A 228305-nucleotide genomic window follows, 5' to 3' on the forward strand; every position below is an offset into this window, starting at 1 on the left:
CTGGGACGCGATCGCCGAGCTGCGCGAGGCCATCCCGGACGTGCCCGTGCTGGGCAACGGGGACATCTTCTCCGCCGAGGACGCGGCCCGGATGGTCGAGCAGACCGGGGTGGACGGCGTCGTCGTCGGGCGCGGCTGCCAGGGCCGCCCCTGGCTGTTCGGGGACCTGCAGAACGCCTTCGAGGGCAGCCCGGAGCGCTTCCGCCCCGGCGTCGCGGAGGTCGCGGACATCATCCACCGGCACGCGCAGCTGCTCGTGGAGACCTTCGGGGACGAGCAGCGCGGGATGCGCGAGATCCGCAAGCACGTGGCCTGGTACTTCCACGGCTACCCGGTGGGCGGGCAGCTGCGCGCCCAGATGGCGCAGGTGGCGACCCTGGAGCAGTTCCGCGAGCTGCTGGACCAGCTGGACTTGTCCCTGCCCTATCCGGGGGCGGCCGTGGAGGGTCCGCGGGGCCGGGCCGGCTCCCCGAAGAAGCCCCACCTTCCTGACGGCTGGCTGGATTCCCGGATCCTGGGCGACGCCGAGCGCCTGGGCCTGGCCGACGCCGAACTCGACATCTCCGGAGGGTGAGCATGGCTGATCCGCACCTCGTGCGCCCGGAAACCCCCGGGTACACCGCCGACGACGCCCGGCGGTGGGTTCCGGAGGAGCACCGCAGTCTGTACCGCAGCGACTTCGAACGGGACCGGGCGCGCGTGCTGCACTCCTCGGCCCTGCGCCGCCTGGGCTTCAAGACCCAGGTGGTCTCCCCGAACTCGGATGACTTCGTGCGCACCCGGCTGACCCACTCCCTCGAAGTCGCGCAGGTGGGCCGGGAGGTGGGCCGGATGATCGGGTGCGACCCCGACGTCGTGGACGCGGCCTGCCTGTCCCACGACCTCGGGCACCCGCCCTTCGGGCACAACGGGGAGGCGGCGCTGGACGCGATCGCCGAGGACGCCGGCGGCTTCGAGGGCAATGCCCAGACCCTGCGTCTGCTCACCCGCCTGGAACCCAAGGTCATCGGACCGGACGGCGTCTCGGCCGGACTGAACCTGACCCGCGCCAGCCTGGACGCCGCCTGCAAGTACCCCTGGACCCGGGCGGAGGCCCCCGTGAAGAAGGGCGCCCGGTCCCGCAAATTCGGGGTCTACGAGGATGACCTGCCGGTGTTCGCGTGGCTGCGCGAGGGCGCCCCGGCGGGGACCAAGTGCCTCGAGGCGCAGGTCATGGACCTGGCCGATGACATCTCCTACTCGGTGCACGACGTCGAGGACGCCGTGTTCGCCGGTCACGTGCAGCTGGGCTGGATGTCCCGGCCGGCCGAGCGGGAGCGGGTGATCCTGTGGACCCGCCGCTGGTACACCCCGGACCGGGACCCGGAGGAGCTGGACGCGGCGCTGCGGCGGCTGGAGGCCCTGCCCGAGTGGCTGCCGGACATGATCGGCACCCGGGCGTCGATGGCGGCCCTGAAGGCCCTGACCAGCCGGCTGATCGGCCGGTTCAGCGGAGCGGCGCTGGCGGCGACCCGCGCCGAGTTCGGCGACGGGCGCCTGACCCGCTACGCCGCGCAGATCCGGGTGCCGCGGGAGACGGAGAACGAGATCGCCGTGATGAAGGGCATCGCCACCGCCTACGTCATGGCCGTGCGGGACCAGGAGCCGCTGTATGAGAACCAGCGGGAGATCCTCACCGTGCTGGTGGAGGCCCTGCTGGAGACCGACGGGCTCTTCCTGGATCCGGTGTTCGCCGCGGACTGGCGGGAGCTGGGCCCGACCGACGACGCCGCCCGGCTGCGCCTGGCCGTGGACCAGGTGGCCTCCCTGACGGATTCCTCCGCGGTGCGCCTGCACGATCGGATCACCGGGCTGTCCTGGCGGATCGGGGACAAGCCGCTCTGGTGAGACCGGCGGGGATGTGCCTCGATTCGGCCGACTGTGGAATTCGGGAGGGACTCGGGGACCCGGCGGCTAGGATGCGACCGTGGCTGGTTTGATTCGACGCGAAGACATCGACGAGGTCCGCTCGCGCACGGACATCCGGGAGATCGTCGAGGGCTACGTGACGCTGAAGTCCGCCGGCATCGGCTCCTACAAGGGGCTGTGCCCCTTCCACGACGAGCGCACCCCCTCCTTCCACGTCCGCCCGCAGATGGGCACCTACCACTGCTTCGGCTGCGGGGAGTCCGGGGACGTCATCGCCTTCCTCATGGCCATGGACCACACCGGCTTCACCGAGACCGTGGAGCGGCTGGCCGCCCGCGTGGGCTACGAGCTGCACTACGAGAACGGGCGCGGCCCTGACCGGGAGGAGAAGGGCCGGCGGCAGCGGCTGGTGGACGCGCACAAGATCGCCCAGGAGTTCTTCGAGCGCCAGCTCTACACCCGCGAGGCCGCCGCCGCCCAGCGCTTCCTCGGCGGGCGCGGATTCGACGGCGCCGCGGCGAAGCGCTTCGGCGTCGGCTATGCCCCGCAGGGCTGGTCCCACCTGCTCAAGCACCTGCGGGACCACGGCTTCACCGAGGAGGAGCTGAAGGCCACGGGCATGTTCTCCGAGGGTCGGCGGGGACTGTACGACCGGTTCCGGGGGCGCCTGATCTGGCCCATCCGCACCATCACGGGGGAGACCATCGGCTTCGGGGCGCGGAAGCTGTTCGAGGAGGACCAGGGGCCGAAGTACCTGAACACCCCGGAGACCGCCCTGTACAAGAAGTCCCAGGTGCTCTACGGTATCGATCTGGCCAAGCGGAAGATCGCCCAGGGACAGCAGGTGGTCGTCGTCGAGGGGTACACGGACGTGATGGCCGCGCACCTGGCCGGGGTGGAGACGGCCGTGGCCACCTGCGGCACGGCCTTCGGCGCGGGGCACATCAAGATCGTGCGGCGCCTGCTGGGCGATGACGGCTCCGGGGGAGAGGTGATCTTCACCTTCGACGGCGACGAGGCCGGGCAGAAGGCCGCGCTGCACGCCTTCCAGGAGGATCAGCGCTTCACCGCCCAGACCTACGTGTGCGTGGCCCCGGACGGGATGGACCCGTGCGATCTGCGTCTGGCCCGCGGGGACCGGGCCGTGCGGGACCTGCTGGAGACCAAGCGGCCCCTGTTCGAGTTCGCGATCCGGGTGACCCTGGAGGACTACGACCTGGAGACCCTGGAGGGGCGGGTGCGGGCCATGCGCGCCGTCGTGCCGATGATCGCGACGATCCGGGATCCTGCCCTGCGCCCGGCCTACGCGCGGCGTGTGGCCGGGTGGATCGGGATGGAGCCGGTGGAGGTGGAGCGGGCCGTCGACGCCGCCGCCCGCGCCCCCCGTGAGCCCGCTCCACAGCAGCAGAGCGGCGCCCAGCCGGAGGAGCAGGATGCCCACCGGGAGGAGACGCGGCGCTTCGAGGTCCCGGATCTGCGGGATCCGGCGGCGCGGATGGAGCGGGAGGCCCTGGAGGTTCTGGTCCAGCAGCCGGACCTGGTGGCGGATTCCCAGTGGGAGGTGCTGGCTCGCACCCGGGTACGCTACGCCCTGCACCACGAGGTGCTGCGGGCCGTGCTGGCCGCGGCGGGCGAGGCCAGCCGGGCGCCCGGGGCCGCGTGGGTCAACGCGATCCGCGCCCATGCGGATCCGGAGGCCCACGGGCTCATCGCCCAGCTCTCCGTCGCGCAGATCCCGGCCGCGACCCCGGATCAGCTGACCCGCTACGCGGCCGGGATCCTCAACCGGCTGCTCATCCAGGAGCTCGTGGCCCGCAAGGCGGATAAGCTCGCGGAGCTGAACCGGCTGGACGCCGCCCGGGACCGGGAGCGGTGGCAGGCCGTGCAGCGGGACCTGCTGGAGCTGGAGTCCCGACGCCGTCAGCTGGCCGGAACCTGAGGCGGGTCGTCCGGTTCGGGGCAGACGTCTGGCGTGCTCAGTGTCACCGCGGGCCGGTTTTGCGCGCTCGCGCGGCGGCCGGTAGAGTACCGTGTTGTTGCCAGCGGCGCGAGCCGCTGCGGCCACGGTCCCCCGTAGCTCAATTGGCAGAGCATTCGACTGTTAATCGAAGGGTTACTGGTTCGAGTCCAGTCGGGGGAGCCAGCCTGGAGGCCTCCTCCCCGGAAGGGGAGGGGGCCTTTTCTGCGTCCCGTCCGGGTTACCCTGGGGGTGTGATGCGCACCTCGCCCATTCCGGACGGGGAGAAGTCGGATCGTGGAGATCCATGATCCATGGGGCTGGGGCGATGGGCCTGTACTTCGCGGTTCGGCTGCAGCAGGCCGGGCATCGGGTGCGCCTGGTGGCCCGCACGGGGTGGGCGGATGCTCCCCGGGTGCGGATCGCGACGGAGGACGCCGAGGAGACGGTGGAGCTGGTGCCCGTGGCGGATGTGCAGCGGGCCCTGTGGAAGAAGCTGGCGCTGATCGCCTCCTACGGCGGGGTCGGGGCGGTGACGGGGCTGACGGTGGGGCAGACCCGTGCGGATGAGGGCACCCGGTCCCTGGTGTGGGAGGCGATCGAGGAGGTGCGACGGTGGCTCGGGCCCATGGGGTGGAGTTCACCGAGGAGGATGCTGCTGAGGTCTTCGCGGTGTACGCCGATGGCTTCGCGGCGGGGACGACGTCGTCGATGCAGCGGGATCTTGCGGCTGGGCGTCCGTCGGAGCTGGAGGATCAGACCGGTACTGTGGTGGCCCGGGCCGGGCAGGTGGGTGTGGCTGTCCCGATGCGCGGGTTCATCTATCGGACGCAGTCGGCCCGTGAGGCGATCGCTCGGGCCGAGGCATGAACCGGCAGGTGATCGGGAGGAAATGGGGCGCGACGAAAGCGGGGTGAACCCCGGCCGGGGGCTCCTCCCCGAGGCCGTCGATGCAGATCCGTGATGGTACGTTGGGAGCTGAACCATCACGTCGTCACAAGGGAGTACTGATGTCTCACGAACCCGGTGCGCCAGAGACCCGCACCACCGCTGAGCCCCGGTCCTACCGGGGCGGTTTCGCGTCGCTGAAGAACGGCGCCCGCCAGGTCGTGGGCATCTCCAGGGTCGCCTCCCGGCTCGGCCCCAAGCAGGTCAAGGACGAGCTGAAGATCGCCACGATGGAGATGAAGGAGAAGGGCGCCAAGCTGGGCGTCGGCGCCGCCTTCGTCGCCGTCGGCCTCGTCTTCGCGCTGTTCGCCGTCATCGTGCTGCTCGTGGCTGCCGTGGCCGGGCTGGCCAAGGTCATGGAGGCCTGGCTGGCCGCCCTGCTGCTCGGCGTGCTCTTCCTCATCCTGCTCGCGATCTTCGTGCTGGTCGGGATCTCCAAGATCAAGAAGCAGCTGCCGCTGAAGCCGGAGTCGGCGATCTTCGGCCTGCTCTACGACCTCGGCGTGGCCAAGGAAGGCTCCGCCTACACCTCCTCCCGCGTGCGCCGCGAGCTGCGCGAGAAGCAGGAGGAGAAGGAAGCCGAGAAGAAGGAGAAGAAGCGCCGCGAGGATGCCGGCGAGGTGCCCGAGGAGCCCACCCCCACCCGCGAGCAGGTGGAGCAGCGGACCAAGGCCCGCCGCGACCACCTCAAGACCCTGCGCGACGACTTTTCCAGCCAGACCGAGCGGGTCAGCTCCACCGCCCGCGGCCTGGTCGGCAAGACCACCGCGGACGCCAAGGCCGCCCCGAACCGGGCCCGCGACGTCGCCGAGGGCCTCGCGGACAACGCCATGGACCCGGAGGCCGCCAAGCAGCGCTGGGCCCCGCTGTCCGCGCTGGCCGTCTCCCTCGGGGCGTTCGTGCTCTTCCTGGGGCGCCTGCTCAAGCGCCGCTGAGCACCCCGCCGCAACCGACCGCCGATGCCTCCCCACCCGCCCGGGTGGGGAGGCATCGGCGCTTCATGGGCGGGACGGGCGCGGGTAGACTGGGGCGTCGATGCGTCCGAGCCCGGCGCACGCCCCGCGACGAGAGGTGCAGCCCCACCGATGCCCGAGAAGCCCCTGCGCATCCTGATCGGCGCGGACACCTACCCGCCGGACATCAACGGCGCCGCCCAGTTCGGCCACCGCCTGGCCATGGGCATGCGGGACCGCGGGCACGAGGTCCACGTCGTCGCCGCCCGCACCGGGGCCGGCCCCTCCTACACCATCGACATCGACGGCATCACCGAGCACCGCCTGCGCAGCCACCACCCGCCCACACACCCGTACTACCGGCTGTGCTTCCCGTGGGAGATGCAGCACCGGGTCGGGCGGATCCTGGACGAGGTGAGGCCCGACGTCGTGCACATCCAATGCCACTACATCGTCGGTCGCATGCTCGCCTGGGCCGCCCAGCGCCGCGGCATCCGGCTGGTGGCCACCAACCACTTCATGCCGGAGAACCTCAATCCCTTCCTGCCCTTCCCCGACTGGTTCCTGCGCGGCTTCGCCAAGCTGTCCTGGAAGGACATGGAGCACGTGCTCGGGCGCGCCGAGGTCATCACCACCCCGACGCCGATCGGCGCCCGGTCCATGCACGAGCACGGCTTCGCCAAGCCGATCCTGCCCGTGTCCAACGGCATCGACTCCGCGGCCTACGAACTCCGCCCGGGGGAGCGCGTGGAGGAGCCGGCGCACCCGACCATCCTGTTCACCGGGCGCCTGGCGGTGGAGAAGAACGTGGACGTGCTCATCCGCGCCCTGGCCCGGCTCCCGAAGGAGCTGGACGCGCGCCTGCGCCTGGCCGGCACCGGGGAGGTGGAGCCGGCCCTGCGCGAGGTCGCCCGCGCCGAGGGCGTGGCCGATCGCGTGGAGTTCCTCGGGTACGTCTCCGACGAGCAGCTGCGCCGCGAATACCTGAGCGCCACCGTGTTCTGCCAGCCGGGCACCGCGGAGCTGCAGTCCCTGGTGACCCTGGAGGCGCTGTCCGCCTCCCGACCCGTGGTCTTAGCCGATGCCCTGGCCCTGCCGCACCTGGTGCGCCAGGGGGTCAACGGCTACCTGTTCACCCCGCAGGACCCGGAGGACCTCGCCGCGAAGCTGCGCCTGGTCCTGGAGGCCACCCCGCAGGAGCGGGCCGCGATGGGCCGGGCCGGTCGCGAGCTGGTGCGCCAGCACGATGTGCACCGCACCTGGGAGCTGTTCGAGGCCCTGTACCGCGGTGAGCACCCCCTGCCCGAGACCGCGCCCGACGTCGCCGGCTGAACCGTACGTCTGGGCCTCCCCGTGCTTCGGGCGGGCCTGCGGTACAGTGGTGCACCGATCCGCCCCCGGCGCGCCGCGGTGCGTCGGGAGGGATCGCGGGGGGTTAGCTCAGCTGGTCAGAGCAGAGGACTCATAATCCTTGGGTCGCGGGTTCAAGCCCCGCACCCCCTACTAGTTCACATGGTGCCTTCGTGCTGAGATGCGCGGTTCGTGCTGAGATGCGTCACGACGGGGCGCATCTCAGCACGAACGCGGTATCTCAGCACAGAACCCGCATCTCAGCGCGGGGTCGCGCGCCCCTGCCCGGTGCCCGCGCGCTCCGGCCGGTCACTTCAGGTGCTCCGGGACCGGCAGCAGCACCGAAGGGCGCAGATCCCCGACGAACAGCAGGGGATTGACGTACTCCTCGCCCTCGCGCACGCCCCAGTGCAGGCAGGTCCCGCACGGCTCGTGCACTGCCTGCTCATCGCGCACCGCGATCCGCTGCCCGGCCGAGACGCGCGTGCCGCGGGGCAGCTGCTGAGCCACCGGCTCCATGCTGATCCGGCGCCCATCCGCGGTGGTCACCGTGATCACGCCCCGATCCACGACCGTCCCGGAGAAGCTCACGGTCCCGGCCGCGGGGGAGCGGACCTCCTGACCCGGAGCGGCCGCCAGATCCACCCCGCGGTGCCCGGATAGCCACCGCTGCGCCGGGGGCCGATACGCCCCGACCACGGTCGGGCGCGGGGACAGCGGCCACTCCCAGCGCGGCCGGTCGGTCCCAGCCGCGGCTGCCGGCGCAGCATCCCCGGGCAGTCCCACCAGCAGCAGGAGCGAGACGGCCAGCATCGCGACCGCGCGCGGCGGGCGTGCGGGATGTGACGGCGGGACCGGGGTGCGCGAGGCGATCTTGGCTCTCATGGGTCCCATTCCAGCCCCAGACCTCGGGCGCGCGGGCCGGGCCTCCGCGCTCCGGCGGGGCCCCTGGGGAGAACCCGCCGGGATCGGGGCGCCCATCCACGGTCCCAGGGCGTGCAGAGACCCGGCACCCCGGGCCGCGGCCCCAGCGTCCACCATCCCGGGCGCCGCATTCGGAGGGTCTCGGCCCCCGCGCGTCGGTGGGGTACACTGAGGAGCAGCAGTGGGCGCAGTGCGCCCGCTGACTTCGCGTGGGCGATGCGCATCAGGGACCACCACCCCAGCAGGTGGCACCCGTCCCGATGCGGGCGCGGCCCCCGGTTCCGCACGCGGGCACTTCACGGTGACCGCTCGGCACGGGCCGCGCGGATACCCCTCCGTCCCCGAAAGGGGATGCGGGACGGGATCCCATCGACCGCCAGGAGCACCGACGAGCCGCCCCGCCGCAGGGGCCGGTGAGCGGTGCCGCACAGAAACCGAAACCCACGAGAACGCGACGCTCCGCGCCGGTGCGCGGCCGGCGTCGTGATGAAGGAGAGCGACATGCCCGTCGTGACCATGCGCCAGCTGCTCGATTCCGGTGTCCACTTCGGCCACCAGACCCGCCGCTGGAACCCCAAGATGAAGCGCTACATCTTCACCGAGCGCAACGGCATCTACATCATCGACCTCCAGCAGTCCCTGGAGTTCATCGACCGCGCCTACGAGGCCGTCAAGGCCACCGTCGCCCACGGCGGGACCATCCTGTTCGTCGGCACCAAGAAGCAGGCGCAGGCCACCATCGCGGAGCAGGCCACCCGCGTGAACATGCCCTACGTCAACCACCGCTGGCTCGGCGGCATGCTCACCAACTTCTCCACCGTCTCCAAGCGCATCGAGCGCATGAAGGAGCTGGAGCAGGTGGACTTCGACGACGTCGCCGCCTCCCAGTACACCAAGAAGGAGCTGCTGCTCCTGCGCCGCGAGTTCGAGAAGCTCGAGAAGACCCTCGGCGGCATCCGCAACCTCACCAAGGCCCCGTCCCTGCTGTGGGTCGTGGACACCAACAAGGAGCACCTCGCGGTGGACGAGGCCCAGAAGCTGGGCATCCCGGTCGTGGCCATCCTGGACACCAACTGCGATCCGGACGAGGTCGCCTTCCCGATCCCGGGCAACGACGACGCCATCCGCTCCGTGAACCTGCTGACCCGCGTCGTCGCCGACGCCGTGGCCGCGGGCCTGCTGGAGCGCAACTCCAAGAAGTCCGGCTCCGAGGAGACCGCCGAGGAGCCCATGGCCGAGTGGGAGAAGGAGCTGCTGGAGCAGCACCAGCAGATGGAGGCCCAGGCCGAGGCCGGCGCGATCGTCGACGAGTCCGAGGCCCTGGCCGCCAAGAAGGACGAGCAGGCCGCCGAGGCCGAGGCCGCCGAGCACGAGGTCTCCGGCCAGTAGCACCCGGACGGCGCCCCACCGGGGTGCCGACCGACCGCATCGGGGCGCCGTCGGAATCCGGCCCCGCCCGAGCCCGATGGCCCCCGGTGCGCCACCGACACCTACGCCGCAGAACACGACTCTTTACGAAGGAGCACACATGGCGAACTACACCGCAGCCGACATCAAGGCCCTGCGCGAGCGCACCGGCGCCGGGATGCTCGACGTCAAGAAGGCCCTGGACGAGGCCGACGGCGACCAGCAGAAGGCGATGGAGATCATCCGCGTCAAGGGCCTCAAGGGCGTCACCAAGCGCGAGGGCCGCGCCACCGCCGAGGGCCTGGTCGCCGCCCGCGTCCAGGACGGCGTGGGCTACCTCGTCGAGGTCAACTCCGAGACCGACTTCGTCGCCAAGTCCGCCCCGTTCATCGACTTCGGCAACTCCGTGCTGGAGGCGGCCGTCGCCAACGACGTGGACAACCTCGAGGACCTGCTGAAGGCCGAGTCCAACGGCAAGACCGTCGAGGAGCAGGTCACCGAAGCCGGCGCCCTGCTGGGCGAGAAGGTCATCGTGCGCCGCGTGGCCCGCCTGAAGGGCGCGCACGTGTCCCAGTACCTGCACAAGACCTCCAAGGACCTGCCCGCCCAGGTGGGCGTGCTGCTGGCCGTGGAGGGCGAGAACGTCGAGGAGATCGCCCACGACGTCGCCGTGCACATCGCCGCGATGTCCCCGAAGTTCCTGGACGAGACCTCCATCCCGGAGAACGAGGTGGCCGACGAGCGCCGCGTCGCCGAGGAGACCGCCAAGGCCGAGGGCAAGCCGGAGCGGATCATCCCGCAGATCGTCGAGGGCCGCCTGAAGGGCTTCTTCAAGGAGAACACCCTGCTGGACCAGGACTTCGCCAAGGACTCCAAGAAGTCCGTGCGTCAGGTCCTGGAGGAGGCCGGGGCCAAGGCCACCGGCTTCGTGCGCTTCCGCGTCGGGAACTGACCTCCCCGCGCACCGCGCACACCGCACCCGGGGCATAGCCCCGGGGTCTGATCGAGGAGCGTCCGCCGTCACACGGCGGGCGCTCCTCGCGCGTGGACTGCGTATGCTGGTGCCCGGACCAGACCGCCCCCGGGGTCCGCGAGCCCGCCGCGGGCATCCCCGCCGCACCGCGCCGCCCGGGACCCACCACCGCGCCGTCCGCGCGCCAGGAGGATACAAGACCATGCCCGACGAGACTCCCCGCCTCGCCCCCACCCGCCGCCGCGTCCTGCTCAAGCTGTCCGGGGAGGTCTTCGGCGGCGGCCGGGTCGGCATCGACACCGGCGTGGTGCGGCGCATCGCCGAGCAGATCGCCTCCACGGTGGGCCAGGCGGAGACCGCGATCGTCGTCGGCGGCGGCAACTTCTTCCGCGGTGCGGAGCTGTCCGTGGCCGGCATGGACCGCTCCCGCGCGGACTACATGGGCATGCTCGGCACCGTGATGAATTCCCTGGCCCTGCAGGACTTCCTGGAGCAGGCCGGGGTGGAGACCCGCGTGCAGTCCGCGATCCAGATGGCGCAGGTCGCGGAGAACTACATCCCCCGCCGGGCCATCCGCCACCTGGAGAAGGACCGCGTGGTGATCTTCGGCGCCGGGGCCGGCCTGCCGTACTTCTCCACGGACACCGTGGCCGCCCAGCGCGCCCTGGAGGTCCACGCCGACGAGGTGCTGGTGGCCAAGAACGGGGTGGACGGGGTCTACACCGCCGATCCCAAGACCAACCCGGACGCGAAGCGCCTGCGCCACCTGACCTACGACGAGGCCCTGCAGCGGGACATCCGCGTGATGGACCAGACCGCCTTCAGCCTGTGCCGGGACAACGACGTCACGATGCGCGTGTTCGGCATGGAGGGGGAGGGCAACGTCGCCAGCGCGATCCTCGGCGAGCAGATCGGCACCCTGGTCACCGCCTGACACCCCACCGGCCTGTGTCCGGCCGCGACCCGCCCCGGCCCGTTCGGAGGCGGGCCGGTAAGCTGGAGGCCGGAGCACCCGCACCCACCCCCGAATCCAGGAGAGACCCCCGTGATCGAAGATTCCCTGACCGAAGCCCGCACCAAGATGGGCAAGGCCGTGGACGCCGCCAAGGAGGACTTCGCGGCGGTGCGCACCGGCCGCGCCAACCCCTCCCTGTTCTCCTCCCTCCTGGTGGACTACTACGGCGCCCCCACCCCGCTGCAGCAGCTGGCCTCCTTCCAGAACCCCGAGGCCCGCACCCTGCTGATCACCCCGTACGACAAGTCCGCGCTGAACGAGATCGAGAAGGCCCTGCGCAACTCGGACCTGGGCGCGAACCCCGCCAACGACGGCAACGTGATCCGCGTGGTCATGCCGGAGCTGACCGAGGAGCGCCGCCGCGAGTACGTCAAGATGGTCTCCGGCAAGGCCGAGGAGGCCCGCGTGTCCGTGCGCAACATCCGCCGCCACGCCAAGACCGAGATCGAGAAGCTCGTCAAGGATGGCGAGGCCGGCGAGGACGAGGGCACCCGCGCGGAGAAGGACCTCGAGGCCGTGACCAAGAAGCACATCGAGCAGATCGACGAGCTGCTCAAGCGCAAGGAAGCCGAGCTGCTCGCCGTCTGATGTCCGCCCAGCCCACCCCGCCGTCCACCCCCACCCAGCCGACGCCGAAGCGCACGCCGCGCGCCGGACGCGACCTGCCGGCCGCGATCGGCGTCGGCGTGGTCCTCGGCGCGCTGGTGGTGATCGGCATGTTCTTCGTGCCGCCGGTGATCGTCGCGGTCGCCGCGGCCGGAGCCGGGGTCGGCACCTGGGAGGTCACCCGGGCGCTGAACCTGCGCCCGGGGCTGCAGGTGCCGCTGGCCCCGGCGGTCGTGACCGGGGCCCTGTTCCCCGTCGCCGCGTATCTGGGCGGGGGAGAAGCGCTGCTCTACTCGGTGCTCGCGGCCGTGATCGTGGTGGTGCTGTGGCGGATGGCCGGCCCCCGGGAGGGGATGCTGCCCTCCATCATGGCCGCCGTGTTCACGATGTCCTGGGTGCCGTTCATGCTGGCGCTGGCCGTGGTCCTGTTCCGCGGGGAGGACGGCCCGGCGCGGGTGTTCACGATCGTCGTGATGGCGATCGGCAACGACACCTGGGGCTACCTGGCCGGCGTCCTGTGGGGTAAGCACCCCATGGCCCCGCGGATCAGCCCGAAGAAGACCTGGGAGGGCTTCGCGGGCTCCATGGTCGGCTCGGTGGCCGTGGGCATCCTCTGCGCGGTCCTGCTGCTGCACGACCCCTGGTGGCACGGTGCCGTGCTGGCGGTGCTGCTGGTCATCGCCTCCACCGTGGGGGACCTCTCCGAATCCATGGTCAAGCGGGAGGTCGGCATCAAGGACATGAGCCACATCCTGCCCGGGCACGGCGGGGTCATGGACCGGCTGGACTCCATCGTGTTCGCCGTGGCCATCGGCTACGTCGTGTTCGCGGCTCTCAGCTGAGCCGGCTCCTCGATCCTCGCGCCGTCCCCCACGAAGCGAAAGGCCCACCCATGACCCCCACCACCGACCCCCACGCCTCGCAGCAGCGCCCCGAACAGGAGCCCGAGGACCGGGTGGTCTCCGGCTCGCGGGAGCTGGGGGTGCTGCGCCGGGTGCCGGCCTCCGCGCGGGGCTACGACGTGCTGCGGGTGCGGGACTTCCTGGCCCGGGCGCAGGCATCCCTGGAGACCCTGCGGGAGGGCGGGTCCTACCCGGAGCTGAGCTCCGCGGAGGTCCGCGAGATCGTCTTCCCCGCCCAGGATGGCGGCTACGACGCCGAGACCGTGGACGCCCTGATGGACGAGGTCGAGGACGAGCTGGCCGCGGCCGAGCGCGCCCGGCTGGATGCGGTGCGCGGACCGGACGCGGTGCGGCAGCGGGCCGAGCCCCTGGCGGATCTGATCATGGGCCGCCTGAACCGCCCGGACGGGCGCCGCTTCCGTCGCCCGGCCCGACGCCGCGACATCGGCTACCTCGCCGCGGATGTGGACGCCCTGTGCGCGCAGCTGGCCGAGCACCTGCGGGTCAGCGAGCACCCCCACCCGGGGGCGGTGCGCACCGCGGCCTTCCGCGAGGGCACCGGGACCCGGGCCTACGACGAGGCCCAGGTGGACGCCTTCCTGGAGCGGGTGCAGGAGCTGATCCAGCTCATCCGCTGATCCCCGAACGGAGCGGAGCCGAAACCGGAGTGAAAGTGCCCTGAGTCACGATCACGTGTGATCCGGGGTATAGTTCGGGCCATGTCTCTCAACGAGGAGGACGGCATGAGCCCCACTCACCACCCCGCACCGTACGCGGACCAGAAACCGGAGCGCGATGCCGCGGCATCGGGCCCCGCCCCACAGCCCCCGATCGACTTCCCCGCCGCCCAGGCCTCCCCGGCCTTCGGACGGCTGCGCCGGGACCACCGGCGCTTCGTCTTCCCGATGGCCGGGCTCTTCCTGGTCTGGTACCTGGCCTACGCCCTGACGGCGATGTACGCTCCCGCGTTCATGTCCCAGCGGCTGTGGGGCAACATCACGGTCGGCATCGTCTGGGGCATCCTGCAGTTCGTCTCCACCTTCGCCATCACCGGCGCGTACATCGCCTTCGCCGGGCGCCGCCTGGACCCCCAGGCCGCGGACCTGCGCGGACGCATGGAGCACGGGGACTTCGCCCCGGCCGGCACGGGAGGACGAGCATGAGCGTCACCCCCGTCCTGAGCGCGACGACCGCGCAGACCGTCGGCACCCCGTGGATCAACATGGCGATCTTCGGCGCCTTCGTCGCCGTGACCCTCGTCGTCGTGCTGCGGGCCTCCAAGAACACCAAGACCGCCGCGGACTACTACGCCGGGGGACGCTCCTTCTCCGGCACCCAGAACGGCCTGGCGATCGCCGGGGACTACCTCTCGGCCGCCTCCTTCCTGGGCATCGTCGGGGCCATCGCCGTGCAGGGTTACGACGGCTTCCTGTATTCCATCGGCTTCCTGGTCGCCTGGCTGGTGGCTCTGCTGCTGGTGGCCGAGCCGCTGCGCAACACCGGGAAGTTCACGATGGCGGACGTGCTCTCCTTCCGCCTGCGCCAGCGGCCCGTGCGCGTGGCCGCGTGCATCACGACCCTGGCGGTGACCCTGTTCTACCTGCTGGCCCAGATGGCCGGGGCCGGGGCCCTGGTCTCCCTGCTCATGGGCATCAGCTCCAGCGCCGGGCAGTCCCTGGTGATCGTGGTGGTGGGCGTGCTGATGATCGCCTACGTGCTGATCGGCGGGATGAAGGGCACCACGTGGGTGCAGATCATCAAGGCCTGCCTGCTGATCGCCGGGGTCGCCGTGATGACCGTGTGGATCCTCGCCCTGAACGGCTTCAGCCTCTCCGAGCTGCTGGGCCGGGCCGTGGAGACCGCCGGAAGCTCCGGGATCCTGGATCCGGGCCAGAAGTACGGCAAGACCGAGCTGACCAAGCTGGACTTCCTCTCCCTGTCCCTCGCCCTGGTCTTCGGGGCCGCCGGGCTGCCGCACGTGCTCATGCGCTTCTACACCGTGCCCACCGCCAAGGAGGCCCGCCGCTCGGTGGTCTGGGCCATCGCCCTGATCGGGTTGTTCTACCTGTTCACCCTCGTCCTGGGGTACGGTGCGGCCGCGATAATCGGGGCGCAGCGCATCCAGGAGGCCCCCGGCGGGGTGAACTCGGCCGCGCCGCTGCTGGCCTTCGAGCTCGGCGGCTCCCTGCTGATGGGCATCATCGCGGCGGTCGCCTTCGCCACGATCCTCGCGGTGGTCGCGGGCCTGGCCATCACGGCCTCGGCCTCCTTCGCCCACGACGTCTACACCAACGTCATCTGCAAGGGGAACGCGGACCCGCGCCGGGAGATCCGGGTGGCCAAGACCACCGTCGTGGTCATCGGTCTGCTGGCCATCGCCGGTGGGATCGGGGCGCAGGGGCAGAACGTCGCCTTCCTGGTGGCGCTGGCCTTCGCCGTCGCGGCCTCGGCGAATCTGCCCACCATCCTCTACTCCCTGTTCTGGAAGGGCTTCACCACTCGCGGGGCGGTGTGGTCGATGTACGGGGGACTGATCCTCGCCGTCGGGCTCATCCTGGTCTCCCCGGTGATCTCCGGCTCCGAGACCTCGATGCTGCCCGAGGCCGACTTCGCGATCTTCCCGCTGGCCAACCCGGGGCTGGTCTCCATCCCCGCGGGATTCCTGCTCGGCTGGCTCGGCTCGGTCACCTCCCGCACCCGGGAGGACCCGGTCAAACAGGCGGAGATGGAGGTCCGCTCCCTGACCGGCATCGGCGCGGAGGGGGGCAGTGGAGCACTGAGGCGGGCCAGGGACCGATAGGTGAGCGATGGGTCACAGGGGCGGCGGATCCGGGGTCCGGGCGGGGCGACCCCGGTAGGATCGGAGGAAGACGGCGGTTCCCTGTGAACCACGGGAGCGAACACGCTCCCGCGGGGCCCGCCCGAGAGCAAGAACCTGGAGAGTGACAGCAATGGGACTCGGATTCCTCGGATGGATCGTCCTCGGCCTGGCCGCCGGCGCCATCGCCAAGGCCATCATGCCCGGTCAGCAGGGCGGCGGCTTCTTCGCCACCATGCTGCTCGGCGTCGTGGGCGCCCTGGTGGGCGGCTTCATCGGCCAGGCCGTGGGCCTGGGCGGCAACGGCTTCTGGTCCATCGGCACCTGGATCCTCGCGATCATCGGCACGCTGGTCGTGCTGTTCATCTGGGGCCTGATCACCGGGCGCAAGGCCCGCTGATCAGGCAGTGCCCCGCCTGACGGGGCGCAACCCGGAAGCGACGGGGCCCGTCGCTCTCCCGCCCGCCGAGCGCGGCGGCGGGGAGCGGCGGGCCCCGTCCGCGCGCCTAGACTGGGAAGCCATGGATCTTTCGACGCTGTTCAGCGACTCCTGGCCGCTGTTCCTCCTGGGTGTGGTGCTGATGGTGCTGGGCATCGCCGCCTCCATCGCCCTGCACGAGATCGGGCACCTGGTGCCCGCCAAGCTCTTCGGCGTGCGCGTCACGCAGTACATGATCGGCTTCGGCAAGACCCTGTTCTCCCGCCGCCGCGGCGAGACCGAGTACGGCATCAAGGCCATCCCCCTGGGCGGATACATCTCCATGATCGGGATGTATCCGCCGGCCGGTGCGGACACCAGAGCCGATGCCGAGGCCGAGACGCCGTCCGGGCCCCGCGGGATGCTGCGGCGGATGGCCGCCGAGGCCCGCGCCGTCGAGGCCGAGAAGCGCCAGCCCGGGGACGAGGACCGGCAGTTCCACCGCCTGCCCATCGGCAAGCGCATCATCATCATGCTGGGCGGGCCGTGCATGAACCTGCTCATCGGCCTGGTGTGCCTGAGCATCGTCGTCGTGGGCTTCGGCACGGCCGCGCCCACCACCACCGTGGGCTCGGTCAGCGCCTGCGTGCAGCAGGTGCGCACCAGCCAGGCCGAGGACTCCGGGGCCCAGACCTGCACCGACGCGGACCCGCAGGCCCCCGCCCACGCCGCGGGCATCCGCGCGGGGGACCGGCTGATCTCCTTCGGCGGGCGGGAGGTGACCTCCTGGGATCAGGTCAGCGCCCTGATCCGCGAGGACGGCGGGAAGACCGTGCCCGTGGTCGTGGAGCGGGACGGGCAGCGCGTGCAGCTGAGCATCACCCCGATCACCACCCAGCGTCCCGTGACCGACGCCGCCGGGGTCCCGCAGCGCAACCCGGACGGCACCCTGCGCACCCGGGAGGTCGGGTTCATCGGGGTCAGCCCGGTGCAGGACCTGCAGCCCGGCAGCATCCGGGACGTGCCCGGGGTGGTGGGGCAGACCTTCGCCAGCATCGCCGGGGTGATCGTCAAGCTGCCGGTGCGGGTGTGGGATGTGGGCGTGGCCCTGTTCTCCGGGCAGGACCGTCCCGCGGACTCCCCGATGTCCGTGGTGGGCGTGGGGCGGGTGGCCGGTGAGGTCGCCTCCGCCCAGCAGATCACCGACAAGGCCAAGGTCGCTTCCCTGATCTCCGTGCTGGGCACCCTGAACCTCAGCCTGTTCGCCTTCAACCTCATCCCGCTGCTGCCCCTGGACGGCGGGCACGTGGCCGGGGCGCTGTGGGAGGGGATCCGCCGCGGCCTCGCCCGGCTGCGCGGGAAGCGGGACCCCGGTCCCTTCGACCCGCTGCGGCTGATGCCGCTGACCTACGTCGTCGTCCTGGCGTTCCTCGGGATGTCCGTGCTGCTGATCGCCGCGGATCTGCTGGACCCGGTGAAGGCCCTGTGAGCCGCGGACTGCGCCGCGCCCTGCGCGCCGGGGCCGGGCCCGCCCGGAGACTGCGCCACCGACTGGACGGGCCCATCGTGCGTCCGCTGACCACCGAGGACGCCCCGGGCCTGCACGCGATCCTCGACGCCGATCCGGTGACCCACCTGTTCGCCTCGGAGCACCTGGAGCGCACCGGCCTGCCCCGGCCCTCCCGCCTGGCCGGGATGCGCACGGCCTCCCCGTTCCTCGGCGTGCTCGATGCCGAGGACGGCACCGGGCTGCTCGGCGCCGTGTGGTTCGGGGCCAACCTCGTGCCGCTGCGCCTGGCCCCGGAGCACGCCCCCGCCATCGCCGCATGGGTGCGCGCGACCCGCCGGCCGATCTCCTCGCTGTTCGGCCCGGCCGCCGACGTCCTGCCGCTGTGGGAGGCCCTGCGCGAGGACGGGGGCCTGCGCGCCTTCGACGTGCGCCCGGAGCAGCCGCTGCTGGCCCTGGCCCCGACCGACCCGGACCGGCGGGGCCTGCGCTCCCGGCGGGACCGGGCCCGCCTGCACGACGCCGGGATCTCCCCGGTGTGCTGGGCCGAGGGGGAGGACGTCTCTCGCCTCTTCCCGGCGGCCGTGGCCATGTTCACCGAGGAGGTCGGCTACTCCCCGCTGGAGCGGGACCCCCAGGGCTACCGCCAGCGCGTGATCGAGGGGGTCATGGACCGGCGCACGGTCCTGGCCCTGGACGAGGACGGCGCGGTGGTGTTCAAGACCGACGTGGGCCTGGCCCACGAGGGGGTCTGCCAGCTGCAGGGGGTGTGGCTGGATCCGCGCCTGCGCGGGCGTGGCCTGTCCGAGCCGCTGCTGCGCCAGGCCTGTTCCCTCATCGGTGCGCGGTATGACACGATCAGTCTGTACGTGAACAGCTACAACGCCCCGGCCCGCGCGCTGTACCGCGCCGTCGGCTTCGAGCGGATCGGGACCTTCGCGACCGTCCTGCTCTGAGGCCGCCCCGCACCGAGCCGCACCGCGCCCCGCCGTAGACTGGACACGCCCGATGAACCCCTGACCGCCCAGAAACGGACACCATCCTTGGCCCTGCGTCTCTCCTCCCTGTTCCTGCGCACCCTGCGCGAAGACCCCGTCGACGCCGAGGCGGCCAACCACCGCCTCCTCGTGCGCGCCGGCTACATCCGCCGCGCCGCCCCCGGCATCTACTCCTGGCTGCCGCTGGGACTGAAGGTCCTGGCGAAGGTCGAGGCCGTGGTGCGCGAGGAGATGGACGCGATCGGCTCCCAGGAGGTCCACTTCCCGGCCCTGCTGCCCCGCGAGCCCTACGAGGCCTCCGGGCGCTGGGAGGAGTACGGGGAGAACCTGTTCCGGCTGCAGGACCGCAGGGGAGCGGACTACCTGCTGGCCCCCACCCACGAAGAGATGTTCACCCTCCTGGTCAAGGACCTGTACTCCTCGTACAAGGACCTGCCGGTCATGCTGTACCAGATCCAGACCAAGTACCGCGACGAGGCCCGTCCGCGCGCCGGGCTGCTGCGCGGGCGCGAGTTCATCATGAAGGACTCCTACTCCTTCGACGTCGACGACGCCGGCCTGGACGCCGCCTACGACGCCCACCGGCGCGCCTACCAGCGGATCTTCGAGCGCCTGGGCCTGGAGATCGTCATCGTGCGCGCCCAGTCCGGGCCGATGGGCGGCTCCCGTTCCGAGGAGTTCCTGCACCCCACCGAGATCGGGGAGGACACCTTCGTGCGCTCGCCCGGCGGCTATGCGGCCAACGTGGAGGCCGTGACCACCGTGGCCCCCGAACCGGTGGATGCCTCCGGCACCCCGGCCGCGCACGTGGAGCACACCCCGGACTCCCCGACCATCCAGACGCTGGTGGACCAGGCCAACGCCCTGCACCCGAAGGCCGAGGGCAGCTGGAGTGCCGCGGACACCCTGAAGAACCTGCTGGTCGTGGTGACCCTGCCGGACGGGCAGCGCCGGGTGGTCGCCGTCGGCGTGCCCGGGGACCGCGCCGTGGATATGAAGCGCCTGGAGGTCTCCCTCGTCTCGGCCCTGGGGGTCGGCGGCGAGGTGGAGGTCGAGCAGGCCGGGGACGAGCAGCTGCGCGCCTACCCCCAGCTGGTCAAGGGCTACATCGGCCCGGGCCTGGCCCCCGACGCCGCGGTGCTCGGGGAGGACTCCGAGACCGGCATCCCGTACTTCGTGGACCCGCGGGTCGTGGAGGGCTCCGCGTGGATCACCGGGGCCAACCTGCCCGGCCAGCACGTCTTCGACCTCGTGGTCGGCCGGGACTTCACCCCCGACGGCGTCGTGGAGGCCTGCGAGGTCCGCGAAGGGGACCCCGCCCCGGACGGCTCCGGGCCGCTGTCCAGCGCGCGCGGCATCGAGATGGGCCACATCTTCCAGCTGGGCCGCAAGTACGCCGAGGCCCTGGGGCTGAAGGTCCTGGACTCGAACGGCAAGCTCGTCACGGTGACCATGGGCTCCTACGGCGTCGGGGTCACCCGCGCGCTGGCCGCGATCGCCGAAGCCAACCACGACGAGAAGGGCCTGATCTGGCCCCGGAACCTCGCCCCCGCGGACGTGCACGTGGTCGTGGCCGGCAAGGGCGAGGAGATCCTCGTCGGGGCCGAGCAGGTCGTCGAGGAGCTGGAGGAGCAGGGGCTCACCGTGCTGTTCGACGACCGCCCCAAGGTCTCGCCCGGGGTCAAGTTCGGCGACGCCGAGCTGCTCGGCGTGCCCACCATCCTCGTCATCGGACGCGGATTCAAGGACGGGAAGCTGGAGCTGAAGGACCGCCGCACCGGCGCCACCCGGGACATCGACCTCGAGGACGCGGCGCGCACCGTGGCCCTCGAGGTGCGCGGGGACTGAGCGGAAAGGCCGGGACCGTGAGCGCGTCGTCGGCACTGGGACTCCCGCTTACCGCGGGGGCGCTGCCCGGTCTCGGCGCGCTGGCGGCCTGGCCGCCGGGCCTGTGGTGGCCCGAGACCGGGGTGGAGCCCTGGCTGGTGGCGCTGCTGCTGCTCGGCGGCTTCGCGGCGGGCTGGATCGACGCCGTCGTCGGCGGGGGAGGGCTGATCCAGCTGACGCTGGTCCTGATGCTGCCCGGCATCACCCCGGTCCAGGCGCTCGCGGTGAACAAGTGCGGTTCGGTGTGCGGGACCGCCGTGTCCACGGTGACCTTCCATCGGCGCACCCCCGCCCGGATCCGCCCCGCCCTGCCGATGGCCGCCGTGGCCTTCGCCGGAAGCTTCGGCGGGGCCTCCCTGGCCGCTGCCCTTCCCACGGCCGTGTTCAAGCCGGTCATCCTGGCCGCCCTGGTGGGGGTGCTGATCTTCACGGTGGCCCGCCCGCAGGCCGGGCGGGTGTCCCGCCCCGAGCGGTCCGCGGCGGCACAGGCGTGGATCTCCGTGGGCATCGGCCTGGTGCTCGGCGCCTACGACGGGCTGCTGGGCCCGGGCACGGGCTCCTTCCTCATCATCGCGATGGTCACCCTGCTCGGCTTCGACTTCCTGCGGGCCAGCGCCCGGGCGAAGGTCACCAACCTGGCCACCAACCTGGGGGCCATCTGCTTCTTCGCCCTGCACGGCTCCATCCTGTGGGGCCTGGGCCTGCTGCTGGGGGCGGGCAACATGCTCGGCGGGCTGCTCGGGGCGCGCAGCGCAGTGGCCCGCGGCAGCGGCTTCGTGCGGGCGGTGTTCCTCGCGGTGGTGACGGTGCTGATCCTGAAGACCGGCTGGGACGTGATCCGGGAGATCTCCGCCTAGCCGGCGGTGCCGGGCAGGGCCGGGATGTCCAGGTCCGCCGAGGCCTGCAGGGCGGTCTCCACCGCCAGCGTGCGCACGGCGAACCGGGTCCAGGCGGCGTCGCGATCCGCGTCCGCCTCCAGCTGCTCCCGCAGCATCGCGTAGCCGATCCCGGCCAGCTCCCGGCTCTGGGCGGTCACGAAGGCGCCGGGCTCGGATTCGGCCACCCGGTAGCCGGCCCGCGGGGCGGGCAGGGTCCCGCAGTCGGATCCGAAGGACTCGCGCAGCTGGGTCAGCTGCGCCTCGTGTCCGGTCTGGGCGGCGTCGGCCCGCTCCACGGCCCGCTCCGAGGCCCCGGTGATCCCGGCCCGTGCCCGCAGGACCTGCTCGGACCACACGGCCTCCTCCCACCCGGCCGCCAGCCGGGCGGCCGGCGCCTTCGCGTCCCGGTCGCCGGCGGGGCAGGTGCCGTCCTCCGTCAGCGGGCCGACGGCGGGCACGCCCGTCAGCTCGGCGAGGGCCCGGGACTCCGCGGAGCCCGGCTGACCCACCTGCACCAGGCGCCCGGTCAGCTGGCGGGCGGTGAGCCAGTGGGCGACCGCCATCGAGGTGAGGCTCGCGGCGCCCTGCGCGTCCACGTGCTCGCTGCGGGACAGCTTAAGCAGGCGGGCTGCGGAGTCGTCGTAGGAGGCGGCCAGGCCCGTCAGATCCGGGGTCGCTTGAGGCTGCGTGCCCGCGGCCTGCTCGACGACGCCCGCATCCAGGGCCTTCAGCTGCTCGTCCAGGTCCGCGAGCATCGGATCCTTCCGGGAGGCCTCCGCGGAGGAGGCGCGCACCTGGGCCTGCAGGCTCTTCAGATCCGCGGCGGCCTGGCGCTGGGCGTCGCGCGCGGGGCGGTTGTCCTGCACACGCCACCACAGCAGCCCGCCCCCGGCCAGGAGCAGGATGAGCACGATGGCGAGCACGAGGGTGAGGGTCTTCGGCACGGTGGCGCGCATGGGCGGGGGACCTCGCAGGTTCGTTTCGGCGGCGGGGCAGGGACCTGCCCATCATCCCACGAGGTCCCGGCCCGGCCCGCGATAGCCTGGATCCCGAAGCACCCGAGACCAGACCAGACCAGATCAGCGCAGACCGTCCGGATCGGAAAGGCGCGACGCCGCCCCGCCCGGCACCGAGCATCGCCCGCCCTCACCGCACCGGCCGGGGCGTGCCGAAGGAGAGCCCATGTCCAAGGACCACGCCAAGAAGTCCTCCACGTCCCGATCCCGGCGGAAGCTGGCCCGGCAGAAGGCCCACGCCGACTACTCCGAGCAGGCCCACCCGCGCCGAGGGCTGGCCGAGACCGTGGACCTGGAGCGGATCGAGCAGCTGATCCGCCCGGTGCTGGCCTCCTTCGACCTCGTACTGGAGGAGGTCACCGCCCGCGGGGCCGGCAACGGCCAGACCCTCGCCGTCGTCGTCGATCTGCCCGAGGACGCCGAGGGCTCCGTGTCCCTGGACACCCTGGGGGAGGTCTCCCAGGCGGTCTCTGCCGCGCTGGACGCGGATCCCGAGGAGCCGGAGACCGCCTACCTGCTGGAGGTCACCTCCCCGGGGGCCACCCGGAAGCTCATGCAGACCCGCCACTGGAAGCGGGCCCGCGGGCGCCTGCTGCGGATCACCCCGCAGGAGGGGGAGGCGTTCCTGGCCCGCCTGGATGCCGTGGAGGAGGGCGCCGACGGGGTGCGCGCCCTGATCCGGCGTCGGAAGAACACCCGCAAGGGCCAGCCGGAGTCCTATCACGAGCAGGAAGCCCTGGACCCGGCGTCGGTGCGCAAGGCCCAGGTGGAGGTGGAGTTCTCCGGTCCGGCGGACGCCGAGTAGACTGGCCCCGGACCGCGGGCCGGTCGCCTCCCGATCGCGGAGGCGACCGGCCCGCGCGATCAGCATCAGCGGGGTCCCGCCCGTGGGAGACGATCAGCAGCGAGAGAGGTTCGACCGTGGATATCGATATGAGCAACCTTCGCCTCCTGGAGAAGGAGCGCGAGATCCCCGTGGAGACCCTGATCTCCATGATCGAATCCGCGCTGCTGCTGGCCTACGAGAAGAACCCCGGCGCCATCCGCGGGGCCCGCGCGCACGTGGACCGCACCACCGGCCGGGTGAGCATCTGGGCCCCCGAGGTGGACGAGGACGGCCAGCGCATCGGCGAGTTCGACGACACCCCGAAGAACTTCGGGCGCATCGCCGCGGCCACCGCCCGCCAGGTGATCTTCCAGCGCCTGCGCGAGGCCGAGGACGAGCAGGTGCTCGGGGACTTCCGCAACCGCGAGGGCCAGCTGGTCTCGGGGCAGGTCCAGCAGGGCGGTCGCGGGGGCATGGTCCACGTGGACCTGGGCACCGTGGAGGCCGTGCTGCCCGAGCACGAGCAGTCCCCGCGGGAGAAGTACCCGCACGGGACCCGGCTGCGCGCCTACGTGGTCGAGGCTCGCCGCGGCTTCAAGGGCCCGTCCATCACCCTGTCCCGCACCCACCCGGATCTGGTGCGCCGCCTGTTCGAGCACGAGGTCCCGGAGATCGCCCAGGGCGAGGTGGAGATCAAGTCCGTGGCCCGCGAGGCCGGGCACCGCACCAAGATCGCGGTGCACGCGACCCGACCCGGCATCAACGCCAAGGGCGCGTGCATCGGGGAGATGGGCTCCCGAGTCCGGGCGGTGACCTCCGAGCTGAACGACGAGAAGATCGACATCGTCACCTGGTCCGAGGACCCGGCCCAGTTCATCGCCGGCGCGCTGAGCCCGGCCAAGGTCTCCCGGGTGGAGACGGACCCCGCGGGGCGCTTCCAGGCCCGCGCGATCGTGCCGGATGACCAGCTGTCCCTGGCCATCGGCAAGGAGGGGCAGAACGCCCGGCTGGCCGCGAAGCTGACCGGGTGGCGCATCGACATCGTCGCCCAGTCCAAGGCCGCAGGCTCCGGCGCGGATCGCTCCGCGTCCCCCCGCGGCTGAGGCCGCGGTCGCACCGCGCCTCACACGATCTGTGTCCTGCCTCTCGGTCTTGGGTTCCGCGCCGGGCAGGGGCTAGACTGGTCTGCGGTCGTCGAACCGTCGCATCCGCGCGCGCCCGCCGAGCACCGAAAGGGGTCGAACCGCTGTGTCCTCCCCCGCCGGTCAGCGCACGTGCATCGGATGCCGCCGGATCGAGGACCGCACCGCACTGGTCCGTGTGGTGCTCTCCCATCCCGCCGACGCCGCCGTGCCCCAGGTCGTCGCGGACCCCACCCGGTCCGCCCCCGGCCGCGGAGCGTGGCTGCACCCCCGACGGGAGTGCCTGGAGCGCGCGGAGAGGACGAGGTCCTTCGCCCGAGCGTTCCGCCGCGCCGTCGATCCCGCGCCGCTGCTCACCTCCTGGTGAGGTCAGCGCGGCCGCACGGCAGCGGGAGAGCTCACCCCACCGCCGATGTCGACGGGAGGCGCCTGCCGGCGCCGCCCCATGGAAAGCGAGTCAGAAGACCGATGGAAACCCGATGAGTGCCGCGCGATGAGTGCTTCAGTGTGCTCTGCCCACGGCGTGCTCGCGATGCCCGCGCACCGCGAGACCCTTATACGGATTTGACCGGCCCGAGCCTGTTTCGGCTCGGACCGAGACAGGAGTAATGTGGCCAAGCCCCGCGTCCACGAGCTCGCCAAAGAGCTCGGCATCCCCTCGAAAGAGGCCGTTGCCAAACTGCAGGAACTCGGCGAATACGTCCGAGGCGCCTCCTCCACGGTGGAGCCCCCCGTGGAGAAGAAGCTGCGCGCCGCCTTCGCGGACCGCGTGAAGAAGCAGGAGCCCGCCAAGGACTCCGCGGCCAAGGGCTCCGCCCCGAAGCCCTCCGGCGCGGGCAACCGCCCCGCCGCCACCCACAAGACGGCCGGGAAGACCGCGCCCAGCCCCGCGCAGATGGGCAAGCCCGCCGGCCAGCAGGCCCCTGCCCAGCCCGCCCCGCAGGCCAAGACCGAGCAGGGCGCCTCCGAGTCGGCCCCGTCCGCTCCGGCGCGTCCCGCGGCCAAGCCGTCCAACGCCCCCAAGCCGGGGCAGAAGCCCGGGCCCAAGCCCGGCAACAACCCCTTCTCCACCCAGCAGGGCATGAAGGGCTCCGAGGCACCGACCCCCGGTCCGCGCCCGTCCGCCTCGCGCGGCTCCGCCCCCAAGCCGGGGGCCCCGCGTCCGGGCAACAACCCCTTCGCCTCCCAGCAGGGCATGCGCGGCTCCGGTGCGGGTCGCGGGGCCGGTCAGGGTGAGCGCCGCAGCGGTCCCCGTCCCGGTGCCCCGCGTCCGGGCCAGGGCGCCGGCCAGGGCGGCCCGCGCCCCGGCGGACCCCGTCCGGGCCAGGGCGGTCCCCGCCCGGGCGGTCCGCGTCCGGCTCAGGGCGCCGGTCAGGGCGGTCCCCGTCCGGCCGCCCCGCGTCCCGGCGGCGGCAACCGCCCCAGCCCCAACATGATGCCGGCCAAGATGCCGGCCGGGGTGGGTCCGCGCGCCGGTGCGCCGGGCTCCAACCACGGCCCGCGCCGGGGCGGCCCCGGCGGCGGTCCCGCCCGCGGTGGGGCCGGTCGCGGCGGCCGGGGCAACGCCCAGGGCGCCTTCGGGCGCGGGCACTCCCGCCGCAAGCAGCGCAAGTCCAAGCAGGCCAAGCGCCACGAGCTGGAGCAGATGCAGGCGCCCACGGTGGGCGGCGTCGTCGTCCCCCGGGGCAACGGCCAGACCATCCGGCTGCGCCGCGGCGCCTCCGTCATGGACTTCGCGGAGAAGATCAACGCCAACCCGGCCTCGCTGGTGACCGTGCTCGTGCACATGGGCGAGATGGTAACCCAGACCCAGTCCCTGGATGAGGACACCTTCAAGGTCCTCGGCGAGGAGCTGGGCTACAAGGTCGAGGTCGTCTCCCCGGAGGACGAGGAGCGCGAGCTGTTCGAGTCCTTCGACATCGACCTGGAGGGCGAGCGCGAAGCCGAGACCGAGGAGCAGCTGCAGGCCCGGCCCCCGGTGGTCACCGTCATGGGCCACGTGGACCACGGCAAGACCCGCCTGCTGGACGCCATCCGGCACACCAACGTCATCGAGGGCGAGGCCGGCGGCATCACCCAGCACATCGGCGCCTACCAGATCACCACCCAGGTGGACGGCGAGGACCGGAAGCTGACCTTCATCGACACCCCGGGTCACGAGGCGTTCACCGCCATGCGCGCCCGCGGTGCCAAGGTCACCGACATCGCCGTGCTGGTGGTCGCCGCGGACGACGGCGTCATGCCGCAGACCGTCGAGGCGCTGAACCACGCCCAGGCGGCGGACGTGCCGATCGTGGTCGCGGTGAACAAGATCGACAAGGAGGGCGCGAACCCGGAGAAGATCCGCGGTCAGCTCACCGAGTACGGTCTGGTGCCCGAGGAGTATGGCGGGGACACCATGTTCGTGGACATCTCCGCCCGCCAGGGCCAGCACATCGACGAGCTGCTGGAGGCGATCACCCTGACCGCCGACGGCGCGCTGGATCTGAAGGCGAACCCGGACAAGGAAGCTCGCGGCGTGGCCATCGAGGCCAACCTGGACAAGGGCCGCGGCGCGGTCTCCACCGTCCTGGTCCAGTCCGGGACCCTGCACGTCGGGGACGCGATCGTCGCCGGTGTGGCCCACGGCCGCGTGCGGGCGATGTTCGACGAGACCGGCGCCTCCGTGGAGGAGGCCGGCCCGTCCCGGCCCGTGCAGGTGCTCGGTCTGAACACCGTGCCGCGGGCGGGGGACACTTTCCTGTCCACCGGGGAGGAGCGCACCGCCCGCCAGATCGCGGAGAAGCGCGAGGCCGCGGACCGCAACGCCCAGCTGGCCAAGCGCCGCAAGCGCGTCACCCTGGAGAACTTCGACGAAGCCGTCTCCGAGGGCAAGATGGACACCCTGAACCTGATCATCAAGGGCGACGTCTCCGGTGCCGTGGAGGCCCTGGAGGACGCCCTGTACAAGATCGAGGTCGGCGACGGGGACGAGGTCCAGCTGCGCGTGATCCACCGCGGCGTCGGCGCGATCACCCAGAACGACGTCAACCTGGCGACCGTGGACAACGCGATCATCATCGGGTTCAACGTCCGTCCGGCGGAGCGCGTGCAGGAGCTCGCGGACCGCGAGGGCGTGGAGATGAAGTTCTACTCGGTCATCTACCAGGCGATCGAGGAGGTCGAGCAGGCCCTGAAGGGAATGCTCAAGCCCGAGTACGAGGAGGTGGCCCTGGGCTCCGCGGAGATCCGCGAGGTCTTCCGCTCCTCCAAGTGGGGCAACATCGCCGGGTCGATCGTGCGCGACGGCGTGATCCGCCGCAACGCGAAGGCCCGCCTGGTCCGGGACGGGAACGTGGTCGGGGACAACCTGACCATCGAGTCCCTGCGCCGCTTCAAGGATGACGCCACCGAGGTGCGCGAGGGCTACGAGTGCGGCATCGGGCTCGGCTCCTTCAACGACATCAAGGAGGGCGACGTCATCGAGACCTGGGAGATGCGCGAGAAGCCCCGGGACTGACCCCGGGCCCCGTGCCGGCCGCAGGTCGGTGCCACTGAGCGAGCCGCCGTCGGCGCGGATTCCCAGCTGTGGGATCCGCCCGACGGCGGCTCGTCGTCCTTCGGGAGGGTCGCGGATCCACTAAACTGACAGGGGCGCACCGCACGGTGTGCCGTCGTCGTGTGCAAGGAGAAGTCCCATGGCTGATGCCGCCCGCGCCGCCCGCCTGGCCGACCGGATCAAGGTCATCGTGGCCCGCGCCCTGGAGCGACGGGTCAAGGACCCACGCCTGGGCTTCGTGACCGTCACCGACGCCCGCGTGACCAACGACCTCCAGCACGCCACCGTCTACTACACGGTCTACGGCACCGACGAGGAGAAGGCCGGCACCCGCGCCGCCCTCGAATCGGCCAAGGGCATCCTGCGCTCCGAGGTCGGCAGGAACATCACCGCCCGGCTGACCCCCACCCTGACCTTCGTGCCCGACGAGGTCCCGGAGAACGCCAGCCACCTCGAGCAGATCCTGCGCACCGCCCGCGAGCGCGACGCCGAGGTCGCCGCCTCCTCCATCGGCGCCCAGTACGCCGGGGAGGCGGACCCGTACAAGAAGGACCGCGAGGACCAGGAGCACGACGAGACCGAGCAGATCCTCGACGGCTACGACCCCGTCGAGGAGGACTTCGACGACGAGGCCGCGGCCGAGCCGGACTCCGGGACTCCGCAGGTCCGCCGAGATGAGGACTCCGCGGAGGACGCCGACTAGGTGGCACGCGGCAGCAGGGACAGCACCGGGCCCTCCGGGCTGCTCGTGGTGGACAAGCCCGCCGGGCTGACCAGCCACGACGTCGTCGCGCGCACCCGCCGCCTGGCCGGGACCCGCCGGGTGGGTCACGCCGGCACCCTGGACCCCATGGCCACCGGCGTGCTGATCCTCGGGATCAACCAGGCCACCAAGCTGCTGACCTGGATCACCGGGGAGACCAAGAGCTACGACGCCGTGATCCGGCTGGGCGCCTCCACCGTGACCGACGACGCCGAGGGCGAGACCACCGCGACCGCCCCCGCCGGGGCCGTGGAGGCCCTGGAGGACGCCGCGGTGGACGCCGCCGTGGCCGGGCTGACCGGGGACATCCAGCAGGTGCCCTCCGCGGTGTCCGCGATCAAGGTGGACGGGAAGCGCTCCTACGCCCGGGTGCGCTCCGGGGAGCAGGTGGCGCTGAGCGCACGACCCGTGAGGATCGACGAGTTCACCGTGCACGAGCGCGTGCGCACCACGGGCGCGAACGGCGTCCCGGTGCTGGATCTGTGCGTGAGCGTGTCCTGCTCCTCCGGGACCTACATCCGGGCCCTGGCCCGGGACCTCGGCGCGGCCCTGGGGGTTGGCGGGCACCTGACCGCGCTGCGCCGCACCCGCATCGGGCAGGTGGGGCTGGCGGATGTGGCGACCCTGGAGGAGCTCTCCGCGCGGCGCGAGACCGGGCAGGGGCTGCCCCTGCTGCCGCTGCAGGAGGCCGCCCGGCGGCTGTTCCGCGAGCGCCGGCTCACCGGCGCCGAAGCCACCGACGTCTCCAACGGGCGATGGATCACCCCCAGCGGGACCCGCCCCGAGGGCCAGGCGCCCGCCTCCGCGGAGTCCGAGCGGGTCAGCACGGGCGCGGGGGAGGGGATCGTTCCGGTCGCCGCGCTGAGCGCGGGCTTCGCCCCGGACGGCACCCTCGTGGCCCTGCTGCAGGACCAGCGCCGCCGCGGACGGGAGGTCGCGGTGCCCCACCTGGTCTTCGCCTCCGGGCAGCGCTTCGACGGGCCCGAAACGGGGCCCGACGCCGGCGCATCGGCCGCCGCGGGGGAGGGGGCCCCGTGATCGCCGGATACGACCTGTGGTTCTGGATCAGCGTGGTCCTCGGCGGGATCTCCGGGCTGATCTGCCTCGTGCAGTTTCTGCGGGGCAAGGCCCCGGATGACTTCTCCCAGGGGTCGGTGCTGGTGCTGGAGCTGTTCCTCATCGTGTACCTGGTCGGCTCGATCATCATGCAGATCGCCACGGACGGGCCCGCCGGGGACGCCTGGGAGTACTACGGCTACCTGCTGACCGCGATGATCATCCCCGCGGGCACCTTCATCTGGTCCCTGGCCGAGCGGACCCGCTGGTCCACCCTGATGCTCGCGGTGGCCGGACCGATCATCGCGGTCATGGTGCAGCGGATGAACATGCTCTGGTACTACTACTGACCCCAACGCCTCCAGGCTTCTGCGCGCCCGCGCCTGCGGCCGTGCGGGAGCAGGGCGTCCACGGGGCGAGGCTGCACCACCCAGCACGCGCCCCGGTGAGCCGACCGTCCCCGGAGACGGCGTCGTCGGCCAGCCCTGGGCTGCGGCGCAGACGATCTCAGGCCGCCTCAGCGCCGGTCACGCGGCCGCCGCTGGAGCTCCAGCTCGTAGACGCGCGTCCGGGCCCGGCGCAGGCCGAGGATGACGTTGATCATCAGGACAGCGGTGAGGACCTGGATGGGGAGGCCGAGGACCAGGAGGACGAGGAGCATCACTGCACCTGCCCGTTCTGCCCGTTCCGACCGGTGGCGCGCTGCCCGTCGAGGCCCTGCTGCGTCTCGAGCTCGGTGATGCGCCGCTGCGTGCCCTTCAGCTGCGCGAGCGCCCAGATGGCCACGACGAGGTTGGATGTCCCGATGATGAACGGGATGGCGAAGAGGCAGAGGACCACCAGGACACGGGGCCCGGACTGATAGGGGGAGGAGGTGGCGGCGAGGATCATGATGGGGGTCCCTCTCGGAGTGGGGGGGCTCCAGCGGCTGCGGTTCCCGGTCACGCAGCCGGAGGCGGGAGCGGCGTCGTCGCGCCGTGCATGACGGCGTGCATGAGGTTCTGCGCACCGCTGGATCTGCCGGTCGGGGGAGCGCGTACCATATTGGTGTCCTGTCGCCATCCGAGTGGATGAGGTCAGCCTACCGCCGGAATCGGATCCATGGTCGCTCGATCCGCGGATGACCAGCCTGATGCGCAGCGGCGGCGGACCCGCCGAGACCACACCCCGGGAGGCCGCGGCATCCAGCCGCGACTCCGGCACCCCTGCCGAGGCACCGCCGCCCCACCCATCGACGTCGCACGGGCCCACGGGCCCGGAAGGAAAGGCCACCCACGCCCATGAGCACCACCCCCGAGCAGCCCGGCCGGCAGCACGACGCCGCCTCGACGGCCCCGTCCCCACCGCCCGGCCCGGCCGCCAAGTCCTCCGGTCCCGGTCGGCTGCTCGTGGCGGTCTACGCCCTGTTCTCCTTGGCCGCAGGCTGCCGGGCGCTGATCCAGCTGATCTTCCGCTTCGACGAGGCCCCGGTCTCCTTCATCCTCTCCGGGGTGGCCGCCGCGATCTACGTGGTCGCGACCATCGCCCTGGCGAAGACCTCGCTGCGGGCCTACTGGGTGTCGGTGTGGACGGTGGGCATCGAGCTGGCCGGTGTGCTCGCCGTCGGGGTCCTGTCCCTGGCCGCCCCGGAGCTGTTCCCCAAGGCCTCGGTGTGGTCCCACTTCGGCTCCGGCTACGGCTACGTCCCGCTGGTGCTGCCGGTGATCGGCCTGCTGTGGCTGCGCCGGAACCGGCCCTCCACCCGCCGAGGCTGACTCGGCTAACCTGATCCGCCGGGGTCGCTCCGCCGACGCGGACCCGACCCGGCGAGCATGTGCTGGCGCGCACCGCGGCCGGCGGTGCGTACCCTGGAGACATCACCGCGCGGAGCGCGGCCCCGCAGCAGAAAGGCACCGATCATGAGCACTGAGCCCCGTCCCGAGTCCTCCCGCTCCGCCGCGGGGGAGCCCGCCGCCCGCGAACCCTGGACCGCCGGGTCCGGGGAGGGGACCCGCGGCGACGCCGCCGCGGCCTCCGCCCGGGAGGCCGGCGCCGGCCGGGCCCCCGGCTCGGCCCCGCGCAGCCCCTCCCGGCAGGCCACCTCCCGGGAGGCCGCCGCCGAGCGCGGCACCGCAGCACAGGGTGGTGCAATGACTCAGCCCGGGTCCCGCGGTGCCGACGGCGCGGCCGCGACGTCGAGCCGGTCCGCGGCCGCGGCGTCGGCCCCGGCTGGTGCCAAGACCTCCGTCAAGGCCCGCCGGGGCGCGGCCGGCTCCGCCCCCTCCGGGTCCTCCCCGGCCTCCAAGGAGGACGGCAGCCCGCACGACTGGTCCCTGTTCCGCCTGGCCATCGCCGTGTACGGCGTCCTGATCATCGCCTACGGGGTGTGGCAGGTCCTGGCCGGGGCCGGCTCCCTGCCGGGCGGGAACCCCGAACCCGGCACCACCATCGCCTCCGCATACGGCGGGCTGGCCGCCGTGCTGTGCGGGGTCGGTGCGGCGTTCGTCGGCATCGCGATCAAGTTCCAGTGGGCCAACACCCTCAGCTTCGTGTGCTGCACCGTGTTCCTCGGCGGGATCGGGCGCGTGCTGGCCTGGGCCTTCTTCGGGCTGCCGCACTGGTCCTCGATCGTGCTGATGATCCTGGACCTGGTCATCCCGCCGTGCCTGCTCGTCTGGTACGCGTGGATCACCAAGGCCAACCGCATCCGTCGCGAGATGGCCGCCGGCCCCCACGGGGTGCGCCCGGCGGGCTCCGAGACCGCGGGCAAGCGCTAGGGGCCGCGGGCGTGCAGTGCTTCACCAGCCTCGGGCAGGTGCCCGAGGACTTCGGTCCCAGCGTGGTCACCATCGGCAACTTCGACGGCGTGCACCGCGGGCACGTGCGCGTGCTCTCGCAGGTGGTGGATCAGGCCCGCGCCCGGCGGGCCCGCTCGGTGGCGGTCACCTTCGATCCGCACCCGGCCCAGGTGCACCGCCCCGACCGGCCGCACCACCCGATCATGGGGTGGGACGACTGCCGGCTGCTGATGGCCGACACCGGGCTGGACGCCCTGCTGCTGCTGCCCTACTCCCTGGAGTTCGCCCGGACCACGCCCGAGGACTTCATCCGGGAGACCTTCGTGGATGCCCTGGGCGCGAAGGCCGTGGTGATCGGCGCGGACGTGCGCTTCGGCCGAGACAACGCCGGGGATCTGGAGACCATGCGGGAGCTGGGCCGCCGGTACGGCTTCGACGTCGTCGTGGTGGAGGATCTCGCCGCCGACGGCGAGGGCGGGGAGGAATCCCGTCGCTTCTCCTCCACCTGGATCCGGGAGCTGCTGGCCGCCGGCGACGTCGAGGAGGCCGCGCGGCTGCTGGGTCGGCACCACCGGATGAGCGGGGAGGTGGTGCACGGGGCGGCCCGCGGACGCGAGCTGGGCTTCCCCACCGCCAACATGGCCCCGGATTCGGACGGGCTGGTCCCGGCGGACGGGGTGTACGCCGGGTGGCTGTTCGATGAGGCCGGCACCCGCTGGCCGGTGGCGATCTCGGTGGGCTCCAATCCGACCTTCGAGGGTGTGTCCCGGCAGGTGGAGGCCCACGTCATGGACCGGCCGAAGGAGCGGGTGGAGGACTTCGACCTATACGGGCAGCACGTGCGCCTGGAGTTCGTGGCGCACCTGCGGCCCATGGTGGCCTACCGGGGCATGGAGGCCCTGATCGAGCAGATGCACCAGGACGTGGCCGACGCCCGCTGCGCCCTCAACCTGCCCTAGCCCCCACCCCTACCCGCGCTCGCCCCCTGCGCCGAGTCATCACTTCCAACAGAAAATCGCGCGGATTCTCGTCGAAAGCGATGACTCGGCGCAGTAGGGAAGAGAGGAGGTGTCTCAGAACTCCTCGTGGGTGCGGGGGTCGTAGCCCTTCAGCCCGATGCCGGTGTGCGCCAGGTGCAGCTTCTGCATGTCCTCCTCGGACAGCTCCCAGTCGAACACGTTGAGGTTCTGCTCCATCCGCTCCGGGTTCGCGCTCTTGGGCAGCGGGATGATGTGGTTCTGCACGTGCCAGCGCAGCACCACCTGGGCGGGGGTGGCCCCGATCTGATCGGCGATCTGCCCGACGGCGGAGTCCTCGGCCAGCGCCTTCATCCGCCCCAGCGGGGACCAGGCCTGGGTGATGATGCGGTGCTCGTCGTGGAAGCCGCGCAGGGCCTCCTGCTGGTACTGCACCTGCACCTCGATCTGGTTGACCACGGGCATCTCCCCGGTCTCCTCCTCCAGGCGCTGCAGGTGCTCCGGGAGGAAGTTGGAGGTCCCGATCGAGCGGACCAGGCCCTGCTCGCGCAGCTCGATCATCGCCTTCCAGGACTCCACGTACAGGTCCACGCTCGGGTTGGGCCAGTGGATCAGGTACAGGTCCAGGTACTCCAGGCCGAGCCGACGCAGCGACTCCTTGCAGGCGGCCAGGGTCTTGTCGTACCCGTGGTCCTTGCCGGCCAGCTTGGTCTGCACGAACAGCTTCTCCCGCTCGACGTCGGGGGAGGCGGCGCGGATCCCGCGGCCCACGCCCTCCTCGTTGCTGTACTGGGCGGCCGTGTCGATCAGGCGGTAACCGCGCCGGATGGCCTCGGAGACGTTCGCCTCGGACTCGGCGTCGTCCATGGGGTAGGTCCCGTAGCCGATGGCGGGGATCTCGTGTCCGTCGCGCAGGACGTGGTGGTTCATGGTGTTCTCTCCTCTCCGGTCGCCGCGGGGTGCGGCGGCGGTGGTCGGTGGTCGGGCGCGGGGCGCGCCAGGCCTCGGGTCGGTGGTGCGGGGGCTCAAGGCCCGCTCAGGCGGCGTCGAGCAGGGCCAGGACGGTGCGGGCGGAGCGCTCGGCGACGATCTCCACGGCCAGGTGGAAGTCCTGATCCGCGGCCGGTCCGCACAGATCCGAGATCCCGCGCACGGACAGGAACGGCACGCCGTACCCGGCGGCGACCTGGGCGATCGCCGTGGTCTCCATGTCCGTGCTCAGCGCCCGCGGGAAGGCCTGTCGGGTGTCGGCGACGTTCGCGGCGGTCACGAAGGAGCCGCCGGCCAGCATCGGCCCGAAGCGCCGGACGCCCTCCTCCTGGGCGGGCAGGGCGCGGGCGGCGGCCAGCAGGTCCTCGTCCCCGGGGTAGCTCGCCGGCATCCCGGGCACCTGCCCGCGCACGTAGCCGAAGGCGGTGGCATCCGCGTCCGTGTACGCGTAATCGGTGCCCACCACGACGTCGCCGACCTCCACCTCCGCGTGCAGGCCCCCGGCCGAGCCCGCGGAGACCACGGCCCGGGGCCGGGCCAGCAGGAGGGCCGCGGCGGCCGCGCTCGCGGCGTTGGCCAGCCCGATGCCGGTGCGCACCAGCAGAATCGTCTGAGCACCGCAGCGCAGGGCGGTGGCGCGGGCGTGGCCCAGCCGGACCGGCTCGGCCAGGGCCGTGCCGCGGTCCAGGAAGGGCGCCTCCTCTTCATCCATCGCCACCAGGACGACGGCGCCGCCGCGCAGGGCCGCCGCGGTCTCCGGGTCGAGCGGCGAAGGCGCCGCGGCATCGGCGGCGGGGGCCGTCGGTTCGACGTCGGCAGCTGCCGTCGACCGCGTGTGCTCCTGCTGGCTCACGCGTAGACCTCGTCCCAGGAGTCCCGGGCGGCCAGGAAGCCGCGCACGGCCTCCTGCGCCCCGGCCAGGGAGTGGTTCGCGCCCCAGCCGCACTGGGTCTCGTTGGCCGCGGGAACCTCGTCGGCGGCCAGGATGTCCCGGAAGGTAGCCTCCAGGATCGGGGCGAACCGCTCCGGCTCCAGGCCCAGGGTCAGCGCGTAGAAGCCGGTCTGGCAGCCCATGGGGGAGAAGTCGATCAGCGCGTCCGTGTGGTTGCGCATGTGCTCGGCGCTCAGGTGCTCGATGGAGTGCACCGTCTTCATGTCCAGGTGGTCCCGGTTGGGCTGGGTGAAGCGGACGTCGTACTTGATCAGCACGTCCCCTCCCGGCAGCTCCTTCCGGTCCGCGATCCGCACGTAGGGGGCGGCCACCTTGGTGTGGTCCAGGTTGAAGGATTCGACGTTCATCTTCTGCATGCTCCCCATTGTCCCGCATCCGCCCTGTCCCGCATCCGCCGCTTCGCGCGCGTGGCGCTCGCCGCAGTCGGTGGCCGCAGGGGGCGCGGGTGGGATATACCGGAGGGTGAGCACCGTTCGCCCGACCCCCAGGAGACACCCATGTCCGCTCTGACCAAGACCCTCGGCCCGACCCTGACCTCCGCCACCGGACTGATCGGCGGCTACTCCGTGGCCCGGGCCACCGGCAACCGCCCCCTGGGCGGGGCCGTGCTGGCGGTGGCCGGCGCGGCGGCCTTCCGCGGCTGGAAGCGCAACGCCGGAGCCGGGCGGGCCGCGCTGCTGACCGGCGCGTACACCGCCGCCTTCGGCCTGTCCCACCCGCTGGCCAAGAAGATCGGCGCCTGGCCCTCCGTCTACGCCGTCACCGGCGCCGTCGCCCTGGCCTCCCTGACCCTGGGCAAGGCCCGGAAGAAGAGCTCCTTCGAGCTGGTCACCGAGAACATCAAGCACGCCGCGAAGCAGGCGAAGAAGGGCAAGTAGGGCACAGCCCGCTCGACGTCGCCGAGGCGGCGCCGCGGCCGCCGTCCTCCCCTGGGGGGCGGCGAGCGCGGCGCCGCCTCCGCGCATCCCCCGGGGGAATGGGCGGCTGCGGCCGGGGCTACAGTGGGAGGGCACACACGCCGTCGCCCTCGAAGGAGGACTCCAGGATCATGACCGCCCCGCATCCCGAGTTCAGTCCCCGCATGTCCCGCGCCTTCGCCCAGACCGAGGACTCCCCGGTCCGGGCATTGCTGGATCTGGTGAGCCGCCCCGGGGTCATCTCCTTCGCCGGCGGCATCCCGGATCCCGCGTTCTTCGACCTGCCGGCCATCCGCGCGGCCTACACCGCGGCCCTGGAGAAGCCGGAGCGGGCCCTGCAGTACTCCTCCTCGGAGGGCGAGCCGGACCTGCGCGAGGCGATCGCCCGGAAGATGACCGCCGAGGGCGTGCCCACGGGGCCGGGGGACCTGATCATCACCACCGGCTCCCAGCAGGGCCTGACCCTGCTGGGCCAGGTCATGTGCGATCCCGGGGACGTGATCCTCGTGGAGGACCCCACCTACCTGGCGGCGCTGCAGACCTTCGGGCTGGCCGGGGCGCGGTTCGTCGCGGTGGAGTGCGACGACGACGGCGTCGTCCCGTCCGCCCTGCGCGCCGCGATCGCCGAGCACGATCCGAAGCTGGTGTACCTGATCCCCAGCTTCCAGAACCCCAGCGGGCGCACCATGAGCGAGGACCGGCGCCGCGCCGTCGCCGACGTGCTGCTGGAGACCGGCGTCATGCTGGTGGAGGACGACCCGTACTCCGCGCTGCGCTACGACGGCGAGCCGATCCCGACCATCGCCTCCTTCGAGGGCATGGCCGCGCAGACGGCGCTGCTGCAGACCTTCTCCAAGTCCGTGGCCCCCGGCATCCGGCTGGGGTGGGCGCGGGTGCCGGCAGGGATCCGGGACGCGATGGTCGTGGCCAAGCAGGCGATCGACCTGCACAGCTCGACCGTGGACCAGCTGGCCGCCGTGCACTACCTGACCCACCCCGAGACCCACATGGATCCGACGGAGAAGCTGGAGACCTACCGGGCCCGCCGGGACGCGATGGTCCGGGAGCTGCCGCGGGCCCTGCCGGAGGGGACCCACGTGACCCACCCGATCGGCGGGATGTTCCTGTGGGCCGAGCTGCCCGAGGGCTGGGACACCGACGCGCTGCTGCCCTACGCGATGGCCGAGGGCGTGGGCTTCGTGCCGGGCAGCTCCTTCCACGTGGACACCTCGATCCGCAACACCATGCGCATCTCCTTCGTGACCAACCCGGAGGAGGACATCGTCGAGGGCGTGACCCGCCTGGCCCGCGCGGTGCAGCGCTACCGCGCCGAGCAGCCCAGCTGACCCGCCCTCACCTCACCCCCTCGCGTCTGATCCCAGCGCCGAGTCATCACTTTCGACCAGGAAATCCGCGATTTTCGGTCGACAGTGATGACTCGGCGCGGGTTTGGGGGCGCACGGGGAAGGGAGTGGGCGGGGTCAGGAAACGGCCGTGCGGCGGGTGCGGGGGCTGGTGACCGTCGGGTCCCCGGGGATCCAGAAGCGCAGCGGGGCCTCGGCGTTCTTGGTGATGCCGATGCGCCGACCCCGCACCCACTCCACCCGGTGCGTCGGGGCGTGCAGCGCGAACTCGGGGGAGCGGGCATCCGGGGCCAGGGAGAGCGCGGCGCCGTCGTCCTCCAGGCTCAGGCCCAAGCAGGCGCCGACGTTGCCGGGCCCGCGGGCCAGTCCGGCGTCCTCGGGCCTCTCCCCGCGGCGGGCGCGCACGACGTCGACGCCGTCCATGACCTCGCCCGCGCGCATCAGCACCCCGCCCGCGGTGCCCTCCGGGGAGCACACCAGGTTCCCGGCCCGGTGGATGCCGTAGGAGGCGTAGACGTACAGGTGCGCGGGCGGGCCGAACATCGTGCGGCACCGCGGGGAGGGCCCCTTGTACGCGTGCGACGCCGGATCCGCGGTGCCCAGATACGCCTCCACCTCGGTCAGACGCAGGGCCACCGGGCCCCGGCGGATCACCGCGCCCAGCAGCTGCGGGGCCACGACGTCGGCGGGCTGGGAGAAGTCGATCATGGCGCCCATGCTCTCACGCGCCAGGTGCGCAACGCCGAGCCGTCACGGACGCGGCCCGGGCGCGGCCCATTCCCCACGGGGATGACGGCTCGACGCACCGGGGCCGCCCCTTCCCCCGGCACCGCGCATCCGGTAAGATGGAAAGGACGTCTGGCTGCAGTCCGCGGTTGCCAGGCGCCCCGTCCCCAGCCTCGCCGGTGCGTCCGGCGTGCGGCGACGGGTGGGGTACCCGGCGGCGAACACGCCGTATCGGGACGTTCGCGGCACAACGCTCGAGGAGCAATCCCATGTCACTGGATCCCGCCGTCAAGCAGGAGATCATCAAGGAGTACGCGACCCACGAGGGCGACACCGGTTCGCCCGAGGTCCAGGTCGCCGTCCTGACCCGTCGGATCACCGATCTGACCGAGCACCTCAAGTCCCACAAGCACGACCACCACTCCCGTCGTGGTCTGATGATCCTCGTCGGTCGCCGCCGCAACCTGCTCGGCTACCTGCGTCGGATCGACGTCGAGCGCTACCGCACGCTCATCCAGCGTCTGGGCATCCGCCGCTAGTCCACCCGGACCTCTCGGCGCAGGAGTCCTCACGGGACGCGCCGCACGGCGCGTCCCGTGAGCGCATCCGCCCCCCCGGGCCGCGGGCCCGGGAACCGCGCGCCCCATCGGGGTGCGGGCGCGAGCCGTCGCAAGTCCTCGGTAGTGGCCTCCGGACACCCGCCCCTCATCCACGCGGATGAGGCGGCGCACCGTCCGTGGGCCTCGATCGAAGGCTTGGAAGCTCCCCCGCACCCGACGATGGGCCTCGCCCGCGCGAGCATCATCCATCGAAGGAAAGGAAGGTGACCCATGGAGGGTCCCGAGATCCAGTTCGCAGAAGCCGTCATCGACAACGGCAGGTTCGGCCAGCGCACCGTGCGCTTCGAGACCGGCCGGCTGGCCCAGCAGGCCGCCGGCTCCACCCTGGTGTCCATCGACGACGACACCACCATGCTCTCCGCCACCTCCGTGGGCAAGCACCCGCGTGAGGGCTTCGACTTCTTCCCGCTGACGGTGGACGTCGAGGAGCGCATGTACGCCGCCGGGCGCATCCCCGGCTCCTTCTTCCGCCGCGAGGGCCGCCCGTCCACCGACGCGATCCTCGCCTGCCGCCTGATCGACCGCCCGCTGCGCCCGGCCTTCGGCAAGGGCATCCGCAACGAGGTCCAGGTGGTCGTGACCGTCCTGAGCATCGACCCGGACGAGATCTACAACACCGTGGCCATCAACGCCGCGTCCATGTCCACCACGCTGTCCGGCGTGCCCTTCCAGGGCCCGGTCGGCGGGGTGCGCATCGCCCTGATCGACGGCCAGTGGGTCGCGTTCCCCAAGCACTCCCAGCTGGCCGACGCCGTGTTCGACATGGCCGTGGCCGGGCGCATCGTCACCAAGGCCGACGGCACCCAGGACGTCGCGATCATGATGGTCGAGGCCGAGGCCACCGACGAGTCCTGGAACCTCATCCAGGACGGCGCCCAGGCGCCCACCGAGGAGATCGTCGCCGAGGGCCTGGAGGCCGCCAAGCCCTTCATCAAGGCCCTGTGCGAAGCCCAGGCGGACCTCGCCTCCCGCGCCGGCAAGCCCGCGATGGACCTGCCCCGCTTCGGCGGATACGGCGACGACATCGCCGCGGCCGTGGAGTCCTACACCGAGCAGATCCGCGAGGTCTACTCGATCGCCGGCAAGCAGGAGCGCGAGCAGGCCTCCGCGGATCTGCAGCAGCGGATCCAGGAGGAGCTGGCCGGTGAGGGCAAGGAGTACGAGGAGCGCCTGGATGAGGTCAACGGCGCCTTCAACGCCCTGACCAAGAAGATCGTGCGCCAGCGCATCCTCACCGACCAGGTCCGCATCGACGGGCGCGGGCTGACCGACATCCGCCAGCTCACCGCCGAGGTCGAGGTCCTGCCGCGCGTGCACGGCTCCGCGATCTTCGAGCGCGGGGAGACCCAGATCATGGGTGTGACCACGCTGAACATGCTCAAGCTCGAGCAGACCATCGACTCCCTGTCCCCGGTCAAGGTCAAGCGCTACATCCACCACTACAACTTCCCGCCGTACTCCACCGGCGAGACCGGCCGCGTGGGCTCGCCCAAGCGCCGCGAGATCGGCCACGGCGCCCTGGCGGAGCGGGCCATCACCCCGGTGCTGCCCTCCCGCGAGGAGTTCCCCTACGCGATCCGCCAGGTCTCCGAGGCGCTGGGCTCCAACGGCTCCACCTCCATGGGCTCGGTGTGCGCCTCGACCCTGTCCCTGCTCAACGCCGGTGTGCCGCTGCGCGCCCCGGTGGCCGGCATCGCCATGGGCCTGGTCTCCGACGAGGTCGAGGGCCAGACCCGCTACGCGGCGCTGACCGACATCCTCGGCGCGGAGGACGCCCTGGGCGACATGGACTTCAAGGTCGCCGGCACCAAGGACTTCGTGACCGCGATCCAGCTGGACACCAAGCTGGACGGGATCCCCGCCTCCGTGCTGGGTGCGGCCCTGAAGCAGGCCCGCGAGGCGCGCCTGCACATCCTGGATGTGCTGACCGCGGCGATCTCCGAGCCGGATGAGATGAGCGAGTTCGCCCCGCGCATCATCACCGCGCACATCCCCGTGTCCAAGATCGGCGAGGTCATCGGGCCCAAGGGCAAGATGATCAACCAGATCCAGGAGGACACCGGCGCGGACATCACCGTGGAGGACGACGGCACGATCTACATCGGCGCCGTGGACGGCCCCTCGGCCGACGCCGCCCGCTCCGCGATCAACGCGATCGCCAACCCGCAGGTCCCCGAGGTGGGGGAGCGGTACCTGGGCACCGTGGTCAAGACCACGACCTTCGGCGCCTTCGTGTCCCTGACCCCCGGCAAGGACGGCCTGCTGCACATCTCCGAGCTGCGCAAGCTCAACGACGGCCAGCGCGTGAACGACGTCGAGGACGTCGTCTCCGTGGGCCAGAAGGTCCAGGTGGAGATCACCAAGGTCGACGACCGCGGCAAGCTCTCCCTGGCCCCGGTCGTCCTGGATGAGGACGAGCAGGAGGGGGACGAGCAGTAGCTCGCCCGCCCGCCGGCACCGGCCCCGGTCCGCGCGCTGAGCCCAGCGCCGCGGCCCGGGGCCGTTGCACGCCCGCACCCCGCACCATCCCCGCCCCACCACCGAGAGGATTCCCACCCGTGCCCTTCGATCTGCCCCTTGACGCCGCCTCGCTGACCCAGGAGCGCGCGCACCGCACCGGCCGCCTCGTCTGGGCCGGACAGGGCGGCAACGAGGTCCGCCGCTCCGTGCTGCCCGGCGGGGTCCGGGTGATCACCGAGCGGATGCCCGGTCAGCGCAGCGTGGCGGTGGGCTACTGGGTGGGCGTCGGCTCCCGGGACGAGCGCCCCGGGATGCTCGGCTCCACGCACTTCCTGGAGCACCTGCTGTTCAAGGGCACCCGCACCCGCTCCGCCCTGGACATCGCGCAGGCCTTCGACGCGGTGGGCGGGGAGTCCAACGCCCTGACGGCCAAGGAGCACACCTGCTACTACGCCCACGTGCTCGGGGAGGACGCGCCGATGGCCGCGGAGGTCATCGCGGACATGACGGCCGCCGCCGTCCTGGATCCGCGGGAGATGGAGCAGGAGCGCGGGGTGATCCTGGAGGAGCTGGCCATGGACCAGGACGACCCGATGGATGTGGCCTTCGAGCGGTTCACCGGGCAGGTCATGGGCGAGCACCCCCTGGGCCGGCCCATCGGCGGCACCCCGGAGGAGATCCGGGCGGTGGCCCGGGACGCCGTGGCCGAGCACTACCGCCGCCACTACACCCCGGATCGCCTGGTCGTCTCCGCGGCGGGGAACCTGGAGCACGGGGAGTTCGTCGGCTGGGTGCAGCGGGCCCTGACCGAGGCCGGCTGGGACCTGGGCGACGACGCCGCCGTCCCGGCAGCGCGCCGGGTGCGCCGCCCCGCCGCGCTATCCCCGCTGCTGGGCACCGAGACCGTGCGCCGCGACGTCGAGCAGGCGCACGTGCTGGTGGGCTCCACCGGGCTGATCGCAGGGCATGAGCAGCGCTTCGCGATGTCCGTGCTCAATGCCGCCCTGGGCGGGGGCATGTCCTCCCGGCTGTTCCAGGAGATCCGGGAGCGCCGGGGCCTGGCCTACTCCACGTTCTCCTACGCGGGCTCCTTCTCCGACGCCGGGTACTTCGGCCTGTACGCCGGGTGCGCCCCGGCCAAGGCGGAGCAGGTGCGCACCCTGATGCGCGCGGAGCTGGAGCGGCTGGCCGAGCACGGCATCGGCGAGGCCGAGCTGGCGAAGGTCGCCGGGCAGCTGGGCGGGTCCACGGTGCTGGGCAGCGAGGACGTGGCCTCGCGGATGTTCCGGCTGGGCCGCTCCGAACTGGACACCGGCCGCTTCCTGCCCCTGGACGAGCTGCTGGCCGAGCTGCGCGCGGTGACCGCCGAGCAGGTGCAGGCCCTCGCCGCGGACCTGGCGGAGCGACCGACCGTGATCACCCTGGTGATGCCCTCCGGCGCCTAAGACCCGCCGGTCTCCCGCTGCAGGTCCGTCTGCGCCGTCTTGACCGCATCCGCGATGGTCTGGGCGTAGAGCCGCTGGCCCTCCGGCTGCGGGTGCACGCCGTCGGAGACCAGCAGCTCGGGCTTGCCGTCGGAGGCCTTCGCCCAGTCCGCCACCTCGATGCGCGGCTGCTTCGCGGCGGCCTCGCGCTCCACGTCGTTGGACTGGTCCACCCAGGTGAGGTTCTCCGGGGCCTGGCCGGTGACCAGCACGATCTGGCGGACCTGCCCGGCCTCGGCGATGTCGGTGAGCTGCTGGATGTCATCCGGGGTGATCGCGGAGTTGGTGGACAGGGAGATCACCACGATCCGGCGCAGCTGCCCGGACTTCTGCTCCTCGCGCAGCAGCTGGATCCCGGCGTCGATGGTGCGGGAGACCTTCGCGTCGATGGCGATTCCGGGCAGCTTCTCCTGCAGGGCCTGGGCGGAGGCCAGGGTCACCGAGTCCCCGATCATCGTTACGTCCTGCCCGCCCGGGGCCGGGTGGTACGCGCCGTCCTTCTCCTCCTTCCCACCTGCTGAGGCGGAAGCCGATGCCGACGCCGACGGCGAGGCCGAGGCGCTGGGGGAGGGCTGGATGCTCAGCTGCTGCTCGCCCTCGGCCACCACCCGCTCGGCCTCGGTCTGCTCGGGGGCCTGGACGCAGGCCACCGCGGTGCCGGCCACCAGCAGACCCGCAGCCCCCAGGGCGGCGGCGGTGGCCCAGCGGCGTCGACCCGGGAAGCCCAGATTCGCCAGCAGGTCCCGGGAGGCCCCGAGGAAGCCGCGGCGGCGCACGGGGTTCTCCAGGAAGCGGTAGGAGGCCGCGGCCACCGCCGTGGTCAGCACCAGCACGACGATCCCGCGCGCGGTGGCGGAGGCCTGCGGGGCGGCGTAGTGGGCCAGGACCATCAGCGGCCAGTGCCACAGGTACAGCCCGTAGGAGCGCCGCCCGATCCACACCAGCGGCGGCAGGCTCAGCAGCCGCCGCAGCCACTCCGCACCCAGCCCCCGCACATCCGGCAGCAGCGCCTGGATCAGCCCCAGCCCCAGCAGGGACGCGCTCAGCAGGCCCCACGGGAACAGCACCCCGGGGTGCTCCTCACTGAGCAGGCGCGCCGCGACCGGCAGCAGGGCCAGGCTCGCCCAGCCCACCAGGATCCGCGCGGCGTTGCGTCCGGGGGAGTAGGCCGCGTCCAGCCGGGGGATCCGGTAGCCGGGCTTCGGCGGGTACATGGACCAGGGGATCAGCAGGGCCAGGCACGCCCCGAGCATCAGTCCGAAGGCGTGGGTGTCCAGGCCGTAGTACACCCGGTCGGCGCTTCCGGTGACCCAGAACAGCACGAGCATCGCCAGCAGGGAGGCCGCGGCCAGCGCCGCGGGCACCAGGCGCCGACGCCGCCAGGTGTCCGCCAGCAGGCAGGTCAGCACCAGCAGCACCGGCCAGGCCAGGTAGAACTGCTCCTCCACGCCCAGGGACCAGAAGTTGGTGAACACCTCGGGGTTGGTGTCCCGGAAGTAGCCGTTGCCCGCGGCGATGTTGGTCCAGTTGGCGGTGTACGTCAGGGCGCCGAGCACCTGGCGGCGCAGCTGCACCGCGGCGTCCCCGCCCACCAGCCAGGCCAGGCAGGAGCACACCAGCACGCACAGCACCATCGCCGGGACCAGCCGGCGCAGCCGGCGCATCCAGAACTGCGGCAGATGCATCTTCCGGGTGTAGGCGGCCTCGCGCAGCAGCAGCGCGGTGATGAGGTACCCGGAGATCACGAAGAACAGGTCCACCCCGATCAGCCCGCCGGGCAGCGCCTGGGGCCACAGGTGGAACACGACGACGCCGATCACCGCCAGGGCCCGCAGGCCATCCAGGCCGCGCAGCACGAACCGGGGATCTCCTGCCTGCGGCGGCACCGGGGTGGAGAAGGGGTTCGGGTTGTGCATCGGGGAAGGACGTCCTGACCGGGGGAGGGGTGAAAGCGATCGTGACCATCGTAGTCGCCGGGTCCGCCCCGCGCGGGCAGCCGCGCCACCGTGACGCGCCGGCCCCTGACGGAAGCGCTGCAGCGCCGAGCCCGGCCCGCGCCCGCTGCGGGGGCGCGGCGGCACGATAGGCTGGCGGACATGACTGAGCGAATCACCGTGGCCGTGCTGGGCGCGGCCGGACGCATGGGCTCCCAGGCCGTCACCGTCATCGAGCAGGCCCCGGACCTGCAGCTGGTAGCCGCCCTCGGCTCGGGGGACTCCCTCGAGGAGCTGATTGAGGCCGCCCCCGAGGTCGTCGTGGACCTCACCGTCCCGCAGGCCACCGAGGACAACGTCGCCTTCGCCGTGGACCACGGCATGCACGCGGTGGTCGGCACCACCGGGTGGGATGCGGCCAAGCTCTCCGCGCTGCGCGAGCGCCTGGTCGCCCACCCCGAGCTCGGGGTGCTGGTGGCGCCGAACTTCGCGATCGGGGCGGTGCTGGCCGAGCGCTTCGCCGCGGTCGCCGCCCGCTACTTCGACTCCGCCGAGGTCGTGGAGCTGCACCACCCGGATAAGCTCGACGCGCCCTCCGGCACCGCCCGGCACACCGCCGAGGCCATCGCCGCCGCCCGCGAGCAGGCAGGCCTCGGCCCCGTGCCCGACGCCACCGCCAGCGATCCCGACGGGGCGCGCGGGGCCGTGGTGGACGGCATCCACGTGCACGCGGTGCGCCTGCGCGGACTCGTCGCCCACGAGGAGATCCTCCTGGGGGATCCCGGCCAGCAGCTCACGATCCGCCACGACTCCTTCGACCGGGCCTCCTTCATGCCCGGGGTGCTCCTGGGTATCCGGAAGGTCCGCGAGGTTCCGGGCCTGACCCACGGGCTCGACGGCTTCCTGGACCTGGACTGAGCCGGGCGGGCACCCCCTCGTGAGATCCCTGCGCGCCTTCACGGCCCTGGCCTGCCTGCTGCTGCTGGGCACCGTCTGGCTGCTGCCCCTGCCCGCCGCCACCCGCCTGGGCATCACCGTGGTCCTCGTCCTGTGCGGGGTCTTCGTCCTCGTGGACTCCACCGGCAAGGGCCGCACCTTCGCCGCGATCACCGTCGCCCTGCTGGTCCTGTACCTGGGGGTCACCGCCCAGCGCGGGGTGCTGCTGCTGCGCGGGGACGGCGGGATCCCCGGGATCCTGCTCGGCGTCGGCATGATCCTGCTGCCCGCACTCGGCGCGTGGGCCCTGGTGCGCGAGGTGCTGTTCGGGGTGCGCGTGCAGCGTCTGGGGCAGCGCCTCGGGAGGGAGGGCGGGCTGCCCGATCAGCCGCCGCGCACCGCCTCCGGGCGGATCGACCGGGAGGCCGCCGACGCCGCCTTCCCCGCCCGCCGCGCCGAGGTCGAGCGGGAGCCGGAGGACTGGAGGGCCTGGTTCCGCCTGGCCCTGGCCTACGACGCCGCCGGGGACCGCAAGCGCGCCCGCCGGGCCATGCGCGACGCTGTCGCCCTGGACCGGGGACGCCCCGCCCACCACCTGGCCGACGGCGAAGGATAGCCCCGGTGCGGTACCGTGGGAGCATGTCTGCGTCACCGGTGGAGTCCTCCCCCGAGCCCCAGCCCGTCTTCGGCCGCCTCCTGACGGCCATGGTCACCCCGTTCGCCGCGGACGGCTCCGTGGACGAGCAGGCCACCGCCGCGCTCGCGGCGGAGCTGGTGGACCGCGGCAACGACGGCCTGGTCGTGTGCGGGACCACCGGCGAGTACTCCACCATGACCGATGAGGAGAACGCCCGCGTCTTCCGCATCGTCAAGGAGGCCGTGGGGGATCGGGCCAGCGTCGTCGCCGGCGTCGGCTCCAACGACACCGCGCACACCCTGCACCTGGCCGAGCTGGCCGAGGGCGTCGGGGTGGACGGGCTGCTGGTGGTCACCCCCTACTACAACAAGCCCACCCAGGCCGGGCTGCGGGCGCACTTCTCCACCGTGGCCGACGCCGTGCACACCCCCGTGATGCTCTACGACATCCCCGGGCGCGCCGGCATCCCCATCGCCCCGGACACCTACCGGGCGCTGGCCGAGCACCCCAACATCGTGGCCGTGAAGGACGCCAAGGCGGACTTCGCCGCGGCCACCGAGGTCATGGCCACCACGGACCTGCAGTACTACTCCGGGGACGACGGGCTGACCCTGCCCTGGATGGCGCTGGGCGCCGTCGGGCTCGTCGGGGTCACCACCCACGTGGTCCCGGAGGCCTTCCGCGCGCTGATCGACGCGATCGTCGCCGGGGATCTGGCCACCGCCCAGCGCGTGCACCGACAGCTGCACCCCGTGGTCACCGCGACCATGACCCGGGTGCCCGGGGCCGTGGCCGCCAAGACCATCCTGGCCTGGCAGGGCCGGCTCGCCTCCGACGCCGTGCGCCTGCCGCACGTGGGCCCCACCGAGGAGGAGGTCGCCCGCATGCGCGCGGACCTGGCCGACTCCCCGGCCGCAGACACCCTGCGCTGAGGCGCAGACCGGACAGACCATCCATCGACCCGGCGTCGATGACATCCCCGGGCCGCCGAGCCGCCACGGCGTCGGCCGCCCCGCAACCGAACGAAAGGGGTCCCATGACCCAGATCCAGTACGACCTCCCCAAGCCGCCCAAGCTCGGCCGAGACACCCTGCGCGTGATGCCGCTGGGCGGGCTCGGCGAGGTCGGGCGCAACATGACCGTCTACGAGCTCAACGGCAAGCTGCTGATCGTGGACTGCGGGGTGCTCTTCCCCGAGGAGACCCAGCCCGGCGTGGACCTGATCCTCCCGGACCTCAGCCACATCCTGGACCGCCTGGACGACGTCGTCGCCATGGTCCTGACCCACGGGCACGAGGACCACATCGGCGCCGTGCCGTATCTGCTCAAGCGCCGCCCGGACATCCCCATCATCGGCTCGCAGCTGACCCTCGCCCTGGTCGAGGCCAAGCTGCAGGAGCACCGCATCAAGGCCAAGTCCCTCGCGGTGGTCGCCGGGGACGTGGAGGACCTCAAGCCCTTCGAGTGCGAGTTCGTGGCCGTGAACCACTCCATCCCGGATGCGCTCGCGGTGTTCATCCGCACCACGGCCGGCACCGTGCTGCACACCGGCGACTTCAAGATGGACCAGCTGCCCCTGGACGGGCGGATCACGGACCTGCGCCACTTCTCCCGCCTGGGCGAGGAGGGCGTGGACCTGTTCCTGCCGGATTCCACCAACGCCGAGGTCCCCGGCTTCACCCCCACGGAGAAGAACATCGGCGGGGTGCTCTCCTCGATCTTCCGGGACGCGCCCAAGCGGATCATCGTCGCCTCGTTCTCCTCGCACGTGCACCGCGTGCAGCAGGTCATCGACGCCGCCGCCGAGCACGGGCGCAAGGTGGCCCTGGTGGGCCGCTCGATGGTGCGCAACATGACCATCGCGGAGAAGCTGGGCTATCTGCAGGTGCCCAAGAACACGCTGATCGATCTCAAGGACGTCGAGCGGTACCGCGACGACGAGGTTGTGCTCATGTGCACCGGGTCCCAGGGAGAGCCGATGGCGGCCCTGTCCCGCATGGCCTCAGGGGACCACCGGGTGCAGATCGAGGAGGGGGACACCATCATCCTGGCCTCCTCGCTGATCCCCGGCAACGAGAACAGCGTCTTCCGGATCATCAACGGCCTGCTCAAGCTCGGCGCCAACGTGATCCACAAGGGCAACGCCAAGGTGCACGTCTCCGGGCACGCCGCCGCCGGGGAGCTGCTGTACTGCTACAACATCCTCGAGCCCGAGTACGTCATGCCGGTGCACGGCGAGGTCCGCCACCTGATCGCCAACGGCAAGCTCGCGGTGCAGACCGGCGTGCCGGAGGAGAACGTGCTGCTCGGGGAGTCCGGGATCGTCGTGGACATGAAGGACCACCGGGCCAAGATCGTCGGGGCCGTGGAGTGCGGCTACGTGTACGTGGACGGCAAGTCCGTCGGCGAGATCACCGACCAGGACCTCAAGGACCGCCGCACCCTCGGCGAGGAGGGCTTCGTCTCGATCATCACCGTGGTGGACCGCCGGTCCAAGCGCGTGGTGGCCGGCCCGGACATCCACGCCCGCGGCGTCGCGGAGGACGACTCCGTGTTCAAGTCCATCACCCCCAAGATCTCCTCCGCCCTGGAGGAGGCCCTCAAGGAGGGCGGCAAAGCGCCGAGCAACCACCAGCTGCAGCAGGTGGTGCGCCGGACCATGGGACAGTGGATCGCCCGGAAGCTGCGCCGCAAGCCCATGATCATCCCGGTGGTCGTGGAGGCCGGCAAGGACAAGTAGGAAGCCCCCGGGCCCGCGCCCAACGGTGCGGACCCGCGGTCGTGATGCGGGACCCGGACCCGCGCATCCCCTGAGACGGGGGTGCGCGGGTCCGGGTCCCGCGCGCATGAACTACCCTTGGAGGATATGGCGCCTCGAACTTCCCCCTCCGCGACCTCCGGCTCCAAGGGATCCTCCCGCTCCGCGAAGACCTCCGCGACGAAGACCGGCCGCGGCCGCTCCGGCTCCCGCGCACCCCAGCAGACCGGCCCCCGCCCCAACCCCCTGGTGCGGGCGCTCAGCGCCGCCTGGCTGGGCCTGGCCCACCTCGTCGGCGGGGCCGTGCGGCGCATGGGCACCCTGCGCACCGAGCTGGACCCGCAGGACCGGCGCGACGGCGGCGCCCTGCTGATGCTGCTGCTGGCCCTGATCACCGCCGCCGTCGAGTGGTGGAACCTCGCCGGGGCCTCCTCCCAGGCCATCGCCTGGCCGGCCGGGGCCTGGCACGCCGTGGTCGCCGGGACCTTCGGGCTGATGGCCCTGCTCGCCCCCGTCCTGCTGGGCGGATTCAGCCTGCGCGCCTTCCGCCACCCCACCGAGATGCGCGCCAACAACCGCATCGCCGTCGGGCTGCTGCTGATGATGATCTCCGGCTCCGCGGTCTTCGACCTCGCCGCGGGCTCGCCGACCACCCACGACGGGCTGCTGGCGATCCGCGAGGCCGGCGGCGTCGTGGGCCTGCTGGCCGGGGGCACCGTGGCCAAGCTGCTCACCGTGCCCGGGGCGTGGACCCTGCACGTGCTGCTGCTGATCATCTCCCTGCTGATCATCACCGCGACCCCCGTGCGCCAGATCATCCCGCGGCTGCGCGCCGGCCTGACCCGGCTGCTCGGGGAGCGGCCCGAGCGCCCCGGGGCCGACGAGCACGACCGCTCCTATCTGGACGGCCCCTACGTCGAGGACGCCCCGAGCACGCGCCGGGGCCGCCGGAAGAAGGGCAGGGACCGCTCCCGCCCGACCCCGGCCCTGGACTCCTACGAGGCGGATGAGCCCTACACCCGGGCGGTGGTGGACCGGGAGGAGACCGGAGCCTCCCCGGAGGCCGATTCGACGCAGCCGCAGGGTTCGCGCCGGAAGCGGAAGAAGTCCGAGCTGTTCGACCTCGGCAAGTTCAACCGCGCCCGCGCCGCCCAGGAGCAGCCCATCGAGACCGCCGAGACCGGGCCGATCCTGCGCGACCCCTTCGGCGAGCAGGAGGAGGCCACCCGGGTGCTGCGGGATCGGGACGCGGGCGCCCCCGACGCCGAGGACGCCGGGGCCGTGGACCCCGACGCCACCCAGGTGCTGGAGGACGATCAGGCCCACACCGCCCCGGCCCGAGGCTCCTCGCACCGCGCCGCGCAGCGCGGGGCCCGCCGGGGTGTCTCGGCCTCCGCGGGCGACGCCGCCCCGGCAGCCGGGGCGGCCGCGGCCCCCGCCGGAGCCGCGACCCCGGAGGCCCCGGCCGAACACCCGGAGCACCCCGCCCAGGACGTCTCCCCGCTCATCGAGCGCGCCGAACCCGCCGAGCCCGCGGACCTCGGCGCGGGGACCGAGGCCGCCGCGGGGGAGCAGATCCCGCGGGCCCACCCCCAGCGCGGGGCCGCCCGGGAGACCGCGCTGGCCACCACCGATTACGTCCTGCCCCGCCAGTCCCTGCTCGTGCAGGGACCCCCGGCCAAGGAGCGCTCGGAGGTCAACGACGCCGTCGTGGCCTCCCTGACCGACGTGCTCGAGCAGTTCAGCGTCGACGCGGAGGTCACCGGCTTCTCCCGCGGCCCCACGGTCACCCGCTACGAGATCGAGCTGGGCCCGGGCACGAAGGTCGAGCAGGTCACCCGCCTGTCCAAGAACATCGCCTACGCGGTGGCCAGCGCGGACGTGCGCATCCTCTCTCCGATCCCGGGCAAGTCCGCGATCGGCATCGAGATCCCCAATACGGACCGGGAGACCGTGGCCCTGGGCGATGTGCTGCGCTCCGGGAAGGCCCACGCCTCCCCGCACCCGATGGTCATGGGCGTGGGCAAGGACGTGGAGGGCGGCTACGTCGTTGCCAACCTCGCCAAGATGCCGCACATGCTGGTGGCCGGGGCCACCGGGGCGGGCAAGTCCTCCTTCGTCAACTCCATGATCACCTCGATCCTCATGCGTGCGACCCCGGACGAGGTCCGCCTGATCATGGTGGACCCCAAGCGCGTGGAGCTGACCGCCTACGAGGGCGTGCCGCACCTGATCACCCCGATCATCACCAACCCGAAGAAGGCCTCCGAGGCCCTGCAGTGGGTGGTCAAGGAGATGGACGCCCGCTACGACGACCTCTCCCACTTCGGGTTCAAGCACATCGACGACTTCAACCGCGCGGTGCGCGAAGGCCGTGTGCAGCCCGAGCCCGGCTCCAAGCGCACCATCCGGCCCTACCCGTACCTGCTGGTCATCGTGGATGAGCTGGCGGACCTGATGATGGTCGCCCCGCGGGACGTGGAGGACGCGATCGTGCGCATCACCCAGCTGGCCCGTGCGGCCGGGATCCACCTGGTGCTGGCCACCCAGCGGCCCTCCGTGGACGTGGTCACCGGGTTGATCAAGGCCAACGTGCCCTCCCGCATGGCCTTCGCGACCTCCTCCGCGACCGACTCCCGGGTGGTCCTGGATCAGACGGGTGCTGAGACGCTGATCGGGCAGGGCGATGCGCTGTTCCTGCCGATGGGCGCCTCCAAGCCGATGCGCGTGCAGGGCGCGTGGGTCTCCGAATCCGAGATCCACGACGTCGTCGCCCACGTCAAGACGCAGATGCCGGTCAACTACCGGCCCGACGTCACCCAGGAGGCCCCGAAGAAGACCATCGACGAGGACATCGGGGACGACCTGGACGTGCTGCTGCAGGCCGCGGAGCTGGTCATCAACACCCAGTTCGGCTCCACCTCGATGCTGCAGCGCAAGCTGCGGGTGGGCTTCGCGAAGGCCGGGCGGCTGATGGACCTGCTGGAGTCCCGGGAGATCGTCGGGCCCTCGGAGGGATCCAAGGCCCGGGACGTGCTCGTGGCCCCGGATGACCTGCCGGCCGCCCTGGCCCGCATCCAGGGCCAGGAGCCCCCGGCCGCCCCTGCCGCGTCCGCGCCCGCGGACCTCGTGGGAGAATCGCAGCAGGAACCCGCCCGGGACTGGCAGGACGACGCCGAGTCCGCGGACTCCGAGGATGCCTGGCAGCTGACCGGGCGCTGATCGCCGCGGGGCCGCCGGGCCCCGCGGCACAGGAAGAGGGAAGGGACACCGATGAGCACCGCGCCGACCGGCGAGCCGAAGCCGTCCAACTGGAACCTGCCGAATGCGCTGACGACCGTGCGCATCCTCCTGGTTCCCTTCTTCATCTGGTTCCTGTGGGCCGGCGGCCCGTGGGGCGCGGACGCCCTGGGGATGCGCTGGGCCGCCGTCGTCGTGTTCGGCGTCGCGATGTACACGGACAAGCTGGACGGGGACCTGGCCCGCTCCCGCAACCTGATCACCGACTACGGCAAGATCGCGGACCCGATCGCGGACAAGCTGCTGACGGGCTCGGCCTTCGTGGTGCTCTCGCTGCTGGGGGAGCTGTGGTGGTGGGTCACGATCGTGATCCTCGTGCGCGAATGGGGGATCACCCTGATGCGCTTCGCGGTCCTGCGCTACGGGGTCATGCCGGCGTCGAAGGGCGGCAAGCTCAAGACGGTGCTGCAGACCATCGCCCTGGTCCTGCTCATCCTTCCGCTGGGCGCCCTGGGCACCGGCTGGCTGGTGCCCGGGTGGATCGTGATGGGCGCGGCCCTGGTGGTCACCGTTGTGACGGGGCTGGACTACGTGGTCCAGGCCGCGCGCCTGCGCCGCCGCGCCCTGTCCTCCGGGGGTGCGGCCCGATGAGCCCGCACGCGGGCCAGCCTGGGCCGGGCCGCACCCAGGAGCAGGCCGTGCGGCTGCTGCGCGAGCGGGGCCAGAGCGTGGCCACGGCCGAATCCCTGACCGCCGGGCTGATCAGCGCGAGCCTGGCCGAGGTGCCGGGGGCCTCCGCGGTGCTGCGCGGCGGCGTCGTCTCCTACGCCGCCGAGGTCAAGGAGGCGCTGCTGGGGGTGGACCCGGAGCTGATCGCCTCGCGCGGCACGGTGGATCCCGACGTCGCCCGGGCGATGGCCCGCGGCGCCCGCCGGGCCTGCGCCGCGGACTGGGGGATCTCCGCCACCGGAGCGGCCGGGCCGGAGCCGCACGACGACAAGCCCGTCGGCACGGTGTACCTGGGGATCGCGGGCCCGGCGGAGGCCGAGACGGTCCTCGAGCTGCACCTGACCGGGGATCGTGAGCGCATCCGGACCGAGAGCGCCCGGCGGGCCCTGGAGACCCTGGTGGAGCAGCTGAGCCGCGGACGGTGACCGAACGGTGACCTGTTGTTCACCGATCTGCCAGGTTACTCCCAGGTCCCTGCCCGGCGCGGGGGGAATGAACGCACAGGTGAGGCGGTTGTAGTGGGTGATGACGGACCGGCAGGACCGGCCACTGCGTGGGCACCCGCCGCAGGCGGAGCCCCGAGGAACCACCCGGAGGACCCGGTCGGACCGTCGTTCGCTTCGAGTAGGGAGATAGGCAAGACCATGACCAAGCAGCCCGTGTCCGTCAACGGCGTCGTCCGCTGGAAGGACGTCAGCCGCCCCGAGACCGCTACCCCCGCCCACCAGGAGCCCAAGATGATCGTCCTGCGCCACGAGATCGGCGAGGTGCTGCGCGACGTCCGCCAGCGCCAGAACCGCACCCTGCGCGAGGTCTCCCACAGCGCCCGCGTGTCCCTCGGCTACCTCAGCGAGGTCGAGCGCGGCCAGAAGGAGGCCTCGTCCGAGCTGCTCGCCTCGATCTGCAGCGCCCTGGACATCCCCCTGTCCCAGATGCTGCGCGAGGTGGCCGACCGGGTCGCCGCCGGCGAGGGCCTGCGCATCCCGGACACCGTGCCCACCGAGTTCGACGAGGAGTTCCGCCGCGAGTACGGCGCCGGGGCCACCGGCACCAAGGATCTGCCGGGCGCGCCGCGTCCGCGTCCGATCGCGCACTGATCCGCCGCACCCTGCCGAGGCCCGCGCCGAGCACCGGCGGGAGGCGGCAGCCCGCCGGCCCGGCCCGCAGCCTGAGGACCCCGCGTCCGCACCCCACCTTCGGGGTGCGGATGCGGGGTTCTCGCGCGGACGGGCACCGGACAGCGGGCCCAGCTCGGCGGGCACCGCGCGGGCGCGATCTCAGGAAGGAGGAGGGATGAAGCTCTCGGAGTTCTGGCGCTCCATGGAGGAGGAGTTCGGCCGCGGCTACGCGCGCGTCGTCGCCGCCCAGACGGTGCTCGACGCCGCCGGGAACCGCACCGCCGAGGAGGCCCTGGCCGCGGGGATGAAGCCCCTGGCCGTCTGGCAGGCCGTGTGCCGCCAGCACGACCTGCCCGAGGACCGCTGGCTCGGGGCGGATCCGGGCGAGCCCCGCTGAGGCGAAGCCCGGCATCTCGCGGGGCGCCGGCGGCCGGTGTTCGAGCGCCGAAGCGCGTTCGAAGGGGTGTTCGAAGATCTGTTCGGACTGCGTTACACTGGCTGCAGAGGAGGCGCGGTCACCGCCCGGCGCGTCCCCGGCCCACCGGGACCCGGACCCGGGCTCCCGTTATCCACAGAGCGGGCGAGCCCCCCTTCGATCTGTCAGTCGGGGCCGTTACCGTGAGGATCGAACCGCAGGACCAACCACCGTCGCACCGGAACCGGCGCGGCGATCAGAATCGAGGAGACCATGGCTGCCAAAGCACGCAACAACGCCCCGGTGTCCCGGGCCACCGGCTCGGACCGGGAGAAGGCCCTGGAGTCCGTGCTCGCCCAGATCGACAAGAACTACGGCAAGGGCTCCGTCATGCGCCTGGGGGACCGGGAAGCCGTGAAGACGGAGACCGTCTCCACCGGCGCCCTGTCCCTGGACGTCGCCCTGGGCATCGGCGGCCTGCCGCGCGGGCGCGTCGTGGAGATCTACGGCCCGGAGTCCTCCGGTAAGACCACGGTCGCCCTGCACGCGGTGGCCAACGCCCAGAAGAACGGGGGGATCGCTGCGTTCATCGATGCGGAGCACGCCCTGGACCCGGTCTACGCGGAGAAGCTCGGCGTGGACACGGATGCCCTGCTGGTCTCCCAGCCGGACACCGGCGAGCAGGCCCTGGAGATCATGGACATGCTCGTGGGCTCCGGCTCCATCGACATCATCGTCGTGGACTCCGTGGCCGCCCTGACCCCGCGCGCGGAGATCGAGGGCGAGATGGGCGACTCCCACGTGGGTCTGCAGGCCCGCCTGATGTCCCAGGCGCTGCGCAAGATCACCGGGCGCCTGTCCCAGACCGGCACCACCGCGATCTTCATCAACCAGCTGCGCGAGAAGATCGGCGTGTTCTTCGGCTCCCCGGAGACCACCACCGGCGGCAAGGCGCTGAAGTTCTACGCCTCGGTGCGCATCGACATCCGTCGCATCGAGACCCTGAAGGACGGGGCCAACCCCATCGGCTCGCGGACCAAGGCCAAGATCGTGAAGAACAAGATGGCCCCGCCGTTCAAGCAGGCCGAGTTCGACATCCTCTACGGGGAGGGCATCTCCGTGGAGGGCGGCATCATCGACATGGCCGTGGAGTCCGGGATCGTCAAGAAGTCCGGCGCCTGGTTCACCTACGAGGGGGACCAGCTGGGCCAGGGCAAGGAGAACGCCCGCCGCTTCCTCAAGGACAACCCCGAGCTGGCCGAGGAGATCCAGCACAAGACGCTGATCAAGGCCGGGATCATCGACGCCGAGGAGGGCGAGGAGTCCCAGGAGGCTCCCGCGGGCGTCGGCGCGGGGATCGACGAGCTGGGTGATGACCCGCTGGACGCCCTGCCCGAGAACTTCTGATGAGCGATTCCAGCCCGCACGGCCGACGCCGCGGACCCGTCACGGGCCGCGGCGTCGGCCGTCGGCGCACCGGACGCAGCCTGGGCGCTCCCGCAGCAGCCCCGGTCTCCTCGACGCCGTCCTCAGGGCCGAACACCGGGGACGGGCGGAGGGACGCGGGGCGGCCTCCAGCCGAGGGATCGGCCCCGCGCACCCCGGAGGAGGCGGAATACGCCCGGGCCAAGGAGATCCTGCTGCGCCAGCTCACCGCCGCCGCCCGCTCCCGCGCCCAGCTGGCGCAGAAGCTCGCGGAGAAGGAGATCTCCGAGGAGACGGCCACCCGCATCCTGGACCGCTACGAGGATCTCGGTCTGATCGACGACGCCGAATACGCCGCGATGTACGTGCGCAGCCGCTCCGCCAGCAGGAAGCTCGCCCGCCCGGCCCTGCGCCGGGAGCTCGCGCAGAAGGGCATAGACCCGGAGACCGCCGAGCGGGCCCTGACCCAGCGCACCGAGGAGGAGGAGCGCGAGGACGCCCGCGCGCTGGTGCGCCGTCGGCTGCGCCCCGAGCGGGACCTGGACGACCCGGCCCAGCGGGAGAAGGCCCTGCGTCGGCTGGTCGCGATGCTGGCCCGCCGAGGCTACGCCCCCGGCGCGGCCTTCGAGATCGTGCGCACGGTCATGGCCGAGCACGGGGAGACGGGTCTGGAGGAGCCACCGGGGCTGGCCTGACCCGGGCCGGTGGACTTGATCCGGCACGTCCCGGCGCCCGCGGCGGTCTTGTACCCTGGCACAGTGAATGCGAGCGCGACCCAGACCCAGACCCTGCCGTCGACCCTGCCCGAGGCCCTCGACGTCCAGCCCTGCCCGCCCGGCATCGAGGAGCGGACGGGGCGGTCCCACAGCTACGAGGTGCGCACCTTCGGCTGCCAGATGAACGTTCACGACTCCGAGCGGATCTCCGGGCTGCTGGAGGCCTCCGGGTACGTCCCGCACACGGGTGAGGGGACCCCTGACCTGGTGGTCTTCAACACCTGCGCGGTGCGGGAGAACGCGGACAACAAGCTCTACGGCCACCTCGGTCAGCTCGCCCCCGTCAAGCGCGCCCACGAGGGCATGCAGATCGCCGTCGGCGGGTGCTTGGCCCAGAAGGACCAGAACACCATCGTGGAGAAGGCCCCCTGGGTCGACGTCGTGTTCGGCACCCACAACATCGGCTCCCTGCCGCGGCTGCTGGAGCGCTCCCGGCACAACCGCGAGGCCGCCACCGAGCTGCTGGAATCCCTGGAGGTCTTCCCCTCCACCCTGCCGACCAAGCGGGAGAACGTGCACTCCGGGTGGGTGTCCATCTCCGTGGGCTGCAACAACACCTGCACCTTCTGCATCGTGCCCTCCCTGCGCGGCAAGGAGAAGGACCGCCGGCCCGGGGACATCCTCGCCGAGGTCCAGGCCCTGGTGGACGACGGCGCCGTGGAGGTCACCCTGCTCGGGCAGAACGTGAACTCCTACGGCGTCGGCTTCGGTGACCGGCAGGCCTTCTCCAAGCTGCTGCGCGCCTGCGGGCAGATCGAGGGCCTGGAGCGCATCCGCTTCACCAGCCCCCACCCGGCGGCCTTCACCGACGACGTCATCGACGCGATGGCCGAGACCCCCACCGTCATGCCCGTCCTGCACATGCCCCTGCAGTCCGGCTCCGACCGGGTGCTCAAGGCCATGCGCCGCTCCTACCGGTCCAAGCGGTTCCTCGGCATCCTGGAGAAGGTGCGCAAGCGCATCCCGCACGCCGCCATCACCACGGACATCATCGTGGGCTTCCCCGGGGAGACGGAGGAGGACTTCCAGGAGACCCTGCGCGTGGTCGAGGAGTCCCGGTTCTCCTCGGCCTTCACCTTCCAGTACTCCATCCGCCCCGGCACCCCGGCGGGTCGGATGCAGAACCAGGTGCCCCAGGAGGTCGTGCAGGAGCGGTACGAGCGGCTGGTGGCCCTGCAGGATCGCATCAGCGCGCAGCTGAACGCCGAGCAGGTCGGGAAGCGGGTGGAGCTGCTGGTCTCCGCGCAGACCGGACGCAAGGCCGAGCAGACCCACCGGCTCTCCGGGCGCACTCCGGATCAGCGGCTCGTGCACTTCAGCGTGCCCGACGGCGCCCCCGTCCCGCGTCCGGGGGACTTCGCGACCGTGCGGATCACCGACGCCGCACCCTTCCACCTGCTCGCCGATTCCCCGGCGGAGGACTACGCGGTGCGCCGCTCCCGCGCCGGGGACGCTTGGGATCGCGCCCAGGCCGATTCCTGCGGCACCGGCGCCCCGTCGGGTGGCGCCCCGGGCGCCACGATGCTCGGGATGCCGGCCCTGCCGCCGCGCCGATGACCCTCCCGATCATCGCCGTCCTCGGGCCCACCGGCACGGGGAAGTCAGACCTCGGCGTCGCCCTGGCCCGCGAGGTGGACGGCGAGGTGGTCAACGCGGACTCGATGCAGCTGTACCGCGGGATGGACATCGGCACGGCCAAGCTCACGCCCGCCGAGCGCGACGGCGTGCCCCATCACCTCCTAGACGTGCTGGACGTGCGCGAGGAGGCCTCCGTGGCCCGCTACCAGCGCGAGGCCCGCGAGCGCTTCGCCGAGATCCGGGGGCGCGGGCGCACCCCGATCCTCGTCGGCGGGTCCGGACTGTATGCGCGCGCGGCCCTGGACGTGCTGGAGTTCCCGCCCACCGATGCGCAGGTGCGTCAGCGCTGGCAGGAGCTCCTGGAGACCGAGGGGCGCGGGGCGCTGGCCGCTCGGCTGGAGGCCGTGGACCCGGTCTCCGCGCGGCGCGGCCTGGACGACCGGCGCCTGGTGCGGGCCCTGGAGGTCCACGAGCTGACCGGGCGCCCCTTCTCCTCCTACATGCCGCGGCGCGAACACCGGGAGCCGGCCCTGCAGATCGGGCTGAACGGGCCCCGGGACCTGCTGCACGACCGCCTGGCCGTGCGGGTGCACCGGATGGTCGAGGCCGGTCTCCTGCAGGAGGTGCGGGACCTGGCCGAGCGGGGGCTGCGCGAGGGGCGCACCGCCTCCCACGCCCTGGGCTACGCGCAATTCCTGCGCGTCGTGGACGGGGAGACCTCCGAGGAGGAGGCCGTGCAGGAGACGATCATCGCCACCCGCCGCTTCGCCCGCCGCCAGGTCACCTGGTTCCGGGCGGACCCGCGCGTTACCTGGATCGGATTCACCCTCTCCCCGCGCCAGCAGCTGGACCGGGCGCTGACCCTGATCGAGCAGGGGCGCACGCCGGAGACCGCGAACGACGGGGGAGCCGAGGGCTGACCTGACCGCGCGGGCAGGACCGGGAGCGCGGCCGGATTCGCCGGCCAGACCGGTCCTCGCTGAGCCGGCCCTTCGGTCGTCCGACCCGCCCGATAGACTGGCCGGGTGACGACCGAGAGCACCACCGCCGAGAGCACCACCGCGCAGACCGACGCCTCCCGCTGGGGCGAACTGGCCGGAGTGACCCTGAGCAAGGGCCACGGCACCGGCAACGACTTCCTCCTGCTCACCGATCCCGAGGGAAGCCTCGAGCTGGAGGGGGACCTGGTGGCCGCCGTGTGCGACCGGCACCGGGGGATCGGCGCGGACGGGCTGATCCGCGCGATCCGCAGCCAGCACCTGGAGGCCGGGCGGGCCCTCGCCGCGAACGGGGAGGACGCCCCGGAGTGGTTCATGGACTACCGCAACGCGGACGGCTCCCTGTCCGAGATGTGCGGCAACGGGGTGCGCGTGTTCGCCCACCACCTCATCCACGCCGGGCTGATCGAGCTGCCGGAGGGGGAGACCGTGCGCATCGGGACCCGCGGCGGGGTCAAGACCGTCGCCCGGGTTCCCGGCGGCTACGCCGTGGACATGGGCCCCTGGGGCTTCATCGACGGGGAGCAGGCCCGGGAGCACGGGGCCGACTGCACCGTCTCGGCCCGCGGCCTGCGCACCGCCCGCCCGGGCCTGTCCATCACCATGGGCAACCCGCACACCGTCGTCGCCCTGGCCGATGAGGCCAAGCTGGCCCGGCTGGACCTGGGCACCGCACCGACCGTGGACCCCCGGCCCAGTGCCGGCACCAACGTCGAATTCGTGGTGCCCCGGGACGCCGAGGAGGAGGACGACGGCACGGGAGCGCTGGTGCTGCGCGTCAGCGAACGCGGGGTGGGCGAGACCCTGTCCTGCGGGACCGGCGCGTGCGCTGCCGCGGCGGCGACCCGCTTCTGGGGCGGGGAGGACGCCCCGGATGAGTGGCGGGTCGGCGTGCCCGGCGGGGAGCTGGGCGTGACCTTCGTGCTCGGCCCGGACGAGCTGGAGCACGTGATCCTCTCCGGGCCGGCCGAGCTCGTGGGCACCGTGCGCCTGGGCTGAGCCGCGGGACCCGGGCAGGTCGCCGCGGGGATCAGGCGGCGCGGGTGACCCGCAGGATCCGGAAGCCCTTGGCGGTGGCGGCCCGGTCGACCGCGAAGGCGCCGGGCTCCCGCTCCCGCAGGGTCTGATCCAGCCAGCGCTGCAGGGAGTCCGCGCCCAGGTTCTTCTGCACCACCAGGTGCGCCTGCCCGGCCGGGGCCAGGCGCACCAGCCAGGTCAGCAGCAGCTCGTGCAGCACCTGCTTGCCCACCCGGATCGGCGGGTTGGACCAGATCGCGTCGAAGCGCAGCCGCGGATCCACCTCCTCCGGGATCACCGGGCGGATGCCGGTCAGCCCCAGGCGCGCGGCGTTGCGGCGGGTCAGCTCCAGGCTGCGCCGGTTCACGTCCACGGCCATCACCTCGGCGTCGGGCCGCTGCAGGCCCATGCTCAGCGCGATCGGCCCCCACCCGCAGCCGACGTCGAGGAAGCGGGACCCGGACCGGGGCAGGGCGGGGACCTCGTCCAGCAGCACCGCGGTGCCCTTGTCCAGGGCCTTCGGGCTGAAGATGCCGGGGGCGCTCACCAGATCCCGCTCGGCCCCGGCCAGTCGCACCCGCAGGGGCTGCTCGACGAAGGGCTCGTCCTCGTGCGCGGAGAAGTAGTGCTCGACCATGATCCCCCATCGTATCGGCCCGCCTCACCCGCCTCCTCGGCGTCCGCGCTCGCGGCGCCGGCTCCCCGGGACTCGGCGCTGGGGCGCGGCGTCGCGTGTTCGTCCACAGCACAGGCCCGCCCCGGGTGCGGCGCGGGGGCCGCCCGGTAGACTGGCAGGACGCATTGAGCGGTCCGCGCGCCCGATCCGAGGGAGTCAGCACCGGCCGCGCCCCCGCACGGAAAGGCACCCTTGCCCCAGCATCACCCCCGCACCGCCGACGACGCCGCCCCCGAGCACACCGACGAGCGCACCGAGCAGCCCCGCCAGCCCAGCGACGCCCAGCTGCGCGCGACCGTGGACCGGGTCCTCGGCCGCTTCTCCCCGGAGGAGGAGCACCAGGCCTCCATCCTGGACCGCCGTGCCCCGGAGCTGGCGGAGACCACCCAGCACACCGAGCACGACGGCGAGCAGCAGGACCTCGAGGAGCGCCGCGCCCTGCGGCGCGTGGCCGGGCTGTCCACCGAGCTGGAGGACGTCACCGAGGTCGAGTACCGGCAGCTGCGCCTGGAGCGCGTGGTGCTGGCCGGGATCTGGTCCGAGGGCACCCTGGAGGACGCCGAGAACTCCCTGCGCGAGCTCGCGGCCCTGGCGGAGACCGCCGGCTCCGAGGTCCTGGACGGGCTGGTGCAGCGGCGGCTGAAGCCGGACCCCGGCACGTTCCTCGGCTCCGGCAAGGCCCAGGAGCTCAAGGAGATCGTGGCCGAGACGGGCGCGGACACCGTCGTCATCGACTCGGAGCTGGCCCCGTCCCAGCGGCGTGGACTGGAGGACATCGTCAAGGTCAAGGTCATCGACCGCACCGCGCTGATCCTGGACATCTTCGCCCAGCACGCCAAGTCCCGGGAGGGCAAGGCCCAGGTGGAGCTGGCGCAGCTGGAGTACCTGCTGCCGCGCCTGCGCGGCTGGGGCGAGTCCATGTCCCGCCAGGCCGGCGGTCGGGCGGCCGGCGGCGAGGGGATCGGTTCGCGCGGTCCCGGTGAGACGAAGATCGAGCTGGACCGGCGCCGCATCCGCCAGCGGATGGCCAAGCTGCGTCGGGAGATCGCCGCGATGAAGCCGGCCCGGGAGACCAAGCGGGCCAACCGGCGTCGCAACCACATCCCCTCCGTGGCCATCGCCGGGTACACCAACGCCGGCAAGTCCTCCCTGCTCAACCGGCTCACCGACGCCGGGGTGCTGGTGGAGAACGCCCTGTTCGCGACCCTGGACCCCACGGTGCGCCGGGCCGAGACCCCGGACGGCATCGGCTACACCCTCTCGGACACCGTCGGCTTCGTGCGCAACCTGCCCACCCAGCTGGTCGAGGCCTTCCGCTCCACCCTCGAGGAGGTGGCCGACGCGGACGTGATCCTGCACGTGGTGGACGCCTCCCACCCGGACCCGGAGGGCCAGATCCGCGCGGTGCGCGAGGTCCTGGCCGAGGTGGACGCGCAGGACGTCCCGGAGATCATCGTGCTGAACAAGGCCGACGCCGCGGACCCCTTCGTTCTGGATCGCATCCGGCTGCGCGAACCCCACCATGCGATCGTCTCCGCGAAGACCGGGGAGGGGATCCCGGAGCTGAAGGAGCTGATCTCCCGGACCATCCCTCGGCCCAGCGTGCGCATGGAGATCCTGGTGCCCTACACCCACGGGGAGGTGGTCTCCCGGCTGCACGAGTGGGACGCGGAGATCCTGTCCACCGCGTTCGAGGAGGACGGGACCCGGATGAGCGTGCTGGTGCGGGAGGAGACCGCCCCGGAGCTGCAGCCCTACGCCGTGACCGCCCCGTGAGCAGCACCAACCCGGACCCCACGCGAGGCTCGGCACCCGCGGAGGCCGCCGAGGACGTGCACGCCCCGACCGGTGCGGAGCCGGAGACCCTGCCCGGGGCCAAAGACGCCCTGGCGCTGCTGGACACGGCGATCGAGCGCACCGGCGGGCAGCGCCGCGACGGGCAGCGGATCATGGCAGCGCACGTGGCCCAGGCCCTGCAGACGGGGCGGCACCTGCTGGTGCAGGCCGGCACCGGTACCGGCAAGTCCCTGGCCTACCTGGTCCCGGCCATCCAGCACGCCCTGGGCGCGGACAAGCCCGTCGTCGTCGCGACCGCGACCCTGGCCCTGCAGGCGCAGATCGTCGGCCGGGACGTGCCCCGGTTGCTGGAGACCCTCGAGGATCGCCTCGAGGGCGAGGTGGAGGTCGCCCTGCTGAAGGGGCGCAGCAACTACGTGTGCCTGCACAAGCTGGAGGGCGGCTACCCGGAGGATGAGGACCCGGACGCGCTGTTCAACCTCAACAGCCAGGGGCAGGCCGCCAGTGGGCATCCCCGTCCCGCCCCGGACTCGCTGGCCGAGGAGGTGGTGCGCCTGCGCGCCTGGGCGGACTCCACGGACACCGGGGACCGGGATGACCTGCGCCCGGGCGTCTCGGACCGGGCCTGGCGGCAGGTCTCGGTCACGGCCTCGGAGTGCCTGGGGCGCCGCTGCCCCCTGGTGGAGGAGTGCTTCTCCGAGCGGGCCCGGCAGCGGGCGGGGGAGGCCGACGTCGTGATCACCAACCACGCGCTGCTGGCGATCAGCGCCTTCGAGGGGATCGGGGTGCTGCCCGAGCACGACGTCGTGGTGGTCGACGAGGCCCACGAGCTGGTGGACCGCGTGACCGGCGCGGTGACCGGCGCCCTGTCCCCGCTGATGGTCCGCTCCGCGGCCCGGGCGGTGCGCACGAACACCCAGGCGGCCTCGGAGCCGCTGAGCTCCGCGGCCGAGGCCCTGGAGCAGGCCTGCTCCGGCCGGCCCGCCGAGCTCATGCCGCAGGGGCTGGAGCCGGGGATCGCCCGGGCCATGGAGCAGGTGCGCGACGCCGCCCGGGCCGCGCTGTCCGACACCAAGGCCGACGCGAAGGACTCCGACGCCGGGCGCCAGACCGCCCGCGCCAAGCTCACCGAGGTCCTGGAGCTGGCCGAGCGGATGCTCAGCGCGGACGGGCGCTTCGAGGTCGTGTGGATCTCCCGGGCCGGCGGCTGGGAGCCGGGACGCGGCTACGTCAGCGCCGCGGACACGGACCCGGCCACGCTGCATGTGGCCCCGCTGTCCGTGGCCGGGCGCCTGCGCGAGGGGCTGTTCCAGGACCGCACGGTGGTGCTGACCTCGGCGACCCTGGCCATCGGCGACTCCTTCGATCAGGTCGCCGGCTCCCTCGGGCTGCAGGGGGAGAAGGCCCCGGCGTGGGAGGGGCTGGACGTCGGCTCGCCCTTCGACTACCCGAAGCAGGGGATGCTCTACGTGGCCCGGGACCTGCCCAAGCCGGGGCGCGGGGTCTCGGAGGAGCAGCTGGAGCGGATCCTGCAGCTGGTGGAGGCCTCCGGCGGCGGGGCGCTGGGATTGTTCTCCTCGCGTCGCGGCGCGCAGCAGGCCGCCGAGTACGTGCGCGAGCACTCCGACCTGCCGGTGCTGGTGCAGGGGGAGTCCTCGCTGCGCGGTCTCGTCGAGCGGTTCACGGCCGAGGAGGACACGTGCCTGTTCGGAACCATGAGCCTGTGGCAGGGCGTGGACGTGCCGGGGCCCTCCTGCCGCCTGGTGCTCATCGATCGGATCCCGTTCCCGCGCCCGGATGATCCGCTGGCCACCGCCCGGGCCCGGGCGGTGGGCCGGCGCGGGGGCAACGGCTTCATGGCGGTCTCCGCCTACCACGCGGCGATCCGGCTGGCCCAGGGGGCCGGGCGCCTGATCCGCTCCCGCGAGGACCGCGGGGTCGTGGCTGTGCTGGATTCCCGGCTGGCCACCGCCCGGTACGGCGGGTTCCTGCGGGCGGCCCTGCCGCCGCTGTGGACCACGGACCGCCTGCCCGTGGTCACGGGGGCGCTGCGGCGGCTGCACGCGGGCTGAGGCGAGGGCCTCAAAGCCCGGACTCAGACGGCGCGCAGCACCGAGACGACCTTGCCCATGATGCTGGCGTGATCGCCGAGGATCGGCTCGTACTGGCGGTTCTGCGGCAGCAGCCAGGTGTGCCCGTCGCGCTGTCGGAAGGTCTTCACGGTGGCCTCGTCATCGAGCAGGGCGGCGACGATGTCCCCGTTCTGGGCGGTGTTCTGCTGGCGCACCACGACCCAGTCGCCATCGCAGATCGCGGCCTCGACCATCGAATCCCCGCGCACCTCGAGCATGAACAGCTCGCCCTGGCCCACCAGCTGTCGGGGCAGGGAGATCGTGTCCTCCACGTGCTGCTCGGCCGTGATCGGCACACCGGCGGCGATGCGCCCCACCAGCGGCACGCTGATGTTCTGCCCCTGCTCCTCCTCGGCCTCCGGCGCGGCGGTGGGGAACAGCGGGACCACGTCGGCTGCGGCCTCGGCCGTCGGCTGCGCGCTCGGGGCGGGGTCCGACTGCTCCTCCTGCGCGGGGCCCTGCCCGGAGGGGCGGATGTCGGTGCGGCGGGGTTCGGCCAGCACCTCGATGGCCCGCGGCCGCTTCGGATCGCGGCGGATGTAGCCCAGGGCCTCGAGCCGGGAGAGCTGGTGGGTGACGCTGGAGAGGCTGGACAGCCCGACGACGTCGCCGATCTCGCGCATCGACGGCGGGTAGCCGTGCGCGCTGATCGAGGCGGAGATGGCCTCCAGGATGGTGCGCTGGCGCGCGGTGAGGGGCTTGCGGGCGGAGGCCTCGGCTCCGTGGGGGGCTGCTCCGTGCTCTCGGGCCACCGTCGGGTCCTTCCTGGAGGTGTTCGATCTGTCAGTCCGGGGGTGTGGACTGCTCCCATCAGCGTAGGCGAGACCGCGTGTCGGATCAAACACATGTTCTAGTCCCTCGACAGTCTTCGATCGCCCTGGTAGAACAGATGTGCGAACTCGAACACGTCTTCGAAGGCGATCGAGCGTCAATCACCGCTAGGAGGCCGCCATGAGCATCGCGCTCACCGCACCCCGCCCGTTCCGCATCGGGTTCCGCACCGGGCCGCGCCGGGGTGCCCATCCGGCAGGCGCACCCGCCTGCACCCGCCCCGCCTGCGCCCGTCCGGCCGCGCGCCGCACCCGGCTGCTGCGCCGCCGTCCGGAGCGCGCGGCCCGCCCGACGCTGCGGCTCACCCGGCGCGGACGCCTCCTGCTCATCGGCCTGCCGGTGCTGCTCGGGGCCGTCGCGGTGCTGGCCGGGGCCCTGCTTCTGGTGCTGAGCCCGCAGGCCCAGGCCGGCGACGCCGCGCCGAGCGGGGCGCAGACCCGCGTCGTGGTGGTCTCCGCCGGGGACACCCTCTGGAGCCTCGCACAGGAGGCGGATCCGGAGTCCGACCCGCGGGCCGCGGTGGAGCGGATCGTGGACCTGAACGACCTGCAGGACAGCGCCGTGCGGCCCGGCCAGCGCCTGGTGGTGCCGCAGCCGGAGACCGCCGCGCCGTGAGACCGCAGGGTTCCGGGTTCACGCGAACGGGGACTCCACTAGGATGGCACCGTGAGTGATGCAGCCAGCCCCGATGCGGAAGCCGCCATCCTGGATTCCCTGCCGCTGCGAGATGACCTGCGCGGCCACAGGGCCTACGGCGCCCCGATGATCCAGGTGCCCTACGCCCTGAACGTCAACGAGAACACCCATCCGCTGCCCGAGGAGCTGATCCGGGCGATCGGCAGTGCGGCCGCCGAGGCCGCGGCCGGGCTGAACAGATACCCGGACCGGGACTTCCCGCAGCTGCGCCGCGAGCTGGCGGACTACCTCGGCCACGGCATCACCGAACGCCAGGTCTGGGCCTCCAACGGCTCCAACGAGATCCTCCAGCAGCTGCTGCAGGCCTTCGGCGGGCCCGGCCGCAACGTGCTGAGCTTCGCGCCCACCTACTCCATGTACCCGCTCCTGGCCTCCGGCACCAACACCGAGTACATCGCCGGGCGGCGGGCCGCGGACTTCACCCTCTCCCCGGAGGATGCCGCGCGCCAGATCCGCCAGCACCGGCCGACCGTCACGATCCTGTGCTCACCCAACAACCCCACCGGCACGGCACTCTCCCCGGAGACCATCCTGGCCGCCTACGAGGCCGTCGAGGAGCTGGGCGGGATGCTCGTGGTGGATGAGGCCTACGCGGAATTCGCCCGCGATCCGGACACCACCGCGCTGTCCCTGCTGCCCGGGAGGCCCCGCCTGGTCGTCAGCCGCACCATGAGCAAGGCCTTCGCCCTGGCGGGGGCCCGGGTCGGCTACTTCGCCGCGGATCCGGCCGTGGTCGAGGCCGTCATGCTGGTGCGCCTGCCCTACCACCTCTCCGCGGTGACCCAGGCCGTCGCCCTGACGGCGCTGCGCCACCGGGACCAGCTGCTGGGGCAGGTCGGACGCATCCGCGAACAGCGGGACCGGATCGTGACCCGTCTGGAGCAGCTGGGTCTGGAGCCGGCCGCCTCGGACTCCAACTTCGTCTTCTTCGGGGGCCTGTCCGATGCCCAGGGCCTGTGGGAGGACCTGCTGGGCGACGGCGTGCTGATCCGCGACGTCGGGATCCCCGGGCACCTGCGGGTCACCGCCGGCACCGAGGAGGAGACCACCGCCTTCCTGGACAGCCTGGAACGGCACCTGCCCGACCGCCGCTGAGACCACCCCCGCCCCGGGCGCCCGGATCTCACGGGCCCCGCGGGGCGCGCCGACCCACCGCCGACACCGCTACGGAGCATCGAATGCAGACCCCTGACGCCCAGCCCGCCCGGGCGGGCGGCCGCACGGCCTCCCTGACCCGCGCCACCAGTGAGTCCACGGTCCGGCTCAGCCTGAACCTGGACGGCACCGGCGTCTCCCGGATCAGCACCACCGTGCCCTTCTACGACCACATGCTCACCGCCCTGTCCAAGCACTCGCTGATCGACCTGGAGGTCGAGGCCAGCGGAGACACCGAGATCGACGTGCACCACACCGTCGAGGACACCGCGATCGTGCTGGGCGAGGCCCTGCGCGAGGCCCTGGGCGACAAGCGCGGCATCCGCCGCTTCGGCCAGGCCACCGTGCCCCTGGACGAGGCCCTGGCCCGGGCCGTCGTGGACATCTCGGGGCGGCCCTACCTGGTGCACGAGGGGGAGTCCGAGGCCTTCGCCCACCACCTGATCGGCGGGCACTTCACCGGCTCCATGGTCCGCCACGTGCTCGAGGCCATCGCCTACCACGCCGGGATCTGCCTGCACGTGGACCTGCTGCGCGGCCGGGACCCCCACCACATCGCCGAGGCCCAGTTCAAGGCCCTGGCGCGGGCCCTGCGCGAGGCCGTCGAGCCGGATCCCCGCGTCCCGGAGGCCATCCCCTCGACCAAGGGGGCGCTGTGAGCACCACTGGATCGCAGCCCGTGAAGCCCACCGTCACCGTCCTGGACTACGGGGCCGGCAACGTCCGCTCGGCCGTGCGCGCCCTGGAGACCGCCGGGGCCGACGTCGTGCTCTCCCGGCGCCCGCAGGACGTGCTGGAGGCCGACGGCCTCGTGGTCCCCGGCGTCGGGGCCTTCGGCGCCGTCATGGACGGCCTGCGCGCCGTGGATGCCCCGCGGCTGATCGGACGCCGGGTGGCCGGCGGCCGGCCCGTGCTGGGCATCTGCGTGGGGCTGCAGGTCTTCTTCGAAGCCGGCACCGAGCACGGGGAGCACACCGAGGGACTGGGGGAGTGGCCCGGGACCGTGGAGAAGCTGCCCGGAGACGTGGTCCCGCACATGGGCTGGAACACCGTGCGCCCGCCGGAGGGCAGCCGGCTGTTCGCCGGGATCGAGCGGGAGCGGTTCTACTTCGTGCACTCCTACGCGGTGCAGCGCTGGGAGTTCACCCAGACCAGCCAGCACATCCGGCCCCCGCAGGTCACCTGGGCCGAGCAGGGGGTGCCGTTCATCGCCGCCGTGGAGAACGGGCCGCTGAGCGCCACCCAGTTCCACCCGGAGAAGTCCGCGGACGCCGGGCTGCGGCTGCTGCGCAACTGGCTGGACACCCTGCTGCGCACCGGCCGGATGGCCCCGCGCGGCCCCGAGTCCGAGGAGGACTTCCCAGACCCCGCCCGGGCGCAGGAGACCGCGCCCGCCGTCGACGCCGAGGAGGGCGAGCGCGCATGAGTCCCCTGACCTCCGGTCTGCTGCTGATGATCTTCGGGGCCTTCCTCGTCGGCGGCGGCATCTCCTTCCGCCGGCAGAAGCTGCCGCTCATCGCCCAGGTCGTGCTGTGGATCCTTGGCGCGGCCTTCTTCGCCTACGGCCTCTACGTCGTCACCCTCGACTGAGCGCCGGGCGCGGCCATCCCGCCCGCGCCCGCGCGCACCATCCGCAACGAACAGGAGCACCATCCCGATGAGCACCCCCCGCCTGCAGCTGCTGCCCGCCGTGGACGTCGCCGGGGGCCAGGCCGTGCGCCTGGTCCAGGGCGAAGCCGGCACCGAGACCGGCTACGGCGACCCCGTCGAGGCGGCCCTGGCCTGGCAGGAGGCCGGTGCCGAATGGGTGCACCTGGTTGATCTGGACGCGGCCTTCGGGCGTGGGGAGAACACCGAGGTGCTGCGCCGGGTCGCCGAGCGGGTGCGGCTGAAGATCGAGCTGTCCGGAGGGATCCGGGATGATGCCTCGCTGCGCCGGGCCCTGAGCCTGGAGCCCGCCCGGATCAACCTCGGCACCGCCGCCCTGGAGGACCCGGAGTGGACGCGCCGGGTCATCGCAGAGCACGGGGAGCGCATCGCCGTCGGGCTGGACGTGCGCGGCACGACCCTGGCGGCCCGCGGCTGGACCGAGGAGGGCGGGGACCTGTGGGAGGTGTTGGACCGGCTCAACGCCGACGGCTGCGCCCGCTACGTCGTCACCGACGTGACGAAGGACGGCACGCTGCGCGGGCCCAACACCGAGCTGCTGGCCGAGGTCGCCCGGCGCACGGATCGGCCGGTCGTCGCCTCCGGCGGCATCTCGGGGCTTGCGGACCTGGAGGCGCTGCGGGCCATGGTCCCGCACGGGGTCGAGGGCGCGATCGTCGGCAAGGCCCTGTACGCCGGGCGCTTCACCTTGGCCGAAGCCCTGGACGCGGCGGGGCGGCCCGAGGCATGAGCCCGCGGGAATTGCCGGCTCACATCCAGGCGCAGCTGCGCAGCGCCGGCCGGGAGACGGACACCGGCGGGCAGCCGTGGAAGGGCCGCAACCTGGGGGAGGGGACCTCCCACACCCACGCGTATCCGCAGGACGACGGTCTGACCCCCGCCCCCGTGGCCGAGGCCCTGGAGGCCTTCGCCCGGGCCGAGATCCCCGAGGAGTCGGTGCTGGAGGCGCTGCGCGGCACGCGCCTGTTCGCCCCGGTTCTCGCCGAGCTGTCCCAGGCCCACGTGACCGAGGACGGGCTGGTCTCGGACAAGGAGTCGGAGATGGCCCTGGTCTCCATCAGCGCCCCGGACGGGCGGCGGGCCCTGCCCGTGTTCACCAGCGTGGACGCGCTGACCTCCTGGCATCCGCAGGCCCGGCCGGTGGCCGCCGAGGCCCGGCGCACGGCGCTGGCCGCGGTGGAGGACGGCAACCAGCTGCTGGTCCTGAATCCGGGCACCGATCTGGTCTTCGTCCTGCGGCGTCCGGGGGTGTGGGCCCTGGCCAAGGGCGAGCCCTGGCTGCCGTCCTACTCGGATCCCCAGGTGCTGGCCGCCCTGCAGCGCGCGGCCGCGGGGATCCCGCAGGCCCGAGGCGCGCAGATGGCCCCCGGGGCCGGGGTGGCGGCCCGCGACGCCGAGGGTCGGTTGCTGCCCGGCGGCGGGCCCGGCCCGGAGCTCAGCGTCGAGCTGCTGCTGGTCCCCGGCCTGGACCGGGCGGGCCTGGACGCTGCGTCGGAGACCTTCCGGGCGGCCGTGGCCGCGGACCCGCTGCTCGCCGAGCGGATCGACTCCCTGGAGATCCGGGTGCGCCCGGTCGAGGACCGGGAGCCGCGCCCGGCGGGCTAGAAGACCGGGCCGGTCAGGTTCTCTCCGGGGCCCTTGCCCGGGGCGTCCGGGGCGAAGGAGGCCTCGCGGAAGGCCAGCTGCAGGGAGCGCAGGCCGTCGCGCAGGGGCCCGGCGTGCTGGGAGCCGATCTCCGGGGCCGCGGAGGTGACCAGCCCGGCCAGGGCGATGATGAGCTTGCGGGCCTCGTCCAGATCCTTCAGCTCCGCGGCGTCGGGCCCCTCGGCCAGGCCGCATTTCACGGCGGCCGCGCTCATCAGGTGCACCGCGGTGGTGGTGATGACCTCCACGGCGGGGACCTCGGCGATGTCGCGCATCTGCGCGTTCACGGCCTGGATCTGCTCGGCGCTGGGCTCCGGGGCGGCCTCGGGGGCCGCGGCGGCATCCGTGCCGCCGGGGAAGCGGTGCACGCCGGGATCGGGCTGGGCGTCGGCGGGATCCTGCGCGGCAGAGGAGGGGCGGGGTGTCTCAGTCATGGCCCCCACTGTCGCACATCGGGGGCCGTCGCGCCGCCTCGGGGCGAGACCGGCGCAGGGCAGACAACGGGGCGGCCATGGTGTAGAGTGTCAGGAGTTTCCAAGCGGGGATCTCGATCTCCCACCCGCGTCGACCGCAGCGGTCGCCGGGTCAGCGCTCGTGCGCCATCATGCCGTCCGCATCCTGAGGATGCGCGTCGTGTGCGGGCACGGGTCTCGAAGCCCCCGCTGGAACCGTCCCGCGGGGGCTTCTTCGCATCCCGTCGGGGCGATCCGCGAACCGTGCGGGAACAGACCCGCAGAGCCGACAGGAGCACCACATTAGCGATCCACGCATCAATGACCGCATCCGCGTACCGGAAGTCCGACTGGTCGGCCCCAGCGGCGAGCAGGTCGGGATCGTCCGCGTAGAGGACGCACTGCGTCTGGCGCGGGAATCGGATCTTGATCTGGTCGAGGTGGCGCCGAACGCCCGTCCGCCGGTGTGCAAGCTGATGGACTTCGGCAAGTACAAGTACGAGGCCGCCGTCAAGGCCCGCGAGTCCCGCAAGAACCAGACCAACACGGTCCTGAAGGAAGTGCGGTTCCGGCTGAAGATCGACGACCACGACTACGAGACCAAGGTCGGGCACGCCAAGCGCTTCCTCACCGCGGGAGACAAGGTCAAGGCCATGATCCAGTTCCGCGGCCGCGAGCAGCAGCGCCCCGAGATGGGAGTGCGCCTGCTGGAGCGGCTGGCGACGGACCTGGCCGAGGTCGGCAGCGTCGAGTCCAATCCGCGCCAGGACGGGCGGAACATGGTCATGGTCATCGGCCCGCTGCGCAACAAGGCCGAGGCGCGCCGCGAGCAGCAGCGCCAGGCCAAGCAGCAGGGCGGCAGCCGCCGTCAGCGCGAGCGGGTGGACACCCGCACCGCGCAGCCGGTGTCCAACTCGGTGGCCGCGGCCATGCCGGAGCAGCTGCGCCAGCAGGCGCAGGGCGGCTCGGCATCGCAGGCCCAGGAGGCCCCGGCCCCGAAGCCGCAGGCCGAGTCGAAGCCCGCGTCGGCCCCGAAGCCGCAGGCGGCTCCCAAGCCCCAGGCGGCCGCGAAGCCCGCGTCGGCTCCGAAGCCGCAGGCCGCGCCGAAGCCCCAGGCGGCTCCCAAGCCGCGGGCGCCGAAGCCCGGCCCCCGGTCGTAGCCGCCCCGCCCGGGTCCGCCCCGGGTTGGATGACCCTGCGGACCGGGTCGAGAAGGCGCCTCGTCCTCGACGTCGCCCTCGCAGATCCGGCTTCCGCTGCCTGAGACAGGCACCGTCCCCTCGGGGCGGTGCACGCCCTCCCGGCCCCGCGTGCCCCACGCGGGATCCGGGATGAAACGTAAGGAGAACGGCCCCCATGCCGAAGCACAAGTCCCACTCCGGTGCCAAGAAGCGCTTCAAGCTCACCGGTTCCGGCAAGGTCAAGCGCCAGCAGGCCAACCGCCGCCACTACCTGGAGCACAAGTCCTCCCGGCTGACCCGCCGGCTGGCCTCGGACCAGATCGTCACCGGCGGTCAGGCCAAGGTCATCAAGAAGATGCTGGCCAAGTAGGGCTCAAGCCCACCGCACCCATCGACCTCCCGGTCCCCGCACGGGACCGGCCCCGAACACGCCGCGCCGCCCCCAGGTGAGGGCCGCGCCAGAGCAGAAGGAGTACGCACGTGGCACGTGTGAAGCGGGCAGTCAACGCCCACAAGAAGCGTCGGACCACCCTGGACCGCGCGTCCGGCTACCGGGGGCAGCGCTCCCGCCTGTACCGGAAGGCCAAGGAGCAGGTCACCCACTCGCTGGTCTACAGCTACGACCACCGGCGCAAGAAGAAGGGCGACTTCCGCCGCCTGTGGATCCAGCGCATCAACGCCGCCGCGCGCGCCGAGGGCCTGACCTACAACCGCTTCATCCAGGGCCTGAAGGCCGCCGAGGTGGAGGTCGACCGCCGCATGCTGGCCGAGCTGGCCGTCAACGAGCCGGCCGCCTTCAAGGCGCTGGTCGGCATCGCCAAGGAGAGCCTCCCCGAGGACACCTCCGCTCCCAAGGCCGCCTGAGACCGGCTCTCCAGCACGACGCCGCCCGCCCCGCGATCCGCGGGGCGGGCGGCGTCGTGCGTGGGCGCTGGCTCCGGTACCGCGGATCCGCCGCGCGCGGGCCGACGCCGGACTCCGGGCGCGGGCGAGGCCCGGGTAGGGTGGCCGGGTGAGCGCATTCCAGATCCTCGACCGCGAGCGGACCCTGATCAACCCCACCGCGGACCGGGTCCGCGACGTCGCCGCCCTGGCCCGGGCCCGCCAGCGCGCCCGTCGCGGGCTGTTCCTCGTGGAGGGGCCGCAGGCGGTGCGCGAGGCCCTGGCCGCCCACGCGCGCGGCCCGCTGCTGGACGCCGTGTACGTCACCCCGGCCTGCCTCGAACAGGACCCCTCGCTGGGCGAGGCCATCGCGGCCGCGGCGGGCAGCCCGGCCCCGACCGCCCCCGGGGGCCCCGCGCGTCGGGTCTTCGCCCGGCTGGCGGCCCCGGAGGTGCTGGCCGCGATGGCCGAATCCCAGACGCCCCAGGGGGTCCTGGCCGTGGCCCACAGCGCCGCGGCGCTGACCGGCCTGCCCGGTGCCCGGGATTGGCCGGGCCTCGGGGCGGTCATGGTCCGGGTGCAGGATCCGGGCAACGCCGGAACACTGATCCGCGCCGCCGACGCCGCGGGCGCCGGGTTCGCGGCCGCGACCGCGGGCTCGGTGGACCTGCTCAACCCCAAGGCCGTGCGCTCCACCGCGGGCTCCCTGTTCCACCTGCCCGTCGCGGCGCACCAGCGGCTGCCGGAGCTGGTCGAGGCGGCCCGGACCGCGGGCGCTCAGATCCTCGCCGCCGACGGGCACGCCGCCCTGGATCTGGATGAGCTGGCCGATGCCGCGGCCGCGCAGCGTCCCGGCGACGGCGCCGATCTGCGCCGGCCCACCGTGTGGCTGTTCGGCAACGAGGCCCAGGGCCTGTCGGAGGAGGAGAAGGGGCTGGCCGATGCCCGGGTCGCGGTCCCGCTGCACGGGCGGGCCGAATCCCTGAACGTCGGCATGGCCGCCACCGTGTGCCTGTACGCCTCCGCCCGCGCCCAGCGACGCCGCCCCCGCTGACCGTCCCGGCCCGTCCGGCTCCGCCCCCCCGCCCGTCTCGCGTCGGCCCCGCCGAGTGCGGTCCCGACGGCCTCGTCCCCGCCCTCACCCGTCGCCTCGGCGGCGGGCGTCTCCCATCAACTTAGCCTCCCGATCTGCTCGGCGGGCCGATCCGAAAGGCCCTCCATGACCGAGAAGCAGCAGCAGGAGCCCCAGCAGAAGCAGCAGAGGAAGAGCTCCGGCGGGGCCGCGATCTTCGCGGCCCTGGCGGCCAACCTCGGCATCGCGGTGCTGAAGTTCGCCGCCTATCTGCTGACCCGATCCTCATCGATGCTCGCCGAGTCCATCCACTCCGTGGCCGACACCGGCAACCAGTTCCTCCTCCTGCTGGGCGGGCGGGCGGCACGCAAGGCCCCCGACGCCGAGCACCCCTTCGGGCACGGGCAGAACCGCTACATCTACGCCTTCGTGGTCTCGATCGTCATGTTCTCCCTCGGCGGGCTGTTCTCCCTCTACGAGGCCTGGGAGAAGTGGGCCGAGCCGCACCCCATCGAGGACTGGGCGTGGGTGCCCGCCGTCGTGCTGGTCGGCTCGATCCTCATGGAGGGCCGCTCCCTGCTCACCGCCCTGCGCCAGGCGCGGGGGACCAAGGGGCAGCGCAGCTGGCTGGAGTACGTGCGCGGGGCCAAGGCCCCGGAGCTGCCGGTCGTGATGCTCGAGGACTCCGCGGCCGTGACCGGCCTGCTCTTCGCCCTGTTCGGCATCACCATGACGCTGATCACCGGAGACGGCCGCTGGGATGCCGCCGGATCCGGGGCGATCGGGGTGCTGCTGGTGGCCGTGGCGGTGTTTCTCGCGGTGGAGATGAAGTCCCTGCTGCTCGGGGAGTCCGCCAGCGCCTCCACGCTGGAGACGATCCGCCGGGCCGTGGACGCCGAGGAGCACATCGGGCTGATCCACCTCAAGACCATGCACCTGGCCCCCGAGCAGATCCTGGTGGCCGCCAAGATCTCCGTGGCCCGCCAGGAGACGGCCGCCCAGCTGGTGGCCGAGATCAACGCGACCGAGCGGCGCATCCGCGAGGCCGTCCCGGCCGCCCAGCTGATCTACCTGGAGCCGGACCTGTACCAGGAGGACTACGTCTCCGAGATCCCGCCGCAGCCCGAGCAGGACGAGGCCTGAGCCGGCGGGGGACCGGCCCCGCCCCTTTCGGCCCGATCCTCTAGACTGGGTCTGCCGCCCGCGCCGGAAGCAGCCCGACGGGCCCGAGCGCGCCGCACGCCACGACGCGTCCCGGTGCGCCGTGGACCGCGACGTCGGCGGCAGCGCACGACCCGCGACCCAGGAGAAGACCCGTCCATGACTGAGAACCCGTCCTCGCCCGCGGGCGATGCCGCCGCGGCCCGCCAGGTGCTGGCCGACATCGGCGCCGCCTATGCGGCGGATCCGGAGGGCGCCCCGCAGCGCGTGCGGGAGGCCTTCGACGCCGAGCTGGCCGAGGCCCTGCGCGCCGTGCGCGAGCAGACCCCGGACTTCGAGACGCTGAAGGCCGTGCGGCTGCGCTACACCGGCGAGGGCTCCGGCACCGATCTGGTCAACCGGCAGATGCGCTCGCTGGAGCCGGGGCAGAAGAAGGAGATCGGGAAGCTGCTGGGCCAGACCCGCGGGCGCATCACCCAGGCCGTGGCCGCCCGGGAGGCGGAGCTGGAGGCCGAGCACGCCGAGCGGATCCTCGTGGAGGAGGCCGTGGACGTGACCGCCTCCTCCGGCCGACGCCGCATGGGCGCCCGCCACGCCGTGTCACTGCTGCAGGAGCGGGTCGGCGACGTGTTCGTGGCGATGGGCTGGGAGGTCGAGGACGGCCCCGAGGTGGAATCCGAGTGGTTCAACTTCGACGCCCTGAACTTCCAGCCGGACCACCCGGCCCGGGAGCTGCAGGACACCTTCTTCCTGGAGCCGGCCTCCGCCCACCGGGTGCTGCGCACCCACACCTCCCCGGTGCAGATGCGGGCCATGCAGCGTCGCCAGCCGCCCCTGTACATCGTGTGCCCCGGGCGGGTCTACCGCACCGACGAGCTCGACGCGACCCACACCCCCGTCTTCCACCAGCTCGAAGGTCTGGCCGTGGACCGGGGCCTGACCATGGCGGATCTGAAGGGCACCCTGGAGCACTTCGCCCGCCGGATGTTCGGCGAGCAGGCGCGCATCCGCCTGCGCCCCAACTACTTCCCGTTCACCGAGCCCTCCGCCGAGATGGACGTGTGGCACCCGCAGGCCAAGGGCGGGCCCCGGTGGATCGAATGGGGCGGCTGCGGCATGGTGCACCCCAACGTGCTGCGCGCCGCCGGCATCGACCCGCAGACCCACTCCGGCTTCGCCTTCGGGATGGGCATCGAGCGGACCCTGATGTTCCGCAACGGGGTCCCGGACATGCACGACATGATCGAGGGCGATATCCGCTTCAGTTCAACCTTCGGGATGGAGATCTAGACCCATGCGAATTCCGCTGTCCTGGCTGCGCGAGCACGCCCCCCTGCCGGAGGGCGCCACCGCCGAGTACGTCCTGGAGACGCTGGTGCGGGTCGGCTTCGAGGAGGAGGCCGTGCACCGGCCCCTGGACCACATCACCGGGCCCGTCGTCGTCGGGCAGGTGCTGTCCATGGAGCCGGAGACCCACTCCAACGGCAAGACCGTCAACTGGTGCCAGGTGCGCGTGGTCCCCGAGGGCCGCGAGCAGACCCTGGAGGGGAAGGGCATCGAGGCCTCCGGGATCCAGGGCATCGTGTGCGGGGCCCACAACTTCTCCGTGGGGGACAAGGTCGTGGTGACCCTGCCCGGGGCCGTGCTGCCCGGGGACTTCCGGATCTCCCCGCGCAAGACCTACGGCCACGTCTCCGCAGGGATGATCGCCTCCGCCCGGGAGCTGGGTCTGTCCGATGAGCACGAGGGGATCATCGTCCTCGGTGAGCTCGGCCTGGACCCCGAACCAGGTCAGGACGCCCTGGAGCTGCTGGGACTGACCGATGAGGCCGCGGAGATCAACGTGACCCCGGACCGCGGCTACGCGTTCTCCGTGCGCGGGGTGGCCCGGGAGTACTGCCTGGCCGTGGACGCCCCCTTCGCCGACCCGGCCGGGCCCCTGGCCGAGCGGGCGCCGGCGGACAACGGGGAGGGCTACGTCGTGGACCTGCGCGACGACGCCCCCATCCACGACCGTCCGGGCTGCACCCGCTTCGTCGCCCGCACCGTGCGGGATCTGGACCCCACCCGGGCGACCCCGCCGTGGCTGGCCTCCCGCCTGCGCCTGGCCGGGATCCGCTCGATCTCCCTGCCCGTGGACATCTCCAACTACGTCATGCTGGAGCTGGGCCAGCCCCTGCACTTCTACGACGCCGAGAAGATCGCCGGACCCCTCCACGTCCGCCGGGCCCGCCCGGGGGAGACCCTGCAGACTCTCGACGGGAAGAACCGCGAGCTGCACCCGGAGGACCTGATCATCGCCGACACCGACGAGGCCATCGGCCTGGCCGGGGTCATGGGCGGAGCCAAGACCGAGGTCACCGGGCAGACCCGCCACGTGCTGATCGAGGCGGCGCACTTCGAGGAGGTCTCGATCGCCCGCACCCGGCGTCGGCACCGGCTGCCCTCGGAGGCCTCCAAGCGCTTCGAGCGCGGGGTGGACCCCCAGGTGGCCGCCGCGGCCGCCCAGCGGGCCGTGGAGCTGCTGGAGGAGCTGTCCGGCGCCCGGGCCGAGGACGGGGTCACCGACGTCGGCACCGCCGTCGAACCCCGCCAGATCACCCTGCCGGTGGGCTACGCCGCGGCGCGGGTCGGGGTGGACTACACCCCGGAGCAGATCCTCGAGGTGCTCGAGCGCATCGGCTGCACCGTGCACCGCGGGGGCGACGTCTGGCAGGTCGCCGTGCCCTCCTGGCGCCCGGACCTGACGGCCGAGGAGGACCTCGCCGAGGAGATCGCCCGCGTCGTCGGCTACGAGCAGATCCCCTCCCGCCTGCCCGCCGCCCCCGCCGGGCGCGGGTGGACCCCGGAGCAGGCCGGGCGACGCCGGGTGCTGGACGCGTTCGCTGCCGCCGGTCTCGTGGAGGTCGCGGCCTACCCGTTCGTCTCCGCCGAGGAGGACACCCTCTACTGCGTGCCCGAGGCCCCGGCCGAGGGGACCGTGGAGCACGTGCGCCTGGCCAACCCGATCAGCGACGCCCAGGGCTGGCTGCAGCGCTCGCTGCTGCCGGGACTGACCGAGGTGCTGCGGCGCAACCGCTCCCGCGGCTTCCGGGACCTGGCCCTGTACCAGGCCGCCACCGTGTTCCTGCCCGGGCAGGCGCTGGGGGAGACCCCGCTGCCCGCCGGCGGGGCGCGGCCGGACGCGCAGGTGCTGGAGCAGCTGGAGGCCGGGCTGCCGGTCCAGCCGAAGCACCTGGCCGCGGTGTTCTGCGGGCATGACGCCCCGGAGGGGCCCGGCATCACCCCGCGGGTCCACGACTGGCAGGACGCCCTGGATGCGGCCCGGCTGGCCGCCGATGTGCTCGGCGTGGCGCTGCGGGTGGCCCAGGGCCGCCACCAGGCCTTCCACCCCGGGCGCACCGCCCGGCTGGAGGACGCCGAGGGGCGCCTGCTCGGCTGGGCCGGGGAGCTGCACCCCCAGGTGTGCCGGGATCGGGATCTGCCGGAGCGCACCTGCGCGATGGAGCTGGATCTGACCGCGCTGCTGGGCGGCGTCGGCGCCCCGGTCCAGGCGGGCCCGGTCTCCCCGTACCCGCCGGTCACCCAGGACGTCGCCCTGATCGTCGACGCCGACCTGCCGGCAGCACAGCTGCTGGAGACCCTGCGGGAGGGTGCCGGCGAGCTGCTGGAATCCGCCCGGGTCTTCGACGAGTACCGCGGGGAGTCCATCGGCGAGGACCGGAAGTCCGTGGCCTGCGCGCTGGTCTTCCGCGCCCCGGACCGTACCCTGACCAACGAGGAGGCCGGGCGCGAGCGGGAGGCCGCCGTCGCCCTGGCCGAGCGGCGCCACGGCGCCGTCCTGCGCGGCTGAGACCGTGGGCACCGACAGCGAGGAAGGGTGGGGACGAGGATGAGCGAGACGTTCTTCGGCTTCGATGAGGACGACGAGTTCGGGGCGCCCGCGCGGCGGCACCGCTCCCCGTGGCGGTGGATCACCGCGGCGATCGTGCTGGTCGCGCTGGTCGGGTGCGGCCTGCTGTGCCTGGCGGGGGTGCGCACCGTGGAGGACGCCCGCCAGAACCAGGAGTGGGTCGGGCGGTCCTGGGTGATCCAGGGGCAGTACGCCACGATGACCCAGGACCTGCAGACCACCTCGCACAACGCGGTCTACACCGGCACCCTGCCCTCATCGATCGACCAGCACTACGACAAGTACTACGGCGGGATCGCGGACCCGAAGAAGGTCCAGGCCGGGGGCCAGATCCAGTTCCGCGGCACCCAGACCGGGGCCCAGCGGGAGGACTTCCCGGAGATCGTGGACGCCCTGCTGGTCAACGACGACGGGACGCTCACGGTGGAGCGGACCACCCCGGCGGGGGAGATGTCCCCGATCACCGAGGACGGGATCCGCGCCCAGCAGCGCCACGGCTGGCTGCTGGTCGGCGGCGGGGCGCTGGTCCTGGCCCTGGGTGCCGCCGGCACGGTCTACGGGGTGCGCCGGATGCGCCGCGACGAGGACTGACCCGACCGACCCGCACCGGCCCTGGGCCGGTGGCAGGCGGACGATGCGACGATGCCCCGCTCGCGACCCCCCCCTTTTACGGGGTGTGCGAGCGGGGCATCGTCGCATCCGGCGGCCGCCGCTTACGGGATCAGCAGCACCTTGCCGCGCGAGCGCCGGTCCTCCAGGTGCCGGTGGGCCTCGGCGGCCTCGGCCAGGGGGAACGTGGTGTCCAGGGTCGGGCGCAGGACCCCGGCCTCGGCCAGGTCGAAGACCTCACCCAGGCGGGCCTGCAGCTCCTCCCGATCCTGCAGGTACGCCCCGATCGAGGGGCGGGTGACGTACAGGGAGCCCAGGGCGTTGAGCCGCTGCAGGTCGAAGGGCGGCACCTGGCCGCTGGCCCCGCCGTAGAGCACGGCCGTGCCGCGCGGGCGCAGCGCCTGCACGGACTGATCGAAGGTGTCCTTGCCCACGGAGTCGTAGACGACGTCGGCCCCGCGCCCACCGGTCAGCTCCCGGACCCGCTCGGCGAAGCCCTCGTAGCCCAGCACGTGATCCGCCCCGTGCTCCCGAGCGATCCGGCGCTTCTCGTCGGTGGAGGCGGTGGCGATCACCTCGGCGCCGAGGTGCTTGAGCAGCTGGATCAGCAGCCCGCCGACCCCGCCGGCCCCGGCCAGCACCACGGCCGTCTGGTCCTGCTGGACCGGCACGGTGGAGCGGGACAGGTACTGCGCCGTGATGCCCTGCAGCGGCAGGCAGGCCGCGGTGCGCGGGTCCAGGTGCTCCGGCACGGCCACGATCTTCTGCGCATCCGCGACGAACCGCTCGGCGTAGGTCCCGGAGGCCTGGCAGGTGGCCACCCGGGTCCCGACCCGCAGCCCCAGGGCCTCCAGGTCGACGTCGGGCCCGGCCGCCTCGATCAGCCCGACCGCCTCCGCGCCCGGGACGAAGGGCAGCTCCACCGAGTACACCCCGGAGCGCTGGTAGGTCTCGATGAAGTTCACCCCGGTGGCCTCGGTGCGCACCAGCACCTGGCCCTGCCCTGGCTGGGGGATCTCGCGGGTCTGCGCCGTCAGGACCTCCGGGCCTCCGGTCTGCTCGACGACGATGGCCGTCATCTGCCCGGCCGCGCTCGCCTCCTGCGGCCGCTTCTCCTGCTGTGCCATGCCCTGCTCCTCACCGGCCGGGGCCCTGCGGGTGCCCGGCCTCGCGGTTCTCGGTCCTCACCCATCGTAGGCCCGGGGCGGATCGCAGGGAGGGGACGCCCTCACCCGATGCATAAATATTTAGGCCAATGCATAAATCTGCGGTAGGGTGGGCTCATGACATACACCGCAGCGGTCTCCGGGGCCACCGGATACGCCGGGGGAGAGGTCCTGCGCCTGCTCGCCGGGCATCCCGAGATCGAGGTCACCACGCTGGCCGCCGGGGCCAGCGCCGGCTCCTCCTTCGGCGCGCTTGCCCCTCACCTGCCCCGCTACGCCCACCTCACCGTGCAGGAGACCACCCCCGAGGTGCTCTCCGGCCACGACATCGTCTTCCTGGCCCTGCCCCACGGGGCCAGCGCGCGGGTGGCCGCGGCCCTGCCGGAGGAGACGGTCGTCGTGGACGCCGGGGCGGATCACCGCCTCGAGGACCCCGCCGACTGGGCGCGCTTCTACGGCACCGAGCACGCCGGGCACTGGCCCTACGGCCTGCCCGAGCTGCTCACCGGCCCCGGAATCGGTGAGGCGAAGGCCCCCCGGCAGCGCGAGACCCTGCGCACCGCGCGCCGCATCGCCGTGCCCGGCTGCTACCCGACGGCCGTGCAGCTGGCCCTGGCCCCCGGCCTGGCCGCCGGGGTGGTGCAGCCGCAGGACCTCGTGGTCGTGGCCGCCTCCGGGACCTCCGGGGCCGGGAAGTCCGCGAAGCCGCATCTGCTGGGCAGCGAGGTCATGGGGTCGATGTCCCCGTACGGGGTCGGCGGCATCCACCGCCACGTCCCGGAGATCCGCCAGGGCTTATCCCGGGCCGCCGGGGCCGAGGTGAGCCTGAGCTTCACCCCGACGCTGGCGCCGATGCCCCGGGGGATCCTCGCCACCGCCACGGCCCGGCTGAGCCCCGGGGTCGGCCCGGCCGCCGTGCGCGCGGCGTGGGAGGCCGCCTACGCCGAGGAGCCCTTCGTGCACCTGCTGCCCGAAGGACTCTGGCCGGCCACGCAGAACGTGCAGGGCGCCAACTCCGCTCAGCTGCAGCTGGCCGTGGACGAAGCCGCCGGGCGCGTGGTCGTCGTCTGCGCGATCGACAACCTCGTCAAGGGCACCGCCGGCGGTGCCATCCAATCCGTGAACCTCGCCCTCGGTCTGCCGGAGACCACCGGGCTGCCTCAGGAAGGACTCGCCCCGTGAGCATCCCCGACCACTCCGATCTGCCCGTCGATCGCTGCGCCGGCTTGGAGACCGTCGCGGGGCTGGCCTGCACCGGGACCACCGCCGGGCTGAAGGCCAGCGGTGCCCCGGACCTGGCGCTGGTGCGCGTGCTCGGACCCGAGCACACGACCGCGGCCGTGTTCACCCGCAACCGCTTCGCCGCCGCGCCTGTGCTGTGGTCCCGGGAAGTGGTCTCGGACGGGCGGGCCGACGCCGTCGTGCTCAACTCCGGCGGGGCCAACGCCTGCACCGGGCCCGAGGGCTTCGCCGCCGCCCACCGCACCGCCGAGGCCGCGGCCGAGCACCTGGGCATCGCCGCCGGGGACGTCCTGGTCTGCTCCACCGGGCTGATCGGGGAGCAGCTGCCCCTGGAGAAGCTGCTGGCCGGCCTGGAGCGGGCCTGCGGGGACCTGGCCTCGGACGAGGCCCACGCCCGCGCCGCGGCCCGGGCCATCATGACCACCGACACCGTGCCCAAGCAGGCGGCCCTCACGCTCACGACCGAGCAGGGCGATGTCCACCTGGCCGGGATCGCCAAGGGTGCGGGCATGCTCGCGCCCGGACTGGCCACGATGCTCGTGGTCCTGGCCACGGACGCCTCCCTGGATCCGGAGCGGGCCGAGACCGCGCTGCGCACCGCCGCCTCGCTGAGCTTCGACCGGGCCGATTCCGACGGCTGCATGTCCACCAACGACACCGTGACCCTGCTGGCCTCCGGGGCCAGCGGGATCGCCCCCGACCCCGAGGAGTTCGCCCGCGGGCTCACGGCCCTGTGCGAGGACCTCGCGCTGCAGCTGATCGGCGACGCCGAGGGCGCCAGCCACGACGTGCACGTGCGCACCGTGGGCGCGGCGAGCGAGGCCCAGGCCCTGGAGGTCTCCCGGGCCGTGGCCCGCTCCAACCTCGTGAAGACCGCGATCTTCGGCAATGACCCCAACTGGGGGCGGATCCTCTCCGAGGTCGGCACCACCGCCGCCGAGTACGAGCCCGAGCACGTGGACGTGAGCATCAACGGGGTCATGGTCTGCCGGGCCGGGATGATCGGGCAGGACCGCTCCCTGGTGGACCTGGCCGGGGACCGGAGGGTGGTCATCGAGATCGACCTGGCGGCTGGCCCGGAATCCGCGGTGATCTGGACCAACGACCTCACCCACGACTACGTCGAGGAGAACTCGGCCTACTCCAGCTGAGCACCCTTCGCATCCACCCTGACGAGGAGCCTCATGGCCCAGACCAGCCCCAGCACCCGCTACGAGACCGCCCAGCTGAAGGCGCAGACCCTGATGGAGGCGCTGCCCTGGATGCAGCGCTACGCCGGATCCATCATGGTCTTCAAATACGGCGGCAACGCCATGGTCGACGAGTCCCTGCGCGCGGCCTTCGCCGCGGACATGGTGTTCCTGCGCGCGGTGGGCATCCGTCCCGTCGTCGTGCACGGCGGCGGCCCGCAGATCACCGCGATGCTCCAGCGTCTGGAGATCCCCAGCGAGTTCCGCGGGGGCCTGCGCTACACCACCCCGGAGGCCATGGAGGTGGTGCGCATGGTGCTGACCGGGCAGGTGGCCCGGGAGCTGGTGGGGCTGATCAACGCCCACGGCCCGCACGCGGTGGGCATGTCCGGGGAGGACGGCGGCCTGCTGCGCGCCCGGCGCATCACCACCGTGGTGGACGGGCAGGAGACGGACCTGGGCCTGGTCGGAGAGGTCGTCGGGGTCAACACCACCGCGATCCTGTCCATGATCGAGGCCGGCAAGATCCCGGTGATCTCCTCGATCGCCCCGGAGATCATGGGCGAGCGGGCGCTGGATCGGGGCCTGCCGCAGGACACCCTCACCGGCGAGGTGCTCAACGTCAACGCCGACACCGCCGCGGCCGCGGTGGCCGCGGCGATCGGGGCCGCCAAGCTCGTGGTGCTCACCGACGTCGAAGGGCTCTACGCGGACTGGCCGAACCTGGATTCGCTGATCAGCTCCCTGAGCACCGAGGAGCTGCGCGAGCTGCTGCCCGGGCTGGACGCCGGGATGATCCCCAAGATGGGTGCCTGCCTGGGAGCCGTGGAGAACGGGGTGCCCACCGCCGCCGTCGTGGACGGGCGCCGGGCCCACTCCCCGCTGCTGGAGATCTTCACCGACTCCGGCATCGGCACCCAGGTCACCGGCCCCGCCCCCGAACCCAAGCCCCTGGCCGATTTCGTGATGATCGACCCGCTGCGCACCCACGAAACCCCCGCGGCCCCGCCCGCCGAGACCGCACCCCACGGAAGGACAGCATGAGCCAGCCCGCCGATTATCTGGACGCCTACCGGAAGGACCTGCTCGACGTGTTCGGGCAGCCCGCGCTGGTGCTCACCGAGGGCTCCGGCTGCGAGGTCACCGACGCCGCCGGGCGCACCTACCTGGATCTGATGGCCGGGATCGCGGTCAACAGCCTCGGCTACGCCCACCCCGCCTGGGCCGACGCCGTCGCGGCCCAGGCCCACCGCCTCCAGCACGTCTCGAACTTCTTCACCACCCCGCAGCAGATCGAGCTGGCCCGCACCCTCCTGGAGATCGCCGACGCCCCGGCCGGCTCCCGCGTCTTCTTCGCCAATTCCGGGACCGAGGCGAATGAGGCGGCCCTGAAGGCCGTGCGCGCCCACGGCAACGCCCGCGAGCCCCGGGCCCGCCGGATCCTGGCCCTGGAGCACGCCTTCCACGGGCGCACCGCGGGGGCCCTGGCGGCCACCTGGAAGCCGGCCTACCGGGAGCCCTTCGAGCCGCTGCCCGGCGGGGTCCAGTTCATCCCCCCGACGGCGCAGGCCCTGGAGGAGGCGATGGGCGATGATGTCGCCGGGGTGATCCTGGAGCCCATCCAGGGCGAGGCCGGGGTGCACCCGCTGCCGGAGGAGCTGCTGCTGGCCGCCCGCCGGCTGACCCGCGAGCACGGCGCGCTGCTGGTGGTGGACGAGGTGCAGACCGGGATGGGCCGGACCGGGCTGTGGCTGGAGTCCCTGCGCGTGCTCGGGGACCCGGGGCAGCGCCCGGACCTGATCACCCTGGCCAAGGGCCTGGGCGGGGGCTTCCCCATCGGGGCGATGCTCGCCCTGACCCCCGAGGCCACCGGTGCCCTGGCCCCGGGCAGCCACGGCACGACCTTCGGGGGCAACCCCCTGGCCACCGCCGCCGGGCTGGCCACGATCCGGGCCCTGCGCGACGAGGACCTGCTGACCCGCGCCCGCGAGGTCGGAGCGCACCTGCGCGAGGGCCTGGCCGCGACCCCGGGCATCGGCGCGGTGCGCGGGCGGGGCCTGCTGATCGGGGCTGACCTGACCGCGCCCGACGACGAGCGGGCCGCCCCCGCCGGGCCCGACGTCGTCGCCGCGGCCCGGCGCGCCGGATTCATCATCAACGCCACCGGCCCGAACACCCTGCGCCTGGCCCCGCCGCTGGTGCTCACCGCAGACCAGGCCCGCACCTTCCTGGACGCGCTGCCCGGCATCCTCGCCGACGCCGCCCCCGCCGACTGACCCGACCGAACCGCCGACCGACCGCATCCCGGCCCGGACCCTCAGAGCCCGGGCCGGCGAAGGAGCCCCATGATCCGCCACTTCCTCACCGACCTGGACCTCACCCCGGCCGAGCAGTCCGAGGTTCTGGACCTCGCCGCGCGCATGAAGGCCGACCCGTACGCCCGCCGGCCCTATGCGGGCCCGCAGACCGTCGCGGTGCTGTTCGACAAGACCTCCACCCGTACCCGGGTCTCCTTCCACGCCGGGATCGCCGCCCTGGGCGGGAACCCCCTGGTGATCAACCCGGGGGAGTCCCAGCTGGGGCACAAGGAATCCGTCGCGGACACCGTGCGGGTGCTGACCCGCATGGTCTCCACCATCGTGTGGCGCACCTACGCCCAGTCCGGGCTGGAGGAGATGGCCCGTCACGCCACGGTCCCGGTGGTCAACGCGCTGTCCGATGACTGGCACCCCTGCCAGATCCTCGCGGATCTGCTCACCGTGCGCGAGCGCTTCGGGGCGGATCTGACCGGGCGGACCCTGGCCTACGTCGGGGACTGCGCCAACAACATGGCGGCCTCCTACGCCGCCGGCGGAGTCACGGCCGGGATGCACGTGCGCCTGGCCGGGCCGGCCTCCCACCAGCTGCCCACCGCGGTGCTCGACGCCGCCCGGGCGCGGGCCGAGGCCACCGGCGGGTCCGTGCTGCTCACGGAGGACCCGGCCGAGGCCGCGGACGGGGCCGACGTCGTGGTGACCGACACGTGGGTGTCCATGGGCCAGGAGGAGGAGAAGGCGGAGCGTCTGGAGGTCTTCGCGGACTACCGGGTGGATGAGGATCTGATGTCCCGCGCGGGGCGGGAGGCGGTGTTCCTGCACTGCCTGCCCGCGTATCGGGGCATGGAGGTCACCGAGGGCGTGATCGACGGGCCGCGCTCGGCGGTGTGGGATGAGGCGGAGAACCGCCTGCACGCGCAGAAGGCGCTGCTGACCTGGCTGATGGTCCGCTCGGGGCTGGCCGGGGAGGAGCTGCTGCGATGAGCGGGATCCCGGCGACGAAGACGGCCAGGCAGGCCCGCATCGTCGAGGTGCTGGAGCAGCGCTCGATCCGCTCGCAGTCGGAGCTGGCGCGGGTGCTGGCCGCGGACGGGCTGAAGGCCACCCAGGCGACGCTGTCCCGGGACCTGGTGGAGATCGGCGCGCAGCGCCTGCGCGGGCCGGACGGGGTGCTGGTCTACGCGGTGGCCGGCACCGAGCAGCCGCGCGGCCAGGAGCCGCCCCAGCGGCTAGCGGGGCTGTTCAAGGATCTGCTGATCACCGCCGAGGCCAGCGCCAACATCGTGCTGCTGCGCACCCCGGCCGGGGCCGCCCAGTTCCTGGCCTCGGCCCTGGATCAGACGGCGATCCCCGAGGCGATGGGCACGATTGCCGGGGACGACACGGTCATGGTCATCACCCGGGATCCCCAGGGCGGGGCGGCGCTGGCGCAGCGCTTCCTCGAGTGGTCGCAGACGCCGGCGAGCTGAGCCGGCGCCTCGCCCGGTCCGCGCACGGGCCGGCCCCGCACGGGGGCGGGAGGGCTGGCTCGGCCGCGGCTCAGGCGCCGCCGCGGTGCTCGGCCAGCAGGCGGGTCATGCCGGGCAGGCCGAAGAAGGCGGCCACGGCCTCCGGGCTCTGGTGGCCCTGGCTCGCGTCGGCGCCGGCCTCCAGCAGCATCCGGGCGATCGGCTCGTGGTTGCGGAACACGGCGCAGACCAGGGCGGTCTGACCGCGGTCGTTGAGCCGGTCCGCATCGGCCCCGCGCTCCAGCAGCAGGCGCACCACCTCGGGCTGCTCCCGGTAGGCGGCCAGGATCAGCAGGGTGTCGCCGTTGGCGTTGGTCAGGTTCACCGGGATCCCCTGCTCCAGCACGGCCGCCAGCTGTTCGGTCCGGCCGTCCCGGGCGAGGTCGAAGACCTGGTTCAGGGCCTCCAGCTCCCGGTCGGACAGCGGGGCGGTGCCGTCCGGGGTCTGCGGCTCGGCGTGCGGATTCTGCTCGGCGGACATGGGCGGGCTCCTTCGCGGTGGACGATGCACGGTGACGATGCCCCAACGTAGTACACTCGGGGCGGGAGCGGGACGGAGGAGGGCCGGGACGCCGGGCCGACACGCCGGGCGGGGTCTCGGGTGGGGCGGGATCGGCGCGAACGTGGTTGGATGAGATCGGACACACCGTCGTGGCCGGCCCGGGCCGCGGGTCGGCCCGCTGCCTCGGAGGACCCATCATGAACACCCTCGCACCCACCCGCCGCACCCTCGTGAAGGGGGCCGCGTGGTCCCTCCCGGTCCTCGCGGCGGCCTCCGCCGTCCCGGCCCTGGCCGTCAGCTGCCACCCCGTGGAATCCCGGTGGTACCTGAAGTCCCGGATCGTGTACACGGACGACAACTATTCGAACGTCAACTTCGACAACCTGGTCACCTACGACTCCACCCCTCCGGGGGAGGCCTCGATCCAGCACTGGGTCTCGGGTGAGACCCTGAACTGGCGGATCCCGCTGGGCTTCCCGCAGGGCCTGGAGGACGGTGCCGTGGTCACCATCCCCTTCGATCCCTCTTGGACCACCCCGACCACCCCCACCTCCTACAGCCTCGCGGGTTTCAAGAAGTTCGGGGCCGCGCATCCGGATGATTTCACCCAGGAGCTGCCCCCGGCCACGGTCGTCGAGAACGCGGATTCCTTCACCATCACCTTCCACGGTCAGGTGCCGGCCGGCTCCGCCGGCGGATATCAGTTCACCGCCAAGGCCGTGGGGGGCACGGCCGCGGTGCGCCGCGGGGACACCTACACCTGCCAGGCCACGGTGACCTTCACCCCGGTCACGTGCGACGCCCCGGGCGCCTGACCCCGGAGTGCATAAATAAACGAATATCTGTATAGTCATTCATGACGATGCGCGGCGCGGGCCCAGCGGGTCCGCGCCGCGCCACACCGCGAGGAAGGCGAGAGACATGACGGATCGGGTAGTGCTGGCGTACTCCGGAGGACTGGACACCTCCGTGGCCATCGGCTGGATCGGCGAGGCCACGGGCGCGGAGGTCATCGCCGTGGCCGTGGACGTCGGACAGGGCGGGGAGGATCTGGAGACCGTCCGGCAGCGCGCCCTGGACTGCGGGGCCGTGGAGGCCTACGTCGCCGACGCCCGCGAGGAGTTCGCCGCCGGGTACTGCATGCCCGCCCTGCAGGCCAACGCCCTGTACATGGACGCCTACCCGCTGGTCTCGGCAGTCTCCCGGCCCGTCATCGTCAAGCACCTGGTGGCCGCCGCCCAGCAGTTCGGCGCCACCACCGTGGCCCACGGCTGCACCGGCAAGGGCAACGACCAGGTGCGCTTCGAGGTCGGCATCCAGACCCTCGGCCCGGACCTGCAGTGCATCGCCCCCGTGCGGGACCTGGCCCTGACCCGGGAGAAGGCCATCGCCTACGCCGAGACCAACGGCCTGCCGATCATCACCACCAAGAAGAACCCGTTCTCCATCGACCAGAACGTGTGGGGCCGGGCCGTGGAGACCGGCTACCTCGAGGACATCTGGAACGGACCCACCAAGGACGTCTACGACTACACCGACGACCCGGGCTTCCCGCCGGCCCCGGACGAGGTCGTCATCACCTTCGAGCAGGGCGTGCCCACCGCGATCGACGGGCAGGCCGTGACCCCGCTGGAGGCCATCCAGATCATGAACCAGCGGGCCGGGGCCCAGGGCGTGGGCCGGATCGACATCGTCGAGGACCGGCTGGTGGGCATCAAGTCCCGCGAGATCTACGAGGCCCCCGGCGCGATGGCCCTGATCGCCGCGCACCGGGAGCTGGAGAACGTGACCCTGGAGCGGGAGCAGGCCCGGTTCAAGAAGACCGTGGGCCAGCGCTGGACCGAGCTGGTCTACGACGGCCAGTGGTTCTCCCCGCTGAAGAAGTCCCTGGACGCCTTCATCGCCGACACCCAGCAGATGGTCTCCGGGGACATCCGGATGCAGCTGCACGGCGGGAAGGCCACCGTGACCGGGCGGCGCTCCGAGACCTCCCTGTACGACTTCAACCTGGCCACCTACGACGAGGGCGACTCCTTCGACCAGTCCCAGGCCAAGGGCTTCATCGAGCTGTTCGGGATGTCCTCCAAGGTCGCCTCCGCCCGGGACCAGCGGCTGGGGCTGTGATGGCCGAGCACGCCAAGCACGGCACCAACGACGGCGCCCTGTGGGGCGGGCGCTTCGCCGGCGGCCCGGCGGACGCGCTCGCGGCCCTGTCCAAGTCCACCCAGTTCGACTGGCGCCTGGCCCCGTACGACATCGCCGGCTCCCGTGCCCACGCCCGGGTGCTGCACGCCCGCGAGCTGCTCACCGACGCCGAGCTGGACGGGATGCTCGCGGCCCTGGACGAACTCGAGGCCGACGTGCGCTCCGGGGCCTACGCGCCGGCCCCGGGCGATGAGGACGTGCACGGGGCGCTGGAGAAGGGCCTGATCGAGCGGGCCGGGCCCGCCCTGGGCGGCAAGCTGCGCGCGGGGCGCTCGCGCAACGACCAGATCGCCACCCTGGGGCGGATGTACCTGCGCGACCACGCCGGGATCATCGCCCGGGAGGTGCTCGGCGTCGTCGACGCCCTGATCGGGCAGGCCGAGGCCCACCCGTACGCGCCGATGCCGGGACGCACGCACCTGCAGCACGCCCAGCCGGTGCTGCTCAGCCACCACCTGCTGGCCCACGCCTGGGCCCTGTCCCGGGACCTGCAGCGCTTCCTCGACTGGGATGCCCGGGCCGCGGTCTCCCCGTACGGCTCGGGGGCCCTGGCTGGGTCCTCCCTGGGGCTGGACCCCAACGCCGTCGCCGCCGAGCTGGGCTTCGACTCCGCCACCTGGAACTCCATCGACGGGACCGCCGGGCGGGACGTGTACGCGGAGTTCTCCTGGATCACCGCGATGATCGCGGTGGACCTGTCCCGGATCAGCGAGGAGATCATCCTCTGGGCCACCAAGGAGTTCTCCTTCGTGACCCTGGACGACGCCTTCTCCACGGGCTCCTCGATCATGCCGCAGAAGAAGAACCCGGACATCGCGGAGCTGGCCCGCGGCAAGGCCGGGCGCCTGATCGGGGACCACGCGGGCCTGCTGGCCACCCTCAAGGCCCTGCCGCTGGCGTACAACCGGGACCTGCAGGAGGACAAGGAGCCGATCTTCGACGCGATCGATCAGCTCGAGGTCCTGCTGCCGGCGGTCTCCGGGATGATCGCCACCCTCACGGTGCACGAAGCTCGGCTGGCCGAGCTGGCCCCGCAGGGCTTCGCCCTGGCCACCGACGTCGCCGAGTGGCTGGTGCGCCAGGGGGTGCCGTTCCGCGACGCCCACGAGATCGCCGGCGAGGCCGTGCGCGTGTGCGAGGAGCAGGACTGCGAGCTGTGGGACCTCACGGACGCGGATTTCGCTGAGATCTCCGAGCACCTGACCCCCGGCGTGCGCGAGGTGCTCACCGTGCGCGGCTCCCTGGAGTCCCGCTCCTCCCAGGGCGGCACCGCCCCCTCCGCGGTGGCCGATCAGCTGCGGGCCCTGCGCGAGCAGCTGGCACCCGCCCGGGATTTCGCCGCCCGCGAGCAGCGGATCTCCTGACCCCCTCCCCGCGGCCGAAGGGCCCGGCTCCCGGATCCCCCGGGGCCGGGCCCTTCCCGCGCCCCCTCGCCGCGGCGTCGGCTCCCGCCGCACCCGGCCGGTGGCGTAGCCTGTGGTGTGCCCTCTCCCCGCCGGGGAGCCCCGTCACCGGAAGACTGAAGCGCCGCCCATGCACGATGCCCACTCCACCGCCGCCCGCCTCATCGCCGACACCTGCGCCCTGATCCCGGACTACCCGAAGCCGGGCATCCTCTTCCGCGATCTCACCCCCGTCTTCGCCGACGGCCGGGCCTTCCGCACCGTCGTGGACGCGCTGGTGGAGCGCTTCGAGGGCACCTTCGACGCCGTGGCCGGGGTCGAGGCCCGCGGCTTCCTGCTGGCCTCGGCGGCCGCCTACGCCGCGGGCGTGGGGGTCGTGCCGGTGCGCAAGCAGGGCAAGCTGCCCCGGGAGACCCACGCCGAGGACTACGACCTCGAATACGGCTCCGCGACCCTGGAGATCCACCGGGACGACCTGCCCGACGGGGCGCGGGTGCTGATCCTGGACGACATCCTGGCCACCGGAGGGACGCTGGCGGCCGCGGTGCGCCTGGTGCGCCGGGCCGGGTACCGGGTGGCCGGCGTCGGGGTGGCCATGGAGCTGGACGGGCTCGGCGGGCGCGAGGCGCTGGTCGGCGCATCGGCGCTGACCCGCACCGAGGGCGCCCCGGAGCCCCTGCCCGCCGACGCCGTGCGAGCCCTGTACACCGTCTGATCCCCGCGCCCACCCCGGTCTTCTCTGAACAGGAGCGTGCCCGTTTCCATGACCCAGCACCCCGCTTCCGCCCCTCGCGACGCCGTCGAGGCCGACTCGGAGGTCAGCGCCCCGCCGCAGGACGACGCCGAGGCGCCCGCCTCCGAGCAGGCCTCGGAATCCGAGCAGGCCGCCTGGCGCCGCCAGCTGGAGGCCGCCCTGAGGGAGGAGGGGGCGTACGTGGATCGGCTCTACGCCCGCCTGGACGAGGTCCGGGAGGAGACCGCGGCCAAGCTGGCCGGGGTGCGGCGGGCCGGAGCCGCCGGATCGCACCAGAACCGCTCGGAGCGCGACGCCTACGCGACCCATTACGAGGACCGGCTGGCCCAGCTGGAGGCGGTGGATCACCGCCTGGTCTTCGGGCGCCTGGATCTGGAGGACCGCACGCGCCGCTACGTCGGGCGGATCGGGCTGACCGACGCCGAGCACGGCCGGCTGCTGGTGGACTGGCGGGCCCCCGAGGCCGGGACCTTCTACCAGGCCACCGCCTTCGACCGCCAGGGCGTGGCCCGGCGTCGCCACCTGATCCTGGAGGGGCGCACCCTGCGCGGCATCGAGGACGACGTGCTGGACCCGAGCTTCCTGGACGACGCCGAGGCGCTGCACGGGGAGGGGGCGCTGCTGGCGGCCCTGAACCGGCGGCGCACCGGGCGCATGGGGGACATCGTGGCGACCATCCAGGCGGAGCAGGACCGCATCATCCGCGCCCCGCTGCCCGGGGTGCGCGTCGTGCAGGGCGGGCCGGGCACCGGCAAGACCGCGGTGGCCCTGCACCGGGCGGCCTACCTGCTGTACACCCACCGGGAGCGGCTGGGGAAGTCCGGGGTCCTCGTCGTCGGGCCCTCCACCTCGTTCCTGTGGTACATCGAGCGGGTCCTGCCCTCCCTGGGGGAGACCGGTGTGGTCATGTCCTCGCTGGCGGACCTGTTCCCCGGGGAGCACGGGGTGCCGGAGCGGGATCCCGAGGTCGCCCGGATCAAGGGATCGCTGCAGATGGCCGAGGTCATCCGCCGGGCCGTGCGCGACCGGCAGAAGGTCCCGACCCAGACCCAGCGGCTCACCGTGGGCTCGGCGGTCGTGGAGCTGACCCCGCAGCAGGTGCGCTCGGCCCGGGAGCGGGCCCGGGCCACGGGCAAGCCCCACAACCAGGCGCGGGAGACCTTCGTGAAGATGCTCGTGCGGGAGCTGGCCGAGAAGCTGCAGGAGCAGCTGACCCGGGAGACCGGCAACGACGTCGCCCGGGACTGGCTGCCCGAGGATGTGCGCACCTCCCGCGACGTGCGGGTCGCGCTGAACCTGGCCTGGCTGCCGCTGAGCCCGCAGACCCTGCTGCGCGACCTGTTCGCCAAGCCCCGCTACCTGGACTCGGCCGCCCGGGCGCTGGACCCGGCCCAGCGTCAGCTGCTGCGCCGGGAGGCCTCGGCCCCGTTCACCGAGGCCGACGCCCCGCTGCTGGACGAGGCCGCGGAGCTGCTCGGGGACTTCGAGGCGGCGGTCGGCACGGCCGCGGCCCGGGCGGCCGCCCAGCGCAGCGCGGACCTGGAGAACGCGGCCAAGGCCATCGAGAACGTGGAGGAGTCCCTGGCCGATGTCGGGGCCGACGGGGTGGTCACCGCCCAGATGCTCGCCGACCTCAACGCGGTGGGCCCGGCGCGGATGAGCGCGGCGGAGGCCGCGACGGCCGACCGCACCTGGGCCTACGGGCACGTGGTGGTCGATGAGGCCCAGGAGCTCTCCCCGATGCAGTGGCGGCTGCTGATGCGCCGGTGCCCCATGAAGTCCTTCACGGTGGTCGGGGATATCGCCCAGGCCTCGGCACCGGCGGCCGCGCACAGCTGGGCCGAGGCCCTCGAGCCCTTCGTGGGGGAGCGCTTCACCCTGGAGGAGCTGACCGTCAACTACCGCACCCCCGCGCAGATCGCCCGTGCGGCGGTCGACGTCGCCCGGGCCTCGGGGCTGGAGGTCTCCGCGCCGCGGGCCGTGCGCGAGGGGCGGTGGGCGCCGCAGCTGGTGCGCACCGGGGACGTCCCGGCCGGCGTCGTCGAGGCCGTGGCCCGGGACCTGGAGCTGGTGCCCGGCGGACTCGTGGGCGTGGTGGCCGCACCCGAGCAGCACGACGCGGTGGCCGCGGCCGTGGTGGAGGCCTTCGGCGCGCGCAGCGGCACCGGCGGTGGGGCCCGGCAGCGCCAGATCCTGGTGCTCAGCCCGTGGGAGGCCAAGGGCCTGGAGTTCGACGCCGTCGTGATCGCCGAGCCGAACGCCCTGGTGCAGGCGGCCGACGGTCGGCTGGGGGACCTGTACGTGGCGATGACCCGCCCGACCCAGCGGCTCACCCTGGTCTCCTCCGGGCCGATGCCGGCGGGCCTGGACTGAGACCGCTGGTTGCACGCGGGCCCGATGGTACCGTGTGTGCCGTGACGACTAACGCGAACATCGACGCCGTGCAGGGTCTGGACGAGCAGGCCAACGACCCCACCTTCCAGAACATCTGGCAGGAATTCCAGTGGCGGGGGCTCGTGCACGTGAGCACGGACCCCCAGGCCCTGGAGAAGGCCCTGACGGAGGACACCCTCACGTACTACATCGGCTTCGATCCGACCGCGGCCTCCCTGCACCTGGGGCATCTCGTGCAGCTGCTGAACATGCGCCGGCTGCAGCTGGCCGGGCACCGGCCCCTGGGGCTGGTCGGCGGCTCGACGGGGCTGATCGGGGACCCGAGGCAGACCTCCGAGCGGGTGCTGAACTCCCGGGAGGTCGTGGCCCAGTGGGTGGAGTCCCTGCGCGGGCAGATCCAGCGCTTCCTGTCCTTCGAGGGGGACAACGCCGCGCGGATGGTCAACAACCTGGACTGGACGGCGGGGCTGTCCGCCCTGGACTTCCTGCGCGACATCGGCAAGAGCTTCCGCGTGGGCACCATGATCAAGAAGGAGATCGTCGCCAAGCGGCTGAACTCCGAGGAGGGCATCTCCTACACCGAGTTCAGCTACCAGATCCTGCAGGGCATGGACTTCCTGGAGCTGTACCGGCAGTACGGGTGCACCCTGCAGCTGGGCGGCTCCGACCAGTGGGGCAACCTCACCTCCGGCACCGAGCTGATCCGCAAGGTGGAGGGCGAGCACGTCCACGCGATGGGCAGCCCGCTGATCACCAACTCGGACGGCACCAAGTTCGGCAAGTCCGAGGGCAACGCCATCTGGCTGGATCCCGAGCTGACCACGCCGTACGCCTTCTACCAGTTCTGGCTGAACACCGCCGACGCCGACGTCGTGGACCGGCTCAAGGTCTTCACCTTCCGCACCCGCGCCGAGATCGAGGAGCTGGCGCGGCTGACGGAGGAGGAGCCCTTCCGCCGGCAGGCCCAGAAGACGCTGGCCTATGACGTGTGCTCCCTGGTGCACGGATCCGAGGCCACGGACAAGGTCATCGCGGCGTCGGAGGCCCTGTTCGGCCGCGGCGACATCGTGGCGCTGGACGAGCCGACGCTGGTGGCGGCCACCGCCGAGCTGCCCCACGCACAGGTGCCGGCGGGGCGGCTCCCGCAGGTGGCGGACCTGCTGCTGGCCACGCAGCTGGCCTCCTCCAAGTCCGAGGCCCGCCGGTTCCTGCGCGAGGGCGCGGTGTCGGTGAACGGGGCCAAGGCCGCGGGGGAGGACGCCGTCGTGGCCGACGAGGACCTGCTGCACGGGCGCTACCTGGTGCTGCGCCGGGGCAAGAAGAACATGGCCCTGGTGAACGTGCAGGACTAGCCCGACGCCGGGGTCCGCAGGCTGTGACCGAGGACATCTCGTTCCGGCTTGCGTGCCCTGGTGGGGGTCTGTAGAGTCTTACAGGTCGCCGCGAGGCGGGCCGGTCCTGATCGGCTGGATCTTCACGGAGCATCCCGGTTTGCGGGGTGGTGTGAGGGTCTGGTACGGTGGACAGGTTGCCGCCGATCGAGACGGTGACGTTTTTCCGAGAGACCGATGGTCGTCTCTGGTTCCGAGTGTTCGGGGCTGGTGGTGGCTGTGTGGTTCGTTGTTTGAGAACTCAATAGTGTGCTTTGTTCACTCTGATGGTGCATACCAAGTATTTTTTGTGAATGACTGTGGTCATCATGCAGAGTGTTGGTGCAGCGTGGAGGCCACCCCGTGGCTGGTGATGCGTTGCGCTGTTCATTTATTTTGATGAGTCCAGTGTTCATGCTTTTTGTTTTTCAACGGAGAGTTTGATCCTGGCTCAGGACGAACGCTGGCGGCGTGCTTAACACATGCAAGTCGAACGCTGAAGCCTGGTGCTTGCACCGGGTGGATGAGTGGCGAACGGGTGAGTAATACGTGAGTGACCTGCCTTTGACTCTGGGATAAGCCTGGGAAACTGGGTCTAATACCGGATGCGACTACTGCCCGCATGGGCTGGTGGTGGAAAGGGTTATGTACTGGTCTTAGATGGGCTCACGGCCTATCAGCTGGTTGGTGGGGTAATGGCCTACCAAGGCGACGACGGGTAGCCGGCCTGAGAGGGTGACCGGCCACACTGGGACTGAGACACGGCCCAGACTCCTACGGGAGGCAGCAGTGGGGAATATTGCACAATGGGCGCAAGCCTGATGCAGCGACGCCGCGTGAGGGATGACGGCCTTCGGGTTGTAAACCTCTTTCAGCAGGGAAGAAGCGGAAGTGACGGTACCTGCAGAAGAAGCGCCGGCTAACTACGTGCCAGCAGCCGCGGTAATACGTAGGGCGCAAGCGTTGTCCGGAATTATTGGGCGTAAAGAGCTCGTAGGCGGCTTGTCGCGTCTGCTGTGAAAGCCCGGGGCTTAACTCCGGGTGTGCAGTGGGTACGGGCAGGCTAGAGTGCAGTAGGGGTAACTGGAATTCCTGGTGTAGCGGTGAAATGCGCAGATATCAGGAGGAACACCGATGGCGAAGGCAGGTTACTGGGCTGTTACTGACGCTGAGGAGCGAAAGCATGGGGAGCGAACAGGATTAGATACCCTGGTAGTCCATGCCGTAAACGTTGGGCACTAGGTGTGGGGGACATTCCACGTTTTCCGCGCCGTAGCTAACGCATTAAGTGCCCCGCCTGGGGAGTACGGCCGCAAGGCTAAAACTCAAAGGAATTGACGGGGGCCCGCACAAGCGGCGGAGCATGCGGATTAATTCGATGCAACGCGAAGAACCTTACCAAGGCTTGACATACACCGGATCGTTCCAGAGATGGTTCTTCCCTTTTGGGCTGGTGTACAGGTGGTGCATGGTTGTCGTCAGCTCGTGTCGTGAGATGTTGGGTTAAGTCCCGCAACGAGCGCAACCCTCGTTCTATGTTGCCAGCACGTGATGGTGGGGACTCATAGGAGACTGCCGGGGTCAACTCGGAGGAAGGTGGGGATGACGTCAAATCATCATGCCCCTTATGTCTTGGGCTTCACGCATGCTACAATGGCCGGTACAATGGGTTGCGATACTGTGAGGTGGAGCTAATCCCAAAAAGCCGGTCTCAGTTCGGATTGGGGTCTGCAACTCGACCCCATGAAGTCGGAGTCGCTAGTAATCGCAGATCAGCAACGCTGCGGTGAATACGTTCCCGGGCCTTGTACACACCGCCCGTCAAGTCACGAAAGTTGGTAACACCCGAAGCCGATGGCCTAACCCTTGTGGAGGGAGTCGTCGAAGGTGGGACTGGCGATTGGGACTAAGTCGTAACAAGGTAGCCGTACCGGAAGGTGCGGCTGGATCACCTCCTTTCTAAGGAGCTCAACTTTGGTTGGCCCTGTTCGTGCCCGAGTGTGGTGCGTGGGGTTTGCTCATGGGTGGAATGTGCGCCTGTTCTTGTCATGCTGCTGGCTTGTGTGGCTGGTGGTGTGGTGAGTGGAGTGGATGGAGCATGCTGTTGGGTTTTGAGGCAATGAGCTTCTGACCCGTGCTGGTGATGGGTTTCCTGTTGCTGGTGTGGGTTGGGGTGGTTGTCTTGGGTTTGCCTGGCTGCTGCTGGTGCTATGCGTTGTGTGTGGTGTTGGTGGTGGTGTGGGTTGTTGTTTGAGAACTATATAGTGGACGCGAGCATCAATTTTATTCTGGTATGCCGTGTCTGGTGACTGCTGGGTTTCTGGTGGTTGCTGGGTGTGGTGTATCTGCGATTGTTGAGTGTATCTGTGATTATCTGTGTGTGGCTAAGTTGTTTAGGGCGCACGGTGGATGCCTTGGCACAAGAAGCCGATGAAGGACGTGTGAATCTGCGATAAGCCTCGGGGAGTCGATAACAGGACGTTGATTCGAGGATTTCCGAATGGGGGAACCCCGCCACTTGTCAAGGGTGGTGACCTGCACCTGAATGTATAGGGTGTGTGGAGGGAACGAGGGGAAGTGAAACATCTCAGTACCCTCAGGAAGAGAAAATAACTAATGATTCTGTGAGTAGTGGCGAGCGAAAGCGGATGAGACTAAACCTGTGGTGTGTGATACCGGTGAGGGGTTGCATCATGGGGGTTGTGGGAGTGATGCGTGCCAGTTCTTACCGGCTGGTGGTGTGGTGTGTTGCGGTAGGCGAAGCGCCTGGGATGGCGTGCCGTAGAGGGTGAGAGTCCTGTAGCTGAAACCGTGGCTGCTGCATGGTGTTGTTTCCCGAGTAGCACGGGGCCCGTGAAATCTCGTGTGAATCTGCCAGGACCACCTGGTAAGTCTAAATACTTTCTTGTGACCGATAGTGGATCAGTACCGTGAGGGAATGGTGAAAAGTACCCCGGGAGGGGAGTGAAATAGTACCTGAAACCGTGTGCCTACAAGCCGTCAGAGCCTTTTGGGGTGATGGCGTGCCTTTTGAAGAATGAGCCTGCGAGTTAGTGTTCTGTCGCGAGGTTAACCCGTGTGGGGTAGTCGTAGCGAAAGCGAGTCTGAAGAGGGCGTGTGAGTGGCAGGATCTAGACCCGAAGCGGAGTGATCTACCCATGGCCAGGTTGAAGCGTGTGTAAGAGCGCGTGGAGGACCGAACCCACTTCAGTTGAAAATGGAGGGGATGAGCTGTGGGTAGGGGTGAAAGGCCAATCAAACTCTGTGATAGCTGGTTCTCCCCGAAATGCATTTAGGTGCAGCGTTGCGTGTTGCTTGCTGGAGGTAGAGCTACTGGTTGGCTGATGGGCCTTATCGGGTTACTGACGTCTGCCAAACTCCGAATGCCGGTAAGTTTTAGCGTGGCAGTGAGACAGTGGGGGATAAGCTTCATTGTCGAGAGGGAAACAGCCCAGACCATCAACTAAGGCCCCTAAGCGTGTGCTAAGTGGGAAAGGATGTGGAGTTGCTGAGACAACCAGGAGGTTGGCTTAGAAGCAGCCATCCTTGAAAGAGTGCGTAATAGCTCACTGGTCAAGTGATTCTGCGCCGACAATGTAGCGGGGCTCAAGTACACCGCCGAAGTTGTGGCAACAGCGTTTTGTTGTTGGGTAGGGGAGCGTCGTGTGGCCGGTGAAGCTGCCGTGTGAACGAGTGGTGGAGGCTATGCGAGTGAGAATGCAGGCATGAGTAGCGAATGATGCGTGAGAAACGTATCCGCCGGATGATCAAGGGTTCCAGGGTCAAGCTAATCTTCCCTGGGTTAGTCGGGGCCTAAGGCGAGGCCGTCAGGCGTAGTCGATGGATAACGGGTTGATATTCCCGTACCGACGAAGGACCGTCCATACTGAGCTGGTGATACTAACCACCCGAACCACTGTGGCCGCATTTTGTGTGGCTTCTGGTGGGGAGCGTGGGGCCTGAGCCAGGGAGGTAAGCGTGTTAACAGGTGTGACGCAGGAAGGTAGCCGGGCCACGCGGTGGTTGTCGTGGTCTAAGCATGTAGGGTGGGGTGTTGTTAAATGCGCGCCCCGTGTGCCTGAGATGTGATGGGACCCCCTTTGGTGGGGGGATTCGGTGATCCTATGCTGTCGAGAAAAGCATCGGCGTGAGGTTCTAGTTGCCCGTACCCTAAACCGACACAGGTGATCAGGTAGAGAATACTAAGGCGTTCGAGAGAATCATGGTTAAGGAACTCGGCAAAATGCCCCCGTAACTTCGGGAGAAGGGGGACCTTGAGCGTGAACCGGGCTTGCTCCGGGGAGCGTGTATGGGTCGCAGAGACCAGGGGGAAGCGACTGTTTATCAAAAACACAGGTCCGTGCGAAGTCGCAAGACGATGTATACGGACTGACTCCTGCCCGGTGCTGGAAGGTTAAGAGGACTCGTTAGGCCCTTCGGGGTCGAAGCGGAGAATTTAAGCCCCAGTAAACGGCGGTGGTAACTATAACCATCCTAAGGTAGCGAAATTCCTTGTCGGGTAAGTTCCGACCTGCACGAATGGAGTAACGACTTCCCTACTGTCTCAACCATGAACTCGGCGAAATTGCAGTACGAGTAAAGATGCTCGTTTCGCGCAGCAGGACGGAAAGACCCCGTGACCTTTACTATAGTTTGGTATTGGTGTTCGGTGTGGCTTGTGTAGGATAGGTGGGAGACTGTGAAGTCATCACGCTAGTGGTGGTGGAGTCGTTGTTGAAATACCACTCTGGTCATATTGGATGTCTAACTTCGGCCCATGATCTGGGTCAGGGACAGTGCCTGATGGGTAGTTTAACTGGGGCGGTTGCCTCCTAAAGAGTAACGGAGGCGCCCAAAGGTTCCCTCAGCCTGGTTGGCAATCAGGTGTTGAGTGTAAGTGCACAAGGGAGCTTGACTGTGAGACTGGCAGGTCGAGCAGGGACGAAAGTCGGGACTAGTGATCCGGCGGTTCATTGTGGAATGGCCGTCGCTCAACGGATAAAAGGTACCTCGGGGATAACAGGCTGATCTTGCCCAAGAGTCCATATCGACGGCATGGTTTGGCACCTCGATGTCGGCTCGTCGCATCCTGGGGCTGGAGTTGGTCCCAAGGGTTGGGCTGTTCGCCCATTAAAGCGGTACGCGAGCTGGGTTCAGAACGTCGTGAGACAGTTCGGTCCCTATCCGCTGCGTGCGTTGGAGAATTGTGGAGGCCTGTCCTTAGTACGAGAGGACCGGGACGGACGAACCTCTGGTATGTCAGTTGTACCGCCAGGTGCATGGCTGATTGGCTACGTTCGGGAGAGATAACCGCTGAAAGCATCTAAGCGGGAAGCTTGCTTCGAGATGAGTTCTCCTTGCCCTTTTGTTGGGTGTGAGGCTCCCTGTAGATGACGGGGTTGATAGGCCAGGTATGGAAGCCGGGACTGAAGACTGGTGGAGTTGACTGGTACTAATAGGCCGAAGACTTATCTACACATCATGGTGATCATGGTTGTTTGATGGTCGTGTGTTGGTGTTCGTGTTCACTGTATGGTTTTGGGATAGCAACCCGTGTGGGGTGCTGACCATGAACCCGTGACCCTTGGGGGTGTTTCCCTGGTGGGTGGGGTTGGTGGTGGGTGCCTGGATGGTGGTTGGCCCGTGTTTTTCTCGGTGGTTATGGCAAGAGGGGTACACCCGGTCCCTTTCCGAACCCGGTAGTTAAGGCTCTTAGCGCTGATGGTACTGCACCCGGTAGGTGTGTGGGAGAGTAGGTCGCCGCCGAGATTCATTTTTTGATGGTGGTGGGGGTCCCCGGTCGGGGATCCCCACCCTTTTTTTGTGCCCGTGGGATGTGCGGGGCTTGGCGGGGTCCGTGGTTGTGGGTGGTGGGGGTCCCGGTGTGGGGCCCCCTTTTTTTCGTGCCCGTGGACCCTTCCCGACCCTCCGGGGCGGCGCACCCACAGGCCCGTGCTGCTCCGTGCCCGCACTCGGCCGTCAGGTTCCCGCACACCGGTGGCGATGCACCGGTGTCCGGTTCCGTAGACTGGTGGCGAGCAGCGACGCGGTCGGCCTGAGCCGTGGGATCCCCCGTGGTCCCGGTGGCCGGACCGCGTCGAGAGAACGTGAGCAGAAGGAGCACAGCGTGGCTGAAGACCGTCCGCACGAAGGGCATCGGTCGGGGGACCGGAGGCGCGATCGCCCCAGCGGTGCCTCCGATCGAGGGCGGGGCCGCTCCGGTTCCCCGCGCTGGGGCCGCGACGAGAGCCGCTCCGACGGTCGTCGCGGCTCCGCCGGTGCAGGCCGTGGCTCCTTTGATCGTCGCCGCGGGTCCGGTCGGTTCGAGGACCGGGGGGATCGCCCCCGGCAGGATCGCCGGGATGAGCGCTTCGGCCAGGACCGTCGTCGCGATGACGGTCCGCGTCAGGATCGCGATCGTCAGGACCGTCCCCGTCAGGACCGGGATCGCCGCGGGCCTGCGTCCCGGCTCGGCGGCGAGTTCCGCGGGGGATCCCGCCCGCAGTCCTGGCAGGACCGGCGGGGCGAGGACGCCGAGCGCAACCCGCGGGGCCAGTTCGACCGGCGTCGGGAGCAGCGTCGGGAGGATGTGCGCAGCGGCTACCGGCCCTCGCGCGGACCCGCCCCGGAGATCGACGAGGAGGTCACCGGCAAGGAGCTGGACAAGTCCGTGCAGCGGGAGCTGCGGGTGCTCGAGCCGGACAACGCGGAGGTGGTCTCCCGGCACCTGGTGATGACCAGCCTGTACCTGGACGTGGACCCGGACTTCGCCCTCGAGCACGCCCAGGCCGCCGTCGCCCGGGCCGGACGGGTTGCCGCGGTGCGCGAGGCCGCCGGCGTCGCCGCCTATGCCGCGGAGGACTGGGAGACCGCCCTGCGCGAGCTGCGCACCCACCGGCGCATGACCGGATCCCACGAGCACCTGCCGCTGATCGTCGACGCGCAGCGGGCCCTGGGCCGCACCGCGAAGGCCCTGGAGGAGGCCCGGGACGAGGAGGCCCTGGAGGGTCTGAGCGCCGAGCAGAAGGCCGAGCTGGCCATGGTGGTCTCCGGGATCCACCAGGACGCGGGAGACCTCGAGGCCGCCCGGCGCGCCCTGGAGATCCCCGAGCTGAACCCCCGCCGCGCCTTCTCCTACAGCCCGCGCCTGTACTCCGCCTACGCGGACGTGCTCGAGGCGCTGGGCCGGGAGGCGGAGGCCGCCCGGTGGTCCCGGTTGGTCGCCGTCGCCGAAGCCGCCCTGGGGCAGGGACAGTTCGCGGAACCGGAGATCTACGACATCGACGTGCTGCCGGATGAGCAGCCCGAGGACGAGCAGGGAATCGAGATGGCCGAACAGGAGCCCACCCCCGAGGAGATGGAGGAGGCCGCCGCCCAGCGCCGCCGCGCCGAGGCCGAGACCGGCGATGACGAGCGCCTCGCGGCCGTCGCCGAGGACCGCACCGGCTTCGGCGGCGCGCTCGAGGACGTCGAACCGGACGTGGAGCGCACCGGCGAGGAGGAGCTGCGCACCGAGCTGGGCGACGTCGTGGAGAAGACCGACCTGGAGGATGAGGATCCCGGGGACCCCGAGGCCACCGACGAGACCGAGATCGAAGGCGACGTGGTCACCGAGGACGTCGCCGATGACGACGCCGCCACGACCGGCGGGATGCCGCCGGAGCTGCGGGAGGTCGAGGAGGACATCGCCCGGGACAACGCGGGGGACGCCGGGCGCGCATGAGCCACCTGCTCGCATCCTTCGACGCGATCCTCTCCGACCTGGACGGGGTGGTCTACGCAGGCCCCGACCCCATCCCGGGGGCCGTGCCCGCGCTGAACCGCGCCCAGCGGGAAGGTGTCGCGGTGGCGTACGTGACCAACAACGCCTCGCGCTCCGTGGGCACCGTGGCCGAGCACCTGAACGTCCTGGGTCTGCACACCGACGCCGAGCACGTGGTCAGCTCCGCGCAGGCCGCCGCCCGGCTGGCGGCCGACCGGCTCGGCGCGGGCGCGCCCGTGCAGATCTGCGGGGCCGAGGCTCTGGCCGACTGCGCCCGGGACGCCGGACTGCGCGTCGTCGCGCCGGGGGAGGAGCCCCGGGCCGTGCTGCAGGGCTTCGAGCCGACGCTGCGCTGGCAGGACCTGGCCGAGGCGGCCTACACCCTGGCCGACGAGCAGGTGCTGTGGATCGCCTCCAACACGGATCTGACCATCCCCAAGGAGCGGGGCATCGCCCCCGGCAACGGCACCCTCGTGCGGGCCGTGGCCACCGCCACCCGGCGGGAGCCCCTCGTGGCGGGCAAACCCGGCGCGGCGATCTTCCACACCATCGTCGAGCGGCTGGACGTGCGTCGGCCGCTGGTGGTCGGGGACCGACTGGACACGGACATCCTCGGGGCGCACCGGGCGGACCTGCCCAGCGCCGCCGTCATGACCGGGGTGCAGACCTGGGAGGACGTGCTGCGCGCCCCGGCGGACCAGCGACCGGACCACCTGCTGGCCGACCTGGGCGAGCTGTTCGAGGACTACGCCGCCCCGCGGGTGAACGCGGACGGCGGTGAGGCCCGCGCCGAGCTGCACGGGATCACCGCCCAGGCCGACGCCGCCGGCGTCACCGTGCGCGGGGATGGCCCGGAGGTCCTGCGCTGGCGGGTCGCCTGCGCCGCCTGGTGGGCCGTGCATCCCCGGGCCGAGGAGCCGACGGAGCCCGAGCTGCGATGGCGGTGAGTCCGGAGCTGACGGGGGACCCGCGGGCCGAGGAGGCGTCGCGGGTGGTGCAGGAGGCGGCGCGGCGGCTGGCCGAACACGGCTCCGCCGAGGAGCTGGAGGCCCTGCTGCAGCGCTTCGACGCCGTCCCGGTGGCCGAGCACGCCGCCCTGTACGACCAGCTGCATCGGGCCCTGCGGACCCGCCTGGACGCCGAGCCCAGCCCCGCGCCGGCGGCACCGGGAGAGGCCCGCGCCGACCCGGAGACGCGCGGATGAGGCTGGACCGGCATCTGGTGCACGCGGGTCTGGCCCCCTCGCGCACCGCGGCCGCCCGGCTGATCCGGGAGGGGCGGGTCCTGGTCCACCACCGGGAGGTTCGCAAGCCCGCCCTCGACGTCGCCGCGGAGGTGCCCGTGCGCATCCTGCCGGGCCCGGGGGCGGACTGGGTCTCGCGGGCCGGACACAAGCTCGACGGCGCGCTGCGGGCCTTCCCCGACGTCGTCGTGGCCGGGCGGCGCTGCCTGGACGCCGGGGCCTCCACCGGCGGGTTCACCCAGGTGCTGCTGCACCGCGGGGCCGCCCGGGTGGTCGCGGTCGACGTCGGCCACGACCAGCTGCACCCCAGCCTGCGCGCCGATCCCCGGGTGCAGGTGCACGAGGGGCTGAACGTGCGCCACCTGGACCCGGAGGCGATCGGCGGGCCCGTGCAGCTGACCGTGGGGGATCTCTCCTTCATCTCCCTGACCCTCGTCCTGCCCGCGCTGCGCGCCGCGACCGCCCCCGGCGGGGAGCTGGTGCTCATGGTCAAGCCGCAGTTCGAGGTCGGCCGCTCCGGGCTGGACAAGCATGGCGTGGTCCGCGACGAGGCGACCCGGCAGGCCGGCATCCGCGCCGTCCTCGAGGCCGCCGCCGACCTCGGCCTGCAGATCCGGGCCGCGGCGGATTCCGCCCTGCCCGGCCAGGACGGCAACCGCGAGCACTTCCTGCACCTGCACCGCCCGACGGGAGACCTCGGATCTGTCAGTCCCCTCGCCTAGGCTGGGATCCGGTGCGCCGCGTACCCCGACCCCGCCCGACGCACCCCGAACCCGCCCGGGCCCGCCCGACGCCGCCCGCGATCCTCCCCGAAGGAGCAAGGTCCCATGACCCGCAAGATCCTCCTGTTCGCCCACACGGGGCGACCCGAAGCCACGGCGGCCGCGACCCAAGCCTGCGACCGGCTGCTGGCGGCCGGGCTGACGCCCGTCATGGGTCGCGGGGACCTCGAGACGATCTTCGGCGCCCCGCACTGCCCCGGGATCGAGGTCATCCACGAGTCCGTGGCCCTGAACGACGTCGAGCTCGGGGTGGTGCTGGGCGGGGACGGGTCCATCCTGCGCGCGGCGGAGATGATGCGCCACACCGACATCCCGCTGATCGGGGTGAACTTGGGCCACGTGGGCTTCCTGGCCGAATCCGAGCGCACGGACCTGGATGAGACCGTGGACCACATCGTCAACCGCACCTACACGGTCGAGGAGCGGATGGCCATCGACGTGCAGGTGTGGAGCGAACGGCGGGTGCTGCACCACGACTGGGCCCTGAACGAGGCCTCGGTGGAGAAGGGCAACCGGGAGAAGATGGTCGAGGTGGTCATCGAGGTGGACGGGCGCCCGCTGAGCAGCTTCGGCTGCGACGGCGTCGTGATGGCCACCCCCACCGGGTCCACGGCCTACGCCTTCTCCGGGGGCGGGCCGGTGGTGTGGCCCGAGGTCGCGGCGATGCTGCTGGTGCCGTTGAGCGCCCACGCCCTGTTCTCCCGGCCCCTGGTGGCCGCGCCCGCCTCGACCATGGCCGTGGAGCTGCTGCCGACCAACGGGCACTACGGCGTGCTGTGGTGCGACGGGCGCCGCAGCGCGGACCTGCCGCCCGGCGCGCGCATCGAGGTGCGCCGCTCCGGCAAGCCGGTGCGCCTGGCCCGCATCCACCCCGCCCCGTTCTCGGAGCGGCTGGTGAAGAAGTTCCAGCTGCCCACCCGCGGGTGGCGCGGCCCCGTCGTGGAGGGCGAGCCCGCCCCCGCCCCCGAGCCTGGGAAGGAGAACCGCAGCGCATGATCGAGGAGATCAACATCCGTGACCTCGGGGTCATCACCGGGGCCACCCTGCCCTTGGGCCCCGGGCTGACCGTGCTCACCGGGGAGACCGGAGCCGGCAAGACCATGGTCGTCACCGCCCTGGGCATGCTGCTCGGCGCCCGCTCCGATGCCGGCGCGGTGCGCGCCGGGGCCCGCTCCGCCCTGGCCCAGGCCGTGGTGCGCCTGCCCGAGGGCCACCCGGCCGTGGAGATGGCCGAGGAGGCCGGCGGCGAGGCCGTGCGGGTCGAGGACGGCACCGAGCTGCCCCAGGAGCTGATCCTCTCCCGCACGGTCAGCGCCTCGGGGCGCTCCCGGGCCACCGTCGGCGGGGCGGCCGCGCCCATCGGGACCCTGGCCGCCCTGGGGCAGACCCTCGTGGCCGTGCACGGGCAGACCGATCAGCTGCGGCTGAAGTCCGCCGCGGCCCAGCGTCGGGCCGTGGACGCCTACGCCGGGGAGGAGCTCGCGGACCTGCTGGACCGGTACCGCGCGCACTACGCCGAGTACCGGGAGGCCGCCCAGGAGCTGCGCGAGGTCCGGGAGAACTCCCGGGCCCGGGCCTTCGAGGCCCAGTCCCTGGCCGCGGCGCTGAAGGAGATCGACGACGTGCGCCCGCAGGTGGGGGAGGAGGAGTTCCTGGACGCGGAATCCGCGCGGCTGACCAACGTCGAGCAGCTGCGCACCGCCGCGCGCACGGCCCAGTCCGCGCTGGTCGGTGGTGCGGACCTGGAGGCGAGCACGGTCTCGGTCCTGCTGGATCACGCCCACCGCGCCCTGCTGCAGGAGGCCGAGGAGGACGAGGCCCTGGCCGGGCTGGCCGGGCGGGTCCGGGAGCTGATGATCCAGGCCGCGGACATCGGGGAGGAGCTCTCCGGCTACCTCTCCGATCTGGAGACCGAGGGCCCCGGGCGCCTGGCGCAGGTGGAATCCCGCCGGGCGGCCCTGAAGAAGCTGACCCGCAAGTACGGCGCGGACATCACCGAGGTGCTGGACTGGGCCGCGGCCAGCCGCAACCGCCTGCAGGCCCTGGAGGACGACCCCTCGCGGGCCGAAGCCCTGGAGGAGCAGCTGCGCGGACTGCGCGGTCGCCTGCAGGAGGAGGCCGACCGGCTGCGGGCACTGCGCGAGGAGTCGGGCCGCCGGCTCAGCGCCGTCGTCTCCGAGGAACTCTCCGCCCTGGCGATGCCCAACGCCCGTCTGGTCGTTCAGGTGGAGGAGACCGAGAAGTTCGGGCCCGAGGGCAAGGACGCGGTGAGCCTCATGCTCGCCCCGCACCGCGACGCCGTCCCGCGCCCGCTGGGCAAGGGCGCCTCCGGCGGCGAGCTGTCCCGGGTGATGCTCGCCCTGGAGGTGGTGCTGGCCGAGGTGGACCCGGTGCCGACCTTCATCTTCGACGAGGTCGACGCCGGGGTGGGCGGGAAGGCCGCCGTGGAGATCGGCCGGCGCCTGGCGATGCTGGCCCGGCGCGTGCAGGTCCTGGTGGTCACCCACCTGCCGCAGGTCGCCGCCCACGCGGACCGGCATGTGCTGGTCCTGAAGTCCGAGGACGCCACGGTCTCCGAGGTGCGGGTGCTGGATCCGGGCGAGCGCGTCGTCGAGCTGGCGCGGATGCTGGCCGGGCACGAGGACTCCGCCGCGGCCCGCCAGCACGCCGCGGAGCTGCTGGCCGACGCCGGCCAGGCGGCCCCGCAGCCCGCCGCCGAGCACCCCGGCGCATGAGATCTGCGCCACCTTCACCCCTGACCCCGCATGATAGGCTCGAGACCCGTGGTGAATGAATCCAAGACAGCGTCGGCACAGCACAGCACGGACCGGAAGATCACCCGGCAGATCTTCGTCACGGGGGGTGTGGCCTCCTCCCTCGGCAAGGGGCTGACCGCCTCCAGCCTCGGGCGCCTGCTGCGCTCGCGCGGGCTGTCCGTGACCATGCAGAAGCTGGATCCCTACCTCAACGTGGATCCCGGCACCATGAACCCCTTCCAGCACGGCGAGGTCTTCGTCACCGACGACGGCGCCGAGACGGACCTGGACATCGGCCACTACGAGCGCTTCCTGGACGAGAACCTCGACGCCTCGGCCAACGTGACCACCGGCCAGGTCTACTCCACCGTGATCGCCAAGGAGCGGCGCGGGGAGTACCTGGGGGACACCGTGCAGGTCATCCCGCACATCACCGATGAGATCAAGGCGCGCATGCGCCGCCGGGCCACCGGCGAGCCCGACGCCCCGGACATCATCATCACCGAGATCGGCGGCACCGTCGGGGACATCGAATCCCAGCCCTTCCTGGAGGCCGCTCGCCAGGTGCGCCGCGACGTCGGGCGGCGCCACGTGTTCTTCCTGCACGTCTCCCTGATCCCCTACATCGGGCCCTCCGGGGAGATGAAGACCAAGCCCACTCAGCACTCCGTGGCGGCCCTGCGCGGGCTCGGGATCATCCCGGACGCCCTGGTGCTGCGCTCGGCCAAGGAGGTCTCCGAGAGCCTCAAGGCCAAGGTCGGCAGCGCATGCGATGTGGACACCGAGGCCGTCATCGCCTGCCCGGATGCCCCGAGCATCTACGACATCCCCAAGACCCTGTACCGGCAGGGCCTGGACGCCTACATCCTGGACTACCTGGGCCTGGACTACCAGCCCGCGGACTTCACCGAGTGGGACAAGCTGCTGCGCACCGTGCACCAGCCCTCGCACGAGGTCACGGTGGGGCTGGTCGGCAAGTACATCGACCTGCCGGACGCCTACCTGTCCGTCTCCGAGGCGCTGCGCGCCGGCGGCTTCGCCAACGACGCCAAGGTGAGCATCAAGTGGATCGCCTCGGACCTGTGCCAGGATCCCGAGGGTGCGGCCCGGCAGCTGGCGGACGTGGACGCGATCTGCGTGCCCGGCGGCTTCGGGATCCGCGGCCTGGAGGGCAAGCTCGGCGCCCTGCGCTACGCCCGGGAGCACCGCATCCCGACCCTGGGGCTGTGCCTGGGCCTGCAGTGCATGGTCATGGAGTACGCCCGCAGCGTTGTCGGCCTGCCGGAGGCCTCCTCCACCGAGTTCGACCCGGAGACCTCCACCCCGATCATCGCCACGATGGAGGAGCAGAAGCAGTTCGTGGACGGCGCGGGGGACCTGGGCGGCACGATGCGCCTGGGCCTGTACGACGCCAAGCTCACCGAGGGCTCCGTGGTGGCCGGCGCGTACGGGGCCACCGAGGTCAAGGAGCGCCACCGGCACCGCTACGAGGTCAACAACGCCTACCGCGAGCAGCTGGAGGAGGCCGGCCTGGTGATCTCCGGGACCTCCCCGGACGGCTCACTGGTGGAGTTCGTGGAGCTGCCCGCCGAGGTGCACCCCTACTACGTCTCCACGCAGGCCCACCCGGAGCTGCTGTCCCGGCCCACCCGCTCCCACCCCCTGTTCCGCGGGCTGATCGCCGCGGCGCTGGCCCGATGACGACGTCGGAGCGCCGGGGCGGGCAGGCGCGGGAGCCGCTGGCGGACCGGATCTGCCCGATCGAGCCCGAAGAGCAGCGGGAGATCTTCTCCGGGAAGGTCTTCGACGTCGTGGAGGAGGGCTTCCGGCTGGAGCCGGACGGCGCGATGATCCGCCGCGAGTTCCTGCGCCACCCGGGGGCCGTGGCGATCGCCGCGCTGAACGAGGAGCAGGAGATCCTGCTGATCAGCCAGTACCGCCACCCCGCCGGCATGCGGATGTGGGAGATCCCGGCGGGGCTGCTGGACGTCGCGGGGGAGGCCCCCGTGGACGCCGCGCGCCGGGAGCTGCGCGAGGAGGCGGATCTGACCGCCGCCCGCTGGGACACCCTGCTGGAGTTCCAGAACACCCCCGGCGCCTCGAACGAGGCCACCCGGATCTTCCTGGCCCGCGGCATCGACCCGGTGCCCGAGGCCGAGCGCTTCACCCGCGAGGAGGAGGAAGCGCAGATCATCACCCGCTGGGTGCCCATCGAGGAGGCCGCGACGGCCGTGCTGGGCTCGCGTCTGCACTCCCCGTCCGCGGTCAACGCGATCCTCGCCGTGTGGGCGGGGCTGCGCCGGGACTTCGCGGATCTGCGTCCGGCCGAGGCCGCGTGGCCGGCGCACCCGGGGTTCCGGGAGGACGACGCGGCGTGAGCCGCCCACACGCCGCGCCGGCCGTCGCCCCGGCCCCGGAGCTGAACGACGGCCTGCGGCGGTACCTGCAGCACCTGGAGATCGAGCGCGGCCTGGCCGCGAACACCCTCGCCTCCTACCGCCGGGACCTCGGGCGCTACCTGGCCTTCCTCGCCGACCGGCGCGGCGTGCGCGCCCCCGGCGAGGTCGTCACCGAGGACGTGCAGGAGTTTCTGCGCCACCTGTCCCGCCCGCGCGCCGAGGGCGGGCGGGGGCTGTCCGCGCGCAGCGCGGCCCGCGCCGTCGTCGCGGTGCGCGGGATGCACCGGTTCTGGACCCTGGAGGGGATCACCCCCGCGGACCCCGCGGAGGCCGTGGCCCCGCCGCGCCCGGGACAGCGCCTGCCCAAGGCCCTGCCGGTGCAGACCGTGGCCCGGATCCTGGAGGCCCCGGATCGGCAGACCCCCGCCGGGCTGCGCGATGCGGCCTTACTGGAGTTCCTGTACTCCACCGGCGCGCGCATCTCCGAGGCCGTCGGGGTCGACCGGGATGACCTCTCCGCCCCGACGCCGCCCGGTCAGGAGCACGCCACGGGCGTGGTGCGCCTGTTCGGCAAGGGCGGCCGGGAGCGGATCGTGCCGGTCGGCTCCTACGCGCGCGAGGCCGTCTCCGCCTACCTCGTGCGATCCCGGCCCCTGCTGGCCGCCCACGGCCGCGGCACCCCGGCGCTGTTCCTCAACGCCCGGGGGGGGCGCCTGACCCGCCAGGGGGCGTGGCTGGTGCTGAAGAAGGCCGCCGAGCGGGCGCAGATCACCCAGGAGGTCTCCCCGCACTCCCTGCGCCACTCCTTCGCGACCCACCTCCTGGAAGGCGGGGCGGACATCCGCGTGGTCCAGGAGCTGCTGGGCCACGCCTCCCTGACCACCACGCAGATCTACACCAAGGTCACCGCGGACACGCTGCGGGAGGTCTTCCTCTCGGCCCATCCGCGGGCGGTGTGAGACTCACTCGGGCAGATGCCGCTCACCTGGCCCGTCGTAGGCGGACAGCGGGCGGATCAGCGAGTTGTGGGCCAGCTGCTCCATGATGTGCGCGGTCCACCCCGTGACCCGGGCGGCCACGAACAGCGGCGTGAAGGTCGGGGTGTCGAAGCCCATCAGGTGATAGGTCGGCCCGGCCGGGTAGTCCAGGTTCGGCTGGATGCCCTTGGCCTCGTCCATGGACTTCGCCAGACCCTTGTACAGCCCCATCATCTCGCCGCGGTCGACGTGTTCGATCATGTCGAACAGCGCCGCCTGCATGGTCGGGACGCGGGAGTCGCCGTTCTTGTACACCCGGTGCCCGAAGCCCATGACCTTCCTCTTCTGCCCCAGGGCCGCGTCCATCCACTCCTTCGCGCGCCGCTCGGCGTCGGCCTCGGACTCATCCTCCCGGATGCCGATCTCGTCGAAGGTGTGCATCACGGCCTCATTGGCCCCGCCGTGCAGCGGACCTTTCAGCGCGCCGATCGCCCCGGTCACCGCCGAATACAGGTCCGACAGGGAGGAGGCGATGGTGCGGGCGGTGAAGGTCGAGCAGTTGAAGGAGTGCTCGGCGTACAGGACCATCGAGACGCTGAAGGCTCGCTTCACCTCGGGGGCCGGGACCTCCCCGAAGGTCATGTGCAGGAAGTTCTCGCACCAGTCCAGGTCCTCCCGGGGCTGGATCAGCTCCTGGCCCCGACGGCGCCGCTGATCGTAGGCCACCACCGCGGGCAGGGCCGAGAACAGCTTCTTCGCCTTGAGCAGGTTCGCCGCGGGGGAGTCGTCCTCGGCGGCCGGATCCTGGGCCCCGAGCACGGAGACGGCGGTGCGGCACACGTCCATCGGGTGGCAGGCGGTCGGCAGCGCGTCGATGACGGTCTTGAGGGAGCTGTCCATCGCCCGGTGGGCGGCGTCGAACTCCCGGAACTCGGAAAGCTCCCGCTCGGTGGGCAGCTCGCCGTTCCACAGCAGCAGGGCCACCTCCTCGAAGGAGCAGCGCGCGGCCAGCTCCTGCACCGGGTAGCCGCGGTAGAGCAGGGAGTTGGTCTCGGGGTTGACCTTGGAGATCGCCGTCGTGTCGGCGACGACCCCGGCCAGGCCCTTGCGGATCTCTTCGGACATGGGGATCACTCCTTCGTGATGATGGGCGAGGTCGACCGGGGGCTCAGCCCCGGAAGCGGTCGGGGACCTCGAAGTCGAAGATCCCGGAGTCGAACCGGCCGTAGCCGGCGTAGTCCACGAGCTCGTAGAGGCGCTGGCGGGTGAGCATCTGATCCACCGCGGCCTCCTGGGTGCCCTCTGCGGCGATGGTCTCAAGGACCCGCTCCATCGCCCCCAGGGAGGCGCGCAGCAGGGTCACCGGGTAGATGATCAGGTTCACTCCGGCCGCGGCGAGCTCATCCTTCGTGTAGAGCTGGGAGCGGCCGAACTCCGTCATGTTGGCCAGGATCGGGACGTCGACGGCGGCGCGCACCATCTCGAACTCCTCGAGCGAGGTCATCGCCTCGGGGAAGATGGCATCCGCCCCGGCCTCGACGAGCCGGCGCATCCGAGCGATCGCGGCCTCCAGCCCCTCCACCCCGCGCAGGTCGGTGCGCGCCATGATCAGGAAGTTCTCATCGCGACGGGCCTGCGCTGCGGCCGCGATGCGCTGCAGGGCGGTCTGCTCGTCGACGACGTTCTTGTTCTCCAGGTGCCCGCAGCGCTTGGGGTTGACCTGGTCCTCGATGTGGCACCCGGCCAGTCCGGCGTCTTCGAGCTCCTGGACGGTGCGGGCGACGTTCATCGGCTCGCCGAAGCCGGTGTCGGCGTCGACGATGGCCGGCAGATCCGTCATCCGGGCGATCTGCCCGGCCCGGGTGGCGACCTCCGAGAGGGTGGTCAGCCCGATATCGGGGAAGCCCAGCTCATTGGCCAGCACGGCCCCGGAGATGTAGACGCCGTCGTAGCCCTTCTCCTGGATCAGCTTGGCCGAGATCGGGGTGTAGGCCCCCGGGAACTGGCGGACCGTCCCGGAAGCGAGCATCTCGCGCAGCGCGATCCGCTTCCGGGCGGCGGTGGTCTGGGGGTACAGCATCAGAACAGTCCCTTCGCTCCGGTCTCCAGCGGGATGTCCGCGGTGATGTTCAGTGCATCGAGTTCGCCGACCGCGAGGTTCGGCAGCTCCTCGGCGGCCTGGATGAACCGCTCGAGCTCGGTCTCGGCCACGGAGCCCTCGGCGAGGGCGCGCAGCTTGGTCAGGTACTGCTCGCGGGCGAAGGGCCGGGCGCCCAGCGGGTGGGCGTCGGCCACCGCGATCTCCTCGACGAGCCGCGAGCCGTCGGCCAGCCGGATCTCGGCCCGCCCGCCGAAGGCCTTCTCCTGCGGGTCGGTGGAGTGGTAGCGGCGGGTCCACTCCGGGTCTTCCTCGGTGGTGACCTTGTGCCACAGCGCCACGGTGTCCGGGCGGGCCGCGCGCTCGGGGGCGTAGGAGCGGTTGTGCTCCCACTGCCCGTCCTGCAGGGCGACGGTGAAGATGTAGGGGATCGAGTGGTCGAGGGTCTCGCGGGAGGCCTGCGGGTCGTACTTCTGCGGATCCTTGGCCCCGGAGCCGATCACGTCGTGGGTGTGGTGGGAGGTGTGCAGCACGATCGACTCGACGTTCTGCGGGTCTGTGAGCTCGGGGTGCTCGCGGTGCAGCCTGCGGGCCAGGTCGATCCAGGCCTGGGCCTGGTACTCGGCGGAGTGCTCCTTGGTGTAGGTCTCCAGGATGCCGAGCTTGGGTTCCCCGGGGGCCGGCAGGGGGACCTCGTAGGAGGCGTCGGGGCCGTCCAGCAGCCAGGCGATCACCCCGTCCTCGCCCTCGTAGATCGGCACGGGGGAGGTCTGCCCGCGCATCGCCCGGTCCACGGCCTCGACCGCCATCTTCCCGGCGAAGGCCGGGGCGTGGGCCTTCCAGGTGGAGATCTCCCCCTTGCGGGACTGGCGGGTCGCGGTGGTGGTGTGCAGGGCCTGGCCGATCGCCTGGAAGATCGTCTCGGCGTCGAGGTCGAGCAGGGTTCCGATCCCTGCGGCCGCCGAGGGCCCCAGGTGGGCGACGTGGTCGATCTTGTGCCGGTGCAGGGAGATGGCCTTGACCAGGTCCACCTGGATCTCGTAGCCGGTGGCGATGCCGCGGATCAGGTCCCGGCCCGAGCGCCCGGCATGCTGGGCCACCGCGAGGATCGGCGGGATGTTGTCCCCGGGGTGGGAGTACTCGGCGGACAGGAAGGTGTCGTGGTAGTCCAGCTCCCGCACCGCGACCCCGTTGGCCCAGGCGGCCCACTCGGGGGAGACCCGGCAGGTGGCGGCGTCGACGCCGATCAGGGCCGCACCGGACCCGCCGGGGCCGGGGGCATGGGTCAGGGCCTGGTCGCGCGCGGAGACGATGGGGCCGCGGTTCAGCGAGGCGATGGCCACCGCGGCGTTGTCCAGGATCCGGTTGATGACCATCTCCTGGACCTCGGGGGTGACCTCGACCGGGTCGGTCGCGACCTTCGCGATCTTGTGGGCGAGCTGCTGCTCGCGGGGCAGGTTCTCCTCGCTGCGGTGCACGCGCACGGTGTGGGTGACGGTCACGGGTCAGTCCTTTCGATCTTCGGGGCGGCGGGGCCCAGAGGGCGGACGTCCACCGGGGTCGGTGCGGATTGCTGGTGCTCGAGGCGGCGCACGGCCCGCAGGATGGCGCTCAGCGCCCGATCCAGGTGCACCAGGGTCGCGGCGCGGGCCAGCTCGGGATTCCCGGAGGCCACGGCGCGGGCGATCTGGGCGTGCTCGGCGGCCGCCGCGCGCAGGCGCGCCTCGTCCTTCCGGGACAGCCGGCGCACCCGCTGCAGGTGCGCTCGCAGCTGCTCCTGGGCGTGGCGCAGCCAGGCGCTGTCCGCGGCCTCGTCCAGGGCCTCGTCCAGCGAGGCCACCAGGGCGTAGTAGGCGCTGCGATCGGCGTCGTCCCCGGCCAGCGCGGCCCCCATCCGCTCCAGGCGCTCGGCCAGCCGGTCGAAGACCCGCGGATCCGCCCGCCGGGCCGCCAGGGCCGCGGTCTGGGTATCCAGGGCCTCGCGCAGCTCGAACATCTCGCGCACGCCGTCCGCGGAGACCTCGGCGACGACGACGCCGCGGCCCGGGCGGGGTGCGGCCAGTCCGTCCCCGAGCAGCCGGGAGACGGCCTCGCGCACGGGGGTGCGGGAGACGCCGAGCTGATCGGCCAGCTCGACCTCGCCGAGGATCGTCCCGGGAGGCCGGTGCCACCCGATGATCTCCTCGCGCAGGATCCCGTAGACCCGGTCCGATGCTCGCACCCGTCCCCTCCTCGCCGTCGCTGTGATGTGGATGACTCCATGTATACAGAACTTCTCCGGATGGGGCAACAACGGCAGTTCCCGTCGCTTCGAACGGATGTTGTGTATTCACTGCCCTTGTCAGCTATGGCGCAGAACACTATGTTGGTCTGCACAGCACGGAAGGAGACCCTGCGCCATGACCCCCACCTACCGCCGGACCTACGCCGAGAGCCTCGAGGATCCCGAGGGCTTCTGGCTGCGCGCGGCGCAGCTGATCGACTGGGAGCAGGCCCCCACCCGGGCCCTGGACGACTCCGCCGCCCCGCTGTACCGCTGGTTCCCCGATGCGACGCTGAACACCTGCTTCAACGCGGTGGACCGGCACGTGCGCGACGGGCGCGGGGACCAGGTGGCGATCCTGCACGACTCCCCGGTCACCGGCACCCGCACCGAGATCACCTACGCCCGCCTCCAAGAGGAGGTCGCGGCCTTCGCCGGGGCGCTGGCCGCGGCCGGGGTGGGCACGGGGGACCGGGTGCTGATCTACCTGCCGATGATCCCCGCCGCCCCCGTGGCCATGCTCGCCTGCGCCCGGCTGGGTGCCGTGCACTCCGTCGTCTTCGGCGGCTTCGCTCCGGCGGAGCTGGCCAGCAGGATCGACGACTGCCGCCCGGTCGCCGTCGTCACCGCCACCGGCGGGATCGAGCCCACGCGGCGCATCGAGTACCTGCCGGCCGTGGAGGAGGCGCTGCGCCTGGCCGAGCACCCGCCGGGCGCGGTCTTCGTGCGCCACCGCGAGGGCTTCGCGACCACGCTGGCCGAGGTCGCGGCCCGGGCCGGGACCGACGGGCAGCCCGCCTGCGCCTGGCGGGACTGGGAGGAGGCCGCGGCCGCCGCCGAGCCCGCCGGATGCACCACCGTCCGAGCCACCGACCCGCTGTACATCCTCTACACCTCCGGGACCACCGGCGCCCCCAAGGGCGTCGTGCGCGACGCCGGCTCCCACGCGGTGGCCCTGCGCTGGTCGATGGAGGCGATCTACGACGTCGGACCGGGCCAGACGATGTTCACCGCCTCCGACGTCGGGTGGGTCGTCGGGCACAGCTACATCGTCTACGCGCCCCTGCTGACCGGGGCGACCACCGTGCTCTACGAGGGCAAGCCGGTGGGCACCCCCGACGCCGGCGCGTTCTGGCGGGTCGCGGCCCAGGCCCACGCGCGGGCCCTGTTCACCGCACCCACCGCGCTGCGCGCGATCCGCCGGGCCGACCCCGACGGCGAGCTGATCCGGGATTGCGACCTGTCCGACCTGCAGACCCTGTTCGTGGCGGGGGAGCGACTGGACCCGGAAACCCTCGGCTGGGCCGAGGAGGTCTTGGGCGTGCCGGTGATCGACAACTGGTGGCAGACCGAGACGGGCTGGCCCATCGCCGCGAATCCGCGCGGGCTGGAGCCCCTGTCGGTGAAATCCGGCTCCCCGACGGTGCCCGTGCCCGGGTACCGGGTGGAGGTCCTGGGACCGCTCGGCGAGCCCGTGCCCGCCGGGACCGAGGGCAACCTGGTGCTGCGCCTGCCCCTGCCGCCGGGGTGCCTGCCGACCCTGTGGGGCGATGACCAGCGCTTCGTCTCCTCCTACCTGTCCGCCTTCGAGGGCTGCTACGCCACGGGGGACTCCGGCTACCTCGACGCGGACGGCTACGTCTACGTCATGGGACGCACGGACGACGTCATCAACGTCTCCGGGCACAGGCTGTCCACCGGGGCGATGGAGCAGGTCCTGGCCGCGCACCCCGCGGTGGCCGAGGCCGCGGTGATCGGGGTGGCCGATGAGCTCAAGGGGCAGCGGCCCTCCGGCTACGTGGTGCTGCGTCGGGACGCCGAGATCGAGGAGCGGCGGCTGGGCGAGGAGCTGGTGGCGATGATGCGCCAGCGCATCGGGGCGGTCGCCGACTTCAAGCACGTGCGGGTGGTCTCCGCGCTGCCCAAGACCCGCTCCGGCAAGATCCTCCGCAAGACGATGCGCCAGATCGCCGACGGCGAGGACTGCCGCGTGCCCTCCACCATCGAGGATCCGGCCGTGCTGGAGGACCTGGTGCCCGTGCTGCACGGCTCCTGACGCCCTGCGACCCTGAAGGATCCCGCGTGTGATGCGGAGGACGCGATATGCATCATGACGGTATAGGATCGCCTGGCACACCATCTCATCCACCTGCGAGGAGCCGTTCATGGCCCAGACCTCCGACGCCGCCCGCTCGGCGTCCGCCACCCCGTGGTACCGCTCGGGAACCCACCTGCTGTACCTGTCCGTGATCGCCGGGGTCGTGCTCGGCGCGGCCCTCGGATTGATCGCCCCCGGCACCGGGAAGGCGCTCGCGCCCATCGGCACCGGCTTCGTCGCGCTGATCAAGATGCTCATCGCTCCGGTGATCTTCTGCACCATCGTCATCGGCGTCGGCTCGGTGGCCAAGGCCGCGACGGTGGGTCGGGTCGGCGGGATGGCGCTGATCTACTTCGTGCTGATGTCCACCTTCGCCCTGGTCATCGGCCTGGTCGTGGGCAACCTCATCCACCCCGGGGACGACCTGCACTACCACTCGGGCCACTACGAGGTCGCCGCTGCCGAATCCACCGGCTGGGCCAACACCGGCAACCACACCGTGGACTTCCTGCTCAACATCATTCCCAGCTCCCTGCTCAACGCCCTCGTCTCCGGGAACATCCTCCAGGCCCTGTTCGTGGCGCTGCTGGTGGGCTTCGCCCTGCAGCGCATGGGCGAGGCGGGCAAACCCATCCTGAAGTTCATCACCTATCTGCAGGCCGTCGTCTTCCGCATCCTCATGATGATCATGTGGGTCGCTCCGCTGGGTGCCTTCGGGGCCATGGCCGGGGTCGTCGGGGCCACCGGGATCAAGGCCGTCGGGCAGATGGCCCTGCTGATGCTGGCCTTCTACATCACCTGCGCCCTGTTCATTCTCGTGATCCTCGGCGGGCTGCTGAAGCTGGCCACCGGGCTGAACATCCTCAAGCTGCTGAAGTACCTCGGGCGGGAGTACCTGCTGATCTTCTCCACCTCATCCTCCGAGGCAGCCCTGCCGCGGCTGATCGCCAAGATGGAGCACACCGGGGTGGACAAGTCCGTCGTCGGCATCGTCGTGCCCACCGGGTACTCCTTCAACCTCGACGGCACCGCGATATACCTGACCATGGCCTCGATCTTCGTCGCCGACGCCATGGGCAAGCCGCTGAACATCGGCGAGCAGGTCTCCCTGCTGATCTTCATGATCATCGCCTCCAAGGGCGCGGCCGGGGTCACCGGCGCGGGCCTGGCCACCCTGGCCGGCGGCCTGCAGTCCCACCGACCCGAGCTGGTGGACGGGGTCTCCCTGATCGTGGGCATCGACAAGTTCATGTCCGAGGCCCGCGCCCTGACCAACTTCACCGGCAACGCCGTGGCCACCCTGCTGATGGGCAGGTGGAACCGCATGGTGGATCTGGACCGGGCACGGCGCGTGCTCGACGGCGAGCTGCCCTTCAACGAGGCCGACCTCGCGGAGAACCCGCACTACGAGGAGGTCCAGGGGGACAGGAACGTGGACCAGGCCGTCGTGCTGAAGTCCCCGACCAAGCAGATGCCCACCGTCGAGGGTCCCCGGCAGGCCGGCTCCACGACGATCCAGGACCTGGACTCCTGACCCGAGCCCGGAACGGCGCCCCGTCCGCCCCACCGGGTGCGACGCCGTCCCGGTCGGGCCCGCCCGTCCAGCGCCGCTGCCCCGAACCCGCCCCGCCCTCCCCGGCGGGGCGGTAGGGTTTAATCCCGAGCCAGAACTGTCCCCGACGACGGAAAGCCGCTTGTGACTGCATCTACTACCCCCGACGCCAACCTCGGGCCCACCGGGCGCCCCCTGCGCACCTTCCCCGATCCCCCCGAGCTGACCGAGCACGGCCCCGCCCGGGTGATCGCGATGGTCAACCAGAAGGGCGGGGTCGGCAAGACCACCTCGACCATCAACCTCGGCGCCGCGCTCGCGGAGCTCGGACGCAGGGTGCTCATGGTGGACTTCGATCCCCAGGGCGCCCTGTCCGCCGGCTTCGGCGTGAACCCGCACGAGCTGGACACCACCGTGTACACCGTGATGATGGATCGCAAGACGGACGTGCGCGAGGCCATCCGGGCCACCGAGTTCCCGAACATGGACCTGCTGCCGGCCAACATCGACCTCTCCGCCGCGGAGGTGCAGCTGGTCAACGAGGTCGCTCGCGAGCAGGTGCTGTCCTCCGCGCTGAAGAAGGTCAAGGACGACTACGACGTCGTGCTCATCGACTGCCAGCCCTCCCTGGGGCTGCTCACTGTCAACGCCCTGACCGCCGCGGACGGGGTCATCATCCCCCTGATCTGCGAGTTCTTCGCGCTGCGGGCCGTGGCCCTGCTGGTGGACTCCATCGAGAAGGTCCAGGACCGGCTGAACCCGGACCTGCGCATCGACGGGGTCCTGGCGACGATGTTCGACTCCCGCACCCTGCACTCCAAGGAGGTGCTGGCCCGCATCGTGGACGCCTTCGGTGACAAGGTCTTCGACACCGTCATCAAGCGCACCGTGAAGTTCCCGGACGCCACCGTCTCCGCGGAGCCGATCCTGACCTACGCCCCCACCCACACCGGGGCGATCGCCTACCGGGAGCTGGCCAAGGAGCTCATCGAGCGCGGAGGCTCCCGCTGATCCAGGCGGCCCCCGCCCCGGGTGCGCCCGGGGATCTCGCCGCCGCGGCGGCGGACCCGCCCGAGGCCGACGAGGCCGCGGGCGTGTTCTCCGTGACCCTGGAGAACTTCGCCGGGCCCTTCGAGTTGCTGCTCAACCTCATCGGGCAGCGGCGCCTGGACATCACCGAGGTCGCGTTGGCCGAGGTCACCGACGAGTTCATCGCCTACGTGCGGGCCCTGCGCGACACCGGCCTGGAGCGGGCTCTGGACGAGGCCAGCGAGTTCCTCGTCGTCGCCGCGACCCTCCTGGACCTGAAGGCCGCCCGGCTGCTGCCGGCCGGGCAGGTGGAGGACGAGGAGGACATCGCGATGCTGGAGGCCCGGGATCTCCTGTTCGCCCGGCTCCTGCAGTACAAGGCCTTCAAGGACGTCTCCGGAATCCTTGCCGAGCGCTTCGACGCCGAGCGCAGCCGCTTCGCCCGCACCGTGCCCCTGGAACCGGAGCTGGCCTCGGCCCTGCCCGAGCTGGTGTTCACCGCGAGCCCGCAGGACCTGGCCCGGCTGGCCGAGCGGGCCCTGACCCCGCGGCAGGAGGACCCGCAGGAGGTCGGCACCGATCACCTGCACGGCGCACGGGTCACCGTGCGGGAGGAGGCCGAGCACCTGGCCGCCCGGCTGCGGCCCGGGGCCGCGCTGAGTTTCGCGCGCCTGGTCTCCGACGCCGAGGACCTGCTGGTGGTCGTCGTGCGGTTCCTGGCCCTGCTGGAGATGCACCGGGACCGGGTCGTCGCCTTCGCCCAGGAGACCCCGCTGGGGGAGCTGATGGTGCGCTGGGTGGGGGAGGACCCCACCTGGAGCGCGGTCCGACTGGCCGCGGACGACTACCAAGGGGCTGCCGCCGTCGCCCAGAGCCCAGCCGGTGCGGGGGCCGAAGCCGGCACAGCCGAGGAGGCCAGACCATGAACGAGGAGCAGACCGGGCGCGAGGAGGAGTCCGCGGTGCGGCTGCGTCCCGGCGGGGTCCGGGCGGCCGTGGAGGCCATCCTGATCGTCGCCGCGGCCCCGGTGGACGAGCTCGAGCTGGCCGAGGCGCTTCAGGTGCCGGCCGCCGAGGTGGCCGCGGCCCTGGAGCAGCTGGCCCGGGACTACGACGGGCACCCCGTCCCGGACGATGGCGGCACCCTCGAGCACAGCACCGCCGAGAACAGCACCACCGACCCCGACGCCGTCGGCCTCGGTACCGCGGCGTCTGATGCCGCCGAGCGTGAGGCAGGCGACCGCGACGGCGCGGACTCGGCGCGGTATGCTGAAGAGTCCGCCGTTCAGGCGCGTGCGCCGGAGACCGCCGGGTCCCGGGTCCGCGAGCCGCGCGGCGTGGAGCTGCGTCGGGTCGCCGGCGGGTGGCGGCTGTACTCCCGCACGGACTTCGCCCCCTGGGTGCGCCGCTTCGTGCAGGAGGGGCAGACCGCGAAGCTCTCCCAGGCCGCCCTGGAGACCCTCGCGGTGATCGCCTACCGCCAGCCGATCTCCCGCGCCCGGGTCTCCTCGATCCGCGGCGTGAACGTGGACGGCGTCGTGCGGACCCTGCGCACCCGCGGCCTCGTCGTCGAAGCCCAGGAACCCGGGGAATCCGGGGCGACCCTCTTCGAGACGACCCCGCTGTTCCTGGAGAAGATCGGCCTGGAATCCCTCGCGGACCTGCCGCCCATTGCCCCCCACCTGCCCGGGGCGGAGGACGTGGCCGAGTACGAGGACCGGGCGCCCGCACCGCGCCGCCGCGCACCGGCGCCACCGGGGCAGGAAGACCACCGATGAGGGGACCCGCACGCCGCGGGACCCAGCACGAGAAGATGAAGGACACCATGGCCAGCAGATCGACGGGACGTCAGAACAACGCCAGCGGCAGCACAGGGGGCGCAGGCTCCGCCAAGCCCGGCCCCTACCGCGGACCCAAGCCCGGAGGCTCCGGGCGACCGAGCGGCAAGCCCCGCCCGGGCCGCCCCGCCTCCTCCCGCCCGGGGGCCAAGCCGGGGGAGAAGAGGGTCGGCGGGCCCCGGCCCGGCGGGCGCCGGGACGCGCCGGCCGTGAAGTCCGGAGCGAATAAGTCCGACTCGAAGAAGTTCCGGCCCCGCAAGGGCCAGTCCGGCAAGATCTTCGCCCAGGAGCGCGGGGAGCGCCGGGCCGAGCAGCACTACCGCGGCCCGCACCGGCCCCGCCGCCCCCGGGCCGCCCCCGTGGACCGGCTGGACGTGCACGACCCCAATGGGGTGCGCCTGCAGAAGCTCATGGCCCAGGCCGGGGTCGCCTCCCGCCGGGTCTGCGAGCAGATGATCGAGGAGGGGCGCGTCGTCGTCGACGGCCAGCCCGTCACGGAGCTCGGCGTGCGCGTGGACCCGGCCAAGGCCACCGTGCAGGTGGACGGGATCACCATCCAGACCGACGAGTCCAAGGTCTACTACGCCTTCAACAAGCCCGAGGGCGTGCTGGCGACCATGGAGGACCCGGAGGGCCGGCCCTGCATCACCGACTACCTGGACCCCAACAAGCGCGAGCGGATCTTCCACGTGGGGCGCCTGGACGTGGCCACCGAGGGGCTGCTGCTGCTGACCAACGACGGCGAGCTGGCCAACCGGCTGATGCACCCCTCCTACGAGGTGCCCAAGAAGTACCTGGTGCAGGTGCGCGGGCCCATGGAGCACGGGGTCGGCGCGGAGATGAAGAAGGGCATCCGCCTGGAGGACGGGGTGGCCAGGGTCGACGAGTTCCGGCTCGTGGACTCCACCCCCGGGCACCTGCTCGTGGAGGTCACCATCCACTCCGGGCGCAACCGCATCGTGCGCCGCCTGTTCGACGCCGTCGGACACCCGGTGGAGAAGCTCGTGCGCACCGAGATGGGGCCGGTGCGCATCGGCTCCCAGAAGCAGGGCACCGTGCGCAACCTGTCCAAGGTCGAGATCGGCCAGCTGCTGGCCGCCGTGGAGCTGTAGCCCGTGCCCGCCCGTGCCCGCAGCGCCGTCGGCGCCACCGTGTCCGGCCCGGTCCTGATCATCGGGGCCGGGCTGCTCGGGGCCTCCGTCGGCCTCGGGCTGAGCCTGCAGGGCGTGCCCGTGTGGGTCCGGGACATCTCCCCGACCACCGAGGCCGTGGCCGCGGACCTCGGGGCCGGCTCCTCCTGGGCCGGGCTGGTCCGGGAGCTCGGGGAGGAGGGCGCACGCGCCGAGGCCGACCCGCAGCTGGTGGTCGTGGCCACCCCGCCCGACGTCGCCGGGGCCATGGCCGTGCAGGCGCTGCGGGACTTCCCGCGCGCCGTCGTGCTGGACATCGCCTCCGTGAAGGCCCCCATCCTCGCCGAGGTCCTGGCCTCCGGGGAAGACGCCCGCCGCTACATCGGCACCCACCCGATGGCCGGGCGGGAGCGCTCCGGGCCGGTGGCCGCGCGCGCGGAGCTGTTCACCTCCCGCCCCTGGGTGGTCTGCGAACACGAGGAGGTCGCCCCCGAGGGGGTGCGCCTGGCCCGCGGGCTGGGCCAGGACCTCGGCGGCATCGTGACCTTCCTGGATCCGGCCGAGCACGACGAGACCGTCGCCCTGATCTCCCACGTGCCGCAGGTGATGTCATCGCTGCTGGCCTCCCGGCTGCGCGACACCCCCCTGGAGGCGCTGGGCCTGGCCGGGCAGGGGCTGCGCGACACCACCCGGATCGCCGCCTCCGCGCCGGGCATGTGGGTGCAGATCCTCGCGGCCAACGCCGCCCCGGTGGTGCGCACCCTGTACGGGGTGCGCGCGGACCTGGACCGGCTCATCGGCACCCTCGAGGACCCGACCGCCGACGGCGCCCGCCTGGACATCGCCCAGCTGATGAGCGAGGGCAACGCCGGGGTGGCCCGCATCCCCGGCAAGCACGGCGGCTCCCCGAAGGCCTTCAGCGAGCTCACCGTGCTCGTGGACGACACCCCGGGGCAGATCGCCCGCCTGCTCACCGAGATCGGGGAGCTCGGCGTGAACGTCGAGGATGTGCGGATGGAGCACTCGCCCGGCCAGCCGGTGGGTATGGTCGAGGTAGCCGTGAATCCGACGGTGCACGAGCGGCTGGTGCAGGACCTGACCACCCGCGGGTGGCGGATCGCCCGCTGAGCGCTCGCGCCGACACCGCGCACCGCCCCCGGATGAACCAATCGACGACGATGGAGGAACCATGCCCGCAGACACCACGGACGGCGCCCGCGAGGAGGCGCTTGTGAAGGCCTCCGCTCCGGCGGAGCCGGCCGCATCCCAGTTCCGGGACGCGGACAACGCCGAAGCCTGGAAGTCGGAGCTCGTCATCGCCATCGACGGACCCTCCGGCTCCGGGAAGTCCTCGGTGGCCCGTGAGGTGGCCACCCGGCTGAAGCTGGCCTACCTGGACACCGGGGCCATGTACCGCGCCCTGACCTGGTGGGTCCTGGAGACCGGCACGGACCCGCAGGACGCCGAGGCCGTGGCCGAGGCCGCGAAGTCCCTGCCCCTTGAGCTGGGCACCGACCCGATCGTGGAGACCGTCATGTGCAACGGCGTGGACATCCGCGAGGCCATCCGCTCCGAGCGGGTCACCGCCGCGGTCTCCGCGGTGGCCAGCAACCCCGAGGCCCGTAAGGCCCTGATCGCCCAGCAGCGCCTGGAGATCGTCTCCAACGGCAAGCGCATCGTGGCCGAGGGGCGGGACATCACCACCGTCGTCGCCCCGGACGCCACCGTGCGGATCCTGCTGACCGCCTCCGAGGAGGTCCGCAAGGCCCGGCGCGGGGAGCAGCTGGGAGGGGACCGCACCTCGGAGCAGCTGGAGGCCGACGTCTCCCGGCGCGACGCCGCGGATTCGCGGGTCAACAACTTCACCGAGGCCGCCGAGGGCGTGGATCTCGTGGACTCCACGGACCTGGACTTCGAGCAGACCGTGGCCGAGGTGATCCGCGTGATCGACGAGACCGCGGCCCGCAACCACGAGCAGAAGCAGCAGGAAGGCTCCGGGGACTCCGGGACCGAGGACGACGAGCAGGAGAGCGGAGCATGAGCCCCGTCGGCGACGAATACGAGCAGAAGTACCTCGGCTCCACCGAGGGCGAGGACCTCGCCGAGTACCTGGAGAACCTCGACGAGGCCGAGGCGGAGCAGCGGGCCGAGGCCCTGCGCGCCGGGCTGGACGACTACGACCTGGAGGACGAGGACCGCCGGCTCCTGGTGGAGTGGGGCTTCGAGACCGGGCCGGAGGAGTCCGAGGAGCCGGACCCGGTGGTCGCCGTCGTCGGGCGCCCCAACGTCGGCAAGTCCACGATCATCAACCGCATCCTGGGTCGGCGCGAGGCCGTGGTCATGGACCAGCCAGGCGTGACCCGCGACCGGGTGTTCTACCAGGCCGAATGGAACGACAAGGCCTTCACCCTGGTGGACACCGGCGGGTGGGAATCCGATGCCAAGGGCATCAACGCGCAGGTCGCGGCCCAGGCGGAGCTGGCCGTGGCCCACGCCGACGTCGTGATCCTCGTGGTGGACGCCCTGGTGGGCATCACCGCGATGGACGAGGCGATCGTGCAGATGCTGCGCCGGGTGGACAAGCCGCTGCTGCTCGCCGCCAACAAGATCGACGACTCCCACCAGGAGCCCGAGGCCGCCGCGCTGTGGGGTCTGGGCATGGGCGAGCCGCACCCCGTCTCCGGGGTGCACGGACGCGGGATCGCGGACCTGCTGGACGAGCTGCTGAAGGTCATGCCGGAGCACTCCCAGTACGCCGAACCCGAGGCCTACGCCGGCCCGCGCCGCGTCGCCCTGGTGGGACGGCCCAACGTCGGTAAGTCCTCCCTGCTGAACAAGCTGGCCGGGGAGGAGCGGGCCGTGGTCAACGAGCTGGCCGGAACCACCCGGGATCCGGTGGATGAGCTCGTGGAGCTGGGCGGGCACGCCTTCCGCTTCGTGGACACCGCGGGCATACGGCGTCGGCAGCACATGGCCAAGGGAGCGGAGTTCTACGCCTCGCTGCGCACCCAGACCGCCCTGGAGCGCTCCGAGCTGGCCGTGGTGCTGCTGGACGTCTCCGAGCCGCTGTCCGAGCAGGACGTGCGCATCCTGCAGCTGACCATCGACTCCGGCCGGGCCATGGTGCTGGCCTTCAACAAGTGGGACACCCTGGACGAGGAGCGCCGCTACGACCTGGAACGGGAGATCGACCGGGACCTGGCCCACGTGGCCTGGGCGCCGCGGGTCAACATCTCCGCGAAGACCGGGTGGCACAAGGACAAGCTGGTCCCGGCGATGCTGAAGTCCCTGGAGGCCTGGGACTCCCGGATCCCGACCGGGCGGCTGAACGCCTTCCTCGGGGAGCTGGCCGCAGCCCACCCGCACCCGGTGCGCGGGGGCAAGCAGTCGCGGATCCTGTTCGGCACGCAGGTCTCCTCCCGCCCCCCGAAGTTCGTGCTGTTCACCACCGGGTTCCTGGATCCCGGGTACCGTCGGTTCATCACCCGGCGGCTGCGCGAGACCTTCGACTTCGAGGGCACCCCGATCGAGATCTCGATGCGCGTGCGCGAACGCCGCGGCCGCGGGACGGGCGGATCCGGACGCGGGAAGCGGTAGCGCGGACGCGAGGCTGCGCTTTCGTTCCTTCCCCTCCCGCGAGGCGGCGCATCCGTTCCCACTCCTCCCGCGAGGCGGCGCATCCGTTCCCGAAAGCGGGATTTCCGGGAACGGATGCGCCGGGTCGATGGGGAGTGGGAACGGGTGCGCCGTCTCGGCGAGGTGATCGGGGCCGGATCCGTGCCGCGTCGTGGTCTCGGGCCCGGGTGCTGTGCACCGGCGTCGATGTGCGCTGGACGGGCGCGGCGTGTACTATGGACCAGGTGCTCGGGGCTTCCCCGAGCCTCGGGAATTCGGGTTGTGGCGCAGCTTGGTAGCGCACTTGACTGGGGGTCAAGGGGTCGCAGGTTCAAATCCTGTCAACCCGACGAACAGCCGGGGTCGGCTCAGCGGAGATGCTGAGTCGGCCCCGGCTTTTCTTCGCGTCCACGGTGCTCCCGGGCCCTCACCGGACCGCCTCGGCCGTCGCCCCGCGGCAGCCACCTCCATGCGCGGTCGGAAGCGGGGGCGGAGGGGCTCCTGCGCACACCTGCGGGGACCGCGCGCTCTGTGCGGGAACGGACCGTGGCGTGGGGTCTCGGCCTCGGGTGCACTGGCACGTGCGGGGAGGGGATCCGGTGAGATGCCGCCCCCGATATTCTGCATGTGCGACACGTCACGTTAGGATGATGGGTGTCAGCCCGCAACGGAGCGGGGGCGCAAGGACCGGAGGAGACCGAAATGCCAGAGTCAACGTCGGTGCGCCAGCTGGTGGTCGAAGCGGATCGCGAGCTGTTCAGCGAGCACGACACCCGAGTGCTGCGGCGAAGCTTCGCCGCGGATTTCGTCGAGCACTCACCCCTCGTCGCCGACGGGCTGGCCGGGTTGGGCACGCTCGTCGAGGAGGCCGGACCGAGCCTGCGCCATGACGTCGCCCGTGTTCTCGTCGACGGCGATCTCGTGGCGCTGCACGGTGCCTATCCCGGATTGGCCGACGATGTGCTGATCGGCTTCGACATCTACCGCGTGGCCGGGGGGGGAAGATCGCCGAGCACTGGGACGGACTGGTCGAGGAGACCGCACCCAACCCCTCCGGACGCACCCAGTTGGACGGCAGGACGCAGCCGGATCCCGCGGTGGACACGGAGTCCAGCCGCCGCCTCGCCGTCGAGTTCTTCGAGGTAGTGCTGATCGGGCAGGACTATGAGGCGATACCGCGCTACACCAACGGCGAGGACTTCACCCAGCACGCCGCGGACATCGCCGACGGCGCCCAGAAGATGCAGGCGTTCCTGCAGAAGCTCAAGGACGACGGCTCCCCGCTGGTCTACGAGCGAATCCACCGCACCGTGGCACAGAACGACTTCGTGCTGACCCAGTCCGAGGGTTCCATCGACGGTCAGCGCCATTCCTTCTGCGAACTGTGGCGTGTCCAGGAGGGCCGGATCGTCGAGCTGTGGGATGCCATCAGCCCCCTGCCGGCCGACGCGAAGATGGCTCATCCGCACGGCGCCTTCTGAGCTGCGGCTCCCGGGAGTCACAGGCTCGTAAAAACGAACCGCATTCGTTTACACTGGCCGATGAGGCCCAGAACACCATCAAGGAGAGACCATGGCTGAGAAGCAGATGTCCACTGACGGATACCGCGTGCAGAACCCCGCCACCGGTGAGGTCCTGGAGACCGTCGAGCACGCCACCGACGAGGAGGTGCAGCAGATCCTGACCCGGGCCGCGGAGGGCTACCGCGCGTGGTCGGAGAAGACCATCGAGCAGCGCGGCGAGATCGTCCAGAAGGTCGCAGACCTGTTCGCCGAGCGCAAGGAGGAGCTGGCGCGGATCATCACCGAGGAGATGGGCAAGCCCCACGCCGAGGGCGTCGAGGAGGCCGAGTTCTGCGCGGACATCTTCGGCTACTTCGTCAAGAACGGCCCCAAGCTCGGGGCGGATCAGGAGATCGAGTCCTTCTCCGGCGGGAAGGCCTACGTGCAGAAGCGGCCCATCGGCGCGCTGCTCGGGATCATGCCGTGGAACTTCCCGTACTACCAGATCGCCCGCTTCGCCGCGCCCAACCTCATGCTCGGCAACGTCATCATCCTCAAGCACGCGGAGATCTGCCCCCGCTCCGCCCAGGCCGTCCAGCAGATCATGGACGACGCCGGCATCCCCGCAGGGGTCTACGCCAACGTCTTCGCCACCCACGACCAGATCGCCGAGATCATCGCCGATCCCCGGGTGCAGGGCGTGTCCCTGACCGGTTCCGAGCGGGCCGGGTCGATCATCGGCGCGCTGGCCGGTCAGCACCTGAAGAAGGCCGTGCTGGAGCTGGGCGGATCGGACCCGTACGTCATCCTGGACACCGACGACGTCGCCGCCGCGGCCCGCACCGCCTGGGAGACCCGCATCTACAACACCGGGCAGGTCTGCAACGCCAACAAGCGGCTGATCGTCATGGACGAGATCTACGACGAGTTCGTGGCGCAGCTGAAGAGCCTGGCCGAGGGCATGACCCCGGGGGAGACCATCGACGTCGACGCCAAGACCTTCACCCCGATGTCCTCCCGCGCCGCCGCGGAGAACCTCGACGCCCAGGTGCGCCGGGCCGTGGAGCAGGGCGCCGAGCTGGTCGCCGGCGGGGGACTGCGCGATGAGGCCTCCGCCTACTACGCTCCCGCGGTGCTCACCGGCATCACCTCGGAGATGGACGCCTACCGGGAGGAGCTGTTCGGCCCCGTCGCCGCCGTGTACCGCGTCTCCTCCGACGAGGAGGCGCTGCACCTGGCCAACGACACCCAGTACGGCCTGGGCGGTGCCGTGTTCTCGCAGGACACGGCGCGAGCGCAGCGGCTGGCCGAGCGGCTGGAGGTGGGCATGGCCAACGTCAACACCCCCGCCGGGGAGGGCCCCGAGATCCCGTTCGGCGGGGTCAAGCGCTCCGGCTTCGGCCGCGAACTCGGCCCCCTGGGCATGGACGAGTTCGTCAACAAGCGCATGTACTACGTCGCTGACTGAGCCACCGAGCCCGACGACGACGGCCCGCCCGGCACGCGCCGGGCGGGCCGTCGTCCCCCCGGGGGCGTCTGCCCGCTCGCGAGAGGCTTCAGAACCTCCCGCCGGGGCCACCGCCGGGCCCGCCCATGCCGCCAGGTCCGCCCATGCCCCCGCCGGGTCCTCCCTCCGGGCCGCCCCGCCCCATGCCGCCGCGGGAGCCGCCTCCGGGCCCGTCGCCCCAGCCGGCGCCCATCGCACGTCCCCTTCCGGCGCCCATCCCGCCGCCGAACAGGCCGCTGTTGAACACTCCGCCGTCGAACGGCCCCGTGCCGCCTCCGGCCCCGAAGCCCCGGTGTCGGCCGAACAGGCGGGAGAGCAGGCCGGGGCGACCGCCGACACCGTCCCCGCCGGTCAGCGAACCCCACACCGCGGAGCCCACGAAGCCCGCGGCCAGCGAGGCCAGCACCGTGCCGCCGGTCCCCAGCCCGCTGGAGCCGAGCACACTGCTGAGCGTGCCGGGCTTCCTCATCTCCAGTCGGGTCGCCGCCCGAGCCAGCGACGAGGAGGAGGTGTCCGCGGGGGTCTCGCCCGAGCCGGACAGGGCGGTGAGGACCTGCTGGCGCTCCTGCGCGCTCATCGCGGCGAAGGCCTCTTCGTGGGCCTTCTCGATCTGATCCGGGCTGCTCGTGGACAGCAGGTAGCGGTACCGTGCGACGGCGTCGCCGCCGGTCGCGGCGGTCGTGGTGGTGGAGTCCGTGGTCATGGCCGATCATCCCTTCCCCGGCGGGCCCCGGTCGGGGCCCCTGCCGATGTCTCCACGCTAGGAAGCCACCCTGTGCCCGGAGCCCCGTGCTCCTGTGCTCGGGCTGTGACCGAACGGTCCCCAGGCCTCGCCCCCCGGTACGGTGGAAGGGTGAGCGAGGAAACCACCACCGACACCGGCGCGCCTGCCGCGAGGACCGGCGCGGACACCACCGCCGAGCACCCGGACACCCTCGAGGATCCGGCCCTGGAGGTCCTGCGCACCGTCTTCGGCTACGACTCCTTCCGCGGGGACCAGGCCGCGATCATCCACCGGGTCACCGCCGGGGGCGACGCCGTCGTGCTGATGCCCACCGGCGGCGGGAAGTCCCTGTGCTACCAGATCCCGGCGATCCTGCGGGAGGGCACCGGCGTCGTCGTCTCCCCGCTGATCGCGCTGATGCAGGACCAGGTGGAGGCCCTGGAAGCGGTGGGCATCCGCGCCGCGTACCTGAACTCATCCCTGGACCTCGAGCAGGCCCGGACCGTGGAGCGCGGACTGCTGGCCGGGGACTACGACCTGGTCTACCTCGCCCCGGAGCGGCTCGTGCAGGAGCGCACCCTGGACCTGCTGGGCCGGACGCGCCTGGCCCTGTTCGCGATCGACGAGGCGCACTGCGTCTCCCAGTGGGGCCACGACTTCCGGAAGGACTACCTCGGTCTGTCCGTGCTGGCCGATCGCTTCCCCGGGGTCCCGCGCATCGCCCTGACCGCCACCGCCACCGCCGCGACCCACCGGGAGCTGACCGAGCGGCTCGCCCTACAGGGGGCCGAGCACTTCGTCGCCAGCTTCGACCGGCCCAACATCCAGTACCGCATCACCGAGAAGAACTCCGCCCGCCAGCAGCTGCTGCGCCTGATCCGCACCGAGCACGACGGCGAGGCCGGCATCGTCTACTGCCTGTCCCGACGCCGCGTCGAGCAGACCGCTGCCTGGCTGCGGGACCAGGGGGTGGACGCGATGGCCTACCATGCCGGGATGTCCGAGGCGCAGCGGGCCGAGGGCCAGCGTCGGTTCCTGCGCGAGGACGGGGTGGTCATGGTCGCGACCATCGCCTTCGGGATGGGCATCGACAAACCCGATGTGCGCTTCGTCGCTCACCTGGACCTGCCCAAATCCGTGGAGGGCTACTACCAGGAGACCGGGCGCGCTGGGCGCGACGGGCTGCCCGCCACCGCCTGGCTGGCCTACGGGCTGCAGGACGTGGTGCAGCTGCGGCGGATGATCGACGAATCCGAGGGCAGCGAGGAGCACCGGCGGGTGCAGCGGGCCCACCTGGACGCGATGCTCGCCCTGTGTGAGACCACCGACTGCCGACGGGTGCAGATCCTGCGCTACTTCGGGCAGGAGACGGGTCCGTGCGGCAACTGCGATACCTGCCTCAATCCGCCGGCCAGCTGGGATGGGACCGTTCCCGTGCAGAAGCTGCTCTCCGCCGTCGTGCGCCTGGACCGGGAGCGGGGCCAGCGCTTCGGCGCCCAGCAGATCATCGCGGTGCTGCGGGGCACCCCCAACGAACGCTCCACCCGCTCCCGCCACGATCAGCTCAGCGTCTGGGGGATCGGGGCTGACCTGTCCGAGACCGCCTGGCGGGCGGTCATCCGGCAGCTGCTGGCCCGCGGGATCCTCGCCGCGACCGGGGAGTACGGGACGCTGGAGCTGGCCGGGCCTGCCGGGCCCATCCTGCGCGGGGAGCAGACCGTGACCCTGCGGGTCACCCCGGAGCGCACCGCGAAGGTCGCCCGGTCCCGCACTGGTGCCACGGGGTCCCGCTCGACGGTGGCCGCGGAGCTGGGGGAGGAGGACCGGGAGGTCTTCGAGCGGCTGCGGGCCTGGCGCACCGAGCAGGCCCGGGAGCAGGGGGTGCCCGCCTACGTCGTCTTCCCGGACGCGACCCTGATCGAGCTGGCCCGCGCCCGGCCCAGTTCGAGCGCCGCCCTGGCCGAGGTCAGTGGGGTGGGAGCGAAGAAGCTGGAGCGCTACGGCGAGGCGGTCCTGCGGGTGCTGGCCTAGCCGCCGGACCCCCGGTACCTCCCGGTGGACCGGATCGTGCATCGCGAGCCGGATGATCCGGTCCGGACTGCACGATTCAGTCCCGACGCCGTCGGCCCCGTCGCTGCGCGAGGGTCCGGGCCACCATCCTGGCTGTCGTGCCCGGCTGGTGCAGCACCCGGGCGGCGTCCGTGCGCAGGATGAGCCACCCCCGTTCCATGAGCTCCACTTCGCGTTTGCGCTCCTGGTAGATCGCCGCGTCGGTGGGCCCGAAGTCGAAGTACTTGGCGCGACCATCCACCTCGAGGGCCACCCGCTCCTCCTCCCACGCCATATCCAGCCTCCGCCATCCTCGCCCGGTGCGCACCGGCAGCTGGAGCACCGGACGGGGCACCCCGTACCTCACCAGCTCGGCCCTCGTCTGGGATTCCAGCACGGACTCGGAGGCCGCATCGGCGGCGTCGAGCACCGCCTGCGCCCGGGCGCGGTGACGGGATCCGCCCCGGGCCAGCAGCTCGTATCCGAGCTCACGGGACAGTCCCCGGTCCAGCGCCTGATCGGCCAGCACCAGACCGTCGGCGAAGGGCAGGCTCAGCAGCGACTGCACGAGGGCCACCGGCGGGGCGACGGTGTCCACACCGTATCGATCCACGTGGGCGCCGGCCTGTGCGTACGGATCCTCGTGGGTCGTCACATCGGGGGCGTGGTGGTGCGGGCGCGGGCTTCCCGCCACGTGCAGGCGCGAGGGCAGAGCCACGAGGGAGAGCCCGTGCAGCAGGAGGGCCGAATCATGGGAGAAGACCGGCGGACGGGAGAGTGCGGCCGGGCGGGTCAGCGCGAAGGCCAGGTGGTCGGCGATGCAGCGCTCCCTCGGGGACAGCCGCCGCCACAGATCGGCATCGATGCCCGCACCCGGCCTGAGCCGGATGAGCCGTCCGGTGCGCAGCACCTCGTAGAGGGCGCGTCTGCTCATGCCCAGGCCCAGGACGTCGCGGGCCAGGAGGATGTCGGATGGCGTGACCGCAGAGGGCAGCTCCGGGGCTTCGGAGGGCTGGTGGTTCGCGGTGATCGGGGGCGGCGTGCGGTGGTCCATGGCCCCACTGTGACGCGTCGCCGACGTCGGTCCGGCGAGCAGAGACCCCGGGGCGGCCGACCTGTGGATCCGTAACGTCCGGGCGGGGTCCGGAAGGATCCTGTGGATGACGCCCGGCCCTGCTATCGGCGGTCGCGGCGGCTCCGACAGGTCCCGGACCGGATCGTGCGACGTGAGTCGGATGGTCCGGTCCAGACTGCACGATCCTGCCCACGGCGGGTGGGAGGTGGGGGCGGGTCAGTCGGAGAAGGGGTCCTCCCAGCACTCCACCAGGTCCGCGACCGATTCGATGATGCGGGTGGGGCGGTAGGGGTAGCGGTCGATCTCCTCGTCGTCGGAGATCCCGGAGCGCACCAGCAGGGTGCGCATGCCCGCCTCCAGCCCGGACTTCACATCCGTGTCCATCCGGTCCCCGATCATCACCGTGGACTCCGAGTGCGCCCCGATGGTGTTCAGGGCCGAGCGCATCATCACCGGGTTCGGCTTGCCCACGTAGTACGGCTTCTTCCCCGTGGCCGCGGTGATCAGCGCCGCGACCGCCCCCGTCGCCGGCAGCACCCCCTCCGGCGCCGGGCCCGTGATGTCCGGGTTGGTCCCGATGAACCGCGCCCCGCCCCGGATCAGGTTGATCGCCCGGGTGATCGCCTCGAAGGAGTACGTGCGGGTCTCGCCCAGGACCACGAAGTCGGGCTCGTTCTCCCCGAGGATCCACCCGGACTCGTGCAGGCTCGTGGTCAGTCCCGACTCCCCGACGACGTAGGCGGTGCCCACCTCCCGCTGGGTGCGCAGGAAGTGCGCGGTGGCCAGGGCGGAGGTCCAGATCCGCTCCTCCGGGATGTCCAGGCCGGTGGCACGCAGCCGCGCGGAGAGGTCCCGCGGGGTGTGGATCGAGTTGTTCGTCAGGACCATGTAGTTGACGTCGTTGTCCTGCAGGGTCCGCAGGAAGCGGTCCGCCCCGGGGATCATCTCCCCCTCCTTGATGAGGACGCCGTCCATGTCGGTCAGGTAGGAGATCTGCGCAGTCATGCTCCCATTGTGCCCGACGCCGCCCCGCCGGACGCCGACGACGCCCCGCCGGCCGTGGGCCGGAGCGTGCATCGCGGACCGGATCATCCGGCGCACGTGGCACGATCCGGTCCGGGAAGCGAGACGACGGGCCCATACCCGCCCGACGCAGTGGCTCGCCGGGACTCGGCGCGTCACCTGGCGGACGGCCTCGTCTCCGGCGGGCGCCGGTGTGGCAAGATCCTGGGGGACACCGCACCGTCGAGAGACTCAGGATCCCCCGTGAGCCAGAACCCGCCATCGCCGCAGAACCAGCCACCTCAGAACGGCCGGGCGCAGACCCCGCCGCACCGGAACCCGCCGCATCAGCCGGAGCGCCACAGCCCCGCCGATCTGCCCGAACACGCGGGGGACCTGGCCCACGCGGATCGCACGAGCTCCGGGCAGGGCCCGGTCCGCCCCGGATCGGTCCTGACCCGGTGGGGGATCCTGCCGTGGGTGCTGCTGGCGATCGTGCTGGGCCTGGTCTGCGGGACCTTCTTCCCCGAGGGGCTCTCGCGGGTGTTCTTCACCTTCAACGACATCTTCTCCCAGCTGCTGAACTTCGCGATCCCGCTGATCATCGTCGGTCTGGTGGTCCCGGCCATCGGGGACCTGGGGCGCGGGGCTGGGCGCTGGCTGGGGCTGACCGCGGGCCTGGCCTACGCCTCCACGATCTTCGCGGGCATGCTGACCCTCGCCGTCGCCCTGTGGATCTTCCCGGGCATCCTGCACCGGGGCACCTTCTCCGACGTGCACGCCGCCGAGGACGATCTCGCCTCGACCTCCGGGTACTTCACGATCGAGATCCCCGCGCCCTTGGAGGTTATGACGGCGCTGATCCTCGCCTTCGTGCTGGGCATCGGGCTGTCCATCGTCCCGCGCGGGGTGCTGCGCCGGGGCTTCCTGGAGTTCCGGGAGATCATCACCGCCCTGATCAGCCGGATCATCATCCCGCTGCTGCCGCTGCACATCTTCGGGATCTTCCTGAACCTCACCCAGTCCGGGGAGGTCGGGAAGGTCATCTCCACGCTGCTGGTCGTCGTCGTGGTGGTGCTGGTGCTGGAGGTCGTGATCCTCGGGACCCAGTACGGGATCGCCGGGGCGGTGAGCCGACGCAACCCGGTGAAGGCCGTGTGGACCATGAAGGACGCCTACCTGACGGCCCTGGGCACCTCCTCCTCGGCGGCCACGATCCCGGTGACCCTGCGCCAGACCCTGAAGAACGGGGTGCGCCACCCGGTCGCGAACTTCGTGGTGCCCCTGTGCGCGACGATCCACCTGGCCGGCTCCGCCTCCAAGATCACCGCCTTCGCGATCGCGATCGCGTTCACCCAGGGGGTCGGGGTCTCCACGGGGCAGTGGATCGGCTTCGTGTTCATGCTCGGCATCGTGATGGTCGCCGCCCCCGGGGTGCCGGGCGGGGCGATCATGGCCGCCGTCGGCATCCTGCAGTCCATGCTGGGCTTCGACGAGCAGCAGATCGCTCTGATGATCGCGACCTACATCGCGCTGGACTCCTTCGGCACCGCCACGAACGTGACGGGGGACGGGGCGATCGCGATGGTCGTGGACCGGCTGATCGGGCGGCGCCTGGACGAGAAGCAGCGGGTCGCGCCCACCCACGAGTACGTGCCCTTCGACCCGGACGCCTACATCGAGCAGGTCAGCTACGAGTAGCTCACCCCGCCCACGATGCCGCCGCCCGGCCCTCGACCATGCGAGGACCGGGCGGCGGCATCGTGGGGGTGTCAGTCTGCCTTGGGGATGATCAGCCAGGCCACGAGGTAGAAGATTGCCTGCGGACCGGGGATCAGCAGGGAGAGGATGAACAGCAGGCGCACGCGGGCGGGGGACCAGTCCAGGGACTCGGCGATGCCGCCGCACACGCCGGCGATGATCTTGTGGGTGCGGGAGCGCTTCAATGCCATGCCCTCACTCTAGGCCCTGTCCGCCGGCTCCTCGCCGGGTCGTCCGGGCTGCTCCCAGGTGCGGGCCGGCTTGGAGCCTGCGGACCACTCGAGCAGCCAGCCCGGCACCTCGCGTCCGGCGGGCAGGGGGCCGGTGAGCTCGAGGACCTCGTCGTGGCTGACCGAGCCCCCGCCGCGGCGCAGGAAGCGGGCGCGCACCGCGGCCTGCGCGTACAGGTCGGCGCCGACGGCGAAGGTCTGCTCCAGGTAGATCCACCGCTCATCCAGACCGAGGACGCGGGTGTGCACCGTGAACCTCTGGCCCAGGGTGAGGGAGCGGCGGTAGCTGATGGTCTGCCCGGCCACGACCGGATACCAGCCCCGACGCCGCAGCCGGGCCCAGAACCCCGAGCGGGTCATCAGGTCCAGCCGCGCCAGATCCATGATGGTCAGGTACCGGCCGTTGTTCATGTGCCCGAGCACGTCCAGGTCGGTGGGGGCCACCCGGAAGGCGGTGGCGGCGGTGTCCCAGATGCTCAGCGGGCGGTCCCGGCGGCCGGCGCGGGTCCGCAGGGTCATCAGCAGCAGACGCAGGTACAGGTTCACGGGTGTCCCTTCGGGATCGGATGCGACGTGGATCACTGTACCGGAGTCCCCGGGGCCCGGGATCCGCGATCCGGGCCCGAGGGCGCGACGCCGGGGCGGAGGGGGTGCTGATAGGCTCATCACCAGGCGCGATGCCTCGTCCGACGGGGACGGCACCGCCCTTCCGCTCGCGGCGAGGAGGTCCCGATGCAGCACGGCCAGTACCTGCTCCTGCTCGCCTCCTGCCTGCTGCTGACCCTGCCGCTGGAGTTCGTCTTCCGCGCCCGGGTCTACCGCCGCCCGCTGCTGACGCTGCGGGTGATCGGCGTCGTGCTGATCCTCTTCGGCGCCTGGGATGTCCTCGCCTACCACCGCGGCCACTGGACCTACGACTCCCAGTACTTCTCGGGGATCGCGATCCCGGGCGGGCTGCCCCTGGAGGAGATCCTGTTCTTCGTGGCGATCCCCCTGTGCGCCCTGCTGACCTACGGTGCCGTGGACACCTGCCTGGGCTGGCTGCGCCGCCTGCGCCGCGGGTCGGCAGCACCCGCGCGGGATCGCCGGGATCGGCAGGTCCCGGAAGCAGGGGAGGGGCCGCATGCCTGAGTACACGCTGTGGACCCTGCTGGGCATGGCCGCGGTCCTGCTCGCGGAGATCCTGTGGCTGCGCACCGGGGTCTTCCGGCAGCCGCGCTACTGGATCTCCCTGGCCATCATCCTGGGCTTCCAGGTGCTGGTCGACGGCTGGCTGACCAAGCTCTCGGCGCCCCTGGTGATCTACAACCCGCGGGAGTTCTCCGGGATCCGCTTCCCCTGGGACATCCCCCTCGAGGACTTCGGCTTCGGCTGGGCCATGGTCACCCTCGCCATCATCCTGTGGAACCGGTGGGGCGGGGCCGACGACGCCGCGGCCGAACGCCCCGCCCCCGACGATCGGGAGATCCGATGACGCACCATCGCCCCGCCCCGGGCATCCGGGACCGCCGCGCCGAGCTGATCCCCGGGCCGCAGGGAGCCGAGCGGCCGGATCGGCGCCGCCGGGTGCTGGTCATCGGCGGCGGCATCGCCGGACTGGCCGCGGCCACCGGACTGGCCGAGCGCGGCGTCGAGGTGCACCTGGTGGAGGAGCGCCCGCAGCTGGGCGGGCGGGTGCGCTCCTGGCCCATCACGACCCCGCAGGGGCCGGCCACGATGGGCCGGGGCTTCCACGCCTTCTTCCGGCAGTACTACAACCTCCGAGCGCTGCTGCGGCGCCTGCCCCCGGAGGCTCCCGGGCTGGTGCCGATCGCGGACTACCCGCTGGTCTCCTCCACCGGGCTCGCCGACTCCTTCCGGCGCATCCCCCGCACCCCGCCGTTCAGCTTCATCGGATTCGTCCTGACCAGCCCCAGCTTCCGGCTCACGGACCTGCCGCGGGTGGACCTGGACGCTGCCCTGTCCCTGCTGGACGTGGACTTCCCGGACACGTTCCGCCGCTGGGACGGGGTCAGCGCCCAGCGGTTCCTGGATGAGCTGGGCTTCCCGCCGCGGGCCCGGCACCTGGCCCTGGAGGTCTTCGCCCGCAGCTTCTTCGCCGACCCCCGGGACTTCTCCGCCGGTGAGCTGGTGGCGATGTTCCACACCTACTTCCTCGGCTCGGCCGAGGGCCTGCTGTTCGACACCGCCGCCGAGGACTTCGACACCGCCCTGTGGCGGCCCCTGCGCGGGCACCTGGAGGGCCTGGGCGTGCGGTTCGCGACGGATCGGGTGCAGGCCCTGGACCTGCGCGGCCCCGCGATCCGGGCCCGCTTCGACGACGCGGCGCCTGAGGGGTACGACGCCGCGGTGCTCGCCGCCGGCCCGGAGGGCATCCGCCGGCTCGTCGAGACGGCCGAGGGCGTGGAGGATGCGGACTGGCGTTCGCGGGTCGGGCGGCTGCGCACCGCCCTGCCGTTCGCGGTCTGGCGCCTGTGGCTGGACCGCCCGGTGCACCGTGAGCGCCCGGCGTTCCTGGGCACCACCGGGTACGGCCCGCTGGACAACGTCAGCGTGCTGGAGCGCTTCGAGGCCGGGGCGGCCCGGTGGCGCGCCGAGCACGGCGGCAGCGTCGTCGAGCTGCACGCCTACGCCCTGCCCGAAGGCAGCGACCCCGAGCGGCTGCGCACGCGGCTGCGCGCGGAGCTGGCCCGGGTCTGGCCGGAGACCGCCGCGGCCGGGATCCGGCACGAGGAGCTGCTGATCGAACGGGACTGCCCGCTGATCGGCACCGAGCCGTGGGAGCGCCGACCCACCGTGGCCACCCCGGATCCCCGGCTGATGCTGGCCGGTGACTGCCTGCGCACGGACCTGCCGGTGGCGCTGATGGAGCGGGCCGCGACCACTGGCTGGCAGGCGGCCAACGCCCTGCTGGAAGGGTGGGGTGTGCGCGGACACGACCTGCTGTCCCCGCCGCGCACCGCCCGCGCCTCCTGGCCGGGGTGGGCCCGCCGGGCCCTGGGTGCCCTGCCCGGGGCGGGACGCGGCCGGAAATCCGAGGAGAGGCGCGGATGAGACCGACCGGACTGGACCTGTACGACGCCGCGGCCTCGGCCGGAGCCGGCACCGTGATCCGCCGCTACTCCACCTCCTTCGGCCTGGCCAGCCGCCTGCTCTCCCGGCGGATCCGCCCGCGCATCGCCGACGTCTACGCCCTGGTGCGGGTCGCCGACGAGATCGTCGACGGCCCCGCCGAACAGGCCGGGTTCGATGCGGCCCAGCGCCGCAGCGAGCTGGATGCCCTGGAGGCCCGCACCGAACGCGCCCTGCAGATCGGCTTCAGCGGGGACCTCATCGTGCACGCCTTCGCCCGCACCGCCCGGGAGCACGGGATCGGCGTCGAGCTGACCCGGCCCTTCTTCGCCTCGATGCGCACCGACCTGCACCGACGCGAGTTCAGCCCGGAGCAGGCCCGGGACTACGTCTACGGCTCCGCGGAGGTCATCGGACTGATGTGCCTGCGGATCTTCGAGGCGGGCCGGCCCCGCACCGCGCAGCAGGAGCGGATCCTCGCCGACGGCGCCCGGTCCTTGGGGAGGGCCTTCCAGCGGGTGAACTTCCTGCGGGACTGGGCCGCGGACACCGGCCAGCTGCACCGGGTCTACCTGCCCGAGGCGGCCGCGGGCCTGGACGGGCCCGCCCGGGACGCCGTCGTCGCCTCGATCCGGTGCGACCTCGCCGAGGCCGACGCCGCGATCCCGCTGCTGGATCCCGGCGCCCGCCCCGCGGTGCAGGCGGCCCGGGACCTGTTCGGGGAGCTGACCGACCGGCTGGCCCGGACCGACCCGCAGCGGCTGCGCCGGGACCGCATCCGCGTGCCCGCACCCCGCAAGGCCGCCCTGCTGCTGCGCGCCGCGACCCGAAGGAGCCGCGCATGATCCCCCGCCCCGGCCGACGCCGGAACCGACCTCGCCCGCAGACGCGCCGCCCCGCCGAGGAGCCGGTGATCGTGATCGGCGGGGGCATCGCCGGGCTGGCCACCGCCTGCCTGCTGGCCCGGGACGGGCACCCGGTCACCGTGCTCGAGCGCAACGAGCGGGTCGGCGGCCGGGCCGGCACCTGGGCGCCGGAAGGCTGGGTCTTCGACACCGGCCCCTCCTGGTACCTCATGCCGGAGACCTTCGACCACTTCTTCGCGATGCTGGGCACCAGCACGCGCCGGGAGCTGGAGCTGACCCGGCTGGACCCGGCCTACCGCGTCTACCCGGCTCCGCGGGACGACGGGCCCGCGGACCCGGTGGACGTGATCACCGGGGACGGGCCGGCCGGGCGGCTGTTCGAGCGGCTGGAACCCGGATCGGGGCCGCGGCTGCGCCGCTACCTGCGCTCGGCCACCCGCGCCTACCGGGCCGCCCTGGCCGCCTTCCTGTACAACCGGTTCTCCACCGTGCGGGACCTGACCCACCCGCGGGTGCTGGCGGCCCTGCCGGCGGTGCTGCCGCTGCTGGGGCGCTCGCTGTGGTCCTACGCCGCCGCCCGCTTCCGCCATCCTGTGCTGCGCCAGATCCTCGGCTATCCGGCCGTGTTCCTGGGTGCCTCGCCCTTCCGCGCCCCAGCCCTGTACCACCTGATGAGCCACCTGGACCTGCGCGACGGCGTGCGCTGGCCGCGCGGCGGGTTCACCGGCGTCGTGCGGACGCTGACCCGGCTGGCCGAGCGCGAGGGGGCGGAGATCCGCACCGGCTGCGAGGTCACCGCGATCACCTCCCGCGCCGGGCGCGCCGAGTCCGTGACGTACCTCCAGGCCGGTCGGGAGCACACCCTGCGGGCCCCGATCATCGTCTCCGCCGCGGATGAGCACCACACCGAGACCGAGCTGCTGGCCCCTGAAGACCGCACCCATCGGAGCCGACGGTGGTCCCGGCAGGTCTCCGGGCCCGGGGCGGTGCTCGTGCTGCTGGGGGTGCGCGGGCAGCTGCCGCAGCTGGCCCACCACACCCTGTTCTTCACCGAGGACTGGCGGGAGAACTTCGCCGCGATCTTCGGGCCGCGGGCGCACGTTCCGGACCCGGCGTCGATCTACGTGTGCCGGTCCTCGGCCACCGACGACGTCGCCCCGCCCGGGCACGAGAACCTCTTCGTGCTCGTGCCCGTCCCGCCCGATCCCGGAATCGGGCGCGGAGGTGAGGAGGGGTCGGGCGATGCCCTCGTGGAGCAAGCCGCGGACCGGGTCATCGAGCAGATCTCCGAGTGGGCGGGGATCCCCGATCTGGCCGAGCGGATCGTGCTGCGCCGCACCATCGGTCCCGGAGATTTCGAGGCCGACTACCACGCCTTCCGCGGCAGCGCCCTGGGACCCGCCCACACCCTCGGGCAGTCCGCGTTCTTCCGCGGACGCACCGTCTCCCGCCGGGTGGCCGGCCTGTACTACGCGGGCTCGACCACCGTGCCCGGCGTGGGGGTGCCGATGTGCCTGATCAGTGCCGAGCTGGTGCTCAAGGCCGTGCGCGGGCGCGGCGGCCCGGGGCCCCTGCCGGAGCCGGCCCCGGACGGCGAGACCGCCCCGGACGGGGAGACAGCCCCGACCCCGGGAGAGCCCGGGTGAGCGGGCGGGCCGAGAGCACGGGGGCGAGTGCGGACGTGAAGTCAGAGCCGGGTTCGGAGGTGAGCGCGGAGCTGGGCGCCTGCCCGATCACCCGGATCCGGTCGATGGTCCGGGCCCGCCAGGTGCTCGGGCTCCGCGGGGCGAGCACCCAGGCCGGGTTCACCGCGGAGAAGATCCCCGAGGGGCTGTTCCGCCGTCGTCCCCTGCTGATCGCGGACGATCCCGGCCGGGACGAGCGGCGCCGGGAGCTCGGCCGGTTCTTTGCCCCGCCGGCCCTGCGGGGAGCCCACGAGCGGTTCATCCGGGCGATGGCCCGGCGCACCGCCCGCCAGCTGAGTGCGGACGGCGCCCCGCGGTGTCTGGACGAGGCGGCCCTGCGCTACTCGGTGGCGGTGGCCGCTCGGGTCGTCGGGCTGCCGGAGGACCGCATCCCGGCCACCGCGCGCCGCCTGGAACGGTTCTTCACCCAGCCGCCGGTGGATTACGCCCGACGTGACTACGGCCGCACCCGCCGCCAGTGGATCCAGGCGGCCGTGCGCGGGCTGCGGGCCGTCCTCGGTTTCTGGCACGGCGACGTCGCCCCCGCGATCCGCGCCCACCGACGGTCCCCGCGCCGGGACCCGATCGGGACCCTGCTGGCCCACGGGGCGGGCCGGGTGGAGATCCTCGCCGAGGCGATGACCTGGGCCACGGCCGGGATGGTCACCACCCGCGAGTTCATCACGATGGCGACGTGGCGGCTGCTCGAGGATCCCGCCCTGGCCGAGGCCTACCGCGCCGCGGACGCGGACGGTCGGGATCTGCTGCTGCGCGAGATCCTGCGGGTGGAGCCGGTGGTGAGCCACCTGTACCGGCGGGTGCGCGAGCCCATCTCCGGCGCGGGCGGGCAGGCGCAGCTGCCGGTCGGGGCGTTCCTGGACCTGGACGTGCGGGCGGCCAACCGGGACCCGGAGGCCGTGGGGGAGCGTCCGGATCGGATCCGCCCGGACCGGGGCCTGCCGGGGTCCCGGGCGGCCGGGCTGAGCTTCGGGCACGGCACGCACCGCTGCCCGGGCGAGCCCCTGGCCCTGCTGGAGACGCGGCTGCTGATCGACGAGCTGCTGGCCCGCGGCGTCCGGATCGTCCGGGAGCCGCGGCGCGCGGAGGACCCGCTGATCGCCGGGTACCGGCTGCGCGGGATGCTGGTGCGCGTCGGCCCCGCGCCCACCCGTCCGGGGGGAGCTGGTCAGCGCAGGCGCAGCCCCCGGTAGCGGGAAGCGGCGGCGAGGATCTCCTGGCGCCGCGGCATCGCCAGGTCCCCGCGCGGGTCCCGCCGGGCCCCGCTCAGCCCGTCCAGGCCCTCCTGCTCCAGCAGCTCCACCACCCGGTCGGCCAGCTGCGGCAGGGAGGTCCGCCCGTCGGCCCACCGGGCCATCATCTCCAGGGACAGGGCGATCGCCGCGGTCTGCGGGGTGCCGGCCAGCTGCGCGAGGAAGGCCAGGTCGATGTCCTGGCGGCCGAACTGGATCGTGTGCTCCCCGCGGGCCCGGGCCGGCTTGCGCTTATCCTGCGGGTTCAGGCTCGCCGGGTCCGGCACGCGGGCCGGCACCGGCCGGGCGAAGACCTCGCCCCGCCCCTCGTCCGGGGCGGGACCCTCGTCGGGGAAGCGCGCGGCGATCCCCCGGGCCCGGTCGGTGACCTCCCGCGGCTCGTAGGCCTCCATCGCGATCACGTGATCGGCCACGGGGAAGAACGCCCCGGAGCCTCCGGCCACCAGCACCGTGGAGATCCCGCGCTGCTCATACAGGGCGCGGATGCGCTGCACGAACGGGGTGATCGGCTCGGATCCGGCCGGGATGAGCTCGCGCATCGCCGCATCCCGGATCATGAAGTTGGTGGCCGAGGTGTCCTCGTCGATCAGCAGAGCGTTCGCCCCGGCCTCGAGGGCTTCGGCGAGGTTGGCGGCCTGGGAGGTGGACCCGGAGGCGTTCGCTGTGGAGAAGGCGGTGGTGTCCGTCCCGGAGGGCAGGTTCGTGATGAACGCGGAGATGTCCGTGCCGGTCACGGCCCGCCCGTCCTCGGCGCGCACGCTCACGGCGTCGGGATCGGTGAGCACCCACTCCCGACCGTCCCCGCCGACGTGCGGGTACACGCCGCGTTCGATCGCGCGCAGCAGGGTGGACTTGCCGTGGTAGCCGCCCCCGACGATCACCGTGATCCCGCGGGGCACCCCCATCCCGGTGACGGTGCGCCCGCTGGGCAGCTCGAAGCCCACCCGCAGGGAGTCGGGGCTGCGGAAGGCGACGGCGTCGGGCAGGGGCTCATCCGAGACCCCGGAGGAGCGCGGTAGCACGGCCCCGTCCCCGAGGAAGGCCACCAGGCCCCGGTCCCGCAGGCCCTCGCGCAGGGCCAGCTGGTCCAGGTGCAGCGTGACGTGCTCGCGCAGGGCGGCCTCGTCCAGGCCGCCGAACAGCGCCGAGGCGCGCACGGCCTCCGGCAGATCCCCGGTGAGCAGTCGGGCCGCCGCGCGGCCCTTGATCCGGCGGCCCGCGGCGGGCAGGGCGGCGTTGAAGCGCACCTCGATGGTCTCAGCAGGCCCGTCGGAGTCTCCCAGCAGCACGACGCTGCTGCGCTCCAGGACCTCCTGCCCCGGTGCGGACAGGCGCAGGTCCCGGCTGGCTCGGTGCAGGCGGGTGTGCAGGTCCCGGGCCAGGAAATCCGCGACGGCGGTGCGCTGGGCGCGGGTGCGGGTCAGCTCGCCGGGCACCGCGGAGTCGGCGAGGCGCACGGCCAGGCGCAGGGAGGACGGCGGGGCGTAGGGATCGGACTGGACGTGGTCGATGATCAGCTCCGCCTCGCCCAGGTCATAGCGGCCGGTGATGCGCTTGTAGCCGCCGTAGCCGGAGCCGTCCAGGCGGTGCAGCGCGTCGATGAGGTCCTGGCGTGTGCGTGTCATGCCTCGATGGTAGACACACGGGCCTGGCGGGACGGGGCGGGGCGTCACCTCAGGAACAGCTCGGCGATGGGCTCGCGGATCAGCAGCACCCCGACGATCGCGGCCACCCACAGCAGGGTGTGCTCCGCCTGGCGCATCATCCACTCGGTGAAGCGCTGCAGCCGGGCGGTGAAGCCCCGGCCCAGGCTCAGGCGCAGCCCCGTCAGCAGCAGGGCCGGCAGGAACATCACCAGGCAGTAACCCGCCAGCAGGCTCATCTTCGCTGCGGCGGGCAGCTACGCGGCGGTCAGCATCCCCAGGGCAGCCAGGTACGGCAGCATCCCGGCCAGCTCGATGACGCCCGCGGTCAGCCCCAGCCCGGCGGCACCCCGGCGGGTCAGCGGCCGGTCCAACCGGGACCGCCAGCGGGTCAGGCTCTTCTCCGGGTCCGGGTCCTTGGTGAGCACGCCCCACAGCACCAGTGCGGCCCCGACGATCAGCTGGACCCACAGCCCCAGGTCCGTGGTGCGCAGCTCGGAGGCCGCGCCGATCAGGTCCAGCCCGCCCAGCCCGAGAAGGCCGATGAGGAGGTAGAAGAGGAACAGCGTCCCGGCGTACCAGGGCAGCGCCCGGTAGGGCGGGGTGGACCGGGCCAGCAGCAGCCCCGGGATCACCAGGGTGCCGACGCTCGTGGAGTCCAGCAGGGCCAGGCCGGCCAGGGGCAGCAGCAGCGTGAGCATCTTCGCCCTCCTTTCCCCGGGGCCGGAGCCCGCGGCGGTAAAAAATACGACTGTGTTGAAAAGATAGCAGAGGCCCGCGCCTCTTAGGATGCGGATATGCCCAAGATCGTGGATCACCGCGTCCGCCGCGAGGAACTGGCCCAGGCGGCCATCGACCTGATGGCCGAGCAGGGCCTCGCCGCGGCCTCCGTGCGCGCCGTCGCCCAGCGGGCCGCGTGCTCGGCCGGGGCGATGCGCCACTACTTCCCGGATCACCAGGGCCTGCTGCGCTTCGCGGGGGAGCACCTGACCGAGCAGCTGGCCCAGCGGATCGGGGCCATCGGCTTCGAGGGCGCCGAGGAGGACGCCCCCGCCCGGGTCTGCCGCCTGTGCGAGGAGCTGCTGCCCCTGGATGAGCGGCGCCGTCGGGAGCTGATCGCCTACGCCGAGCTGGCCTCACTGGATCGGGAGGACGCCTACTGGCGCGGGTACCGCCAGGAGCAGAACCGCCGCCTGCGCGCCTTCGCCGCCCGCTGCGTCGGACTGCTGGCCGCGGCGCGGGAGCGGGGCGGACGGCAGCCGGAGGTGCCGACCGGGACGGATGGCGGCCCGGCGGGGGAGCGAGGCCGGGCCGAGCGGACGCAGCGCCTGGCGCGGCGGCTGCACTGGTGCCTGGACGGGCTGGCCGCCCAGGAGATCATCTATCCCGGGGCGCTGGACCCGCGGCAGATGCGCGAGCACCTCGCGGAGGTCGTCGCGGATCTCGACGCCGAGCTGGCCGGCCGCACGTGAGCCGAGACGGATGAACGGGAGCCTTCCGGTGTTTCGGGAGCACGCGCAGTGCTCCCGAAACACCGGAAGGCTCCCGAAACGGGGCCGGCGGCGCTGGGCCCGAAGGCGGGGTCAGGCCGGCAGGGTCACGACCTGCCCGGCGTAGGTGAAGCCGCCGCCGAAGCCCAGCAGCAGGGCCCTGCCGCTGCGCGGCAGCTCACCGCGGTGCCAGTACTTGGACAGCGCCAGCGGCACGGAGCCGGCCGAGGTGTTCCCGGACTCGACGATGTCCTGCAGCACCACCTGGTCCTCGCGGGCGCCCAGGGCCTTGGCCAGCGGCTCGATCAGTCGCAGGTTGGCCTGGTGGAAGGCCAGCACGTCGATGTCGTCCATGCTCAGTTCGGCGGCCTCCAGCACCCGCTGGGCCTGCTTGGCGGCCTCGGTGAAGGCCCAGCGCATCACCTGGCGCCCGTCCTGGCTGAAGGTGGTCGGGTCCCCGTCGATGGTCACGGCGTCGGCCATCTGCGGGACGGAGCCCCAGATGGTCGGGGTGATGCCCGGGGTCTCGGCGGCGGTGAGCACGACGGCGCCCGCGCCGTCGGCCACCAGGATGCAGGTGCGCCGGTCCGTCCAGTCCGTGACCGCGGAGAGCTTATCCGCCCCGATCACCAGGGCGGTGGAGGCCGAGCCGGCCCGGATCGCCTGATCGGCCACGCCCACGGCGTACTCGAAGCCCGAGCAGGCGGTGTTCACGTCCATGATCGCCGGGGCCGTGAAGCCCAGGCGCTGGCTGATCCGCCCGGCGGTGTTGGGGCTGTGCTCGGTGGTGGTCGTGCTGGCCACCACCACCAGGTCCACGTCCGTGAGGCCGGACTCCTCCAGGGCCATGCGCCCGGCGCGCTCGGCCATGTCCAGGACGGTCTCATCCTCGGCGGCGATGTGCCGCTCGCGGATGCCCGTGCGGGTCTGGATCCACTCGTCGTCGGTCTCCACCAGCTCGGCGATATCGAAGTTGGTCATCACGCGCTCGGGCTGGTAGTGCCCGAGGCCGATGATCGTGGAACCATGGTGCGTAGTCGACATGCCGTCGATTTTATCCTCCCGGGCCGCTCGGGCGCGCATCCGCCGCCCGGAGAGGTCCGCCCGCGTCCGCCCTCGAACCTCAGGAGCCCCGTGACCGTCCTCGCCCAGATCCTCGCCCTGCTCGCCGCCGCCCTGCATGTGGTGATCTTCGTCCTGGAATCCCTGCGCTGGGAGAGCCCCCGGGCGCGCGGGGCCTTCGGCACGAGCCCCGAGGAGGCCGCGGCCACCCGCGAGCTCGCCTTCAACCAGGGCTTCTACAACCTCTTCCTGGCCGTGCTGGCAGCGCTCGGGGCGATCTGCTGGTTCGCCGGGGCGGATACCGTGGGCCTGACCCTGGGCATCGCGGGACTGGGCAGCATGCTCGGGGCGGCCCTGGTGCTGTTCTGCTCCTCACCCGGCCAGCGCGGCGCGGCCATGAAGCAGGGGACCCTGCCGCTGCTGGCCCTGCTGTGCCTCGGTGCGGGGGCGCTGCTGGCCTGAGGGCCGCCCTGTTCGCCGTTGACCTGGGACGACGCCGCTTCCAGGTCTCGTCTCTGCGCGAAACGCCGGGGCGAGCTTCCGCGGGCGGGAGGACGATGGGGGGATGAGTCAGAACCAGAGCATCAGCACCCAGATCCAGCTCGTGCACCGGCCCACCGGATGGCCCGAGGAGACCGACTTCCGCACCGTCAGCGTCGAGCTGCCGGACCTGGCCGAGGGCCAGGTGCGCGTGCGCAACGAGTTCATCTCCGTGGACCCGTACATGCGCGGGCGCATGGTAGATGAGAAGAGCTACGTGGAGCCCTTCGCCCTGGGGGAGACGATGGACGGCGGGGCCGTCGGGCGCGTGATCGCCTCGCGCAGCCCCGACCTGTCGGAGGGCACCCTGGTCAGCCACCAGCAGGGCTGGCGCGACCTGGCCCAGGGCGATGCCGCGGACTTCCGCGCCGTGCCCGAGCCGGGGGGCCTTCCGAGCTCCGCGTACCTGTCCGTGCTGGGCATGACCGGGCTGACCGCCTACACCGGTCTCACCCGCGCCGCCTCCTTCCGGGAGGGGGACACCGTGTTCGTCTCCGGGGCCGCCGGTGCAGTGGGTTCGATGGTCGGACAGATCGCCCGCCAGCTCGGCGCCGAGCGGGTCATCGGCTCCGCGGGCTCGCCCGAGAAGGTCCGGCTGCTCACCGAGAAGTACGGCTTCGACGCCGCCTTCGACTACAAGCAGGCCCCCGTGCGCGAGCAGCTGCCCGAACACGCCCCCGACGGCATCGACGTCTACTTCGACAACGTCGGCGGAGACCACCTGGAGGCCGCCCTGGACGTGCTCAACCGCGGCGGCCGGGTCGCCGCCTGCGGGGCGATCAGCCAGTACAACGAGACCGAGCGTCAGCCCGGCCCGGACAACATGGTGAACCTCATCAAGAACTCCCTGACCCTGCACGGGTTCACCGTGGGCGACTACCTGGACTGTGCCGAGGAGTTCAACCGGCGCATGAGCGGCTGGCTGGCCGAAGGGAAGATCGTCTGGGATGAGACGGTGGTGGACGGCCTGGACCACGCCGTGGAGGCCTTCCTGTCCATGATGCGCGGGGCCAACACCGGGAAGATGGTCGTGCGCATCTGACACGGGTGCGCCCGCGTCACGGAGGCTGGCCCGGGCCGCCGCCCGGGATAGGGTGGATCGAGGCCGCAACGACGAGGACGGGGAGCTGGAGCGACGTGCAGGACGGCGAGAAGAGCTGGGATGACACGCCGGCGGGCATGGACCGGGATCAGTACCGGGCCGGGGAGCTGATCGTGCGGGCCAGCAGGTTCGTGCGGGCCGCCTCCCGACACCGCGGACGCGAGCGCTCCGCCGTCGTGCTGCGGACCCTGTCCAACCTGCAGGCCAAGGGCCCCATGCGCATCGGGGATCTGGCCCACGCCGAGCACATCACCCAGCCGACCATGACCGGAGTCATCCAGCGCCTGCAGTCCCAGGGGCTGGTGGACCGGATGGATGATCCCGACGACGGCCGGGCCCGGCTCGTGCTGATCACCCCGCGGGGCCGCGCGGAGCTGCAGGAGTTCCGCCGATTGGCCTCCGACCGGGTGAGCCCGGCCATGGCGCAGCTGAGTCCCGAGGAGCGCGAGACCCTGTGGGAGGCCACCAAGATCCTGCGGCGGGTCACCCGCGAGCTGGACAGCGACGCCGACTGACCCGGGTCCCTGACCCGATCCGCCGAGGCGGGCAGCTGCGCCGCTCCGCTCAGCTCGACGGCCTGGTTCCCTCCGGGGAGAAGATCCCGGAGACCCCTCGCCGGTGGCTGCCGACCCAGTGGGTGTCCACCATCCCGATCGCCTCCATCAGCGCGTAGGCGCTGGTGGGCCCGATGAACCGGAAGCCGTTGCGCTTGAGCGTCTTCGCCAGGGCCGCCGAGACCGGAGAGCTGGTGGGCACCTGCTCCGGTGACTCCGGGTGCGGGGTGGTCTGCGGGCAGAAGGACCAGATCAGCGCGGGCAGGCCGGACGGGATCTTCAGGGGCTCGCCCGCCCACCGGGGCAGCGCGAAGCCGGTCAGCGGCACCGTCCCGGTGGCGTCCAGCCCGGTCCCGGGCCCCGGACGCTCCTCGGCCTGCCGGACCCGCTCCCGCAGCTGCAGCACGGCGCGGGCGTTGGTCACGGCGGCGGTGATCTTGGGCCGGGAGCGGATGATCGCGGCGTCCTGCATCAGGGCCTGGATCCGGTCCTCGTCGAAGGCGGCCACCGCCTCCGGGTCGAAGCCGTCGAAGGCCTGGCGGAAGGCCTCGCGCCGGGAGAGCACCGTGGCCCAGGACAGCCCGGCCTGGAAGCCCTCCAGACACAGCCGCTCGTAGAGCCCGCGCTCATCCGTGACGGGCAGGCCCCATTCGCGGTCGTAGTACGAGCGCATCATGGAGCTCGCCGAGGCCCACGGGGTGCGCGGCGGCGCCGTCTCCGTCGCCTCCGGCACGTCTGCCTGCCGTGGAGCATCCTCCCGCACGGTCTCCTCCCGCGCGCTCCCGTTCTGCCTATCGGTGGTGGGCCGCATCGTCGCCTCCTGTGCTGCCGCCGGGGTGGCGGCCTCCTGCCCCGGGACGCTATCACCGGCGCGAGTTCCGCAGGCGCCGCACACCCCCGGGAGACCGCACCCGCCCCGGCCGTCGGTGGATCCCGCGGGATCGCGGGCGGGCCGATCCACAGGATCCGGCCCCGGCCCGGGCATGCGCGAGGGGCCGGGGCACCTCGCGGTGCGCCCGGCCCCTCACCTCACCTCCTCGCCCCGCGGGCGCGGGGCGCGCGGGGTGAGGTCAGTGCTGCTCGACGTCCTCGTCCACCCAGTCCAGGGTGCGCTGCACGGCCTTCTTCCACAGCCGGTACTGGCGCTCGACCTCCTCCTCGGACATCTCCGGCTCCCAGCGCTTATCCTCCTGCCAGTTGTCCGTGACGTCCTGCTCGCCCTCCCAGAAGCCGACGGCGATCCCGGCCGCGTACGCAGCACCCAGGGCCGTGGTCTCGGTGACCTTCGGGCGGATCACCGGAACGCGCAGCAGGTCCGCCTGGAACTGCATGAGGAACTCGTTGGCGGTCATCCCGCCGTCCACGCGCAGCTCGGTCAGCTCCACGCCGGAGTCCGCGTTCATCGCGTCCAGCACCTCGCGGGTCTGGAAGGCCGTGGCCTCCAGGGCGGCGCGGGCGATGTGGGCCTTCTTGACGTAGCGGGTCATCCCCACCAGCACGCCGCGGGCGTCGGAGCGCCAGTGCGGGGCGAACAGCCCGGAGAAGGCCGGGACGAAGTAGGTCCCACCGGAATCCTCCACGGAGGTGGCCAGCTCCTCGGTCTCCGCGGCGCTGCCGATCAGCTCCAGGTTGTCCCGCAGCCACTGGATCAGGGAACCGGACACGGCGATCGAGCCCTCCAGAGCGTAGACCGGCTTCTGATCCCCGATCTTGTACGCCAGAGTGGTCAGCAGGCCGTTCTCGGAGATCACCGGCTCCTCGCCGGTGTTCATCAGCATGAAGTTGCCGGTGCCGTAGGTGTTCTTGGACATGCCCTTCTCGAAGCAGGCCTGCCCGAAGGTCGCGGCCTGCTGATCCCCGAGGATCCCGGCGATCGGCACCCCGCGCAGCAGGCCGCGGGCCTTGCGTCCGCGCCCGTAGACCTCGGCGGAGGAGCGGATCTCCGGCAGCATCGACATCGGGATCCCGAAGTCCTCGGCGATGTCCTCCTCCCACTCCAGGGTGCGGAAGTTCATGAGCATGGTCCTGGAGGCGTTGGTCACATCCGTGACGTGCACGCCGCCGTCGGTGCCGCCGGTGAGGTTCCACAGCACCCAGGTGTCGGTGGTGCCGAACAGCAGGTCCCCGTTCTCGGCCTTCTCGCGCGCGCCGTCGACGTTGTCCAGGATCCACTTGATCTTGGGTCCGGCGAAGTAGGTCGCGAAGTCCAGCCCGACGCGGTCCCGGTACTTGCCCGGCCCGTCCTGACCGGCCAGCTCCTCGCAGATCCGCTGGGTGCGGGTGTCCTGCCAGACGATCGCGTTGTACACCGGCTCCCCGGTGTTCTTATCCCACACCACGGTCGTCTCGCGCTGGTTGGTGATGCCCACGGCGGCGATGTCGTGGTGGTTGACCTCGGCCTCGGACAGGCAGTCGCCGACGGCGCGGCGGATGTTGCGCCAGATCTCCTGCGGGTCGTGCTCGACCCACCCGGCCTTCGGGAAGATCTGCTCGTGCTCCAGCTGTCCGACGGAGACGATCTCTCCCTTCCGGTCGAACAGGATCGCCCGGGAGCTGGTGGTGCCCTGGTCGATGGCCAGGACGTAGCGCTTCTCCTCGTCGTTGGTCTCGGAGTACAGGTGCTCGTTCTTCTTCTCGGTCATGGCGTCGGTGCCTTTCCAGATCGGCGGCGGCGGAGGGGGCCCTCCGGTCACCGCGGGGTGGGGGGGGTCGCGGCCGCCGTGGGGACGGTCGCGGCGGTTGCTTCAGGGGAGGGAGTCGGTCACAGACTGACGAACAGGGGCACGATCAGCGCTGCCAGCACGCCGCCGACGATCGGGCCCACCACGGGGATCCAGGAGTAGGCCCAGTCCGAGGTGCCCTTGCCCTTGATGGGCAGGATCGCGTGGGCGATGCGCGGGCCCAGATCCCGGGCCGGGTTGATCGCGTAGCCGGTGGGCCCACCCAGGGACACCCCGATCGCCACGACCACCAGGGCCACGGCCAGCGGACCGACCTCGGTGGGGGTCTTCCCGGCGACGATGACGAAGGCCACCAGCACGAAGGTCGCCACGATCTCGGTGAGCAGGTTCCAGCCGTAGGAGCGGATCTCGGGTCCGGTGGAGAACACCCCGAGCTTGTCCGCGGCCGGAGCCTCCTCATCGAAGTGCTTCTTGTGGGTCAGGTACACGATGATCGCGCCGATGATCGCCCCGACCATCTGCCCGGCGATGTAGTAGAGCATGTTGGCCGCGGTGGCCGGCACCCCGTCGGTCAGCTGCCCGTCGCGCAGGGCCAGGCCGATGGTCACCGCCGGGTTCAGGTGCCCGCCGGTCAGGTACGCGGCGTAGACGCCGGCGTACACGGCCAGGCCCCAGCCGAAGGCCACCATGAGCCAGCCGCCGCCGTGGTTCTTGGTGCGCGGCAGCACCTGCCCGGCGACGACGCCGCAGCCCAGGACGATCAGGATCAGCGTGCCGAGGAATTCGGAGGCGAACATGCCCCAGCCGGTCGGCACCCCGGCGTCGGTGACCAGCCCGCCGGCGGTCAGGAGGGGGCCCGCGGAGACCGCGGACAGGACGGAAGCGAACATGGCGCTGCTTTCCGGCACGTCATCGTGCCTTGTCTCGAAAGGATCCGGCCGCGCCCCCGCCCGCTGCGCTCGGGGACCGGGCGCAGCGGGCGGGGTTTCGGCTCGGCGTCTTCAGGTGAAGTCGGGGGGGGGGAGGAGGCTACTTCCCGGAGCCGAAGGTCCTGCGGGGTACGATCTCCGGATCCGCGGTGATGATCCCGGAGGCCCCGGCATCGTCATCCAGCTCCTCGGCGCGCTCGATGTCGCGCACGCGGGTGGCATAGGAGTCCTTCTCCTTCGCGATCCGCTGCTCGTCCCAGCCCAGCTCGGCCGCCATGATCTCGAGGATCTCGTCGGCGGCGGCCAGGCCGCGGTCGCGCTGCTCCAGATCAAGGCGCACCCGGCGCATCAGGACGTCCTCCAGATGCAGGGCGCCCTCGTGGCGCACGGCCAGCAGGGCCTCGGCCCGCAGGAACATCGGGGCGTGCTCCAGGGGCCGGCCCCAGGAGGAGTCCTCCCGGATCAGGTCCAGCACGTCGTCGATCTCGGCGCCGTAGCGGTCCAGCAGGGAGTCCACCCGGGCGGCGGTCCAGCCCTGCTCCTCGGCGATCCGCCCGGCGCGGGCCCGAGCCGCCTCGTAGCCGTGGGCCCCGACCAGCGGGGTGTGCTCCGTGATGGAGGGACGGATCTTCGCCGCCGAACCGAGGGCGAAGTCCACGGCGTCGCGGGCCATGACGCGGTAGGTGGTCAGCTTCCCGCCGGCGATCGCGGACATGCCCGGTGCGACCTCGGTGACGGTGTGCTCGCGGGAGACCTTGGTGGACTGGGTGTCATCGCCCTTGGTGCCCGGCTGCAGCAGCGGGCGCAGCCCGGCGTAGGTGGAGACGATGTCCTCACGCGTCAGCGGCTTGTCCAGGATCGCGTTGGCGTGCTCCAGGATGTAGTCGATGTCCTGGGAGGTGGCCACGGGGCGGGCGACGTCCTGGTCGTAGGGGGTGTCGGTGGTGCCGATGACCCAGTACCGCTGCCAGGGGATGATGAACAGCACCGACTTCTCGGTGCGCAGGAAGATCCCGGCCTCGGCGTTGATGCGCTCGCGGGGCACGACGATGTGCACGCCCTTGGAGGCCAGCACCTGCAGCCCGGAGTCCGGAGCGGCCAGCTTCTCGGTCTCCTCGGTCCACACGCCGGTGGCGTTGATGACGTGCTTCGCGCGCACGGTGTGCTCCCGCCCGGTCTCCAGGTCCGTGACCACCGCGCCCTCGACCCGCCCGGTGGCGGACTTGATGATGCGGGTGACCTGGGTGCGGGAGGCCGCCAGGGCGCCGTAGCCGGCGGCGGTGCGGATCAGGTCGATGACCAGGCGGGCGTCGTCCACGCGGGCATCGTAGAAGCGGATGGCTCCGGTCAGCTCGGAGGACTTGATGTCAGGGAACAGCCGCAGCGCGCCCTTCTTGGAGTAGTGCTTCTGGGTGGGTACGGTCTTCTTCCCGCGGGCACCGGCGATGGCCATCGCGTCGTACATGCCGATGCCGATCGCCGAGTAGGAGCGCTCGATGACCGGCATCTTCAGGGGCCACAGGAAGGGCTGGGCCTTGACCAGGTGCGGGGCCAGCGACGTCAGCAGCAGTCCGCGCTCCTTCAGCGCCTCGGCGACGAGCTTGAAGTCCAGGTTCAGCAGATAGCGCAGCCCGCCGTGCACGAGCTTGGAGGACCAGGCGGAGGTGCCGGAGGCCCAGTCCCCGGCGTCCACGACGGCGGTGCGCAGCCCGCGGGTCGCGGCGTCCAGGGCGATGCCGGCGCCGGTCACGCCGCCGCCGATCACGAGGACGTCCACGCCCTCCTCGTCGGACATCGCCGCCAGCGCCTCGGCGCGGGTCTCGGCGGTCAGGTGGGTTGCGGGGGTATTCACGGGTGCTCCTTGCGTCGCGGACGTGGTTCGTATCACTGCCCACCAGTTCTACCGCGTCATGAAAGGATGGTCAGCACCAGTGGAAGAATGTGCAGGTGCGGAGGGTGCTCGGTGAAAGAACGTGATGATCTGGCGTGGGAGGTGGCCTCGAGCTACTACCGCCAGGAGCGGACCATGGACTCCATCGCCCACGACCTGGGCATCTCCCGGGCCACGGTCTCCCGCCTGCTCAAGCACGCCCGGGCCACGGGCCTGGTGCGCATCGAGATCGCCCCGCGCTCGACGGGCCGCACGGCGCTGGCCGATCAGATCCAGCGTGGCTTCGGGGTCACCGCCGACGTCGTGCCGGTCGCGGCGGGGGTCTCCGAGCTGGTGCGCCTGGAGCAGGTCTGCCGGGTCGCCGCCGAGCACCTGGACGGGCTGCTGGAGCCCGGCACCGTGCTGGGCCTGGCCTGGGGCTCGACCATCACCGAGTTCGCCCGGCACCTGTCCCACCGGCACATGCCCGACTCCGTCGTCGTCCAGCTCAACGGGGCCGGCAACGCCAGCCGCACGGGCATCCCCTACACCGGGGCCATCCTGGATGCGGTGGCCGAGGCCTACGGCTCCCGCGTCGTGCACTTCCCGGTCCCGGCGTTCTTCGACTACCCCGAGACCAAGCAGGCCATGTGGCGCGAACGCAGCATCCGCGGCGTCTTGGAGGTCCAGCGCGGCGCCCGCGTGGCCGTGTTCGGCGTGGGAGCGCTGCACGGGGCCGTGCCCTCCCACGTGTACAGCTCCGGGTACCTCGAGGAGCGCGACTACGCCGCGATCGCCCGGGACCGGGTGGTCGGCGACGTGTGCACGGTGCTGCTGCGCGAGAACGGCACCTGGGCCGACGTCGAGCTGAACCGCCGGGCCACCGGTCCGACCCCGGAGCAGCTGGCCCGGATCCCACGGCGGCTGTGCGTGGCCTCCGGGGCGCACCGGGTCCCCGCCCTGCTGGGGGCGCTGCGGGCCGGGGCCATCACGGACCTGGTGATCGACGAGGCCACGGCCCGCCTCCTGCTGGAGCGGGCCGCCCCCGCCCGCGGCTGACGCCCGATCCTCCGGGCGCCCGGCTCAGCGCCGCTGCCAGGGGTGCGCGTGCGCGGGGGCCGGGCGCAGCAGCCGGTCCAGGCGCGCGCGCCGGTCGGCGTCCAGGTGGCGCCAGGCGATCCGCTGCAGCAGCAGGGTCGTGACGCCGGCCACCAGCAGGCCCAGCACGTTCAGACCCAGCTGGGAGGCCGAGCCGGCGATCTCCGCCGCCGAGCCGATGGCCACCCCGAGGGCGAGGTTGCCCGCGGCGGGCACCGTGGTCACCGAGATGAAGACCCCCACCATCGCGCTGGTCTTGTCCGTGGTCTGGGCCCACACCCCGGCGGCGCCGGCCAGCAGAGCCACGACGAAGGACCAGATGTCCGGGCGCCAGATGAAACCCGTCTGGGGTCGGGCGCGGGTGACCTCCTCGGGGGTGAAGGCCCCCGCGTGCAGGGCGGCGAAGGCCGCCACCGCCACCACCGCCGTGACCAGGGCGAAGCTCCAGACCAGCAGCCACAGGGCCCGCCCGGCCAGCCGCCACCGGCCCAGCACCGCCCCGGTGCACGCCGCGGCCACGACGGAGAAGTCCGGGCCCACGACCATCGCCCCGACCACGAGCACCGCGGAGTCGGTGAGCACGGCGATCCCCGCCAGGGCGACCGCGATGAGCAGGAACACCAGGTAGCTGGGGGTGGCCCGGCTGGCGGCCTGCGCCTCGTCCTCGACCAGGGACCAGATCACGGCATCATCCGGATCCCCGCGGGCGGCCCGCTCGGCGTCCTCGGCGGCGGTCGACGGGGTGCCCAGCGGCTGGCTGATCGCGACGCCGCCGCGCTCGCGCACCCCGGCCCGGTCCAGCTGCTCGAGGATGTCGCTGGCCGCCTCGCGGGCGACGTCGGCCTCCAGCAGATCCCCCGAGGGGCGCACCGCCCCGGGCAGGTGCACGACGTCGATCAGGCGCGGATCGTCCAGCCAGCGGCGGAGGATGTCCCGGGCGAGGTCGGCGGGGGCGGTGACGCGGAAGTGCACGAGCATGGCTGCGATTATCCCCGATGCCCGGTCATCGCCGGCCGTCGTCCTCCGGCCGATGACCGGAGCCCGAGGCCGGAACCGCACAGTGCGGAGGGTCTCAGCCGTGAGCCAGCATCTCCAGGCCGATCACGGCCAGGCCCAGCACCGACTCGGCCCCGAGCAGGAGCAGACGCTGCCAGCGCGGCAGCCGCGTGGTGCGCACCGCCAGGCGGGCGACCACGGCCAGTCCCGCGATGAGGGCGATCATGCTGCCGGTCAGGGCCGCAGCGACGTCCCACACGCCCAGCCAGCCCAGTCCCAGGAAGATGATGGGCAGCGAGACCGCATCGATCGCCCCGAAGGAGACCGCGGCCTGGCGCCTGAGCGCGGCAGCATCCGGCAGCCGCCCGGTCACGGCGGTGGTCGAGATGACGCCCGCGGTGAAGACGGCCAGCAGGGTGCCCAGCAGGGTGATGACGAAGGTCAGCAGCGCCTCGGAGGCCTCCGGGAGATGACCGTGCGAGCGCATGGTCGGCCCCGCAGGGCCTCACCCGGGCAGGGGCAGGGCCTGCGCGGCGTCGTGCAGGCAGGAGCGCACCGCCTCGATGGCCGGGCGCGGGGCCATGTCCCGGCGCGCGGAGGTGAACACCTCCCGGTGGGGGTCCCCGGGCAGCGGCACCCACCGGATGCCCGCCGGGGTGTTCACGCAGGCCAGCCACGGCAGCAGGGACACCGCGTGCCCGGCGGCCACCAGATCCGCGTGGGCCCGCACGTCGTCGAACTCGAAGCGCACCTCCGGCTCGAAGCCCGCCGAGCGGCACACGTGCAGGGCCCAGTCGCGGCTGGCGTTGCCCGCCGGCTCCATGGCCCACGGCAGGTGGGCCGCCTGGGCCGGGGAGGCGATGTCGGCGTCGCCCGGCACCGCCAGACGCACGGGGTCGCGCAGCAGCCGCCGGGAGTCGACCTCCGGGAACTGGGCCACCGCGTGGTGCGGGTACTGCTCGGCCACCACCAGGTCCACCTCTCGCAGCTGGGTCTGGGCCAGGGCCGCCTCGGGCTCGCGCTGGACCACCTGGACCCGCACCAGCGGATGCCGCCGGGCCAGCAGGTCCAGGGCGCGGGGCAGCAGGGCGGAGGCGGCGGTCTGGAAGATGGCCAGGCGCACCCGCCCGGCGGGCTCGTCCTGGGTGCTCTGCAGCGCGGTGACGGCCAGGTCCATCTCGTGCAGGATCCGCTCCGTGTGCTCGATCAGGGTCCTGGCCTGCGGGGTCAGCACGAGGGCGCGGCCCTGCCGCTGCACGAGGGGGACCCCGCACTCCCGGGCCAGGGCGGACAGCTGCTGGGAGACCGCCGAAGGGGTGTAGCCCAGGGCCCGGGCGGTCTCGGTCACCGTCTCGCGTCGGGACAGCTCCTGCAGCACCCGCAGCCTCTTGACGTCCAGCATCGGAACCTTTCAGAAGATCTTCAGATGAACTGTCAGAAAGTGTCATTTCTGCTTCATCGTGTTCTCGACCATACTGGATCCCAGCACCCGGCGGACCGCGCGCTGGGCACCGTGCCCCGCCGGATCGCCCCGGCGAGATCTCGAGGAGGAGTCCCCATGACCACCCACCCCTTCGACGCCCCCGAGCTCCAGCGCCTGGCCGAGCAGGCCGGTGAGCTGGTCTCCCGCTGGGTCGAGGCCTCCGCCGAGATCCCTGAGGACAAGGCCGCCGAGCAGCTGGCCGGGGTCCTGAAGGACCCGCACGGCCTGGAGTTCACCGTCGGCTTCGTCGACGGCGTGATCCGCCCGGAGGACGACGCCGCGGCCGGGCACAACCTCGGGCGCCTGGCCCCGATCGTCCCGAAGTTCCTGCCCTGGCACCTGCGCGCCGCCGTGCGCGCCGGCGGGCTGGTGGCGCCCAAGGCCTCCTGGCCGACCATCCCGCTGGCCCGGCGGGCCCTGCGCGAGATGGTCGGGCACCTGATCGTGGACGCCCGGGACGAGAAGCTCGGCCCCGCCATCGAGCACCTGACCGCCGGAGGCAACAAGCTCAACATCAACCTGCTCGGAGAGGCCGTGCTGGGCGATGCCGAGGCCGAGCGGCGCCTGCGCGAGACCGAGCGGCTGCTGCGCCGCGACGACGTCGACTACGTCTCCGTCAAGGTCTCCGCCGTCTCCGGCCCGCACGCCCCGTGGTCCTTCGACGAGGTCGTGGACACCGCGGTGCGCCGCCTGACCCCGCTGTACGAGTACGCCGCCTCCGCCCCGACCCCCAAGTTCATCAACCTGGACATGGAGGAGTACAAGGACCTGGACCTGACCATCGCGGTGTTCACCCGCATCCTGGATCAGCCGCAGCTGCGGGGCCTGGAGGCCGGCATCGTGCTGCAGGCCTACCTGCCGGACACCCTGGCGGCGATGCAGCGGCTGCAGGAGTGGGCCACCCGGCGCGTGGAGACCGGCGGCTCCCGGATCAAGGTGCGCCTGGTCAAGGGCGCCAACCTGTCCATGGAGCTGGTCGAGGCCGCCGTGCACCAGTGGCCCCTGACCACCTGGGACTCCAAGGAGGCCACGGATGCCAACTACAAGCGGGTCCTGGACTGGGCGCTGCGCCCCGAGCGCACCCGCAGCATCCGCCTGGGCATCGCCGGGCACAACCTGTTCGACATCGCCTTCGCCCACCTGCTCAGTCAGCAGCGCGGGGTGCAGGAGGACGTCGAGTTCGAGATGCTCATCGGCATGGCCGCCCAGCAGGCCGAGGTGGTCCGCCGCGACGTCGGCGCGCTGCTGCTGTACACCCCCGTGGTGCGGCCCGAGGAGTTCGACGTCGCCATCTCCTATCTGGTGCGTCGGCTGGAGGAGAACGCCTCGAGCGAGAACTTCATGTCCGCGGTCTTCGACCTGGCCGACAGCCGGTTCCTGTTCGACCGGGAGAAGGTCCGCTTCCAGCGGGCCCTGGCCGCGGTCACCGACGAGGTCCCCGCCCCCAACCGCACCCAGGATCGCGCCGCGGAGACCGAGCAGAGCGTGTTCCGCCCCGAGGACGGCTTCGCCAACTGCCCGGACACCGACACCTCTCTGGCCGCCAACCGGGAGTGGGGCCGGCGGATCCTGGAGCGGGTGCCGGGATCGAGCCTCGGGCAGGAGCTGATCGAGGAATCCTTCCTGACGGACGAGGAGCAGGTCCGGGAGGCCCTGGCCACCGCCCAGAGGGCGGGTCGGGCCTGGGGCGAGCGCCCGGCGGCCGAGCGGGCCGCGATCCTGCGCCGGGTCGGCGTCGTGCTGGGGCTGAAGCGGGCCGAGCTGCTGGAGGTCATGGCCAGCGAGGCCGGGAAGCTGCTGGATCAGGGCGACCCGGAGGTCTCCGAGGCCATCGACTTCGCCAACTACTACGCCCAGCTGGCCGAGGAGCTGGAGCGGGTCGACGGCGCGCAGTTCCACCCCGTGGACGTCACGCTGGTGACCCCGCCGTGGAACTTCCCCGTCGCGATCCCCACCGGATCCGCGCTGGCCGCCCTGGCCGCCGGCTCCGCGGTGATCTTCAAGCCGGCCGCCGAGGCCCAGCGCTGCGGCGCCGTGATCGCCGAGGCCCTGTGGGAGGCCGGGGTCCCGCGGGAGGCGCTGCAGCTGGTCCAGGTGGACGAGAAGGCCCACGGGCGCCAGCTGGTCAGCGCCCCGGAGATCGACCGGGTGATCCTCACCGGCGCCTACGAGACCGCGGAGCTGTTCCGCTCCTTCCGCCCGGACCTGCAGCTGTTCGGGGAGACCTCCGGGAAGAACTCCATCATCGTCACCCCGCACGCGGACCTGGACCTGGCGGTCAAGGACGTCGTGCAGTCGGCCTTCGGCCACGCCGGGCAGAAGTGCTCCGCGGCTTCCACCGTGATCCTCGTCGGCACGGCAGCGACCTCCCGGCGCTTCCGCAACCAGCTCGTGGACGCCGTGCGCTCCCTGCACGTGGCCCACCCCGAGGACATCACCGCGCAGATGGGTCCCGTCATCGCCGCCCCCGAAGGCAAGCTGCTGCGCGGACTGACGCAGCTGGGGGAGGGGGAGCACTGGGTCATCGAGCCGCGGCAGCTGGATGAGACCGGGAAGCTGTGGTCCCCCGGGGTGCGCGCCGGGGTGCGCCCGGGCAGCGAGTACCACCTCACCGAGTACTTCGGGCCGATCCTCGGGGTCATGACGGCCGAGACCCTGGAGGAGGCCATCGAGCTGCAGAACGCCCCCGAATATGGGCTGACCGCGGGGCTGCACTCACTGAACTCGGAGGAGCTGGCCCTGTGGCTGGACCGGGTCCAGGCCGGCAACGTCTACGTCAACCGCGGCATCACCGGGGCGATCGTGCGGCGCCAGTCCTTCGGCGGCTGGAAGAAGTCCTCCGTGGGCACCGGCACCAAGGCCGGCGGGCCCAGCTACCTGATGGCCCTGGGGGAGTGGACCTCGCGTCCGTCCACCGCGATCGCCACCCCCAGCGCGGAGCCGGTCAAGGAGCTGCTGCGCCGCGTGCGCGAACCCCACGCCCTGAGTGCCGTCCAGCGGGAGTTCCTGACCCGCGCGACCAGCTCGGATGCGGCCGCCTGGGCGGCGGAGTTCGGCCTGGGCCACGACCCGTCCCAGCTGGGCGTGGAGCGCAACATCCTGCGCTACGTCCCCCAGCCGGTGCACGTGCGCGCGGATGCGGACGCGGACCTCGCGCACACCCTGCGGGTCCTGGCCGCGGGCCTGGCCGCGGGCGCGCCGATCACCTTCTCCACGGCCCGGCCCGTCCCCGTCTCGGTGGCCGGGGCCCTGGAGCAGGCCGGGGTGCGCATCGTCGAGGAGTCCGACGACGCCTGGCGCGACGCCCTGCGCGGCATCCGCCGGCGAGGCCCCCGGGAGCTGGCCGGAACCCGCTTCGAGGGCATGCGCATCCGGCTGATCGGCGCGGATCACGCCTCCGTGTACGAGGCCCTGGAGGGGCGCCCGGATCTGGGGATCTACCACGGCCCGGTCACCGAGGCCGGGTGGGTCGAGATGCTGCCGTTCCTGCGGGAGCAGGCCGTGTCCATCACCGCCCACCGCTTCGGCAACCCGGACCGGTTCTCCGAGGGCGTCATCTAGGCCCGGTCGGGTACGCGCCCTCCGGGCTGTGACCGGCGCGGCAGGGTAATGTGTCCTGTGCAATTCGAGCGCGTCCGCCCGCAGCGAGTTCCCTCGGGATCCTGCGGGCGGGCGCGCAGCGATCCCCCACACCCACGCATGAGAAGAGGCCATCGCCGATGAGCGCCGTCCCCACCGAGTTCTCCTACACCGCCGAGCACGAATGGATCTCCGCGGCCGATGCCGACGGCGTCGTCACCGTGGGGATCACCGACCACGCCCAGGACGCGCTGGGCGACGTCGTCTACGTGGACCTGCCGGAGGTCGGGGACTCCTTCGCCGCCGGGGACTCCTTCGGCGAGGTCGAGTCCACCAAGTCCGTCTCGGACCTGTACCTGCCGGTGGCCGGGGAGATCGTGGCCGTCAACGAGGCGCTGGGGGACAACCCCGGGGCCGTCAACGAGGACCCCTACGACGCGGGCTGGCTGATCCGGCTGCGCCCGGATGATCCCGCGGACCTGGCCGGTCTGCTGGATGCGCAGGCCTATCGCGACCAGCTGTCCTGACCGACGCGGCGCGGACCGGGCCGGCACAGACCGGGGCCGAGGGCTGAAGCCCGCGCCCGCGCCGCATCGGCCCGCTAGACTGGGGATCCGGGATCTTCCCCCGCGCCCCCGATCGGTCGGCGCCGGGGTGGGACCCGCCGCGGCCGCACCACGGATCCGGGAGACCGGGACCGTGCCGGCCGGAACCGACCGCCGCTCATGACCCGAGGGGAAGACATGTCAGAGCACGAGCAAGCATCACCGGAGACCACCGTCATCCGGGTCAACCCGTCGCAGGAGCGCCCCGTGCGCCGCCGCCTGGCCGACGAGGAGGCCGCCGCCGTCGCGGCCCTGCCCGCCGATTCGGCGCTGCTGATCGCCCAGTCCGGCCCGCACGGCAGCGCCCGCTTCCTGCTGGATGCGGACGCCGCGAAGCCGGATCACGGCATCGTCGCCGGGCGCCACCCGGACGCGGACATCTTCCTGGACGACGTCACGGTCTCCCGGCGCCACGCCAGCTTCTCCTTCAACGCCGGGGCCTTCGAGATCACCGACGCCGGCTCCCTGAACGGCACCTACGTCAACGGGGACCGCGTGGATCACGTGAGCCTGCAGGACGGGGACGAGGTGCGCATCGGCAAGTTCGTCTTCGTGTTCTGCGTCGGGCGCAGCCGCTGAGGCGGGCGAGCCCACCCATGGACGCCGCCGAGGACGCCACCGCACCGGAGCAGGTGACGGATAAGACCATCGGCCAGGTGCTCAGCCACCTGGACGCCGAGTTCCCGGGACTGAGCGCCTCCAAGGTGCGCTTCCTGGAGGACCGCGGCCTGATCTTCCCCCAGCGCACCGCCACCGGCTACCGCAAATACTCCGCGCAGGACATCGTGCGTCTGCGCTACATCCTCACGCTCCAGCGTGACCGCTATCTTCCCCTCAAGGTCATCAAGGAACAGGTGGACGCGGTGGAGCGCGACGGCGGGGACTTCGCCCTGCCCGAGGCCGAGGGCCCCGGCCCGGCCCCGGAGGTGGCCACGCCGACGGCGCGGACGGCCGGGGCGCGCACCTGGTCCATGCGCGAGCTGTCCAAGCACACCTCGGCCCCGCTGCCGCTGCTGCGGGAGCTGATCTCCTACGGGCTGATCAGCGAGGGGCCGGAGGGCACCTTCGACGAGCACGCCGCCCAGACGGCGACCCTGTGCGTGCGCCTGACCTCCCACGGCCTGCAGCCCCGACATCTGCGCTTCTTCCGGGCGGCGGCCGACCGGGAGGTGGGGCTGGTGGAGCAGGCCGTGGCCCCGCTGGCCGGGCGCCGCGACGAGCAGTCCCGGGAGCGGGCCGCGGCCACCGCCCGGGAGCTGTCCGGGCTGTGCACGCAGCTGCACGCCGAGCTGGTGGCCGACCGGGTCCAGCGCACCTGGTGAGCCCGCCCCGGCGGACACGCGGGGCCCGGTGGGCCGATGTCTTTGACCGGACCCCGGGTTGCCTCTAACGTCGAGGGAGTGGATCCGGATCCCGTCCCCGACGGCGCGCCGGGCTCACCGGCCGGGGCGGGAGCGCCCGCCCCGGACGTGCTCTTGCACCACCGCGCGCCAGCGCCGACCGAGGAGACGACCAGGGTGAGTCGAGACGGATCCCAGCAGGACCCCCACCGGAACCCTCCGGCGTCCCTGCACGCGGCCCCCGCGCCCTCCTACCAGGAGCAGCAGCTACCCGGGATGGAGACGGCCGCCCCGCCCACCGGCCGCCAGGGGCTGCTGTTCGACGAGGACCTCGTGGCCCTGGACGAGAGCATCGGCTACCGCGGCCCCGTGGCGTGCAAGGCCGCGGGCATCACCTACCGACAGCTGGACTACTGGGCGCGCACCCACCTCGTGGAGCCCACCGTGCGCGGGGCCAAGGGCTCCGGAACCCAGCGGCTGTACGCCTTCCGGGACGTCCTGGTGCTGAAGATCGTCAAGCGCCTGCTGGACACCGGCGTCTCGCTGCAGCAGATCCGCTCCTCCGTGCAGCACCTGCGCTCGCGCGGGGTCGAGGACCTCGCCCAGATCACCCTGATGTCCGACGGGGCCAGCGTCTACGAGTGCACCTCCCCGGATGAGGTGATCGATCTGGTCCAGGCGGGGCAGGGCGTGTTCGGCATCGCCGTGGGCCGGGTCTGGCGGGAGCTGGAGACCAACCTCTCCAGCATGCCCGGGGAGGATCTGCGCGCAGCGGAGCACTCCGCGCAGCAGCAGCCGGCCCCGTCCGCGCCCGACGAGCTCTCCGCCCGGCGCGCGCGGCGAAACCTGGCGGGCTGAGCCGGACTCGTCCGCGGCGACGCCGAGCTCTCGGCCGGCCGGTTGTCAGCCCGCCGCCGTCGGTGGGGTGGCTGCGGGATCAGCCCCGCAGCAGTCCGGCGAGGATCGCGTCGTAGGCCTCGGCCAGGGCCCTGGCCTCCGCCCCGCCCCAGGCGTGCACGGGGTGCGCCGAGCCCTGGATCTGCTGCCACACCGGAGACTGCGGGATCGCGGGGGAGACCAGCAGGCGCCCGAACATCCCCTCCATCTCCTCGATGCGGTAGCGGTGCTCGGGCCAGTCCTCCTGCACCTTGTTGACCACGACGCTGGCCGCGCGCACCTTCAGGGAGCTCTCCGACTCGAAGCGGGCGATCGCGCGCATGGTGCGCTCGGTGCCGGCCACCGAGAACAGGGAGGGCTCGGCCACGGAGAGCACCTTGTCGCTGGCGGCCCAGGCGATCATCGTCAGGGTGTTCAGCGCGGGCGGGCAGTCGATGAGCACCAGCTCGTAGCCGGAGGCCCCGGCCAGGGCCTCGCGCAGGCGGCCCAGCTGCCGCCGGTTCGGGCGCAGGTGCTCGTAGGCGGCCGAGCGGGCGGAGCCGGCCAGCACATCCAGCCGGGTCCCGGACGCGGCGTCGCTGCGGCGCAGCCACCCGGCCGGGGTCGCGGCGCGGGCCACGGCCCGGCGTCGGCCCGGGGCTGCCAGGACCTGCGCGACGTCGGTCCCGTGCGCGTGGGTCGCGGACAGTCCGAGCCCCGTGCTGGCGTCCCCGTGCGGATCCAGATCCACCACGAGCGTGTCCACCCCGCGGTGCAGGGCCGCGGAGGCCAGGCCCAGGGCCACGGAGGTCTTGCCGACCCCGCCCTTCAGGGAGCTGACGCTGACGATCTGGGACACACACACCTCGCGCGGGATGGGCCGGGTTTTTTCGGAATCGGCCCCATCATAGCGGCCCGGGCGCCCGATGCCGTGTCCCGAGGGTGCGGCGGATTCCTCCCCGGGGTGTGATCTGACATATATTGTTCGGGACACCTCCTGTCCGGCCAACCAAGCTCCCGCGCGTCCCGCTTCCGGTCGGAAGCGGCGCGATGCGGGACGGAAACGGTGGAATCCCCGATGTTCTCCAAGATCCTGGTCGCCAACCGCGGCGAGATCGCGATCCGCGCCTATCGCGCCGCCTACGAGCTCGGCGCCAAGACCGTCGGCGTCTTCCCATACGAGGACCGCAACTCGATCCACCGCCAGCAGGCCGATGAGGCCTACCCGATCGGGGAGGAGGGCCACCCCGTCCGGGCCTACCTGGATGTGGACGAGATCATCCGGGTGGCCCGTGAGTCCGGTGCGGACGCGATCTACCCCGGCTACGGGTTCCTGTCCGAGAACCCCAAGCTCGCCCAGGCCGCGGCCGAGGCCGGGATCACCTTCATCGGCCCGCCCCCGGAGGTCCTGGACCTGGCCGGGAACAAGGTCGCGGCGCTGAAGGCCGCCCGGCGCGCCGGGATCCCCGTGCTGGATTCCACCGAGCCCTCCGCGGACCCGGAGCAGCTGCTGGCCGAGGCCGGGCGGATCGGCTTCCCGATCTTCGTCAAGGCCGTGGCCGGCGGCGGCGGTCGCGGCATGCGCCGGGTCAACACCGCCGAGGAGCTGCCGGATGCGCTGGCGGCGGCGATGCGCGAGGCGGAGACCGCCTTCGGGGACCCGACGGTCTTCCTGGAGCAGGCGGTGCTGCGGCCCCGGCACATCGAGGTGCAGATCCTCGCCGACGCGCAGGGGCACATCGTGCACCTGTTCGAACGCGACTGCTCCCTGCAGCGTCGGCACCAGAAGGTCGTGGAGATCGCCCCGGCCCCGCACCTGGACGAGCGGATCCGCCAGGCCCTGCACCGGGATGCGGTGAAGTTCGCCCGGGAGCTGGGCTACGTCAACGCCGGCACCGTGGAGTTCCTCGTGGACACCGCGGGGGAGCGGGCCGGGCAGCACGTGTTCATCGAGATGAACCCGCGCATCCAGGTGGAGCACACCGTGACCGAGGAGGTCACGGACGTGGACCTCGTGCAGGCCCAGATGCGCATCGCCTCGGGGGAGACCCTGGAGGACCTGGGCATCTCCCAGGAGACCCTGAGCGTCAAGGGTGCGGCCCTGCAGTGCCGGATCACCACCGAGGACCCCACCAACGGGTTCCGGCCCGACGTCGGGAAGATCAGCGCCTATCGCTCCGCCGGCGGTGCCGGGGTGCGCCTGGACGGGGGCACCGTGTACGCCGGGGCGGAGATCTCCCCGCACTTCGACTCCATGCTGTGCAAGGTCACCTGCCGCGGCCGGGACTTCCGCACCGCCGTGCAGCGGGCTCAGCGGGCCCTGGCCGAGTTCCGCATCCGCGGGGTGGCCACCAACATCCCCTTCATCCAGGCGGTGCTGGAGGATCCGGTGTTCCAGGCCGGGGACGTCTCCACCCCCTTCATCGACGAGCACCCGGAGCTGCTGACCAAGAAGCACTCCTCGGACCGGGGCACCCGGGCCCTGAGCTACCTCGCCCAGGTCACGGTCAACCGCCCCCACGGCCCCCGCATCGAGGGCATCGACCCGCGGGACAAGCTGCCCCGCTACCCCGGGGACAAGATCGCCGAGCCGTACCGCAACCCCTTCGACGGCGGGCACCACACGCCCCCGGACGGGTGGCGCCAGGTGCTGCTGGAGAAGGGCCCCGAGGGCTTCGCGAAGGCGCTGCGCGAGTCCGAGGCCCTCGCGGTCACCGACACCACGTTCCGCGACGCCCACCAGTCCCTGCTGGCCACCCGGATCCGCACCCGGGATCTGCTGGCCGCGGCCCCGGCCTACGCCCACGTGCTGCCCGGGCTGTTCTCGGTGGAGGCCTGGGGCGGGGCCACCTACGACGTCGCCCTGCGCTTCCTCTCCGAGGACCCCTGGGAGCGCCTGGCCCACCTGCGGGCGGCCATGCCCAACCTGCCGATCCAGATGCTGCTGCGCGGGCGCAACACGGTGGGCTACACCCCGTACCCCGAGGAGGTCACGGAGGCCTTCGTCAAGGAGGCCGCCGAGACCGGGGTGGACATCTTCCGGATCTTCGACGCCCTGAACGACGTCTCCCAGATGGCCCCGGCGATCCGGGCGGTGCGCGAGACCGGCACGGCGGTGGCCGAGGTGGCCATGTGCTACACCGGCAACCTGCTGGACCCGCAGGAGCGGGTCTACACCCTGGAGTACTACCTGGATCTGGCCCAGCAGATCGTCGACGCCGGCGCGCACATCCTGGCGATCAAGGACATGGCCGGCCTGCTGCGCCCGGAGGCGGCCCGACGCCTCGTCGCGGCGCTGCGCGAGCGCTTCGATGTGCCCGTGCACCTGCACACCCACGACACCGCCGGCGGGCAGCTGGCCACCCTGCTGGCCGCCGCCGAGGCCGGGGTGGACGCCGTCGACGTCGCCGCCGCCTCCCTGGCCGGGACCACCAGCCAGCCGGCCGCCTCCTCGCTGGTCGCCGCGCTGGCCGACACCCCGCGGGACACCGGGCTGGGTCTGGAGCAGGTCAGCTCCCTGGAGCCGTACTGGGAGGCCGTGCGGGCGATCTACCGGCCTTTCGAGATGGGACTGAGCTCCCCGACCGGGCGGGTCTACCGCCACGAGATCCCGGGGGGTCAGCTGTCCAACCTGCGCGCCCAGGCCACCGCGCTGGGCCTGGCGGAGCACTTCGAGGAGATCGAGGACATGTACTCCGCCGCGGACCGGATGCTGGGGCACATCGTGAAGGTCACCCCCTCCTCGAAGGTCGTGGGGGACCTCGCCCTGCAGCTGGTGGGCATGAAGGCGGACCCGGCCGAGTTCGAGCAGAACCCGCAGAAGTTCGACATCCCCGACTCCGTGATCGGCTTCCTCAACGGGGAGCTGGGCACCCCGCCGGCCGGCTGGCCCGAGCCGTTCCGCACCAAGGCCCTGGAGGGGCGCCACGCCAAGCCGAAGATCACCCAACTGTCCGAAGAGGACCGGGAGGGTCTGACCGGGGACTCCCCGACCCGCCGCGCCACCTTGAACCGGCTGCTGTTCCCGGGCCCGGCCGCGGAGTACGCGAAGTCCAGAGAGGAGTACGGGGACCTGTCCGTGCTGCACACTCGGGACTTCCTCTACGGCATGGTCGAGCACCGCGAGCACGTGATCTCCCTGGGCCGCGGGGTGCGGCTGCTGGCCACGCTGCAGGCGATCTCCGAGCCCGACGAGAAGGGCTACCGGACCGTGATGTGCACGCTGAACGGCCAGCAGCGCTCGATCGACGTGCGCGACGAGTCCGTGGAGACCAGCTTCCAGGCCGCGGAGAAGGCCGACGCCTCCCGCCCCGGGCACGTGCCCGCCCCCTTCGCCGGGGCGGTGAGCGTGATCGTGGAGGAGGGCCAGGAGGTGGCCTCCGGCGAGCAGGTCGCCACGATCGAGGCCATGAAGATGGAGGCCTCCATCACCGCGCCGGTGGCCGGGACCGTGCAGCGGGTCCTGGCCCGGGAGGTCACCCAGATGCACGGGGGAGACCTCGTCATCGTCATCGATCCCGCCTGATCCTTGCGCGCCCGCCTCCCGGCGGGAATGCGCGGCTACGGTCCGGACGTTGAGCCGAGGGACGGGGCCGCGCGCCCCGGGCCAGGGCCCCGACGGACCGCGCGGGGCCGGCGCGACCACGAGGAGGACCATGTCCGAGACCCGCGAGTACGATCTGGTGATCCTGGGATCCGGATCCGGCAACACCATCATCGACGAGTCCTGGCGGGACCGGCGGGTCGCAATCGTGGATTCCGGGATCTTCGGCGGCACCTGCCTGAACGTCGGGTGCATCCCCACCAAGATGTTCGCCTACCCGGCGGCCACTGCCCTGCACGGGCTGGACCTGGAGCGGCTCGGCGTGCGCATGCGCCGCACCGGGGCGGACTGGCCGGGCCTGCGGGACCGCATCTTCGGCCGGATCGACCCGATCTCCGAGGGTGGGCTGTCCTACCGGCAGGGCCAGGACTTCGTGGAGGTGTTCACCCAGGAGGCCCGCCTGCAGGATCCGCACACCCTGGTGCTGGACGACGGGACCCGGATCCGCGGGCGGCAGCTGGTCCTGGCCGCCGGCGCCCGGGCCGTGCTCCCGCAGATCCTCGGCATCGACCTGCCCGGGGTGCACACCTCGGACACGATCATGCGCCTGGAGGAGCTGCCGGAGACCGTGGTGATCGTCGGCGGCGGGTTCATCGCCGCGGAGTTCGCGACCGTCTTCACGGGGCTGGGCTCGCGGGTGATCCAGGTCAACCGCTCCGAGCGGCTGCTGCGTGAGCACGACGCGCAGATCGCCGAGCGCTTCCGCCGCGAGGCCGCCCGGCGCTGGGACCTGCGCACCGGGACCGAGATCGAGCGGATCGAGCAGGGCCCGGAGGGTGGCCTGCAGGTGCACCTTCTCGACGGCGAGGGCTCGCGGGAGGCGGTGTGCGCGGACGTCGTCCTGGTGGCGACCGGGCGACGGTCCAACGCGGACCGGATCGGGGCGGCGGAGGCCGGGCTGGACGTGCGCGACGGGGTCGTGGCCGTGGACGCCCAGCAGCGGGTGCTGGCCGACGGGCGGCCCGTGACCGGGGTGTGGGCGCTGGGGGACATCTGCTCCCCGGTGCAGCTGAAGCACCTGGCCAACGCCCAGGCCCGCACTGTGGCCCACAACCTCACCCACCCGCAGGACCTGCGGGCCACCGACCAGCGCTACGTGCCCCACGCGGTGTTCTCCGACCCGCAGATCGCCGCCGTGGGGCTGACCGAGGAGCAGGCCCGCAGGCTCGCGGAGCGGGAGGGCTTCGCGATCACCGTGAAGGTCCAGGACTACGGCGACGTCGCCTACGGCTGGGCCATGGAGGATTCGGCCGGGCTGGTCAAGCTCATCGCCCGGAAGGACACCGGTCAGCTGCTCGGGGCCCACCTGATCGGCACGGAGGCCTCGATCCTCATCCAGCCGCTGGTGCAGGCGATGAGCTTCGGGCTGGACGCGCACACGATGGCCCGGGGGCAGTACTGGATCCACCCGGCGCTCAGCGAGGTCGTGGAGAACGCCCTGCTGGGCCTGGACGTGCCCGGCACCCCGGGGCTGCCGGACTGACCCGCACCCCGCGGCCGGACCGACGTCGGTCCGGCCGACCGCGGCCCCGCCGACCGCGCGGCGGCCGACGTGCGCCGCGGGACCGGGGAGCATCCGGTCCCGCGGCGGGTGGCTCAGGCGTCGTTCCCGGTGGGCTTGGGGCTGCTGTAGATCTCCTCGATGACGTCCTGGTAGTCCCGCATCACCTGGGGGCGGCGGATCTTCATCGAGGGGGTCAGGTGTCCGGACTCCTCGGTGAAGTCCCGCGGGATGATCCGGAAGGCCCGCACGGATTCGGCCCGGGAGACGGATTCGTTGGCCCGGTCCACCAGCCGCTGCACGGCCTCGCCGACCTCCTCGGTCTGGGCGGCCTGCTCGGCGGTGAGATCCGGGTCCAGTCCCAGCCTGCCCAGCTCCTTCGGCAGGGTCTCCTCGTCCAGGGTGATCAGGGCCGCGATGAACGGCTTCCCATCGCCCAAGACCACGCACTGGGAGACCAGCGGGGAGGCCCGGATCAGATCCTCGTAGGTGGCGGGGATGACGTTCTTCCCGCCCGCGGTGACGATGACTTCCTTCTTGCGCCCGGTGATCTTCAGCATCCCGCGCTCGGTCAGCTCCCCCAGATCCCCGGTGCGGAACCAGCCGTCCTCGGTGAAGGACTCCGCGTCGGCCTTCTCATTGCGCCAGTAGTGGGCCATGATCCCGACGCCGCGCAGCTCCACCTCGCCGTCGGCGACGATGCGCACCGAGGTCCCCGGCAGGGGCGGGCCGACGGTGCCGATCTGGAAGTCCTGCACGGTGCCGACCGTGGCCGGGGCGGTGGTCTCGGTCAGCCCGTAGCCCTCCAGGATCTTCAGGTGCGCGGCGTGGAAGAAGTGGGCCAGACGCACCGCCAGCGGCCCCCCGCCGGAGACGGCCCATTTGACCTTCCCACCCAGGGCCCGGCGCAGCTGGGCGAAGACCAGTCGGTCCGCTGTCGCGTACTGGGCGCGCAGGGCCAGGGAGGGCCGCCGCCCGTCCATGACCGTCTCGGACCAGGCCACCCCCACCCGCTCGGCCCAGTCGAAGATCCGCCCCTTGACCGCGGAGGCATCGTGGGCGCGGGAGCGCGCCCCGTTGTAGATCTTCTCGAAGACCCGCGGGACCACCAGCAGGAAGTCCGGGGAGAGGCTCGCGATGTCCTGGGTCAGGTACTTCAGATCGGGGGAGTGGCCCATCGTGATGCCTGCGTCCAGGGCCACCACGTGGATGAAGCGGGCGAAGACGTGGGCCAGCGGGAGGAACAGCAGCGTGGTGTTGCGCTCATTCGCGACCTCGGGCACATTCTGGCGCACCGCCGCGGACAGGCGCACGAAGTTCCCGTGGGTCAGCGCGCAGCCCTTCGGGCGCCCCGTCGTGCCGGAGGTGTAGATGATCGTGGCGGTGTCCTCCAGTCCCGCAGCACCGCGGGCGGCCTGCACCTGCTCCTCGGAAACTCCTTCCCCGGCGGCCCGCAGGCTGGCCAGGGACTCCGGGCGCTGGTCGTCGGCGTCGATCTGCCAGACGGTGCGCAGGGCCAGCTCCTCGTGGCGGGCGGCCCTCTTGACGGCGGCCAGGTGCTGGCTCGTCTCCACGATGATGGCCTTGGCACCCGAGTCGCTCATGTTCCAGGCGATCTGGGAGGGGGAGGAGGTCTCGAAGATCGGCACCGTCACCGCCCCGGCGTAGAAGATCGCGAAGTCCGCGACGGCCCATTCGTAGCGGGTGCGCGACATCAGTCCGACGCGGTCGCCGGGTTCGATGCCCTCGGCGATCAGCCCCCGGGCCAGGGCGATCACCTCCTCGCGGAACTCGCGCGCGCTCACCTCCCGCCAGGTGCCGCTGCCGGGCTCATCCTGCACGCGGAAGAGCACCTGCTCGGCGTGTTGGGGCAGCTTGGCCTCCAGCAGGTCCGTGAGATTGGACTGCGGGTCCGTCTCGATGGTCAGCTCGGTCGAGGTCTCGTCCATGAGATCCTTTCGGTCGTGGACCGCTCCTTCCGCGAACGGGGGAGGGGTCAGCGGGCGTCCCTGCGGACGTCGGCGGGCTGCCCCGGCCGGGACTCCCGCGCGGTGTGGTCTGGGGTGGCGCGCAGCCGGTGGTCGGCGAAGAACCGTGTGGAGGCGGCGAAGATCAGCGGCGCGTCGTGATCCAGGGTGGCCACGTGCCAGCTGCGCGGCAGCGACACCACCTCCGGGGCCTGGGGCAGCCCGGCGCGCAGCGCGCGGAGACTGGCCTCGGTGACCACGTGGTCCACCTCCGAGCGCAGCACCTGCACCGGGGCGCGCACCGCGCCCAGGCTCCGGCGGGCCGCGGCGAACAGCCGGTGCATCTGCCCCGCGGCGGCCACGGGCACCCGCGGATAGGCCCCTTCGCTCACGCCCTCCCGGCGGATGTCATCGCGCACCCCGGGCACCGTCGGCACCACACGGGACAGCGGCCCGCCCAGGGCGCTCAGCGGCTGCGGAGAGACCAGGCCGGGGTTGACCAGGCTCAGCGCGGCGACCGGCCGGCGGGCCGCCAGATGCAGCGCCAGCGCCCCTCCCATGGACAGCCCCGCGACCCCCACGCGCTCGCAGCGGGCGGCCAGGCGCCAGTAGGCGTCATCCACCGCCGCGGCCCACTCCCGCCAGTTCCGGGTGGCCATGTCCGCCACGGAGGTGCCGTGCCCGGGCAGCAGCGGCAGCTCGACGGCGTAGCCGCGTCGGGCCCACTCCCGGGCCCAGGGGCGCATGCTGTGCGGCGACCCGGTGAACCCGTGCAGGACCAGCACGCCGTCAGGCCCCCCGTCCCAGGACTGCGCCCGCACGTCGACGCCCTCCGGCAGCTCGCCGACCCCGGGTCCGGGGGCGGCGCTGCGGTGGCGCAGGTACGTGATCAAGCCCATACCCACGATTCAACCACGGTCCCACCGGCCCGGGGAAACCCCGCGCGGTACAGTGGCCCCACCGCCCGTTCCCGGACCGAAGGACCCCTGTGCCGACGCTCTACATGGCCCTCCGACGCGGCGTCGTCGGGCCGCTGGTGAACCTCCTGCTGCGCCCCCAGGTGCACGGCCTGGAGCACGTGCCCTCCACCGGTCCCGCGATCCTGGCCTCCAACCACCTGTCCTTCCTGGACCCGGTGCTGCTGCCCGTCGCGGTGCCCCGCCCGGTCAGCTTCCTCGCGAAGGCCGAGTACTTCACCGCCCCGGGGCCCCTCGGCAGGGCCATGGCCGCGTTCTTCCGCGCCATCCACCAGATCCCCCTGGACCGTTCCGGGGGCCAGCGCTCGGCCGGGGCCCTGGAGGCGGCCCGGGCGGTCTTAGCCGAGGGGCAGCTGCTGGGCATCTACCCGGAGGGCACGCGATCCCCGGACGGGCGGCTGCACCGGCCCAAGCTCGGGGTGGCCAGGCTCGCATTGGAGGCGGGGGTGCCCGTCCTGCCGGTGGCGATGATCGGCACGCAGCGGCTGCAGCCTCCCGGGGCCCGGCTGCCCCGGCTGCCGCGGCCCCTGCTGCGCCCTGCGCCCGAGCAGCGTCCCCGCACCGTGATCGGGGCGCCGCTGGACCTGTCCGCCTGGACCGGGCCCGACGCCGGCGCGCACGCCGCGCGGGGCGCGGCCCAGCAGATCATCGCGGCCATCCGCGAGCTGTCGGGGCAGGACTACGTCGACGAGTACGCCCCGCGCCGTGGCGGCCACGGCAGGACTCGGCGGCCACCCGTCTCGTAGACTGTTCGCATGTCGAACGAGATCCGGACCGAACTGTCGAGCACCCCCGCCGCCCCCGCACCCTCAGCCCAGGACTACCCAGGTCTGGACGAGTGGCGGACACGGGCCGCCGGACAGCAGCCGGACTGGCGGGGTCACCCCGATTTCGACCGCGTCGTCGCCGACTTGGAGGCCGTGCCCCCGCTGGTGTTCGCCGGGGAGGTGGACCAGATGCGCGCCCGCCTGGCCGAGGTGGCCGCGGGACGGGCGTTCTTCCTGACCGGCGGGGACTGCGCGGAGACCTTCGCCGCGGCCACCGCGGATAGGATCAGCGCCCGGGTGCGCACCCTGCTGCAGATGGCGGTGGTCCTGACCTACGGGGCCTCGATGCCGGTGGTCAAGATGGGGCGGATGGCCGGGCAGTTCTCCAAGCCGCGCTCCTCGGACACCGAGACCCGCGGGGAGACCACCCTGCCCAGCTTCCGCGGGGAGATGGTCAACGGCTTCGACTTCACCCCGGAGTCCCGCGCGCACGACCCGAACCGCATGCTCGCCGGATACCACACCTCCGCCTCGACGCTGAATCTCATCCGCGCCTTCACCACCGGCGGCTTCGCGGACCTGCGCCTGGTGCACGCCTGGAACCAGGGGTTCGTGGCCAACCCGGCCCACGCCCGCTACGAGTCCATGGCCGCGGAGATCGACCGGGCCATGAAGTTCATGGCCGCCTGCGGGGCGGACTTCGAGGCCCTGCGCTCCACCGAGTTCTACGCTGGGCACGAAGCCCTGCTGCTGGACTACGAGCGGGCCCTGACCCGCATCGACTCCCGGACCCACCGGCCCTACGACACCTCCGCGCACTTCCTGTGGATCGGGGAGCGCACCCGCGGGCTCACGGACGCCCACGTGAACTTCCTCTCCCAGGTGCGCAACCCCATCGGCGTCAAGCTCGGGCCCACCACCACGGTCGAGGAGGTGCTGCGGCTGATCGACGTGCTGGACCCGCAGCGGGAGCCGGGACGCCTGACCTTCATCACCCGGATGGGTGCCGGGAAGATCCGGGAGAACCTCCCGCGTCTGGTGGAGGGGGTGCGCGATGCCGGGGCGAGCCCCGTGTGGGTCACCGACCCCATGCACGGCAACACCATCTCCGTGCCCTCCGGGTTCAAGACCCGCCGCTTCGAGGACGTCATGGACGAGGTCCGCGGGTTCTTCGAGGTGCACCGCGAGCTGGGCACCTTCCCCGGCGGAATCCACGTGGAGATGACCGGCGACGACGTCGCCGAGTGCCTGGGCGGCTCGGACCCGGTGGATGAGACCGCCTTCGCCGAGCACTACGAGACCCTCTGCGATCCCCGCCTGAACCACCGGCAGTCCCTGGAGATCGCCTTCCTGGTGGCCGAGGCCCTCTCAGGCCGCAGGTGAGTCCGCTGGGGTGAGTCCGCTGGGGCGAGCCGGGCCGCGGATGGGTCGGGCGGGCTACCCGGCGGGTGGCCCCGCCCGGCCCCCGAGGAGGGCGGCGGCGGCCCCTGTGCCGTATCCCGAGCCGATCAGCTGCAGGCCCAGCAGCCAGCCGAGGTAGCCCACCGCGCAGGCGACCAGCAGGAAGATGAGCAGCAGGATCCAGCCGCGGTAGGGACCGCCGCGCCCGAGCACGACCCGCGGGCTCCGGGGGTCCCGGGGCGCCTCCGCGTCTCGGATGACCCGGTCCTGTCCTGCGGCGGGTGGGCCTTCCGCGGGGACCGCCGCCTGCGCGGGCGCGGCCTGGAGGTGCCGCGTCAGGGCGGTCGGGGACCGATCGGTGCGGGGGAGCTCGTCGAGGTCGGTGTCCGGGGGCAGCAGCCGGGTCGGCTGGGTGCGCGGAGGCGGTGCGGCATCGGGGTCGTCCTGCTCGGCGGGGACCGCGCGCAGACCGGTCGGATCGGTGTGGCTGTCCGTGCGCAACACCGAGAACAGGTCCTCGGTCTCCGGCCGGTGCCCCGGGGGCGCCAGATCCAGCGCGGCCGGTGTCAGGCTCTCGCGCAGGTGCTCCAGCTCCCCGAGCAGATCCGCCGCCCGCTGCGGTCGGTGCTCCGGGTCCTTCTCGCAGCACCAGACCACGATGTCGGCGACCTCCGGATCCACCCCGGGGAAGCGCCGCTGCAGCACCGGGAAGGGCTCGTCCACGTGGGCCATGGACACCGCGTAGGGGGAGGGACCGCGGAAGGGCGGGACCCCGGTGAGCATCTCGTAGAGGATCACCCCCAGCGAATACAGATCCGCGGGCGGTCCTGAGCTCTCCCGGCGCACCACCTCCGGGGCGATGTAGTTGGCGGAGCCGATCAGGGTCAGCGTCGCGGAATCCTCCTGCACCGGGCGGGTCAGCCCGAAGTCGGCGACCTTCACCGACCCGGTGGGGGAGGTCAGCACGTTCTCCGGCTTGATGTCCCGGTGCACCAGCCCGCACCGGTGCGCGGCGGCCACCCCGGCCGTCATCGGCACCGCGACCCGCAGCATCTCCCGCACGGTCATGGGCGAGCGGCGCTTGATCAGATCCCGCAGCGTGGCCCCGTCCACCAGCTCCATCACCAGGAAGGCCAGCGGCTCCGGACCCGTCTCATCCACCCCCTGATCCCACACGGCCACCACGTGCGGGTCCGCGACGGCCGCCGCCGCCCGGGCCTCCGCGGCGAAGCGGTCCGTGCGCCGGGGGTCCGCGGCCACCGACTCCTTGAGCACCTTGACCGCCACCGGGCGGCCCAGGCGCAGGTCTCGCCCGCGGTAGACCGTGCCCATCCCTCCGCGGGCGATCAGATCCCCCAGCAGATAGCGTCCCTCCACGGTGCGTCCGCTCAGGGGTCCGGGTCCGGTGGGTCTCATGCCCCCGAGTGTAGGGGATGGTCCCGGACAGCGGCCGGGAGCCCCGCGCCCGGGCTGGACTACCCTGGAGATCGTGACTTCCACCGAGAACACCGAGAACCTCTTCGACCTCGTCGGGCAGTGGCTGAGTCTGCCCGACGTCGCCGAGACCCTGGACCTGAAGGTCACCCGGGTGCACGCCCTGATCGGCGAGGGCGCGCTGATCGCCGTGCGCGATGCCGAGGGTGTGCGCCGGATCCCGGCCCTGTTCCTGCGCGAGGACCGCGTCCTGGAGCCGCTCAAGGGCACCCTCACGGTCCTGCGCGACGCCGGCTTCGACGACGCCGAGGCCATCCGCTGGCTGTGGACCGAGGACGACTCCCTGCCCGGGCGTCCGATCGACGCCCTGCGCGAAGGGCGCAAGACCGAGATCCGGCGCCGGGCCCAGGCCCTCGCCTGGTAGCCGCCCGCCCCGGTCCCGGTCCCTGGCCAGGAGTCAGGAGCTGCGGTGCAGAGCCCGCTCGCTCAGCCGCTCCAGCCCGGCCCGAACCTCGGAGTCGACCTCGAGCCGATCCAGCGCCCGCCGGGCCAGCTGCTCGCGCTCGCGGATCAGCTCCTCGGTGCGGGCCAGCGCCCCGGTGTCGCGCAGGATCTCCCGCAGCCGGCGCACCCCGTCCTCGGTGAGCCGCGGGTCTCCCAGCCCGGCCTCCAGCTCCCGGGACCGCTGGGCGTCGGCCCGCTCGTGGGCCAGGGCCACCAGCACGGTCCGCTTCCCCTCGCGCAGATCGTCCCCGGCGGGCTTGCCCGTCACGGCCGGCTCCCCGAACACTCCGAGCACGTCGTCGCGCAGCTGGAACGCCTCGCCCAGCGGCAGCCCGACCTCGGATAAGCCCGTCAGCAGGGCCTCATCGGCCCCGGCCAGGCTCGCCCCGATCAGCAGCGGATGCTCGCAGGTGTACTTCGCCGCCTTGTAGCGGATGACCCGCAGAGCCCGCTCCAGGGCGGCTTCGGGCTCCTCCCGGCCGAGGTGCTCGCTCAGCCCGTCCAGGTACTGCCCGCCCATGACCTCGGTGCGCATCAGATCGAAGATCTTCCGGGCCCGGCCCGGCTCCGCCGCCGGATCGGCATCCGCGCACAGCGGAGCGAACAGGGCCTCGGAGAAGGACAGGCACAGGTCACCGGCGAGGATCCCGCCCATCAGCCCGTAGTCCCGGGCCTCCAGGGACCACCCGCGCTCGCGGTGGGTCGCGGCGAAGCGGTGGTGCACGGAGGGGCGTCCGCGGCGGGTGTCGGAATGATCGATGATGTCGTCGTGGATCAGCGCCGCGGATTGGAACAGCTCGATCGCCGCCCCCGCCTGCACCGGCCGCGGGTCCTGGGCGCCGCCGCCGGCGGCGCGCCAGCCCCACAGCAGCAGCAGGGCCCGCAGCCGCTTGCCGCCCGCGGACAGGTCACGGATCGCCGCGATCAGAGGCTCGGTCTCGGGGGAGACGGCCGCGAGCACGCGCTCCTGCTCGGCGAGAAACCCCAGGAGGCGATGCTGCACGGCGTCGAGGAAGGCGGCCTCCACGGCGTCGGGGGATCCGGCGGCCCCCGGCTCGGCGGCGCGGTCATGGGTCATGGAAGGCTCCTCGGGTGGTGGGGTGGACCGCCCTGCGCGAACGCGACCGCGGTCGGCTCGATCGCGGCGGGTGCGGTGGCGGATAATGGCCGTGGCGGCGCCTCGCGGGAGCCCGGATGGGACGGCGGCCGCCACCCCGCCCAGTGTACAGCCTGCCCTGCTTCCGCCGCGGTCCCGGCGTCGGCGGCGCTCCCCGGCATCCCGTCGGCGCCGGCGTCCCCGTCGGGCTCCATCCCACCGCATCCCGTCCGTGAGGAGTTCCCCGCCGTGCCCGCCGTCCCCTCTCCCGACTTCCCGCATCGGGTGATCCTGCACGTGGACATGGACGCGTTCTTCGTCGGGGTCGAGCTGCTGACCCGGCCCGAACTGGTCGGGCGGCAGGTGGTCGTGGCCGGTTCCGGCAGCCGCTCCGTGGTGCTGTCCGCCTCCTACGAGGCCCGTGCCCTCGGCGTCCATTCGGCGATGCCGGTGGCGCGCGCCCGACGACTGGCGCCGCGCGCCGTGTACATCGAGCCCTCCCACTCCAGCTACTCCGCCTACTCCCGGCAGATCATGGCCGTGCTGCACGAGGTCACCGACCTGGTGGAGCAGGTCAGCGTGGATGAGGCCTTCCTGGACGTCACCGGGGCGCAGCGGCGCCTGGGCTCGCCCGTGCGCATCGCCCGCGGCATCCGGACCCGGATCCTCCAGCGCACCGGGCTGGTGGCCTCGATCGGGGTCGCCTCCAACAAGTTCATCGCCAAGATGGCCTCCACGGGGTCCAAGCCGGATGGGCTGTGGGTGGTGCCCGAGGCGCGGATCGGGCAGTTCCTGGATCCGCTGCCGGTGGGGCGACTGTGGGGTGTGGGGGAGAAGACCGCGGCGCATCTGCAGGAGGCGGGCCTGCACACGGTGGGCCAGCTGCGCCAAATGTCTCTGGAATACCTCCAGCGGCGTCTCGGGCGCGCCTCGGGGGCGCACCTGTGGGAGCTGGCCCGCGGCATCGACGAGCGGCCGGTGCAGTCCCACCGGGTCGAGAAGTCCATGGGCGCCGAGCACACCTTCGCCGCTGACACGGACGACGTCGTCGAGATCAAGGCCGCGCTGCTGCAGCTGAGCCACGACGTCGCACGGCGGCTGCGCGCCTCCGGTCGCACGGCCGCGGCGGTCTCCCTGAAGCTGCGGGACCAGGACTTCCGCACGCTGACCCGCACCCGGACCCTGGAGCGGGCCGCGGGGACCGGACGGGAGATCAACGCCGCCGCGGTGCGGCTGTTCGAGGACCTCGGCCCGCTGGCCGGCCGGGTGCGACTGGTGGGGGTGCGGGCCGAGCGGCTGGAGGAGGGCGCCGCCGGGCGCCAGCTGAGCCTGTGGGAGGAGGCCGACGGCGATCGGCTGCGCGCCGAGGCCGAATGGGGCGGGGCGGAGAGCGCCATGGATCGGATCCGCGATCGCTTCGGTCCGGCCGGTCTGCGCCCGGCCCGGCTGGTCAGCGGCGGATTCGCCCGCCGCTACCGCCCCGAGGCCGGCACCGGTGCGCAGGAGGGCGCCGGGGCCCGTCCGGATCCGCGCGGACCCGGTGAAAACCCGCGGGAAAAAGGCTAGTCTGAGCTGGACGGAGACCCTCGGCCCAGGCGAGGCGGGGGATCCACCATCTTTCCGGGAGAAGGACGCACCATGGCCCTTTCTGAGCGCGAACGCCAGCTGCTGGAGCAGCTCGAACAGCAGCTGAACGTCGAGGACCCCACCTTCGCGGACACGATGCAGGAAGAGCGCCCGCGCCCCCGCCCGGGTGCTGGCCTGTCCGGGCGCAATCTGGTGCTGGGGATCGTCGTGGCCGTGCTCGGCCTGGGCCTGGTGCTGCTGGGTGTGTCCACGCAGCTGATCCTCGTCGGGGTCCTGGGCTTCCTGGTCATGGCCGGCGGGGTCTATCTGGCCACGCTGCGCCGTCGCGAGGGCGGCGGCCGCTCGGAGGCCTCCGGGCGCACTAACCGCCCCCGCGCCGGCGAGCGCGGCGTCTCCTTCATGCAGCGCCTCGAGCAGCAGTGGGAGGATCGCCACCGGGAGCGCTGAGCCGCTCCACTTTCCTCCATGATCAGCCCTCGACAGGGGCCGGATCCCGCAGATCGGCGGGATCCGGCCCCTTTTTCCGTGCCTGGCGAGACCGTGCTCCCTCCGCGTCGCGCATGGGAATCGGCTGGGAATGGCCCTTCGGGGCGGTTGTGGGGAGGGAAGTGGAGTAAAGTGGGGCGCGTCGGGTGCTCCCGGGGTTCCAGTGGATCCCGGTGCGCATCGCGGCAGATCAGATCAACCTCGGACGCGGGAGGCGGTGGGCCGGTGTTTCTGGGCACCTACTCTCCCCGGCTGGATGAGAAGGGTCGGCTGATCCTGCCCGCCAAGTACCGGGAGGAGCTGGCCGAGGGGCTCGTGCTCACCCGGGGGCAGGAGCGCTGCCTCTACGTGTTCAGCCAGGCCGAGTTCGAGCGGGTCCACGAGCAGCTGCGCCAGGCGCCGCTGTCCTCGCGCCAGGCCCGGGACTACATCCGCGTGTTCCTCTCGGGGGCCTCGGATGAGGTGCCGGACCGGCAGGGCCGGGTGACCATCCCGACACCGCTGCGCGAGTATGCGGGGCTGGGGCGGGAGCTGGCCGTGATCGGGGCGGGCACCCGCGCGGAGATCTGGGATGCCGAGGCGTGGAACGCGTACCTGACGCAGAAAGAGACGGAGTTCTCGGAGACGGATGACGAGGTGCTGCCCGGCCTGCTGTGATCCCCGCCCTGCGATCTTCCGCCCGACGCATCGACCTCGTGGTCGGTCCTGACTCACCTTCCCCTGAGGCAGGCCCGCACGGGGGTGGCGTGCGGGAGGAGGATCGGATGGCGGGGGCTGGGCAGAGGCGGCGGCTCCCATCCGGTGGGGCAGACGCAGGGAGGAGGACCCCGATGACGCAGGAGCGCGAGTGCCCGGAGCGATCCGATGCGCGGCGACGGCACGTCCCGGTGCTGCTGGACCGGTGCCTGGATCTGCTGGCCCCGGCTCTCGAGGGGCCGAGTCCCGTGGTCGTGGACGCGACCCTCGGAATGGGCGGGCACACCGAGGCCCTGCTGACCCGCTTCCCCCGGCTCACCGTCCTGGGGATCGACCGCGACCCGCAGGCCCACGCACTGGCCGGTGAACGGCTGGCCCCGTTCGGCGACCGGTTCCGCCCGGTCTGGGCGGTCTACGACGAGATTCCCGAGGTGCTCGCCGAGCGCGGCATCGACCGGGTGGACGGCGTGCTGTTCGACCTGGGGGTCTCCTCCCTGCAGCTGGATGAGCGCGAGCGCGGCTTCGCCTACTCCTACGACGCCCCGCTGGATATGCGCATGAACGCGGAGGACGAGCTCACCGCGGCTCACATCGTGAACACCTATGACGAATCTCACCTTCGACGGATCCTGCGGGACTGGGGTGAGGAACGCTACGCCGGACGCATCGCTCAAGCTCTGGTAGAGGTTCGTCAGGAGACCCCGTTTTCCAGGACCGGTGAGCTGGTGGAGGTGGTCACCCGGGCCGTTCCCGCGGCGGCGCAGCGCTCCGGGGGGCATCCGGCCAAGCGGACCTTCCAAGCCCTGCGCATTGAAGTCAATGCTGAGCTTGAGGTTCTGCAGCGCGCCGTGCCCGCCGCTCTGCGGGCGATCCGGGTGGGCGGCCGTGTCGCGGCGCTGAGCTACCACTCCCTGGAGGACAGAATCGTCAAGAAGGCGATGGCGAGCCTGGCCGTCTCCCGGGCCCCCAAGGGGTTCCCGGTGGAGCTGGAGGAGCATCGTCCCGAGCTCCGGATCCTCACCCGGGGGGCCGAGCCCCCGAGCCCCGAGGAGATCGACGCCAACCCCCGCGCGGCCTCAGCTCGTCTGCGTGCCGCCGAACGCATCCGCGACCCGAGGACCACCCCATGAGCGCAGAACCCCAGCAGCCCGACAGCGCGCACGATGACTCCGTCTCCCCGGCGCTGCATCTGCAGGCGGTGCGCCAGCGGCGGCTGCGACTGGTCGGCGGCGGGGCGCAGGAGGTCGAGACCTCCGAGGGTGTCCTGGAGACCGCTCAGGATGCCGATCGGTCGACCGGCTCCGCCCGCGCCCGCCGTCGCCCGCTGGCCTCGGCGCCGGCACGGGCCCGACGCCGCAGGATCCCGCTGATCATCGCGACCTTCCTCGGGGTCCTGCTGACCCTGGGCTTCGCCCTGCTGATGAACATCACCATCTCCCAGAACCAGTACGACCTCGTCCAGCTGCGCGCGCAGGAGCAGGACCTCACGGAGCGGAACCAGGCCCTGAGCCAGGAGATCGAGTTCCAGCAGGCCCCCCAGAATCTGGCCGCGCGCGCCTCCCAGCTGGGGATGGTCTCCCAGGCCCAGCAGGCGCAGCTGGATCTGCGCACCGGCAAGCTCAACGGCACCCCGCAGGCCGCCGAGGCGGTGGGGGAGGATCCCAAGGAGGCGGCCGAGCAGGGCCGGACCAACCTGATCGATCCGCCGAAGGGCAGCGACACCGAGGCCGCCCAGCAGGCCCAGCAGCGCGCCGCGGAGCAGCAGAAGAAGGACGAGGCGGCCCAGAAGAAGGCCGATGAGCAGAAGAAGGCCCAGGAACGGGCCTCGGCCAGCCCTGCGGCGTCCCAGTCCGGGCAGGCCGGGGACGACCGCGGCCGCTGAGCCGTCCCGTACTCACCGCAGTTCCCCACCCCGACGACGGCCGGAGCAGCTCCGGCGGAAAGGCAGCGCCCGTGGACCCCACCCAGGACGGCAGCGCCGACCCGGAGCACCCGCAGCGGCCCCGCGCCGACCGGGAGGCCGGCAGGGCCGCGGAACCGGTGGCCCCGGAGTCCTCGGGACAGCCGGCCCAGGGGATCCTGCGCCGCAGCTTCCTGGGGATCTCCGGATTCCTGGGGATGCTCGGCCTGCTGGGCGCGCGGCTGTTCTACGTCCAGGCCATCGACCCCTCCGGTCGGGCGGACAAGGCGCTGGCCGAGCGGCGTCGGCAGGTTGTGGTCCCGGCCCTGCGCGGGGAGATCCTGGACGCCACCGGGACCGTGATGGCCCGCTCCATCCAGCGCTACCGGATCGTGGTGGACCAGACCGCCGTCGCCGCGTTCAAGCGGCTCAAGAAGGACGGCAGCAGCACCGAGCAGGTCACCCCCCAGCAGCTGGTCTACGAGCTGGCCGACCTGCTGAAGAAGCCGGACGAGGAGGTCAAGAAGGCCCTGGACGGGGACAAGCGCTACGCCGTGGTCGCCGACGAGGTCACCCCCGATGTCTACAACGCGATCACGGACCTGGGAGCGACCTTCCTGTCCGGGGAGTCGGTGTCCAAGCGCACCTACCCAGACGGGTCGGTCGGCGGCTCTGTCATCGGCTACCTCAACGCCCAGGGCGCCCAGGGCGGGATGGAGCTGCAGTTCGACCAGCAGCTGTCCGGGCAGGACGGCGAGCGAGTCTACGAGATCTCCGCGGACGGGGTGCGCATCCCCGTGGGCGAGGAGCTGGACACCCCGGCGAAGAACGGCAGCACCGTGAAGCTGTGTCTGAACCGCGACATCCAGTACTTCGCGCAGCAGCAGGTCACCGCCCGGGCCCGGCAGCTCGGCGCCGAATGGGGGACCTGCGTGGTCATGCGCGTGAAGGACGCCGCGGTGCTGGCCCTGGCCGACTCCTCCATGATCGACCCCAACGACTACTCCAAAGCCGACACCGACGACTTCAGTCCCCGGGCCGTCACCAGCATCACCGAACCCGGCTCCACGGAGAAGGTGCTCACCGCCTCGGCCGTCATCGATGAGGGGCTGTCCCAGCCGGAGACCGTCTTCGACGTTCCCGCCGAGCTGCGCATCGACGGTCAGCTGATCACCGACTCCTTCGAGCACCCCGCCCAGAAGCGGACCCTGGCCGGGATCATCGCCGACTCCATGAACACCGGAACCGTTCTGGCGGGGAAGCAGCTGACCAAGGACCAGCGCCATGACTGGCTGGCGAAGTTCGGGATCGGCCGACGCACCGGCATCGAGTTCCCGAACGAAGCCCAGGGCCTGCTGGCCGCCGCGGATGATTGGGATGTCCGGCAGCAGTACACGGTGCTGTTCGGCCAGGGCGTCTCCCAATCCCTGCTGCAGACGGTCACCGCCTACCAGGCGCTGGCCAACGACGGGATCCAGCTGACCCCGCGCCTGGCCGACTCCGTGACCGACGCCGAGGGGGTCGCCCAGCCTCGTCCGACCCCCGAGGGGCGGCGCATCGTCTCCGCGGACACCGCGAAGAAGCTGCGCCAGATCATGGAGACCGTGATCACCGGCGGACACGCCCCCGATGCCGCCGTGGAGGGCTGGCGCGTGGGCGGCAAGACCGGCACCGCGGAGGCCCCGGCCGAGGACGGCAAGGGCTTCGACGGGTTCACGACCTCCTTCGTGGGCATGGCCCCCATCGAGGATCCGCAGTATGTGGTCGGCGTGCTGCTGCAGCGGCCCGAGGGCGCCGTCACCGAGATCGGCACCACCGGGACGTTCTCGAAGATCATGCAGAAGGTCCTGGAGTACTACCGGGTCCCGCACTCCACGACTCCGCCGCAGAAGCTGGACAAGTTCGCCCCGGGGGACCCCCAGAACGACGATTGAGCTCGCCCCGGCCCGGTCCGGCTGCGAGCTTCGGACTAGGATGTGAGTTCGGGTCGGCCCACCCGGTGAGCCGACCCGAGGCCCGGAACCAACGCCCCCGATACGACAGGAAGTGGCTTCCCCATGACACCGAAGGACCCGGAGCAGGGGCATCCCGACCTCCAGGGTGCCAGCGCGCAGGACCTGCGTCCGCGGCGCGTCCCGGCCCGGGAGCTCGGGCAGATCGCAGCACACCTGGAAGCCGCCGGCGTCGAGGTTCGCACCCGTCCCGGTGCCGAGGGGCAGGCGGTGGTGACCGGCATCAGCATGGACTCCCGCGAGGTGCAGGCCGGGGACCTCTATGTAGCCCTGCCCGGGGCCAACGCGCACGGGGCCCAGTTCTCCTGCGCCGCCCGACGCGCCGGGGCGGCCGCGGTGCTCACCGACGCCGCTGGTGCCGAGATCCTGGACCGGCAGGGCAGCCCACTGCCCCTGCTGATCGTTCCCTCCGTGCGCGAGGCCGTGGGGCCCCTGGCGGCCTGGATCTACGGCAGCCAGCCCGAGCGGGGCCGCCAGCGCCTGTACGCCGTGACCGGGACCAACGGGAAGACCACCACGACCTACATGATCGACGGCCTGCTGGATCGGCTCGGGGAGACCACCGGGCTGATCGGGACCATCGAGATCCGGGCCGGCGCGGAGGTCATCCCCTCGACTCTCACGACCCCGGAGTCCACGCACGTGCACGCCCTGCTGAGCGTGATGCGCGAGCGCGGGATCACCGCCGCGGCGATGGAGGTCTCCTCCCACGCCCTGGACTACCGCCGGGTGGACGGGGTCGTCTACGACGTCGCCGGGTTCACCAACCTCACCCAGGACCACCTGGACCTGCACGGGTCCATGCAGGCCTACTTCGACGCCAAGGCGCAGCTGTTCACCCCGGCCCGCACCCGGCGCGCCGTGATCATCGTGGATGACGAGTGGGGCCGGCGCATGGCCGAGCACGCCCGCCGCGAGCTCGGCGCGGATCGGGTGGTCACTCTCGCCACCGGCTACGGCCGCGGCGCCCACGGGGAGGCCGAAGCGGACTGGACGGTCCGGGAGGTGCGCGCCGAGGGCATCGGCCACGGCTTCGTCCTGCAGCACCGGGACGGCACCCGCATCCCGACCGGCACCGGGCTGCCCGCCGACTTCAACGTCTCCAACGCGGCGCTGGCCGCCGTCATGGTCCGTACCGGGCAGGCCGAGCCCCAGCGGGTCGCCGAGCAGCTGGCCGACCCGGAATCCCTGACCCCGCTGGTGCCCGGGCGCATGCAGGTGATCGGGCAGCGTCCCCTCGCGATCGTGGATTTCGCCCACAACCCGGACGCGCTGCAGCGGGCCCTGGAAGCCGTGGGCCTCGGTTCGGACGGCCGGGTCATCGTGGTCTTCGGCGCCACCGGGGAGCGGGACCAGCTCAAGCGCCCCATCATGGGTCGCATCGCCGCGGAGCACGCCGACGTCGTGATCGTCACCGACGATGACCCCCACCGCGAGCCGCCTGCGCCGATCCGCGGTGCCGTGGCCGAGGGCGCCCGGGCCGCCGCGGCCGACGGGGCCCGCGCCGAGGCCGTGGAGGACATCGCCCCGCGTGCGGACGCGATCCGCCGCGCCGTGGAGCTGGCTGGGCCTGGAGATGCGATCCTCGTAGCAGGGCGCGGACACGAGACCAGCCAGGACGTGGACGGGGCGGACCTGGAGCTGGACGACCGCGAGGAGCTGCGCGCCGCCCTGGCCGCACACCGCCCCGCACCGACCGATACCCCCGAGGACCCCGCAGGAGAACGCGCATGATCGCCCTGACCGCCGCCGAGATCGCCGAGGCCGTGGGCGGGCAGCCCGTGGGGCTGGAGGCCGCAGACCTGGGGTCGATCACGTGCACCGCCGCGACCACCGACTCCCGGGAGGTCGGCCCCGGTGCGCTGTTCATCGCCAAGCCCGGGGAGAGCACCGACGGGCACCGCTTCATCCCCCAGGCCCTCGCCGCGGGCGCCGTGCTCGCCCTGGCCGAGCGGGAGACCCGCGACGAGGAGGGCCGGACCCACCCGGCGATCCTGGTGCCCGACGTCGTCCTGGCCATGGGGGCCCTGGCCCACGCGATCGTCGTGCGCCTGCGCGCGACCGGTCCGCTGAGAGTCATCGGCATCACCGGCTCCGCCGGGAAGACCACCACCAAGGACCTGCTGGCCGGGATCCTCTCGACCCTCGGGCCCACCGTGGCCCCCCAGGGCTCCTACAACGGGGAGGTCGGGGTGCCCCTGACGGTGTTCCGCGCCGAGCACGACACCCGGTACCTGGTCATCGAGATGGGCGCCAACGCCGTGGGCAACATCCGCTACCTGTGCGACATGGTCCTGCCCGACGCCGGAGCCGTGCTGAAGGTCGGCACCGCCCACCTCGGGGAGTTCGGCTCGGTGGAGAACATCGCCCGCACCAAGGCGGAGCTGGCCTCCGGGGTCGCCGCCGACGGCGCGGTCGCCCTGAACCTGGACGATCCCCGGGTCGCCCGCATGGCCGAGGTGGCCGGCGCCCCGGTGACCTGGTTCGGGGTGGCCGGACGCCACCAGGACCGGCCTGCCGAGGGCGCCGGGATGCTCGAGGCCCGGGACCTGCGCGCCGACGCGCAGGGCCGGCCCGTGTTCACCCTGGTGCTGCCCGACGGCTCCCAGCACGCGATCACCGCGCGGCTGATCGGCGAGCACCACGTCTACAACTTGCTGGCCGCGGCCAGCCTCGCCCTGGCCGTGGGCGCCCCCGTCGAAGCCGTGGTGCGCGGGCTGAACACCCTGGGCCCGCGCAGCCGCTACCGCATGGAGCGCACCGATCGACCCGACGGGGTGACCGTCATCAACGACGCCTACAACGCCAACCCGGAGTCGATGGCCGCGGCCCTGCGCACCCTGGCCCAGATGGGCCGAGACGCCCGACCACCGCGGCGGACCTGGGCCGTGCTGGGTCCGATGCTGGAGCTGGGGGCTGCCTCGGCGGCCGAGCACGGCAAGATCGGGCGCGACGCCGTCCGGCTGAACATCGCCAAGCTCGTGGCCGTGGGCCCGGAGGCCAAACCCATCTACAGCGACGCGCTGCTGGAGGGCTCCTGGGGCGAGGAGGCCTGCTGGGTGGAGACCGTGGAGCAGGCCGAGCAGCTGCTCGGCGAGCAGCTGGCCCCCGGGGACATCGTGCTGGTCAAGTCCTCCAACGGGGCGGGACTGCGGTTCCTGGGCGATAGAGTGGCACGAGGCCTCCCGGACGGCGCGTCGAACGCGCCCCGGCAGAGCTCCGAGACCGCTGAACCGCAAGAAAGGCGCTGATCACCGCATGATCTCCATCCTCCTGGCGGTGGCCTTCGGTCTGGTCCTCTCCCTCGCCGGAACCCCGCTGTTCACCAAGCTGCTCGTGCGGCGCCACTACGGCCAGTTCATCCGCGAGGACGGCCCGACCAGCCACCAGACCAAGCGCGGCACCCCGACCATGGGCGGCGTCGTGATCATCGGCGCGGCCGTGCTGGCCTTCCTGATCTCCCTGCTGATCACCGGCGGACTGCTCGGCGGGCAGAGCGCGGTGCCCTCGGCCTCGGCGCTGCTGCTGATCCTGCTCATGGTGGGCATGGCCGGGGTCGGGTTCATCGACGACTACAAGAAGATCGCCAAGAAGCAGTCCCTGGGTCTGACGCCCAAAGGCAAGATCGTGCTGCAGGGCGGGGTCGGCGTGGTCTTCGCGGTGCTGGCGCTGCTGCTGCCGGATGAGCGTGGCTGGACCCCCGCCTCCACCCGGATCTCCTTCACCCGGGACATCCACGCCCTGGACCTGTCCTTCGGGGTGACCGCCGTCGGGGTGATCCTCTTCGTGATCTGGGCGAACCTCATCGCCACCGCCACCACCAACGCCGTGAACCTCACCGACGGGCTGGACGGGCTGGCCACCGGCGCCTCGATCCTCGTGTTCTCCGGCTACCTCATGGTCTCCATGTGGCAGAACAACCACCTGTGCTCCCCGGGATCCTCGGATCCGGTCTGCTACGAGGTGCGCGATCCCGGGCAGCTGGCGGTGCTCGCCGCGGCCCTGATCGGCTCGCTGATCGGCTTCCTGTGGTGGAACACCTCCCCGGCGTCGATCTTCATGGGCGACACCGGCTCCCTCGGCCTCGGCGGGGCCCTGGCCGGCTTCGCGATCCTCAGCCGCACCGAGCTGCTCCTGGTCCTCATGGCGGGGCTGTTCGTGATGATCTCCGCCTCCGTGATCATCCAGGTCGGCTACTTCAAGCTCTCCGGAGGCAAGCGCATCTTCAAGATGGCCCCGCTGCAGCACCACTTCGAGCTCAAGGGCTGGAAGGAGGTCACGGTCGTGGTCCGCTTCTGGATCATCGCCGGACTGTTCGTGGCCGCGGCCCTGGGCGTGTTCTACGGCGACTGGCTGCTCAGCCACGGAGGAGTGATCACCCGATGAAGGCCACCAACGCCAACCCCGTGCTTCAGGACCCCCGCCTGGCCGGGCTGACCTCCTGGGACGCCGACTGGGCCGGGCTGCGCGTGGTCGTGGCCGGGATCGGCACCTCCGGCTTCGCCGCGGCGGACACCCTGATCGAGCTCGGAGCGCGCGTGGTCGTCGTGGACGGGAAGGACACCGAGGAGAACCGCTACAAGGCCCAGACCCTCGGGATCGTCGGCGCCGCGCAGACGATCCTCGGGCAGCAGGCCATGGACGCCCTGCCCGAGGTGGACGGGCAGGCTCCCGAGCTGGTCGTCACCTCCCCGGGGCTGCGGCCCACCCTGGGCATCCTGGCCGAGGCCGTGGACCGTGGCATCCAGATCTGGGGGGATGTGGAGCTGGCCTGGCGCCTGCGCGAGCGGGCAGGCCGGAAGACGGCCGAGTGGCTGTGCATCACCGGAACCAACGGCAAGACCACGACGGTGGGGATGACCGCCTCGATCCTGCAGGCCGCGGGACTCAAGGCCATCGCGGTGGGCAACGTCGGCACCCCCATCCTGGACGCCCTGCGGGACCCGGTGGACTACGACGTGCTGGCGGTGGAGCTGTCCAGCTACCAGCTGCACTGGTCCCACTCCCTGGCCCCGCTGGCCTCCGTCGTGCTGAACATCGCCGAGGACCACCTGGACTGGCACGGCTCCTACGCCAACTACGCCGCGGACAAGGCCCGGGTGTACGAGAACACGCGGGTGGCCTGCGTGTACAACGCCGCCGTGCCGGACACGGAGCGGATGGTCGAGCAGGCCGAGGTTCAGGAGGGCTGCCGGGCGGTCTCCTTCACCACCGACACCCCGTACCTGTCCCAGCTGGGCGTGGTGGACGGTCTGCTGGTGGATCGGGCCTTCGTCGAGCAGCGTCGCACCGAGGCCCTCGAGCTGGGCGCCGTGCGCGACACCGGGCCGCTGCCGACCCGCCACACCGTGGAGAACGCCCTGGCCGCCGCGGCCCTGACCCGCGCGGCCGGCGTCTCCCCGGAGGCCGTGCGCGACGGCCTGCGCGCCTTCGAGCCCGGGGCCCACCGCATCCAGCCGGTGGCCACGACCCACGGGGTGCTGTGGGTCAACGACACCAAGGCGACCAACCCCCACGCGACCGACGCCTCGCTGTCCTCCTTCGACCCCGTCATCTGGATCGCCGGCGGCCTGTCCAAGGGCGTGCACTACGGGGACCTGGTGGCCGCGCACGCGCACCGGCTCAAGGCCGTGGTGCTCATCGGCACGGACACCGCAGGGCTCGAGCAGGCCCTGGCCGAGCAGGCCCCGCAGGTCCCCGTGCACCGGGCCGCCGAGGGCATCGACGCCGCGCCGACGGACGGACGGGCCGTGCTGGCCGAGGCGGTGCGGATCGCCCACGAGCTGTCCGAGCAGGGGGACACCGTGCTGCTGGCCCCCGCCGCCGCGTCCATGGACCAGTTCGCCTCCTACGCAGATCGCGGCGAGGTGTTCATCGACCTGGTCGCCGATCTCGTCCGGCGCCTGGGCCCCACCGAGCAGGACCGGGACGAAGAGGGGCCGCGCCCGTGAGCACCGCGGCCCCCGAGCGCACCCCGCGCACCACCCCCCGCGGCCCCTGGCGGCGCTTGACCTCCGCGGCCCGGGCCGCCGCCCGCCCCGTCTACCAGTGGATCGCCGCCGGCTCCCTGTCCAGCTCGGCGGTGGGGATCTGCGTCAGCGCCCTGGCCCTGACCATCCTGGGCTCGATGATGGTGCTCTCCGCCTCCTCGGTGGAGCAGATCTCCAAGGCCCAGTCGCCCTACGCCCTGTTCGCCCGGCAGGTGGGCTACGCCCTGGTCGGCATCGTGGCGATGTTCGCCGCCTCCCGGGTGCCGCTGCGCTGGTGGAAGAGCCGCACCCTGATCTTCTGGCTGATGGGCGGCACGATCGCGCTGCTGCTGCTCGTGCTCAGCCCTCTGGGCGTGGAGGTCTACGGCAACCGCAACTGGCTGGCCCTGGGGCCCCTGCAGTTCCAGCCCTCCGAGATCGGCAAGTTCGCCCTGGTCCTGTGGGCCGCGTGGGGCCTGGCCAAGACCCCGCAGGTCGCGGTCAGCGTGCGCGCCGCCCTGCTGCCCTCGATCCTCGGCTTCCTGGCCACCTTCGCGCTGGTCATGGCGGGGGGCGATGCCGGCACCGGCATCGTCTTCGCCCTGATCTACGCCGGGGCCCTGTGGTTCGCCCGCGCCCCGATGAAGATCTTCCGCTGGTCCGCGATCCTCGGGGTCGCGGCGGCGGCGCTGATCGTGGTCGCCAGTCCGCACCGCATCCAGCGCGTCATCGGCTGGCTGGTGCCCTCCCGCTGCGGAGCCTCGGATGCCTGCTACCAGTCCAACGCCGGTCTGGCCGCTCTGGCCAGCGGCTCCTGGTGGGGCGAGGGCCTGGGGGAGTCCCGGCAGAAGTACAATTACCTGCCCGAAGCGCACAACGACTACATCTTCGCGATCCTCGGGGAGGAGCTGGGGTTCATCGGCTCGCTCGTGGTCATCGCCCTGTTCACCGTGATCGCACTGTCCCTGGCGCGGGTCATCCTGCGCTCCTCGGACCGCTTCGTGCGCATCGCCGCCGGGTGCATGCTGGCCTGGTACATCGGCCAGGCCTTCGTCAACATCGGCATGGTCACGGGGCTGCTGCCCGTCATCGGGATCCCCCTGCCATTCATCTCCTACGGCGGCACCTCGCTGATGATGTCCCTGTTCGCTGCGGGCTTCGCGATGTCCCTGACCAGGGCGCCCACCCATCCGGCGCTCGAGTTGTCCGCGCTGGAGGAGCCCGAGCGGACGTCTAGACTGGAGAACTGACCACGCCCGCGCCGAGAGAAACCGGGGAGCCGCAGTTGAATCCTTCACCGTCCGTCATCGTCGCCGGGGGAGGCACCGCGGGACACATCACCCCGATGCTCGCCGTGGCCGACGCCGTGCGACGGCTCCGGCCCCAGGCGCGGATCACCGCGGTGGGCACGGCGGATCGTATGGAGGCCCGGCTCGTGCCCGAGGCCGGATACGATCTGGAGTTCATCGACCGGGTCCCGATGCCGCGCCGGCCGTCGGCGGATCTGCTGCGCCTGCCGCTGCGATTCTCCCGGGCGGTCGGCCAGGCCCGCCGGATCCTGCGCCGGCACGAGGCCGACGTCGTCCTGGGGGTCGGCGGCTACGTGTGCACCCCGATGTACCTGGCCGCCGCCCGCGAGGGGATCCCCGTGGTGATCCACGAGGCCAACCGCCGCCCGGGCCTGGCCAACCGCGTCGGGGCGCGCCGGGCCGCCGTCGTGGCCGCGGCCTTCCCGGATACGCCGCTGCGCGGGGCCCGCACCGTCGGGATGCCGCTGCGCGGGCCGGTGGCCGCCATGGATCGCGCCGCAGAGCGCGCCGCGGCCCGCCGGGACCTCGGCCTGCGGGAGGAGCTGCCCACGATCGTGCTGACCGGCGGGTCCCTGGGGGCCGCGGCGATGAACCGCACGGTGCGGGCGGTCCTGCAGACCCCCGCCTGGCGCCAGGCCGGGGTGCAGCTGCTGCACATCACCGGGCGCGGCAAGCAGCTGCTGGACGATCAGGGCCAGCCGGTGCAGGCCCCCCGCTACCACCAGGTCGAATTCGTCGACGGGATGCACCGGGCCTACGCCGCCGCGGACCTGCTGGTGGCCCGGGCGGGAGCGGCGACCGTCAGCGAGGCCGCGGCCGTGGGCTGCCCCTCGGTCTTCGTCCCCCTGCCCATCGGCAATGGGGAGCAGGCCCTGAACGCCGAATCCCTCGTGGCCGCCGACGCCGCCCTGCTCGTCCCGGACGCGCAGTTCACCCCCGGCTGGTTCCTGGACCACGTCCTGCCGCTGGCCCAGGACCCCGAGCGCCTGGAGCGGATGAGCCGCGCCGCGAGCCGCCTCGGGGTGCGCGATGCCGCCGAGCAGATGGCCCGCCTCGTGCTGGAGGCCGCCGAGTCGTCGCAGAACCCGAAGGAGCAGAGCCGATGAGCACCCCCGAGCCCACCGCCGAGCAGGCCCGGCTGCCGGAGTCTATGAACCCGCCGTTCCCCCCGCGCCCGCAGCTGTCCGGGCTGGGCCGGGTGCACTTCATCGGCATCGGTGGCACGGGTATGTCCGCGGTGGCCGAGCTGCTGCTGGAGCACGGGCTGAGCGTGTCGGGCTCGGACGCCAAGGACGGCCCCGTGCTGGATGCGCTGCGGGAGAAGGGCGCGCGGGTCTTCGTGCCCCAGGCCGCGGAGAACATCGAGCAGGCCGACACCGTCGTGATCTCCACGGCCATCCGCGAGTCCAACCCCGAGCTGGCCGCGGCCCGGGCCCGGGGGCTGCGGGTCCTGCACCGCTCGGATGCCCTGGCCGCGGCCATGGGCGTCCAGCGCACGATCGCGGTGGCCGGGACCCACGGCAAGACCACGACCAGCTCGATGATCGCCGTGATGCTCGACGCCGCCGGTGCGGACCCGTCCTTCGCCGTGGGTGCGCGCATCGCCGCCCTGGGCACCAACGCCCGGCTGGGCCGCACGGACGACGACGCCTGGTTCGTCGCCGAGGCGGACGAATCCGACGGCTCCTTCCTGAAGTACGCGCCGTCGATCGCGGTGGTCACCAACGTGGAACCGGACCATCTGGACTTCTACGGCACTCCCGCTGCGGTGCACCTGGCCTTCGAGCGCTTCGCCGAGACCCTCGGGCAGGACGGGGTGCTGGTGATCTGCGGGGATGACGACGGCGCCGCGCAGCTGGCCCGGGCCCGACGCCGGGCCGGGGCCCGGGTGCTCACCTACGGCACCGACGCCGCCGCGGACCTGCGCATCGAGGACATCACCGGGGAGGGCACCGCCAGCTCGGCGCGCCTGGCCTGGCAGCTGCCCGAGGCCGCGGGGGGTGCCCGGGGCGGCGTCACGCTGCACCTGGCCGTGCCCGGCACGCACAACCTGCGCAACGCCGCCGCGGCCATGGCCTGCGCCCTGCTGGTCGGCGTGGATCCGCAGGCCGCGGCTCGGGGGCTGTCCGAGTTCACGGGCTCGGCGCGCCGCTTCGAGCGTCGGGGGCAGGCCCGCGGGGTCACCGTGTTCGACGACTACGCCCACCACCCCACCGAGGTGGCCGCCGCCCTGCAGGCCGCGCGTACCGTGGCCGCCGGCGGCACGGTGTACGCGATCTTCCAGCCCCACCTGTTCTCCCGCACCCGGGCCTTCGCCCGGGAGTTCGCCGAGGCGCTGTCCCTGGCCGACCGGGCCTTCGTCGTGGATGTGTTCCCCGCCCGGGAGGAGCCGATCGAGGGGGTCTCCAGCCACCTGATCACCGATGCCGGGTTCAGCGAGGTCCGCTATGCGGCCTCCGGGCGGGAGGCCGCCACGCGCATCGCCTCCTCCGCAGCCGCCGGGGACATCGTGCTGACCATCGGGGCCGGTGACGTCACGACCTACGGCGCCTTCGTGCTCGAGGCCCTCGCCGAGGACGAGCGGCGCGCCCCCGGAGATGCGGCCCAGGACCCGGCGGAGTCCGCCCGGTGAGCGCCCGACGCCGCCCCCGCCTGCCCCGCTCCGCCCACGAACACGCCCCGGAGGGGGCCCCGGCGGCCGCCGAGCGGGAACCGGAGGAGCCCGACGAAGCGACCCAGGAACCGGAGGGCGCGCCCGTCGAGGCGCGCCAGCGCCTGGCCCGGCGCGCCCGGGAGAACTCCCGACGCAGCGAGGAATCCCCGGCGCAGGCCGCCCGGCGCTCGCTGGAGGCCGTGCGCCGCGAGCCGGAGGCCGCCACGGGAGCGATCCCGGTGCGCGCGAGCAATCCGGCGGCGGTCAGCGTCGAACCCGCCCACGCCGGCTCCGACGCACCGGGCGCGCCCGAGCGAGATGAGGACGGGTGCACAGGGGACGAGGGCGCACCGGACGAGCGCGACGTCGTGCGTCCGCTGGGCCGCCCCGGCTCCGCGGACCGGCCCGCCGCGGCGGGTCCGGGGGAGCCCGGGGGCTCGCATCCAGGCGAGGACGGGGCGGACGGCGCCGCCGGGAACGGGGCGAGCGTCATCGCACTGACCTCGCGACGCCGCACGGAGGGATCCCGGGGCGCTCGGCGCACGAGCCGGCTGCGCCGCCTCGTGCCGCGCACCCGGCTGGGACGCATCGGGGCCGGCCTGCTGACGCTGGTGGTCGTGGCCGCGGTGTTCCTCGGGGTGGTCTTCGCCTCGCCGCTGCTGGCGGTGCGCACCATCACGGTGGAGGGCACGGGGGCCGCGGATCGCGCCGAGGTGGCCCGGAAGCTGGAACCGCTGGAGGGCACGCCGCTGCCGCGGGTCACCCAGCAGCAGGTCCGGGACCTGATCGGCCAGGATGTCGTGATCCGGGACGTCTCGATCGAGGCCCACCCGCCCCACGAGCTCGTGGTGACCCTGCAGGAGCGGGTGCCGGTGGCCGCCGTGAAGGACGGGGACCGCTACATCCTGGTGGACCGGGACGGCACCGCCGTGGGGGCCGCGGATTCGGTGGAGCAGGCCAAGGTCCCGCTGATCGACGGCGGGCGCCAGGCGGTCACCCAAGATTCCTTCCGGGACGTGGTGCGGGTGCTGCAGGCCCTGCCGCAGTCCCTGCTGCAGCAGATGACCGCGGCGAAGGCGCAGTCGGACACGGACATCCGCCTGGAGATGAAGGACGGCTCCACGGTGCTCTGGGGCACGGCCGATGACTCCGAGCAGAAGGCGCAGGTGCTGCGCGCCCTGATCCAGGCCGTCGGAGGGGACGGGGTCTCGACCTACGACGTCTCCAGCCCGGATCACCCGGTCACCGAGTGACCCCGGCAACCATTCAACCTGCACTCGAGGTCCATGCACGAGGCGGGCCGGGGCGGCGGCGAGGCCCGCACTCTGCGGGAATTCCCGGCCCTCGATCGGCCCGCGGGAGCGACACCGCCGCGTGCGGTTGGTAGTCTGGATGCCGTATAGGAACCGGCCGTCGACGCCGAACGACGCAATCGTCTGAACCTTCGATCGAGGGTTTCAGGATAGGGATCGGCGGCGGCCATCACTGCGAACGAGGATCACATGGACATCACCACCCCCCAGAACTACCTGGCCGTCATCAAGGTCGTCGGCATCGGCGGCGGCGGCGTGAACGCCGTGAACCGCATGATCGAGGTCGGCCTGCGCGGCGTCGAGTTCATCGCGATCAACACCGACGCCCAGGCGCTGCTGATGTCCGATGCGGACGTCAAGCTCGACGTCGGTCGGGAGATGACCCGCGGGCTGGGCGCCGGGGCCAACCCCGAGGTCGGGCGCCAGGCGGCCGAGGACCACGAGGAGGAGATCGAGGAGGTCCTCAAGGGGGCCGACATGGTCTTCGTGACCGCCGGTGAGGGTGGCGGCACCGGAACTGGCGGCGCCCCGGTCGTCGCGCGCATCGCCCGCTCCCTGGGGGCCCTGACCATCGGCGTGGTCACCCGCCCGTTCACCTTCGAGGGTCGCCGCCGCTCCAACCAGGCCGAGACCGGCATCGAGGCCCTGCGCGACGAGGTGGACACCCTCATCGTCATCCCGAACGACCGCCTGCTGTCCATCTCCGACCGCAACGTGTCCATGCTGGACGCCTTCAAGTCCGCCGACCAGGTGTTGCTCTCCGGCGTGCAGGGCATCACCGACCTGATCACCACCCCGGGCCTGATCAATCTGGACTTCGCCGACGTGAAGTCCGTGATGCAGGGCGCGGGTTCGGCGCTGATGGGCATCGGCTCCGCCCAGGGCGAGGACCGCGCGGTCAAGGCGGCGGAGCTGGCCATCGCGTCCCCGCTGCTGGAGGCCTCCATCGACGGCGCCCACGGCGTGCTGCTGTCCATCCAGGGAGGTTCCGACCTCGGCCTGTTCGAGATCAACGAGGCCGCCCGCCTGGTCCAGGAGGTCGCCCACCCGGACGCCAACATCATCTTCGGCGCCGTGATCGACGACGCCCTGGGCGATGAGGCACGGGTCACCGTGATCGCCGCGGGCTTCGACTCCCTGAACCCGGAGACCAACTCCAACTCCACCAACGCCGCGGCCAACCAGGCCCAGCGCACCCAGCAGGCCTTCGGCGGCTCCGCCTCCCAGCCGGTCCGGGTGGCCTCCAACCCGCAGCGCGGCGGCTCCTACGCCGGCGGCGCGCCGTCCTACTCGGGCGGCTCCTCGAGCCAGTGGGGTGCTGACGACGACGTTCCGGCCAACGCCGGGTTCGACGTCGATCTGCCCCCGACCGAGGAGGAGACCGGGCGCGGCTCGGCCCGCAAGGACTCCCTGGATGTGCCCGACTTCCTGAAGTGAAGTGACCTGACCCGCGGTTCCTCGCCGCACGGGTGAGCGCCCCGCACGGCGCCGCGATTCCCCGGTCTCCCGCGTCGGGACCGGGGAATCGGCGCACCCGGGCCCCGGTGCTCCCCGCGGGGCAGACGCGACCCGGGGAACGGGCGCCGCCCGCGAAGCACCCCTGACGTCTCCGATGAAGCAGGTCCCATGCGCATCCTCACCGAGCCCGACGGCCCGAGGCTGGCCGTCACCGATCGCGGCGACGGCAACCTCGCCCTGCACGCCGGTCCCGATCCCGCGGCCGCCCAGGCCCGACGACGCCGGATGGAGCGGGATCTGGGGGTGGCCGCCGGGCGGCTGCTCTTCCTCGAGCAGGTGCACGGCACGGCCGTGGCGGACGCCGATGAGGCCCCGACCATCCCGGCCCGGAGTGCGCCGGCCCGGGAGCGGGAGCTGGCGCCGGTCGCCGACGCCGCCCTGACCCGCACGGGGCGCCCGCTGGCGGTGCTGACCGCCGACTGCCTGCCCGTGCTGTTCGCGACCGAGGACCCGAGCCTGGCGGCCGTGGCCCACGCCGGGCGGCGGGGACTGCTGGACGGGATCCTGCCTCGGGTGCTCGAGGTGCTGGCCGCGGCCGGAGCCGGGCGGATCCGGGCCTGGATCGGGCCCGGGGTGTGCGGCTCCTGCTACGAGGTCCCCGAGTCCCTGGCGGCCGAGGCCGAGGCGATCCTGCCCGGGATCGCCGCGCGAACCTCGTGGGGCACCGCCTCCCTGGACCTGCCGGGAGCGGCCCGGACCCAGTTGACAGCCACCGCCGAGCGGCTCGGCCTGCGCCTGGAGGTCTCCGCGGAGCTGTCCGCCTGCACGCTGGAGGATCCGGGCCAGTTCTCCCACCGGCGCGCCCCGGGCGAGGGGCGCCTGGCCGCGATCCTGGTGCCCCAGTCCCCGTCCGAACCACCAGCCCGGACCAAGCCCCAAGCCCAGCCCCGGCCCGACGACGAGGACCCCGCACCGCACCGAGACGATCACGAGCAGCAGCGAGGAGGACACCGCAGATGAGCCAGGAGCACCCGACCCAGCCTCGAGAACAGCAGGAGCGGGGGAGGCCGCCGCACCCGGATCCCCGGCGCGCCGAGGAGCTGGCGCAGCGCCTGCGGCAGGTGAGTGAGACCGTGCAGTCCCTGGCCGCCCAGACCCCGGCCGATGTGCGGGATCCCGGGCAGCCGGTGCGGCTGCTGCCGGTCACCAAGTTCTTCCCGGCCGCCGACGTCGCCGCCCTGTGGGAGGCGGGCGTGCGGGCCGTGGGGGAGAACCGCGAGCAGGAGGCCTCCCGCAAGGCCGCCGAGCTGGCTCCGCTGACCGGTTCGGGCCTGCGCTGGGAGCACATCGGACAGCTGCAGACCAACAAGGCGAAGTCGGCGGTGCGCTGGGCCGGGTCGGTGCACTCGGTGGATCGGCCCGGACTCGTTCAGGCCCTGGGTCGGGCCTGGTCGCTGGCGGTCTCCCGCTGGGAGGCCGAGGAGGGCCCGGCCCCGGCGGCGCACGCCGAGGGCGGCCTGGAGTGCTTCATCCAGGTGGGTCTCAGCGCGGCCTCCGCGCCGGGGCAGGCCGCCAGCGGGGCCCGGGGCGGGGCCGACCCGACGGAGGTGGCGCGGCTGGCCGAGGCCGTCGCCGCCACCCCCGGCCTGCGCCTGGCCGGGCTGATGGCGGTGGCCCCGCAGGCGGAGGATCCGGCGGCGGCCTTCGCCCGGCTGCGCGAGCTCAGCGCCGCACTGCGCCGGGAGCACCCGGAGGCGGTGGAGATCTCCGCGGGGATGAGCGCGGACCTGGCCGACGCGATACGATGGGGCTCGACCCGGGTGCGCGTGGGCTCGGCCATCATGGGGCCTCGTCCCCGGGGCTGAGGCCCCCGGCCGTCCGACATCACCGAAACAGCACAGCAGCGAATCTTCGAGGAGTTCAGATGGCGGGAACACTGCGCCAGGCCATGGTCTTTCTGGGACTGGCCGACGACGGCTACGAGCAGTCGGGGGAGCAGACGGGATCCCGCCGCGGCTCCGCGGAGCAGGCCCCGGCGCGCACCCCGCGCGGTGAGCGCGTGGAGGGCGAGGTCATCGAACCGGAGCCCAGCACCGAGGCGCATCCGGTGATCACCCGGACCCCCGCCCGCTCCTCGGCCCAGGAGCAGGACCAGACCGAGACCCCCCGCGGCTCCCACGCCGACGGGCGGCGCCCGGCGGCCCTGGAATCCCGCCGCGCCGAGCGCGAGCCGCGCTCGCGCTCGGCCGTGCAGCCCGCCGCCTCCGCCCGGGAGGCCGCCCCCGAGCGCCGAATCCCGGCCCCGATCGAAAGCGACAACGAATTGCGACGCATCACCACCATCCACCCGCGCTCCTACAACGACGCCAAGGTCATCGGCGAGTCCTTCCGCGAGGGCATCCCCGTGATCATGAACGTCACCGACATGGACGTCACGGAGGCCAAGCGGCTGGTGGACTTCTCCTCGGGGCTGACCTTCGCCCTGAACGGCAGCATCGAGCGGGTCACCGAGCAGGTGTTCCTGCTGACCCCCGCGACCCTGGAGGTCCTCGCTCCGCAGGAGGAGCAGCGCGAGCAGCACGCGCCCGAGGACGACGTCGCCCAGCACGACCCCTTCGACCAGCGCTGAGCCCATCCCGCCCGGGCCCCGCCCCTGAGCTTCGACCCCGAGGAGACCTGTGATCACGGTTCTGGCGCTGATCCACTTCGCCCTGTACCTGGCCATGCTGCTGCTGATGCTGCGCCTGATCCTGGATTGGGTGGACGGCTTCGCCCCGCGCTGGCGCCCCCGCGGCGTCGTGCTGGTCGCCGCGATCGGCATCCGGCGGGCCACGGAGCCGGGGATGCGGCTGATGCGCCGGATCATCCCGCCGCTGCGGCTGGGCGGAGTGTCCCTGGACATGGGCTTCCTGGTGCTGCTGCTGGTGCTGAGCCTGCTCAACTCCGTGGTCATGAGCCTGCTGGGCGCGGCGCTGTCCCGGGTCTGACCGGGGCCTGGAGCCTGCGCCCAGCCCCACCCACTAGGATGAGGGGTGAACAACCGTCCGACGCAGCGCCGACCGACGCGGCAGGCGCACAGACACGAGGTGACTTTCATGGCACTGACCCCGGAAGAGGTCGTCGAGAAGACCTTCCAGCCCACCAAGTTCCGCGAGGGCTACGACCAGCAGGAAGTCGATCTCTTCCTGGACGACGTCGTGGCCGAGCTGAAGCGGCTGAACGAGGAGAACCGGACGCTGCGCCAGGCGCTGTCCGAGCACGGCATCCCCGACCCGACCGCCGAGGGCGCCGCCCAGACCGGCACCGCCGGGCAGGCCTCGGATGCCGCTGAGGAGTCCGGGGCTGGCGAGGGCGCCAGCTCCGTGGCCGCCCTGTCCCAGCCCGCCGAGGAGCAGACCGTGAGCGCCCCGGCCGAGCAGGACCTCACCCCCTCCGGTGACGCCCCCGCCGAGGACGCCGCCGCCGAGCTGACCGCGGACGCCGACGTCGTCGAGGAAGCCGAGACCGTGGAGGCCCCCGCCCCGGCCGAGTCCGCCGCCGACTCCGCCCCCGCGACCCCGCAGTCCGCCGCCCCGGCCGGGTCCACCGAGTCCGCCGAGTCGGCTGCCGCGGTGATCGCGATGGCCCAGCGCCTGCACGACGAGTACGTCTCCGAGGGCCGCTCCGAGCGGGCCCGCCTGATCTCCGAGGGCCAGCTGCAGGCCGAGACCCTCGTCGCCGAGGCCGAGGCCCAGCGCAAGGAGGTCATGGAGAACCTGGAGACCAACAAGGCCGCCCTGGAGTCCGACGTCGAGGCGCTGCGCGCCTTCGAGGCCAGCTACCGGGCCCGCCTGCGCGAGCACCTGGAGTCCCGGCTCACCGAGCTGGAGAACACCGCCGGGCTGGAGCCCGACGCCGCGTGAGCTCCCGCAGCACCGCGAGGCCGACCCGTGCGCGGGTCGGCCTCGTCGTCTCCGCCGTGGTCCTGGGCGCCCTGCTCTACGCGGCGGACCAGGCCAGCAAGGCGTGGGTCGTCGCCCACATGGTCGAGGGCCAGCGGATCACCGTGATCCCCGATCTGCTGTGGTGGCGCTTCCTGCGCAACCCCGGGGCCGCGTTCTCCCTGGGGGAGTCCGTGACCTGGGTGTTCACCCTCGTGCAGGCGGCGGTCGCCGTCGTGGTGATCCGGCTGTTGCCGCGCGCTCGCAGCGCGGCCTGGCTGCTGAGCCTGGCGGGCCTGCTGGCCGGGGTGCTGGGCAACCTCACGGACCGGCTCTTCCGGGAGCCGGGCTTCGGGCGCGGGCACGTCGTGGACTTCATCTCCGTGCCGCACTTCGCGATCTTCAACATCGCCGACTCCTGCATCTGCGTGTCCATCGCCGTCATCGCCGTGCTGACCCTGCGCGGCGTCCCGCTGGAGGGCCGGTCGCCGGAGTCGGGTACCCTCGCGCCCGCCGATGACGGGCGGGCCGCCGCCGAGCATCCCGAGGAGACCCGCCCATGAGCGCTGAGCAGACCATCGAGTTCGCGGTGAGCGACGAGGACGACGGCGCCCGCCTGGATGCGCTGCTGGCCCGGGAATCGGGTGGTTCCCGCAGTGCCGCGGCCGCCTGGTGCGAGCAGGACCGGGTGCGCGTGCGGCACGAGGGACGGCAGCTGAAGCCCGCCAAATCCCTGAAGGTCCCGGCCGGCGCCGTCATCACCGCCCGGGTGCCGGAGCCCGAGGAGGCCGCGCGCGTGGTCGCGCAGGTCGTGGACGGGTTCTCCATCGTGCACGAGGACGCCGACGTCGTCGTGGTGGACAAGCCCACCGGGGTCGCCGCCCACCCCAGCCCCGGCTGGCACGGGCCCACCGTGGTCGGGGCCCTGGCGGGTCTCGGGGTGAACATCGCCACCAGCGGGGCACCGGAGCGCCAGGGCATCGTGCACCGGCTGGACGTGGGGACCTCCGGGCTGATGGTGGTCGCCAAGAACGAGCCCTCCTACGCCGCGCTGAAGCGGGCCTTCAAGGAGCGCACCGTGGAGAAGGTGTACCACACCCTCGTCCAGGGCATCCCGGACCCGCTGCGCGGGACCATCGACGCCCCGATCGGGCGGCACCCCGGGCACTCCTGGCGCTTCGCCGTCGTGGAGGACGGGCGGGGCTCCGTGACCCACTACGAGGTGCTGGAGGCCTTCGGCCCCGCGAGCCTCGCCGAGGTGCACCTGGAGACCGGGCGCACCCACCAGATCCGCGTGCACTTCTCCGCACTGAACCACCCCTGCTGCGGGGATCTCACCTACGGGGCGGATCCGCGCCTGGCCGCGGACCTGGGCCTGACCCGCCAGTGGCTGCACGCGCACCGGCTGGGCTTCGACCATCCCGGCACGGGGCGGCGGGTGCGCTTCACCAGCGAGTACCCGGCGGATCTGAGCTTCGCCCTGGAGGCCGTGCGCAGCGGGGATGTCCTAAACTAGGGCGGTGACTTCAGCGGCCAAGACCAAGGGCTTCACCCACCTGCACGTGCACACCGAGTACTCGATGCTCGACGGCGCCGCCCGCCTGGACGACCTGTTCGAGCACGCCCACGAGCTGGGCATGGACTCGATGGCCACCACCGACCACGGCTTCCTCTTCGGGGCCTTCGACTTCTGGAACCGGGCCCGCAATGCCGGGATCAAGCCGATCATCGGCGTCGAGGCGTACCTGACCCCGGGCACCGCCCGGCAGGACCGCACCCGCGTGAAGTTCGCCGACGGCGGGCGCGACGACGTCTCCGGCGGCGGCGCGTACACCCACATGACCCTGCTGGCCGAGACCACCGAGGGCATGCACAACCTGTTCCGCGCTTCCTCCCGGGCCTCCCTGGAGGGCCAGCTGTACAAGCCGCGCATGGACCGGGAGCTGCTGAACACCTACGGCAAGGGCCTGATCGCCACCACCGGCTGCCCGTCGGGGGAGGTCCAGACCCGTCTGCGCCTGGGCCAGTACCGGGAGGCCCTGGATGCGGCCGCGGAGTTCCGGGACATCTTCGGGGCGGAGAACTTCTACTGCGAGCTGATGGACCACGGGCTGGGCATCGAGAAGCAGGTGACTCAGGACCTGCTGCGCCTGGCCAAGGAGCTGAACCTGCCGCTGGTGGCCACCAACGACCTGCACTACACCCGCGCCGAGGACGCCAAGGCCCACGCGGCCCTGCTGTGCGTGCAGTCCGGCTCCACCCTGCAGGACCCCAAGCGCTTCAAGTTCGACGCCGATGAGTTCTACCTGAAGTCCCCGGCGGAGATGCGCGAGCTGTTCCGGGACTTCCCGGAGGCCTGCGACAACACCCTGGAGATCGCCGAGCGCTGTAACGTGGAGTTCGACACCTCCGCGAACTACATGCCGGACTTCCCCTGCCCCCCGGGGGAGAACGAGGAGTCCTGGTTCATCAAGGAGGTCGAGGCCGGGTTGCACTATCGGTTCCCCGACGGGGTCCCGGACGAGGTGCGCAAGCAGGCCGAGTACGAGCAGGGCATCATCATCCAGATGGGCTTCCCCGGGTACTTCCTGGTGGTCGCGGACTTCATCAACTGGGCCAAGAACAACGGGATCCGGGTGGGTCCGGGCCGAGGCTCCGGTGCCGGGTCGATGGTCGCCTACGCGATGCGCATCACCGACCTGAACCCGCTGGAGCACGACCTGATCTTCGAGCGGTTCCTCAACCCGGACCGCGTGTCCATGCCGGACTTCGACGTCGACTTCGACGATCGGCGCCGCTCCGAGGTGATCCACTACGTCACCGAGAAGTACGGCGAGGACCGCGTCGCGATGATCGTGACCTACGGGACCATCAAGGCCAAGCAGGCCCTGAAGGACTCCTCCCGGGTGCTGGGCTACCCGTTCTCCACGGGGGAGAAGCTGACCAAGGCGATGCCGCCGGACATCATGGGCAAGGGCATCTCCCTGCAGGACGTCTACGACAAGGACGCCAAGCGCTACTCCGAGGCCGAGGAGCTGCGGGAGCTGCTGGCCACCGACGAGGATTCCGCGAAGGTCTTCGACACCGCCCAGGGCTTGGAGGGGCTCAAGCGGCAGTGGGGGGTGCACGCGGCCGGGGTCATCATGTCCAGCCACGACCTGATCGACGTCATCCCGATCATGCGCCGCGAGCAGGACGGGCAGGTCATCACGCAGTTCGACTACCCGACCTGCGAGGGCCTGGGCCTGATCAAGATGGACTTCCTGGGCCTGCGCAACCTCACGATCATCTCCGACGCCCTGGAGAACATCGAGGCGAACCGGCAGGAGACCCTGGATCTGGAGACCCTGCAGATCGACGACGCCGCCAGCTACGAGCTGCTGGCCCGCGGGGACACCCTCGGGGTCTTCCAGCTCGACGGCGGGCCGATGCGCCAGCTGCTGAAGATGATGCAGCCGGACCACTTCGAGCACATCTCCGCGGTCCTGGCCCTGTACCGCCCGGGCCCGATGGGCGCGAACTCGCACATCAACTACGCCCTGCGCAAGAACGGCCAGCAGGAGGTCACCCCGATCCACCCGGAGCTGGCCGAGCCGCTGGCGGAGATCCTGGACACCACGTACGGGCTGATCGTGTACCAGGAGCAGGTCATGGCCATCGCCCAGAAGGTCGCCGGGTACTCCCTCGGCGAGGCCGATATCCTGCGCCGGGCCATGGGCAAGAAGAAGAAGGCCGAGCTGGACCGCCAGTACGCGACCTTCCACCAGGGGATGCTGGACAACGGGTACTCGGAGAGCGCGGTCAAGGCCCTGTGGGACATCCTGCTGCCCTTCTCCGACTACGCCTTCAACAAGGCCCACACCGCCGCCTACGGGCTGGTCTCCTACTGGACGGCGTACCTGAAGGCCCACTACCCGCAGGAGTACATGGCGGCCCTCCTGACCTCGGTGGGCGATGACAAGGACAAGCTGGCTCTGTACCTGAACGAGTGCCGCCGCATGGGCATCACGGTGCTGCCCCCGGACGTCAACGAATCCGCCCTGAACTTCACCCCGGTGGGTCGGGACATCCGCTTCGGCATGGGTGCGGTGCGCAACGTCGGGGCGAACGTGGTCCAGGCGATGGTGGACACCCGGCAGGAGAAGGGCCGCTTCACCTCCTTCCACGACTTCCTCAAGAAGGTCCCCGCGGTGGTGTGCAACAAGCGCACCGTGGACTCCATGATCAAGGCGGGCGCCTTCGACGACCTCGGCCACGGGCGCCGGGCCCTGTCGATGATCCACGAGGAGGCGATCGACGCGACCGTTTCCGTCAAGCGCCAGGAGGCGGCCGGGCAGTTCGACCTGTTCGGCGGCATCGGGATGGAGGAGGAGGACCCCTCAGCGGAGCTGACCGTGGCGATCCCGGACGTGCCCGAGTGGGAGCGGCGGGACAAGCTGAACTTCGAGCGCGACATGCTCGGGCTGTACGTCTCGGACCACCCGCTGCGGGGGCTGGACGAGGTGTTGGGCCAGCTGGCGGACTCCTCGGTCCAATCCCTGCTGGACGAGGACGGGAAACCCGACGGCGCGATCGTCACCGTGGCCGGGATGATCACCTCGGTGCAGCGCAAGGTCGCCAAGACCTCGGGCAACGCCTACGCCCGCATCGAGCTGGAGGACCGCACCGGGTCGATGGAGGTGATGTTCTTCGGGAAGGTGTACGCCCCGATCGCCAGCCTGCTGGCCGAGGACCTCATCGTGACCATCAAGGGGCGCCTGCAGCGCCGCGACGACGGCTCGGTGACCATCAGCGCCCAGGAGATGAAGATCCCGGACATCGACGCCGAGGGCCAGCAGGGTCCGATCGTGCTGTCCCTGCCCGAGCACCGGGCCACGGAGCGGACCCTGCGGGAGCTGGAGGGCATCCTGCTGAACCACCGGGGCGAGGCCGAGGTGCGCATCAACCTGGCCTGCCGCGGCAAGGACGTGCTGATGCGGCTGTCCCCGCGGCTTCGGGTCAACCCCAACCCGGCGCTGTTCGGGGATCTGAAGGTGCTGTTCGGCCCGGCCTGCCTGGAGCGGGCCTCCTGATCGGTCAGGCGCGGGCGCGGCTAGAATGGCCAGGGTGAGCACTTCGATCCCTGCTGAGACCGCCCCGACCGAGGGCCCCGCGATGCGCGTGCTGGATCTGCGCGGCCGGGACCTGGACCCCGCCGCCCTGGCCGGGCTGCTGCCGCGCCCGTCGGGGGAGTACCTGGCCCACGCCGAGGAGTCCGTCGCGCAGATCATCCGGCGGGTGCGCGCCGAGGGGGCGCCCGCCCTGCGGGAGCTGTCCGCGCGCTTCGACGGCGTCGAGCAGTCCGGCCTGCGGGTCCCGCCCGAGGCCCTCGAGCGGGCGCTGGCCGAGCTGGACCCGGGCGTGCGCGAGGCCCTGGAGACGGCGATCGGGCGGATCCGCGCCTTCGCCGCCGCGCAGAAGCCGGCCACCACCGAGCTGGAGGTCGCCCCGGGGGCGCGGCTGGTCAACCGGTGGACCCCGGTGCGCCGGGTCGGCCTGTACGTGCCCGGCGGGCTGGCGGTGTATCCCTCCTCGGTGGTCATGAACGCGGTGCCCGCCCAGGCCGCCGGCGTCGAGTCCGTGGTGCTGTGCACCCCGCCGCAGCGGGAGTTCGGCGGTCTGCCGCACCCCACCACCCTGGCGGCCGCGGCGCTGCTGGGCATCGAGGAGGTGTGGGCGATCGGCGGGGCGCAGGCCCTGGCCGCGATGGCCCACGGGCTGCGCCCGGACGAGCAGCAGCCGCAGCCCCTGGAGCCGGTGGACATCCTCACCGGCCCCGGCAACGTGTACGTGGCGATGGCCAAGCGGCAGCTGCGCTCAGTCGTCGGGGTGGACGGGGAGGCCGGGACCACGGAGATCGCGGTGATCGCCGACGCCGCGGCGGACCCGGTGTACGTGGCCGCGGATCTGATCTCCCAGGCCGAGCACGACCCCCACGCAGGCTCCGTGCTGATCACCGACTCCGCCCCGCTGGCCGAGGCCGTGGCCCGGCAGGTGCGGGTCCAGGCCGCCCGCACCCGGCACGCCGAGCGGGTCGCGCAGGCCCTGACCGGCCCGCAGTCCGGGGTGGTGCTCACCGACTCCCTGGAGCACAGCGTCGCGGTGGCCGACGCCTGGGCGCCCGAGCACCTGGAGATCCAGACCGCGGACCCGCGGGCGGTGGCCGCGCGGATCCGCAACGCCGGGGCCGTCTTCCTCGGCCCGCACTCCCCGGTGCCGCTCGGGGACTACGCCGCAGGATCCAACCACGTGCTGCCCACGGGCGGCTCCGCCCGGTGGGCCAGCGGCCTGAACACCGCCACCTTCATGAAGGTGGTCCAGCTGATCGAGTACTCCGCCGAGGCTCTGGCCGCCGTGGCCCCGACCGTGCGGGCCCTGGCCGAGGCCGAGGATCTGCCGGCCCACGGCCGGGCCGTGGCCGTGCGGACGGAGCCGACCGGGGCGGGGGAGTAGCGCCGTGCACTGCCCGTACTGCCGCCACCCCGACTCGCGCGTGGTGGACTCGCGGGTGGCCGATGACGGCTCCGCGATCCGCCGGCGCCGCCAGTGCGCGGCCTGCGGGCGGCGCTTCTCCACCCTGGAGACCACCGCCGTGAACGTCATCAAGCGCTCCGGGGCCACCGAGCCGTTCAAGCGCGCCAAGATCATCTCCGGGGTGCGCAAGGCCTGCCAGGGCCGCCCGGTCAGCGAGGACGATCTGGCCCTGCTGGCCCAGGAGGTCGAGGAGTCCATCCGCGCCAAGGGCCTGGCGGAGATCGACGCGAACGACGTCGGCCTGGAGATCCTCAAGCCGCTGCAGCGTCTGGACACCGTGGCGTACCTGCGCTTCGCCAGCGTCTACCAGGCCTTCGAGGGGCTGGACGACTTCGAGTCGGCCATCCGCTCCCTGCGGGCCGAAGCCGGAAGCGGGCCCGAGGACACCGCCCCCGAGGACGCGGCACCCGAGGACTCAGCCCCCGCGGCCGGCACCCGCGGAGCCGAGCGGAGCGAGGAGGACGGCCCGCAGCAGCAGACCCTCATCTGAGGCACGCCCGCCTGACCGGGTTGGCCGGGGCTCTGGCGCGGCGGGCGGCCGACGGGGTAAGCTCGAATCAGGAGCCGGTACGTGCGGAGGGGAAGCCGTCACGTACCGGCTCTTCCGCTGCCTGCGGACCTCCCACGGGCAGGCCCAGCGGCGCTCAGCCCGCGGTGCGGTCGTGCTTCTCCTTCTCCCCGGGCTGGCCCGCCGCCCACAGGGCCGCCCCGACGATCCCGGCGTTGTTGCGCAGCACCGCGATCTCGATGGGCGTGCCGATGTCCTCCAGATACGGCAGGAACTTCTCCGGCTTCTTGGACACCCCGCCGCCGATGATGAACGCGTCCGGGGAGAACAGCCGCTGCACGTGGGAGAAGTAGCGGTGCAGCCGCTTGCCGTACTGCTTCCAGGACAGGTCCTCGCGCTCGCGGGCCCGCACCGAGGCGCGGGTCTCCGCGTCGTGCCCGTCGATCTCCAGGTGGCCCAGCTCCGAGTTGGGCACCAGCTGGCCGTTGTTGATGATCGCCGAGCCGATCCCGGTGCCCAGGGTGATCATCATGAGGAAGCCGGAGCGGTGCCGGCCCTGTCCGTAGATCGCCTCGGCCAGACCGGCCGCGTCGGCGTCGTTGACGGCGTGGACGGGCCGTCCCAGGGCCTCGGCGACGGGCCCGGTCAGGTCCGCCCCGATCCAGGACTCATCCACGTTGGCCGCGGACCAGGTGTGCCCGTCCTTGATGATCGCGGGGAAGCCGACGCCGATCGCGGAGTCCGGCTCGGCGGTGAGCTCCCGGGACTGCAGCTCGGCGACGATCGTCTCCACGACGGGGATGACGGTCTCCGGGGTGGCCGGCTTCGGGGTGTCGATGCGGTAGCGCTCGGAGACCAGGTCCCCGGTGCGCAGGTCCACGATCCCGCCCTTGATGCCGGTGCCGCCGATGTCCACCCCGATGGCCAGCTCGTGGGGGGCGGGCAGGGACTCCTCCCGGTCCAGGTCGGCCTGCACGGCCAGCTCCGGGCGGTTCACGTTGGTCTTCTCGGTCACGGCTGCTCCTTCTGCTGCGTCGGGTCTGTCGCTGTCGGGTCGGGTTCCGGCCCCTGCGGCGGGACCGGCCGGGGTCGGTGCGCTCAGGGGAGGGTGAGGACGTCCACTCCGTCGGCGGTGACCACCATGGTGTGCTCGAACTGCGCGGAGCGCCTGCGGTCCTTCGTCACGACGGTCCAGTCGTCCTCCCACATGTCCCAGGAGATCGTCCCGAGGTTGAGCATGGGCTCGATGGTGAAGACCATGCCCTCCTGGATCAGGGTGTCATAGGCGGGGGCGGCGTCGTAGTGGGGGATGATCAGCCCGGAGTGGAACTCCCTGCCCACCCCGTGCCCGGTGAAGTCCCGGACCACCCCGTAGCCGAAGCGGGCGGCGTACTTCTCGATGACCCGCCCGATCACGTTGATCTCCCGGCCCGGCTTCACGGCCTTCATGGCCCGGCGCAGGGCCTCCTCGGTGCGCTCCACGAGCAGGCGGGACTCTTCGTCCACGTCCCCGACCAGCAGGGTGCGGTTGGTGTCCCCGTGCATGCCGTCCTTGTACGCGGTGACGTCCAGGTTGATGATGTCCCCGTCCTCCAGGACGGTGGAGTCCGGGATGCCGTGGCAGATGACCTCGTTCAGGGAGGTGCACACGGACTTCCAGTAGTTCCGGTAGCCCAGGGTGGAGGGGTAGGCGGCGTGGTCGCAGATGTACTCGTGGACCACCGCGTCGATCTCATCGGTGGTGGTTCCCGGCACGCAGTGGGCCTCGGCGGCGACGATGGCGCCGGCGGCGATCTTCCCGGCCGCGCGGATCAGCTCCACCTCCTCCGGGGTGTAGAAGTCCGAGCCCTGGCCCTCCCGGGCGGTGGGCTTGCCGACGTACTCGGGTCGCGGGATCCAGGAGGGCACCGTCCGCACGGGTCCGACGACGCCGGGGGTCAGGGCCCCGAGCGGGGCCTTCCCGGGTTCGGTGGGGATGTTGTGTCCGGTGGTGGCTTCGGAGGGTGCAGACATATCATCAACTCTAGGCCACCGGCCCCGCAGAGCCGGATCGAGACGACCCCGCGAGGAGGCACCCCATGGCGCTGAACGACGCCGCTGAACTGCCCGAGGACCAGCAGTACTGGTTCAACACCTACACCCGCGAGGTGGAGCATCCGGCCTCGTCGGACTACCGCAAGCTGATCGGACCCTACGCCAGCTATGCCGAGGCCAGCCGCGCCCTGGAGAAGGCCGAGCAGCGCAATGAGGCCTGGGATGAGGCGGACCGGGAGTGGCGCGAGGGCTGAGCCCCTCATCGGCGCCTCGGACGGGCTGAACGCCCGTCGTCGGGTCTGTCAGCCGGGTGCGCCCCGCCGAGCTGCTGCGCGGGTGAACCCGCAGCCTTAGTCCTGGAAGGTCTGCACAGGCCCCGGGAACACGCCCTGGACGACCTCCGCCCGGTAATCGCGGGCCGCCGCGGTCAGCGCCGTGCGCAGGTCCGCGTAGCGCTTCACGAAGCGGGGGGTCCGCCCAGTGGTCAGACCGGCCATGTCCTGCCACACCAGCACCTGCCCCGTGGTCTCAGCCCCCGCGCCGATGCCGACGGTCGGCACGCTCAGCGCCGCCTCCACCGCGGCCGCCGCCGGGGCCGCGGTCATCTCCAGCAGCACCGCGAAGGCCCCGGCCTCCTCCAGCCTGCGGGCATCCTCCACCAGCCCCTCAGCCTGCGCGTTGCGGCCCTGCACCCGGAAACCGCCCAGCACGTGCTCCGACTGCGGGGTGAAGCCCAGGTGGGCCATCACCGGAACCCCCGCCTGGACCATCGCCCGGACATGCTCCGCGTAGAAGGCCCCGCCCTCCATCTTCACCGCGTGCGCCCCGCCCTCGCGGACCAGGCGCACCGCGGCCTCCACCGCCTGCGCGGGGGAGGCCTCGTAGGTGCCGAAGGGCAGATCCGCCACGACCATCGCCCTCCGCGCCGTGCGGGAGACCGCCCGCACGAACGGCAGGAAGTCCTCCATCCGCAGCTGCGTGGTCGACTCCAGCCCCAGCACCGTGTTGGCCGCGGAGTCCCCGACCAGCAGCACCTCCACCCCGGCCTCGTCGAAGATCCGGGCGGTCATCGCGTCATAGCTGGTCAGCATGGAGAACCGCGTGCCCTCCTCCTTGCACCGGCGCAGATGCACCGTGCGGATGCGGGAGACGCCCTCCAGGCCGTTGGCGGGACCGGAGGGGGCGGCGGGGGAGTCGTCCTCGGAGGACAGGTACGTGCTCATGGCCTGCCATCCTAGTGCCCGGGCGGCACGCGGGCAGGCCGACCCGAAGCAGAGCGGGGTGCGGATACAGTGGGGGCAGACGGCCCCCGCGCGCCGCCCCGCCCGACCCAGCCCCAAGGAGGCACCCATGGACCGCCAACAGGAATTCGTGCTGCGCACCATCGAGGAGCGGGACGTGCGCTTCGTGCGGATGTGGTTCACCGACGTCGTCGGCACCCTCAAGTCCGTGGCCCTGGCCCCGGCCGAGGTGGAGGGCGCCTTCGAGGAGGGCCTGGGCTTCGACGGCTCCTCCATCGAGGGCCTGTCCCGGGTCTCCGAATCGGACATGCTCCTGCAGCCGGATCCCTCCACCTTCCAGCTGCTGCCCTGGCGGGGAGAGCAGGAGCCCACCTCCCGGATGTTCTGCGACATCCTCACCCCGGACGGCGAGCCCTCCGCCGCGGATTCCCGCGGGGTGCTCAAGCGGATCCTGGCCAAGGCCGGGGACATGGGCTTCACCTGCTACACCGCCCCGGAGGTGGAGTTCTACCTCCTGAAGTCCCCCGAGCTGAACGCGGACGGCTTCCCCGAGCCGGTGGACCGGGAGGGCTACTTCGACCACGTCTACGGCGGGGTGGTCCAGGATTTCCGACGCCGGGCCGTGACCATGCTGGAATCCGTGGGGATCTCCGTGGAGTTCAGTCACCACGAGGGCGGCCCCGGGCAGAACGAGATCGACCTGCGCCACGCCGACGCCCTGCAGACCGCGGACAACATCATGACCTTCCGCTCCGTGATCAAGGAGGTCGCCCACACCCAGGGCATCTACGCGACCTTCATGCCCAAGCCGTTCACCGATCACCCCGGCTCCGGGATGCACACCCACTTCTCCCTGTTCGAGGGGGACTCCAACGCCTTCTTCGAGGCCGGAGCCGAGTACCAGCTCTCCCGCACCGCCCGGCACTTCATCGCCGGGGTGCTGCGCCACGCCCCGGAGTTCACGTCCGTGACCAACCAGTTCGTGAACTCCTACAAGCGCCTGTGGGGCGGCGGGGAGGCCCCCTCCTACCTGTCCTGGGGCCACAACAACCGTTCCGCCCTGGTCCGGGTGCCGCTGTACAAGCCGAACAAGATGCAGTCCGCGCGCATCGAGTACCGCGGCCTGGACTCGGCGGTGAACCCCTACCTCGGCTACGCCGTCGTGCTGGCCGCGGGTCTGAAGGGCATCGAGGAGGAGTACGAGCTGCCGATGGCCGAGTCCGACGACGTCGCCTCCATGACCGCCCGCGAGCGGGCCAGCCTCGGACACGACCCGCTGCCGGCCTCCCTGCACGACGCGATCCGCCAGACCGAGGACTCCGAGTTCATGGCCGAGGTGCTTGGCGAGCAGGTCTTCCGCCAGTTCCTGCGCAACAAGCAGGAGGACTGGACGGCCTACCGCCGCGAGGTCACCCCCTACGAGCTGAAGTACAACCTGGGCCTGCTCTGAGCCCGTCCCCGTCCGACCCGCCAGAAAGGATCCAGATGACGCACGCGGCCTCCGGCAAGACCCGCCTGGCCGGCATCGGCTTCGAGGACCTCACCGGCGCCCAGCGCTGGCTGCAGGCCCGCGAGCTGGAGGGCATCGATCGGGAGGCGCTGCTGGAGGGCCTGCGGCTGAGCCCCTCCCCGGACGCGGCCCTGAAGTCCCTGGTGCGCCTGCTCGGGGATCACCCCGCCGGACTGGCCGAGGCCGTGGACCGCGGCAGTGCGGCGCCCGCCCTGTACCGGGTGCTCGGCGCCTCCGAGGCGCTCGGGGACTTCCTGCTGCGCCGCCCCGAGCACCTGGACCTGCTCACCGGGGACCCGCAGCGCCTGCCCGAGGTCCGCGGTCAGGAGATGGCCCGGCAGTACCGGGAGGACCTGCTGCGCTGCGTGGGGGCCGATCCCGACCACCGGATGCCCGTGGCCGAGACCACCGGGGAGCAGGCTCAGCTGGCCCTGCGCACCGCCTACCGGGCGGCGCTGACCCGCATCGCCGTCGCGGACCTGCTCGCCGAGGACCCCCTCGCCGAGCTCGAGCGGATCGCGGCGTGCCTGGCCGACCTGGCCGGGGCCGCGCTGGAAGCCGCCCTGGCCGTGGCCCGCGCCGAGATCGCCCAGACCTACCCCGAGGTCTCCCGGGTGGCGCTGGCCGTGATCGGGATGGGCAAGTGCGGGGCGCGGGAGCTGAACTACATCTCCGACGTGGACGTGATCTACGCCGTCGGACCCGCCCAACCGGACCCGGACGAGGCCGACGGGGCCGACGACGCCGACGATGCGCAGCCGCTGGAGGAGCAGCGGCTCGTGCGACTGGGTGAGGAGCTGGTGCGGGCCCTGACCCAGGTGATCCACGGCGTCGGCCCGGAGCCGGCCCTGTGGGAGGTGGACGCCAACCTGCGCCCCGAGGGCAAGGACGGCCCGCTGGTGCGCACCGTGGACTCCCACCGCGCCTACTGCCGCCGCTGGGCCGAGAACTGGGAGTTCCAGGCCCTGCTCAAGGCCCGCCCGATCGCCGGGGACCCGCAACTGGGGCGGCAGTACCTGGAGGCCGTGACTCCGTTCGTGTGGGAGGCATCCAGTCGGGAGGGCTTCGTCGGCTCCGTGCAGGCCATGCGCCGGCGGGTCAGCGACCACATCCCCGAGGCCGAGCGGGAGCGGCAGATCAAGCTCGGGATCGGCGGGCTGCGGGACGTGGAGTTCACCGTGCAGCTGCTGCAGCTGGTGCACGGGCGCACCGATGAGCAGGTGCGCACCCGCGGCACCCTGGAATCCCTGCGCGCCCTGGCCGAGCGCTCCTACATCTCCCGGGAGGACGCCCGGGCCTTCGCCGACCGCTACCGCTGGCTGCGCCTGCTGGAGCACCGGGTGCAGCTGCGCCAGCTGCGCCGCACGCACCTGATGCCCGCCCGGGAGCGGGAGCAGCTGGCCGTGGCCCGGGCCATGCAGGCCCCGCAGGAGCGCACCCGCACCACCGCCGAGGAGCTGCTGACCCGGTGGCGCGAAGCCAAGCGCAGCGTGCGCGGGCTGCACGAGGCCCTGTTCTTCCGGCCGCTGCTGGCCGCCGTCGCCCACCTGTCCGCCGCGGAGGTAGCCCTGAGGCCCGACGCCGCCCGGGACCGGCTGGCCGCCCTGGGCTACCTGGACCCGCAGGGGGCCATGCGCCACATCGAGGCGCTGACCCGCGGGGTCAGCCGCCGGGCGGAGATCCAGAAGACCGTCCTGCCGGTGCTGCTGGGCTGGTTCGCCCGCGGGGTGGACCCGGACGCCGGGCTGCTGAACTTCCGCCGCGTCTCCGAGGAGCTCGGACAGACCCCCTGGTACCTGAAGATGCTGCGGGACTCCGCGACCGCCGCGCAGCGGCTGTGCGAGATCCTCTCCTCCTCCCGCTTCGCCACGGACCTCATCGAGGTGGAGCCGGAGGCCATCGCCTGGCTGGACAAGGACGAGCAGCTGCGCCCGGAGACGCTGGAGGAGCTGTGGACCGAGATCCGGGCCAAGGTCTCCCGGCACCGGGACGCCCAGGAGGCCGTGCGCGCGGTGCGCCTGATCCGGCGCCGGGAGATGCTGCGCACCGCGATGGGGGAGTGCACCGGGGTCCTGGACGCCGAGCAGATCATGCGGGGCCTGTCCGACGCCGACCAGGCCGCGATCCTGGGCGCCCTGCACGTGGCCGAGCGGGAGCTGTACGAGGAGCAGGGCGAGCCGGTGCTCACCGATGTCGTCATCATCGGGATGGGTCGGCAGGGGGGCGCGGAGATCGGCTACGGCTCGGACGCCGACGTCATGTACGTCCACCGCGCCCGCGACGGCGCCGGGGAGCAGGAGGCCCTGCGCCAGGCCGAGCGGCTGGTGACCCGCACCGTGCAGCTGCTCAAGGGACCGGTGGAGCCGGCGATCCGCGCGGAGCGGACCCTGGTCATCGACGCGGACCTGCGCCCGGAGGGCCGCTCCGGGCCGATGGTCCGCTCCCTGGACTCCTACGCCGAGTACTACGCCCGCTGGTCCGACACCTGGGAGCACCAAGCGCTGCTGCGCGCCCGCCCCCTGGCCGGCTCCGACGAGGTCGCCGAGGCCTTCGTGCGGATCATCGACCCCTACCGGTACCCCGCCGAGCTGCCGCCGCGCCGGATCCAGGAGATCCGGCGGATGAAGGCCCGCGTGGAGGCCGAGCGGATGCCCCGCGGGGCGGATCCGACCCGTCAGCTCAAGCTCGGCCGGGGCGGGCTGTCCGACGTCGAGTGGCTCGTGCAGCTGCTGCAGCTGCGCCACGCCCACGAGCACCCCGAGCTGCGCACCACCAGCACGCTGCGGGCCCTGCGCGCGGCCGTGCCCCTCGGGCTGATCGGCGCGGAGGACGTCCACGTGCTGGAATCCGCGTGGCTGCTGGCCACGCGCGTGCGCGGCGGCGTCGTGCTGCGCACCGGGCGCGCCTCGGATTCCCTGCCGACCGCGCGCCGGGACCTGGAGGCCATCGCCCGCTGGGTCGGCTGCGCCGAGGGCGGGGCCCGGGTGCTGGAGGAGGACTACCTGCGCCTGACCCGCCGGGCCCGCGGGATCTACGAGAACCTGTTCTACGGGCCGCTGACCCGGTGAGGGCCCGCGGTCGGGCTCAGTGCTTCTCCGCCCGGGAGATCTGATCCGCCAGATCCTCCGGGGACAGATCCGCCGCGGAGAACTCCGGGGTCACCGGCAGGTGCAGGCGCAGCTCCGTGCCGGGGCAGATCTCCACCCGCGCCTCCTTCAGCTTGAAGTCGATCACGTGCCCGCCCACCTGGCGGGTGGAGTCGATGAAGTGGGCGTGGCAGCCCGGCACCGAGATGCCCTGCTCGTAGATCGGGGTGCGGAAGGCCACGATCGTGCCGATGAGGTCGTCGAACTGCACGATGTCCTCGTTGTCCGTGGCATCGACCATCTTCGGGTACGGCTTGGACTGCTTGATCACCGTGCGGGTGCGCACCCACTCGAAGGAGCCGCGGATCTTCAGCGCGTACATGTAGTTCTTCGACACCGTGAGGTCGTCCAGGATCTGCGAGGCGGTGGCCCGCAGCAGGTCCCGCGGCAGATCCCGGCGGATGGTGGGCACGAAGTTGGTGACCACGGCGTAGGGGGTCCGCTGGGACAGGGCGGCCTCCTGCACGGAGCCGTCGTGGCGCATCTGGTAGGCGGTGCCGTCCAGCACGATCATCTCCCCGTCCAGCCCGTCGAAGGTGCCCAGACCGAAGTTGCCGTGGCCCAGCAGCTCGCCCACGGTCATCTCCCCGTCGTAGATCCCGTCCAGCAGGCCCGCCATGAGCCCCGTCTGGAAGACCTCGTTGCGGTACATGATCTCGCCGTGCAGCTCTTTGGGGGACCGGGACATGGGGGCTCCTTCATACGCTCAGACAGGATGCGCGGCGGGACTCGCCCGACGCTCACCTCCCACTCTAGGGCCGTGCGGCCGCGGGCCGGCCGATACCATGGTGGGCATGGATTACCTCTCCACCCGCGACCCCGAGGCGGCCCCCGCGTCCTTCACCGACATCCTGCTGCGCGGACTGGCCCCGGACGGCGGCCTGTACCTGCCGGTGCGCTACCCGCAGCTGGACGCCTCCACCCTGCGCTCCTGGCGCACCCTGCTGGCAGAAGAGGGCTACGCCGCGCTCGCCGCGCAGATCATGGAGCTGTTCGTGGACGACATCCCCGCGGAGGATCTGCGGCGGATGGCCGAGCGGGCCTACGCCCCGGAGAAGTTCGCCGACCCGCAGATCGTGCCCGTCACCCCGCTGGAGGACGGTCTGCACCTGGCTCACGTCTCCGAGGGACCCACCGCGGCGTTCAAGGATATGGCGATGCAGCTGCTCGGCGAGCTGTTCGAATACGAGCTGGCCCGGCGCGGGGAGACCCTGAACATCCTGGGGGCCACCAGCGGGGACACCGGGTCCTCCGCGGAATACGCGATGCGCGGGCGCGAGGGCATCCGGGTGTTCATGCTGACCCCGAGGGGGCGGATGACCCCGTTCCAGCAGGCCCAGATGTTCGGGCTGGATGACCCGAACATCGTCAACGTCGCCGTGGACGGGGTGTTCGACGACTGCCAGGACCTCGTCAAGGCGATCTCCGCGGATGCGGCGTTCAAGAGGAAGCACCGCATCGGCGCGGTCAACTCCATCAACTGGGCCCGGCTGCTCGCCCAGATCGTCTACTACGTCTCCTCCTGGCTGCGGGTGACCACCGCGGAGGACCAGCGGGTGAGCTTCTGCGTGCCCACCGGGAACTTCGGGGACATCTGCGCGGGGCACATCGCTCGGCAGATGGGGCTGCCGATCGACCGGCTGATCGTGGCCACCAACGAGAACGACGTGCTCGATGAGTTCTTCCGCACCGGGAACTACCGGGTGCGCTCCGCCGCGGAGACCGCCGAGACCTCCAGCCCGTCCATGGACATCTCCCGGGCGTCGAACTTCGAGCGGTTCGTCTTCGACCTGCTGGGCCGGGATGCGGCTCGCACCTCGGATCTGTTCGGCACCCAGGTGCGCCGCGGCGGGTTCAGCCTGGCCGGCACCGAGGAGTTCGAGGACGCCGCAGGCCGCTTCGGCTTCCTCTCCGGGCGCTCCACCCACGCGGATCGGGTCTCGACCATCCGGGACGCCCACGAGCGGCTGGGGGTGCTCATGGACCCGCACACCGCGGACGGCGTGACCGTGGCCCGGCGGCACCGCGATCAGGTGGACACGCCCATCGTCTGCCTGGAGACGGCCCTGCCGGTGAAGTTCGCGGACACCATCCGCGAGGCCATCGGCCGGGATCCGCAGATCCCCGAGCGCTTCGCCGGGATCATGGAGGCCCCGCGGCACGTGGTGGACCTGCCCGACGACGCCGAGGCCGTGAAGGACCTGATCCGCGAGCGCATCGCCGCCGTCGACGTGCGCTGAGGACCCGGACGCCGCTCGATAGGGGAATAGCGCGGCAGACTATAGGCCGTATTCCATGTAGCAGCTCTGGATCTCCCCGGAGGTGGCGGTGTCGTGATCCAGGTTCTCGCAGTACGCGCGGGGGATGGTTGGTTCCTCCGCGTCGGGTGTGTGGTCCTCGGGGTTCCCGAGGTTGGCGGGGTCGCGGGGGTCGACGCCGCTGGCCCAGTCGCCCAGTCGGTTCGCCGAGCAGTAGGCATAGACCTGCTCCGCCAGCTCCGGCGAGTACGGTGCCGCGTCCTCCTTCCAGACGTCCGCGATGCATCCGCCGCCGTTGGCGAAGTAGGACTGCACCGTCGCGGCCGCCGACTGCTGCGTCTGAACCTGCTCTGGATCTGGAGCCTCCGCAGCTTGAGCGGGTTCGGTGGCGACAGCCTCCGTGGTCTCCGGAGCCACCGGTGCAGACTCGGTCGCGGCGGTGGTGGGGGCCTCGGCGGGTGTCGCGCTCGCGGACGCTGCCGCCGGTCTCGCGGACATACTCGGGGAGGCGCTGGCCGACGCCGAGCTGCTGGTGTCGGTGGCGTCGTCGCCGCCTCCACAGGCGCTCAGCGCGAGGGGCAGCAGGGCCAGCGCGGCGAACCCGCGGGTGCGAGTGGTCATGGGTGCTTCCTTGCTTTCGGGAGGATGATGGGCGGGAACAGTGAGTTGGTCTCGAGGTCCAGCATGACAGGCCCGCGGCCAGTCGGCGTACCGTGACGCGCCATCGGCGGTCCTTCGCAGGCGGGCCCGCTCCTCGAGCGGTAAGTCCGCGGATCCGGTCATGTAGCACACCCAGGGGGACTTCCAGTGCGTCCGCGGTGGTTGCTAGTGTCGCGCGTCATTAATTCGTTGACAGTATGGGATGATGGCATATGCCGTCACCTGTGCTGGAGATCAGCGAAGAGGACCGTGCGACCCTGACCTCGTGGACACGGTCGCGGACGTTGCCGGCGGGACGTGCGCAGCGTGCGCGGATCGTGCTGGCCGTCGCGGCGGGGACGGGCACCTCGGCAGTGGCGCGGCATGTCGGGGTCTCGCGTCCGACTGTGATCAAGTGGCGTGACCGGTTCGCCGTCGACGGGCTCGCTGGCCTCGAGGACGAGGAGCGTTCGGGCCGACCGAAACGCATCGATGATGCCGTGATCATCGCCACCACGCTCGAGCCGCCACCGGCCAAACTCGGGGTGACGCATTGGTCCTCGCGGTTGCTGGGCAGGCACTTGGGGATCGGGGATGCCACCGTCGCCCGTGCCTGGCGCAAGTACGGGGTCAAGCCATGGCGGCGGGAGACGTTCAAGTTCTCCACAGACCCGGAGCTGGAGGCCAAGGTCCGCGACGTGGTCGGGCTGTACCTGAACCCACCGGAGAAGGCGGTCGTGCTGTGCGTGGATGAGAAGTCCCAGATCCAGGCCTTGAACCGGACCGCGCCGATCCTGCCGCTGCGACCAGGCTTGCCGGAGAAGGCGACCCACGACTACAAGCGCAATGGCACCACCACGCTGTTCGCCGCTATCGAGGTAGCCACCGGTGCGGTGACCGACCAGTGCTACGACCGGCACGGTAAGGCCGAGTTCCTCGACTTCCTCAAGAAGGTCGCCAGGGCTTACCCGCGCCGGGAGCTGCACGTGGTCCTGGACAACTACCACACCCACAAGCACGAGGACATCAAGCAGTGGCTGGCCAAGCACCCGCGGATCACGTTGCACTTCACCCCGACCAGCGGGTCCTGGCTCAACCTCGTCGAGGTTTTCTTCGGGATCATCACCCGACAGGCCATCCGCCGCGGCTCCTTCGACAGCGTCAAGCAACTCGTCACAGCGATCAGCACCTTCATCGACGGCTGGAACGAGCGCTGCCACCCATTCATCTGGACCAAGACCGCCGAGGAAATCCTGCCCCACGCCACCCGTCAAACCAGTTCAGGCGCGTGACATCAGAGACCGAACGCGCCGCCGCCGACGAGGATTGCGACGCCCAGTCCGATCAGGACGATGGGGAAGAGGATGTGCTCCCGCCGTTCGAGGACCTCGGCGATGGGTCGACGCGTGGCGACGAACTTGGCGGTGGCCACCAGCACTGCCACGAGCACGAGGAAAACGATGCAGAAGGTGATGACAGCGGGAGTACTGATGTTGAGGAAGACCGGGACGTAAACGCCGATGTTGTCCCCACCGTTGGCGAAGGTGACGCCGGCGACGGTCGCCACGGCAACGCTCTTACCTGACACGGCGGCATCATCGTCGTCGCCCTCGCCGCGGTAGACCTCCCACGCAGCCCAGAGACCCAGCGCGAGGGGGATGAGCCCAAAGTAGGGAATCGCCTCCTCTGGCAGCGCCCACCCCGCCCCCAAGGTCACCACGAGTGCGGCGGCGAGGATCCCGACGAAGCCAAGGTATTGCCCGGCCAAGATCTTCGCGGTCGTCCCGGGGCGTCCGGCACCTCGGGCGAAGAAGAGCGAGAGCACGATGATGTCGTCGATGTTGGTCGCGATGAAGAGCCCGATCGCTTGGAGCAGCGCCGCGGCCGTCATGCGCCGGACCTGCCGTCGTGGCAACCAGGCACCTCGCAGGCGACGTCGAGGCAGGGGGCGTCCGCGTCGACGGCCAGCTTGACCTCGACCAGCTCGGTGAGCGCACGTGCGAGGTGGGGGTCAGCGATCTCGTAAAGGGCCTGGCGGCCCTCATGGGTGGCGACCACGATCCCGCAGTCCCGCAGGCAACCCAGGTGGTTCGACACATTCGAGCGCGTCAGGTCTAGCGCGTTGGCGAGCTCTGCCGGATGCGCGGGGCACGCCAGAAGCGACAGAAGGATCCGTGAACGCGTGGGGTCGGCCATCGCCCGGCCCAGACGCTGCATGGCGTCTAAGCGGGAAGCAAGAGTCAGCATGCACTGAACGATACAGTAACCGCTGAACTACAATCGCCCCACCCAACTCGTCAAACAAGTTCAGACGCGTGACACTAGGTGCCCCGTTCCGACTGGCATTGCGAGCCGTCCCGCATCGTGGGTCGTTCGGTGGGCTGCTGCGCACGGTTACGGCCATCGTCTATTCCCGGCCGCACCGCATCATGTTGCATCCGGCGTTCGGCATCCCGCTATTCCTGCTCACCTACTACGGCCTCTACCTCAGCGACCTCGGCTCCCGGCTCCTCGGGACCTGGGCGGGCCACAACGGCCTCGAGATCGGCTTCCTGGCCGCAGGGGTCCTGTTCGCCGTCCCGATCCTCACGGTCGGACCGGGGCCGGTCCACCCCACCCATCTCGGCCGGATGCTCGACGTCTTCGCCGAGATGGCCCTGCACGCGTTCTTCGGCGTGCTGATCATGATGACACCGACGACCGTGGTCGCCGCGTTCGCCGCACCCCCACGGTCCTGGGGAATCGATCCTGTCGCCGACCAGCAGATCGCCGGCGGGCTTGCCTGGTCCTACGGCGAGGGACCCGCCACCGCGATCGTCGCATATCTGGTGTGGCGATGGTACCGCTACGACTCTGCCAGGTCCGCTTCAGCCGACCGCGACGCCGATCGGAGTGGGGACCCCGAACTGGCCGCGTATAACCGATACCTGGCCGTCCTCGCAGCACGTGACGGCCGTGGTGATACCGAGACGACGCAGGCGGGACGGGGCTCAGATCGGTAGTGCCGGCCCGGACCTGCGATAGTGCCGACTCCCTCGCTGTGAGAAGCGGACTCGACACCGTCGCAGCGTCGAGATGAGGCCCCCCTGCCTGAATTGCGGACGGCTGGCCTGGCGTTCGTCCGCGGGACGGGCAAGTTCCTCGCCGGGCGGTCGGTCCTGTGCCTTGCCTACGATGGGGTTTCGGGGTCATCCTCGCGGTGCAGCAGCCGGGCCTGCGGGACTGGTCGGACACGGCCCCCGGGACGGTATCAGCCGGCGCGGGCGCACGACAGCTGATCCGTCCACGCCGCGAGTGCGCCGGAAAGCGGCGACCAAGTGTGGCGACCGCATGAGTGGGGCCGGCCGGCACCTCGGAACTGGTCGGCCGTTGATCATTCTTGCCTGTGCGAGGCAGAGTCGCCGCGCCCGGCCGGCTCCGGGGAGCCGCCCATCATGCGCAGCATGCCGATACTGCCGGTGCGGAGGAACACGGTCAGCAGGGCGGCGGCGAGTGCGAGGAAGGCGATGTTCAGCCAGGTGGTGTAGTTCCAGCTGATGCCGGTCTCGGCGACCGCCAGGCTCCGGTCGTGCGGGACCATGCCGAGCGGGCCGAAGATCAATTCGACGGCGTACCCGGCGATGACCATTGCGGCGTAGAAGACCAGGCAGATCCGGGACGTGGCCTTCCAGCCGTAGTACTTCTTGTAGATGAGGATGATCGGGATGATGATCAGGTCGGCGAACAGGAAGCTGACCACGCCGCCGAAGCTGATCCCGCCGTTCCACAGCACCGCCGCCAGTGGCACGTTCCCGACCGAGCAGACGAAGCTGATCACGGCCAGCAGTGGCCCGATCAGCGGGCCCAGCACGAACGAGGCGACCGGGTCTTCGGTGAAGAACACTGCCTGCAGCCAGGCCTTGGGCACCCAGGCGGCGAACGCGCCGGCGATCAGCAGGCCCAGCACGATGTCGCGGAGCACGGCCGCCCAGTCCATCACGAAGTAGCGCGAGACCGCGGTCACGCCGTCCCGGGAGAGCAGCCGGGCCCAGAATCCGGCGTCGCCCTGGACGGACATGTCCATGGCGGCGTGGCCCTCCATCGACCCGGCGAGCCTCTGCTCGGCCTGCCGCCGCGCCGCCTCGACGATCCGGCCGCGCATCCAGAGCCTGAATCCGAGCGCGACCAGCACGATCATGATCGGGCCGCCGACGAACTCCGCGGCGGTGAACTGCCAGCCCATCACGAACCACAGGACCAGCCCGAGCTCGAGCACCAGGTTGGTCGAGGCGATCTCGAAGGCCATCGCCGCCGCGAAGTCCGCGCCCTTGCGAAACAGCGCCCGGGCCAGCGCGACCGCGGCGTAGGAGCAGGACGAGGACGCCGCGCCGAACAGTGCGGAGACCGCGATCGATCTCGGCGAGTCGTCGGCCATCAGCTGCGTGACGCGCTCCTTGCGCACCACCGCCTGGATGACGCCGGACAGCGTGAAGCCGAGCACGAGGGGCCAGAGGATCTGCCAGCCCATCGAGCCGGCCATCGCCAGCGCGTCGACGGCTGCGCTCAGGACGTCCATCAGGATTCGTTCCTCCCGGCAACACGGTCAGCGACTGTTCGGCCATCCGGTCCCGTACCCGGACGCGGCCCGTCCACGCGCGGATTGCGCCGAGCTGCCTGAGAAACCGGGACGACGATGCTGGTGGCGCATCGGCGTCGCCGCGGCCAGCGGCTGGCCCCGAGCACCTACCTAGCCGATGCTGAGACCAGCGAGCTGCTCAGGGGTGCCGGTGACGACAAGGCGCAGGTCGGCGTGGTCGTCGTCGATCTGCCAGTCGACGAACGAGCAGCAGGCGCTCTCGGTCGCGACCAGATCGCGCAGCCGCCGCGCTGAGTCGCCGGTCCGGGCGTAGTGCACGACCAGTCTGGCCTCTCCGCGCTCGACCTCGAGGAGGTAGTCGTCGTCGAAGGCTCGCCACCTCTCGAGCTGCTGCTTGCCCGCGGTCGGCGCGAGCGCGCAGGCGATCGGCAGCCCGCCCAGCGGTCCGACCGGCGACTCGAGCCCCGTCACCGCCGACGTCGGCGCGCGACCGATGGCTGCGCGCAGCTGATCGACGGTCGGCGACCCGGCCAGCCCGGCAGGAGTGCGGAACACCCGGCAGGCGAGCCCGACCGGTGTGTGCTCGTCGGCGAAGGGGTCGACGCCGTCGACGAGGACGGTCGGGGACCCGTGGAACTCGAGGCGGGCGGCGTCGTCGGCGGTCTCGACTCGCTGATGCGCGACGCGGACGTCCGATCGGCCGTCGAGGGCCTCGGCGAGCCGCCGGTCGATCACCTCCCAGTTCGGGCACCCGTCGAAGTACTGCAGCGTGATCTCCAACATCTTCTCCTCTCAATCCTGTCTGCGGCTCGGCAGCCGTCGTCAGCTCCGCTCGCCAGCCTCTTCGGAACTGAGCCGTGCCGAAGAACTCGGGGAGTCTTCTGGCGATGAGCCGTCGTGGAGCATCAGGAACGCCCCGGTGACCGCGCCCACGACGATGACGATGTCGGCGACGTTCCCGATGAACCAGTCGCCGTAGGCCAGGAAGTCCACGACGTGGCCGCGGGCGAAGCCGGGGGCGCGGAAGAGCCGGTCCCCGGCGTGCGAGGCCGCCGCACCGCCGACGGCACCGATCACGACCGCCCACCGAAGACGCCGGACACGGAACGCGAAGACGACCGCGGCGACCGCGGCCGCGACAGCGACCAGCGCGAACACCCAGGTCGAGCCCTCACCGAAGGAGAACGCCGCACCGGGGTTGTACGCCAGCTGGAGTCCCAGCAGCTCGCCGACGAGCGGGATGCGCTCCTGCGTCGAGAGGGTGGCCTCAGCCCATGCCTTGGTCCCTTGGTCGACCAGGACGACCAAACCGCCGAGCAGGAAGGTCCCCGCTACCAGGAGCGTCCGCCTCGGACCATGAGCGATCCGGGCAGTGGACCCGCGGACCGCGTCCTTCGCCCGCATCAGCCCGCTGCCTGAGGCTTGCGGGCACGCGCGGCGCGCAGCCCGTTGGCGATGACGACGACCTCGGCGACCTCGTGGACGAGGACGACCGCGGCCAGGCCGAGCACGCCGGTGATGGCCAGGGGCAGCAGCACGGTGATGATCGCCAGGGACAGCACGATGTTCTGGTTCATGATCGCCCGGCCGCGGCGGG

The 228305-nt window shown here is 72.1% G+C and carries 199 protein-coding genes, 3 tRNA genes, 3 rRNA genes and 2 pseudogenes (2 of these 207 running past the window's edge); 158 read left to right on the forward strand and 49 right to left on the reverse strand.

The genetic code is table 11. The features are described 5' to 3' along the window. From dusB to AC0VXQ_RS03235, 8 genes and pseudogenes are all read left to right on the forward strand, one after another. A protein-coding gene (gene dusB, locus AC0VXQ_RS03200) for a tRNA dihydrouridine synthase DusB (protein ID WP_055684392.1) crosses the window boundary here: on the forward strand, positions 1-574 show its 3' end. Its footprint begins 626 nt before the window's first position; only the last 574 of its 1200 coding nucleotides appear in the window; its start codon lies off the left edge, out of view; the stop codon is at positions 572-574. Positions 575-576: 2 nt separating this feature from the next. Next, complete coding sequence (locus AC0VXQ_RS03205; protein WP_058730350.1) at positions 577-1887, forward strand: deoxyguanosinetriphosphate triphosphohydrolase; 1311 nt, start codon at positions 577-579, stop codon at positions 1885-1887. A 79-nt stretch (positions 1888-1966) separates the two neighbouring features. After that, a complete protein-coding gene (gene dnaG / locus AC0VXQ_RS03210; protein ID WP_058730351.1) occupies positions 1967-3847 on the forward strand; it encodes a DNA primase in 1881 nt (626 codons plus the stop codon). Positions 3848-3975: 128 nt separating this feature from the next. Continuing rightward, positions 3976-4051: transfer RNA gene (locus AC0VXQ_RS03215), tRNA-Asn, on the forward strand. Positions 4052-4172: 121 nt separating this feature from the next. Next, a pseudogene (locus AC0VXQ_RS03220) lies at positions 4173-4735 on the forward strand (ketopantoate reductase family protein). A 140-nt stretch (positions 4736-4875) separates the two neighbouring features. After that, the gene (locus tag AC0VXQ_RS03225; RefSeq protein ID WP_058731227.1) at positions 4876-5748 is read left to right on the forward strand and encodes a phage holin family protein; all 873 of its coding nucleotides are present in this window, start codon (positions 4876-4878) and stop codon (positions 5746-5748) included. Between the two features lie 150 nt (positions 5749-5898). Beyond that, positions 5899-7098, forward strand: coding sequence for a glycosyltransferase (locus AC0VXQ_RS03230; RefSeq protein ID WP_133566206.1), 1200 nt, complete (start codon positions 5899-5901; stop codon positions 7096-7098). A gap of 97 nt (positions 7099-7195) precedes the next feature. Next, positions 7196-7269: transfer RNA gene (locus AC0VXQ_RS03235), tRNA-Met, on the forward strand. A 156-nt stretch (positions 7270-7425) separates the two neighbouring features. On the opposite strand, the gene AC0VXQ_RS03240 is transcribed toward AC0VXQ_RS03235, so the two are convergent. Next, positions 7426-8001 carry a M23 family metallopeptidase gene (locus tag AC0VXQ_RS03240; protein ID WP_133566207.1) on the reverse strand — a complete coding sequence of 192 codons (576 nt, stop codon included), beginning with the start codon at positions 7999-8001 and terminating at the stop codon, positions 7426-7428. A 540-nt stretch (positions 8002-8541) separates the two neighbouring features. On the opposite strand from AC0VXQ_RS03240, the gene rpsB reads away from it, so the two are divergent. The 13 genes from rpsB (at position 8542) to AC0VXQ_RS03305 (ending at position 21428) form a co-directional block, all read left to right on the forward strand. Further along, positions 8542-9429: a 30S ribosomal protein S2 gene (gene rpsB, locus AC0VXQ_RS03245; RefSeq protein ID WP_055684398.1), complete on the forward strand. Its 888-nt coding sequence runs from the start codon at positions 8542-8544 to the stop codon at positions 9427-9429. A 139-nt stretch (positions 9430-9568) separates the two neighbouring features. Then, positions 9569-10399: a translation elongation factor Ts gene (tsf, locus tag AC0VXQ_RS03250; RefSeq protein ID WP_058731225.1), complete on the forward strand. Its 831-nt coding sequence runs from the start codon at positions 9569-9571 to the stop codon at positions 10397-10399. Positions 10400-10622: 223 nt separating this feature from the next. Continuing rightward, complete coding sequence (pyrH, locus tag AC0VXQ_RS03255; protein WP_055684400.1) at positions 10623-11354, forward strand: UMP kinase; 732 nt, start codon at positions 10623-10625, stop codon at positions 11352-11354. 111 nt (positions 11355-11465) lie between these two features. After that, positions 11466-12023, forward strand: a complete 558-nt coding sequence (frr, locus tag AC0VXQ_RS03260) for a ribosome recycling factor (RefSeq protein ID WP_058731838.1) — start codon at positions 11466-11468, stop codon at positions 12021-12023. Next, positions 12023-12883 (forward strand): phosphatidate cytidylyltransferase, encoded by an 861-nt coding sequence (locus AC0VXQ_RS03265; RefSeq protein ID WP_061225249.1) that lies wholly within the window; start codon positions 12023-12025, stop codon positions 12881-12883. Before frr ends, AC0VXQ_RS03265 begins: the two co-directional genes overlap by 1 nt. A gap of 50 nt (positions 12884-12933) precedes the next feature. Beyond that, on the forward strand, positions 12934-13581 hold the full coding sequence (locus AC0VXQ_RS03270; RefSeq protein WP_055684403.1) for a DivIVA domain-containing protein: 648 nt from the start codon (positions 12934-12936) through the stop codon (positions 13579-13581). A 105-nt stretch (positions 13582-13686) separates the two neighbouring features. Beyond that, positions 13687-14106 carry a DUF485 domain-containing protein gene (locus tag AC0VXQ_RS03275; RefSeq protein WP_081101501.1) on the forward strand — a complete coding sequence of 140 codons (420 nt, stop codon included), beginning with the start codon at positions 13687-13689 and terminating at the stop codon, positions 14104-14106. Then, on the forward strand, positions 14103-15743 hold the full coding sequence (locus AC0VXQ_RS03280; protein ID WP_133566208.1) for a solute symporter family protein: 1641 nt from the start codon (positions 14103-14105) through the stop codon (positions 15741-15743). The genes AC0VXQ_RS03275 and AC0VXQ_RS03280 overlap by 4 nt, the downstream gene beginning before the upstream one ends. A 151-nt stretch (positions 15744-15894) precedes the next feature. Next, the gene (locus tag AC0VXQ_RS03285; protein ID WP_055684404.1) at positions 15895-16161 is read left to right on the forward strand and encodes a GlsB/YeaQ/YmgE family stress response membrane protein; all 267 of its coding nucleotides are present in this window, start codon (positions 15895-15897) and stop codon (positions 16159-16161) included. A gap of 121 nt (positions 16162-16282) precedes the next feature. Continuing rightward, a complete protein-coding gene (locus AC0VXQ_RS03290) occupies positions 16283-17668 on the forward strand; it encodes a M50 family metallopeptidase (protein WP_133566209.1) in 1386 nt (461 codons plus the stop codon). Beyond that, complete coding sequence (locus AC0VXQ_RS03295; RefSeq protein WP_475529131.1) at positions 17665-18642, forward strand: GNAT family N-acetyltransferase; 978 nt, start codon at positions 17665-17667, stop codon at positions 18640-18642. Before AC0VXQ_RS03290 ends, AC0VXQ_RS03295 begins: the two co-directional genes overlap by 4 nt. Before the next feature lie 87 nt (positions 18643-18729). Then, positions 18730-20532 carry a proline--tRNA ligase gene (locus AC0VXQ_RS03300; protein WP_133566211.1) on the forward strand — a complete coding sequence of 601 codons (1803 nt, stop codon included), beginning with the start codon at positions 18730-18732 and terminating at the stop codon, positions 20530-20532. A gap of 101 nt (positions 20533-20633) precedes the next feature. Beyond that, positions 20634-21428 carry a sulfite exporter TauE/SafE family protein gene (locus tag AC0VXQ_RS03305; protein WP_055684449.1) on the forward strand — a complete coding sequence of 265 codons (795 nt, stop codon included), beginning with the start codon at positions 20634-20636 and terminating at the stop codon, positions 21426-21428. Here the strand turns inward: AC0VXQ_RS03305 and AC0VXQ_RS03310 are convergent. Next, the gene (locus AC0VXQ_RS03310; RefSeq protein WP_055684408.1) at positions 21425-22405 is read right to left on the reverse strand and encodes a hypothetical protein; all 981 of its coding nucleotides are present in this window, start codon (positions 22403-22405) and stop codon (positions 21425-21427) included. The two genes, AC0VXQ_RS03305 and AC0VXQ_RS03310, sit on opposite strands and share 4 nt — an antisense overlap. A gap of 226 nt (positions 22406-22631) precedes the next feature. On the opposite strand from AC0VXQ_RS03310, the gene AC0VXQ_RS03315 reads away from it, so the two are divergent. The 7 genes from AC0VXQ_RS03315 (at position 22632) to AC0VXQ_RS03345 (ending at position 30140) form a co-directional block, all read left to right on the forward strand. Further along, entirely contained in the window at positions 22632-23270 is a 639-nt protein-coding gene (locus AC0VXQ_RS03315) for a ribosome maturation factor RimP (protein WP_055684409.1), read from the forward strand. A 116-nt stretch (positions 23271-23386) separates the two neighbouring features. Further along, positions 23387-24394, forward strand: coding sequence for a transcription termination factor NusA (gene nusA, locus AC0VXQ_RS03320; RefSeq protein WP_055684410.1), 1008 nt, complete (start codon positions 23387-23389; stop codon positions 24392-24394). Positions 24395-24539: 145 nt separating this feature from the next. Continuing rightward, on the forward strand, positions 24540-24800 hold the full coding sequence (locus AC0VXQ_RS03325; protein ID WP_055684411.1) for a YlxR family protein: 261 nt from the start codon (positions 24540-24542) through the stop codon (positions 24798-24800). Positions 24801-25043: 243 nt separating this feature from the next. Beyond that, entirely contained in the window at positions 25044-27932 is a 2889-nt protein-coding gene (gene infB, locus AC0VXQ_RS03330) for a translation initiation factor IF-2 (RefSeq protein ID WP_133566212.1), read from the forward strand. A gap of 178 nt (positions 27933-28110) precedes the next feature. Beyond that, the gene (gene rbfA, locus AC0VXQ_RS03335) at positions 28111-28674 is read left to right on the forward strand and encodes a 30S ribosome-binding factor RbfA (protein ID WP_081046357.1); all 564 of its coding nucleotides are present in this window, start codon (positions 28111-28113) and stop codon (positions 28672-28674) included. Next, entirely contained in the window at positions 28675-29772 is a 1098-nt protein-coding gene (gene truB, locus AC0VXQ_RS03340; protein ID WP_058730231.1) for a tRNA pseudouridine(55) synthase TruB, read from the forward strand. Beyond that, positions 29769-30140, forward strand: coding sequence for a hypothetical protein (locus AC0VXQ_RS03345; RefSeq protein WP_058730230.1), 372 nt, complete (start codon positions 29769-29771; stop codon positions 30138-30140). Before truB ends, AC0VXQ_RS03345 begins: the two co-directional genes overlap by 4 nt. Before the next feature lie 167 nt (positions 30141-30307). Here AC0VXQ_RS03345 and AC0VXQ_RS03350 read toward each other — a convergent pair whose 3' ends face one another. Both AC0VXQ_RS03350 and AC0VXQ_RS03355 read right to left on the reverse strand, forming a co-directional pair. Continuing rightward, positions 30308-30451 (reverse strand): hypothetical protein, encoded by a 144-nt coding sequence (locus AC0VXQ_RS03350; protein ID WP_165590122.1) that lies wholly within the window; start codon positions 30449-30451, stop codon positions 30308-30310. Further along, positions 30451-30681 (reverse strand): hypothetical protein, encoded by a 231-nt coding sequence (locus AC0VXQ_RS03355; protein ID WP_058730229.1) that lies wholly within the window; start codon positions 30679-30681, stop codon positions 30451-30453. The genes AC0VXQ_RS03350 and AC0VXQ_RS03355 overlap by 1 nt, the downstream gene beginning before the upstream one ends. A 389-nt stretch (positions 30682-31070) precedes the next feature. Here AC0VXQ_RS03355 and AC0VXQ_RS03360 point away from each other — a divergent pair, with 389 nt between their 5' ends. From AC0VXQ_RS03360 to AC0VXQ_RS03370, 3 genes are all read left to right on the forward strand, one after another. Continuing rightward, positions 31071-31544 carry a hypothetical protein gene (locus AC0VXQ_RS03360; RefSeq protein ID WP_232238422.1) on the forward strand — a complete coding sequence of 158 codons (474 nt, stop codon included), beginning with the start codon at positions 31071-31073 and terminating at the stop codon, positions 31542-31544. 144 nt (positions 31545-31688) lie between these two features. Beyond that, entirely contained in the window at positions 31689-32546 is an 858-nt protein-coding gene (locus tag AC0VXQ_RS03365; protein WP_058730228.1) for a DUF4345 domain-containing protein, read from the forward strand. A gap of 11 nt (positions 32547-32557) precedes the next feature. Further along, positions 32558-33526: a bifunctional riboflavin kinase/FAD synthetase gene (locus AC0VXQ_RS03370; RefSeq protein WP_058730227.1), complete on the forward strand. Its 969-nt coding sequence runs from the start codon at positions 32558-32560 to the stop codon at positions 33524-33526. A 114-nt stretch (positions 33527-33640) separates the two neighbouring features. Here AC0VXQ_RS03370 and AC0VXQ_RS03375 read toward each other — a convergent pair whose 3' ends face one another. The 3 genes from AC0VXQ_RS03375 to AC0VXQ_RS03385 all read right to left on the reverse strand — a co-directional run bounded on the left by AC0VXQ_RS03375 (position 33641) and on the right by AC0VXQ_RS03385 (position 35842). Beyond that, a complete protein-coding gene (locus AC0VXQ_RS03375) occupies positions 33641-34474 on the reverse strand; it encodes an aldo/keto reductase (RefSeq protein WP_475529136.1) in 834 nt (277 codons plus the stop codon). 106 nt (positions 34475-34580) lie between these two features. Further along, positions 34581-35387, reverse strand: coding sequence for a 5'-methylthioadenosine/S-adenosylhomocysteine nucleosidase (gene mtnN / locus AC0VXQ_RS03380; protein WP_242650424.1), 807 nt, complete (start codon positions 35385-35387; stop codon positions 34581-34583). Then, a complete protein-coding gene (locus AC0VXQ_RS03385) occupies positions 35384-35842 on the reverse strand; it encodes an S-ribosylhomocysteine lyase (protein ID WP_058730232.1) in 459 nt (152 codons plus the stop codon). Before AC0VXQ_RS03385 ends, mtnN begins: the two co-directional genes overlap by 4 nt. A gap of 141 nt (positions 35843-35983) precedes the next feature. On the opposite strand from AC0VXQ_RS03385, the gene AC0VXQ_RS03390 reads away from it, so the two are divergent. Together AC0VXQ_RS03390 and AC0VXQ_RS03395 are read left to right on the forward strand one after the other, a co-directional pair. Then, positions 35984-36364 carry a hypothetical protein gene (locus tag AC0VXQ_RS03390; RefSeq protein WP_224799882.1) on the forward strand — a complete coding sequence of 127 codons (381 nt, stop codon included), beginning with the start codon at positions 35984-35986 and terminating at the stop codon, positions 36362-36364. 170 nt (positions 36365-36534) lie between these two features. Beyond that, a complete protein-coding gene (locus AC0VXQ_RS03395) occupies positions 36535-37749 on the forward strand; it encodes an aminotransferase-like domain-containing protein (protein WP_058730225.1) in 1215 nt (404 codons plus the stop codon). Between the two features lie 135 nt (positions 37750-37884). Here AC0VXQ_RS03395 and AC0VXQ_RS03400 read toward each other — a convergent pair whose 3' ends face one another. Then, on the reverse strand, positions 37885-38475 hold the full coding sequence (locus tag AC0VXQ_RS03400; protein ID WP_081046358.1) for a DNA-3-methyladenine glycosylase: 591 nt from the start codon (positions 38473-38475) through the stop codon (positions 37885-37887). 287 nt (positions 38476-38762) lie between these two features. Here AC0VXQ_RS03400 and rpsO point away from each other — a divergent pair, with 287 nt between their 5' ends. From rpsO to AC0VXQ_RS03415, 3 genes are all read left to right on the forward strand, one after another. After that, positions 38763-39032: a 30S ribosomal protein S15 gene (rpsO, locus tag AC0VXQ_RS03405; protein WP_058730223.1), complete on the forward strand. Its 270-nt coding sequence runs from the start codon at positions 38763-38765 to the stop codon at positions 39030-39032. 291 nt (positions 39033-39323) lie between these two features. Beyond that, the gene (locus tag AC0VXQ_RS03410; RefSeq protein WP_133566213.1) at positions 39324-41552 is read left to right on the forward strand and encodes a polyribonucleotide nucleotidyltransferase; all 2229 of its coding nucleotides are present in this window, start codon (positions 39324-39326) and stop codon (positions 41550-41552) included. A gap of 119 nt (positions 41553-41671) precedes the next feature. Then, complete coding sequence (locus tag AC0VXQ_RS03415; RefSeq protein WP_133566214.1) at positions 41672-43018, forward strand: M16 family metallopeptidase; 1347 nt, start codon at positions 41672-41674, stop codon at positions 43016-43018. Here the strand turns inward: AC0VXQ_RS03415 and AC0VXQ_RS03420 are convergent. After that, complete coding sequence (locus AC0VXQ_RS03420) at positions 43015-44973, reverse strand: acyltransferase family protein (protein ID WP_058731619.1); 1959 nt, start codon at positions 44971-44973, stop codon at positions 43015-43017. The two genes, AC0VXQ_RS03415 and AC0VXQ_RS03420, sit on opposite strands and share 4 nt — an antisense overlap. Before the next feature lie 180 nt (positions 44974-45153). Between AC0VXQ_RS03420 and dapB the strand changes: the two genes are divergently transcribed. The 14 genes from dapB to dapF all read left to right on the forward strand — a co-directional run bounded on the left by dapB (position 45154) and on the right by dapF (position 60600). After that, positions 45154-45909, forward strand: coding sequence for a 4-hydroxy-tetrahydrodipicolinate reductase (gene dapB / locus AC0VXQ_RS03425; protein WP_061225237.1), 756 nt, complete (start codon positions 45154-45156; stop codon positions 45907-45909). Positions 45910-45928: 19 nt separating this feature from the next. Then, positions 45929-46543 (forward strand): tetratricopeptide repeat protein, encoded by a 615-nt coding sequence (locus AC0VXQ_RS03430; RefSeq protein ID WP_061225236.1) that lies wholly within the window; start codon positions 45929-45931, stop codon positions 46541-46543. Positions 46544-46566: 23 nt separating this feature from the next. After that, positions 46567-47496 carry a 4-hydroxy-tetrahydrodipicolinate synthase gene (gene dapA, locus AC0VXQ_RS03435; protein ID WP_058731837.1) on the forward strand — a complete coding sequence of 310 codons (930 nt, stop codon included), beginning with the start codon at positions 46567-46569 and terminating at the stop codon, positions 47494-47496. A 104-nt stretch (positions 47497-47600) separates the two neighbouring features. After that, on the forward strand, positions 47601-49304 hold the full coding sequence (locus AC0VXQ_RS03440) for a ribonuclease J (RefSeq protein ID WP_058743681.1): 1704 nt from the start codon (positions 47601-47603) through the stop codon (positions 49302-49304). A 126-nt stretch (positions 49305-49430) separates the two neighbouring features. Next, positions 49431-52544: an FtsK/SpoIIIE family DNA translocase gene (locus AC0VXQ_RS03445; protein ID WP_061225235.1), complete on the forward strand. Its 3114-nt coding sequence runs from the start codon at positions 49431-49433 to the stop codon at positions 52542-52544. Positions 52545-52595: 51 nt separating this feature from the next. Continuing rightward, complete coding sequence (locus tag AC0VXQ_RS03450) at positions 52596-53213, forward strand: CDP-alcohol phosphatidyltransferase family protein (protein WP_058730813.1); 618 nt, start codon at positions 52596-52598, stop codon at positions 53211-53213. Then, complete coding sequence (locus AC0VXQ_RS03455) at positions 53210-53716, forward strand: CinA family protein (RefSeq protein WP_058730812.1); 507 nt, start codon at positions 53210-53212, stop codon at positions 53714-53716. The genes AC0VXQ_RS03450 and AC0VXQ_RS03455 overlap by 4 nt, the downstream gene beginning before the upstream one ends. 219 nt (positions 53717-53935) lie before the next feature. Then, positions 53936-54388, forward strand: coding sequence for a helix-turn-helix domain-containing protein (locus AC0VXQ_RS03460; RefSeq protein ID WP_081046235.1), 453 nt, complete (start codon positions 53936-53938; stop codon positions 54386-54388). Positions 54389-54584: 196 nt separating this feature from the next. Further along, a complete protein-coding gene (locus tag AC0VXQ_RS03465; protein ID WP_061225233.1) occupies positions 54585-54806 on the forward strand; it encodes a DUF3046 domain-containing protein in 222 nt (73 codons plus the stop codon). Between the two features lie 291 nt (positions 54807-55097). Then, a complete protein-coding gene (gene recA, locus AC0VXQ_RS03470; protein WP_061225232.1) occupies positions 55098-56231 on the forward strand; it encodes a recombinase RecA in 1134 nt (377 codons plus the stop codon). Further along, the gene (locus AC0VXQ_RS03475) at positions 56231-56944 is read left to right on the forward strand and encodes a regulatory protein RecX (protein WP_081046234.1); all 714 of its coding nucleotides are present in this window, start codon (positions 56231-56233) and stop codon (positions 56942-56944) included. Before recA ends, AC0VXQ_RS03475 begins: the two co-directional genes overlap by 1 nt. A 144-nt stretch (positions 56945-57088) precedes the next feature. Continuing rightward, positions 57089-58582, forward strand: a complete 1494-nt coding sequence (gene miaB / locus AC0VXQ_RS03480; protein WP_058730816.1) for a tRNA (N6-isopentenyl adenosine(37)-C2)-methylthiotransferase MiaB — start codon at positions 57089-57091, stop codon at positions 58580-58582. After that, entirely contained in the window at positions 58579-59523 is a 945-nt protein-coding gene (gene miaA, locus AC0VXQ_RS03485; protein WP_058730809.1) for a tRNA (adenosine(37)-N6)-dimethylallyltransferase MiaA, read from the forward strand. Before miaB ends, miaA begins: the two co-directional genes overlap by 4 nt. A 105-nt stretch (positions 59524-59628) precedes the next feature. After that, entirely contained in the window at positions 59629-60600 is a 972-nt protein-coding gene (dapF, locus tag AC0VXQ_RS03490; protein ID WP_058730808.1) for a diaminopimelate epimerase, read from the forward strand. A gap of 31 nt (positions 60601-60631) precedes the next feature. Here dapF and AC0VXQ_RS03495 read toward each other — a convergent pair whose 3' ends face one another. Continuing rightward, positions 60632-61255: a class I SAM-dependent methyltransferase gene (locus AC0VXQ_RS03495; protein ID WP_058730807.1), complete on the reverse strand. Its 624-nt coding sequence runs from the start codon at positions 61253-61255 to the stop codon at positions 60632-60634. A gap of 231 nt (positions 61256-61486) precedes the next feature. Here AC0VXQ_RS03495 and hflX point away from each other — a divergent pair, with 231 nt between their 5' ends. Both hflX and AC0VXQ_RS03505 read left to right on the forward strand, forming a co-directional pair. Continuing rightward, the gene (hflX, locus tag AC0VXQ_RS03500; protein ID WP_058730806.1) at positions 61487-63070 is read left to right on the forward strand and encodes a GTPase HflX; all 1584 of its coding nucleotides are present in this window, start codon (positions 61487-61489) and stop codon (positions 63068-63070) included. Beyond that, complete coding sequence (locus AC0VXQ_RS03505; protein WP_058730805.1) at positions 63067-65163, forward strand: ATP-dependent DNA helicase; 2097 nt, start codon at positions 63067-63069, stop codon at positions 65161-65163. Before hflX ends, AC0VXQ_RS03505 begins: the two co-directional genes overlap by 4 nt. A 23-nt stretch (positions 65164-65186) precedes the next feature. Here the strand turns inward: AC0VXQ_RS03505 and lexA are convergent, their stop codons facing one another. Then, positions 65187-65975 (reverse strand): transcriptional repressor LexA, encoded by a 789-nt coding sequence (gene lexA / locus AC0VXQ_RS03510; RefSeq protein WP_058730804.1) that lies wholly within the window; start codon positions 65973-65975, stop codon positions 65187-65189. Between the two features lie 199 nt (positions 65976-66174). On the opposite strand from lexA, the gene AC0VXQ_RS03515 reads away from it, so the two are divergent. The 7 genes from AC0VXQ_RS03515 (at position 66175) to AC0VXQ_RS03545 (ending at position 71178) form a co-directional block, all read left to right on the forward strand. Beyond that, positions 66175-66669, forward strand: a complete 495-nt coding sequence (locus AC0VXQ_RS03515) for a LysM peptidoglycan-binding domain-containing protein (protein WP_058730803.1) — start codon at positions 66175-66177, stop codon at positions 66667-66669. Between the two features lie 51 nt (positions 66670-66720). After that, complete coding sequence (locus AC0VXQ_RS03520; RefSeq protein WP_081046233.1) at positions 66721-67845, forward strand: histidinol-phosphate transaminase; 1125 nt, start codon at positions 66721-66723, stop codon at positions 67843-67845. 83 nt (positions 67846-67928) lie between these two features. After that, complete coding sequence (gene hisB, locus AC0VXQ_RS03525; RefSeq protein WP_058730802.1) at positions 67929-68564, forward strand: imidazoleglycerol-phosphate dehydratase HisB; 636 nt, start codon at positions 67929-67931, stop codon at positions 68562-68564. Then, positions 68561-69331, forward strand: coding sequence for an imidazole glycerol phosphate synthase subunit HisH (gene hisH / locus AC0VXQ_RS03530; protein WP_081046232.1), 771 nt, complete (start codon positions 68561-68563; stop codon positions 69329-69331). The genes hisB and hisH overlap by 4 nt, the downstream gene beginning before the upstream one ends. Further along, entirely contained in the window at positions 69328-69495 is a 168-nt protein-coding gene (locus AC0VXQ_RS03535) for a hypothetical protein (protein ID WP_165590107.1), read from the forward strand. Before hisH ends, AC0VXQ_RS03535 begins: the two co-directional genes overlap by 4 nt. Positions 69496-69562: 67 nt before the next feature. Continuing rightward, on the forward strand, positions 69563-70303 hold the full coding sequence (gene priA / locus AC0VXQ_RS03540; RefSeq protein WP_058730801.1) for a bifunctional 1-(5-phosphoribosyl)-5-((5-phosphoribosylamino)methylideneamino)imidazole-4-carboxamide isomerase/phosphoribosylanthranilate isomerase PriA: 741 nt from the start codon (positions 69563-69565) through the stop codon (positions 70301-70303). Beyond that, positions 70300-71178 (forward strand): SseB family protein, encoded by an 879-nt coding sequence (locus AC0VXQ_RS03545; protein WP_058730800.1) that lies wholly within the window; start codon positions 70300-70302, stop codon positions 71176-71178. The genes priA and AC0VXQ_RS03545 overlap by 4 nt, the downstream gene beginning before the upstream one ends. Here the strand turns inward: AC0VXQ_RS03545 and AC0VXQ_RS03550 are convergent. After that, positions 71175-71651, reverse strand: a complete 477-nt coding sequence (locus AC0VXQ_RS03550; RefSeq protein ID WP_099049706.1) for a DUF1844 domain-containing protein — start codon at positions 71649-71651, stop codon at positions 71175-71177. The two genes, AC0VXQ_RS03545 and AC0VXQ_RS03550, sit on opposite strands and share 4 nt — an antisense overlap. A gap of 347 nt (positions 71652-71998) precedes the next feature. Between AC0VXQ_RS03550 and infC the strand changes: the two genes are divergently transcribed. The 8 genes from infC (at position 71999) to AC0VXQ_RS03590 (ending at position 80469) form a co-directional block, all read left to right on the forward strand. Further along, positions 71999-72829, forward strand: a complete 831-nt coding sequence (gene infC, locus AC0VXQ_RS03555; protein WP_375543252.1) for a translation initiation factor IF-3 — start codon at positions 71999-72001, stop codon at positions 72827-72829. A 196-nt stretch (positions 72830-73025) separates the two neighbouring features. Further along, entirely contained in the window at positions 73026-73220 is a 195-nt protein-coding gene (gene rpmI, locus AC0VXQ_RS03560; protein ID WP_058730797.1) for a 50S ribosomal protein L35, read from the forward strand. 110 nt (positions 73221-73330) lie between these two features. After that, positions 73331-73714, forward strand: a complete 384-nt coding sequence (gene rplT, locus AC0VXQ_RS03565) for a 50S ribosomal protein L20 (protein ID WP_058730796.1) — start codon at positions 73331-73333, stop codon at positions 73712-73714. A 148-nt stretch (positions 73715-73862) separates the two neighbouring features. Next, positions 73863-74786, forward strand: a complete 924-nt coding sequence (locus tag AC0VXQ_RS03570) for a TrmH family RNA methyltransferase (RefSeq protein ID WP_061225905.1) — start codon at positions 73863-73865, stop codon at positions 74784-74786. A 165-nt stretch (positions 74787-74951) separates the two neighbouring features. After that, positions 74952-75947, forward strand: coding sequence for a cation diffusion facilitator family transporter (locus tag AC0VXQ_RS03575; RefSeq protein ID WP_058743592.1), 996 nt, complete (start codon positions 74952-74954; stop codon positions 75945-75947). Positions 75948-76124: 177 nt separating this feature from the next. After that, the gene (gene pheS, locus AC0VXQ_RS03580; protein WP_058743591.1) at positions 76125-77255 is read left to right on the forward strand and encodes a phenylalanine--tRNA ligase subunit alpha; all 1131 of its coding nucleotides are present in this window, start codon (positions 76125-76127) and stop codon (positions 77253-77255) included. A gap of 4 nt (positions 77256-77259) precedes the next feature. Beyond that, positions 77260-79818, forward strand: coding sequence for a phenylalanine--tRNA ligase subunit beta (gene pheT, locus AC0VXQ_RS03585; protein WP_058743590.1), 2559 nt, complete (start codon positions 77260-77262; stop codon positions 79816-79818). Between the two features lie 39 nt (positions 79819-79857). Beyond that, positions 79858-80469, forward strand: coding sequence for a hypothetical protein (locus AC0VXQ_RS03590; protein ID WP_058731530.1), 612 nt, complete (start codon positions 79858-79860; stop codon positions 80467-80469). 122 nt (positions 80470-80591) lie between these two features. Here the strand turns inward: AC0VXQ_RS03590 and AC0VXQ_RS03595 are convergent, their stop codons facing one another. Next, positions 80592-81614: a quinone oxidoreductase family protein gene (locus AC0VXQ_RS03595; protein ID WP_231377322.1), complete on the reverse strand. Its 1023-nt coding sequence runs from the start codon at positions 81612-81614 to the stop codon at positions 80592-80594. A 156-nt stretch (positions 81615-81770) separates the two neighbouring features. Here AC0VXQ_RS03595 and argC point away from each other — a divergent pair, with 156 nt between their 5' ends. The 6 genes from argC (at position 81771) to AC0VXQ_RS03625 (ending at position 87869) form a co-directional block, all read left to right on the forward strand. Further along, positions 81771-82835: an N-acetyl-gamma-glutamyl-phosphate reductase gene (gene argC, locus AC0VXQ_RS03600; RefSeq protein WP_224799868.1), complete on the forward strand. Its 1065-nt coding sequence runs from the start codon at positions 81771-81773 to the stop codon at positions 82833-82835. 2 nt (positions 82836-82837) lie between these two features. Then, entirely contained in the window at positions 82838-84046 is a 1209-nt protein-coding gene (gene argJ, locus AC0VXQ_RS03605; protein WP_414602876.1) for a bifunctional glutamate N-acetyltransferase/amino-acid acetyltransferase ArgJ, read from the forward strand. Positions 84047-84079: 33 nt separating this feature from the next. Further along, the gene (gene argB / locus AC0VXQ_RS03610) at positions 84080-85129 is read left to right on the forward strand and encodes an acetylglutamate kinase (RefSeq protein WP_475529153.1); all 1050 of its coding nucleotides are present in this window, start codon (positions 84080-84082) and stop codon (positions 85127-85129) included. Further along, positions 85126-86361 (forward strand): acetylornithine transaminase, encoded by a 1236-nt coding sequence (locus tag AC0VXQ_RS03615; RefSeq protein ID WP_058731528.1) that lies wholly within the window; start codon positions 85126-85128, stop codon positions 86359-86361. Before argB ends, AC0VXQ_RS03615 begins: the two co-directional genes overlap by 4 nt. A gap of 69 nt (positions 86362-86430) precedes the next feature. Further along, a complete protein-coding gene (gene argF, locus AC0VXQ_RS03620; protein WP_058731527.1) occupies positions 86431-87384 on the forward strand; it encodes an ornithine carbamoyltransferase in 954 nt (317 codons plus the stop codon). Next, positions 87381-87869 (forward strand): arginine repressor, encoded by a 489-nt coding sequence (locus tag AC0VXQ_RS03625; RefSeq protein WP_058731526.1) that lies wholly within the window; start codon positions 87381-87383, stop codon positions 87867-87869. The genes argF and AC0VXQ_RS03625 overlap by 4 nt, the downstream gene beginning before the upstream one ends. Positions 87870-87939: 70 nt before the next feature. Here the strand turns inward: AC0VXQ_RS03625 and AC0VXQ_RS03630 are convergent, their stop codons facing one another. Beyond that, positions 87940-88389, reverse strand: coding sequence for an ankyrin repeat domain-containing protein (locus AC0VXQ_RS03630; RefSeq protein ID WP_081046047.1), 450 nt, complete (start codon positions 88387-88389; stop codon positions 87940-87942). Between the two features lie 218 nt (positions 88390-88607). On the opposite strand from AC0VXQ_RS03630, the gene AC0VXQ_RS03635 reads away from it, so the two are divergent. From AC0VXQ_RS03635 to xerD, 18 genes are all read left to right on the forward strand, one after another. Next, positions 88608-89225, forward strand: a complete 618-nt coding sequence (locus AC0VXQ_RS03635) for a hypothetical protein (protein ID WP_058731794.1) — start codon at positions 88608-88610, stop codon at positions 89223-89225. 106 nt (positions 89226-89331) lie between these two features. Next, a complete protein-coding gene (locus AC0VXQ_RS03640; RefSeq protein ID WP_196826334.1) occupies positions 89332-90534 on the forward strand; it encodes an argininosuccinate synthase in 1203 nt (400 codons plus the stop codon). After that, positions 90534-91979: an argininosuccinate lyase gene (gene argH / locus AC0VXQ_RS03645; protein ID WP_058743496.1), complete on the forward strand. Its 1446-nt coding sequence runs from the start codon at positions 90534-90536 to the stop codon at positions 91977-91979. The genes AC0VXQ_RS03640 and argH overlap by 1 nt, the downstream gene beginning before the upstream one ends. 169 nt (positions 91980-92148) lie before the next feature. Then, positions 92149-92733: an adenine phosphoribosyltransferase gene (locus tag AC0VXQ_RS03650; protein ID WP_058743497.1), complete on the forward strand. Its 585-nt coding sequence runs from the start codon at positions 92149-92151 to the stop codon at positions 92731-92733. A 48-nt stretch (positions 92734-92781) separates the two neighbouring features. Continuing rightward, on the forward strand, positions 92782-95145 hold the full coding sequence (locus AC0VXQ_RS03655) for a HelD family protein (protein WP_081046226.1): 2364 nt from the start codon (positions 92782-92784) through the stop codon (positions 95143-95145). Positions 95146-95204: 59 nt separating this feature from the next. Next, the gene (gene tyrS, locus AC0VXQ_RS03660; RefSeq protein WP_207543948.1) at positions 95205-96518 is read left to right on the forward strand and encodes a tyrosine--tRNA ligase; all 1314 of its coding nucleotides are present in this window, start codon (positions 95205-95207) and stop codon (positions 96516-96518) included. A 446-nt stretch (positions 96519-96964) separates the two neighbouring features. Beyond that, positions 96965-98495: ribosomal RNA gene (locus AC0VXQ_RS03665) — 16S ribosomal RNA — on the forward strand. 423 nt (positions 98496-98918) lie between these two features. Next, a 23S ribosomal RNA gene (locus AC0VXQ_RS03670) occupies positions 98919-102012 on the forward strand. Positions 102013-102187: 175 nt separating this feature from the next. Continuing rightward, positions 102188-102305, forward strand: a 5S ribosomal RNA gene (rrf, locus tag AC0VXQ_RS03675). Together the 16S, 23S and 5S rRNA genes form the textbook arrangement of a ribosomal RNA operon. An 820-nt stretch (positions 102306-103125) precedes the next feature. Then, the gene (locus AC0VXQ_RS03680) at positions 103126-104259 is read left to right on the forward strand and encodes a hypothetical protein (protein ID WP_196826045.1); all 1134 of its coding nucleotides are present in this window, start codon (positions 103126-103128) and stop codon (positions 104257-104259) included. Then, positions 104256-105245: an HAD-IIA family hydrolase gene (locus AC0VXQ_RS03685; RefSeq protein WP_055684705.1), complete on the forward strand. Its 990-nt coding sequence runs from the start codon at positions 104256-104258 to the stop codon at positions 105243-105245. Before AC0VXQ_RS03680 ends, AC0VXQ_RS03685 begins: the two co-directional genes overlap by 4 nt. Continuing rightward, positions 105242-105502: a hypothetical protein gene (locus AC0VXQ_RS03690; protein ID WP_475529159.1), complete on the forward strand. Its 261-nt coding sequence runs from the start codon at positions 105242-105244 to the stop codon at positions 105500-105502. The genes AC0VXQ_RS03685 and AC0VXQ_RS03690 overlap by 4 nt, the downstream gene beginning before the upstream one ends. Further along, on the forward strand, positions 105499-106263 hold the full coding sequence (locus AC0VXQ_RS03695) for a TlyA family RNA methyltransferase (RefSeq protein ID WP_100464727.1): 765 nt from the start codon (positions 105499-105501) through the stop codon (positions 106261-106263). Before AC0VXQ_RS03690 ends, AC0VXQ_RS03695 begins: the two co-directional genes overlap by 4 nt. A gap of 105 nt (positions 106264-106368) precedes the next feature. Beyond that, positions 106369-107319, forward strand: coding sequence for an NAD kinase (locus AC0VXQ_RS03700; RefSeq protein WP_055684702.1), 951 nt, complete (start codon positions 106369-106371; stop codon positions 107317-107319). Then, positions 107316-109058: a DNA repair protein RecN gene (recN, locus tag AC0VXQ_RS03705; protein WP_475529161.1), complete on the forward strand. Its 1743-nt coding sequence runs from the start codon at positions 107316-107318 to the stop codon at positions 109056-109058. The genes AC0VXQ_RS03700 and recN overlap by 4 nt, the downstream gene beginning before the upstream one ends. 30 nt (positions 109059-109088) lie before the next feature. Continuing rightward, positions 109089-110780: a CTP synthase gene (locus tag AC0VXQ_RS03710; RefSeq protein ID WP_055684700.1), complete on the forward strand. Its 1692-nt coding sequence runs from the start codon at positions 109089-109091 to the stop codon at positions 110778-110780. Next, entirely contained in the window at positions 110777-111457 is a 681-nt protein-coding gene (locus tag AC0VXQ_RS03715) for an NUDIX domain-containing protein (protein ID WP_081101654.1), read from the forward strand. The genes AC0VXQ_RS03710 and AC0VXQ_RS03715 overlap by 4 nt, the downstream gene beginning before the upstream one ends. Continuing rightward, a complete protein-coding gene (xerD, locus tag AC0VXQ_RS03720; RefSeq protein WP_058730973.1) occupies positions 111454-112437 on the forward strand; it encodes a site-specific tyrosine recombinase XerD in 984 nt (327 codons plus the stop codon). Before AC0VXQ_RS03715 ends, xerD begins: the two co-directional genes overlap by 4 nt. A 3-nt stretch (positions 112438-112440) precedes the next feature. Here the strand turns inward: xerD and AC0VXQ_RS03725 are convergent, their stop codons facing one another. From AC0VXQ_RS03725 to AC0VXQ_RS03740, 4 genes are read right to left on the reverse strand one after another with little or no spacing between them, the layout of a single operon-like run. Beyond that, positions 112441-113580 carry a bifunctional 2-methylcitrate synthase/citrate synthase gene (locus tag AC0VXQ_RS03725; protein ID WP_055684698.1) on the reverse strand — a complete coding sequence of 380 codons (1140 nt, stop codon included), beginning with the start codon at positions 113578-113580 and terminating at the stop codon, positions 112441-112443. A gap of 43 nt (positions 113581-113623) precedes the next feature. Next, entirely contained in the window at positions 113624-114535 is a 912-nt protein-coding gene (gene prpB / locus AC0VXQ_RS03730) for a methylisocitrate lyase (RefSeq protein WP_055684697.1), read from the reverse strand. Continuing rightward, a complete protein-coding gene (locus tag AC0VXQ_RS03735; RefSeq protein ID WP_475529165.1) occupies positions 114535-116055 on the reverse strand; it encodes an MmgE/PrpD family protein in 1521 nt (506 codons plus the stop codon). Before AC0VXQ_RS03735 ends, prpB begins: the two co-directional genes overlap by 1 nt. Beyond that, entirely contained in the window at positions 116052-116774 is a 723-nt protein-coding gene (locus tag AC0VXQ_RS03740; RefSeq protein WP_475529167.1) for a GntR family transcriptional regulator, read from the reverse strand. The genes AC0VXQ_RS03735 and AC0VXQ_RS03740 overlap by 4 nt, the downstream gene beginning before the upstream one ends. 178 nt (positions 116775-116952) lie before the next feature. Between AC0VXQ_RS03740 and AC0VXQ_RS03745 the strand changes: the two genes are divergently transcribed. The 13 genes from AC0VXQ_RS03745 to AC0VXQ_RS03805 all read left to right on the forward strand — a co-directional run bounded on the left by AC0VXQ_RS03745 (position 116953) and on the right by AC0VXQ_RS03805 (position 131047). After that, positions 116953-118872 carry an AMP-binding protein gene (locus AC0VXQ_RS03745; RefSeq protein ID WP_475529169.1) on the forward strand — a complete coding sequence of 640 codons (1920 nt, stop codon included), beginning with the start codon at positions 116953-116955 and terminating at the stop codon, positions 118870-118872. 109 nt (positions 118873-118981) lie between these two features. Continuing rightward, the gene (locus tag AC0VXQ_RS03750; RefSeq protein WP_058730976.1) at positions 118982-120448 is read left to right on the forward strand and encodes a cation:dicarboxylate symporter family transporter; all 1467 of its coding nucleotides are present in this window, start codon (positions 118982-118984) and stop codon (positions 120446-120448) included. A 162-nt stretch (positions 120449-120610) separates the two neighbouring features. Then, entirely contained in the window at positions 120611-121477 is an 867-nt protein-coding gene (locus AC0VXQ_RS03755) for a ParA family protein (RefSeq protein ID WP_331279329.1), read from the forward strand. A gap of 83 nt (positions 121478-121560) precedes the next feature. Then, the gene (locus AC0VXQ_RS03760; RefSeq protein ID WP_064725514.1) at positions 121561-122421 is read left to right on the forward strand and encodes a segregation and condensation protein A; all 861 of its coding nucleotides are present in this window, start codon (positions 121561-121563) and stop codon (positions 122419-122421) included. Beyond that, the gene (gene scpB / locus AC0VXQ_RS03765; protein ID WP_055684691.1) at positions 122418-123272 is read left to right on the forward strand and encodes an SMC-Scp complex subunit ScpB; all 855 of its coding nucleotides are present in this window, start codon (positions 122418-122420) and stop codon (positions 123270-123272) included. The genes AC0VXQ_RS03760 and scpB overlap by 4 nt, the downstream gene beginning before the upstream one ends. Continuing rightward, positions 123269-124444, forward strand: coding sequence for a pseudouridine synthase (locus AC0VXQ_RS03770; RefSeq protein WP_414602871.1), 1176 nt, complete (start codon positions 123269-123271; stop codon positions 124442-124444). Before scpB ends, AC0VXQ_RS03770 begins: the two co-directional genes overlap by 4 nt. A gap of 3 nt (positions 124445-124447) precedes the next feature. After that, positions 124448-125590, forward strand: a complete 1143-nt coding sequence (locus AC0VXQ_RS03775) for a prephenate dehydrogenase (protein ID WP_328798771.1) — start codon at positions 124448-124450, stop codon at positions 125588-125590. Between the two features lie 61 nt (positions 125591-125651). Beyond that, positions 125652-126503, forward strand: a complete 852-nt coding sequence (gene cmk, locus AC0VXQ_RS03780) for a (d)CMP kinase (protein WP_081046268.1) — start codon at positions 125652-125654, stop codon at positions 126501-126503. After that, positions 126500-128059, forward strand: coding sequence for a ribosome biogenesis GTPase Der (gene der / locus AC0VXQ_RS03785; protein ID WP_475529175.1), 1560 nt, complete (start codon positions 126500-126502; stop codon positions 128057-128059). The genes cmk and der overlap by 4 nt, the downstream gene beginning before the upstream one ends. A gap of 294 nt (positions 128060-128353) precedes the next feature. After that, positions 128354-128427, forward strand: a tRNA-Pro gene (locus tag AC0VXQ_RS03790). 427 nt (positions 128428-128854) lie between these two features. Further along, positions 128855-129223, forward strand: a complete 369-nt coding sequence (locus AC0VXQ_RS03795) for a nuclear transport factor 2 family protein (RefSeq protein ID WP_475529371.1) — start codon at positions 128855-128857, stop codon at positions 129221-129223. Beyond that, the gene (locus AC0VXQ_RS03800) at positions 129175-129558 is read left to right on the forward strand and encodes a nuclear transport factor 2 family protein (protein WP_475529177.1); all 384 of its coding nucleotides are present in this window, start codon (positions 129175-129177) and stop codon (positions 129556-129558) included. The genes AC0VXQ_RS03795 and AC0VXQ_RS03800 overlap by 49 nt, the downstream gene beginning before the upstream one ends. Positions 129559-129664: 106 nt before the next feature. Further along, positions 129665-131047: an NAD-dependent succinate-semialdehyde dehydrogenase gene (locus AC0VXQ_RS03805; RefSeq protein WP_058731578.1), complete on the forward strand. Its 1383-nt coding sequence runs from the start codon at positions 129665-129667 to the stop codon at positions 131045-131047. An 88-nt stretch (positions 131048-131135) separates the two neighbouring features. On the opposite strand, the gene AC0VXQ_RS03810 is transcribed toward AC0VXQ_RS03805, so the two are convergent. Further along, positions 131136-131789: a hypothetical protein gene (locus AC0VXQ_RS03810; protein WP_061225739.1), complete on the reverse strand. Its 654-nt coding sequence runs from the start codon at positions 131787-131789 to the stop codon at positions 131136-131138. Positions 131790-131939: 150 nt separating this feature from the next. On the opposite strand from AC0VXQ_RS03810, the gene recQ reads away from it, so the two are divergent. Further along, positions 131940-133841 (forward strand): DNA helicase RecQ, encoded by a 1902-nt coding sequence (recQ, locus tag AC0VXQ_RS03815; protein ID WP_404435679.1) that lies wholly within the window; start codon positions 131940-131942, stop codon positions 133839-133841. 76 nt (positions 133842-133917) lie between these two features. On the opposite strand, the gene AC0VXQ_RS03820 is transcribed toward recQ, so the two are convergent. Next, positions 133918-134913, reverse strand: coding sequence for a hypothetical protein (locus AC0VXQ_RS03820; RefSeq protein WP_058731545.1), 996 nt, complete (start codon positions 134911-134913; stop codon positions 133918-133920). Between the two features lie 237 nt (positions 134914-135150). Continuing rightward, the gene (locus AC0VXQ_RS03825; RefSeq protein WP_055684716.1) at positions 135151-135939 is read right to left on the reverse strand and encodes an HAD-IIA family hydrolase; all 789 of its coding nucleotides are present in this window, start codon (positions 135937-135939) and stop codon (positions 135151-135153) included. Positions 135940-136200: 261 nt separating this feature from the next. Here AC0VXQ_RS03825 and AC0VXQ_RS03830 point away from each other — a divergent pair, with 261 nt between their 5' ends. After that, positions 136201-137637 (forward strand): dicarboxylate/amino acid:cation symporter, encoded by a 1437-nt coding sequence (locus AC0VXQ_RS03830; protein WP_475529180.1) that lies wholly within the window; start codon positions 136201-136203, stop codon positions 137635-137637. A 71-nt stretch (positions 137638-137708) separates the two neighbouring features. On the opposite strand, the gene AC0VXQ_RS03835 is transcribed toward AC0VXQ_RS03830, so the two are convergent. After that, a complete protein-coding gene (locus tag AC0VXQ_RS03835) occupies positions 137709-137888 on the reverse strand; it encodes a PspC domain-containing protein (protein WP_055684686.1) in 180 nt (59 codons plus the stop codon). Positions 137889-137897: 9 nt separating this feature from the next. Beyond that, positions 137898-138473, reverse strand: coding sequence for an acyl-CoA thioesterase (locus tag AC0VXQ_RS03840; RefSeq protein ID WP_475529182.1), 576 nt, complete (start codon positions 138471-138473; stop codon positions 137898-137900). Positions 138474-138659: 186 nt separating this feature from the next. On the opposite strand from AC0VXQ_RS03840, the gene AC0VXQ_RS03845 reads away from it, so the two are divergent. From AC0VXQ_RS03845 to AC0VXQ_RS03870, 6 genes are read left to right on the forward strand one after another with little or no spacing between them, the layout of a single operon-like run. Next, positions 138660-139058 carry a lycopene cyclase domain-containing protein gene (locus tag AC0VXQ_RS03845; protein WP_198490681.1) on the forward strand — a complete coding sequence of 133 codons (399 nt, stop codon included), beginning with the start codon at positions 138660-138662 and terminating at the stop codon, positions 139056-139058. Further along, positions 139051-139401: a lycopene cyclase domain-containing protein gene (locus tag AC0VXQ_RS03850; RefSeq protein WP_475529184.1), complete on the forward strand. Its 351-nt coding sequence runs from the start codon at positions 139051-139053 to the stop codon at positions 139399-139401. Before AC0VXQ_RS03845 ends, AC0VXQ_RS03850 begins: the two co-directional genes overlap by 8 nt. Then, complete coding sequence (locus AC0VXQ_RS03855) at positions 139398-140981, forward strand: FAD-dependent oxidoreductase (RefSeq protein ID WP_475529186.1); 1584 nt, start codon at positions 139398-139400, stop codon at positions 140979-140981. Before AC0VXQ_RS03850 ends, AC0VXQ_RS03855 begins: the two co-directional genes overlap by 4 nt. Further along, a complete protein-coding gene (locus AC0VXQ_RS03860) occupies positions 140978-141844 on the forward strand; it encodes a phytoene/squalene synthase family protein (protein ID WP_166637404.1) in 867 nt (288 codons plus the stop codon). Before AC0VXQ_RS03855 ends, AC0VXQ_RS03860 begins: the two co-directional genes overlap by 4 nt. After that, complete coding sequence (gene crtI, locus AC0VXQ_RS03865; RefSeq protein ID WP_475529188.1) at positions 141841-143511, forward strand: phytoene desaturase family protein; 1671 nt, start codon at positions 141841-141843, stop codon at positions 143509-143511. Before AC0VXQ_RS03860 ends, crtI begins: the two co-directional genes overlap by 4 nt. A gap of 35 nt (positions 143512-143546) precedes the next feature. Then, positions 143547-144761 (forward strand): cytochrome P450, encoded by a 1215-nt coding sequence (locus AC0VXQ_RS03870; RefSeq protein WP_475529190.1) that lies wholly within the window; start codon positions 143547-143549, stop codon positions 144759-144761. Here AC0VXQ_RS03870 and AC0VXQ_RS03875 read toward each other — a convergent pair. Then, positions 144737-146446 (reverse strand): ABC-ATPase domain-containing protein, encoded by a 1710-nt coding sequence (locus tag AC0VXQ_RS03875; protein ID WP_475529192.1) that lies wholly within the window; start codon positions 146444-146446, stop codon positions 144737-144739. The genes AC0VXQ_RS03870 and AC0VXQ_RS03875 overlap by 25 nt on opposite strands. Before the next feature lie 44 nt (positions 146447-146490). Then, positions 146491-147165 (reverse strand): annotated as a pseudogene (locus AC0VXQ_RS03880) (GAP family protein). Positions 147166-147261: 96 nt separating this feature from the next. Between AC0VXQ_RS03880 and AC0VXQ_RS03885 the strand changes: the two are divergent. Then, positions 147262-147936 (forward strand): TetR/AcrR family transcriptional regulator, encoded by a 675-nt coding sequence (locus tag AC0VXQ_RS03885; protein ID WP_129358138.1) that lies wholly within the window; start codon positions 147262-147264, stop codon positions 147934-147936. Between the two features lie 111 nt (positions 147937-148047). Here the strand turns inward: AC0VXQ_RS03885 and AC0VXQ_RS03890 are convergent, their stop codons facing one another. Then, positions 148048-148998, reverse strand: coding sequence for a beta-ketoacyl-ACP synthase III (locus AC0VXQ_RS03890; RefSeq protein ID WP_058731733.1), 951 nt, complete (start codon positions 148996-148998; stop codon positions 148048-148050). Between the two features lie 90 nt (positions 148999-149088). Here AC0VXQ_RS03890 and AC0VXQ_RS03895 point away from each other — a divergent pair, with 90 nt between their 5' ends. The 3 genes from AC0VXQ_RS03895 to AC0VXQ_RS03905 all read left to right on the forward strand — a co-directional run bounded on the left by AC0VXQ_RS03895 (position 149089) and on the right by AC0VXQ_RS03905 (position 151173). Next, positions 149089-149478, forward strand: coding sequence for a DUF1304 domain-containing protein (locus AC0VXQ_RS03895; RefSeq protein ID WP_197939441.1), 390 nt, complete (start codon positions 149089-149091; stop codon positions 149476-149478). Positions 149479-149581: 103 nt separating this feature from the next. Continuing rightward, positions 149582-150598 (forward strand): NADP-dependent oxidoreductase, encoded by a 1017-nt coding sequence (locus AC0VXQ_RS03900; protein WP_058731731.1) that lies wholly within the window; start codon positions 149582-149584, stop codon positions 150596-150598. A gap of 95 nt (positions 150599-150693) precedes the next feature. Beyond that, entirely contained in the window at positions 150694-151173 is a 480-nt protein-coding gene (locus tag AC0VXQ_RS03905) for a MarR family winged helix-turn-helix transcriptional regulator (protein ID WP_058731730.1), read from the forward strand. 49 nt (positions 151174-151222) lie between these two features. Here the strand turns inward: AC0VXQ_RS03905 and AC0VXQ_RS03910 are convergent, their stop codons facing one another. The 4 genes from AC0VXQ_RS03910 to AC0VXQ_RS03925 form a co-directional block, all read right to left on the reverse strand. After that, the gene (locus tag AC0VXQ_RS03910; protein WP_100464706.1) at positions 151223-152023 is read right to left on the reverse strand and encodes a DNA-3-methyladenine glycosylase I; all 801 of its coding nucleotides are present in this window, start codon (positions 152021-152023) and stop codon (positions 151223-151225) included. Positions 152024-152282: 259 nt separating this feature from the next. After that, a complete protein-coding gene (gene glpK / locus AC0VXQ_RS03915; protein ID WP_058753909.1) occupies positions 152283-153854 on the reverse strand; it encodes a glycerol kinase GlpK in 1572 nt (523 codons plus the stop codon). A gap of 119 nt (positions 153855-153973) precedes the next feature. Further along, entirely contained in the window at positions 153974-154783 is an 810-nt protein-coding gene (locus tag AC0VXQ_RS03920; protein ID WP_207543981.1) for an MIP/aquaporin family protein, read from the reverse strand. Between the two features lie 139 nt (positions 154784-154922). Next, entirely contained in the window at positions 154923-156617 is a 1695-nt protein-coding gene (locus tag AC0VXQ_RS03925) for a glycerol-3-phosphate dehydrogenase/oxidase (RefSeq protein ID WP_081046367.1), read from the reverse strand. 168 nt (positions 156618-156785) lie between these two features. Here AC0VXQ_RS03925 and AC0VXQ_RS03930 point away from each other — a divergent pair, with 168 nt between their 5' ends. Next, positions 156786-157751 carry a sugar-binding transcriptional regulator gene (locus tag AC0VXQ_RS03930; protein ID WP_055684674.1) on the forward strand — a complete coding sequence of 322 codons (966 nt, stop codon included), beginning with the start codon at positions 156786-156788 and terminating at the stop codon, positions 157749-157751. Between the two features lie 24 nt (positions 157752-157775). On the opposite strand, the gene AC0VXQ_RS03935 is transcribed toward AC0VXQ_RS03930, so the two are convergent. The 3 genes from AC0VXQ_RS03935 to AC0VXQ_RS03945 all read right to left on the reverse strand — a co-directional run bounded on the left by AC0VXQ_RS03935 (position 157776) and on the right by AC0VXQ_RS03945 (position 160188). Next, positions 157776-158768 carry a DUF389 domain-containing protein gene (locus tag AC0VXQ_RS03935; protein WP_055684673.1) on the reverse strand — a complete coding sequence of 331 codons (993 nt, stop codon included), beginning with the start codon at positions 158766-158768 and terminating at the stop codon, positions 157776-157778. Between the two features lie 94 nt (positions 158769-158862). Beyond that, entirely contained in the window at positions 158863-159273 is a 411-nt protein-coding gene (locus AC0VXQ_RS03940; RefSeq protein ID WP_100464705.1) for a hypothetical protein, read from the reverse strand. Between the two features lie 18 nt (positions 159274-159291). Beyond that, positions 159292-160188, reverse strand: coding sequence for a LysR substrate-binding domain-containing protein (locus AC0VXQ_RS03945; protein WP_475529196.1), 897 nt, complete (start codon positions 160186-160188; stop codon positions 159292-159294). Between the two features lie 156 nt (positions 160189-160344). On the opposite strand from AC0VXQ_RS03945, the gene AC0VXQ_RS03950 reads away from it, so the two are divergent. From AC0VXQ_RS03950 to AC0VXQ_RS03970, 5 genes are all read left to right on the forward strand, one after another. Further along, a complete protein-coding gene (locus tag AC0VXQ_RS03950; RefSeq protein ID WP_358293998.1) occupies positions 160345-163830 on the forward strand; it encodes a bifunctional proline dehydrogenase/L-glutamate gamma-semialdehyde dehydrogenase in 3486 nt (1161 codons plus the stop codon). 158 nt (positions 163831-163988) lie between these two features. Continuing rightward, positions 163989-164375, forward strand: a complete 387-nt coding sequence (gcvH, locus tag AC0VXQ_RS03955; protein ID WP_055684669.1) for a glycine cleavage system protein GcvH — start codon at positions 163989-163991, stop codon at positions 164373-164375. 216 nt (positions 164376-164591) lie between these two features. After that, positions 164592-165032 (forward strand): FHA domain-containing protein, encoded by a 441-nt coding sequence (locus AC0VXQ_RS03960; protein ID WP_254303317.1) that lies wholly within the window; start codon positions 164592-164594, stop codon positions 165030-165032. Between the two features lie 17 nt (positions 165033-165049). Continuing rightward, on the forward strand, positions 165050-165775 hold the full coding sequence (ftsR, locus tag AC0VXQ_RS03965; RefSeq protein WP_363835211.1) for a transcriptional regulator FtsR: 726 nt from the start codon (positions 165050-165052) through the stop codon (positions 165773-165775). Between the two features lie 294 nt (positions 165776-166069). Then, positions 166070-166651 carry a MerR family transcriptional regulator gene (locus AC0VXQ_RS03970; RefSeq protein ID WP_475529380.1) on the forward strand — a complete coding sequence of 194 codons (582 nt, stop codon included), beginning with the start codon at positions 166070-166072 and terminating at the stop codon, positions 166649-166651. A gap of 79 nt (positions 166652-166730) precedes the next feature. Here the strand turns inward: AC0VXQ_RS03970 and AC0VXQ_RS03975 are convergent, their stop codons facing one another. Further along, on the reverse strand, positions 166731-167528 hold the full coding sequence (locus AC0VXQ_RS03975) for a ParA family protein (protein WP_055684666.1): 798 nt from the start codon (positions 167526-167528) through the stop codon (positions 166731-166733). Between the two features lie 219 nt (positions 167529-167747). Between AC0VXQ_RS03975 and AC0VXQ_RS03980 the strand changes: the two genes are divergently transcribed. Further along, on the forward strand, positions 167748-171194 hold the full coding sequence (locus AC0VXQ_RS03980; protein WP_475529202.1) for a pyruvate carboxylase: 3447 nt from the start codon (positions 167748-167750) through the stop codon (positions 171192-171194). 130 nt (positions 171195-171324) lie between these two features. Then, on the forward strand, positions 171325-172755 hold the full coding sequence (locus AC0VXQ_RS03985) for a mycothione reductase (RefSeq protein WP_358293368.1): 1431 nt from the start codon (positions 171325-171327) through the stop codon (positions 172753-172755). A gap of 113 nt (positions 172756-172868) precedes the next feature. Here AC0VXQ_RS03985 and AC0VXQ_RS03990 read toward each other — a convergent pair whose 3' ends face one another. Together AC0VXQ_RS03990 and AC0VXQ_RS03995 are read right to left on the reverse strand one after the other, a co-directional pair. Further along, positions 172869-174722 (reverse strand): AMP-dependent synthetase/ligase, encoded by a 1854-nt coding sequence (locus tag AC0VXQ_RS03990; protein ID WP_475529204.1) that lies wholly within the window; start codon positions 174720-174722, stop codon positions 172869-172871. Positions 174723-174769: 47 nt separating this feature from the next. Beyond that, positions 174770-175639, reverse strand: coding sequence for an alpha/beta hydrolase (locus AC0VXQ_RS03995; RefSeq protein WP_064725510.1), 870 nt, complete (start codon positions 175637-175639; stop codon positions 174770-174772). A gap of 89 nt (positions 175640-175728) precedes the next feature. Between AC0VXQ_RS03995 and AC0VXQ_RS04000 the strand changes: the two genes are divergently transcribed. Further along, on the forward strand, positions 175729-176463 hold the full coding sequence (locus tag AC0VXQ_RS04000) for a lysophospholipid acyltransferase family protein (protein ID WP_244884128.1): 735 nt from the start codon (positions 175729-175731) through the stop codon (positions 176461-176463). Between the two features lie 9 nt (positions 176464-176472). Further along, positions 176473-177867 carry a class II 3-deoxy-7-phosphoheptulonate synthase gene (locus AC0VXQ_RS04005; RefSeq protein ID WP_279751981.1) on the forward strand — a complete coding sequence of 465 codons (1395 nt, stop codon included), beginning with the start codon at positions 176473-176475 and terminating at the stop codon, positions 177865-177867. 54 nt (positions 177868-177921) lie between these two features. Here AC0VXQ_RS04005 and AC0VXQ_RS04010 read toward each other — a convergent pair whose 3' ends face one another. Beyond that, complete coding sequence (locus AC0VXQ_RS04010) at positions 177922-179301, reverse strand: protein kinase domain-containing protein (RefSeq protein WP_081275589.1); 1380 nt, start codon at positions 179299-179301, stop codon at positions 177922-177924. Positions 179302-179374: 73 nt separating this feature from the next. On the opposite strand from AC0VXQ_RS04010, the gene AC0VXQ_RS04015 reads away from it, so the two are divergent. After that, complete coding sequence (locus AC0VXQ_RS04015; RefSeq protein ID WP_058731085.1) at positions 179375-179743, forward strand: Rv2175c family DNA-binding protein; 369 nt, start codon at positions 179375-179377, stop codon at positions 179741-179743. A 33-nt stretch (positions 179744-179776) separates the two neighbouring features. Here the strand turns inward: AC0VXQ_RS04015 and AC0VXQ_RS04020 are convergent, their stop codons facing one another. Then, positions 179777-180901: a polyprenyl synthetase family protein gene (locus AC0VXQ_RS04020; protein WP_363835203.1), complete on the reverse strand. Its 1125-nt coding sequence runs from the start codon at positions 180899-180901 to the stop codon at positions 179777-179779. A gap of 267 nt (positions 180902-181168) precedes the next feature. On the opposite strand from AC0VXQ_RS04020, the gene dinB reads away from it, so the two are divergent. From dinB to nrdR, 25 genes are all read left to right on the forward strand, one after another. Continuing rightward, on the forward strand, positions 181169-182485 hold the full coding sequence (gene dinB, locus AC0VXQ_RS04025; RefSeq protein ID WP_358293376.1) for a DNA polymerase IV: 1317 nt from the start codon (positions 181169-181171) through the stop codon (positions 182483-182485). Between the two features lie 72 nt (positions 182486-182557). After that, positions 182558-182953, forward strand: coding sequence for a DUF3040 domain-containing protein (locus AC0VXQ_RS04030; RefSeq protein ID WP_058731088.1), 396 nt, complete (start codon positions 182558-182560; stop codon positions 182951-182953). 264 nt (positions 182954-183217) lie between these two features. Further along, on the forward strand, positions 183218-183649 hold the full coding sequence (gene mraZ, locus AC0VXQ_RS04035; protein WP_058731089.1) for a division/cell wall cluster transcriptional repressor MraZ: 432 nt from the start codon (positions 183218-183220) through the stop codon (positions 183647-183649). A 173-nt stretch (positions 183650-183822) separates the two neighbouring features. Beyond that, a complete protein-coding gene (rsmH, locus tag AC0VXQ_RS04040) occupies positions 183823-184818 on the forward strand; it encodes a 16S rRNA (cytosine(1402)-N(4))-methyltransferase RsmH (protein WP_061225733.1) in 996 nt (331 codons plus the stop codon). Further along, positions 184815-185570 carry a cell division protein FtsL gene (ftsL, locus tag AC0VXQ_RS04045; protein ID WP_061225732.1) on the forward strand — a complete coding sequence of 252 codons (756 nt, stop codon included), beginning with the start codon at positions 184815-184817 and terminating at the stop codon, positions 185568-185570. Before rsmH ends, ftsL begins: the two co-directional genes overlap by 4 nt. A gap of 71 nt (positions 185571-185641) precedes the next feature. After that, positions 185642-187522, forward strand: coding sequence for a peptidoglycan D,D-transpeptidase FtsI family protein (locus AC0VXQ_RS04050; RefSeq protein WP_244884127.1), 1881 nt, complete (start codon positions 185642-185644; stop codon positions 187520-187522). A 123-nt stretch (positions 187523-187645) separates the two neighbouring features. Beyond that, positions 187646-189334: a UDP-N-acetylmuramoyl-L-alanyl-D-glutamate--2,6-diaminopimelate ligase gene (locus AC0VXQ_RS04055; protein ID WP_058730720.1), complete on the forward strand. Its 1689-nt coding sequence runs from the start codon at positions 187646-187648 to the stop codon at positions 189332-189334. Next, complete coding sequence (locus AC0VXQ_RS04060) at positions 189331-190851, forward strand: UDP-N-acetylmuramoyl-tripeptide--D-alanyl-D-alanine ligase (RefSeq protein WP_058730721.1); 1521 nt, start codon at positions 189331-189333, stop codon at positions 190849-190851. The genes AC0VXQ_RS04055 and AC0VXQ_RS04060 overlap by 4 nt, the downstream gene beginning before the upstream one ends. Before the next feature lie 7 nt (positions 190852-190858). After that, positions 190859-191986 (forward strand): phospho-N-acetylmuramoyl-pentapeptide-transferase, encoded by a 1128-nt coding sequence (gene mraY / locus AC0VXQ_RS04065; protein ID WP_058730722.1) that lies wholly within the window; start codon positions 190859-190861, stop codon positions 191984-191986. After that, the gene (gene murD, locus AC0VXQ_RS04070; protein ID WP_058730723.1) at positions 191983-193551 is read left to right on the forward strand and encodes a UDP-N-acetylmuramoyl-L-alanine--D-glutamate ligase; all 1569 of its coding nucleotides are present in this window, start codon (positions 191983-191985) and stop codon (positions 193549-193551) included. The genes mraY and murD overlap by 4 nt, the downstream gene beginning before the upstream one ends. Continuing rightward, positions 193548-194819, forward strand: coding sequence for an FtsW/RodA/SpoVE family cell cycle protein (locus AC0VXQ_RS04075; protein WP_100464694.1), 1272 nt, complete (start codon positions 193548-193550; stop codon positions 194817-194819). Before murD ends, AC0VXQ_RS04075 begins: the two co-directional genes overlap by 4 nt. A 35-nt stretch (positions 194820-194854) precedes the next feature. Continuing rightward, positions 194855-195985: an undecaprenyldiphospho-muramoylpentapeptide beta-N-acetylglucosaminyltransferase gene (murG, locus tag AC0VXQ_RS04080; protein ID WP_058730725.1), complete on the forward strand. Its 1131-nt coding sequence runs from the start codon at positions 194855-194857 to the stop codon at positions 195983-195985. Further along, the gene (gene murC / locus AC0VXQ_RS04085; protein WP_279751972.1) at positions 195982-197511 is read left to right on the forward strand and encodes a UDP-N-acetylmuramate--L-alanine ligase; all 1530 of its coding nucleotides are present in this window, start codon (positions 195982-195984) and stop codon (positions 197509-197511) included. Before murG ends, murC begins: the two co-directional genes overlap by 4 nt. Beyond that, entirely contained in the window at positions 197508-198785 is a 1278-nt protein-coding gene (locus AC0VXQ_RS04090) for a cell division protein FtsQ/DivIB (RefSeq protein WP_397548306.1), read from the forward strand. The genes murC and AC0VXQ_RS04090 overlap by 4 nt, the downstream gene beginning before the upstream one ends. 249 nt (positions 198786-199034) lie before the next feature. Next, a complete protein-coding gene (gene ftsZ, locus AC0VXQ_RS04095; RefSeq protein WP_058730728.1) occupies positions 199035-200282 on the forward strand; it encodes a cell division protein FtsZ in 1248 nt (415 codons plus the stop codon). Between the two features lie 189 nt (positions 200283-200471). After that, positions 200472-201323, forward strand: a complete 852-nt coding sequence (locus AC0VXQ_RS04100; protein ID WP_100464691.1) for a purine nucleoside phosphorylase YfiH/LACC1 family protein — start codon at positions 200472-200474, stop codon at positions 201321-201323. Next, complete coding sequence (locus tag AC0VXQ_RS04105; RefSeq protein WP_100464689.1) at positions 201320-202168, forward strand: YggS family pyridoxal phosphate enzyme; 849 nt, start codon at positions 201320-201322, stop codon at positions 202166-202168. The genes AC0VXQ_RS04100 and AC0VXQ_RS04105 overlap by 4 nt, the downstream gene beginning before the upstream one ends. A gap of 59 nt (positions 202169-202227) precedes the next feature. Next, the gene (locus AC0VXQ_RS04110; protein ID WP_100464686.1) at positions 202228-202932 is read left to right on the forward strand and encodes a cell division protein SepF; all 705 of its coding nucleotides are present in this window, start codon (positions 202228-202230) and stop codon (positions 202930-202932) included. Between the two features lie 49 nt (positions 202933-202981). Then, on the forward strand, positions 202982-203290 hold the full coding sequence (locus AC0VXQ_RS04115; RefSeq protein ID WP_099049765.1) for a YggT family protein: 309 nt from the start codon (positions 202982-202984) through the stop codon (positions 203288-203290). Positions 203291-203398: 108 nt separating this feature from the next. Continuing rightward, the gene (locus AC0VXQ_RS04120; RefSeq protein ID WP_100464684.1) at positions 203399-204205 is read left to right on the forward strand and encodes a DivIVA domain-containing protein; all 807 of its coding nucleotides are present in this window, start codon (positions 203399-203401) and stop codon (positions 204203-204205) included. Continuing rightward, positions 204202-204786, forward strand: a complete 585-nt coding sequence (gene lspA / locus AC0VXQ_RS04125; RefSeq protein ID WP_058731767.1) for a signal peptidase II — start codon at positions 204202-204204, stop codon at positions 204784-204786. Before AC0VXQ_RS04120 ends, lspA begins: the two co-directional genes overlap by 4 nt. After that, complete coding sequence (locus AC0VXQ_RS04130; RefSeq protein ID WP_196826308.1) at positions 204783-205739, forward strand: RluA family pseudouridine synthase; 957 nt, start codon at positions 204783-204785, stop codon at positions 205737-205739. Before lspA ends, AC0VXQ_RS04130 begins: the two co-directional genes overlap by 4 nt. 64 nt (positions 205740-205803) lie before the next feature. Continuing rightward, the gene (gene dnaE / locus AC0VXQ_RS04135) at positions 205804-209295 is read left to right on the forward strand and encodes a DNA polymerase III subunit alpha (protein ID WP_058731777.1); all 3492 of its coding nucleotides are present in this window, start codon (positions 205804-205806) and stop codon (positions 209293-209295) included. 82 nt (positions 209296-209377) lie between these two features. Beyond that, positions 209378-210715 (forward strand): histidinol dehydrogenase, encoded by a 1338-nt coding sequence (gene hisD / locus AC0VXQ_RS04140; protein WP_375542942.1) that lies wholly within the window; start codon positions 209378-209380, stop codon positions 210713-210715. 4 nt (positions 210716-210719) lie between these two features. Beyond that, positions 210720-211286: a transcriptional regulator NrdR gene (nrdR, locus tag AC0VXQ_RS04145; protein WP_081046340.1), complete on the forward strand. Its 567-nt coding sequence runs from the start codon at positions 210720-210722 to the stop codon at positions 211284-211286. A gap of 154 nt (positions 211287-211440) precedes the next feature. Here the strand turns inward: nrdR and ppgK are convergent, their stop codons facing one another. Both ppgK and map read right to left on the reverse strand, forming a co-directional pair. Beyond that, a complete protein-coding gene (gene ppgK / locus AC0VXQ_RS04150; protein ID WP_058731778.1) occupies positions 211441-212268 on the reverse strand; it encodes a polyphosphate--glucose phosphotransferase in 828 nt (275 codons plus the stop codon). 134 nt (positions 212269-212402) lie between these two features. Next, entirely contained in the window at positions 212403-213317 is a 915-nt protein-coding gene (gene map / locus AC0VXQ_RS04155; RefSeq protein ID WP_081046339.1) for a type I methionyl aminopeptidase, read from the reverse strand. Positions 213318-213382: 65 nt separating this feature from the next. On the opposite strand from map, the gene AC0VXQ_RS04160 reads away from it, so the two are divergent. Then, positions 213383-213592 (forward strand): SPOR domain-containing protein, encoded by a 210-nt coding sequence (locus tag AC0VXQ_RS04160; protein WP_058731770.1) that lies wholly within the window; start codon positions 213383-213385, stop codon positions 213590-213592. Between the two features lie 96 nt (positions 213593-213688). Here AC0VXQ_RS04160 and panB read toward each other — a convergent pair whose 3' ends face one another. Further along, the gene (gene panB, locus AC0VXQ_RS04165; protein ID WP_058731771.1) at positions 213689-214561 is read right to left on the reverse strand and encodes a 3-methyl-2-oxobutanoate hydroxymethyltransferase; all 873 of its coding nucleotides are present in this window, start codon (positions 214559-214561) and stop codon (positions 213689-213691) included. A gap of 127 nt (positions 214562-214688) precedes the next feature. Here panB and AC0VXQ_RS04170 point away from each other — a divergent pair, with 127 nt between their 5' ends. Together AC0VXQ_RS04170 and AC0VXQ_RS04175 are read left to right on the forward strand one after the other, a co-directional pair. Then, positions 214689-216029 carry a glutamine synthetase family protein gene (locus AC0VXQ_RS04170; RefSeq protein ID WP_058731772.1) on the forward strand — a complete coding sequence of 447 codons (1341 nt, stop codon included), beginning with the start codon at positions 214689-214691 and terminating at the stop codon, positions 216027-216029. 35 nt (positions 216030-216064) lie between these two features. After that, entirely contained in the window at positions 216065-219157 is a 3093-nt protein-coding gene (locus AC0VXQ_RS04175) for a bifunctional [glutamine synthetase] adenylyltransferase/[glutamine synthetase]-adenylyl-L-tyrosine phosphorylase (protein WP_058731773.1), read from the forward strand. A 16-nt stretch (positions 219158-219173) separates the two neighbouring features. On the opposite strand, the gene budA is transcribed toward AC0VXQ_RS04175, so the two are convergent. After that, on the reverse strand, positions 219174-219923 hold the full coding sequence (gene budA, locus AC0VXQ_RS04180) for an acetolactate decarboxylase (RefSeq protein ID WP_058731774.1): 750 nt from the start codon (positions 219921-219923) through the stop codon (positions 219174-219176). 106 nt (positions 219924-220029) lie between these two features. Here budA and thrC point away from each other — a divergent pair, with 106 nt between their 5' ends. Beyond that, positions 220030-221475, forward strand: a complete 1446-nt coding sequence (gene thrC / locus AC0VXQ_RS04185) for a threonine synthase (protein ID WP_058731775.1) — start codon at positions 220030-220032, stop codon at positions 221473-221475. A gap of 39 nt (positions 221476-221514) precedes the next feature. Here thrC and AC0VXQ_RS04190 read toward each other — a convergent pair whose 3' ends face one another. Further along, positions 221515-222114 carry a hypothetical protein gene (locus AC0VXQ_RS04190; RefSeq protein WP_058731776.1) on the reverse strand — a complete coding sequence of 200 codons (600 nt, stop codon included), beginning with the start codon at positions 222112-222114 and terminating at the stop codon, positions 221515-221517. Between the two features lie 251 nt (positions 222115-222365). On the opposite strand from AC0VXQ_RS04190, the gene AC0VXQ_RS04195 reads away from it, so the two are divergent. Beyond that, entirely contained in the window at positions 222366-223424 is a 1059-nt protein-coding gene (locus AC0VXQ_RS04195; RefSeq protein WP_006947314.1) for an IS630 family transposase, read from the forward strand. Positions 223425-223426: 2 nt separating this feature from the next. Here AC0VXQ_RS04195 and AC0VXQ_RS04200 read toward each other — a convergent pair whose 3' ends face one another. Continuing rightward, positions 223427-224023, reverse strand: a complete 597-nt coding sequence (locus AC0VXQ_RS04200; protein ID WP_006947316.1) for a cadmium resistance transporter — start codon at positions 224021-224023, stop codon at positions 223427-223429. Further along, positions 224020-224349, reverse strand: coding sequence for a Cd(II)/Pb(II)-sensing metalloregulatory transcriptional regulator CmtR (cmtR, locus tag AC0VXQ_RS04205; protein ID WP_144695002.1), 330 nt, complete (start codon positions 224347-224349; stop codon positions 224020-224022). The genes AC0VXQ_RS04200 and cmtR overlap by 4 nt, the downstream gene beginning before the upstream one ends. 98 nt (positions 224350-224447) lie before the next feature. Here cmtR and AC0VXQ_RS04210 point away from each other — a divergent pair, with 98 nt between their 5' ends. Further along, entirely contained in the window at positions 224448-225134 is a 687-nt protein-coding gene (locus tag AC0VXQ_RS04210) for a cytochrome c oxidase assembly protein (protein ID WP_074046523.1), read from the forward strand. Positions 225135-225505: 371 nt separating this feature from the next. Here AC0VXQ_RS04210 and AC0VXQ_RS04215 read toward each other — a convergent pair whose 3' ends face one another. From AC0VXQ_RS04215 to AC0VXQ_RS04230, 4 genes are all read right to left on the reverse strand, one after another. Next, positions 225506-226687 carry a permease gene (locus tag AC0VXQ_RS04215; RefSeq protein WP_058731092.1) on the reverse strand — a complete coding sequence of 394 codons (1182 nt, stop codon included), beginning with the start codon at positions 226685-226687 and terminating at the stop codon, positions 225506-225508. A gap of 171 nt (positions 226688-226858) precedes the next feature. Next, complete coding sequence (locus AC0VXQ_RS04220; protein ID WP_311197648.1) at positions 226859-227491, reverse strand: hypothetical protein; 633 nt, start codon at positions 227489-227491, stop codon at positions 226859-226861. 39 nt (positions 227492-227530) lie between these two features. Next, positions 227531-228016, reverse strand: a complete 486-nt coding sequence (locus AC0VXQ_RS04225; RefSeq protein WP_242650672.1) for a signal peptidase II — start codon at positions 228014-228016, stop codon at positions 227531-227533. Positions 228017-228111: 95 nt separating this feature from the next. After that, positions 228112-228305, reverse strand: the 3' portion of a protein-coding gene (locus AC0VXQ_RS04230) for a heavy metal translocating P-type ATPase (protein WP_038569906.1). The gene runs 1723 nt beyond the window's last position; the window shows 194 of its 1917 coding nt (coding positions 1724-1917); its start codon lies beyond the right edge, outside the window; its stop codon occupies positions 228112-228114.

This window comes from Rothia sp. QJM3NY_36 (genome assembly GCF_056173115.1).

Bases quoted from the DNA above. Each gene is read 5' to 3' on its own strand.
- murD (WP_058730723.1), top strand. From the start codon at position 191,983: ATGAAGGCCACCAACGCCAACCCCGTGCTTCAGGACCCCCGCCTGGCC.
- AC0VXQ_RS03685 (WP_055684705.1), top strand. From the start codon at position 104,256: ATGAGCCACCTGCTCGCATCCTTCGACGCGATCCTCTCCGACCTGGAC.
- AC0VXQ_RS03290 (WP_133566209.1), top strand. From the start codon at position 16,283: ATGGATCTTTCGACGCTGTTCAGCGACTCCTGGCCGCTGTTCCTCCTG.
- AC0VXQ_RS03835 (WP_055684686.1), bottom strand. From the start codon at position 137,888: ATGGCATTGAAGCGCTCCCGCACCCACAAGATCATCGCCGGCGTGTGC.
- AC0VXQ_RS03855 (WP_475529186.1), top strand. From the start codon at position 139,398: ATGACGCACCATCGCCCCGCCCCGGGCATCCGGGACCGCCGCGCCGAG.
- dapB (WP_061225237.1), top strand. From the start codon at position 45,154: ATGACTGAGCGAATCACCGTGGCCGTGCTGGGCGCGGCCGGACGCATG.
- argF (WP_058731527.1), top strand. From the start codon at position 86,431: ATGATCCGCCACTTCCTCACCGACCTGGACCTCACCCCGGCCGAGCAG.
- AC0VXQ_RS03590 (WP_058731530.1), top strand. From the start codon at position 79,858: ATGAGCGAGACGTTCTTCGGCTTCGATGAGGACGACGAGTTCGGGGCG.
- pyrH (WP_055684400.1), top strand. From the start codon at position 10,623: ATGCCCGACGAGACTCCCCGCCTCGCCCCCACCCGCCGCCGCGTCCTG.
- AC0VXQ_RS03400 (WP_081046358.1), bottom strand. From the start codon at position 38,475: ATGATCGACTTCTCCCAGCCCGCCGACGTCGTGGCCCCGCAGCTGCTG.
- AC0VXQ_RS03265 (WP_061225249.1), top strand. From the start codon at position 12,023: ATGTCCGCCCAGCCCACCCCGCCGTCCACCCCCACCCAGCCGACGCCG.
- AC0VXQ_RS03455 (WP_058730812.1), top strand. From the start codon at position 53,210: ATGAGCCCGCACGCGGGCCAGCCTGGGCCGGGCCGCACCCAGGAGCAG.
- AC0VXQ_RS03650 (WP_058743497.1), top strand. From the start codon at position 92,149: ATGCACGATGCCCACTCCACCGCCGCCCGCCTCATCGCCGACACCTGC.
- AC0VXQ_RS03285 (WP_055684404.1), top strand. From the start codon at position 15,895: ATGGGACTCGGATTCCTCGGATGGATCGTCCTCGGCCTGGCCGCCGGC.
- thrC (WP_058731775.1), top strand. From the start codon at position 220,030: ATGGATTACCTCTCCACCCGCGACCCCGAGGCGGCCCCCGCGTCCTTC.
- priA (WP_058730801.1), top strand. From the start codon at position 69,563: ATGAGCACCCCCCGCCTGCAGCTGCTGCCCGCCGTGGACGTCGCCGGG.
- crtI (WP_475529188.1), top strand. From the start codon at position 141,841: ATGATCCCCCGCCCCGGCCGACGCCGGAACCGACCTCGCCCGCAGACG.
- AC0VXQ_RS03980 (WP_475529202.1), top strand. From the start codon at position 167,748: ATGTTCTCCAAGATCCTGGTCGCCAACCGCGGCGAGATCGCGATCCGC.
- AC0VXQ_RS04170 (WP_058731772.1), top strand. From the start codon at position 214,689: ATGGACCGCCAACAGGAATTCGTGCTGCGCACCATCGAGGAGCGGGAC.
- AC0VXQ_RS03945 (WP_475529196.1), bottom strand. From the start codon at position 160,188: ATGCTGGACGTCAAGAGGCTGCGGGTGCTGCAGGAGCTGTCCCGACGC.
- AC0VXQ_RS03850 (WP_475529184.1), top strand. From the start codon at position 139,051: ATGCCTGAGTACACGCTGTGGACCCTGCTGGGCATGGCCGCGGTCCTG.
- rpsO (WP_058730223.1), top strand. From the start codon at position 38,763: ATGTCACTGGATCCCGCCGTCAAGCAGGAGATCATCAAGGAGTACGCG.
- AC0VXQ_RS03985 (WP_358293368.1), top strand. From the start codon at position 171,325: ATGTCCGAGACCCGCGAGTACGATCTGGTGATCCTGGGATCCGGATCC.
- AC0VXQ_RS03515 (WP_058730803.1), top strand. From the start codon at position 66,175: ATGAGCATCGCGCTCACCGCACCCCGCCCGTTCCGCATCGGGTTCCGC.
- pheS (WP_058743591.1), top strand. From the start codon at position 76,125: ATGACTGAGAACCCGTCCTCGCCCGCGGGCGATGCCGCCGCGGCCCGC.
- rsmH (WP_061225733.1), top strand. From the start codon at position 183,823: ATGACGCAGGAGCGCGAGTGCCCGGAGCGATCCGATGCGCGGCGACGG.
- AC0VXQ_RS04190 (WP_058731776.1), bottom strand. From the start codon at position 222,114: ATGACCACTCGCACCCGCGGGTTCGCCGCGCTGGCCCTGCTGCCCCTC.
- AC0VXQ_RS03275 (WP_081101501.1), top strand. From the start codon at position 13,687: ATGAGCCCCACTCACCACCCCGCACCGTACGCGGACCAGAAACCGGAG.
- rpsB (WP_055684398.1), top strand. From the start codon at position 8,542: ATGCCCGTCGTGACCATGCGCCAGCTGCTCGATTCCGGTGTCCACTTC.
- AC0VXQ_RS03995 (WP_064725510.1), bottom strand. From the start codon at position 175,639: ATGGGCTTGATCACGTACCTGCGCCACCGCAGCGCCGCCCCCGGACCC.
- murC (WP_279751972.1), top strand. From the start codon at position 195,982: ATGAGCACCCCCGAGCCCACCGCCGAGCAGGCCCGGCTGCCGGAGTCT.
- AC0VXQ_RS04130 (WP_196826308.1), top strand. From the start codon at position 204,783: ATGAGCGCTGAGCAGACCATCGAGTTCGCGGTGAGCGACGAGGACGAC.
- AC0VXQ_RS03280 (WP_133566208.1), top strand. From the start codon at position 14,103: ATGAGCGTCACCCCCGTCCTGAGCGCGACGACCGCGCAGACCGTCGGC.
- AC0VXQ_RS04060 (WP_058730721.1), top strand. From the start codon at position 189,331: ATGATCGCCCTGACCGCCGCCGAGATCGCCGAGGCCGTGGGCGGGCAG.
- AC0VXQ_RS03725 (WP_055684698.1), bottom strand. From the start codon at position 113,580: ATGTCCGAAGAGATCCGCAAGGGCCTGGCCGGGGTCGTCGCCGACACG.
- AC0VXQ_RS03390 (WP_224799882.1), top strand. From the start codon at position 35,984: ATGTCCGCTCTGACCAAGACCCTCGGCCCGACCCTGACCTCCGCCACC.
- AC0VXQ_RS03715 (WP_081101654.1), top strand. From the start codon at position 110,777: ATGACGACGTCGGAGCGCCGGGGCGGGCAGGCGCGGGAGCCGCTGGCG.
- cmk (WP_081046268.1), top strand. From the start codon at position 125,652: ATGCCCGCAGACACCACGGACGGCGCCCGCGAGGAGGCGCTTGTGAAG.
- hisD (WP_375542942.1), top strand. From the start codon at position 209,378: ATGCGCGTGCTGGATCTGCGCGGCCGGGACCTGGACCCCGCCGCCCTG.
- AC0VXQ_RS03310 (WP_055684408.1), bottom strand. From the start codon at position 22,405: ATGCGCGCCACCGTGCCGAAGACCCTCACCCTCGTGCTCGCCATCGTG.
- AC0VXQ_RS03225 (WP_058731227.1), top strand. From the start codon at position 4,876: ATGTCTCACGAACCCGGTGCGCCAGAGACCCGCACCACCGCTGAGCCC.
- AC0VXQ_RS03550 (WP_099049706.1), bottom strand. From the start codon at position 71,651: ATGACTGAGACACCCCGCCCCTCCTCTGCCGCGCAGGATCCCGCCGAC.
- pheT (WP_058743590.1), top strand. From the start codon at position 77,260: ATGCGAATTCCGCTGTCCTGGCTGCGCGAGCACGCCCCCCTGCCGGAG.
- AC0VXQ_RS03770 (WP_414602871.1), top strand. From the start codon at position 123,269: ATGAGGGGACCCGCACGCCGCGGGACCCAGCACGAGAAGATGAAGGAC.
- scpB (WP_055684691.1), top strand. From the start codon at position 122,418: ATGAACGAGGAGCAGACCGGGCGCGAGGAGGAGTCCGCGGTGCGGCTG.
- AC0VXQ_RS03890 (WP_058731733.1), bottom strand. From the start codon at position 148,998: ATGTCGACTACGCACCATGGTTCCACGATCATCGGCCTCGGGCACTAC.
- AC0VXQ_RS03820 (WP_058731545.1), bottom strand. From the start codon at position 134,913: ATGGACCACCGCACGCCGCCCCCGATCACCGCGAACCACCAGCCCTCC.
- AC0VXQ_RS04195 (WP_006947314.1), top strand. From the start codon at position 222,366: ATGCCGTCACCTGTGCTGGAGATCAGCGAAGAGGACCGTGCGACCCTG.
- AC0VXQ_RS03625 (WP_058731526.1), top strand. From the start codon at position 87,381: ATGAGCGGGATCCCGGCGACGAAGACGGCCAGGCAGGCCCGCATCGTC.
- AC0VXQ_RS03615 (WP_058731528.1), top strand. From the start codon at position 85,126: ATGAGCCAGCCCGCCGATTATCTGGACGCCTACCGGAAGGACCTGCTC.
- AC0VXQ_RS03595 (WP_231377322.1), bottom strand. From the start codon at position 81,614: ATGGCACAGCAGGAGAAGCGGCCGCAGGAGGCGAGCGCGGCCGGGCAG.
- AC0VXQ_RS04105 (WP_100464689.1), top strand. From the start codon at position 201,320: ATGAGCCAGGAGCACCCGACCCAGCCTCGAGAACAGCAGGAGCGGGGG.
- argH (WP_058743496.1), top strand. From the start codon at position 90,534: ATGGCCGAGCACGCCAAGCACGGCACCAACGACGGCGCCCTGTGGGGC.
- AC0VXQ_RS03845 (WP_198490681.1), top strand. From the start codon at position 138,660: ATGCAGCACGGCCAGTACCTGCTCCTGCTCGCCTCCTGCCTGCTGCTG.
- AC0VXQ_RS03440 (WP_058743681.1), top strand. From the start codon at position 47,601: ATGACCCAGATCCAGTACGACCTCCCCAAGCCGCCCAAGCTCGGCCGA.
- AC0VXQ_RS03925 (WP_081046367.1), bottom strand. From the start codon at position 156,617: ATGTCCGACGAGGAGGGCGTGGACGTCCTCGTGATCGGCGGCGGCGTG.
- AC0VXQ_RS03695 (WP_100464727.1), top strand. From the start codon at position 105,499: ATGAGGCTGGACCGGCATCTGGTGCACGCGGGTCTGGCCCCCTCGCGC.
- AC0VXQ_RS03240 (WP_133566207.1), bottom strand. From the start codon at position 8,001: ATGAGAGCCAAGATCGCCTCGCGCACCCCGGTCCCGCCGTCACATCCC.
- AC0VXQ_RS04055 (WP_058730720.1), top strand. From the start codon at position 187,646: ATGACACCGAAGGACCCGGAGCAGGGGCATCCCGACCTCCAGGGTGCC.
- dnaE (WP_058731777.1), top strand. From the start codon at position 205,804: ATGCTCGACGGCGCCGCCCGCCTGGACGACCTGTTCGAGCACGCCCAC.
- glpK (WP_058753909.1), bottom strand. From the start codon at position 153,854: ATGACCGAGAAGAAGAACGAGCACCTGTACTCCGAGACCAACGACGAG.
- AC0VXQ_RS04100 (WP_100464691.1), top strand. From the start codon at position 200,472: ATGCGCATCCTCACCGAGCCCGACGGCCCGAGGCTGGCCGTCACCGAT.
- AC0VXQ_RS03805 (WP_058731578.1), top strand. From the start codon at position 129,665: ATGTCCACTGACGGATACCGCGTGCAGAACCCCGCCACCGGTGAGGTC.
- cmtR (WP_144695002.1), bottom strand. From the start codon at position 224,349: ATGCAGCGTCTGGGCCGGGCGATGGCCGACCCCACGCGTTCACGGATC.
- AC0VXQ_RS03315 (WP_055684409.1), top strand. From the start codon at position 22,632: ATGTCCAAGGACCACGCCAAGAAGTCCTCCACGTCCCGATCCCGGCGG.
- AC0VXQ_RS03545 (WP_058730800.1), top strand. From the start codon at position 70,300: ATGAGCCCGCGGGAATTGCCGGCTCACATCCAGGCGCAGCTGCGCAGC.
- AC0VXQ_RS03460 (WP_081046235.1), top strand. From the start codon at position 53,936: ATGACCAAGCAGCCCGTGTCCGTCAACGGCGTCGTCCGCTGGAAGGAC.
- AC0VXQ_RS03990 (WP_475529204.1), bottom strand. From the start codon at position 174,722: ATGGACGAGACCTCGACCGAGCTGACCATCGAGACGGACCCGCAGTCC.
- AC0VXQ_RS03465 (WP_061225233.1), top strand. From the start codon at position 54,585: ATGAAGCTCTCGGAGTTCTGGCGCTCCATGGAGGAGGAGTTCGGCCGC.
- mraY (WP_058730722.1), top strand. From the start codon at position 190,859: ATGATCTCCATCCTCCTGGCGGTGGCCTTCGGTCTGGTCCTCTCCCTC.
- AC0VXQ_RS03445 (WP_061225235.1), top strand. From the start codon at position 49,431: ATGGCGCCTCGAACTTCCCCCTCCGCGACCTCCGGCTCCAAGGGATCC.
- AC0VXQ_RS03230 (WP_133566206.1), top strand. From the start codon at position 5,899: ATGCCCGAGAAGCCCCTGCGCATCCTGATCGGCGCGGACACCTACCCG.
- AC0VXQ_RS03875 (WP_475529192.1), bottom strand. From the start codon at position 146,446: ATGACACGCACACGCCAGGACCTCATCGACGCGCTGCACCGCCTGGAC.
- AC0VXQ_RS03575 (WP_058743592.1), top strand. From the start codon at position 74,952: ATGACCGAGAAGCAGCAGCAGGAGCCCCAGCAGAAGCAGCAGAGGAAG.
- AC0VXQ_RS03825 (WP_055684716.1), bottom strand. From the start codon at position 135,939: ATGACTGCGCAGATCTCCTACCTGACCGACATGGACGGCGTCCTCATC.
- AC0VXQ_RS03750 (WP_058730976.1), top strand. From the start codon at position 118,982: ATGGCCCAGACCTCCGACGCCGCCCGCTCGGCGTCCGCCACCCCGTGG.
- AC0VXQ_RS03970 (WP_475529380.1), top strand. From the start codon at position 166,070: ATGGAGACGGCCGCCCCGCCCACCGGCCGCCAGGGGCTGCTGTTCGAC.
- AC0VXQ_RS04215 (WP_058731092.1), bottom strand. From the start codon at position 226,687: ATGGACGTCCTGAGCGCAGCCGTCGACGCGCTGGCGATGGCCGGCTCG.
- AC0VXQ_RS03960 (WP_254303317.1), top strand. From the start codon at position 164,592: ATGTCAGAGCACGAGCAAGCATCACCGGAGACCACCGTCATCCGGGTC.
- recA (WP_061225232.1), top strand. From the start codon at position 55,098: ATGGCTGCCAAAGCACGCAACAACGCCCCGGTGTCCCGGGCCACCGGC.
- AC0VXQ_RS03920 (WP_207543981.1), bottom strand. From the start codon at position 154,783: ATGTTCGCTTCCGTCCTGTCCGCGGTCTCCGCGGGCCCCCTCCTGACC.
- recN (WP_475529161.1), top strand. From the start codon at position 107,316: ATGATCGAGGAGATCAACATCCGTGACCTCGGGGTCATCACCGGGGCC.
- AC0VXQ_RS03450 (WP_058730813.1), top strand. From the start codon at position 52,596: ATGAGCACCGCGCCGACCGGCGAGCCGAAGCCGTCCAACTGGAACCTG.
- AC0VXQ_RS04010 (WP_081275589.1), bottom strand. From the start codon at position 179,301: ATGAGACCCACCGGACCCGGACCCCTGAGCGGACGCACCGTGGAGGGA.
- ftsL (WP_061225732.1), top strand. From the start codon at position 184,815: ATGAGCGCAGAACCCCAGCAGCCCGACAGCGCGCACGATGACTCCGTC.
- AC0VXQ_RS04030 (WP_058731088.1), top strand. From the start codon at position 182,558: ATGGCCCTTTCTGAGCGCGAACGCCAGCTGCTGGAGCAGCTCGAACAG.
- gcvH (WP_055684669.1), top strand. From the start codon at position 163,989: ATGAGCGCCGTCCCCACCGAGTTCTCCTACACCGCCGAGCACGAATGG.
- rpmI (WP_058730797.1), top strand. From the start codon at position 73,026: ATGCCGAAGCACAAGTCCCACTCCGGTGCCAAGAAGCGCTTCAAGCTC.
- ftsR (WP_363835211.1), top strand. From the start codon at position 165,050: ATGGACGCCGCCGAGGACGCCACCGCACCGGAGCAGGTGACGGATAAG.
- miaA (WP_058730809.1), top strand. From the start codon at position 58,579: ATGACCCTCCCGATCATCGCCGTCCTCGGGCCCACCGGCACGGGGAAG.
- AC0VXQ_RS03385 (WP_058730232.1), bottom strand. From the start codon at position 35,842: ATGCAGAAGATGAACGTCGAATCCTTCAACCTGGACCACACCAAGGTG.
- AC0VXQ_RS03355 (WP_058730229.1), bottom strand. From the start codon at position 30,681: ATGATCCTCGCCGCCACCTCCTCCCCCTATCAGTCCGGGCCCCGTGTC.
- tsf (WP_058731225.1), top strand. From the start codon at position 9,569: ATGGCGAACTACACCGCAGCCGACATCAAGGCCCTGCGCGAGCGCACC.
- AC0VXQ_RS03420 (WP_058731619.1), bottom strand. From the start codon at position 44,973: ATGCACAACCCGAACCCCTTCTCCACCCCGGTGCCGCCGCAGGCAGGA.
- AC0VXQ_RS03860 (WP_166637404.1), top strand. From the start codon at position 140,978: ATGAGACCGACCGGACTGGACCTGTACGACGCCGCGGCCTCGGCCGGA.
- AC0VXQ_RS04175 (WP_058731773.1), top strand. From the start codon at position 216,065: ATGACGCACGCGGCCTCCGGCAAGACCCGCCTGGCCGGCATCGGCTTC.
- AC0VXQ_RS03940 (WP_100464705.1), bottom strand. From the start codon at position 159,273: ATGCGCTCGCACGGTCATCTCCCGGAGGCCTCCGAGGCGCTGCTGACC.
- AC0VXQ_RS03700 (WP_055684702.1), top strand. From the start codon at position 106,369: ATGACCCGCAAGATCCTCCTGTTCGCCCACACGGGGCGACCCGAAGCC.
- AC0VXQ_RS03395 (WP_058730225.1), top strand. From the start codon at position 36,535: ATGACCGCCCCGCATCCCGAGTTCAGTCCCCGCATGTCCCGCGCCTTC.
- AC0VXQ_RS03375 (WP_475529136.1), bottom strand. From the start codon at position 34,474: ATGAACCACCACGTCCTGCGCGACGGACACGAGATCCCCGCCATCGGC.
- AC0VXQ_RS03270 (WP_055684403.1), top strand. From the start codon at position 12,934: ATGACCCCCACCACCGACCCCCACGCCTCGCAGCAGCGCCCCGAACAG.
- dapA (WP_058731837.1), top strand. From the start codon at position 46,567: ATGTCTGCGTCACCGGTGGAGTCCTCCCCCGAGCCCCAGCCCGTCTTC.
- AC0VXQ_RS03205 (WP_058730350.1), top strand. From the start codon at position 577: ATGGCTGATCCGCACCTCGTGCGCCCGGAAACCCCCGGGTACACCGCC.
- panB (WP_058731771.1), bottom strand. From the start codon at position 214,561: ATGAGCACGTACCTGTCCTCCGAGGACGACTCCCCCGCCGCCCCCTCC.
- rbfA (WP_081046357.1), top strand. From the start codon at position 28,111: ATGGCTGATGCCGCCCGCGCCGCCCGCCTGGCCGACCGGATCAAGGTC.
- AC0VXQ_RS03635 (WP_058731794.1), top strand. From the start codon at position 88,608: ATGAACACCCTCGCACCCACCCGCCGCACCCTCGTGAAGGGGGCCGCG.
- AC0VXQ_RS04020 (WP_363835203.1), bottom strand. From the start codon at position 180,901: ATGACCCATGACCGCGCCGCCGAGCCGGGGGCCGCCGGATCCCCCGAC.
- map (WP_081046339.1), bottom strand. From the start codon at position 213,317: ATGTCTGCACCCTCCGAAGCCACCACCGGACACAACATCCCCACCGAA.
- AC0VXQ_RS03710 (WP_055684700.1), top strand. From the start codon at position 109,089: ATGATAGGCTCGAGACCCGTGGTGAATGAATCCAAGACAGCGTCGGCA.
- AC0VXQ_RS03360 (WP_232238422.1), top strand. From the start codon at position 31,071: ATGAGCACCACCCCCGAGCAGCCCGGCCGGCAGCACGACGCCGCCTCG.
- AC0VXQ_RS03350 (WP_165590122.1), bottom strand. From the start codon at position 30,451: ATGCTCCTCGTCCTCCTGGTCCTCGGCCTCCCCATCCAGGTCCTCACC.
- AC0VXQ_RS04005 (WP_279751981.1), top strand. From the start codon at position 176,473: ATGTCGAACGAGATCCGGACCGAACTGTCGAGCACCCCCGCCGCCCCC.
- AC0VXQ_RS03745 (WP_475529169.1), top strand. From the start codon at position 116,953: ATGACCCCCACCTACCGCCGGACCTACGCCGAGAGCCTCGAGGATCCC.
- AC0VXQ_RS04220 (WP_311197648.1), bottom strand. From the start codon at position 227,491: ATGTTGGAGATCACGCTGCAGTACTTCGACGGGTGCCCGAACTGGGAG.
- hisB (WP_058730802.1), top strand. From the start codon at position 67,929: ATGCAGACCCCTGACGCCCAGCCCGCCCGGGCGGGCGGCCGCACGGCC.
- AC0VXQ_RS03640 (WP_196826334.1), top strand. From the start codon at position 89,332: ATGACGGATCGGGTAGTGCTGGCGTACTCCGGAGGACTGGACACCTCC.
- argC (WP_224799868.1), top strand. From the start codon at position 81,771: ATGACATACACCGCAGCGGTCTCCGGGGCCACCGGATACGCCGGGGGA.
- AC0VXQ_RS03900 (WP_058731731.1), top strand. From the start codon at position 149,582: ATGAGTCAGAACCAGAGCATCAGCACCCAGATCCAGCTCGTGCACCGG.
- der (WP_475529175.1), top strand. From the start codon at position 126,500: ATGAGCCCCGTCGGCGACGAATACGAGCAGAAGTACCTCGGCTCCACC.
- AC0VXQ_RS03410 (WP_133566213.1), top strand. From the start codon at position 39,324: ATGGAGGGTCCCGAGATCCAGTTCGCAGAAGCCGTCATCGACAACGGC.
- AC0VXQ_RS03910 (WP_100464706.1), bottom strand. From the start codon at position 152,023: ATGCGGCCCACCACCGATAGGCAGAACGGGAGCGCGCGGGAGGAGACC.
- AC0VXQ_RS03885 (WP_129358138.1), top strand. From the start codon at position 147,262: ATGCCCAAGATCGTGGATCACCGCGTCCGCCGCGAGGAACTGGCCCAG.
- AC0VXQ_RS03535 (WP_165590107.1), top strand. From the start codon at position 69,328: ATGAGTCCCCTGACCTCCGGTCTGCTGCTGATGATCTTCGGGGCCTTC.
- ftsZ (WP_058730728.1), top strand. From the start codon at position 199,035: ATGGACATCACCACCCCCCAGAACTACCTGGCCGTCATCAAGGTCGTC.
- AC0VXQ_RS04120 (WP_100464684.1), top strand. From the start codon at position 203,399: ATGGCACTGACCCCGGAAGAGGTCGTCGAGAAGACCTTCCAGCCCACC.
- AC0VXQ_RS03655 (WP_081046226.1), top strand. From the start codon at position 92,782: ATGACCCAGCACCCCGCTTCCGCCCCTCGCGACGCCGTCGAGGCCGAC.
- AC0VXQ_RS03630 (WP_081046047.1), bottom strand. From the start codon at position 88,389: ATGTCCGCCGAGCAGAATCCGCACGCCGAGCCGCAGACCCCGGACGGC.
- AC0VXQ_RS03935 (WP_055684673.1), bottom strand. From the start codon at position 158,768: ATGCTCGTGCACTTCCGCGTCACCGCCCCCGCCGACCTCGCCCGGGAC.
- AC0VXQ_RS04160 (WP_058731770.1), top strand. From the start codon at position 213,383: ATGGCGCTGAACGACGCCGCTGAACTGCCCGAGGACCAGCAGTACTGG.
- AC0VXQ_RS04200 (WP_006947316.1), bottom strand. From the start codon at position 224,023: ATGACGGCCGCGGCGCTGCTCCAAGCGATCGGGCTCTTCATCGCGACC.
- AC0VXQ_RS03950 (WP_358293998.1), top strand. From the start codon at position 160,345: ATGACCACCCACCCCTTCGACGCCCCCGAGCTCCAGCGCCTGGCCGAG.
- AC0VXQ_RS03810 (WP_061225739.1), bottom strand. From the start codon at position 131,789: ATGACCACGGACTCCACCACCACGACCGCCGCGACCGGCGGCGACGCC.
- AC0VXQ_RS03475 (WP_081046234.1), top strand. From the start codon at position 56,231: ATGAGCGATTCCAGCCCGCACGGCCGACGCCGCGGACCCGTCACGGGC.
- AC0VXQ_RS03495 (WP_058730807.1), bottom strand. From the start codon at position 61,255: ATGGTCGAGCACTACTTCTCCGCGCACGAGGACGAGCCCTTCGTCGAG.
- AC0VXQ_RS03365 (WP_058730228.1), top strand. From the start codon at position 31,689: ATGAGCACTGAGCCCCGTCCCGAGTCCTCCCGCTCCGCCGCGGGGGAG.
- prpB (WP_055684697.1), bottom strand. From the start codon at position 114,535: ATGCTGTACCCCCAGACCACCGCCGCCCGGAAGCGGATCGCGCTGCGC.
- argB (WP_475529153.1), top strand. From the start codon at position 84,080: ATGGCCCAGACCAGCCCCAGCACCCGCTACGAGACCGCCCAGCTGAAG.
- AC0VXQ_RS04110 (WP_100464686.1), top strand. From the start codon at position 202,228: ATGGCGGGAACACTGCGCCAGGCCATGGTCTTTCTGGGACTGGCCGAC.
- budA (WP_058731774.1), bottom strand. From the start codon at position 219,923: ATGTCCCGGTCCCCCAAAGAGCTGCACGGCGAGATCATGTACCGCAAC.